The 229038-nt window shown below is 70.3% G+C and carries 210 protein-coding genes, 3 tRNA genes, 7 pseudogenes and 1 riboswitch (2 of these 221 cut by a window edge); of the genes and pseudogenes, 104 read left to right on the top strand and 116 right to left on the bottom strand.

Features of this window, described 5'->3' with window-relative positions; all coding sequences use genetic code 11:
• From IG99_RS17990 to IG99_RS17965, 6 genes are all read right to left on the bottom strand, one after another.
• Window positions 1–568, bottom strand: partial view of a 3-hydroxyacyl-CoA dehydrogenase NAD-binding domain-containing protein gene (locus IG99_RS17990; protein ID WP_037675115.1) — the 5' portion only. It extends 383 nt beyond the left edge of the window; the window shows 568 of its 951 coding nt (coding positions 1–568); its start codon is at window positions 566–568; its stop codon lies beyond the left edge, outside the window.
• Window positions 565–1311 carry an acetoacetate decarboxylase gene (locus IG99_RS17985; RefSeq protein WP_037675113.1) on the bottom strand — a complete coding sequence of 249 codons (747 nt, stop codon included), beginning with the start codon at window positions 1309–1311 and terminating at the stop codon, window positions 565–567. The genes IG99_RS17990 and IG99_RS17985 overlap by 4 nt, the downstream gene beginning before the upstream one ends.
• Before the next feature lie 7 nt (window positions 1312–1318).
• Window positions 1319–2095, bottom strand: coding sequence for a crotonase/enoyl-CoA hydratase family protein (locus IG99_RS17980; protein WP_037675111.1), 777 nt, complete (start codon window positions 2093–2095; stop codon window positions 1319–1321).
• A gap of 49 nt (window positions 2096–2144) precedes the next feature.
• Window positions 2145–3314, bottom strand: coding sequence for a CaiB/BaiF CoA transferase family protein (locus IG99_RS17975; RefSeq protein WP_037675109.1), 1170 nt, complete (start codon window positions 3312–3314; stop codon window positions 2145–2147).
• Between the two features lie 143 nt (window positions 3315–3457).
• Window positions 3458–4369 (bottom strand): LysR family transcriptional regulator, encoded by a 912-nt coding sequence (locus IG99_RS17970; protein WP_037675226.1) that lies wholly within the window; start codon window positions 4367–4369, stop codon window positions 3458–3460.
• Between the two features lie 32 nt (window positions 4370–4401).
• Window positions 4402–5283 carry a polysaccharide deacetylase family protein gene (locus IG99_RS17965; protein ID WP_394298031.1) on the bottom strand — a complete coding sequence of 294 codons (882 nt, stop codon included), beginning with the start codon at window positions 5281–5283 and terminating at the stop codon, window positions 4402–4404.
• A gap of 145 nt (window positions 5284–5428) precedes the next feature.
• Here IG99_RS17965 and IG99_RS17960 point away from each other — a divergent pair, with 145 nt between their 5' ends.
• On the top strand, window positions 5429–5755 hold the full coding sequence (locus tag IG99_RS17960; RefSeq protein WP_037675106.1) for a hypothetical protein: 327 nt from the start codon (window positions 5429–5431) through the stop codon (window positions 5753–5755).
• 20 nt (window positions 5756–5775) lie between these two features.
• Here the strand turns inward: IG99_RS17960 and IG99_RS50335 are convergent.
• Window positions 5776–5874, bottom strand: a pseudogene (locus tag IG99_RS50335) (DNA-binding response regulator); the annotation flags it as partial.
• 207 nt (window positions 5875–6081) lie between these two features.
• Between IG99_RS50335 and IG99_RS17955 the strand changes: the two are divergent.
• The 3 genes from IG99_RS17955 (at window position 6082) to IG99_RS50325 (ending at window position 8570) form a co-directional block, all read left to right on the top strand.
• A complete protein-coding gene (locus IG99_RS17955; protein ID WP_037675105.1) occupies window positions 6082–6576 on the top strand; it encodes a GNAT family N-acetyltransferase in 495 nt (164 codons plus the stop codon).
• A gap of 273 nt (window positions 6577–6849) precedes the next feature.
• Window positions 6850–7941, top strand: a complete 1092-nt coding sequence (locus IG99_RS50330) for a glycoside hydrolase family 97 N-terminal domain-containing protein (protein WP_234311875.1) — start codon at window positions 6850–6852, stop codon at window positions 7939–7941.
• A gap of 5 nt (window positions 7942–7946) precedes the next feature.
• A complete protein-coding gene (locus IG99_RS50325) occupies window positions 7947–8570 on the top strand; it encodes a glycoside hydrolase family 97 C-terminal domain-containing protein (RefSeq protein ID WP_037675102.1) in 624 nt (207 codons plus the stop codon).
• A gap of 105 nt (window positions 8571–8675) precedes the next feature.
• On the opposite strand, the pseudogene IG99_RS17940 reads toward IG99_RS50325, so the two are convergent.
• Window positions 8676–9466, bottom strand: a pseudogene (locus tag IG99_RS17940) (Fpg/Nei family DNA glycosylase).
• A 114-nt stretch (window positions 9467–9580) separates the two neighbouring features.
• On the opposite strand from IG99_RS17940, the gene IG99_RS17935 reads away from it, so the two are divergent.
• Both IG99_RS17935 and IG99_RS17930 read left to right on the top strand, forming a co-directional pair.
• A complete protein-coding gene (locus IG99_RS17935; protein WP_037675100.1) occupies window positions 9581–9793 on the top strand; it encodes a DUF4287 domain-containing protein in 213 nt (70 codons plus the stop codon).
• Window positions 9794–9890: 97 nt separating this feature from the next.
• Window positions 9891–10304: a VOC family protein gene (locus IG99_RS17930; RefSeq protein WP_037675098.1), complete on the top strand. Its 414-nt coding sequence runs from the start codon at window positions 9891–9893 to the stop codon at window positions 10302–10304.
• Window positions 10305–10324: 20 nt separating this feature from the next.
• Here the strand turns inward: IG99_RS17930 and IG99_RS17925 are convergent, their stop codons facing one another.
• Both IG99_RS17925 and IG99_RS17920 read right to left on the bottom strand, forming a co-directional pair.
• The gene (locus tag IG99_RS17925; protein WP_037675096.1) at window positions 10325–11320 is read right to left on the bottom strand and encodes an MASE1 domain-containing protein; all 996 of its coding nucleotides are present in this window, start codon (window positions 11318–11320) and stop codon (window positions 10325–10327) included.
• 27 nt (window positions 11321–11347) lie between these two features.
• Window positions 11348–12190, bottom strand: a complete 843-nt coding sequence (locus IG99_RS17920) for a PP2C family protein-serine/threonine phosphatase (RefSeq protein WP_037675094.1) — start codon at window positions 12188–12190, stop codon at window positions 11348–11350.
• Window positions 12191–12508: 318 nt separating this feature from the next.
• Here IG99_RS17920 and IG99_RS17915 point away from each other — a divergent pair, with 318 nt between their 5' ends.
• Window positions 12509–12793, top strand: a complete 285-nt coding sequence (locus tag IG99_RS17915) for a DUF4190 domain-containing protein (protein WP_037675093.1) — start codon at window positions 12509–12511, stop codon at window positions 12791–12793.
• Here IG99_RS17915 and IG99_RS17910 read toward each other — a convergent pair.
• A complete protein-coding gene (locus IG99_RS17910) occupies window positions 12790–13311 on the bottom strand; it encodes a hypothetical protein (protein ID WP_037675091.1) in 522 nt (173 codons plus the stop codon). The two genes, IG99_RS17915 and IG99_RS17910, sit on opposite strands and share 4 nt — an antisense overlap.
• A gap of 345 nt (window positions 13312–13656) precedes the next feature.
• Between IG99_RS17910 and IG99_RS17905 the strand changes: the two genes are divergently transcribed.
• The 3 genes from IG99_RS17905 (at window position 13657) to IG99_RS17895 (ending at window position 18210) form a co-directional block, all read left to right on the top strand.
• Entirely contained in the window at window positions 13657–15234 is a 1578-nt protein-coding gene (locus IG99_RS17905; RefSeq protein WP_199815542.1) for an alpha/beta hydrolase, read from the top strand.
• 158 nt (window positions 15235–15392) lie between these two features.
• Complete coding sequence (locus IG99_RS17900) at window positions 15393–17150, top strand: SpoIIE family protein phosphatase (RefSeq protein WP_078947768.1); 1758 nt, start codon at window positions 15393–15395, stop codon at window positions 17148–17150.
• 70 nt (window positions 17151–17220) lie between these two features.
• Window positions 17221–18210, top strand: a complete 990-nt coding sequence (locus IG99_RS17895) for an NAD-dependent epimerase/dehydratase family protein (RefSeq protein WP_037675090.1) — start codon at window positions 17221–17223, stop codon at window positions 18208–18210.
• Window positions 18211–18238: 28 nt separating this feature from the next.
• Here the strand turns inward: IG99_RS17895 and IG99_RS17890 are convergent, their stop codons facing one another.
• A complete protein-coding gene (locus IG99_RS17890) occupies window positions 18239–19348 on the bottom strand; it encodes a sensor histidine kinase (protein ID WP_037675088.1) in 1110 nt (369 codons plus the stop codon).
• A 2-nt stretch (window positions 19349–19350) separates the two neighbouring features.
• On the bottom strand, window positions 19351–20097 hold the full coding sequence (locus tag IG99_RS17885; protein WP_037675086.1) for a response regulator transcription factor: 747 nt from the start codon (window positions 20095–20097) through the stop codon (window positions 19351–19353).
• A 129-nt stretch (window positions 20098–20226) separates the two neighbouring features.
• On the opposite strand from IG99_RS17885, the gene IG99_RS17880 reads away from it, so the two are divergent.
• Genes IG99_RS17880 through IG99_RS51665 form a run of 3 tightly spaced genes read left to right on the top strand, consistent with a single transcriptional unit; the run spans window position 20227 to window position 22318 of the window.
• Window positions 20227–20940, top strand: a complete 714-nt coding sequence (locus IG99_RS17880) for a glycosyltransferase family 2 protein (RefSeq protein ID WP_051865523.1) — start codon at window positions 20227–20229, stop codon at window positions 20938–20940.
• Window positions 20937–21554, top strand: coding sequence for a TIGR04282 family arsenosugar biosynthesis glycosyltransferase (locus IG99_RS17875; RefSeq protein WP_037675084.1), 618 nt, complete (start codon window positions 20937–20939; stop codon window positions 21552–21554). The genes IG99_RS17880 and IG99_RS17875 overlap by 4 nt, the downstream gene beginning before the upstream one ends.
• Window positions 21551–22318 carry a class I SAM-dependent methyltransferase gene (locus IG99_RS51665; RefSeq protein WP_037675219.1) on the top strand — a complete coding sequence of 256 codons (768 nt, stop codon included), beginning with the start codon at window positions 21551–21553 and terminating at the stop codon, window positions 22316–22318. The genes IG99_RS17875 and IG99_RS51665 overlap by 4 nt, the downstream gene beginning before the upstream one ends.
• Before the next feature lie 361 nt (window positions 22319–22679).
• Here IG99_RS51665 and IG99_RS17865 read toward each other — a convergent pair whose 3' ends face one another.
• A complete protein-coding gene (locus IG99_RS17865) occupies window positions 22680–23915 on the bottom strand; it encodes a molybdopterin-dependent oxidoreductase (RefSeq protein WP_037675081.1) in 1236 nt (411 codons plus the stop codon).
• Between the two features lie 113 nt (window positions 23916–24028).
• Here IG99_RS17865 and IG99_RS17860 point away from each other — a divergent pair, with 113 nt between their 5' ends.
• Entirely contained in the window at window positions 24029–25387 is a 1359-nt protein-coding gene (locus IG99_RS17860; protein WP_037675079.1) for a glycosyltransferase family 39 protein, read from the top strand.
• A 15-nt stretch (window positions 25388–25402) separates the two neighbouring features.
• Here the strand turns inward: IG99_RS17860 and IG99_RS17855 are convergent, their stop codons facing one another.
• The gene (locus tag IG99_RS17855; protein ID WP_037675077.1) at window positions 25403–26017 is read right to left on the bottom strand and encodes a phosphoribosylanthranilate isomerase; all 615 of its coding nucleotides are present in this window, start codon (window positions 26015–26017) and stop codon (window positions 25403–25405) included.
• Between the two features lie 73 nt (window positions 26018–26090).
• On the opposite strand from IG99_RS17855, the gene IG99_RS48760 reads away from it, so the two are divergent.
• The 5 genes from IG99_RS48760 (at window position 26091) to IG99_RS17835 (ending at window position 32335) form a co-directional block, all read left to right on the top strand.
• A complete protein-coding gene (locus IG99_RS48760; protein WP_158973196.1) occupies window positions 26091–26228 on the top strand; it encodes a hypothetical protein in 138 nt (45 codons plus the stop codon).
• A gap of 189 nt (window positions 26229–26417) precedes the next feature.
• Window positions 26418–27455: a chitinase gene (locus IG99_RS17850; protein ID WP_234311873.1), complete on the top strand. Its 1038-nt coding sequence runs from the start codon at window positions 26418–26420 to the stop codon at window positions 27453–27455.
• A 495-nt stretch (window positions 27456–27950) separates the two neighbouring features.
• Window positions 27951–28472 (top strand): hypothetical protein, encoded by a 522-nt coding sequence (locus IG99_RS17845; protein WP_037675074.1) that lies wholly within the window; start codon window positions 27951–27953, stop codon window positions 28470–28472.
• A gap of 676 nt (window positions 28473–29148) precedes the next feature.
• Complete coding sequence (locus tag IG99_RS17840) at window positions 29149–30864, top strand: lysyl oxidase family protein (RefSeq protein WP_037675072.1); 1716 nt, start codon at window positions 29149–29151, stop codon at window positions 30862–30864.
• Between the two features lie 124 nt (window positions 30865–30988).
• Window positions 30989–32335 (top strand): COG1361 family protein, encoded by a 1347-nt coding sequence (locus tag IG99_RS17835; RefSeq protein ID WP_037675071.1) that lies wholly within the window; start codon window positions 30989–30991, stop codon window positions 32333–32335.
• Between the two features lie 157 nt (window positions 32336–32492).
• Here IG99_RS17835 and IG99_RS17830 read toward each other — a convergent pair whose 3' ends face one another.
• Complete coding sequence (locus IG99_RS17830; protein WP_037675070.1) at window positions 32493–33347, bottom strand: hypothetical protein; 855 nt, start codon at window positions 33345–33347, stop codon at window positions 32493–32495.
• A 194-nt stretch (window positions 33348–33541) separates the two neighbouring features.
• Between IG99_RS17830 and IG99_RS17825 the strand changes: the two genes are divergently transcribed.
• Window positions 33542–34330 (top strand): M23 family metallopeptidase, encoded by a 789-nt coding sequence (locus tag IG99_RS17825; protein WP_037675067.1) that lies wholly within the window; start codon window positions 33542–33544, stop codon window positions 34328–34330.
• Here the strand turns inward: IG99_RS17825 and IG99_RS45550 are convergent.
• Window positions 34252–34455: a DUF397 domain-containing protein gene (locus IG99_RS45550; RefSeq protein ID WP_078947767.1), complete on the bottom strand. Its 204-nt coding sequence runs from the start codon at window positions 34453–34455 to the stop codon at window positions 34252–34254. The genes IG99_RS17825 and IG99_RS45550 overlap by 79 nt on opposite strands.
• Window positions 34452–35279 carry a helix-turn-helix domain-containing protein gene (locus tag IG99_RS17820; RefSeq protein WP_037675066.1) on the bottom strand — a complete coding sequence of 276 codons (828 nt, stop codon included), beginning with the start codon at window positions 35277–35279 and terminating at the stop codon, window positions 34452–34454. The genes IG99_RS45550 and IG99_RS17820 overlap by 4 nt, the downstream gene beginning before the upstream one ends.
• An 85-nt stretch (window positions 35280–35364) precedes the next feature.
• Between IG99_RS17820 and IG99_RS17815 the strand changes: the two genes are divergently transcribed.
• The 4 genes from IG99_RS17815 to IG99_RS17800 all read left to right on the top strand — a co-directional run bounded on the left by IG99_RS17815 (window position 35365) and on the right by IG99_RS17800 (window position 37530).
• Entirely contained in the window at window positions 35365–35793 is a 429-nt protein-coding gene (locus IG99_RS17815) for an ATP-binding protein (protein ID WP_063768319.1), read from the top strand.
• Window positions 35794–35885: 92 nt separating this feature from the next.
• Complete coding sequence (locus tag IG99_RS17810) at window positions 35886–36698, top strand: DUF11 domain-containing protein (protein ID WP_037675064.1); 813 nt, start codon at window positions 35886–35888, stop codon at window positions 36696–36698.
• A 41-nt stretch (window positions 36699–36739) separates the two neighbouring features.
• On the top strand, window positions 36740–36928 hold the full coding sequence (locus tag IG99_RS17805) for a hypothetical protein (protein WP_037675063.1): 189 nt from the start codon (window positions 36740–36742) through the stop codon (window positions 36926–36928).
• Window positions 36929–37035: 107 nt separating this feature from the next.
• Complete coding sequence (locus IG99_RS17800; RefSeq protein ID WP_037675062.1) at window positions 37036–37530, top strand: hypothetical protein; 495 nt, start codon at window positions 37036–37038, stop codon at window positions 37528–37530.
• A 17-nt stretch (window positions 37531–37547) separates the two neighbouring features.
• On the opposite strand, the gene IG99_RS17795 is transcribed toward IG99_RS17800, so the two are convergent.
• The 4 genes from IG99_RS17795 to IG99_RS17780 all read right to left on the bottom strand — a co-directional run bounded on the left by IG99_RS17795 (window position 37548) and on the right by IG99_RS17780 (window position 40799).
• On the bottom strand, window positions 37548–38234 hold the full coding sequence (locus tag IG99_RS17795; RefSeq protein ID WP_037675060.1) for a DUF6445 family protein: 687 nt from the start codon (window positions 38232–38234) through the stop codon (window positions 37548–37550).
• 123 nt (window positions 38235–38357) lie between these two features.
• A complete protein-coding gene (locus tag IG99_RS17790) occupies window positions 38358–39119 on the bottom strand; it encodes an Ig-like domain-containing protein (protein ID WP_037675059.1) in 762 nt (253 codons plus the stop codon).
• A gap of 140 nt (window positions 39120–39259) precedes the next feature.
• Window positions 39260–40063, bottom strand: coding sequence for an MOSC domain-containing protein (locus IG99_RS17785; protein ID WP_037675058.1), 804 nt, complete (start codon window positions 40061–40063; stop codon window positions 39260–39262).
• 67 nt (window positions 40064–40130) lie between these two features.
• Window positions 40131–40799, bottom strand: a complete 669-nt coding sequence (locus IG99_RS17780) for an O-methyltransferase (RefSeq protein ID WP_037675057.1) — start codon at window positions 40797–40799, stop codon at window positions 40131–40133.
• 219 nt (window positions 40800–41018) lie between these two features.
• Here IG99_RS17780 and IG99_RS17775 point away from each other — a divergent pair, with 219 nt between their 5' ends.
• Window positions 41019–41720 (top strand): DUF4142 domain-containing protein, encoded by a 702-nt coding sequence (locus tag IG99_RS17775; RefSeq protein ID WP_037675217.1) that lies wholly within the window; start codon window positions 41019–41021, stop codon window positions 41718–41720.
• Window positions 41721–41728: 8 nt separating this feature from the next.
• Here the strand turns inward: IG99_RS17775 and IG99_RS17770 are convergent, their stop codons facing one another.
• A complete protein-coding gene (locus IG99_RS17770; RefSeq protein ID WP_037675056.1) occupies window positions 41729–43390 on the bottom strand; it encodes a glycoside hydrolase family 13 protein in 1662 nt (553 codons plus the stop codon).
• Between the two features lie 358 nt (window positions 43391–43748).
• On the opposite strand from IG99_RS17770, the gene IG99_RS17765 reads away from it, so the two are divergent.
• From IG99_RS17765 to IG99_RS17755, 3 genes and pseudogenes are all read left to right on the top strand, one after another.
• Window positions 43749–44696 (top strand): LPXTG cell wall anchor domain-containing protein, encoded by a 948-nt coding sequence (locus IG99_RS17765; RefSeq protein ID WP_037675054.1) that lies wholly within the window; start codon window positions 43749–43751, stop codon window positions 44694–44696.
• Window positions 44697–44846: 150 nt separating this feature from the next.
• Window positions 44847–45035, top strand: a riboswitch (cobalamin riboswitch).
• Window positions 45036–45063: 28 nt separating this feature from the next.
• Window positions 45064–46158, top strand: coding sequence for a Nickel transporter NicT (gene nicT, locus IG99_RS17760; protein WP_199815541.1), 1095 nt, complete (start codon window positions 45064–45066; stop codon window positions 46156–46158).
• Window positions 46159–46316: 158 nt separating this feature from the next.
• Window positions 46317–46598, top strand: a pseudogene (locus IG99_RS17755) (IS630 family transposase); the annotation flags it as partial.
• Between the two features lie 22 nt (window positions 46599–46620).
• On the opposite strand, the gene IG99_RS17750 reads toward IG99_RS17755, so the two are convergent.
• The 3 genes and pseudogenes from IG99_RS17750 to thrS all read right to left on the bottom strand — a co-directional run.
• A complete protein-coding gene (locus IG99_RS17750) occupies window positions 46621–47160 on the bottom strand; it encodes a GNAT family N-acetyltransferase (protein ID WP_037675213.1) in 540 nt (179 codons plus the stop codon).
• A gap of 232 nt (window positions 47161–47392) precedes the next feature.
• On the bottom strand, window positions 47393–48346 hold the full coding sequence (locus IG99_RS17745) for a nucleoside hydrolase (protein ID WP_037675052.1): 954 nt from the start codon (window positions 48344–48346) through the stop codon (window positions 47393–47395).
• Window positions 48347–48409: 63 nt separating this feature from the next.
• A pseudogene (thrS, locus tag IG99_RS17740) lies at window positions 48410–49699 on the bottom strand (threonine--tRNA ligase); the annotation flags it as partial.
• A gap of 275 nt (window positions 49700–49974) precedes the next feature.
• Here thrS and IG99_RS17735 point away from each other — a divergent pair.
• Window positions 49975–50751 carry a hypothetical protein gene (locus IG99_RS17735; RefSeq protein ID WP_037675048.1) on the top strand — a complete coding sequence of 259 codons (777 nt, stop codon included), beginning with the start codon at window positions 49975–49977 and terminating at the stop codon, window positions 50749–50751.
• Between the two features lie 47 nt (window positions 50752–50798).
• On the opposite strand, the gene IG99_RS17730 is transcribed toward IG99_RS17735, so the two are convergent.
• A complete protein-coding gene (locus IG99_RS17730; RefSeq protein ID WP_037675046.1) occupies window positions 50799–52142 on the bottom strand; it encodes a helix-turn-helix domain-containing protein in 1344 nt (447 codons plus the stop codon).
• 147 nt (window positions 52143–52289) lie between these two features.
• Here IG99_RS17730 and IG99_RS17725 point away from each other — a divergent pair, with 147 nt between their 5' ends.
• Entirely contained in the window at window positions 52290–52499 is a 210-nt protein-coding gene (locus IG99_RS17725) for a hypothetical protein (protein ID WP_037675043.1), read from the top strand.
• 75 nt (window positions 52500–52574) lie between these two features.
• On the opposite strand, the gene IG99_RS17720 is transcribed toward IG99_RS17725, so the two are convergent.
• From IG99_RS17720 to IG99_RS17705, 4 genes are all read right to left on the bottom strand, one after another.
• Window positions 52575–53939 carry an extracellular solute-binding protein gene (locus IG99_RS17720; protein WP_037675041.1) on the bottom strand — a complete coding sequence of 455 codons (1365 nt, stop codon included), beginning with the start codon at window positions 53937–53939 and terminating at the stop codon, window positions 52575–52577.
• Entirely contained in the window at window positions 53939–56524 is a 2586-nt protein-coding gene (locus tag IG99_RS17715) for a VWA domain-containing protein (RefSeq protein WP_037675038.1), read from the bottom strand. Before IG99_RS17715 ends, IG99_RS17720 begins: the two co-directional genes overlap by 1 nt.
• A 4-nt stretch (window positions 56525–56528) precedes the next feature.
• Window positions 56529–56873 (bottom strand): effector-associated constant component EACC1, encoded by a 345-nt coding sequence (locus tag IG99_RS17710; protein ID WP_037675036.1) that lies wholly within the window; start codon window positions 56871–56873, stop codon window positions 56529–56531.
• 79 nt (window positions 56874–56952) lie between these two features.
• Window positions 56953–58194 carry a hypothetical protein gene (locus IG99_RS17705; RefSeq protein ID WP_037675033.1) on the bottom strand — a complete coding sequence of 414 codons (1242 nt, stop codon included), beginning with the start codon at window positions 58192–58194 and terminating at the stop codon, window positions 56953–56955.
• Between the two features lie 218 nt (window positions 58195–58412).
• On the opposite strand from IG99_RS17705, the gene IG99_RS17700 reads away from it, so the two are divergent.
• Both IG99_RS17700 and IG99_RS17695 read left to right on the top strand, forming a co-directional pair.
• The gene (locus IG99_RS17700) at window positions 58413–58868 is read left to right on the top strand and encodes a hypothetical protein (RefSeq protein WP_037675032.1); all 456 of its coding nucleotides are present in this window, start codon (window positions 58413–58415) and stop codon (window positions 58866–58868) included.
• A gap of 284 nt (window positions 58869–59152) precedes the next feature.
• Window positions 59153–60061 (top strand): hypothetical protein, encoded by a 909-nt coding sequence (locus IG99_RS17695; RefSeq protein WP_037675030.1) that lies wholly within the window; start codon window positions 59153–59155, stop codon window positions 60059–60061.
• Here IG99_RS17695 and IG99_RS17690 read toward each other — a convergent pair.
• A complete protein-coding gene (locus IG99_RS17690) occupies window positions 59967–61301 on the bottom strand; it encodes an aminotransferase-like domain-containing protein (RefSeq protein ID WP_037675029.1) in 1335 nt (444 codons plus the stop codon). The genes IG99_RS17695 and IG99_RS17690 overlap by 95 nt on opposite strands.
• Before the next feature lie 86 nt (window positions 61302–61387).
• Between IG99_RS17690 and IG99_RS17685 the strand changes: the two genes are divergently transcribed.
• Both IG99_RS17685 and IG99_RS17680 read left to right on the top strand, forming a co-directional pair.
• A complete protein-coding gene (locus IG99_RS17685) occupies window positions 61388–62179 on the top strand; it encodes an alpha/beta fold hydrolase (RefSeq protein ID WP_037675028.1) in 792 nt (263 codons plus the stop codon).
• A gap of 43 nt (window positions 62180–62222) precedes the next feature.
• Complete coding sequence (locus IG99_RS17680; protein ID WP_037675025.1) at window positions 62223–62567, top strand: hypothetical protein; 345 nt, start codon at window positions 62223–62225, stop codon at window positions 62565–62567.
• 211 nt (window positions 62568–62778) lie between these two features.
• Here IG99_RS17680 and IG99_RS17675 read toward each other — a convergent pair whose 3' ends face one another.
• Window positions 62779–64890 carry a PhoX family protein gene (locus tag IG99_RS17675; protein WP_037675024.1) on the bottom strand — a complete coding sequence of 704 codons (2112 nt, stop codon included), beginning with the start codon at window positions 64888–64890 and terminating at the stop codon, window positions 62779–62781.
• A gap of 269 nt (window positions 64891–65159) precedes the next feature.
• On the opposite strand from IG99_RS17675, the gene IG99_RS17670 reads away from it, so the two are divergent.
• The 4 genes from IG99_RS17670 to IG99_RS17655 all read left to right on the top strand — a co-directional run bounded on the left by IG99_RS17670 (window position 65160) and on the right by IG99_RS17655 (window position 70144).
• Window positions 65160–66773 carry a VWA domain-containing protein gene (locus IG99_RS17670; RefSeq protein ID WP_037675022.1) on the top strand — a complete coding sequence of 538 codons (1614 nt, stop codon included), beginning with the start codon at window positions 65160–65162 and terminating at the stop codon, window positions 66771–66773.
• Window positions 66774–66968: 195 nt separating this feature from the next.
• Window positions 66969–68687 (top strand): methionine--tRNA ligase, encoded by a 1719-nt coding sequence (gene metG / locus IG99_RS17665; protein ID WP_037675021.1) that lies wholly within the window; start codon window positions 66969–66971, stop codon window positions 68685–68687.
• 43 nt (window positions 68688–68730) lie between these two features.
• A complete protein-coding gene (locus tag IG99_RS17660) occupies window positions 68731–69096 on the top strand; it encodes a PH domain-containing protein (RefSeq protein ID WP_037675019.1) in 366 nt (121 codons plus the stop codon).
• A 139-nt stretch (window positions 69097–69235) separates the two neighbouring features.
• On the top strand, window positions 69236–70144 hold the full coding sequence (locus IG99_RS17655) for an RpnC/YadD family protein (RefSeq protein ID WP_037675018.1): 909 nt from the start codon (window positions 69236–69238) through the stop codon (window positions 70142–70144).
• Between the two features lie 69 nt (window positions 70145–70213).
• On the opposite strand, the gene IG99_RS17650 is transcribed toward IG99_RS17655, so the two are convergent.
• Window positions 70214–71557, bottom strand: coding sequence for a pectate lyase family protein (locus tag IG99_RS17650; protein ID WP_037675016.1), 1344 nt, complete (start codon window positions 71555–71557; stop codon window positions 70214–70216).
• 256 nt (window positions 71558–71813) lie between these two features.
• Between IG99_RS17650 and IG99_RS51405 the strand changes: the two genes are divergently transcribed.
• Window positions 71814–74915, top strand: a complete 3102-nt coding sequence (locus tag IG99_RS51405) for an FG-GAP repeat domain-containing protein (protein ID WP_051865495.1) — start codon at window positions 71814–71816, stop codon at window positions 74913–74915.
• Window positions 74916–75127: 212 nt separating this feature from the next.
• The gene (locus tag IG99_RS17640) at window positions 75128–75760 is read left to right on the top strand and encodes a hypothetical protein (protein WP_199815540.1); all 633 of its coding nucleotides are present in this window, start codon (window positions 75128–75130) and stop codon (window positions 75758–75760) included.
• Here the strand turns inward: IG99_RS17640 and IG99_RS17635 are convergent.
• The 3 genes from IG99_RS17635 to aspS all read right to left on the bottom strand — a co-directional run bounded on the left by IG99_RS17635 (window position 75757) and on the right by aspS (window position 79516).
• Complete coding sequence (locus tag IG99_RS17635; RefSeq protein ID WP_234311872.1) at window positions 75757–76167, bottom strand: hypothetical protein; 411 nt, start codon at window positions 76165–76167, stop codon at window positions 75757–75759. The genes IG99_RS17640 and IG99_RS17635 overlap by 4 nt on opposite strands.
• 43 nt (window positions 76168–76210) lie before the next feature.
• Window positions 76211–77560: an MFS transporter gene (locus IG99_RS17630; RefSeq protein WP_051865493.1), complete on the bottom strand. Its 1350-nt coding sequence runs from the start codon at window positions 77558–77560 to the stop codon at window positions 76211–76213.
• A gap of 192 nt (window positions 77561–77752) precedes the next feature.
• Entirely contained in the window at window positions 77753–79516 is a 1764-nt protein-coding gene (gene aspS, locus IG99_RS17625; protein ID WP_037675015.1) for an aspartate--tRNA ligase, read from the bottom strand.
• A gap of 167 nt (window positions 79517–79683) precedes the next feature.
• Here aspS and IG99_RS17620 point away from each other — a divergent pair.
• Window positions 79684–81813 (top strand): annotated as a pseudogene (locus IG99_RS17620) (SpoIIE family protein phosphatase); the annotation flags it as partial.
• A 518-nt stretch (window positions 81814–82331) separates the two neighbouring features.
• On the opposite strand, the gene IG99_RS17615 reads toward IG99_RS17620, so the two are convergent.
• The 4 genes and pseudogenes from IG99_RS17615 to IG99_RS17605 all read right to left on the bottom strand — a co-directional run bounded on the left by IG99_RS17615 (window position 82332) and on the right by IG99_RS17605 (window position 85639).
• Window positions 82332–83396, bottom strand: a complete 1065-nt coding sequence (locus IG99_RS17615) for an AI-2E family transporter (RefSeq protein WP_051865490.1) — start codon at window positions 83394–83396, stop codon at window positions 82332–82334.
• Between the two features lie 429 nt (window positions 83397–83825).
• Window positions 83826–84797 (bottom strand): pirin family protein, encoded by a 972-nt coding sequence (locus IG99_RS17610; RefSeq protein WP_037675014.1) that lies wholly within the window; start codon window positions 84795–84797, stop codon window positions 83826–83828.
• Window positions 84798–84858: 61 nt separating this feature from the next.
• Window positions 84859–85032: pseudogene (locus IG99_RS47610) on the bottom strand (pirin family protein); the annotation flags it as partial.
• Between the two features lie 133 nt (window positions 85033–85165).
• Window positions 85166–85639 carry an SseB family protein gene (locus IG99_RS17605; protein ID WP_037675013.1) on the bottom strand — a complete coding sequence of 158 codons (474 nt, stop codon included), beginning with the start codon at window positions 85637–85639 and terminating at the stop codon, window positions 85166–85168.
• A 204-nt stretch (window positions 85640–85843) separates the two neighbouring features.
• Here IG99_RS17605 and IG99_RS17600 point away from each other — a divergent pair, with 204 nt between their 5' ends.
• The 3 genes from IG99_RS17600 to IG99_RS17590 all read left to right on the top strand — a co-directional run bounded on the left by IG99_RS17600 (window position 85844) and on the right by IG99_RS17590 (window position 89428).
• Complete coding sequence (locus IG99_RS17600; protein ID WP_037675012.1) at window positions 85844–87670, top strand: acyl-CoA dehydrogenase; 1827 nt, start codon at window positions 85844–85846, stop codon at window positions 87668–87670.
• A gap of 86 nt (window positions 87671–87756) precedes the next feature.
• Window positions 87757–89055: a M18 family aminopeptidase gene (locus IG99_RS17595; protein WP_037675011.1), complete on the top strand. Its 1299-nt coding sequence runs from the start codon at window positions 87757–87759 to the stop codon at window positions 89053–89055.
• Between the two features lie 121 nt (window positions 89056–89176).
• Entirely contained in the window at window positions 89177–89428 is a 252-nt protein-coding gene (locus tag IG99_RS17590) for a DUF6458 family protein (RefSeq protein ID WP_037675009.1), read from the top strand.
• Window positions 89429–89437: 9 nt separating this feature from the next.
• Here the strand turns inward: IG99_RS17590 and IG99_RS17585 are convergent, their stop codons facing one another.
• Window positions 89438–89824, bottom strand: a complete 387-nt coding sequence (locus IG99_RS17585; protein WP_037675006.1) for a cupin domain-containing protein — start codon at window positions 89822–89824, stop codon at window positions 89438–89440.
• Between the two features lie 52 nt (window positions 89825–89876).
• On the opposite strand from IG99_RS17585, the gene IG99_RS17580 reads away from it, so the two are divergent.
• Both IG99_RS17580 and IG99_RS17575 read left to right on the top strand, forming a co-directional pair.
• Window positions 89877–90878 carry a GlxA family transcriptional regulator gene (locus IG99_RS17580; RefSeq protein ID WP_037675004.1) on the top strand — a complete coding sequence of 334 codons (1002 nt, stop codon included), beginning with the start codon at window positions 89877–89879 and terminating at the stop codon, window positions 90876–90878.
• Window positions 90875–91369 carry an LURP-one-related/scramblase family protein gene (locus IG99_RS17575; RefSeq protein WP_037675003.1) on the top strand — a complete coding sequence of 165 codons (495 nt, stop codon included), beginning with the start codon at window positions 90875–90877 and terminating at the stop codon, window positions 91367–91369. Before IG99_RS17580 ends, IG99_RS17575 begins: the two co-directional genes overlap by 4 nt.
• Window positions 91370–91759: 390 nt before the next feature.
• Here the strand turns inward: IG99_RS17575 and IG99_RS17570 are convergent, their stop codons facing one another.
• Window positions 91760–92554 (bottom strand): carbon-nitrogen family hydrolase, encoded by a 795-nt coding sequence (locus IG99_RS17570; protein WP_037675000.1) that lies wholly within the window; start codon window positions 92552–92554, stop codon window positions 91760–91762.
• A 181-nt stretch (window positions 92555–92735) separates the two neighbouring features.
• Here IG99_RS17570 and IG99_RS17565 point away from each other — a divergent pair, with 181 nt between their 5' ends.
• Both IG99_RS17565 and IG99_RS17560 read left to right on the top strand, forming a co-directional pair.
• The gene (locus IG99_RS17565) at window positions 92736–93560 is read left to right on the top strand and encodes a maleylpyruvate isomerase family mycothiol-dependent enzyme (RefSeq protein WP_037674998.1); all 825 of its coding nucleotides are present in this window, start codon (window positions 92736–92738) and stop codon (window positions 93558–93560) included.
• A 100-nt stretch (window positions 93561–93660) separates the two neighbouring features.
• Window positions 93661–94485 carry an SAM-dependent methyltransferase gene (locus IG99_RS17560; RefSeq protein ID WP_037675200.1) on the top strand — a complete coding sequence of 275 codons (825 nt, stop codon included), beginning with the start codon at window positions 93661–93663 and terminating at the stop codon, window positions 94483–94485.
• 10 nt (window positions 94486–94495) lie between these two features.
• Here the strand turns inward: IG99_RS17560 and IG99_RS17555 are convergent, their stop codons facing one another.
• Together IG99_RS17555 and IG99_RS17550 are read right to left on the bottom strand one after the other, a co-directional pair.
• Window positions 94496–95812 (bottom strand): MFS transporter, encoded by a 1317-nt coding sequence (locus IG99_RS17555; RefSeq protein WP_037674995.1) that lies wholly within the window; start codon window positions 95810–95812, stop codon window positions 94496–94498.
• Complete coding sequence (locus IG99_RS17550; RefSeq protein WP_037675197.1) at window positions 95809–96471, bottom strand: GntR family transcriptional regulator; 663 nt, start codon at window positions 96469–96471, stop codon at window positions 95809–95811. The genes IG99_RS17555 and IG99_RS17550 overlap by 4 nt, the downstream gene beginning before the upstream one ends.
• A 198-nt stretch (window positions 96472–96669) precedes the next feature.
• Between IG99_RS17550 and IG99_RS17545 the strand changes: the two genes are divergently transcribed.
• Window positions 96670–97572 (top strand): D-alanyl-D-alanine carboxypeptidase family protein, encoded by a 903-nt coding sequence (locus IG99_RS17545; RefSeq protein WP_037674993.1) that lies wholly within the window; start codon window positions 96670–96672, stop codon window positions 97570–97572.
• Window positions 97573–97623: 51 nt separating this feature from the next.
• On the opposite strand, the gene IG99_RS17540 is transcribed toward IG99_RS17545, so the two are convergent.
• The 4 genes from IG99_RS17540 to IG99_RS17525 form a co-directional block, all read right to left on the bottom strand.
• Window positions 97624–99063, bottom strand: a complete 1440-nt coding sequence (locus tag IG99_RS17540; protein ID WP_037674991.1) for a dihydrolipoamide acetyltransferase family protein — start codon at window positions 99061–99063, stop codon at window positions 97624–97626.
• A 10-nt stretch (window positions 99064–99073) separates the two neighbouring features.
• On the bottom strand, window positions 99074–100060 hold the full coding sequence (locus tag IG99_RS17535; protein ID WP_037674990.1) for an alpha-ketoacid dehydrogenase subunit beta: 987 nt from the start codon (window positions 100058–100060) through the stop codon (window positions 99074–99076).
• Window position 100061: 1 nt separating this feature from the next.
• Window positions 100062–101294: a pyruvate dehydrogenase (acetyl-transferring) E1 component subunit alpha gene (pdhA, locus tag IG99_RS17530; protein WP_037674987.1), complete on the bottom strand. Its 1233-nt coding sequence runs from the start codon at window positions 101292–101294 to the stop codon at window positions 100062–100064.
• A 506-nt stretch (window positions 101295–101800) separates the two neighbouring features.
• Complete coding sequence (locus tag IG99_RS17525) at window positions 101801–103390, bottom strand: protein kinase domain-containing protein (RefSeq protein WP_078947763.1); 1590 nt, start codon at window positions 103388–103390, stop codon at window positions 101801–101803.
• Between the two features lie 334 nt (window positions 103391–103724).
• On the opposite strand from IG99_RS17525, the gene IG99_RS17520 reads away from it, so the two are divergent.
• Entirely contained in the window at window positions 103725–105368 is a 1644-nt protein-coding gene (locus IG99_RS17520; RefSeq protein ID WP_037674986.1) for a protein kinase domain-containing protein, read from the top strand.
• Window positions 105369–105444: 76 nt separating this feature from the next.
• On the opposite strand, the gene IG99_RS17515 is transcribed toward IG99_RS17520, so the two are convergent.
• Window positions 105445–105990, bottom strand: coding sequence for a bacterial proteasome activator family protein (locus IG99_RS17515; protein ID WP_037674985.1), 546 nt, complete (start codon window positions 105988–105990; stop codon window positions 105445–105447).
• A gap of 163 nt (window positions 105991–106153) precedes the next feature.
• On the opposite strand from IG99_RS17515, the gene IG99_RS17510 reads away from it, so the two are divergent.
• Window positions 106154–106624, top strand: a complete 471-nt coding sequence (locus IG99_RS17510) for a hypothetical protein (protein ID WP_063768317.1) — start codon at window positions 106154–106156, stop codon at window positions 106622–106624.
• Between the two features lie 8 nt (window positions 106625–106632).
• Here the strand turns inward: IG99_RS17510 and IG99_RS17505 are convergent, their stop codons facing one another.
• Window positions 106633–107613, bottom strand: coding sequence for an NAD(P)H-quinone oxidoreductase (locus IG99_RS17505; protein WP_037674983.1), 981 nt, complete (start codon window positions 107611–107613; stop codon window positions 106633–106635).
• 129 nt (window positions 107614–107742) lie between these two features.
• Here IG99_RS17505 and IG99_RS17500 point away from each other — a divergent pair, with 129 nt between their 5' ends.
• Together IG99_RS17500 and IG99_RS17495 are read left to right on the top strand one after the other, a co-directional pair.
• Window positions 107743–108738 (top strand): ATP-binding cassette domain-containing protein, encoded by a 996-nt coding sequence (locus tag IG99_RS17500; RefSeq protein WP_037674982.1) that lies wholly within the window; start codon window positions 107743–107745, stop codon window positions 108736–108738.
• Entirely contained in the window at window positions 108735–109583 is an 849-nt protein-coding gene (locus IG99_RS17495) for an ABC transporter permease (protein ID WP_037674980.1), read from the top strand. Before IG99_RS17500 ends, IG99_RS17495 begins: the two co-directional genes overlap by 4 nt.
• Before the next feature lie 2 nt (window positions 109584–109585).
• On the opposite strand, the pseudogene IG99_RS17490 reads toward IG99_RS17495, so the two are convergent.
• A pseudogene (locus tag IG99_RS17490) lies at window positions 109586–110257 on the bottom strand (potassium channel family protein); the annotation flags it as partial.
• A 111-nt stretch (window positions 110258–110368) separates the two neighbouring features.
• Between IG99_RS17490 and IG99_RS17485 the strand changes: the two are divergent.
• The gene (locus tag IG99_RS17485; protein WP_199815539.1) at window positions 110369–111481 is read left to right on the top strand and encodes a potassium channel family protein; all 1113 of its coding nucleotides are present in this window, start codon (window positions 110369–110371) and stop codon (window positions 111479–111481) included.
• Window positions 111482–111520: 39 nt separating this feature from the next.
• On the opposite strand, the gene IG99_RS17480 is transcribed toward IG99_RS17485, so the two are convergent.
• The 5 genes from IG99_RS17480 to pdhA (IG99_RS17460) all read right to left on the bottom strand — a co-directional run bounded on the left by IG99_RS17480 (window position 111521) and on the right by pdhA (IG99_RS17460) (window position 117478).
• Entirely contained in the window at window positions 111521–112948 is a 1428-nt protein-coding gene (locus IG99_RS17480; protein WP_037674975.1) for a molybdopterin molybdotransferase MoeA, read from the bottom strand.
• Window positions 112945–113874, bottom strand: a complete 930-nt coding sequence (locus tag IG99_RS17475; protein WP_037674973.1) for an NTP transferase domain-containing protein — start codon at window positions 113872–113874, stop codon at window positions 112945–112947. Before IG99_RS17475 ends, IG99_RS17480 begins: the two co-directional genes overlap by 4 nt.
• Window positions 113875–113961: 87 nt before the next feature.
• Complete coding sequence (locus IG99_RS17470) at window positions 113962–115341, bottom strand: dihydrolipoamide acetyltransferase family protein (RefSeq protein ID WP_037674971.1); 1380 nt, start codon at window positions 115339–115341, stop codon at window positions 113962–113964.
• Window positions 115341–116345 (bottom strand): alpha-ketoacid dehydrogenase subunit beta, encoded by a 1005-nt coding sequence (locus tag IG99_RS17465; RefSeq protein ID WP_037674969.1) that lies wholly within the window; start codon window positions 116343–116345, stop codon window positions 115341–115343. The genes IG99_RS17470 and IG99_RS17465 overlap by 1 nt, the downstream gene beginning before the upstream one ends.
• Window positions 116345–117478, bottom strand: coding sequence for a pyruvate dehydrogenase (acetyl-transferring) E1 component subunit alpha (gene pdhA / locus IG99_RS17460; protein WP_037674967.1), 1134 nt, complete (start codon window positions 117476–117478; stop codon window positions 116345–116347). The genes IG99_RS17465 and pdhA (IG99_RS17460) overlap by 1 nt, the downstream gene beginning before the upstream one ends.
• A gap of 175 nt (window positions 117479–117653) precedes the next feature.
• Here pdhA (IG99_RS17460) and IG99_RS17455 point away from each other — a divergent pair, with 175 nt between their 5' ends.
• On the top strand, window positions 117654–118175 hold the full coding sequence (locus tag IG99_RS17455) for an Lrp/AsnC family transcriptional regulator (protein WP_394298029.1): 522 nt from the start codon (window positions 117654–117656) through the stop codon (window positions 118173–118175).
• Window positions 118176–118191: 16 nt separating this feature from the next.
• Here IG99_RS17455 and IG99_RS17450 read toward each other — a convergent pair whose 3' ends face one another.
• Both IG99_RS17450 and IG99_RS17445 read right to left on the bottom strand, forming a co-directional pair.
• The gene (locus tag IG99_RS17450; protein WP_037674965.1) at window positions 118192–118782 is read right to left on the bottom strand and encodes a TetR/AcrR family transcriptional regulator; all 591 of its coding nucleotides are present in this window, start codon (window positions 118780–118782) and stop codon (window positions 118192–118194) included.
• Entirely contained in the window at window positions 118779–120293 is a 1515-nt protein-coding gene (locus IG99_RS17445) for a 3-hydroxyacyl-CoA dehydrogenase (RefSeq protein WP_037674964.1), read from the bottom strand. The genes IG99_RS17450 and IG99_RS17445 overlap by 4 nt, the downstream gene beginning before the upstream one ends.
• Before the next feature lie 159 nt (window positions 120294–120452).
• On the opposite strand from IG99_RS17445, the gene paaN reads away from it, so the two are divergent.
• Window positions 120453–122144 carry a phenylacetic acid degradation protein PaaN gene (gene paaN / locus IG99_RS17440; RefSeq protein WP_037674962.1) on the top strand — a complete coding sequence of 564 codons (1692 nt, stop codon included), beginning with the start codon at window positions 120453–120455 and terminating at the stop codon, window positions 122142–122144.
• Here paaN and IG99_RS17435 read toward each other — a convergent pair.
• From IG99_RS17435 to IG99_RS17425, 3 genes are read right to left on the bottom strand one after another with little or no spacing between them, the layout of a single operon-like run.
• The gene (locus IG99_RS17435; RefSeq protein ID WP_037674961.1) at window positions 122141–122896 is read right to left on the bottom strand and encodes a TrmH family RNA methyltransferase; all 756 of its coding nucleotides are present in this window, start codon (window positions 122894–122896) and stop codon (window positions 122141–122143) included. The genes paaN and IG99_RS17435 overlap by 4 nt on opposite strands.
• On the bottom strand, window positions 122893–124206 hold the full coding sequence (locus IG99_RS17430; RefSeq protein WP_037674960.1) for an HTTM domain-containing protein: 1314 nt from the start codon (window positions 124204–124206) through the stop codon (window positions 122893–122895). Before IG99_RS17430 ends, IG99_RS17435 begins: the two co-directional genes overlap by 4 nt.
• Entirely contained in the window at window positions 124203–125177 is a 975-nt protein-coding gene (locus IG99_RS17425) for a DUF5819 family protein (protein ID WP_037674959.1), read from the bottom strand. The genes IG99_RS17430 and IG99_RS17425 overlap by 4 nt, the downstream gene beginning before the upstream one ends.
• A 305-nt stretch (window positions 125178–125482) precedes the next feature.
• Between IG99_RS17425 and paaA the strand changes: the two genes are divergently transcribed.
• The 6 genes from paaA to IG99_RS17395 all read left to right on the top strand — a co-directional run bounded on the left by paaA (window position 125483) and on the right by IG99_RS17395 (window position 130438).
• On the top strand, window positions 125483–126526 hold the full coding sequence (gene paaA, locus IG99_RS17420) for a 1,2-phenylacetyl-CoA epoxidase subunit PaaA (RefSeq protein WP_037674957.1): 1044 nt from the start codon (window positions 125483–125485) through the stop codon (window positions 126524–126526).
• Window positions 126523–126810 carry a 1,2-phenylacetyl-CoA epoxidase subunit PaaB gene (gene paaB / locus IG99_RS17415; protein WP_037674956.1) on the top strand — a complete coding sequence of 96 codons (288 nt, stop codon included), beginning with the start codon at window positions 126523–126525 and terminating at the stop codon, window positions 126808–126810. Before paaA ends, paaB begins: the two co-directional genes overlap by 4 nt.
• Window positions 126807–127529 carry a 1,2-phenylacetyl-CoA epoxidase subunit PaaC gene (gene paaC, locus IG99_RS17410; protein WP_037674955.1) on the top strand — a complete coding sequence of 241 codons (723 nt, stop codon included), beginning with the start codon at window positions 126807–126809 and terminating at the stop codon, window positions 127527–127529. Before paaB ends, paaC begins: the two co-directional genes overlap by 4 nt.
• Window positions 127523–128089 carry a 1,2-phenylacetyl-CoA epoxidase subunit PaaD gene (gene paaD, locus IG99_RS17405; protein ID WP_037674953.1) on the top strand — a complete coding sequence of 189 codons (567 nt, stop codon included), beginning with the start codon at window positions 127523–127525 and terminating at the stop codon, window positions 128087–128089. The genes paaC and paaD overlap by 7 nt, the downstream gene beginning before the upstream one ends.
• Window positions 128089–129150: a 2Fe-2S iron-sulfur cluster-binding protein gene (locus IG99_RS17400; RefSeq protein WP_037674950.1), complete on the top strand. Its 1062-nt coding sequence runs from the start codon at window positions 128089–128091 to the stop codon at window positions 129148–129150. Before paaD ends, IG99_RS17400 begins: the two co-directional genes overlap by 1 nt.
• A 154-nt stretch (window positions 129151–129304) precedes the next feature.
• Window positions 129305–130438 carry an acyl-CoA dehydrogenase family protein gene (locus IG99_RS17395; RefSeq protein WP_037674948.1) on the top strand — a complete coding sequence of 378 codons (1134 nt, stop codon included), beginning with the start codon at window positions 129305–129307 and terminating at the stop codon, window positions 130436–130438.
• Window positions 130439–130509: 71 nt separating this feature from the next.
• On the opposite strand, the gene IG99_RS17390 is transcribed toward IG99_RS17395, so the two are convergent.
• The 4 genes from IG99_RS17390 to IG99_RS17375 form a co-directional block, all read right to left on the bottom strand.
• Window positions 130510–130839 carry a rhodanese-like domain-containing protein gene (locus IG99_RS17390; protein ID WP_037674947.1) on the bottom strand — a complete coding sequence of 110 codons (330 nt, stop codon included), beginning with the start codon at window positions 130837–130839 and terminating at the stop codon, window positions 130510–130512.
• Window positions 130840–130899: 60 nt separating this feature from the next.
• Window positions 130900–131697: a hypothetical protein gene (locus IG99_RS17385; RefSeq protein ID WP_037675187.1), complete on the bottom strand. Its 798-nt coding sequence runs from the start codon at window positions 131695–131697 to the stop codon at window positions 130900–130902.
• Between the two features lie 84 nt (window positions 131698–131781).
• Entirely contained in the window at window positions 131782–132255 is a 474-nt protein-coding gene (locus tag IG99_RS17380; protein WP_037674944.1) for a hypothetical protein, read from the bottom strand.
• A gap of 49 nt (window positions 132256–132304) precedes the next feature.
• Window positions 132305–133726 carry a DUF2252 domain-containing protein gene (locus IG99_RS17375; protein WP_037674942.1) on the bottom strand — a complete coding sequence of 474 codons (1422 nt, stop codon included), beginning with the start codon at window positions 133724–133726 and terminating at the stop codon, window positions 132305–132307.
• Between the two features lie 573 nt (window positions 133727–134299).
• Between IG99_RS17375 and IG99_RS17370 the strand changes: the two genes are divergently transcribed.
• Window positions 134300–136660, top strand: coding sequence for an MFS transporter (locus tag IG99_RS17370; RefSeq protein ID WP_037674941.1), 2361 nt, complete (start codon window positions 134300–134302; stop codon window positions 136658–136660).
• A 38-nt stretch (window positions 136661–136698) separates the two neighbouring features.
• Here the strand turns inward: IG99_RS17370 and IG99_RS17365 are convergent, their stop codons facing one another.
• The gene (locus tag IG99_RS17365; protein WP_051865482.1) at window positions 136699–137136 is read right to left on the bottom strand and encodes a hypothetical protein; all 438 of its coding nucleotides are present in this window, start codon (window positions 137134–137136) and stop codon (window positions 136699–136701) included.
• 143 nt (window positions 137137–137279) lie between these two features.
• Between IG99_RS17365 and IG99_RS17360 the strand changes: the two genes are divergently transcribed.
• Together IG99_RS17360 and IG99_RS17355 are read left to right on the top strand one after the other, a co-directional pair.
• Entirely contained in the window at window positions 137280–137924 is a 645-nt protein-coding gene (locus IG99_RS17360; RefSeq protein WP_107055953.1) for a TetR/AcrR family transcriptional regulator, read from the top strand.
• Window positions 137925–138077: 153 nt separating this feature from the next.
• Complete coding sequence (locus tag IG99_RS17355; RefSeq protein ID WP_037674938.1) at window positions 138078–138659, top strand: TIGR03086 family metal-binding protein; 582 nt, start codon at window positions 138078–138080, stop codon at window positions 138657–138659.
• Between the two features lie 402 nt (window positions 138660–139061).
• Here IG99_RS17355 and IG99_RS17350 read toward each other — a convergent pair whose 3' ends face one another.
• The 5 genes from IG99_RS17350 to IG99_RS17330 form a co-directional block, all read right to left on the bottom strand.
• On the bottom strand, window positions 139062–139292 hold the full coding sequence (locus IG99_RS17350) for a hypothetical protein (protein WP_037674935.1): 231 nt from the start codon (window positions 139290–139292) through the stop codon (window positions 139062–139064).
• A gap of 7 nt (window positions 139293–139299) precedes the next feature.
• Entirely contained in the window at window positions 139300–139764 is a 465-nt protein-coding gene (locus IG99_RS17345; RefSeq protein ID WP_037675184.1) for a hypothetical protein, read from the bottom strand.
• 563 nt (window positions 139765–140327) lie between these two features.
• Window positions 140328–140720, bottom strand: a complete 393-nt coding sequence (locus IG99_RS48755) for a hypothetical protein (RefSeq protein WP_158973195.1) — start codon at window positions 140718–140720, stop codon at window positions 140328–140330.
• 114 nt (window positions 140721–140834) lie between these two features.
• On the bottom strand, window positions 140835–141077 hold the full coding sequence (locus tag IG99_RS48750) for a hypothetical protein (RefSeq protein WP_158973194.1): 243 nt from the start codon (window positions 141075–141077) through the stop codon (window positions 140835–140837).
• Between the two features lie 352 nt (window positions 141078–141429).
• Window positions 141430–141513: transfer RNA gene (locus IG99_RS17330), tRNA-Leu, on the bottom strand.
• A gap of 459 nt (window positions 141514–141972) precedes the next feature.
• Here IG99_RS17330 and IG99_RS17325 point away from each other — a divergent pair.
• The 7 genes from IG99_RS17325 (at window position 141973) to IG99_RS17295 (ending at window position 151336) form a co-directional block, all read left to right on the top strand.
• Window positions 141973–142836, top strand: a complete 864-nt coding sequence (locus tag IG99_RS17325) for an FhaA domain-containing protein (protein WP_037674932.1) — start codon at window positions 141973–141975, stop codon at window positions 142834–142836.
• Window positions 142837–142846: 10 nt separating this feature from the next.
• Complete coding sequence (locus tag IG99_RS17320; protein WP_037674931.1) at window positions 142847–143362, top strand: FHA domain-containing protein FhaB/FipA; 516 nt, start codon at window positions 142847–142849, stop codon at window positions 143360–143362.
• Window positions 143363–143454: 92 nt separating this feature from the next.
• Window positions 143455–145044: a Stp1/IreP family PP2C-type Ser/Thr phosphatase gene (locus IG99_RS17315; RefSeq protein WP_037674929.1), complete on the top strand. Its 1590-nt coding sequence runs from the start codon at window positions 143455–143457 to the stop codon at window positions 145042–145044.
• Window positions 145045–145071: 27 nt separating this feature from the next.
• Window positions 145072–146508: an FtsW/RodA/SpoVE family cell cycle protein gene (locus tag IG99_RS17310; protein WP_037674928.1), complete on the top strand. Its 1437-nt coding sequence runs from the start codon at window positions 145072–145074 to the stop codon at window positions 146506–146508.
• On the top strand, window positions 146505–147980 hold the full coding sequence (locus tag IG99_RS17305; RefSeq protein ID WP_037674927.1) for a penicillin-binding transpeptidase domain-containing protein: 1476 nt from the start codon (window positions 146505–146507) through the stop codon (window positions 147978–147980). The genes IG99_RS17310 and IG99_RS17305 overlap by 4 nt, the downstream gene beginning before the upstream one ends.
• Window positions 147981–148149: 169 nt before the next feature.
• Window positions 148150–150135: a Stk1 family PASTA domain-containing Ser/Thr kinase gene (gene pknB / locus IG99_RS17300; RefSeq protein WP_037674926.1), complete on the top strand. Its 1986-nt coding sequence runs from the start codon at window positions 148150–148152 to the stop codon at window positions 150133–150135.
• Between the two features lie 382 nt (window positions 150136–150517).
• Window positions 150518–151336 (top strand): restriction endonuclease, encoded by an 819-nt coding sequence (locus IG99_RS17295; RefSeq protein ID WP_234311871.1) that lies wholly within the window; start codon window positions 150518–150520, stop codon window positions 151334–151336.
• Between the two features lie 51 nt (window positions 151337–151387).
• On the opposite strand, the gene IG99_RS17290 is transcribed toward IG99_RS17295, so the two are convergent.
• From IG99_RS17290 to IG99_RS17265, 6 genes are read right to left on the bottom strand one after another with little or no spacing between them, the layout of a single operon-like run.
• The gene (locus tag IG99_RS17290; RefSeq protein WP_037674925.1) at window positions 151388–152134 is read right to left on the bottom strand and encodes a class E sortase; all 747 of its coding nucleotides are present in this window, start codon (window positions 152132–152134) and stop codon (window positions 151388–151390) included.
• Window positions 152135–152147: 13 nt separating this feature from the next.
• Window positions 152148–153278, bottom strand: coding sequence for a class E sortase (locus IG99_RS45540; protein ID WP_078947761.1), 1131 nt, complete (start codon window positions 153276–153278; stop codon window positions 152148–152150).
• Complete coding sequence (locus IG99_RS17280; RefSeq protein WP_037674922.1) at window positions 153197–153835, bottom strand: aminodeoxychorismate/anthranilate synthase component II; 639 nt, start codon at window positions 153833–153835, stop codon at window positions 153197–153199. Before IG99_RS17280 ends, IG99_RS45540 begins: the two co-directional genes overlap by 82 nt.
• Window positions 153832–154029, bottom strand: a complete 198-nt coding sequence (locus IG99_RS45535) for a hypothetical protein (RefSeq protein ID WP_199815547.1) — start codon at window positions 154027–154029, stop codon at window positions 153832–153834. The genes IG99_RS17280 and IG99_RS45535 overlap by 4 nt, the downstream gene beginning before the upstream one ends.
• A 16-nt stretch (window positions 154030–154045) precedes the next feature.
• The gene (locus IG99_RS17270; RefSeq protein WP_037674918.1) at window positions 154046–154726 is read right to left on the bottom strand and encodes a class E sortase; all 681 of its coding nucleotides are present in this window, start codon (window positions 154724–154726) and stop codon (window positions 154046–154048) included.
• A gap of 19 nt (window positions 154727–154745) precedes the next feature.
• Complete coding sequence (locus tag IG99_RS17265) at window positions 154746–155525, bottom strand: DUF881 domain-containing protein (protein ID WP_078947759.1); 780 nt, start codon at window positions 155523–155525, stop codon at window positions 154746–154748.
• A gap of 141 nt (window positions 155526–155666) precedes the next feature.
• Between IG99_RS17265 and crgA the strand changes: the two genes are divergently transcribed.
• Window positions 155667–155921 (top strand): cell division protein CrgA, encoded by a 255-nt coding sequence (crgA, locus tag IG99_RS17260; RefSeq protein WP_037674914.1) that lies wholly within the window; start codon window positions 155667–155669, stop codon window positions 155919–155921.
• Window positions 155922–156167: 246 nt separating this feature from the next.
• Here the strand turns inward: crgA and IG99_RS17255 are convergent, their stop codons facing one another.
• Entirely contained in the window at window positions 156168–157076 is a 909-nt protein-coding gene (locus tag IG99_RS17255; protein WP_037674913.1) for a rhomboid family intramembrane serine protease, read from the bottom strand.
• A 110-nt stretch (window positions 157077–157186) separates the two neighbouring features.
• Window positions 157187–157720, bottom strand: coding sequence for a peptidylprolyl isomerase (locus IG99_RS17250; RefSeq protein ID WP_037674910.1), 534 nt, complete (start codon window positions 157718–157720; stop codon window positions 157187–157189).
• Window positions 157721–158005: 285 nt separating this feature from the next.
• Here IG99_RS17250 and IG99_RS17245 point away from each other — a divergent pair, with 285 nt between their 5' ends.
• Window positions 158006–158710 (top strand): DUF5324 family protein, encoded by a 705-nt coding sequence (locus IG99_RS17245; RefSeq protein ID WP_037674909.1) that lies wholly within the window; start codon window positions 158006–158008, stop codon window positions 158708–158710.
• 269 nt (window positions 158711–158979) lie between these two features.
• Here IG99_RS17245 and IG99_RS17240 read toward each other — a convergent pair.
• Window positions 158980–159052, bottom strand: a tRNA-Ala gene (locus tag IG99_RS17240).
• Between the two features lie 180 nt (window positions 159053–159232).
• On the opposite strand from IG99_RS17240, the gene IG99_RS17235 reads away from it, so the two are divergent.
• Window positions 159233–159781, top strand: coding sequence for a helix-turn-helix domain-containing protein (locus IG99_RS17235; protein ID WP_037674907.1), 549 nt, complete (start codon window positions 159233–159235; stop codon window positions 159779–159781).
• A 156-nt stretch (window positions 159782–159937) separates the two neighbouring features.
• Complete coding sequence (locus IG99_RS17230; RefSeq protein WP_037674906.1) at window positions 159938–161383, top strand: serine/threonine-protein kinase; 1446 nt, start codon at window positions 159938–159940, stop codon at window positions 161381–161383.
• Here the strand turns inward: IG99_RS17230 and IG99_RS17225 are convergent.
• Window positions 161347–162705, bottom strand: a complete 1359-nt coding sequence (locus tag IG99_RS17225; RefSeq protein ID WP_037674904.1) for a hypothetical protein — start codon at window positions 162703–162705, stop codon at window positions 161347–161349. The genes IG99_RS17230 and IG99_RS17225 overlap by 37 nt on opposite strands.
• A gap of 122 nt (window positions 162706–162827) precedes the next feature.
• Window positions 162828–162956 carry a DLW-39 family protein gene (locus IG99_RS50305; RefSeq protein WP_003999697.1) on the bottom strand — a complete coding sequence of 43 codons (129 nt, stop codon included), beginning with the start codon at window positions 162954–162956 and terminating at the stop codon, window positions 162828–162830.
• Window positions 162957–163269: 313 nt separating this feature from the next.
• On the opposite strand from IG99_RS50305, the gene IG99_RS17220 reads away from it, so the two are divergent.
• A complete protein-coding gene (locus IG99_RS17220; RefSeq protein ID WP_037674902.1) occupies window positions 163270–163635 on the top strand; it encodes a DUF6344 domain-containing protein in 366 nt (121 codons plus the stop codon).
• Window positions 163636–163802: 167 nt separating this feature from the next.
• Here IG99_RS17220 and IG99_RS17215 read toward each other — a convergent pair.
• The 9 genes from IG99_RS17215 to dnaA all read right to left on the bottom strand — a co-directional run bounded on the left by IG99_RS17215 (window position 163803) and on the right by dnaA (window position 176865).
• Window positions 163803–163879 (bottom strand) — tRNA-Ile (locus tag IG99_RS17215).
• Window positions 163880–163990: 111 nt separating this feature from the next.
• Window positions 163991–164785, bottom strand: coding sequence for a DUF3566 domain-containing protein (locus IG99_RS17210; protein WP_037674900.1), 795 nt, complete (start codon window positions 164783–164785; stop codon window positions 163991–163993).
• Window positions 164786–164803: 18 nt separating this feature from the next.
• On the bottom strand, window positions 164804–167398 hold the full coding sequence (gyrA, locus tag IG99_RS17205) for a DNA gyrase subunit A (RefSeq protein ID WP_037674899.1): 2595 nt from the start codon (window positions 167396–167398) through the stop codon (window positions 164804–164806).
• Between the two features lie 42 nt (window positions 167399–167440).
• The gene (gene gyrB, locus IG99_RS17200; RefSeq protein ID WP_107055952.1) at window positions 167441–169501 is read right to left on the bottom strand and encodes a DNA topoisomerase (ATP-hydrolyzing) subunit B; all 2061 of its coding nucleotides are present in this window, start codon (window positions 169499–169501) and stop codon (window positions 167441–167443) included.
• A 409-nt stretch (window positions 169502–169910) separates the two neighbouring features.
• Window positions 169911–170480, bottom strand: coding sequence for a DciA family protein (locus tag IG99_RS17195; RefSeq protein ID WP_051865480.1), 570 nt, complete (start codon window positions 170478–170480; stop codon window positions 169911–169913).
• Window positions 170477–171598: a DNA replication/repair protein RecF gene (gene recF, locus IG99_RS17190; protein WP_037674894.1), complete on the bottom strand. Its 1122-nt coding sequence runs from the start codon at window positions 171596–171598 to the stop codon at window positions 170477–170479. The genes IG99_RS17195 and recF overlap by 4 nt, the downstream gene beginning before the upstream one ends.
• A gap of 52 nt (window positions 171599–171650) precedes the next feature.
• A complete protein-coding gene (gnd, locus tag IG99_RS17185) occupies window positions 171651–172526 on the bottom strand; it encodes a phosphogluconate dehydrogenase (NAD(+)-dependent, decarboxylating) (protein ID WP_037674892.1) in 876 nt (291 codons plus the stop codon).
• Window positions 172527–172767: 241 nt separating this feature from the next.
• The gene (gene dnaN / locus IG99_RS17180) at window positions 172768–173898 is read right to left on the bottom strand and encodes a DNA polymerase III subunit beta (protein ID WP_037674891.1); all 1131 of its coding nucleotides are present in this window, start codon (window positions 173896–173898) and stop codon (window positions 172768–172770) included.
• A 903-nt stretch (window positions 173899–174801) separates the two neighbouring features.
• Window positions 174802–176865 (bottom strand): chromosomal replication initiator protein DnaA, encoded by a 2064-nt coding sequence (gene dnaA, locus IG99_RS17175; RefSeq protein WP_037674890.1) that lies wholly within the window; start codon window positions 176863–176865, stop codon window positions 174802–174804.
• A 371-nt stretch (window positions 176866–177236) separates the two neighbouring features.
• On the opposite strand from dnaA, the gene rpmH reads away from it, so the two are divergent.
• The 9 genes from rpmH (at window position 177237) to IG99_RS17140 (ending at window position 184149) form a co-directional block, all read left to right on the top strand.
• Entirely contained in the window at window positions 177237–177374 is a 138-nt protein-coding gene (gene rpmH, locus IG99_RS45515) for a 50S ribosomal protein L34 (RefSeq protein WP_003956500.1), read from the top strand.
• A 21-nt stretch (window positions 177375–177395) separates the two neighbouring features.
• Window positions 177396–177767, top strand: coding sequence for a ribonuclease P protein component (rnpA, locus tag IG99_RS45510; RefSeq protein ID WP_078947756.1), 372 nt, complete (start codon window positions 177396–177398; stop codon window positions 177765–177767).
• On the top strand, window positions 177764–178117 hold the full coding sequence (gene yidD / locus IG99_RS45505; protein WP_078947755.1) for a membrane protein insertion efficiency factor YidD: 354 nt from the start codon (window positions 177764–177766) through the stop codon (window positions 178115–178117). Before rnpA ends, yidD begins: the two co-directional genes overlap by 4 nt.
• 3 nt (window positions 178118–178120) lie before the next feature.
• The gene (gene yidC, locus IG99_RS17165) at window positions 178121–179410 is read left to right on the top strand and encodes a membrane protein insertase YidC (RefSeq protein WP_037674889.1); all 1290 of its coding nucleotides are present in this window, start codon (window positions 178121–178123) and stop codon (window positions 179408–179410) included.
• Between the two features lie 15 nt (window positions 179411–179425).
• Window positions 179426–179938 (top strand): Jag family protein, encoded by a 513-nt coding sequence (locus tag IG99_RS17160; RefSeq protein ID WP_037674888.1) that lies wholly within the window; start codon window positions 179426–179428, stop codon window positions 179936–179938.
• 118 nt (window positions 179939–180056) lie between these two features.
• Complete coding sequence (gene rsmG / locus IG99_RS17155; RefSeq protein WP_037674887.1) at window positions 180057–180773, top strand: 16S rRNA (guanine(527)-N(7))-methyltransferase RsmG; 717 nt, start codon at window positions 180057–180059, stop codon at window positions 180771–180773.
• 265 nt (window positions 180774–181038) lie between these two features.
• Window positions 181039–182112: a ParA family protein gene (locus IG99_RS17150; protein WP_078947772.1), complete on the top strand. Its 1074-nt coding sequence runs from the start codon at window positions 181039–181041 to the stop codon at window positions 182110–182112.
• Entirely contained in the window at window positions 182109–183209 is a 1101-nt protein-coding gene (locus IG99_RS17145) for a ParB/RepB/Spo0J family partition protein (RefSeq protein ID WP_037674883.1), read from the top strand. The genes IG99_RS17150 and IG99_RS17145 overlap by 4 nt, the downstream gene beginning before the upstream one ends.
• A 322-nt stretch (window positions 183210–183531) precedes the next feature.
• Window positions 183532–184149 (top strand): GNAT family N-acetyltransferase, encoded by a 618-nt coding sequence (locus tag IG99_RS17140; RefSeq protein ID WP_037674881.1) that lies wholly within the window; start codon window positions 183532–183534, stop codon window positions 184147–184149.
• A gap of 52 nt (window positions 184150–184201) precedes the next feature.
• On the opposite strand, the gene trxA is transcribed toward IG99_RS17140, so the two are convergent.
• From trxA to IG99_RS17105, 7 genes are all read right to left on the bottom strand, one after another.
• The gene (gene trxA, locus IG99_RS17135; protein ID WP_037674879.1) at window positions 184202–184534 is read right to left on the bottom strand and encodes a thioredoxin; all 333 of its coding nucleotides are present in this window, start codon (window positions 184532–184534) and stop codon (window positions 184202–184204) included.
• A gap of 40 nt (window positions 184535–184574) precedes the next feature.
• Complete coding sequence (gene trxB / locus IG99_RS17130; RefSeq protein ID WP_037674876.1) at window positions 184575–185543, bottom strand: thioredoxin-disulfide reductase; 969 nt, start codon at window positions 185541–185543, stop codon at window positions 184575–184577.
• A 168-nt stretch (window positions 185544–185711) separates the two neighbouring features.
• On the bottom strand, window positions 185712–186641 hold the full coding sequence (locus IG99_RS17125) for a membrane protein (protein ID WP_037674875.1): 930 nt from the start codon (window positions 186639–186641) through the stop codon (window positions 185712–185714).
• Entirely contained in the window at window positions 186638–187363 is a 726-nt protein-coding gene (sigM, locus tag IG99_RS17120; protein WP_037674873.1) for an RNA polymerase sigma factor SigM, read from the bottom strand. Before sigM ends, IG99_RS17125 begins: the two co-directional genes overlap by 4 nt.
• A gap of 26 nt (window positions 187364–187389) precedes the next feature.
• Window positions 187390–189105, bottom strand: coding sequence for a protein kinase family protein (locus IG99_RS17115; protein ID WP_037674871.1), 1716 nt, complete (start codon window positions 189103–189105; stop codon window positions 187390–187392).
• Between the two features lie 138 nt (window positions 189106–189243).
• Window positions 189244–191517: a murein biosynthesis integral membrane protein MurJ gene (murJ, locus tag IG99_RS17110; protein WP_037674869.1), complete on the bottom strand. Its 2274-nt coding sequence runs from the start codon at window positions 191515–191517 to the stop codon at window positions 189244–189246.
• Between the two features lie 44 nt (window positions 191518–191561).
• Complete coding sequence (locus IG99_RS17105) at window positions 191562–193949, bottom strand: DUF6049 family protein (protein WP_037674868.1); 2388 nt, start codon at window positions 193947–193949, stop codon at window positions 191562–191564.
• A 279-nt stretch (window positions 193950–194228) separates the two neighbouring features.
• Between IG99_RS17105 and IG99_RS17100 the strand changes: the two genes are divergently transcribed.
• On the top strand, window positions 194229–195695 hold the full coding sequence (locus IG99_RS17100) for a CCA tRNA nucleotidyltransferase (protein WP_037674865.1): 1467 nt from the start codon (window positions 194229–194231) through the stop codon (window positions 195693–195695).
• A gap of 100 nt (window positions 195696–195795) precedes the next feature.
• Here IG99_RS17100 and IG99_RS17095 read toward each other — a convergent pair whose 3' ends face one another.
• The 4 genes from IG99_RS17095 to IG99_RS17080 all read right to left on the bottom strand — a co-directional run bounded on the left by IG99_RS17095 (window position 195796) and on the right by IG99_RS17080 (window position 199629).
• Window positions 195796–196305, bottom strand: a complete 510-nt coding sequence (locus IG99_RS17095; RefSeq protein ID WP_037674864.1) for an LppU/SCO3897 family protein — start codon at window positions 196303–196305, stop codon at window positions 195796–195798.
• Between the two features lie 131 nt (window positions 196306–196436).
• Window positions 196437–197699, bottom strand: coding sequence for an MFS transporter (locus IG99_RS17090; protein WP_037674863.1), 1263 nt, complete (start codon window positions 197697–197699; stop codon window positions 196437–196439).
• A gap of 119 nt (window positions 197700–197818) precedes the next feature.
• Window positions 197819–198901, bottom strand: coding sequence for an inositol-3-phosphate synthase (locus IG99_RS17085; RefSeq protein ID WP_037674861.1), 1083 nt, complete (start codon window positions 198899–198901; stop codon window positions 197819–197821).
• A gap of 44 nt (window positions 198902–198945) precedes the next feature.
• Window positions 198946–199629: a PadR family transcriptional regulator gene (locus IG99_RS17080; RefSeq protein WP_037674860.1), complete on the bottom strand. Its 684-nt coding sequence runs from the start codon at window positions 199627–199629 to the stop codon at window positions 198946–198948.
• Between the two features lie 372 nt (window positions 199630–200001).
• Here IG99_RS17080 and IG99_RS17075 point away from each other — a divergent pair, with 372 nt between their 5' ends.
• Window positions 200002–202695 carry a transglycosylase domain-containing protein gene (locus IG99_RS17075; protein WP_199815538.1) on the top strand — a complete coding sequence of 898 codons (2694 nt, stop codon included), beginning with the start codon at window positions 200002–200004 and terminating at the stop codon, window positions 202693–202695.
• A 130-nt stretch (window positions 202696–202825) separates the two neighbouring features.
• Window positions 202826–204334 (top strand): glycosyltransferase family 87 protein, encoded by a 1509-nt coding sequence (locus IG99_RS17070; RefSeq protein WP_199815537.1) that lies wholly within the window; start codon window positions 202826–202828, stop codon window positions 204332–204334.
• Between the two features lie 121 nt (window positions 204335–204455).
• On the opposite strand, the gene IG99_RS17065 is transcribed toward IG99_RS17070, so the two are convergent.
• The 3 genes from IG99_RS17065 to IG99_RS17055 all read right to left on the bottom strand — a co-directional run bounded on the left by IG99_RS17065 (window position 204456) and on the right by IG99_RS17055 (window position 207172).
• Window positions 204456–205487: an alanine racemase gene (locus tag IG99_RS17065; RefSeq protein WP_037674858.1), complete on the bottom strand. Its 1032-nt coding sequence runs from the start codon at window positions 205485–205487 to the stop codon at window positions 204456–204458.
• A gap of 74 nt (window positions 205488–205561) precedes the next feature.
• Window positions 205562–206680 (bottom strand): peptidoglycan bridge formation glycyltransferase FemX, encoded by a 1119-nt coding sequence (gene femX / locus IG99_RS17060; protein WP_037674857.1) that lies wholly within the window; start codon window positions 206678–206680, stop codon window positions 205562–205564.
• 177 nt (window positions 206681–206857) lie between these two features.
• A complete protein-coding gene (locus tag IG99_RS17055; protein WP_037674856.1) occupies window positions 206858–207172 on the bottom strand; it encodes a hypothetical protein in 315 nt (104 codons plus the stop codon).
• A gap of 287 nt (window positions 207173–207459) precedes the next feature.
• Between IG99_RS17055 and rpsF the strand changes: the two genes are divergently transcribed.
• The 4 genes from rpsF to rplI all read left to right on the top strand — a co-directional run bounded on the left by rpsF (window position 207460) and on the right by rplI (window position 209190).
• Window positions 207460–207750, top strand: coding sequence for a 30S ribosomal protein S6 (rpsF, locus tag IG99_RS17050; protein ID WP_006604399.1), 291 nt, complete (start codon window positions 207460–207462; stop codon window positions 207748–207750).
• Window positions 207751–207819: 69 nt separating this feature from the next.
• A complete protein-coding gene (locus IG99_RS17045) occupies window positions 207820–208410 on the top strand; it encodes a single-stranded DNA-binding protein (protein ID WP_037674852.1) in 591 nt (196 codons plus the stop codon).
• Between the two features lie 78 nt (window positions 208411–208488).
• The gene (rpsR, locus tag IG99_RS17040; RefSeq protein ID WP_003949403.1) at window positions 208489–208725 is read left to right on the top strand and encodes a 30S ribosomal protein S18; all 237 of its coding nucleotides are present in this window, start codon (window positions 208489–208491) and stop codon (window positions 208723–208725) included.
• A gap of 18 nt (window positions 208726–208743) precedes the next feature.
• Entirely contained in the window at window positions 208744–209190 is a 447-nt protein-coding gene (gene rplI / locus IG99_RS17035) for a 50S ribosomal protein L9 (protein ID WP_037674850.1), read from the top strand.
• A gap of 119 nt (window positions 209191–209309) precedes the next feature.
• On the opposite strand, the gene IG99_RS17030 is transcribed toward rplI, so the two are convergent.
• A complete protein-coding gene (locus IG99_RS17030; protein WP_037674847.1) occupies window positions 209310–210656 on the bottom strand; it encodes an MATE family efflux transporter in 1347 nt (448 codons plus the stop codon).
• Between the two features lie 450 nt (window positions 210657–211106).
• On the opposite strand from IG99_RS17030, the gene dnaB reads away from it, so the two are divergent.
• The 3 genes from dnaB (at window position 211107) to IG99_RS17015 (ending at window position 214576) form a co-directional block, all read left to right on the top strand.
• A complete protein-coding gene (gene dnaB, locus IG99_RS17025; RefSeq protein ID WP_037674845.1) occupies window positions 211107–212582 on the top strand; it encodes a replicative DNA helicase in 1476 nt (491 codons plus the stop codon).
• Between the two features lie 185 nt (window positions 212583–212767).
• Complete coding sequence (locus IG99_RS17020) at window positions 212768–213238, top strand: DIP1984 family protein (protein ID WP_037674844.1); 471 nt, start codon at window positions 212768–212770, stop codon at window positions 213236–213238.
• Window positions 213239–213742: 504 nt separating this feature from the next.
• A complete protein-coding gene (locus tag IG99_RS17015) occupies window positions 213743–214576 on the top strand; it encodes a PIG-L family deacetylase (protein ID WP_037675177.1) in 834 nt (277 codons plus the stop codon).
• Between the two features lie 110 nt (window positions 214577–214686).
• Here the strand turns inward: IG99_RS17015 and IG99_RS17010 are convergent, their stop codons facing one another.
• Window positions 214687–215796, bottom strand: a complete 1110-nt coding sequence (locus IG99_RS17010; protein ID WP_037674841.1) for an FAD-dependent oxidoreductase — start codon at window positions 215794–215796, stop codon at window positions 214687–214689.
• A 72-nt stretch (window positions 215797–215868) separates the two neighbouring features.
• Here IG99_RS17010 and IG99_RS17005 point away from each other — a divergent pair, with 72 nt between their 5' ends.
• Both IG99_RS17005 and IG99_RS17000 read left to right on the top strand, forming a co-directional pair.
• Complete coding sequence (locus IG99_RS17005) at window positions 215869–216549, top strand: TetR/AcrR family transcriptional regulator (protein WP_037674839.1); 681 nt, start codon at window positions 215869–215871, stop codon at window positions 216547–216549.
• A gap of 134 nt (window positions 216550–216683) precedes the next feature.
• Window positions 216684–218069: a serine hydrolase domain-containing protein gene (locus tag IG99_RS17000; RefSeq protein ID WP_037674837.1), complete on the top strand. Its 1386-nt coding sequence runs from the start codon at window positions 216684–216686 to the stop codon at window positions 218067–218069.
• Window positions 218070–218118: 49 nt separating this feature from the next.
• Here IG99_RS17000 and IG99_RS16995 read toward each other — a convergent pair whose 3' ends face one another.
• Together IG99_RS16995 and IG99_RS16990 are read right to left on the bottom strand one after the other, a co-directional pair.
• Window positions 218119–218571, bottom strand: coding sequence for a GNAT family N-acetyltransferase (locus tag IG99_RS16995; RefSeq protein WP_037674835.1), 453 nt, complete (start codon window positions 218569–218571; stop codon window positions 218119–218121).
• Window positions 218572–218580: 9 nt separating this feature from the next.
• Window positions 218581–219039 (bottom strand): MarR family winged helix-turn-helix transcriptional regulator, encoded by a 459-nt coding sequence (locus IG99_RS16990; RefSeq protein ID WP_037674832.1) that lies wholly within the window; start codon window positions 219037–219039, stop codon window positions 218581–218583.
• A 140-nt stretch (window positions 219040–219179) separates the two neighbouring features.
• On the opposite strand from IG99_RS16990, the gene IG99_RS16985 reads away from it, so the two are divergent.
• Entirely contained in the window at window positions 219180–220388 is a 1209-nt protein-coding gene (locus IG99_RS16985) for an MFS transporter (protein ID WP_037674831.1), read from the top strand.
• An 81-nt stretch (window positions 220389–220469) separates the two neighbouring features.
• Here the strand turns inward: IG99_RS16985 and IG99_RS16980 are convergent, their stop codons facing one another.
• The gene (locus IG99_RS16980) at window positions 220470–221336 is read right to left on the bottom strand and encodes a GNAT family N-acetyltransferase (protein ID WP_037674829.1); all 867 of its coding nucleotides are present in this window, start codon (window positions 221334–221336) and stop codon (window positions 220470–220472) included.
• A 185-nt stretch (window positions 221337–221521) separates the two neighbouring features.
• On the opposite strand from IG99_RS16980, the gene IG99_RS16975 reads away from it, so the two are divergent.
• Both IG99_RS16975 and IG99_RS16970 read left to right on the top strand, forming a co-directional pair.
• On the top strand, window positions 221522–222154 hold the full coding sequence (locus tag IG99_RS16975) for an HAD family hydrolase (RefSeq protein WP_037674828.1): 633 nt from the start codon (window positions 221522–221524) through the stop codon (window positions 222152–222154).
• A 392-nt stretch (window positions 222155–222546) separates the two neighbouring features.
• The gene (locus IG99_RS16970; RefSeq protein WP_078947754.1) at window positions 222547–224040 is read left to right on the top strand and encodes a globin domain-containing protein; all 1494 of its coding nucleotides are present in this window, start codon (window positions 222547–222549) and stop codon (window positions 224038–224040) included.
• Window positions 224041–224071: 31 nt separating this feature from the next.
• Here IG99_RS16970 and IG99_RS16965 read toward each other — a convergent pair whose 3' ends face one another.
• The 5 genes from IG99_RS16965 to IG99_RS16945 all read right to left on the bottom strand — a co-directional run bounded on the left by IG99_RS16965 (window position 224072) and on the right by IG99_RS16945 (window position 227919).
• Window positions 224072–224554: an NUDIX domain-containing protein gene (locus IG99_RS16965; protein ID WP_037674826.1), complete on the bottom strand. Its 483-nt coding sequence runs from the start codon at window positions 224552–224554 to the stop codon at window positions 224072–224074.
• A gap of 162 nt (window positions 224555–224716) precedes the next feature.
• On the bottom strand, window positions 224717–225622 hold the full coding sequence (locus tag IG99_RS16960) for a LysR family transcriptional regulator (RefSeq protein ID WP_037674824.1): 906 nt from the start codon (window positions 225620–225622) through the stop codon (window positions 224717–224719).
• 248 nt (window positions 225623–225870) lie between these two features.
• Window positions 225871–227046, bottom strand: coding sequence for a cystathionine gamma-lyase (locus IG99_RS16955; RefSeq protein WP_037674822.1), 1176 nt, complete (start codon window positions 227044–227046; stop codon window positions 225871–225873).
• Complete coding sequence (locus IG99_RS16950; RefSeq protein WP_037674821.1) at window positions 227043–227534, bottom strand: low molecular weight protein-tyrosine-phosphatase; 492 nt, start codon at window positions 227532–227534, stop codon at window positions 227043–227045. The genes IG99_RS16955 and IG99_RS16950 overlap by 4 nt, the downstream gene beginning before the upstream one ends.
• 7 nt (window positions 227535–227541) lie before the next feature.
• Window positions 227542–227919 carry a phage holin family protein gene (locus IG99_RS16945; protein ID WP_037674820.1) on the bottom strand — a complete coding sequence of 126 codons (378 nt, stop codon included), beginning with the start codon at window positions 227917–227919 and terminating at the stop codon, window positions 227542–227544.
• A 48-nt stretch (window positions 227920–227967) separates the two neighbouring features.
• Between IG99_RS16945 and IG99_RS16940 the strand changes: the two genes are divergently transcribed.
• From IG99_RS16940 to IG99_RS16930, 3 genes are all read left to right on the top strand, one after another.
• Complete coding sequence (locus IG99_RS16940; RefSeq protein WP_037674819.1) at window positions 227968–228285, top strand: cupin domain-containing protein; 318 nt, start codon at window positions 227968–227970, stop codon at window positions 228283–228285.
• Window positions 228286–228438: 153 nt separating this feature from the next.
• Entirely contained in the window at window positions 228439–228651 is a 213-nt protein-coding gene (locus tag IG99_RS16935) for a DUF5326 family protein (RefSeq protein ID WP_007492480.1), read from the top strand.
• A gap of 318 nt (window positions 228652–228969) precedes the next feature.
• Window positions 228970–229038 carry the beginning of an IclR family transcriptional regulator gene (locus IG99_RS16930; protein WP_324606135.1) on the top strand. 669 nt of this gene lie beyond the right edge of the window, so 69 of the gene's 738 nt are visible here — the first part of the coding sequence; it begins with the start codon at window positions 228970–228972; its stop codon lies beyond the right edge, outside the window.

The following is a 229038-nucleotide window of genomic DNA, read 5'->3' as shown; positions in this document are numbered from 1 at the left end:
CGAAGCCGGGGATCTCCTTGCGCTCGACGACCGGGCTGCGGCCGACCGAGGTGTAGAAGTCCACCGCGTCCCGCACGGCTTCCTCGCCGGTGCGTTCGCCGGGGACGACCTCGACGAGCGGGACCAGGTGCGGCGGGTTGAAGGGGTGGCCGATCAGGACCCGGGCGGCGGCCCCGTCCGGCAGTTCACGGGTGAACGCGCTGGACGGGATCGCCGACGAGGAGCTGAGCAGCAACGCGTGGGCGGGTGCCTCGCGGGCGAGGGTGGCGAACAGGTCCTGCTTGAAGTCCGTCCGCTCGGGGCCGTTCTCCTGGACGACGTCCGCGTCCCGGACCGCTTCGGTGACACCGGCGGCGATGTGCACGCGGTCGGCGAGGCCGGTGACGTCCAGGCCGCGGGCGGCCAGGTGCGGCGCGTACTGGGCCAGGGCCTCGTCCACGGCCTCGGCGAGGTCGGGGCGCGGGTCGGTCACCCGGACGGTCAGGCCGTGGGCGGCGAACAGGGCCGTCCAGGACAGTCCGATGGTCCCGGCGCCGATGACGGCGGCGGTACGGAAGGCGCGGGTCATGACGTAACCCCCTTCAGGTAGTCGTGGACCGGCTCGACGCCGTTCAGCGTCAGGTCGGTGAGGATGTGGCTCGCGGACACGACCTCCAGCACCGGCAGGTCGGCCAGCGGGGCGAGCACGTGCTGGAAGAGCTGGAGCCGGGCGGGGCCGGTCCAGGCGCCCTTGACGGTGACGTCGGTGATGCGGGTGCGGACGAGTTCCTGCACGCGCGGCAGACCGTCGTAGCCGGGGACGGTCTTGAGCATGAAGGTCGGCACGGTGATCTGTGCCTCGGCCTCGGCCCGGTCCAGCTCGTGGTGCTTGTAGCCCATGGTCGCGGTGGCGACCCGCAGCGAACCGTGGTCGAGGGTGCCGACGAGCGCGCCGGAGTCCACGTGGAGCGCCGGGGAGCCGATGACCTTCGGGTAGGCGGAGACCTCGCGGCCGGACGCGGTCGCCGGGAAGTTGTCGAGGTACATCGCGTGCAGGTACTCGCCCCGCTCGCCCTCGAAGCTGACGGGGATCGCCTGGCCGGCCTCCGTGTAGGGGCCGTAGCCGCTGACGTCGCCCATCTTCATGACCTCGAACCGGACCAGCGGCTCGTCGATCCGCAGGGGCTCGGGGACGACGGCCCGCAGGGCGTCGGGGTCGGTGCGGTAGACGACGTTGAGGTACTCGCGGTCGGTGAACCGAGGGACCATCGGCGCGTACGCGGGGCTGCTGAGCGGGGTGGTGACGTGCTGTCGTACGTCCTCGGCCTTCATGTCCGCCTCACCTCCCCGTCCACCGCGCGGGACGGCGCTCGGCGAAGGCGGTCATGCCCTCGCGTACGTCGGCGGAGGCCATCAGGGTCTTCATCTCCCCGCGCTGGAAGGCGAAGGCCTCCGCGTCGGGCGCTCCGTCGGCGGCGCGGACGACGCGCTTGACGGTCGCCAGCGCGAGCGGGGCGTTGACCGCGAGCCGTTCGGCCAGCCGGAGCGCCTCGGTCACGGCCTCACCGGTGGCGGTGACCCGGTTGGCGAGGCCCAGTTCACCGGCGCGACGGCCGTCGACGGGGTCGCCGGTCAGCAGGAGTTCCATGGCGAGGTGGTGGGGGATGCGCTTGGGCAGGCGGATCACGCCGCCGCCCGCGGCGATCAGGCCGCGCTTGACCTCGGGGAGTCCGAACCGGGCGTCCTCGGCCGCGACGATCAGGTCGCAGGCCAGGGCGAGTTCGAAGCCGCCGCCCATGGCGTAGCCCTCCACGGCGGCGATCAGCGGCTTGGCCGGCTCGGCCTCGGTCAGGCCGCCGAAGCCGCGGCCCTCGACCTCGGGCGACTCGCCGCGCAGGGCCGCCTTGAGGTCCATGCCGGCGCTGAACGTGCCGCCCTCGCCGGTCAGGACGCCGGCCCGCAGCTCGGGGTCGGCCTCCAACTCGTCGAGTGCGTCGGCCAGGGCGGTGGCGACGGCCGCGTCGACGGCGTTGCGGGCCTCGGGGCGGTCGAGGGTGATCAGCAGGGTGGAGCCGACGCGTTCGGTGCGTACTACGGGGGTTGCGGGCGTGCTCATGGTGGTTGTTCTCCTGTACTGGCTGTGCCGGCTGTGCCGGCTGTGCTGGTCAGCGGGCGGCGGCTTGGAGTTCGGCGAGGACGTCCTCGGTGTCCTGGCCCGCGACCGGTGCCAGGCGGCGGATCGAGCCGGGGGTGGCGGAGAAGCGCACCGGGATGCCGACGGTGCGGACGGTGCCCTCGGTCGGGTGCTCGACGGTGTCGAGGAGGTGGCCGTCACGGACGTACGGGTCCTCGTGGGCGCGGTCCAGTTCCAGCACCGGGGCCATCGGGATGCTGTGCTTGGCGCACACCTCCGCCCACTCCTCGGTGGTCAGCACCGGGGCGCACGCGTCGACCAGGGCGGCCAGGTCCTCGTGGTCGGCGCTGTCGATGGCCTCGCCGCCCACCCGCGGGTCCTCGGCCAGGTCCGGGCGTCCGGCGGCCGTGAAGAAGTCCCGGTAGTTCTGCGGGTTGTACGGAATGACGCAGGCCAGGCCGTCCTTGGTGCGCACCGCCTTGTGTCCCTTGAGCATCGACAGGGAGAAGCCGGTGGGGCCCGTCTCGGGCACGTGGGTGTGGCCCGCCAGGTGCTCGACCAGGTTGAAGGCGATCATCGTGTCCGTCATCGGGATCTCGACGAGCTGGCCCCGGCCGGTCCGGTCGCGGTGCAGCAGGGCGGCGAGGACGCTGTAGGCGATGGTCAGGGAGGAGACCTTGTCGCCGATGATGGTGGGCAGGTAGACGGGCTCGCCCAGCGCCCGGTCGGCGATGTCGACCAGGCCGGACGCGGCCTGCACGCTCTCGTCGTAGGCGGCGTTGCCGGCCCGGTCGGAGTCGCTGCGGAAGCCCTGGGCGTGCGCGTAGACGAGCCCGGGGTTGCGGGCGGCGATGTCGTCGTAGGACAGGCCGAGGCGGTGCAGTGCGCCGGGTCGCATGTTGGTGATCAGCACGTCGGCGGCGTCGATCAGCTTCAGCGCGTGCTCGCGCTGCGTGTCGTCCTTGAGGTCGAGGGCGACGCTGCGCTTGTTGCGGTTGACGTTGAGGTTCAGCGGCGTCATACCGGGCGTGGTGCGGTAGTGGCCCACGCGGACGGTGTCGGCGGGAGACTCGATCTTGATCACGTCGGCGCCGAGGTCGCCGAGGATCTGGGCCGCGTAGGGGCCCATCACCACGGTCGACAGGTCGATCACGCGCACGCCCTCCAGGGGGCCGGCGGCGGTGTCCGCGATTTCCGTCATCGCTTTTCCTTCCGTTCCTCACTCGGTCATGTATGTGTACCTAGAAACTAAGTTATCAAGGAGACGCCCGGAACGGAATGACCGAATAACGAAAAGCGGTATGACCGCAGTGGTCATACCGCTTTGTGAAGCGTCGGTGAAGCTTATGCGTGGAGCGGCTCGGCGAAGACCTCGCGAGCAGCGGCGACAAGTTCTTCCAGGTCACCGCCGTTCGCCCGGTCCTTGCGCCACAGCAGCCCGGTTTCCAGACGGGGTTGGAAATCCGAGAAAGGAAGGACGGCCACGTTACCGAGAAGGTAATTGTGCATGGGACTGCGTGAATCGAGCATGGAAATAGAGAATGCGAGACCGCCGGACACTATTTCGGAAACTCCGTCGAATGTGGCGCTGCCCAGTTCGATACGTTTCCTGATGCCGAGCTCGTACAGCTGCTGGTCGAGCCCGCGGAAGTACGCGTTGGTCACGGCCGAAGGGGAGCCCGCGTAGGCGAGTTCGGAGAGTTCCGCCAGGGCGACCGAATCCCGCCCCGCGAACCGGTCCCCGGGCACGACCGCGCCGAGCCGCTCCGACATCACCGGCAGTTGTTCCAGGGCGGGGTCGCCGCCGACCGGGAGCCGGGCCAGGGTCAGCGCCAGCCTGCCGTCGCAGACCGCGTCGACCAGACGCTCGGTACCGCCCGGCCAGCGTTTGATCTCGAACCGGTCGCCGACCCGCTCGGCCAGGGCGTCCATCCGTTCCCGCAGGTCCGGGTGGATGCCGCTGGGCACACCGAGCAGCACGGTGGTTCGCCGGGGCCGGGTCGCCTCGTCCAGCCGCCACCGGATGGAGTCGACCCGCTCCAGGACACCGCGCGCGATCGGGAGCAGCGCGCTGCCGGCCGGCGTGAGCTTCACGTGGTGGGTGTCGCGGTCGAACAGCCGGTGTCCGAGTTCCTGCTCGAGGTCCTTGATTCTCCGGCTCAGCGGGGACGCCGCCATGTGCAGCTTGCGGGCCGCGGTGGTGAAGTTGAGTTCTTGGGCAACGGCGACGAAATAGCGCAGGTGCAGGAGCTCCACGGCGCCCACCCTATCCGTGGGCCGGACCGCCCCTACAGGTAGTCCTCCAGGCGGGCGACGGTGAAGCCCTGTTGCTGGATGTGGCGCAGGAGGTTCGCCGTCATCCCCGTCATCGTCGTGCCCTTGAGCTCGGCGGGGCCGCGGAAGTGGGCCAGGATGATGTCGCCGGGGTGGAGCTTCTTGCCGGGTGACTGGTACTGCATGTTCTTGATCTGCATGGACTCGCGCCACAGCACGATCGCCTCGATACCGCAGGACGCCGCCGCCGCGCGGGTGTTCTCGTTCCAGTTGCCGTACGGCGGGCGGAACAGCCGCGGTGCGGTGCCGTATCGATCCTTCAGCTTGGTCTGCTGGCCGCAGATCTCCCGCTTCTGGGCGGACGCGTCCAGGGTGCGGAGGTTCGGGTGGGTCAGCGTGTGGTTCTGGACGCCGTCGCCGAGGGCCTGGAGCTTCTTGAAGTAGCCGTAGTCGGAACGGATGGCGGCGTCCGTCAGGAACATCGTGAAGGGGATCTTCAGCTCCCGCATCATCCTCACGAACTCCGGGTCCTTCTCCGCCCCGTCGTCGAAGGTGAGGAAGACGATCTTCTCCTTGGTGGGTATCTCGTTTATCACCGGCACCTGACCCGCGCCGGCCCGGAGCCGCACCGGCTTGGTGGCGGGCGGCGCGGGCGGGGCGGCCAGTGGTGTGAGGCCCCACTTGCGGTAGGCGGCCCCGACGTCCGCGCGTGGCGCCGCGTCACCACGGGTGGTCGGCGTGGCCGACGCGGAGCGGGACGGCGCGGCGGGACGCGCGTCCTTCGAGGAGTCGGCCGTGCAGCCCGTCGCGAGTCCCGCCGTGAGAAGGGCACAGGCCAGCGCCGCTCCCCTGATCCGCCTGTCCACCGTGTCGCCCCCAAGTCGTCCGTGCGGCACACCCGCCCACCTGCTTGATGTCGAACAGGCGTCCGGGGTTCCGCTCGCGACGAGGAGCGAGGAAGGAGAAGGGGAAAGGGACGGTCAGGATCTCGTGCCGGTGACCGAGAGGACGGCGCCGGGCCTCGCGTCCTGGTAGAACCACTTGGCGTGGCCGGCCGCCGGTGCCACCGCCGTCCCGGACCCGGGGCAGACGTTCTTCACGGCCGGGGCCGGCGGCGGGATCACCCGCCGGACCGTGTGGTCGACGGGGCTGGATTACCGGCTCGCCCTGACGGTCGTCCTCTTCGTCGACCGGCCCGGTAAGAAGAAGAACACGACCGTGCCCGCCCAGCTGCCGAACAAGCCGTCGCCGACCGACTTCGCGGAGGACACGGCGGCACGGATCTGGCAGCTGGCCACGGCGGGGGCGAACGGGTCCCCGACGCCGGTACCCGCCCCGGAGGCGGGCGAGGCGGCTCCCCAACGGTGAGGGAATCAGCGGGGCACCGGTCAGCCGGTGAGGCCCGCGTCCCTCGCCAGCAGCGCGGCCTGGACACGGTTGGTGACGTCCAGCGCGGTCAGGATGCGGCTGACGTGAACAGGCGCAGTGAACAGGCGCCCACGCCCGAACAGGCAACCACCCGTGAGAAGGATCCGAGAGCGACAAGGCGCCCACCCGCGAACAGGCGCCCACCCGCGAGAGCCGCCCGCCCGCGAACAGGCGCCCACCCGCGAGAGCCGCCCGCCCGTGAACAAGTTCCCGCCGGCGACAAAGCGTTGGCCGGGGAGGCTCGACGGCCGTTAGCCTCGCCGCTCATGACCTGGCTTCCCGCTGACTTCGTCCATCCCGTCCGCGTGCCCGTGGGCGGCGCACATCACCTGCGGCCCATCGCCGCCTCCGACACCGACCTCGACCATCCGGCCGTCATGGGCTCCCGCGATCGGCTTTGGTCGATCTACGGGGAGGCGTGGGGCTGGCCGCCCGCCACGATGACGTACGAACAGGACCGTGAGGACCTGGCGCACCACGAACGGGAGATCGAGGAGCACAAGTCCTTCAACTACGCCCTGTTCGACGACGCCGAAACGGCCCTGCTCGGCTGTGTGTACATCGACCCGCCGCAGAAGGCCGGCGCCGACGCCGAGATCTCCTGGTGGGTCGTGGACGAGCAGGTCGGCACCGACCTCGAACGGCAGCTGGACGCGCTCGTCCCCCGGTGGATCGCCGAGGTCTGGCCCTTCCGTACGCCCCGCGTCATCGGCCGCGACCTCTCCTGGAAGGAGTGGCTCGCCCTCCCTGACGCCGACTGACCCCGCGTAACAACCGGTTTCTAGCAGAAACGCTCCGCGGCGGGCCGCAGCGGCACGGTCGGCGCGCCGCGACCGCAACGGCGGGCAACGGGCCCCGACCCGGGGGCACTTCCCACCGACCGGCATAAACGCAGGTCATCGCCGCCTGAGCTCTCCACGATCCAAAGGTTTTACGGGCTTCCCGTGCCGCGCGTATTGACCGGCACTTCCCCGGCGCGTACGTTCCCCGGACAGTAAGCGGTTACTACCCGACTTCCGTACGGAGACTGCACCATGAGAACCGCAGGAGACCAGGAAGAGCCGGCGCTGTCCCGCCGGGGTGTGCTCAAGGGCGCGGCCGTGACCGCGGGGATGGCGGCGGGGCTCGGCTTCACACGGCCGGCGTTCGCGGCGGAGGCGAGGCCCCCGCAGAGCGTGACCGCGCGCATGGGCGGCAACGCCATCACCGTGTCGGTGGTCGAGGGCGCGCTGCGGTGGTCCGTCGCGCGGGGCGGCCGGACCGTGATCGACACCTCCACCCTGGGCCTCGGGCTGAGCGACGGGACCGTCCTCGGCGGTGACGTCACGGTGGCCGGGAGCCGGCTCCGCACGGTCCACAACACCTGGTCACCGGTGTACGGGCGCAACGCGACCGTCACCGACCACTACCAGGAGCAGTGCTGGACCCTCCGGGACACCGCCTCGGGCATCCGCTTCGGCGTCCAGATCCGCGCCTACCGGACCGGCGTCGCGCTGCGCTACGTCCTGCTCGACGAGGGCACCGCCACCCTCTCCGACGAGCTGACGACGTTCGTCTTCCCCGACGACACCACCGTCTACAGCGCCCGCGACGAGGACGCCTACAACCCGGTCGCCCCGGGCGCGATCCCCGTCACCGGCACCGCCGGCACGGACAACGGCCCCCTCACCGACCTCCCGCTGACCGCCTCCCTCCCGGGTGAGCTGATCGCCTGCGTCTGCGAGTCCTCCCGGGTCGGCTTCCCGCGCCTGATGCTCAGCTCGGTCCCCGGGGAGCCCAACACGCTCTCCGCCTTCCTGATGGAGCACACCGCCCGCGGCACCGGCCCGGTCGCGACGACCACTACGGTCACCACCCCGTTCGCGACGCCGTGGCGGGCGGTGGTCATCGGCGCCACTCACGCCGAGCTGGTCGACAACGCCGAGCTGGTGCTCAACCTGGCCCCGGCGAACGCCCTCGACGACACCTCGTGGATCAAGCCCGGCAAGGTCTTCCGCTGCGAACTCACCACCGACGCCGGCATCCAGGGCGTCGACTTCGCCGTGGCCCGTGGCCTGCAGTACATCGAGTACGACGCCGGCTGGTACGGCCCCGAGTTCTCCACCCCCGACGCTACCAGCTGCTGATCGACATGCACGACGACGTCCGGCCGTTCGGCTACGAGCGCACCTACCCGAACTGGATCAGCCTCGAAGGCGTCCGCGGCAACGAGCAGTTCCCCACGGCCACCCACAACGTGACGCTGCCCTTCGCCCGCAACATCGGCGGCCCCCTCGACTACACCATCTGCTACGGCCAGTCCCGCGACAAGACGACCAACGTGCACCAGATGGCCATGGCCGCCGTCTACTACCAGCCGCTCAACTTCCTCTTCTGGTACGACAAGCCTTCCAAGTACGCCAACCCGGCCGGCTGGCCCGGGCTGCCCTGGTTCAACGCCGTCCCCACCACCTGGGACGAGAGCAGGACCCTGGCCGGATCGATCGGCGAGTACGTGGCGGTCGCCCGGCGGAGCGGCTCCACCTGGTACCTCGGCGCGATGACCAACGAGACGGCCCGGACGCTGTCCCTCCCGCTCACGTTCCTGACGGACGACACCACCTACACCGCGACGGTCTACGCCGACGGGGCTCCGGGCAGCAGCCCGTACCGCACTCCGGTCGTGGTCAGCACCCAGTCGGTGACGTCGGCGACCACCCTGGAGGTGGTCATGGCGGCGGCGGGCGGCCAGGCAGTCGTCCTGACGCCCGGCTGATCCGCGTCGCGGCACAGCAGCGGGTCGACCACCCCGGGCGTGGCCACCCCGGCGTACCCCGGTGTGCCCCCGGCGGGCCGAACCCGGCCCGGCCGGCGCCGACGTTCAGCCCCCGCCGCCCCCCTGGCACCGCGGGCACCACACCGTCCCTCGGCCCGCCAGGCGGGAGCGGCGCAGGTGGGTGCCGCAGCGCGGGCAGACCGGGACGGGGTCGTCGCGGTGGCCGGTGAGCCAGGAGTCGCGCGGGGGGACGCAGCCGGCGGTGACCGCGGACCGCAGGGTGCGGCGCATCTCCGTGTAGAGGCGGCGGCGGTCGGTCTCGGTGAGATCGTTCGCCCGGCCGGCGGGGCGCAGGCCGGCGCGCCACAGGATCTCGTCGGCCAGCAGGTTGCCGAGTCCGGCCAGGACGGACTGGTCCGTGAGAGCGGACTTCAGGCTGCCCCGGCGGTCGGAGAGCACGGCCTCGAACCCCGCGCGGTCCAAGGCCAGCGCGTCGGGCCCCTGGCGTCCCAGCAGCCGCTCGACGGCCGATTCGTCTTCGGCGAGCCAGAGCCCTGGAGCTTGCGCTGGTCGCGGTAGCGGAGCTGACGGGCGGCGCCCACCGTGAACAGGACGCGGTCGTGGACTTCGTAGTCGTCGTCGGGGCGTGCGCAGACCAGCCGGCCGGTCATCCCGAAGTGGAGCACGAGGGTGGGGCCGCCGGTGCGGGCGAGCAGCCACTTCCCGTGCCGCTCCGGCTCGGTGAAACGCCGGCCCTCCAGCGCCTGGCGCAGCCGCCGTGCGCTCACCCCGTGCAGGACGCCCGCGTCGCGCACGTCGACCTCCCGGACGACCCTGCCCCGCGCGCAGGACACGAGCACCTTCCGGAATCCCTCGACGTCGGGCAGTTCGGGCATGCGGACCTTCTCTCACCCCAGTGACACGGGTCACATTCTCATCTCGATGAGTTCTCGCGCAGCCCCCGGTCACACCTCCGACAACATCGACACCACAGACCGGAGACCGCTGCGATGACCGCCGCCGTGAAGGGCCCCGCGAGCTACTTCCCCGCCATCGAGAAGACGTACGGCCGCCCGGTTTCGGAGTGGCAGGAGCTCATCCGCGCCGCGCTGCCGGCCCGACACATGGAGCTCGTCGACCTGCTCAAGTCGGAGCACGGCCTCGGGCACGGGCACGCCAACGCCCTCGTCGCGCACACGCTGGCGGAGGCGTCCCGGAGGTGAGCCGGAGCCGAGGTGCCACCCTCGGCGCCCGCGACTAGCCTTCGCGATATTGGCCATTCATCCCCTTATCGCCCCATTCCACGCACTGGAGGTTCTCATGCCCTCGCGTCTCAACCCGTACCTCAGCTTCGACGGCGACGCCCGGCAGGCACTGGAGCTCTACAAGGAGGTCTTCGGCGGCACCCTGACGCTCAACACCTTCGGCGACTTCGGACAGCCGGACGCCCCCGAGGCTCACAAGATCATGCACGGCATGCTCGAGACCCCGAGCGGCTTCACGCTGATGGGCGCCGACACCCCGCCCGGAATGGAGTACAGCCCCGGCAGCAACTTCGCCGTGAGCCTCAGCGGCGACGACGACGCCGAGCTGCGCGGCTGGTGGGAGAAGCTGTCCGCGGGCGGTTCGGTCTCGGTGCCGCTCGACAAGCAGATGTGGGGCGATGTGTTCGGCATGTGCACGGACCGCTACGGCGTCCCGTGGATGGTCAACATCAGCGGCCAGGAAGGCTGACCCGGCACGGCCCGGCTCACCTACTTCCCACGGTCGCGTTCCCTCGGCCCGGGAGTTCTCCCGGGGTCGAGCGGCTCACCGTGGGTGAGACGGGTCAGCGCTTCGGTCAGACGGTCGCAGACCTCCTCGATCTCCCCCAGGGTCCGGTCCCGCTCGGTGACGACCGCCGACAACAGCAGAGCCGTCAGTGAGACGGTGCCGTTGAAGGCCTGGAGGATGACCATCTTGGCCAGGAGGTCGCGCCCGGCGAACGGTCCGGCGCCGCCGGCCCCCGCGGAGATCGCGATGACGGACGCGATCAACACGCACGGCGCGGCCCCGGCCAGCTGGAAGCGGAAGGCCGCCCAGATCAGGAAGGGACCGACGAGGAAGAGCAGGTTGAGGTCGCTCCGGGTGGCGACCGCGGTGACCGCCGCCGTGCCGCCCAGCAGAGCCACCGCCTCGGCCCACCGCAGCACGGACACCCCACGGGGCCATCGGACGGTGCGCGCGACCAGCAGCAAGGGCGCCACGACCAGCACCCCCATCGCGTCCCCCGTCCACCACACCGACCAGGTCGGCCAGAAGTCGTCGCCGCTCAGCGCGTCGGAGGCGACCAGGGCCCCGGTGCCGATCGTCGCGCTGATCAGCATCCCGCCCAGGGCCCCGAGGAAGACCAGGGCCAGGGCGTCCTGCAACCGGCCGAGATCCGTACGGAAGCCCACCCGCCACAGGAGGAGACAGGCGCAGACCGGCCCGATCGTGTTGCCGATCGTGATGGCGAGTACCGGGAGGATCGACGGCCCGAGCGTCAGGTTCACCAGGAACGCCCCGAGCGCGATGCCCGGCCACATCCGAAGGCCCCACAGCATCAGGGCGACCAGGGCGATGCCGGTGGGCGGCCAGACCGGCGTGACCTGCCCCCGCACCAGCTGCTGCTCAAGGCCGAGCCTGGCGCTGACGTAGTAGGCGGCGGCGACGGCGGCCAGCCGAAGGCCCTCGCTGAGGTACGGCGGCAGCCGTTCACCGTGCGCCATGGTTCACCGCCGCCCGGCGCATGCCGCTCACTCCCCGCGCTCCAGCCGCTCCCGCGGCCCGTCGTACCGCAGGACGAGGACGGCGGCGTCGTCGTTGTGACCGGTGAGGTCGGCGACCTTGATGATCTGCGCGGCGAGCTCGTCGGGGTCGGTCCGGCAGCCGCCCGCGACCACCTCGGCCACCTGCGCGAGCCCTTCCTCGATCGGGTAGCCGGGGCCTTCCACCACCCCATCGGTGACCAGCACGAACGCGCCCATGCCGGTCAGCGCCCGGCGGATCGTCGCGTAGCGCTCGCCGGCCTGGACGCCCAGGGGCAGACCGTTGTCCTCCAGCACGACGTCGCACCGGCCGTCGGCCCTGGCCCAGACGGCGGGGACGTGCCCGGCGCGGGCGTGGGCGAGCTCACCGGTCGTCGGGTCGAAGCGCAGGAACGAGCAGGTCACGAAGAGTCCGGGGTCCATGGTGACCAGCAGGTCGTTGGTGCGCCGGAGCACCTCGGCAGGGTTCGTGGTGGCGGTCGCGACGGCCCGCAGACAGGTGCGGACCTGCCCCATGAGCGCCGCCGCCTCGACGTCGTGGCCCTGCACGTCGCCGATCACGAACCCCACCGTGCCGTCCGCCATGGCGAAGCCGTCGTACCAGTCGCCCCCGATGTCCAGTCCGGCCCGCGCGGGCGCGTACCGCCCCGCCACCCGCAGGCAGGGCGGGGCCGGCAGCTCGGCGGCGAGGACCTGGCGCTGCAGCGCGGCAGCCAGCTCCACCCGGGCCTGCTGGAACTTGATCCGGTCCAGTATCTGACCGGTCAGGTCGCCGAGGGTGCGCAGCAGGTCTTCGGTGTCGGTGGGCGAAGCGGTACGTCGGCGGGGCATGGCATCACACTCCGTGTTTCTTCGGAGTTGCGCCATTTGTCACGGTCTTACCGTACCGTCCCTGCAGACCGAGCGGGAGCGGGCCGACGTGATGCGGTGGCACGCGACGGATCCGGCCCGCGGGTGCCGTGAGCACGTCCGATGCCGCCGGGGCCGCCGCCGACGGAGGCCGGGGTGCGGCCCGGCGGCAGCGGTGGCCCCGGCGGCGGTCGACGATGCCATGACATGAGAACGCCCCGGCGGGGCACCCGGCGTGTGACGGAAAGGCAAAGAACGTGTGGGCGTTCGGTCCACACCTACGTCAACTGGGAGTCTTCCATGGCGAGTTATGGCAGTTCCTCGGCCGCGTCCGGATCGCGCACCAACGGCATGGCGATCGCGAGCCTGGTCTGCGGCATCGTCGGGCTTTTCCTCCTGAACATCGTGCTGGGCCCGCTGGCCATCATCTTCGGCGCCGTCGCCCGGCGCCAGGCCGGGGCACGCAACGGCGGCGGCATGGCGAAGGCCGGCATCGTCCTCGGCATCATCGACGTGGTTCTCTGGTTCGTCCTCCTCGCCATCGCCACCAGCAACGGCGGCTTCAGCTGGTACGTGGGCGGCTAGGGCAGGCCCTGGGCCGACTCGTAGAGCGCGACCCTCGGGTGCACCGTCCCCTGCGCCCGGGGGTCGACGACGGTCAGGCGGTACACCTGGGTCAGGGTGCCGCCGGCGGGCAGGGTGCGGCGGGCGGCCTGGAGATCGGTGTACAGCGTGCCGGTCTGGGTGCCGACCTGCACCACCTCCCAGCAGCCGTCGGCGGTGCGCCGCTCCAGCCTGATGTCGGACGGCTTCAGGAAGGGGCCCGCGTCCGGGGACTCCACCAGGAGCTGCGGGGCGACCGTCCGGTCCGCCGGGGAGTCGTTGCGGTAGGTGACGGTGAACTCGTGCGCACCGGTACCCGCCGCGGGAAGCGGGCTCGCGGGCAGATCCACGAAGTCGGTGGGTATGGCGGGCGTCTGCTGTTGCCGAGCCGTGGGTGCCCGGTGCGTGGCCGCCGCGGCGGGGCCCGCGGCCGCGAGGCCGGTGAGCGCCACGACAACGGCCAGGAAGGCAACTCGCAGACGGCTCTTCTTCGACGACACGTTCGTTGGTCCTTCGGAAGTCGGTGGGGGCGTCCGGCATGCCTCGAGGGGCGGTTGGCCAGGATGTCGTCGAGGCTACGCCGCGCGGCGGGAGCCCGAGGTGACGGGCGCGCGAACTACCGCCGGGTATTGGAGAGATCGAGTAAAGGGACTCATACAACGGCTCCCCTGATGCCGTTTACCTTCGGATCGGGCTAGATTCCCCCGAACTCAGCTTCAAGACGGGGGTCTTGGCTGCACGTCGACCCGAGGGGACAACACCTAGTGATAACGCAGGACCGCGCCGGGAGACCCGGCTCCAGAGCACGCAGACGCTTCACGCCTCTGCGGATCAGCGTGGCCGCGGTGACCGCGCTCGCCATCGCCGGATCGGGGGCGCTGGCCGCCCACGCGACCCAGCCGACACCACCCGACGCACCGCCCGTGCCGACCCTGGCGTGGTCGGACTGCCAGGGCGGCTTCGAGTGCGCGAACGCCGAGGTGCCGCTGGACTACCGCGATCCGCAGGGCAAGACCATCACCCTCGCGGTGATACGCAAGAAGGCCGCCGACCAGTCGAAGAAGAAGGGCACCCTCTTCCTCCAGCCGGGCGGTCCCGGCAACTCCGGGGTGGACTTCGTCCGCGGCAACTACGCGGACCTGCCGACCGCCCTGCGCGACTCCTTCGACGTCTTCGGCTACGACGTACGCGGCGTCGGGCGCAGCTCCCAGGTCGAGTGCTGGGACGACCCGACGTACACGCAGGCCGTCACCGCGGCCAAGGGCGTCCCCGGCCCGGACGCCTACGAGCCGGCCGTGAAACAGGCCGCCGCCTTCGACCAGGCCTGCCAGGACCGCGCGGGCGACCTGGCGCCGTACGTGGGCACGCAGTACGTCGCCCGCGACATCGACCTGCTGCGCCAGGCGCTCGGTGAGGACCAACTCACCTACTACGGCCGGTCGTTCGGCTCCTACATCGGCACCGTCTACGCCTCCATGTTCCCGGACCGGGTGCGTGCCCTGGCGCTGGACGGGGCGTACGACCCGAAGCACTACTCCTACCAGCCGTACAAGTACGACCGGCCCCAGTACCTGGCCCTGGACGGCGCGATGAGCCGCTTCCTGGACTGGTGCAAGGCCGACCAGGCGACCTGCGGGTTCGGGGACGGCGATCCGCGCGGCGCGTTCGAGAAGCTCAAGGCCGACCTCGACGCCAACCCGGTGCCGACGGCGGGCGGCGGCCAGGCCAACGGCTACACCCTCGTCTACCGCCTGATGTTCAACATCAACTCGGGCAAGGTCATCTGGCCCTCCTTCGGCGAGGCCCTGCGCAAGGCGCAGCAGCGCGACAACACGTCCTTCCTGCTGCGGCCGCCGTCCCCGGCCAGCTTCGACTTCCTCAACCCGAACGTCGTGGTCGAGTGCGTCGACAAGGACTACCCGAAGAACCCGGCCCTGCTGAAGCGGCAGGTCACCAAGAACGCCAGGCTGGCACCGCTGCTGGGCCCTGCGATGGCCTACGGTCCTCCGACCTACGACCACCAGCACGCCACGGCCTGCGCGCAGTGGACCGGGGAGCACCCCAGCCGCTACGAGGGTTCCTACCGCGCGAAGGGCTCGGCGCCGATCCTCGTCATCGGCAACACCGGTGACCCGGACACCCCGTACCAGGACGCCGTGGCGCTGTCCCACGAGCTCGACCACGGCCGTCTGCTCACCTTCGAGGCCGAGGGGCACACCGCCCTCAACCGCAGTGTGTGCGCGACGGACGCGATCACGAGCTACCTGGTCGACCTGAAGGTCCCGGCCCGCGGCACGACCTGCGCGGACGAGACCCAGCCGCCGTCCTCCACGCCCAAGGTGGCCCCCTCCGGCACGACGCTGGGCGAACTCCGCAACGGCGTCAGCGACCGCGTGGACCGCATCGGCGCCCTGCGCCGCTGACCCCCTCCAGAACGCGAGGCGCCGGGCCCGCCACAGCCCGGCGCCTCGCCGTCTCCCGCCCCGTCTCCCGCACCGGGCGTCCCGGGTGCGGGATCCGGCCCACCGGGCCAGACTGGAGCGAGGAAGGCCTCGTCAAGGTGCGGCTGAGGAGGATCGGCGTGGACGTTGACCGGCCTCCCCCCGGGTGGCTCTTCTCGGGCGCCGAGAACGTATTGCTGTCCGCCCTGTCGGACGCGCCCGACGACGTGGTCGAGCAGGCCCGTGAGTACCGGGTCCTGCGGAGCATCCTGGACGGCACGCCGGCCGCCGTGTCCGTGATGGACGAGCGGTTGCGCTACCGGTACGTCAACGCCGCCATGGCCCGGATGAGCGGGGTGGAGCCCTCGGCGTTCCACGGGCGGACCATGGCCGAGGTGCTGCCGCGGATCCACCGCTCCGACGAGATCCTGCGCATGGTCCTCAACGACGGTCGTCCCAGGGCGCTTTCGCTCACCGGCACGACGGAGGACAGCTCACCCTTCACCCACCGGCAGTGGAGCGCCGTCTACCACCGCCTGGAGCACGAGGGGCGGTTGCTCGGTCTGTGCGGCGTCGCCGTCGAGGTGAGCGGGCTGCGGCAGTACATGGACGACCTGGAGAGGGCGCACCAGCGACTGGCACTGCTGGACACGGCCGCCACCCGGATCGGTACGACCCTCCACGTCGAGGGGACCTGTGCCGAGCTGGCCCACTTCGTCGTGCCGTCCCTGGCCGACATGTCGTCCGTGTGGACGCTGGAGGACGAGGCGGAGGACGCGCCGCCGCCCGCTCCCAGTCTGCTGCGCCTGCGCATCACGGCGTTCGCGGGAGGCGACGGCATCGCCCGCCGACTGGGGCTGATCGCCAAGGCGGGCGACTACTTCGACGTCCCGCGCGACTCCCACACGCGGCGCTGCATGGACACCGGCCGCCCCTGGGTCGGCAACCTCATGACGGACGACGTCCTGCTCAAGGTGGTGCAGACGCACTTCAACCTGGAGGTGTTCCGCACCGCGGAGATCCACTCCATGCTTCTCGTGCCGCTGCCGACGAAAGGTCATCCGATCGGCGTCGTCTACCTGTTCAGGGCCGGCGACTCGGCGCCCTTCACGGACGAGGACGTGATCGTGGCGCAGGACCTGGCCACCCGGGCCGCCGTCGCCATCGACAACGCCCGCCGGTACACCTTCGAGCACACCATGGCGCTGGAGTTGCAGCGTGCGCTGATGTCCGAGCCGGGCAGCCCGCATCCCGACCTCGAAGTGGCCTGCCGCTATCTGCCGGCGGGACGGCGCGCCCTCGTCGGCGGGGACTGGTGCGACTCCATCGCCCTGCCGGGGGGCCGCACCCTCCAGGTCATGGGGGACGTGATGGGCCACGGCTTCACGGCGGCGGTCGCCATGAGCCAGTACCGGTCGCTGCTGCGCACGTTGGCCGCTTCCGGCAGCCCGGTCGACCGGATCCTGGCACAGGCGGACCACCGGGTGGCGAGCATCGGGGTCGACCGGGCGGCCACCTGCCTGCTCGCCCTCATCGACCCGGAGTCCGGGACCTGCACCCTTTCCAGCGCGGGTCATCCTCCGCCGGCCCTGCTGCACCGCGAGGCCTCCGCCGAACTCGTACCCGTCGCCGCGGGCCCCCCGTTGGGGACCGACCTGGGCGGGCACGAGGCGGTGACGGTGCCCCTGCCGCCCGGGGACGTGCTCCTGCTGTACACGGACGGCCTGGTGGAACAGCGCGGGGCGGACATCGACGCCTCGCTGCGGCGCCTGACCGATCTCCGCCTGGATGTGGACGCGGCCCTGGAGGACGTCCTCGAAACCGTCCTCGCCCGCCTGTTGTACGGCCCCGCCGAGGACGACGTCACCCTGCTGGCCGCACGCACGCGGCCCGCCTGAGAGCTTACGGAGTGGTGACGTGCCCGGCGGGTCACGGGAACCGGCGCCGGGGCGGACCTAGCGTGGCCGTATGCGTGTGCTGGTCACCGGCGGTGCCGGGTTCATCGGGTCCCATGTCGTGGACGCGCTTCGGGCGCGTGGCCACGAGGCGGTCGTGTACGACGTACGGGAGGATCGCGGCGCCGACGTGCGCGACCCGTGGGCGGTCGCCCGCGCGCTCGACGGCGTCGACGCCGTGTGCCACCAGGCGGCGATGGTCGGTCTCGGCGACGGGGTCGCGGACGCGGCGGAGTACGTCTCGCGCAACGACCTCGGCACGGCGGTGCTGCTCGCGGCGATGGCCGGGGCGGGGGTACGGCGTCTCGTGCTGGCCGGGTCGATGGTCGTGTACGGGGAGGGGCGGTACACGTGCCGGGAGCACGGGCCGGCGCGGCCCGGACCGAGGGAGGCCGGTGACCTCGCGGCCGGGCGGTTCGAGCCCCGCTGCCCTGTCTGCGGCGGTGAACTGGCGCCGGGCCTGGTGGGCGAGGACGCCCCCGCCGACCCCCGCAACGTGTACGCCACGACCAAGCTCGCCCAGGAGCACCTCGCCGCCGCGTGGGCCCGCTCGACGGGCGGTACGGCGGTGTCGCTGCGCTACCACAACGTCTACGGCCCGCGGATGCCCCGCGACACCCCCTACGCCGGCGTCGCCTCCTTCTTCCGCTCGGCGCTGGCCCGGGGCGAGGCCCCGCGTGTCTTCGAGGACGGCCGCCAGCGGCGGGACTTCGTGCACGTACGGGACGTGGCCGCGGCGAACCTCGCCGCGCTCCAGGCGTGTCCGCCCACGGGCGCCCTCACCGCGTACAACACCGGCAGCGGCGAACCGCACACCGTCGGCGAACTGGCCCGCGCCCTCGCCGCCGCCTGCGGTGGCCCCGAGCCCGTCGTCACCGGCGAGTACCGCCTCGGCGACGTCCGCCACATCACCGCCGACTCCACCCGCCTCCGCACCGACCTGGACTGGAAGCCGGAGGTGTCCTTCGCGGAGGGCATGCGGGAGTTCGCGTCGGAGGGATGAACCGCAGGAGCACCTCGCCCGGCGGGCCCTACAGCACCGCCGGCAGCGTCACCTCGAAGCGGCAGCCGCCGGGGATGTTGCGTACGGTGGCGCGGCCCTGGTGGGCCTCCACGATGCCGCGCACGATGGCGAGGCCGAGGCCCGCGCCGGCCGGGGGTGTGCGGGCGTGGCTGCCGCGCCAGCCGGTGTCGAAGACACGCGGCAGGTCGTCCTCGGGGATGCCGCCGCAGCCGTCCGTCACGGACACCACCACGCCCTCGGGGGAACGCTCGGCGGCGACCGCCACCGTGCCGTCGGCGGGGGTGCGCCGGATCGCGTTGACCAGGAGGTTGCCCAGGACCCGGCTCATCTCCTTGCCGTCGACCTCCACCGGCACCGCCGCCACCCGGTCGCCGACCAGCCGGACCCCGTGCTCGCGGGCGAGCGGGTCGGCGCCCGCGAGGGCGTCGCCGATCAGGTCGTAGAGGGAGATCCGCGAGCAGCTCAGGGGCAGGGTGCCGGCGTGGATGCGGGAGAGTTCGAAGAGGTCGCCGACCATGCCGTTGAGGCGTTCGACCTCGGTGCGGATCTGCCTGAGATAGCGGCCCGGATCGGTGGCCACGCCGTCCTCCAGCGCCTCCGACATGGCCCGCAGCCCGGCCAGCGGGGTGCGCAGGTCGTGCGAGATCCACGCGACCAGCTCACGCCGGGAGGCCTCCAGGGCCCGCTCGCGGTCCCGCGACTCCGCCAGTCTGGCGCTGGTCGCCGCCAACTCACGGGTCAGCGCGTCGAGTTCGGCGGTGGTCGGGCCGTCGGGCGCGGTGAACGCGCCACCGTCCCCGAACGAGCGGGCGGCCCGGGCGAGTTCGCGGCTGCGGGCGACGACCCAGCGGCCGAGGAGCAGGGCGGTGACCAGGGAGACCACCGCGGCCATCGCGACGACCGTGGTGACGACGCTCAGATCGTGCCGGGACAGGAACATCGCCTGGGCCACGGCCAGCGTGCCCGCGAGCATCGCGGTGACCGCTACCGCGGCGACCACGGTGAGCGACGTGGTGAGCGAGCGGCGGCGCAGCAGCCACAGCGTGCCCGCGCCCAGCAGCCCGGCGGCCGCGGCGCCGAGGAAGGCGAACAGGGCGATGAGGAGGGTGTCCCGCATGGTCAGTCGACCTCCTGGCCGTCGGGGTCGAAGCGGTAGCCCACGCCCCACACCGTCTGGATCAGCCGGGGCCGGGCCGGATCGTCCTCGACCTTGCCGCGCAGCCGGCGCACGTGCACGGTGACGGTGGACAGGTCACCGAAGTCCCAGCCCCACACCTCACGCATCAGGTCCTCGCGTCCGAACGCCCGCCCCGGATGCCGCAGGAAGAACGCCAGCAGGTCGAACTCACGGAGTGTCAGGGCGAGTTCGGCGCCGTTCTTGGTGGCGCGGCGGGCCGCGGGGTCGACGGCCAGACCGGCCGCGCCCAGCGGGTGCGGTGCGGCGACGGGCCGGGTGCGGCGCAGGACCGACTCCACGCGCAGGACGAGTTCGCGGGGACTGAAGGGCTTGGTGACGTAGTCGTCGGCGCCGACCTCCAGGCCCATGATCCGGTCGTCCTCGTCGCCGCGGGCGGTGAGCATGATGACCGGCACCGGGCCCTGCCCCCGCAGCCGCCTGCACACCTCCAGGCCGTCCATGCCGGGCAGCATCAGGTCCAGCACCACCAGGTCCGGCCGGTGCGCGCCGGCCCGCGCGAGCGCCGTCGGCCCGTCGTCGGCCCGGTCCACCACGTATCCGGCCCGGTCGAGGTATCCGGCGACGACCTCGGCGACGGTGGGATCGTCGTCGACGACCAGGACCCGGGCGGCTCCCGCGAGCGGGGGCCGGGGCCCGGCGGGCGGGGACTCGTACGGCTGCTGCTGCATACGCCCAGCCTGGCACCGCGCCCTCGTCCGTGCCGCCACCGGAGGCCGCCCACACCTCGACGTCCGCGTTTCGTAAGGAGCCGAAGACCGGTATGTCCGTTTCGCGTTCGTAGGGTGATGGCCGTGACCATGGACGTGGATGTAGATGACGTGGATGTACATGTCGTGGATGTAGATGTCGTACTCCCCTGCCTGAACGAGGCCGAGGCGCTGCCCTGGGTGCTGGCACGGATCCCGGCCGGCTGGCGTGCCCTCGTCGTCGACAACGGCTCCACCGACGGCTCGGCGGAGATCGCCCGCGCCCTCGGCGCGCGCGTCGTCCACGAGCCCCGCCGGGGCTTCGGCGCCGCCTGCCACACCGGGCTGACCGCCGCCACCGCCGACGTGGTGTGCTTCTGCGACTGCGACGCCTCCCTGGACCCGGCGCTGCTGGTGCCGTTCGTCCAGGAGGTCCGCGCCGGCGCCGCCGACCTGGTGCTCGGACGCAGGCGGGCGCGTGGCCGGGGCGCCTGGCCCGCGCACGCCCGGGCCGGCAACCTCGCCCTCGCCCGGCTGCTGCGCCGCCGCACCGGTCTGCGTCTGCGGGACCTGGGCCCGCTGCGCGCCGCCCGGCGCGAGCCGCTGCTCGCCCTCGGCCTGACCGACCGGCGCAGCGGCTACCCCCTGGAGATGGTCGTGCGGGCCGCCGACGCCGGCTGGCGGATCACCGAGCACGACGTGCCGTACCTGCCCCGCACCGGCGCATCGAAGGTGACGGGAACCTGGCGCGGCACCTGGCAGGCGGTACGGGACATGAGCCGCGTCCTCAACGAAGCCCCCGCGCGTGAAGGGATCGAACGGTGACCACACTGGTCGTCATCGCCAAGGAGCCGCGGCCCGGCCGGGCCAAGACCCGGCTCACCCCGCCGTACACCCCACAGGAGGCGGCGGCGCTCGCGGCGGCCGCACTCGCCGACACCCTGCACACGGTGGCGGCGACGCCCGCGCGCCGCCGGGTGCTGGCGCTGGACGGGGAGCCGGGGCCCTGGCTGCCGCCCGGCTTCGACGTCGTACCGCAGTGCGCGGGGGGACTCGACGAGCGGCTCGCGGACGCCTTCGCGGGATGCGACGGGCCGGTCCTGCTGATCGGCATGGACACCCCGCAGGTGACGCCGGAGCTGCTCACCGTCGACTTCGCGGGGTGCGACGCGTACTTCGGCGCGGCGGAGGACGGCGGCTTCTGGGCGCTGGGGCTCGCGGAACCCGACCCCGGGCTGCTGCGGGGCGTGCCGATGTCGACGCCCGCGACGGGTGACGTACAGCGGCAGCGGCTGCTCGCCGCGGGGCTGCGGGTGCGGGACCTGCCGCGGCTGCGGGACGTGGACACCGCCGCCGACGCGCGGGCCGTCGCCGCGCTGGCACCCGGCGGCCGGTTCGCCGCGCGGCTGGCCCTGTGCGCGGCGGCGGCGAGCCGATGACCACCGCCCTCCCGCTCATGGCAGGCGCCTGGGCCGCGTCCGACCCCTACTCCAGCGCCCTGCGCCACGGCCGGGGCCCGCTGTTCCTGCGCCGCGCCGACGGCTGGCTGCTGCCGCTGGAGGTGGAACGCTGGTGCGCCCGGGCCGACCCGGTCGACCGGGCGGTCCTCGACCGGTGCGAGGGCGCCGTGCTCGACGTCGGCTGCGGTCCGGGACGGCTGGTGGCCGAACTCGCCGCCCGGGGACGGACGGTGCTCGGCATCGACGTCAGCGAGGCCGCCGTCGCCCACACCGCGCGGCTCGGCGGCCCGGCGCTGCGGCGCTCCGTCTTCGACCCGCTGCCCGGCGAAGGGCGGTGGGCCACCGCCCTGCTCATGGACGGCAACATCGGCATCGGCGGCGACCCGTGCGCCCTGCTGGACCGGATGACCGCGCTGCTCGTCCCCGGCGGCCTGCTGATCGCCGAGACCGCCGCGACGGACGTCGACGAACGTGCCGAGGTACAGGTCGTCGACGTCCTCGATCCCCGCCCGGGCGCCGGCAGCCCGTTCCCGTGGGCGCGACTCGGCACCCCGGCCCTGCTCCGGTACGCGAGCCGCTCGGGCTGGCGGCCCGTCGATCAGTGGGCCTCCGGCGGTCGCCGCTTCGCCGCCCTGCGCAGCCGTAGCGCCAGCAGCAGCGCCGAACCGCCGAAGAGCACGGCGCTGATCAGCAGCCAGCGGGCCAGGAACACGTCCGCGGACAGTCCGGTGCCCAGCCGGTAGCGCCGGTCCACCCGGCCGCCGATCAGCGGGAACCACACCAGCAGGAGCAGGCCCGAGAAGGCGGCCGGTACCCGCACGTACGGGACCCACGCCCGGCGGCCGGCCGCGCCGAACCCCCGGACCACCGCCCGGTCGGCCGCCGCGTACAGCGGCAGCAGCACCAGGTCGTGCAGCAGCGCCGCCCCCACGAACCACAGCGCCACCCCGAGCCGGTCGCCGTCGAGCAGCCGTACGCCCGCGTAGGCGGCGAGGGCGAACGAGCAGAGCAGCAGCAGGAGTTGCAGGGGACTGCCGAGCACGCGCCGCAGCCGCGGCCGCAGCCCCGCAACAGAACGTGCCGCGGGCCGTGCATCGGGGCGCATCACAGTTCTCCGAACGTCATCCGGGCCACCCACTTGGTGTTCAGCACCCCGGGCGCGGCGGGCACGATGACCCGTGCCGGGTAGCCGTGGTCGGGGCCGAGGTCCTCGCCGTTGACCTGGAGGGCGAGCAGCGAGCGCGGGTCGGCGACCTGGTTGGCGCGCAGGGCGGCGTGCCGGAAGGCGCCGTGCCGCTGGAGGGACTCGACGAACACGTCCGGCGGGTCCCCGTGATGGCCGGCCAGCGCGGCGAGGTCGCGCAGCCGCACCCCGCGCCACCACTGGTCGGACGTCGACCAGCCCTCGACGCAGGCGATCGGCAACGACGAGCTGTGCAGGGGCAGCCGGAGGAGGTCGGCGCGGCTGAGTCGCACCGTGCCCGCGGGTCCGGTGAGGACGAGCCGCCACGTCTCCTCGCCGGTCTCCGCCGCGTCGATGCCCGCGTAACGGGCCGTCTTGTTGATCTGGAAGCCGCCCGGTCCGCTGCCCGGGTCGCTTCCCCCGTGCGGGGTGAGCAGCGCGGTCTCACGCACCACCCCGTCGAAACTGCGGCCGGCACTCGTGGCGAACAGCAGCAGCGACCCACCGCCGACCAGCCACAGCGCCCCGCGCCGCGAGACGGTCGGCGGGTCGGGCCGCGGGGAGGCGAGCAGGTCGCCCTCCTGCCGCATCCGCCGCACGTTGCGCACGGCCGTCGGCAGGCGCAGGGCGACGTGGACGACGAACGCGGCGAAGAACACCCAGGCGCCGTAGAAGTGCAACGGGTAGAAGGAGCCCGGGAAGACGTAGTCCAGCTGGATGTTGAGGACGCCGGTCACGAACTCGAACAGCACGCCCCCGACGAGCAGCAGCAGCGAGATCCGCTCCAGCGCGTGGGTGAGCGAGCGGGCCGGCGGCAGGGCGAACAGTCTGGGCACCACCGACCACAACTTGGCCAGCAGCACCGGGATCAGGGTGATGCCGAGGGTGACGTGCACCCCCTGGGTGAGCCGGTACAGCCAGGAGGGGCTGGTCGGCCACGCGAAGAGGTAGAAGCCGAGGACGCCCTTGTCCGGCGTCTTGTCGTTCACCGGCGACAGGTTCGGGTTGTAGGCGGCGTACGACAGGAGTCCCGTCACGAACAGCACGGTGATCCCGACGAGCAGCACGAGGCCGAGCACGGCCGTGAACCAGGTGCCGCGCAGGGGGCTGCGCCAGAAGCCGGGAGAGGTGGGAAGCGGTGGGGCGTGGTCGCGCATGTGCCGACCGTAGGCCGGGACGGGCCCGGCGCAGGGGGCGCGACCCATGACGAAACGCTGACGTCCGCCGTGTGCACGACCCCGGCCGCCGCCTCGCGGCCTAGCGTGCCCGTGTGACCCGCCCCCTCCGCCATGACCTGTACGCCGTCACGGCCGCCGCGCTGCTCGTGACGGCGGCCGTGCTGATCGGCCGCCACCTCCAGTTCACGTACGGCACCTTGTACGTCGGCTGGCCGCCGCTGCTCGGCCGCTGGGGCCCCCACGTGGGGCCGGGCACCCCCCTGGCCCTCGTGGTGGCGGCGGCGACCGTCGCGTACGGCCCGCTCCTGGCCGCCCGCATACCGTGGCGCGGCCTGCTCTTGGCGGCCTGGGGCACCGCCACCGTCTGGATCCTCTCCCTCGCCCTGATCGACGGCTGGCGGCGCGGCATCGCGGGCCGGCTCACCACCCGCTACGAGTACCTCCAGGTCATCGACCGCTTCCACGACATCCCGGCCGCCCTGCGGGACTTCACCCACCACATCCTCATCGGCTCCCCCGACCACTGGCCCGCCCACATCGCCGGTCACCCGCCGGCGGCCACGCTCACCTTCGTGCTGCTCGACCGGATCGGGCTGCGGGGCGGCGGCTGGGCCGGGATGTGGTGCGTCGTCGTCGGCGCGACGGCGTGCGTGGCCGTGCTGGTGGCGGTGCGGGCGCTGTGCGGGGAGCGACCGGCACGACGGGCGGCGCCCTTCCTGGTGCTGGCCCCGGCCGCGGTGTGGATGGGCACGTCGGCCGACGCCTACTTCGCGGCCGTCGCCTCCTGGTCCGTGGCCCTGCTCGCCCTGGCCGTCACCCGGCGGTCCCCTTGGTGCGCCGCAGCCTCCGGTCTCCTGTTCGGCCTGACCTGCTACCTCTCCTACGGCCTGACACTCTTCGCGCTGATCGGCGCGGCCGTGGTGCTGCTGGGCCGGCGCGAGGTCCGCGCGGGCCCCAAGCCGCTCCCCCTGCTCGCGGCGCTGCTCGCCGGACTCGCCGTGGTGCCGGTGGCGTTCACGCTCGCCGGGTTCGACTGGTGGGAGGCCTACCGCCTCCTGGTCGAGCGCTACTACCAGGGCGCGGCCCGGGTGCGCCCCTACGGCTACTGGGTGTGGGCCAACCTCGCCTGCACGGTGCTCATCACGGGCCTGGCGACGGCGGCCGGGCTGCGCCGGGGCGCCGTAGAACTGACCCGGCGAGGCCCCGACGGCACCCGCCGGCCGTCGCCGGACCCCGACCGGCGGCTCTCCCTCCTGGTGGGGGCCGCGCTGCTCGCCCTGCTGGTCGCCGACCTGTCCGGCATGAGCAAGGCCGAGACGGAACGCATCTGGCTCCCCTTCGCGATGTGGCTGCTCCCGGCCTGCGCGTTCCTCACCCGCCCCCGCGTCTGGCTGGCCACCCAGGCGGTCCTGGCGCTGCTCCTCAACCACTTGGTGCTGACGGGCTGGTGAGCGGTGCTCGTGAGCTCAGGCCCGGGCCGCCGCCACGAACTCCGCGATCAGCGCCGGGTCCTTGACGCCCCGGCTGATCTCCACCCCGCTGGACACGTCGACGCCCCACGGGCGGGCCGCGTCGACGGCGTCCCGTACGTTGTCCGGGGTGAGGCCGCCGGCGAGGAGCCACTTCTCACCGGGGGCGGCGAGGGGCCTGCCGGACCAGTCCCAGGCGACGCCGGAGCCCGGCACGGGGGCGTCGAGGAGGAGCATGTCCTCGCCCAGGTCCCCGAAGCGCGCGGCGGGTTCACCGAACGCCGTGGCCCGGATGAGGGTCCAGCCGCCCTTCGTCAGGTCGTCGTAGTAGCCGCGGTCCTCCGCGCCGTGCAGTTGGACCGCCCGGATCCCGGAGTCGGTGGCCAGGGACCGTACCTCGTCCAGGGGCTGGCCGCGGAAGACCCCGACCGTCAAGACGTGCTCCGGCACGCGCCGGGCCAGCAGGGCGGCGGTCGCCGCGTCGACCTGGCGCGGACTGTGCGCGAAGACGAACCCGATGGCGTCCGCGCCCGCCTCCACGGCAGCGTCGACGTCCCGTTCGGTCCGCAGGCCACAGATCTTGACGAACAGAGAGGTGCTGGGGTTACTCACGCCGACGCTCCAGTGGGGTCAAGTTTTGGTCCAACCATCTTCATGGGTACGCGCTCGTCCCGAACGTTGCGGCATGGCCGTGAACCTTCGCGGTCCTCGAACCCCCCGCGCGTTCCACGTCTGCCTGGACGCCCCGACCGCCGACACCGCCCAGCCGGCCACCACCCCGGGCGGCGACACCCTGCACCGGATGCTCGGCTTCCGCGCCTGAGCCCCGCCTGACGGCACCACGACAGAAACAGGGCGCCCTGCCACTTGGTCAGGCAACTGTAAAGAACCTTGACAATGGATTGGTCTAGTCCAACTATGGTCGCTGTTCGCCCCCACCCCCCTCTCACCCGCGGCTTCGTTGGGAGCGTCAATGAGACGACCTCGTCCCCTTCGCACTCTGCTGTCCTGTATGACCGTCACGGCCCTGTCGGCCGGGCTCGCCGCCCTCGCGGGAGGTGACGCGCTCGCCGCACAGCAGACGACCTCGGGCTTCGCCCGGCCCATGCCCGCCCATGTGGCGGCCCCGTACTTCGAGGCGTGGACCGGGGAGAGCCCGGCCGAGCTGGCCGCCGAGTCGGGCAACAAGTACCTCACCCTGGCCTTCCTCCAGACGGAGGCGCCCGGCTCGTGCACCGCGTACTGGAACGGCGACACCACCCAGCCGGTCTCCAAGGCCACCTTCGGCAGCGACATCCGCACCCTCCAGGCGCGCGGCGGCAACGCCGTCCCGTCCTTCGGCGGCTACAGCGCCGACACCACCGGCACCGAACTCGCCGACAGCTGCACCAGCGTCGACGCCATCGCCAAGGTCTACGAGAGCCTCGTCACGACCTACGGCGTCACCCGCATCGACCTCGACATCGAGGCCGACTCCATCAACAACGCCGCCGGGGTGGACCGCCGCAACAAGGCCATCGCCCAGGTCCAGCGCTGGGCCGAACGCACCGGCCGTGACGTGCAGTTCTCCTACACCCTGCCGACCACCACCACCGGCCTCGCGCCCAGCGGTGTCGCCCTGCTGCGGAACGCCGTCGACAACGGCGCCCGGGTGGACGTCGTCAACATCATGACCTTCGACTACTGGGACGGCGCCACCCACGACATGGCCGCCGACACCGAGACGGCCGCCACCGGCCTGTACGGCCAACTGGCCGCCCTCTATCCGAAGAAGACCCCGGCGAAGCTGTGGGGCATGGTCGGCGTCACCGAGATGCCCGGCATCGACGACTACGGCCCCGAGGAGACCTTCACCACCCAGGACGCCGTCAAGGTCAGGGACTGGGCCGTCGCCCGGGGCATCGACACGCTCTCCTTCTGGGCGCTCCAGCGCGACAACGGTGGCTGCGTGGGCACGGCCGGCGCCAACTCCTGCTCCGGCGTCGCCCAGGACACCTGGTACTTCAGCCACACCTTCGCGCCGTTCACCAGCGGCGGCGGCAAGGCCTGAGGGGTCCTTTCACTATGAGCACCCGATCAGGCCGCGTGGTCTGGTGCCGTGCATCGCAAGACGCCGGAGAGCCCTCGCAGCGGAGCCACTAGGACTCTTCGGCAACGCGGCGAGCGCGCGGTGCCAGGCCGCGCGGCCCGGGTGGGCATGGTGAAAGGACCTCTGAGGGGCGGGCGCGGCCGGTCCCGTCACTCCTCGTCCTCCGTACGACGGGACCGGCCGGCGCCGTAGTCGAGACCGCGCGCCGTCTTCACGAGGGGAGCCAGCGGATCTCCCCGGAAGGAGCGCTGACGCCACCTCACCCGCGCCCGGCGCCACGAGGTGCGTAGAACACGTGCTCCAGGAGCGAACATATCGAACGTAATCGCCACGGTTCGCCACCCCTTCCGTGCCTTAGAAATATCCACGAGCATGACGGTTGCCGGGGCCGGCCACCCCGGCGCCGAGAGGAAGACGCGTCCCGCGCGAGCGGGCCGACGAAGCGCGGAGGGCACCATGCGAACAGTCACGCGGCAGGCCATGGAGTGGCTCGCCGCCGCGGCGACCGACCCACGGGCCTGCAAGCAGCAGTGGCACGGGGAGAGCGGGATCGCCGTACTGGCCTGCGGACGGTTCTGGGACGTGCTGAGCGTCCCGGAGGAGATGGGGATGCCCGCCCTCGACGCCCTGCTCTGCATCCCGCAGGAGCCCGGCCCCGTCCTCGCCGACGCCGCGGCCCGCCGCGTCGCCTTCTTCCTGCCGCCCGACCCGGAGGGCCGCTGGATCGGCTCCGGCATCCGGTACGCGGGCCAGGGAGCCTGGATCGCCGTACCCGCACCGCACCGGGCCGCCGGGCGGCTGCGCTGGCTGGTGCCGCCCAACGGCACCGGCGCGCTGTTCGTGCCCGCGGTCGTCGAGCTCGCCCTGCAGCTGGCGCTGGGCAGACGCGCCGCTCAGTACCCCGCGGACCGCAGATGCCCCACCTGTGGAGCGCCCGCCAGGAGGCCCGTCCTGCGGGCCGGCGACCAGGCCGACTGAGGGCACCTCGGCGGCGGACCGGCATACGGCGGACCGCAGCGGGCCGTCAGCCACGAGCGTTCGGACCCGGACCGGTCGTCGCGGGTCCCATCGCGGTGAGGAGGACCCACTGGTGGTCCCGCACACCGGGGACCGTCCGGCCGCCGACCCGCCACTCCCGCACGAGAGCCGCGTAGATGGGCGGCTCCCCGGGTGCGGTCCCGGTGAGTACTCCGTACAGACGCCCGGTCGTGACAGTGCAATGCATGCCTTTGCAACGCACCCGCCCACGCCGGTGGTACGCCTTCCCCCTCGCATGGCCCCATCGGATGAGGATGCGTCCCCCGATCGGGGCCATGCTCTTATCCGACGAGAGCGTCGGCTGAGCGACCGGAACGACCCGCCGGACCGCCGGGGCCGGAATCACAACCGGAATCACCTGGACGACGGATGTGGCCGCTTCCCCACCAGGAGGCGGCCGCTTTCGCGCCACCAAAGGCGCGAACCGTCCGGAATCCGCGCCCGAACTCCGCACACAACGCCCAAGTGGCCTTATCCGGCCATTTATTTCTGGCCAGGCAACCGACACCGCCCCCACACCGGTCTCACATGATGCTCACAGGTCGGCGATGGGCGCGTGGGGTGCGTCCGGGGTGTTCGTGCCGGTCTGAGGGCTGTCCGGTCCGATGCCACGACCATGGCACTCGCAGACGAGGAACCGATGACCAGTCAGGAACACCGCAGCCGCCTGAAGCGCTCCGCGCTCGCCACGGGCGCCGCGCTCACCGTCGTCGTAGCCGCGGCGGCGGCAGCGCCCAACGCGGGCGCGCAGTCCGCCACGCCCGGCACGCCCAAGCTGAAGCTGATCGCCGCTTCGAAGTCCGTGACGCTCGACCGCTACGAGGGGGAGCCCGGCGTCTACCTCGACCTCGGAACCTACCTCCAGGTCGACAACGCACCGTTCGAGTTCAAGGTGAACCGGAAGTCCTACAAGGACCCCGTCGTCGCCCAGCAGATCCTGCGCAACGGCACCAGAACGCAGGTCAAGAAGCTGCCCGCCGGGCTGGTGAAGGACTTCTCCGGGCTGCCCGGCTTCCTTGAGGTGTCCATCAAGAACTCGGCGGGCCGCGAGGTCGCCAAGAGCAAGGGCACCTACTGCCCGAACAACGCCGCCGGCCGGATCCGTCCGGACGCCTCGGCGACGTCGAAGTACCCGGAGAGCTGCCCCACCAACCCGTGGACGCTGGGCTCGGTGTGGGGCGTCGAGAAGGGCTGGGCGTCCAACACCAGCACCATGGACTACGACCACCCGGTGAACCTGCCGGCGGGCACCTACACGGCCAAGGCATCGGTGGCGAAGAAGTACCGCGACCTGTTCGGCATCCCGAACGACACGCCCACCATCAAGGTCACCGTCCGTGAGATCAGGAACGACAACGGCGGCGGCGAGGGCGTGTCCGGCTCCATGTCGTCCGCGATGTCGCACCACAACCACGGCGGCGCCTCCACGCCCGGCATGAACGGCCACGCCGGCCACCACTACGGCCCGCGCGGCGCGGACGCCCCCACCCCGGGCGCCCTCTCGCACGCGCTGGAGCAGCGCGGTCTCGCCCACCACATGGGCGACGGACGCGACCACACCGACGGTTCGCGCATCGCGCCCGCGCTGAAGGCCAACGCCAACCGGCCCACCGGCCGTGCGGGCGTCCCGGCCGACGTGCCGAAGCCGGACCTGCGTTCGCTGCCCGCCTGGGACATCTCCATCACCGACGGTGAGGACGGCGACGTCGCGGGCAAGGACTACCTCGCCTTCAGCGCCAACGTCTGGAACGCGGGCCCGGCCCCCCTCGTGGTGGACGGCTTCCGCAAGCCGGGCGCCGAGCTGATGGACTCGTACCAGTACTACTACGACGCCAAGGGCAAGCAGGTCGGCTACTCGCCCGCGGGCACCATGGAGTGGGACCCGCGCGTCGGTCACGAGCACTGGCACTTCACGGACTTCGCCAGCTACCAGCTGCTGAGCGCGGACCAGACGAGGCGGGTGCGCAGTGGCAAGGAGGCGTTCTGCCTCGCCAACACCGACGCCGTCGACTACACGGTGAAGAACGCCAACTGGCACCCGTACAACACCGACCTGTCGACCGCCTGCGGTTCGCAGAACGCGATCTCCGTGCGTGAGGTCCTCGACGTCGGCTCCGGCGACACCTACACCCAGTACCGTCCCGGACAGTCCTTCGACATCACGGACCTGCCGAACGGCACGTACTACATCAAGGTGATCGCCAACCCGGCGAAGCGCCTGCAGGAGACCAGCCTCAAGAACAACGTCTCCCTGCGCAAGGTGATCCTGGGCGGCACGCCCGGCGCCCGGACGGTGAAGGTACCGCCGGTCGACCTGGTCAACGCCCCGTAAGTCACACCCTCCCGGCCCCGGGGCACGGCCACACCGGCCGGACCCGGGGCTTTCCGCCGTACAACCATCGGCGCCGCGCCGTCGTCCAATCCCTGACCCACGCAGTCCACTTCAGGGGGATGTCATGACACCCGTCTCCGTCAGCCGCGCCCTGCGGCTCGGAGCAACCGGCGCCCTGGCCGCGGCGCTGACCGCCGTCGGCCTGCTGGCCACGCCCGCCTCGGCGGAGGACGAGCAGTCCGACCAACTGTGGATCCAGGTGCCGTCCGAACAGGCCCTCTCCGTCGTCCGGGCCGGAGGCAGCGGCGAGTACAGCGACCTCCCCGTCGGCCTGTACCACGCCAGCGACTACAGCATCACCGACGGCCGCATCACCGTCGACACCTCCGGCCTGGCCGGCGTCGCCGAGGTGGCCTGGCCGGACAACTGCGTGCCCAGCGGAGCCACGGCCGTGTGCTCGGTCCCCGAGGTCCCCCTTCAGGAGTGGGGGTGGGGGGAGCAGGTACAGCTCAAGGTGCGCGCGCTGCCCGGCGCGGCGCCGGGCGCACAGGGGAGGATCACCTACGAGGCCACCGCCCAGGGCGGCCCCGACGGTGAACTCATCGCTCCGCACGGCTCGTTCGACACCACCGTGACCATCAACTCCGGCCCCGACCTGGGCATCCGGCCCGCCGAGAAGCTGAAGGGCGCGCGACCGGGCAGCACCGTCACCGCCCCGTCGTTCGCCGTCACCAACACCGGCAACGTGGCCGCGAACGGCTTCACCGTGGAGATGCTGGCGACGGACGGCCTCGACTTCGCGACGAAGTACCCGCAGTGCACGGACCCGTCCGCCGACAACGAGCTTCCGATCACCCATGTCACCTGCGCCTTCGACACGGTCGTCGCCCCCGGCGCCACCGTCGACCTGCCCGAACCGCTGAAAATCGACGTCGCGGAGCACGCTCTGTACGAACGCCTGGACTTCGGCGTCGAACCGGCCGACGGTGCCACCGACCTCCAGACCGACGACAATTACGTCTCCTGGATGATCGAGGCCACGAACAAGGCCGACTTCGAGGTGCGCGGCGCCATCGTCCACGGCGAGGCGGGCACCACGGTCCCCGCCACCTTCAGCTTCCTCAACAGGGGCCCCGCCTGGGTCGCCCACCTCGGCTCCGGCGAACCGGTCGCGACCGTCGAGTTCCGCGTCCCCGAGGGCACCCGCGCGACGGACGTCCCCGACACCTGCGAGCCCCGCACCCTGACCGGCGCACCCTTCCACCAGCTCCTGGGCGCCCCGCGCTACGACTGCGACCTCCCGATCTGGGTCAAGCAGAACGCGGAGGTCGACCTCCCCTTCTCCCTGACCATCGACCGAGTGGTCCAGAACGCCACCGGAACACTCACCGCCCGCCCCGGCTGGACCACGTCGTTCCCCTTCGACCCGAACACGGCCAACAACACGGCGAAGATCGTGGTGAATCCGTAGGGCTCCGATTACGCCTTCAGGGGGCGCTCCGCACAAGCGGGGCGCCCTCTTCCGTGTGGACCGAGCGCGCTGTCCGCGGCGGTCCGGAAAAATCGCGTCTTCCGCGAAGCCCCCCGGCCGATGCCCCGGGGCTTCGCGGGCGGCTCTCAGGCGGGGCTCACAGCCCCCAGCGGTTCTTCAGGTGGCGCCAGAAGTCGCGCAGCATCCACTTGTCGAACTCGGTGATCTGGGTGGCGCTGCCGGCGTTCATGATGAAGCAGCACTGGCCGGTGGGCGTCCAGTCGTAGAAGTCGTCGAGGCCGAAGGTGTGGCCGACCTCGTGGAGATAGATGTGGATGTTCTCCTGGGCGAGGGCGCCGGTGAAGTACTCCTGGCCGACGCGTTGGCCCCAGTCCCCTCCCGCGCCGCCCTGGAAGCCCTTGGTCAGCCAGAGTGACTGGTCGTAGTGGCGGGTGACACCGCCGGGACAGCGGGAGTAGTTGCCGTCCTGGTGGAAGAAGCGGCCGCAGTCGGGGGCGCACTGCGGGGCGCCGCCGCCGTCCAGGTTGTTGGCGTAGACGTCGACCGAGTTGTCGGTCCACTGCAGGGTGCTGCGGTTCTTCACCGCCCAGCCGACGATGTTGACGGGCACGTTGGTGTACGGCCAGGCGTTGTGCCCCTTGCCGTTCTCCACCATCGCCGCCATCCACTTGGCGAACTGCTTCTTCAGCGCCGCGTGGATGCGGTCGCGCAGGGCCGCGCTCACCGGGGCGTCCGACTCCCAGCGGACGCAGTAGTTGACGCTGCCCTTGTTGGCCATGACCTGGTCCCAGCCGTAGTTCCGGAAGCCGTAGAGGTCCGGGTAGGTCGACTGGACGTGGTTCCAGACCTGGTTGAGCGGCTGGCTCAGGTTGGCCGGCGGGTTCCAGTCGTCGGCGGCCTCGGCCCGGGACGCCGCCAGGGTGGCGGACGCCGGGAGGAGGGCCGCGAGTACGGCCAGGACCGTGAGTAAGCGCGCGAGATGTCTGCGCATCCCAACTCCTCGTGTGGGGGGCGTGTTCGCCCCACCTGTCGCCGCCGGCGGGGGAAGAGTTGCCGCGTCGGGCTCCTCGCCCAGGATCAGGAAGCCGGACTCCAAGGCCCAGGCCGCCGTCCGGCCCGCACCCGACCGGAGCAACGTACGGCGTGTTGCCACACGGCCGCGCCGTATTGACCGACGATCCGAAGATGCGACGAGACCACCGCACCCGCATCGCACGGCACGGCGCCGTCCTGCTGGCCGTCCTGCTGGTCGCACTCACCGCGGCCCCCGCCGGCGCCGATGCCGACCCCTACCGTGACGAGGCCGCCCGCGCGGTCCGCGCCCACGAGGCGGCCCGCACCCGCGTCGACCGCCTGCGGCACGACGAGGCGGCCCACCCGGAGCAGGTGCGGGACGCCGAGCGGCGCAGGAAGGCCATCCGGAGCGAGCTGTGGGACATGCTGTGGGCGGCGGGGAGGCGGGGTGGCGACCCGGTGGCCGTCGACCCGTCCGGGCGCGCCGGAAACTGTCGCATCGGGACCCCGCAGTCACCGTCCGGCCTTGACCGTGACGCCACCTGGAGGGCACCCACCCGCGGCTACCGGCTCTCCGCCTCGTACGCCGCCCGCGGGCGCCACTGGCCCCACCGCCACACCGGCCAGGACTTCGCCGTCCCCGCCGGCACACCGGTCTACGCCGTCGGCCCCGGCACGGTACGGGCCAGCACCTGCGGCGACGGCTTCGGCAACCAGGTCGTCGTCCGTCACCGCGACGGCTACTTCACGCACTACGCCCACCTGGCACGCATCTTCGTGCGCAAGGGGCAGCGAGTGTCCGCCGGACAGCGCGTGGGCCTGGCGGGCGCGACCGGCAACGTCACCGGCCCGCACCTCCACTTCGAGGTGCGGATCACGCCCTACTTCGGTTCGGCGGTGCCCCCACTGACCTGGCTGCGCAGGAAGGAGGTCCAGGTGGAGGGGGCGATGGTGAGGTAGCCGAGGGCGGGGTTCTTGGAGTCACGGAGGTGGATGGCACGGGGCTGGGCGGCCATTTCGAGGCAGTTGCCGCCCTCATCGCCGCTGTAGCTCGACTTGAACCAGCGAAGTGCGGTGCCGCTCATTGGTCTCCTAGCAGACGGTCCAGCAAATCCCTCGTGTCCTCGGGTGTGAGGGCCTGTGACCGCAGCATCGCACACTTCTGCGTGAGGATCGCCACCTCGCCGGGGTCCGCAATCAGTTGGCTTCCCCGCTGGTTCTCCACGTAGGCGAGCCGCTGGTGTTCGGGGGTCTCCAGCAGCACGAACGGGCCGTTGAGTCCGGCGTGAGTGGTGCGATCCAGAGGCAGCACCTGAAGCATGAGACCGGGTAGTTCGGAGCACGCGCGCAAGTGCCGCAACTGCTCGACCCAGACCTCCTTACCGCCCACGGGTGCTCGCACCGCCGGTTCCCACACCACGAAGCAGGTGATCGGTGGCACCTTGCGGTGGAGGATCCCGTGACGCTCGACCCGGGCCGCCACCAACTGAACGATCTCGTCCTCGTCGTAGACCGGCACTCGGCTGCCGAACACCGCCCGAGCGTACGCCTCCGTCTGAAGCAGACCCGGCAACACCTGGTTCTCGTAGGAGGCGATCGAGATGGCCTCCCGCTCCCTGTCCAGGAACTCCTCCGCCCACAGCGGCACCAAGTCCACCTCCGGCATGTACTTCAGCGCCTCACTCAACGCCCCCTTCGTCCCCAGCAGCTCATCCAACTGCTCGGCCAGATCCGGCTTCAGCGGCCGTCTGCCTTGCTCGATCGAGGCGATCTGCTGCTCGCTGACGACGAACAGCTCACCGAGCGACCGTTGCGTGTATCCGGCGGCCTCCCGGAAGACCGCGAGCAAGGCGCCCACCATCTTCATCGCCGAGGCGTTCCTGCGTGACCGTCGAGTCGTGGTGCTCATGCGGTGCAACTCCCCACCCGCGCGCGTACGTTCACCATCGCGCACTCGTACGGACAAGATGTACGCGTGCACGCACTGTCCCATGATGGCCACGTACCGTGACCATCGTCCCGTGAACGAAGGAACTCCACCCCTCTCTCCACGTGAACGCTTCTACCGGCGGGAGCGTCGGTCCGTACCGGCCGCCCGCGGCTTCGCCCGGGACGCGCTCGCCGAGTGGGAGATCGGCCCGCGCGCCGACGACGTGCTGGTGTGCGTGAGCGAACTCGCGACGAACGCCCTCGTGCACGGCGTACCACCCGGCCGGGGATTCCTGCTGCGGCTGCTGCCGTACGACGGCGGGGTGCGGGTGGAGGTGCACGACAGCGGGGACGGTGTGCCCGCCATACCGCTCGCGGAGGGGGCGGAGCCTGCCGAGGGCGGGCGGGGGCTGCTGCTGGTGGCGGCGCTGGCGGACAAGTGGGGGGTCGGGGCCAGGGCGCCCGGGAAGGTCGTGTGGTGCGAGTTCGGGTGACTTCGCGGGACCGAAGGGCGTGGCGGCCGACGGTTGGTACGGCGGCCGACCGAGCATGAGTGCACAGCCGTCGGCACCCGGAGGGCGTTCTCATGCGCAGGTCATCCCTCATCCGCCCGCTACGGGCGCTGCTCCTCGTTGTCGCGCTCGCCGGATCGGTCACGGCGGCCGGGGGCCGGGCCCCGCAGGCCGACCTGGTCACGGCCGTGGCGGTGGCAGGGGCGACGGACGACGATCCGATCTTCCCGGGCGGCACCTTCGCCTACGCGCTCACGGTGGGCAACGACGGTCCGTCGGAGGCCACCGACGTGATCGCGACGGCCACCCTTCCCCACGGCGTCGACTTCGTCTTCTCGCGGGGCGAGGGCTGCACGGCCGCCGGCCGGAAAGTCACCTGTGGTCCGGCGCGGGTGCTGGCGCCCGGCGCCGCCGTCTCCTGGGACTTCACGGTCAGGCTGCGCCCGTCGTACGCGGGAACGGGTGCGGACCTGGCGCTCGTGGCGACGTCGGGCTCCCGTACGGCGGACCCGGAGCCCGGCAACGACGCCGCCCGGCCGGTCCATCCGGTGGTGACGGCACCTCAGACCTCGCTGTCGGTGACGCGGGACGGGCCGACCATCACGGTGTCCAACGGCGGCCCCTCGACGGCCGCCCACGCCTCGATCGAGCACCCGGTGCCCGCCTCCTGGACCTGCGTGGCGACCCCGGGCAGCTCCTGCGGCGCCGCGTCCGGCGAGGGCACCCTGCACACGACGGGCACGATCGCGCCGGGCGGCACCCTCACCTACACCCTCTCCGGCACCCTGGAGGACACCCCGGCCGCCGTTTTGACGGTGACCCCGCCGGACGGCGTCACGGACACGACCTGCTCCCCGTCCTGCACGGCATCCAGGGCTGACGAATAACCAGTACGGGGCACGCCCGTGCCGGAGGGACACTGCACGGCATGAGCAAGAGGCGCTATGTCGCCCGGGGGGTGCGGGGCGGGTACCGGATCTGGGACAACCGCAGACGCGGCTTCTGGGGCGACTTCTACGAGCTGTGCCCGGACGAGCTGCTGGTCGAGCTGAACGGCCGCGCGGACCAGGCCCGGATCGTGGAGCTGATGCGGCGGTACAAGAAGGCCAGGCGCTGAGCCGTACGGCGATCACCCGGCGGCGGGTACGCCGTCCGGGCCGCCCGGCATGCGGGCGGGCGCGGGACGGACTTCACTGGGAGGGACACCCCGAACCTGGAGGCAAGATGCCCGCTCACCGCACCCGCCGCGCGAGAGGCACGGCGCTGGCGGCGGTCACGGCGCTCGCGCTGGCGGCCGGGCTGACCGGCTGCTCGGACGACAGCAGTCCCGAGTCCGTGGTCAGCGACGCCGCCTCCGCCGCGTCCTCGCTCGCCTCGAAGGCGGGGGACGTCCTGGCGTCGGCGACCGCGGAGGCGGGCAAGAAGCTCGACCAGGTGGACAACGGCGTCGACGTCAAGGGCGACGTACGGCTGGGCAAGCCGGCCACCGACAGCCAGGGACGTACGACCGTCGAGGTCACCGCGTCCAACACCGACAGCGAGAAGCGGTCGTTCGCCGTGGAGGTCGACTTCGAGCAGTCCGGCGGCGGGCTCCTCGATGTCGTGGTGGTCACCGTCCCCGACGTGGCGGCGGGCAAGACCGGGACGGCCACCGCCCGCAGCACGCACAAGCTGTCCGGCGACGTGAAGGCGTACGTGGGCCGGGCGCTGCGCTACTGAACGCCCGGTGCGGCGGGTCAGGCCATCCAGAAGAAGACCGCCGTCATCCGCTTGTCGTCGAGCGTCGTACCGAAGTAACCGGTCGCGCTGTGCACGAGGTTGGCGTGGTAGAGCAGCAGCCGGTTGTACTTGTGCGGCACGCGGACGTCCTCCTCGAAGGCGTCCGGCGCCACGAACCGGGTGCCGAGCGCCTCGACGAGGTTGTGGTGCGGGGCCTGGACGACGTTGCCGCCGAGACGGCCGCCGGGCAGGGACTGGCGGTAGAAGCTGGTGCCGCAGTCCTTGGGGACGGCGGGGTTGAGGTAGAGGACGGCGGCGTAGCGGCACAGGTGGCGCGAGTCGGTGTGCGGGCGCGGCTCGCTCTCCCCCTCCCCCACGACCTGCACGCAGTTGTGGTTGAGGGTGCCGCCGCCGGGCGCCCGCTGCACCCACAGCTCCTTCGCCCCCGTCGCCTTCTTCACCAGCCGCTCGATCCGGGCCAGTTCACCCGGCTCCAGGCCCGGCATGGCACGCAGCCCCGGCCAGGTCTCCGAGGTGTACGGGTATCCCCGCACCCAGTCGTCCTTGGCGACACAGCGCTCCCGTACCGCGTCCACGTCGGGCAGGACGTCGTCCAGGACCCAGTAGTCACGGCCCTTGGTGGGCTTGCGGTAGGGCAGGACGGGGAGCGCGGCGGGGACGCGCGGGGGTGGCTGTGGGGGCATGCGGCGACCCTAGGTCGAGGGTTCGTCAGGACTCTCCCGCGAAATCGCCAGGACTCTGCCGCGAACGGGTCAACGTTTCCCCAACACCTCTTTACCGTACGAGTGTTGGATACGGGCCTTGTCTCACCGTCGCGGCGGTGCGACCGTGATGGCGACCTGTTCGCTCGCCGCGCTCACGCCGTTCAGGGTGGCGGTCGCCTGGAGCCGGTTGTCGCCGGCGGGCAGGCCGGGTGCCGGGGCGCAGGACCACGCGCCGTCCGCTCCCGCGGTCGTGGAGCACACCTCGGTGTCGTCCTTGTCGCGTACGGCGACCTGCGCGCCCGGGTACGCCGTCCCGGACACCTCCGGCCGCAGCCCCAGCGGCACGCCCGACGTCGGGCTGACCAGCGTCGGCTCGGGCAGCCCGACGGTCACCGCACACGTCCCGTCGTCCCGCGTGACGCCCTCCGCGTCGGTCAGCCGCAGCGTGCAGCCGGTCAGCCGGGTGCCGGGGACGGCGTCGCCGGGGACGGCCACGACGAACGGGAAGGAGAGCCCCTGCCACGGGGCCTGGGTACCGGTTCCGGTGAACGTGTACGTCCCGCTGCGGCCGTCGGCGGCGATCGCGCCCCGGTAGCCCTGGGCGGCCAGGGGCGTGTCCGTGATCGTCGTCCGGCCGGGCGCCGTCAGCGTGAGCGTGGAACCGGCGCCCGGGGCGGGCCCGGTGTGACCGGAGACGTCGAGGACACCCGCGCGCCCGGGGACGATGGTGACGGCGGCCCACAGGTCGCCCCGGTGGTGCACGGAGGTGTCGGGCACGGTGGCGGAGGCCTGGGGCGCGGAGGCGGCGAGGGCCGCTGCGGAGCACATCAGGGCGGCTGCCGTGCTCGGCCGTGAGCGTCTCATGTCGGGGGGCTCCCTGTGCGAGTGGAGGGGTTCTCGGTTGCGGTTTCGGGCACCCCCCGACCTCGATTCTCCCGGCCCGTTCCCGCAGGTGACGCCCGCTGTTGCGCCGTATGGACCTCATATCGCCCCCGGCCCGCCCGTCACACCGGCTCCGGAGTCCGCCACTCCGCGACCGACACCTCGTCGCCGACCGACAGCTTTCCGGTGCGGCCGATCGCGAAGTACGCGCCGAAGACGATCCCTCCCCCCACCTTGCGGTAGGTCGCCAGGGTGCGCAGTGGTTCCGGGCCCGCGCGGCGGCCGGTGTGCTGGTCGACCATCGTGATGGCACAGCGGACGGTGGCCCCGGCGTGGGTCAGTTCCATGCCGGCGACGGTCAGGCGGCGGGCGCGGTCCTCGGTGTGCGGGTCGTCCCAGCCGTCGACGACGAGGTTCGGGCGGAACCGGTTCATGGGCAGCGCCGGCACCGGGTCGTCCCGCTCGGCGAGGCGCCGGTTCAGCAGGCCGAGAGTGGCCCGCGAGACGATGTGCAGCCGGTTGTTGTTGGCGGCGACCGGCCCGCCGTCCTGCTGCGGCGGCACCCGCAGCAGCCTGCTGGGCGCGCCGATCACGTCCGACACCCAGGCGGCGGCCGCCTCGCCCTGGTCGACGGCCCCGTAGCGCCGGCCGGGCAGCTCCACCGGCGCGGCGGCGGGGTCCGCGTCGACCCGCAGCTCGCCGTACCCCGGCGCGCGCAGGACGAGCCACGCGTCGTCGGGGCCCAGCTCCGGCGTGATCAGGGCCAGCTGCGGGTCGCCCCACAGCCAGCGCAGCTCGCCCGCCTCGTCGGTGATCACATAACGGCGGTCGTACGCCAGCCCGGTAGGCGTGAGCTCCGCCTCGGAGACCGTGACTCCGGCGCAGCCCTTCACCGGGTAGTACGTCAGCTCGGCGATCCTCGCCATGGTCGTCCCCCCTGTCTCTCGTTCCGTCTCTCGTTCCGTCTCTCGTTCTCGCTTTTGCTCTCGCCGGTCAGCCGGTGACGACGGCGAGCACAAAGCCGTCGTACCCCTTCTCGCCGACGGTCTGAATGGCCGTGGCGGTCAACTTCGGGTTCTGGGCGATGAGTTCGGTGAAGCGGCGGACGCCCTGGACGCGGGGGTCGGTGCTGTCCGGGTCGGTGACCGCGCCGTCGCGCACGACGTTGTCGCCGACGATCACGCTGCCGGGGCGGGTGAGGCGCAGGGCCCAGTCGAGGTAGTCGGGGTTCGAGGGCTTGTCGGCGTCGACGAAGACGAGGTCGAAGGGGCCGGCCCCCTCCTCCGCGAGGCGCGGGAGGGTGTCCAGGGCCTTGCCGACACGCAGGTCGACGACGTGGTCGAGGCCGGCGCGCGCGATGTTGTCCGCGGCGACCCGGGCGTGCCGCTCGTCGGCCTCCAGGGTGACCAGGCGGCCGCCCTCGGGGAGGGCGCGGGCGAGCCAGAGGGTGCTGTAGCCGCCGAGGGTGCCGATCTCCAGAACGGTCCGTGCGCCCTGGACGCGGGCGAGCAGGTGGAGCAGCTTGCCCTGGTTGGGGGCCACCTGGTGCGGCGGCAGTCCGGCCTCCTCACTGCCCCGGCCGGCCGCCAGCAGGGCCTCGTCCTCCTCGATGAGCTGGGCGTTGAAGTAGGCGTCGACGGCGGTCCAGGTCTGCTGCGTCACGGGCGTTCCCTTCCGAAGGACGGTCAGTACGACCAGTCAGTTCCTTATGGGAACTTACTTGTTCGGGAGGGAGGTTGGGAAGCTTTGACCAATGACAGAGGCTCCGTTGACCGGCCGGCCCGTACTCCCCTGCGACCAGACCCGCCGTCCGGCGGCGGGATCCTCGACCGGGCAGGAGGCACGGTGCTCTTCTCGCGGAACGCGACGGGAACGCTCTTCGTGGGCGGCGCCCTGAGCCTGACGATCATCGCGCTCGCCTATCCGGCCATGCTCGGCATGAACAACGTGTCCAGCACGCCCGACCGGATCATCGCCCAGACCTCCTCCGGGCCGCTGACCGAGGCGGACCGGGACTTCGTGGTGAAGGTGCGGGCGGCCGGGCTGTGGGAGTACCCGGTGGGTCAGATGGCCGTGCAGAAGGGGACGACCAAGGCGGTCGTCACCGCCGGGCAGCACCTGATCTCCGGCCACGCGGCCCTGGACGCGACGGTCCGCCGGATCGCGCCCGAGCTGGGCATCACGATCCCCAACCAGCCGAGCCCGCAGCAGCAGGGCTTCGTCACCACGCTGAGCAGCGACAGCGGCAAGCAGTTCGACTCCGACTTCGCCAACATCCTGCGCGTCACGCACGGCACGATCTTCAACACGGTGTCGAAGATCCGCTCCACCACCCGCAACACCCTGGTGCGCCAGCTCGCCGACCAGGCCAACACCACCGTCCTGGACCACATCTCCGTCATGGAGAAGACGGGCCTGGTCAACTTCGACCAGGTCCTCTTCCAGGAGACGACCCCGCCCAAGCTCCCCGCCTCCGACGTCACCCCGCCGCCCCCGGCCCCCGGAGCACCCGAGGTGGTCCTCACCCCACCCGCGGACAGCACGGAGGCACCGGGGGCCTCACCGAGCCCGTCGGCGGGGTGAGCGCCGGCTCAGGCGAGCCAGGCCGTGCTGTCCGGACCCAGGCGGCCGTCCGCCTCCAGGGGAGCGCTGGTCAGGAGGACCTCGCCGGACGGGAGGGCGACCGGAGTGTCGGAGAGGTTGGCCACACAGCGCCAGCCGTCGTTGCGGGTGAAGGCGAGGACGCCGGGCGGGGTGTCCTCCAGCCAGGTCAGGTCCTCGCCGTCGATCAGCTTGCGGCGCAGCTTCAGGGCCGCGCGGTAGAGCTCCAGGTCGGAGCCCTCGGTCCCGTCCTGGGCCTGCACGGCGTACGACGCGAAGGACGCCGGCTGCGGCAGCCAGGCACCGCCCGGGCCGAAGCCGTACGACGGTCCGTCCGTCGTCCACGGCAGGGGCACCCGGCAGCCGTCGCGGCCCTTGCGGACCCGGCCCGTCTGCTGCCAGATCGGGTCCTGGAGGACCTCCAGCGGCAGGTCGGCCACCTCGGGCAGCCCGAGCTCCTCGCCCTGGTAGACGTACGACGAGCCGGGCAGCGCCAGCATCAGCAGGGTGGCCGCCCGGGCCCGCCTCCGGCCCCTCTCCAGGTCCACGGCGGGCGCGTGGCCGCCGGACAGCAGCCAGGCGTTCTCGTCCGTGCCCGGCGGCAGCACCAGCCGGGAGGCGTGCCGCACGACGTCATGGTTGGACAGCACCCAGGTCGCGGAGGCACCGGCCAGCCGTGCGTCCTCCAGTGACCCGGTGATCACCTGGCGCAGCTCCGCCGCGTCCCAGCGCGCCTTGAGGTACTCGAAGTTGAACGCCTGCCCCAGCTCGTCCGGGCGCGCGTACAGCGCCCTGCGCGCCCCGTACACCCACGCCTCGGCGACGGCCATGCGGGGCGGGGTGTAGGAGTCGAGGATGGTGCGCCAGTCGCGGTAGATCTCGTGGACGTCGTCACGGTCGTAGAACGGGTGGGTGCCGGGGGCGAAGTCCGGCAGCGTCTCCTCCCGGCTCAGCTCGGGCGCGCCCAGGTCGCGCAGCGGCTCCGCCAGGTCCTTGGTGAGGGCGTGGGCGACGTCGACCCGGAAGCCGTCGACCCCGCGGTCGCACCAGAAGCGCAGGGTGGTGCGGAAGTCGGCGCGGACCTCGTCGTGCGCCCAGTTCAGGTCGGGCTGCTGGGGCGCGAACAGATGCAGGTACCACTGCCCGTCCGGCACCCGCTGCCACGCGCTGCCCCCGAAGACGGACTGCCAGTCGGTCGGCGGCAGCTCTCCGTGCTCGCCCCGGCCGTCCCGGAAGACGTACCGCTCGCGGGCGGCGGAACCCGGCCCGGCGGCCAGCGCCTCCTGGAACCACACGTGCTGGTGCGAGGTGTGGTTCGGGACCAGGTCGACGATCACCTTCAGGCCCAGGCGGTGGGCCTCGGCGACCATCTCGTCGAAGTCGTCGAGGCTGCCCAGGCGCGGGTCGACGTCCCGGTAGTCGGCGACGTCGTAGCCGCCGTCGGCGAGCTCGGAGGGGTAGAAGGGGCTGAGCCACAGGGCGTCCACGCCGAGCGCCGCGAGGTGGGACAGTCGCTGGGTGACACCCCTGATGTCCCCCAGCCCGTCACCGTCGGCGTCGGAGAAGCTGCGCGGATACACCTGGTAGATGACGGCCTGGCGCCACCAGTTCGGATCCTTGGACGAGAGGTCGGGCGTGGTGCGGACGATCACGCGGTCTCCTCTTCGGGTTCGGTGCTGACGGGCGGTCTACGAACACGGTCCATGAACGCGGTCAATGAACCCGGTCTATGAACGATAAAGGGAAATTCTGCCCACATCACCGGAAAAGTGAACCTTGCCACCGTCGGAACGTTCGATTCCTCCTGTGACGGAAACGTAATGACGGCCGAAGTACCCTGGCTCAGCAGCAGGTTGACAGCGTTCCGCCATGAGATCCACCATGAGTGCACGCTGTGGCGCATGTGACCAATGAGCCCAGTGTTTCTTCGACCGCTCACCCCCGGTACGGCCGGTAGCGCCGCGCTGCCCTCCGCCGTACCCGGGTTTCGCACGCCAAGATGGGATATGCATGTCCATAGCGAGACGTGTCACCATGCGCCGCCTGCTGGGGACGGGCGCCGCGTCGCTCGCCCTGTGCGCCGCCTCCGTCGCCGCGGCCTCCGGCGCCTGGGCCTCCGAGCCCGGCGGGGACGGCTGGAAGTCCGGCGGGGCGTACCAGCCGGGTACGGGAGCGGGCACGGAGACCGGCACGGACCGCTGCCAGTTCTCCCTGGATGGCGTCGGCTTCTTCGACTCGGTCAAGGTCGACGACCAGAACCTCAAGCCGACCGAGGACGGCAAGGTCCACATCAAGGTCCGCGCCGCCGGGGACGCGAGCACCTGCACCGCCTCCCTGTCCTCCTTCCTCGCCCACGGCGCGGACTTCCGCACCTCGGGTGAGCAGGTCTTCGTCGACTTCGACACGGTGACCGTCAAGCCCGGCCAGACCGACTCCCTCGACATCGCGGTGCCGGACGCGGGCTGCTACGCACAGGTCGACCTCTACCGGGGCGCCACGAAGTTCGACGGCAAGCTCGACGCGAAGGACGGCTTCGAGCACGGGGAGCTGCCCAAGGGCCCCGACCGCCCGGTGATCAAGGACAAGCTGATCGCGGCCTGGAACGGCGGCAAGACGGACTGCACGACCGTCGAGACCCCGCCCGCGTCCACCCCGCCCGCCTCCACGCCTCCCTCAACCCCGGCGACGCCCCCGGCGTCGGAGCCGGCCACCCCGCCCGCCCAGAGCGAGCCCCCCGCCGACACCCCGAGCCCCTCCGAGCCGGCCTCCACCCCCACCCCGAGCACCTCCGCATCCACCACTCCTCCGGCCCCGGCCCCGCACGGCGGCGGCGGTGACCTGGCGGAGACGGGCGCCAACAGCAACACCGGCATGATCGCCGCGGGCGCGGGCGCCCTGCTGGTCGGCGGCGCGGCGATCGTCATCACGACGCGCAGGCGCAAGGCGACGCGTTCGTAGATCTCGTAGATCTCGTAGATCTCGTACGTTCTGACGCACCGGGGCGGGTGGTGGAGAGGTCGGCCACCACCCGCCTCGTCCTCGTGTGCGCTGTATGTGATCTTCCCTACCTGCGCAGGTACGCGGCTATGCAGGAGCCCCCGCGTCCCCCTACCGTGGGCGGGCCGTGGTGTTCGGGAAGTCGGTGTGAAGCCGACGCGGCCCTCGCCACTGTGATCGGGGAGTTCCCGTCCCGCGTCCCGTCAGGGACAGCCACTGGCCGCCGCGAGGTGGTTGGGAAGGCAGGGCCGGGCGCGTGCACCCGCAAGCCAGGAGACCGGCCACGGCATCTCACGAACTGATCCACGAGGTGCTGGAGCGTGACCGCATGACCGACCCTGCCGACCTGCGCGCGACCTTCCGCTGGCGGCGCGAGGACACCGTACGGACGGCGGTGCTGATGGCGGTCATCGCCGCCCTGCACGTCGTCGCCTTCGGCATCCTCTTCCTGCTCGTCGTGCCCGGCCACTACGAGGTCGGCGACAAGGCCTTCGGCATCGGCCTCGGCATCACCGCCTACACCCTCGGCATGCGTCACGCCTTCGACGCCGACCACATCGCCGCGATCGACAACACCACCCGCAAGCTGATGGCCGACGGCAAGCGGCCGGTGTCGGTGGGCTTCTGGTTCGCGCTCGGCCACTCCAGCGTGGTCGTCCTGCTCGCCCTGCTGATCGCGGGCGGCACCCAGCTGGCCGGCCGGGTCATGAACGAGGGCTCCAGCACCCACCAGGTCCTCGGCTTCCTCGGTACGACGATCTCCGGCACGTTCCTCTACCTCATCGCCGCCCTCAACCTCGTTGCCCTGGTGGGCATCCTGCGGGTCTTCCGGGCGATGCGGGCGGGGTCGTACGACGAGAGGGAGCTCGAACAGCACCTGGACTCGCGGGGCTTCATGAACCGCGTCCTCGGCCGCCTCACCAAGTCCATCTCCCGCCCCGGCCAGATGTACCCGCTCGGCTTCCTCTTCGGCCTCGGCTTCGACACCGCGACCGAGGTCACGCTGATGGTGATGGCCGGTTCGGGCGCGGCGGCGGGCCTGCCCTGGTACGCGATCCTGTGCCTGCCGCTGCTCTTCGCCGCCGGCATGAGCCTGTTCGACACCCTCGACGGCACGTTCATGAACTTCGCCTACCAGTGGGCCTTCTCCAACCCCGTCCGCAAGGTCTTCTACAACCTCACCATCACCGGGCTGTCCATCGCCGTCGCCTTCTTCATCGGCACCATCGAACTGGTCGGCGTCCTCCACGAGAAGCTCGACCTGCGCGACGACGTCACCACCTGGATAGCCGACCTCGACCTCGACAACGTCGGCTACGTCATCGTCGGCCTGTTCGTGGTGGTGTGGGCGGCGGCGGTCGCGTACTGGAAGCTCGCGAAGGTCGAGCAGAGGTGGGCGGTACGGCCCGCCGACACTCGCTAGTGCTCTGACCGGGAAGGTTGGCCGGTTGGTGGTTCCGGCGGTTGGATGTCCGGAGACGTCTGTGCGACTGCTGGGGGTGTGGGGTGGCTGAGCCTGTCCCTCTGCGCAGGCTGACTGACCAGGAGGGGCGGAAGCTGCAGCAGATCGTGCGCCGGAGCTGGGCGAAGAAGAACCGCGTCGAGCCGTGCTTCACCCCGACCTACGCCTCCTGGGCCAACCCGATCGAAGCCCATTTCGGGCCACTGCGGCAGTTCACGATCGCCAACTCCAACCACCGCAACCACAGCGTGCAGACCCGGGCCCTGCACGCCTACCTGCGCTGGCGCAACCCCAACGCCCGCCACCCTGACGTCCTCGCGGCGCAGCGTCGCGAACGCGCCCGCATCCGCAGCGAGAAGGGCATCCGCTGGGACGGACGCCCTCCACCCGCCGCAGCCTGACGAAACGACCGAGCCGAGAGCGTCAGACCCTCACACCACGCGCGATTCGGTACAGCACGTTCGGACGCAGTGGCCCTTCGGGCGCGGTGGGGTCGTCGAAGTCGTCAGCCGGGTCGCGGGTCATGCCGACCCGACGCATCACTGCTTGGGAACGGAGGTTGGTAGCAGTCGTCACTGCGAGGATCTCGGGGAGTTCAAGCGTTTTGAAGCCAAAGGCCAGGCCGGCCAGGGCGGCCTCGGTGGCGTAACCCTGGCCCCAGGCCGAGCGAGCGAGCCTCCAACCGATCTCCACCCCCCCGAACGGCATGCCATCATCCACCTGGTCCAAGCCCGCGAAGCCGATGAACTCGCCCGTGGCCTGCAACTGAACTGCCCACCATCCGTAGCCTCGCTGGTCGAACTCAGCCTGGAACTGCGCCACGGAGGCATCGCTCTGTTCACGGGTGAGCAGGTCGCCCAAGTGCTCCCGAACCTCGGGATCAGCGTTCATCGCCGCCCACGGTTCAAGGTCGGAGTCTTGCCATCGACGGAGCACGAGGCGATCGGTACGCAGTTCAGCCATGCTGCCCAGCCAAGGTGAGAGCTGCCCGCAAGGCAATCCATTTTCTTCGGGACTGCTGCCGCCGCTCAAAGGAGATTGCACGGCTGGCTCCAAGGCTGACGAAGCGACCACCGACCCGGCGAACCTTCCCGGTCAGAGCACCAGCTACGGCAGAACGGCCGTCGGCATCGCCCGAATCCGGCGTGCCGGTTAGGACTACACCCCTAAGGGGCGTAGTCCTAACCTCGCGGGCCTACTCCACCGCCGTCAGCCACAGCTTCACGTACCGCTCCACGTCCACGCCGAGCGCCACGTCCAGCAGGGGCTGTTCGCGGGTGCCGTGGTGTATCTCGGCCTCGCCGGGGCGGGGGCGGCGGTCGACGACGGTCTGGCCGCGGGTGGGTCCGGGTGCGAGGGAGACCTCGACCGGGAGGAGCTCGGTGGTGATCCCCTCCGGGTCCACGACCGCGCAGACCGCGCCCGCGTCACCGAGGCCGCCGCCGGGGTCCTGCTCGTCGGTGACCGGGCCGCGGTGGGCGAGCAGTTCGCCGGCCAGGCGGGTCCCGGGCTCCGAGCTCGCGCGCAGCCGCCGTACGTCCGGCCCCGGGACGACGACCCGCTGGAACACGTCCAGCCCGTACATCGTGATCGGCACGCCGGCGGTCAGCAGGATCGCGGCGGCCTCCGGGTCGTGCCAGACGTTGAACTCGGCGACGGGCGTGGCGTTCCCGGTGGCCACCGCGCCGCCCATGAACACGATCCGCTCGATGTTGCGCACCACCTCCGGGTGCGTGCGCAGCAACAGCGCGATGTTGGTCAGGGGGGCGGTGGGGATCAGCGTGACCGGGTGCGGGGAGGCGAGGATCTCGCGGCGCAGCAGCGTCACCGCGTCCATGTCGGCCGACGTGCGGGCCGGCGCGGGCAGGCCGAGGTCGCCCATGCCGTCCTGGCCGTGCACGGGAGCCCTGCGGACGGACTCGATCAGCGGGCGCTCGGCGCCCCGGGCGACGGGGATGTCCGGGGCGCCCGCCTGCTCCAGGACGGTGAGGGTGTTGCGGACGACCCCGTCGACGTCGGTGTTCCCCGCCACGCAGGTCACCGCCCGCAGGTCGAGGCCCGGGTGGCGGATCGCGAACAGCAGGGCAAGGGCGTCGTCGATACCGGTGTCGCAGTCGATGATCACCGGTAGGGGCCGGTCGGTGGTCACGGCGAGGGCTCCTTCCACCCGGGGCGCGCACGAAGCGTCGGTCCGTTACGGACCCTACGCGGATCAAGCGGATTCCCACAGGCCGGTACCGCGCGCCCGGACCCGCTCCCCGATCCGCCGCACCAGCTCCGCGCCGGACAGCGCCCCGATCCGCCGCCCGTCCCGCAGCCGTACGGCCACCAGGTCGCCGTCGGCCTCCCGCTCCCCGATCACCGCCTGGTACGGCACCAGCCGGGCGGCCCGGACGCGGGCGCCCAGGGTGCCGTCCTCAGGGCCGTGGAGGCGTGCCCGCAGGCCGTGTTCGACGGCCCGTCGGACCACCTCCTCCGCCCGCTCCACCTGCGCCTGAGCCACCGGCAGCACGGCCAGCTGCTCGGGGGCGAGCCAGACCGGGAAGGCGCCGCCGTGCTCCTCGATGAGGTGGGCGACCGCGCGCTCCACGCTGCCGATGACGCTGCGGTGCACCATGACGGGCCGGTGTTTGGCGCCGTCGGCGCCGATGTAGTGCAGGTCGAAGCGTTCGGGCTGGTGGAAGTCGATCTGGACGGTGGACAGGGTGGCCTCGCGGCCGGCCCGGTCCTCGATCTGCACGTCGATCTTCGGGCCGTAGAAGGCGGCCTCCCCCTCGGCCTCCTCGTAGGCGATGCCGGAGCCGTCCAGGACCTCCCTGAGCAGTGCGGTGGCCCGGCTCCACAGAGCGGGGTCGGCGACGTACTTGCCGCCCTCGCCCGGCAGCGAGAGGCGGTGGCGGGACGCGCGGATGCCGAGGTCGGCGTAGGCGCGACCGATCAGTTCCAGGGCGGCGCGGGCCTCGTCGACGGCCTGGTCGAGGGTGCAGAAGATGTGGGCGTCGTTGAGCTGGATGGACCGTACGCGGGTCAGACCGCCGAGGACACCGGACAGCTCCGAGCGGTACATGCCGCCCAGCTCGGCCAGCCTCAGTGGCAGTTCGCGGTAGCTGTGGGAGCGGGAGCGGTAGATGAGGGCGTGGTGGGGGCAGAGGCTGGGCCTGAGCACGACCTGTTCCGCTCCCAGCTCCATGGGCGGGAACATGTCGTCGCTGTAGTGGTCCCAGTGCCCCGAGGTCTCGTACAGCTCGCGCTTGCCGAGGACCGGCGAGTACACGTGCCGGTACCCGGCGGCGCGTTCGGCGTCCCGTACGTACTCCTCCAGGGTGTGCCGTACGACGGCTCCGTCGGGCAGCCAGTACGGCAGGCCCGCGCCCATCAGGGGGTCGGTGTCGAACAGTTCGAGTTCACGGCCGAGTCGGCGGTGGTCCCGCATGGCAGGCTCCTTCACTGAAGGGGCGAAGGGCCGGAGGGACGACGAAGCCCCGGGGCACTCGCCCCGGGGCTTCGGACTGGATCAGGTGTCAGCGCGCCGGGACAGGGTCCGGCGTCGTCGTGAGGGACGGGTACGGAGACTGGGAGGGAGGACAGGCACGCTGCATGCGGGTGACCGTAGCAAGGGGGCGGGGAGGGCGCGACGGGTTTTCGGCGCCGGTTTCCCCACCCGGGCTCAGGTGCCTCACCCGGACGGACCGCCGCGCTGGTCGGTTGCCGGAGGCGGTGGTGCCGTGGAAGGGCCAACCGATCTTGGCGGTTGCCCTTTCCCCAGGAGGCTCCCGGATGTCGTGTCCCCCGGCCCGTGCCGTCGTCATGTCCTCGGCGCTCGCGCTCACCGCTCTGCTGACCGTGACCGCGTGTTCCGCCGACGGGTCCGGCGCGGCGGCCGCGGCCTCCCCCCGCGCCGGGCGGCCCTCCGCCGCCTCGCCCTCGCCCGCGGGCGCGCCCGCGCTCACCGCCGCGCAGGCGCAGGCCGCGCTGGTCACGGCGGGCGATCTGGGGGAGCCCTGGACTCCCACCCAGGGCGCGGCGACCTGGCGGGACGGGCTGCTCAAGGCGTCGGCGGACGTCCCCGACTGCGGGCGGCTGCTGGACGCGCTGTACGCCGAGGAACTGTTCGGGCCGACCGAGCGGATCCTGGCGGTCTCCGGTCTCGACGACGACTGGTACCAGGCCCAGCTGCATTACCAGGTCATCACCCAGGCCCCCGCGGAGGTGGACCGCACACTGGCCTGGCTGCGGACACTGCCGCGGACGTGTGCCGAGTTCCGGGCGAAGGCCGCCGGGGGCCGCGTGCAGTCCGGCACGGTCGAGGAGGCAGGCCTGCCGGACGTGGGCGACGCCCGGCAGGCCCTGCGCGTGACCCTGGGCAGCGAGACACCGGACGGCGACTACACCGAGCTCACCGTGTACATCGCCGCGGTCCGCGTCGGCGACGACACGATCACCGTCACCAACGGCGGCGTCGGCGAGGTCTACGAGTCCGTCACCCGGGCGGCCGTCGAGATCGGCGCGGCGCGCGTGGCGGAGGTACGCAGACAGGGGCGGAAGCAGGTGTGAACGCCCCGGGAAGTGGTCTCTGCCCGTACCGCCGAAACGCCCCGGGGTCAGAGGGGCGGCTGGGCGGGGGCCGGGCCCAGGGTCGTCGTGCCCGGGGCCGTGCGGTGGCCGAGGCCGGTGCGGTAGGCGTCCAGGGCCGCCTCCACGCGGCCGGTACGGCGCAGCAGGTCACCGAGCAGGCGACACAGGTCCGCGAGGTCCCCGGCGGCCCCGGCGCGCTCCAGGAGGCTGAGGGCGCGGACGTAGTGCTCCTCGGCGGCCTCGGTGTCCCGGGCGTCCTCGGCGATGATGCCGAGCAGGCGGTGGGCGGCGGCGGAGTGCAGGGCGCCGCGCTCGGGGCTGAGGTCGCTCAGTACCCCGTGCAGCAGTTCCGCGGCCTCCTCGGACTTGCCGCGGCGATGCAGGACGTCGGCCAGTTCGACGGCGACCTGACTGCTGTAGAGGACGGCGCGCCTGGCCGAGAGCATGGTGAGAGCGACCCGCAGCTCGCTCTCGGAGCGGTCGAGTTCGCCGTTCTGCGCGTACACGTACCCGCGCATCCAGTGGCAGTTGGCCAGCTCGGTACGGATCTGGAGCTGCCGGTACAGCTCGGCTGCCTTGGCGAGCGAGGCGTCGGCCTCGGCGACCCGGCCCTCCGCGAGGAGCGTACGGGCGACGGAGCGGTGCATACGGGCGACCAGCGCGGGCTCGGCGACCTGGGGCGCGAGGGCGAGGGCGAACTCGGCGGCCTGGGCGGCGCGGGCGTGGGCGCCCATGTCCATGTAGGGACCGATGACCGAGGCGTACAGCAGCAGCAGCGCGTCGGGGTCGTGCAGCCCGCCGCGGTTCAGCTCGTCGAGGGTGGACTCCAGCAGGTAGACCGCGTACCGGAGTTCACCGGCGAGGTAGTGCGCGACGGCCCGCCCGCGCAGGGCCGGGACGCGTACCGGCAGGGGTGCGTCGGCGAGACAGGCCTCCGCCCGCTCGAAGTACACCCGGGCCGCCTCCAGCTCGCCCAGCTCGATCACGCACTCCCCGAGCCCGAGCAGCGCGGTGGCCTGCTCGTCGACGAGCCTGTGCGTCTCCGCCTCGGTGAGCAGCTCGGCGTACCGCTCGGCGGCCTCCTCGGTCTCTCCGGTGGCGAGGGTGCGCTGCGCCTCGGTGAGCCGCAGCCGAAGGTCGGTGACGAGACGGGCGGAGCGGCCGGTGGCCAACTCCTCGAACTCGACGCCGAGTCGTCCGGCGAGGTGCTTGAGCGCCGCGTCGGAGGGCCGTACCCGACCCGCCTCCAGGGTGGAGACGTAGGCGGGGGTGTACGTCGGCTCGGCCAACTGGCGCTGGGTGAGCCCGCGTTCGACGCGCAGCCGCTGAACCCGCCGCCCGATGACCTCGGGACCGTCTCGCTCGACCACGCTTCGGCTCCCCAACTCCCATGGGCCCTCTTGCCGTTGACCTACGGCAACCCCTAGGTTAATCGGCGGATTAACCGTGCTTAACACATTGCTGTAATTACCTGATCCGCTCCACCGCCCACCCCCCACCGTCGTTGCGAGGTTGCCGTGCACGAAGGCATATCCACCCGCTACGAAAGCCCCTCCGACCTCGTCGGCTCCCGGCTCCGCCCGAGCGGCGCGGCCCCCGTGGCCCGTGCCGTCGCCGCGGCCGTCATCGCCGTGACGGCCCTGCTCACCGCCGCCGGCGTCGGCCCGGCCGGCGCGGGCGAGGACCCCCCGGCCGCACCGACCGCACAGCACGTCCAGGGGAAGTGACCGGCACCTCCCCGGCCCGCTGACCGCTCGGTCGGCCGCTCGGTCGGCCGCTCGGTCGGCCGCTCGGTCGCCCGCTCAGTCGGGCAGCGCCCTGCGCAGGGCGGCGTCCAGGCGGCCGGCCAGTTCCGCGTCGGTCGGCGGCGCCTCGCCGAACAGTGCGCTCAGCTCGGTGGTGAAGGTCTGGGTGAAGGCGCCGTAGAGAGGGGTGCGCGGGCGGGAGACCGCCTGCTTCAGGGCCCTGAGCAGGACGGGGGCCGCGTAGTTCGGGCGTCCCGCCTCGTCCCGCGGCATGCGGTCGGCGCTCTCGCCCGTCGGGGAGGCGGCCGGCGTCGCGGCCGAGCCACGGGCGTTCGTGCACCGCACGTCCCCCGTGTAGACCGAGGTGCGGGTCGCGGCGAACCCGGCGTCCAGGAGGCAGCGCTCGCTGTCCGCGTTGGTGAGGAACCCGATCAGGTCGGCCGCGCCCGCAGACCGCTCCGACGTCCGGGTCACCGCCAGGTTCTGACCGCCGAGCACCGCCCGCCCGGGCAGCGGAACCACCCCGAGCTGCTCCTCGGTGAACGTCTGGTGCAGGTCGCGGTAGGCGTACGGCCAGTGGCGCAGGAACGCCGTACGGCCGTCGGCGAAGTCACCGAGGGAGGTCGCCTCATCGGAGCGGAAGGCGTCGTCGAGGGTGTACGACGTGTCGGTGCGGGCGCGCAGTTCGGCGACACCGTCGGTCAGCTCCTGGATGTCGGCCTTGTAGTGACCGTCGGCGTCGGTGAGCGCGAAGTCCGGCGTGGCCGACGCGAACGCCTCGATCGCGTTGACCGTGAGGCCCTCGTACGACGCCAGCTGACTCGTCCAGCCCTCCTCGTAACCCTTGGGCTCCTCGCGGTCCAGGGAGTTGATCAGCTCCCGCAGCTCCTGCCAGGTGGTGCCCGCGCTGAGGTCGGTGCGGCCCAGCGCGTCGAGGTAGTCGCGGCGGTAGTAGAGCAGCCCGACATCGCTGTTGAACGGCACCGCGTACACCTTGCCGTCCCAGCGGGCCGTGCGCGCCACCGATGGGATCACGTCTTCGTCGACCGCCTTGTCGGCCAGCGGCCGGATCAGGCCCGCGTCGGCGAACTCCGGCACCCACGTCACGTCCAGGTTGACCACGTCGTACCGTGCGCTGCCCGACTGGAGGGCGCCGAGCAGCTGGCTGCGCTGTTCGTCGGCGGAGCCGGGGAGTTCGACCAGCCGGGCGTAGTAGCCGGTGCCCGCCTTGTCCTGCTCGCGGTTCCAGGCGTCGATGAGCTGCTGGCGGATACCGTTCTTGCCGGTCACGTCCCGGCCGCTGGCCACCACGATCTCCCCCGGCCCGGCGGCCGCGGTCGGCGGGGCCTCCTGGCCGGCCGAGCCGCCCGTGCAGGCGGTGACCGCGAGGAGCAACAGGGCGAGCAGCATGCGCCGTGCCATCAGTCCTCCCCCGTTCCCGCGCGGGCGACCTCGTCGTGCAGGCCGGCGCCGAGGTCGTCGCTCGCGTCCAGGCAGCGACCGCCGCTCGCCTCGGCGATCCGGGCGTCGGGGCGGCCCCGGTCGCAGGCGCCGACTTCCAGGGACACCATGACCACCGGCACTTTCGTCTCCCTGGCCTTCTCCAGCACCTGGTCGAGGTTCCGGCCGGTCAGCCGGGTGTTGTCCTCGTCGTCGGTGAGGAAGACGATCAGCCGCGGTCCGTCGTCGTCGTTGCCGCGTCCCGCCATGTCGGTGAACGCGGCGAGCAGCGCCGCGGGCGGGTCGGCCTCGGCGTCGCGCACCTTCGTCCGCCGTGGGTCGAGGATCCTTTCGGCGACGACACGCTGGTGCTTGCCGAACCCGAGCAGGAGGCCATGGCGGGCACCGGACGTGCCGGACACCGTCCACATGCCGTACTGGTCCTGGTCGCCGAGCCCGCCGAGCGACTGTTTCAGGATGCCGGGGCCACCGCTCGGCCCCTCCCAGTAGTCGCTCATCGAGCCCGAGTTGTCGAGGAGGTAGAGGACCCGGCCCGGGCCGCTGGCACCCCGGTAGCGCGTGAGCGTCGTGTCCATCGCCGTCCGCTCGGCGGCCGGGACCGGCGGACCGGGGTCGCGCAGGACGCCGGTGCCTGCGTGGTCCGGGTCGAGCAGGGGGCGATCGCCGTCCGCGGACCGGAAACCGGCGTCCCGGAAGACCGCGAGGCCGCCGTCCTCGTCGGTCAGCCACCGGTGGAAACGGTTCACCGCGTCCTCGCGCGCCTCGGCGTCCAGATCGGCACCCTTCCAGCGGACCGGCACGAACGTCGGCGTCAGGCCCGGCACGTCGGAGGGGTAGGCGGCCAGGCGCGGGGTCCGGGTCGCCCGGTGGCAGGCGACCCCGCTCTTCAGCAGGAACTCCGGGGCGAGCACCGCGGTGCGCTGGTCCGCGCGGGAGTCCTCGGGCAGCGCGCACAACAGATCGGAGGCCGTGGGGGCCGGCGCACCGGGCGCGAGCCGCCGCTCGGCCGCACCCGCGCCGGCGCTGCCGGCCGCGTCGCCCTTGCCGCCGTACAGGCCCAGCGTCGCCAGCAGGGCCGCGGTCGTGAACTCCGGGTCGGGGCGGCGCACCTCGGCGTTCGCGTCCTGCCGGTGCAGATCGTCCAACAGCCGGGTGAGGGAGCGGCCCTTGCGCTCCTCCACCGACCCGGCCAGGTCCCGGGGGACGGCCAGCACGACCGGGGAGTAGGCGAAGGGCCCGCCGAACGACTCCAGTTCGGCGAAGGAGCGGCCCTCCCGGCCGCGGACGACCCGGGTGACGTCCGCGGCCGAGGCCGGGATCCACACGTCGGGCTGCGGACCGACGTCCCGCTGCGGGTTGTCGTCCTCCACGACCGGTTCCTGCCAGGCGTCGGTGTCCTTCCGCAGCGCACCGACCGCGTCGGCGGCACCCGCGTCGTAGACGGTCAGGCCGCTGCGACGGCAGCCGTCGCCGGTGGTGTTCGCCTCCGAGGTCATGTACGCGTCGGCGGCCGCCCGGACGGTGGACTTCAGGTCGGGGTCGGTGAGCACACGCAGTTCGAGGGCCGGGACGCAGTCGACGTCGTCGCCGTGGCTGATGAGGGCGTAACCGAGGCCGGAGGCGGCGAGGACGAGTACGGCGCTCACGGCGGCCCGCGTCACGGGGCGTCCACGGTAGAGCCGGCGGCGGGCGGTGGTGCGCACGCCGTCGCGGCGGAGCCGGGTAAGCGCCACGAAGCGTTTCTTGAAGCGGAGCCAGTTCCTCTTCCTCGGGCGCGGGTTCTGGAACACGGCCACGTCCCGCGCTCCCAGCAGGACGTCCGTGTTCCCCTCGCGTGCCTCCTGCGGCTCCTGCGGATCGCCGAGTCTGGTCTTGTACCCCGCCACTCTCATGCGTTCCGACACGGCGGCGAACAGCTCCTGGAAGAAGACCTCCCGGCTCTGACCGAGGACGGGGAGGAGTTCCCGGGTGAAGGGAGTCGGCACCTCGCCGTCACCGCCGTGGATGAGCCGGTTGGCCTGCACGCTCATCAGCACCCGGATCTTGTCCCGGTCGCCGAAGTCCCGCCATATCCCGGCCGCGTTACCCGCGTAGCAGCAGTCGAGTATCACCACGATCTGCTTCGCGTGGCTCCCCGCGAGTTCGGTCAGGACGCTGGAGAACATCGCCGCGCCGGGGAACACCGCCCGACCGCCGGCGACCACCCGTGCGTTGCGCATCTGGAGGAAGAGTTCGTTGCCCGCGCTGGGAACGGCGCCGTGTCCGGCGAAGTAGAGCAGCAGCAGGCCCTTGGCCTCTTGGGCGACGAGACGCAGGGCCTCGCTGAACTCGTCGAGGGAGGGGGAGTGAGAGACGGTGATCTCGCCGTCGTCGAACACTCCGCCACCGCTCAGGGCCACCTTCAGCCGGTTCACGTTGTGCTCGACGCCGGGCAGGTTGCCGGCCACGCCATCAGGTTTCTTCTTGCTTCTGATGTGGTCGTACCTGCTGACGCCGACGAGCAGCGCCCGGTTGTCGTGATCTCGGCGCGAGTCGAAGCGGCTCACCTGGCTACCTCTCGTCGAGGTCCACCGGCTCGACGCGTACCCGCGGCGGTTCCCCGCTCTCCACCTCTCGGCGGTTGTCCCGCCATGCCCGGACCGCCCTGATGATCTGATCGAGCAGCCTGTCCACCACGACGGTGGTGCCCGAGCCGGCCACCACCAGCCAGAGCTCCATCCCGACACCCATGTGCCCGTCGGGCACGTCCCCTCGGGGCCGCTCGATGACGCGCACGTTCTCCTGGAGCGTTTCGCGCTCGAGCCATTCCTTGAGCGCGCTGACGTCGATTCTGCTCGCACTTTCGTCCAGCCGGACGCGGATGCCTTGGTCGGCCACACCTTCCCCCTCAGCCATATCCACCATCATGCACCGGGCGGCCCGGCGGAAGGGAGAGGTCGGACAGCAACGCCCCTTTCGGTACGGCGCGTTCCGGTCAGCCCTGCGTCTGCAACTGGCGCAGATGCGTCCGTACGTTCTCCAGGGCGCCCTCGTGCCGGCCCGGCACGCGCCCGCGCAACTCCGCCAGTGCCGGGCCGAGTTCACGGGCGCTGGCCGCGTCACCGATGCGGCCCCACTGGTGGTGGGCACGGTCCGCGGCCGCTTCCACGGCAGGCGTGTCCGGTGCCTGCCCGGCGGCCAGCCGCGCGCCGGCCACCTTGAGCCAGGCGCGGCAACTGCGTTCCGCGTCCCCCGCGAACATCGCCAGATCGGCCCGTACCTCGCTCCAGTGCAGGGCCTCCTCCGAGGCGGGCCCGTGCTCGCGTACGGCGTCCTGCTCATGGCGCGCGGCAAGCGCGTCGGCGTCCATGTGCCGCCCGTCCTGAACGGCGGTCGCGATGTCGACGTGGGGATCGCTGTCCGTGTCGGGGGCTTGAACCGGGAGCGGGGCGGTGTCCGCCTGTGCGTTGAGGCCCGCGCCCGGCACCGGCACCGGCACAGGGGCCGCCGTTCTCGGCTGCGGGAGCGGCTGCGGGAGCGGCTGAGGGACCGACTGAGGCGGCGTGGTGGGCCGTCGTGGGGTCCCTCCCGCCGGGCCGAGGGGGCGGGCCGCGGGCATCCCGAAGAGTTCCAGGCCGCCCTCCCCCGCGGTCAGCCGCAGCCACGCCTGCTGGTGCAGTTGCTCCTCCGGCGGGCGCCAGCCGCTGCGCAGGATCGTCGCCACGGCCTTCATGTACGCCGGGGCCGCGACCCTGCGCCGGGACGGGGGCGGGGCGAGGCGGCCGTGGACGCGGACGCCGGGGCCGCAGTCCAAGGGATGGGCGCGCAGGTGGTCCCAGGTCTCCTGGTCGGCGTGGAGGTCGGCGTAGACGGTGGTGGAGCCGGGCTGTCTGAGGCGCAGCTCCTCGCGGAACCAGTGCCAGGGGAAGGCCGTGTAGCGCACGGTGGACGGGGTGGTGCGGGCCAGCGCGAGGTGGGGCAAGCGCTGGCGGCGGTCGAGGTGGAGCTGGCCGGTGACGAAGACGGTCAGCGGGCCGGGGGCGGTCGCCGCCGCGCGAAGGCGGGTGAGGACGGCCTGCGGTTCCAGCGGGTCGGCGAGTTCCACGACGTTCGCGGTGTCCGTGCCGGCCAGTATGGCGGGCGGGACCGCGGCGAGGACGGGGAGCACGGAGGCCGCGTCCACCAGACACCCCTTGCCCACCGGCGAGGCCGCGAGCAGCAGCACGGTTCCGGGCATCGTCCCCCCTGTCACCGGTTCATCGTGTCGATCAGGTACCTCAGCACCGTAACCGCTGCGGCGCAAAGGTGGGCCTCAGGCCTGCAAACGTCCCTGTACGGGGCCTTCGGAAGGGGCCCGGTGGCGCTTGTCCGGGATTTGTACGGCGACCGACTTGTCTGGCGTTCGCCCGGGGTGTGCCCTGGAAGGCAGGGGCGGCGAGAGAGAGGAGCGCTCTCATGGCTCACGCGGCACCCGTGTCAGGAGTGCGCCGGTCCGAGCTGACGGCCGGCCGGACCAGGGCACCCGACCTCTTCAGCGAGCGCACGCACCGGGCCGCGGCCTGGGCGACACCCGTCGTGCTCGGGCTGGTCTACGGCTACTGGGCCGCCGCCAACCGGCGTGGCGGCGGCGCCATCACCGGCTGGAACATCCTGTTCGGCTTCGTGACGGCGGCCGTGTTCGCGGTGCTCTACATCGTCGTACGGGACCTGGCCCCCCGGATGCGGCGCGAACTGCACGCGCTGTCCTGGGCCGTGTTCACCGGCGTCGCGTTCGGCTTCCTGTACAGCCAGACCGGCTACAGCGTCCTGCGGTCCTGCGCCGTCGCGGCGGTGATCGGGGCGGGCGTGGGCGTCTGCCAGTTCTACCGCTACTACTCGCGGGAGGACGCCGAGGGCCACCGCATCCACTGAGGTCCGCGGCTTCACTTCGTCCCGCGCCGCACGCGTGGGCCCCGGCTCAGTGACCGGGGCCCGCGTTCCCTCATCCCTCCACTCACCCGTTCGGGTAAGGGTCCAAGTCCCCCAACTCCAGGAAACACCCGTTCGGGTGATCGCTCCACCGGAGACCCGAAACCCCAGGTCCGCGCCCCGTTTCACGCCCCGCTCGCGCTCTTCTCACGCCCCCTCTCCCCGCCTGACACCCGAGTGGCCGCGCCCCGCTCGCGCCCCCGCCTTCCAGGTCCTTGTCTGGAAAGGTGTCCCGACGCCTCAGGACCGCTCTGTCGGCCACCCTGATCGCCCTGTCGTGCCTGCTCGTGCCGTTCGGCGCACTGGCGGCCTGGGTGTCGTACGGCCTCGCGGACACCGGCCGGTACGTCACCACGATGGCGCCGCTCGCCACCGACCCGGCCGTGCGGAACGCGGTCGCGGACACGGTCGGCGACGGCATCCTGCGCGAGGTCGAGGTCGGCCCCCCACAGCGGCGCACGGTCGCCCCGTTCGTGCACGACGCGGTCCACTCGTTCACGCAGACGCGGGCCTTCCGGACGGTGTGGGACGCGGGCAACCGGGCCACGCACGACGCCGTCATGGACGCGCTGCGCGACGACGACGCCCGGTCCGTCACCGTCGACCTCGCCCCCGTCACCCTCCAGGTCAAGCGTCAACTCGCCGACGACCACATGCCGCTCGCGAGCCGGATCCCGGTCGAGCACACCGTGGTCGCGCTGCTGGAGGACGAGGACCTGGCCCCGCTCCGGAAGGGGTACCACGTGCTCGTCCTCGCCGGTTTCTGGCTTCCCGTCGCGGCCGTCGTCTTCGCCGTCACCGGCATCGCGGTCGCCGCCCGCCGCAGACGCGCGGTCCTCGCCACCGCGCTGGGCACGGCCCTCGGCGGCGCGTTCCTCGCCCTCGCCGTCGCCATCGGCCGCAGCCTCACCCTGGCCGACCTGCCCGAGGACCTGCGCCGCCCGGCCGGAGGCGCGGTCTACGACGCCCTGACCGCGACCCTGCGCACGGTCTCCTGGCTGCTGGTCGCCCTCGGTCTGACAGTCGCTCTGGTCGCCTGGTTCACAGGCCCCCACGGGCCCCTCGCACGACGTCGGCGAGCGTCCGCAGCGCTTGCTCCAACTCCTCCTCCGGCGCCGACGCGAGCCCGAGCCTGACGGCGTCCGGGGTGCGGCGGGGGTCGACGGTGAAGGCGGTGCCGGGAGTGACGGCGATGCCGTGCGCGGCGGCCGCGGCGGTGAAGGTGTCCGCACGCCACGGCGCCGGCAGCTCCCACCAGGCGTAGTAGGCCCGCGGATCGGCCCGTACGGCGAAGGCGCCGAGGTGCCGGGCGAGGATCCGCTGCCGGCGCGCCGCGTCCGTCCGCTTGGCCGCCACCAGCCGCCGTACGGTCCCGTCCTCGATCCACCGCACGGCCGCCTCCAGCGCGAACCGCCCCGCGCTCCAGCCCCCCGACCGCAGCGCGCTCGCCACCGCGTCGGCCCGGTGCGGCGGTACGACGAGGAAGCCGACGGTGAGTCCGGGCGCGACCCGCTTCGACAGCCCGTCGACGACGTGGACGAGGCCGGGGGCGTGGGCGGCGAGCGGGGTGTCCTCCGTGTGCAGGAAGGACCAGATGCGGTCCTCCACGACCGGGAGGCCCAGCTCGGTCACCGCCCGCGCGAGCTGTCGCCGCCGCTCCCCGGTCGTCGTCAGCGAGGTCGGGTTGTGCAGCGTCGGCTGGACGTAGAGGGCGGACAGGGGCGCGGTGCGGTGGGCGGCGGCGAGGGCGTCCGGGCAGAGTCCCTCCGCGTCGCTCGCCAGCGGCACGAGGACGATCCCCAGCCGGGCCGCGATCTGCTTGACCAGCGGATACGTCAGCTCCTCGACCCCGACCCGGCCGCCCGGCCGGACCAGCGAGGCGAGGGCCGCGGCGATCGCCTGCCGGGCGTTGCCCGCGAAGAGCAGCTGCGCGGGCTCCGGATGCCAGCCGGGCGCGGAGAGGAGGCCCGCGGCCGCTTCCCGCGCGGCCGCCGTGCCGTCGGCGGCCGCCGGACGCAGCGCCTCCCCGAGCGCGGCGGGGCGCAGGAGGTGTGCGAGGGCGGGGGTGAGCAGCTCCGACTGGCCGGGCGCGGCGGGGTAGTTGAGCTCCATGTCGACCGGCGGGGCCGTGGCCCGCTCGATGAGCGCCCGCCCCGTCGGCACGGCGGGCGCGGCCCGTACGAAGGTGCCCCGACCGACCTCGCCGACGACCAGCCCGCGCCGCACGAGTTCGCCGTACACCCGCCCCGCCGTCGACCCCGCGATCCCGCGCCTGCGTGCGAACACCCGCTGCGGCGGCAGCCGTTGGCCGGGCCTGAGCCGGCCGACGGCGATGTCGTCGGCGATGCGGTCGGCGATGCGCCGGTAGTCGTCCACGAGGCTCCCCTCTGCGCTGTCGGCTGATTGCACCGAGGGCAAAGATCTTATTGCACCGAGGAGTTGGGCGGCTCTAGGGTCGACACATGACCCCCTTCCTCGCATACGAGGACAAGGGCGCGGATAGCTCTCTTATTCCCCTTGTTCTCGTCCACGGCCACCCCTTCGACCACACGATGTGGAACCCCCAGATCGAGGCGTTCCACGGCGAGAGACGCGTGATCGCCCCCGACCTGCGCGGCTACGGCGCGTCCCCCGTCGTCCCCGGCATCGCCCTCCTCTCCGACTTCACCCAGGACATCGCCGCACTCCTGGACGACCTGGGGGTGGAGACCTTCGTGCTCGCCGGCCTGTCGATGGGCGGCCAGATCGCCATGGACTGCTACTGGCAGTTCGGCGACCGCGTCCGCGGCCTGCTCCTCGCCGACACCTTCCCGGCGCCGGAGACCCCCGAGGGCAAGGCGGCCCGCAACGCCATGGCGGACCGGCTGCTGCGCGAGGGCATGCGCGGATACGCCGACGAGGTCCTGGAGAAGATGGTCGCCCCCTACGCCGATCCGGCCGTCAAGGCCCACGTCCACCGCATGATGACCGCCACGCCCGCCGAGGGCGCCGCCGCGGCCCTGCGCGGCCGCGCCGAGCGCCCCGACTACCGCGGCCTGCTCAGCAGGGTCACCGTCCCCGCCCTGGTCGTCGTCGGCGCGGACGACGAGTTCACCCCGGTCTCCGACGCCGAGGCCATGCACGCCGCCCTGCCCGACTCCGAACTGCGCGTCATCGACGGCTCGGCCCACATGCCGAACCTGGAGCGCCCGGAGGATTTCAACGAGGTGCTGAGGGCTTTTCTGAAGCGCGTGGACAGCGGGCCCCGGCCGTAATCTCCTCGCCGTCGGCCGCCCGGCGCCGATACCGTCGCTCACCATGCGCGAGACGACGACCCTGTGGCGCCCCACGGGCCCCGAGGAGCTGGCCCTGGTCGAGGCCTCCGGCTGGACGGCCTGGCCCCCGCGCCTGCCCGAGCAGCCGATCTTCTACCCGGTCCTGAACGAGGACTACGCCGTCCGCATCGCCCGCGACTGGAACGTCCCCGCCTCCGGCTCCGGCTACGTCACCCGCTTCGAGGTGGACACCGAGTTCGTCGAGCGCTACCCCGTGCGCCAGGCCGGCGGTGAGACGATCCTGGAGCTGTGGGTGCCGGCGGAGGAGCTCGACGAGTTCAACGCGCACATCGTGGGACGGATCGAGGTCGTACGGGAGTTCCACTGATGTGCGGCGCACCGGGAGTGCCACTGATGTGCGGCGCACCGGCGGGCGGCTCGCAGCCCGGTGCGCCGGACCGACGCCGGCCGGGGTGAGTGTGGTGGTCGGCTGCCGGCCGTCGAGCCGAGGCATCGGACGGACCGGCAGCCCTCCCGATGCCTCTCAGACGTCCCTCAGACGTCCCTCCGACGTCCCTCCGACGTCCCTCCGACGCCCCTCAGACGCCGATGTCCTCCCCGTCCGCACGCCACACGGCCACCACCGCCGGGCGGACGATCTTCCCGGGCCCGTCCGGCCAGGCGCTCGCGGGCTTCTCCACGGACGCCCCGTTGATTTCGCCCGGGTGCTGTACGGAGACGAGGACCCGCCGGTCCTGGACGACCGGCCCGCAGGTCTCCGCACCGATCGGCATGGTCAGGAACTGCTTCAGCTCACCACGCCGCGGCCCCTTGGTGGCGACGCCGAAGAGCCCGTCGTGCGAACCGAGCTGGTTGCCGTCGGTGGAGATCCACAGGTTGCCGTACGGGTCGAAGGCCACGTTGTCCGGGCACGAGATCGGGCTGACGTCGTCCTTCGGGAAGCCCGCGAAATAGGTGGCCGGGTCCTCCGGGTCACCCGCGACGAGGAACAGCGTCCAGGCGAACTTCCGGCTGTCGGCCCGGTTCCGGCGCTCGGTGAGCTCCAGGACGTGCCCGTGCTTGTTGGCGTTGCGCGGATTGGCCTCGTCGGCCGGGGCGTTCGTACCGACACCGCGGTTGGAGTTGTTGGTGAGGGCGACGTAGACCTTGCCGGTGTGCGGGTTGGGCTCGATGTCCTCGGGGCGGTCCATCCTGGTGGCGCCGACCTTGTCCCCGGCGAGCCGGGTGAAGACGAACACCTCCTCGGCGCTCATCCCGTCCACGTGCGAGACGGCACCGTCGGCGGTGGCGGTGGCCAGCGGGATCCACTCACCGCTCCCGTCGAACTCGCCGTCCGCCGGGAGCTTGCCGGTCCCGTCGATCTCGATGGCGGGCGAGTCGCCGGTGAGCCGGGCGACGTAGAGCGTGCCCTCGTCGAGCAGCGACAGGTTGTGCTCACGCGCGGCGCGGGAGGTGCCGTGCTTGACGCGCTTGCTGCCGACGAACTTGTAGAAGTAGTCGAACCGCTCGTCGTCGCCGGAGTACACCACCGGCCGCCCGTCGTCGGTGAGCCGCACGGTCGCGCCCTCGTGCTTGAACCGCCCGAGCGCGGTGTGCTTGCGGGGCGTGGAGGCCGGATCGTACGGATCGAACTCCACCACATACCCGAACCGGTGCGGCTCGTTGGGCTCCTGGGCCACGTCGAACCGCTTGTCGAACCGCTCCCACTTGCGCTCGCTGGCCCCGGTGCCGATGCCGTACCGCTTGTCCGTGGCCCGGCCCGCGTTGGCGAAGTACTGGTTGAAGTTCTCCTCGCCGTGCAGCGTGGTGCCCCACGGGGTGGTTCCTCCGGAGCAGTTGTTGAGGGTGCCCAGGACCTTGGTACCGGTCGGGTCGGCGGAGGTCCGCAGCAGCTCGGACCCGGCGGCGGGCCCGGTGAGCCGGAACTCGGTGGTGGCGGTGACGCGCCGGTTCAGCGGATGCCGGGGCACGGCGACGAGCCGCCCGGTCCGCCGGTCGCCTTCGACGACGACGGCGGAGAGTCCGTGAGCGGCCCAGGCGACCTCGACCTGCTCCCGGGTGGGATTGGCGGCGTCGTAGCCGCGGAACATGAGCACTTCGTCGGTGTACTCGTGGTTGGCGACGAGAATCTGCCGCTGCCGCTCGCCGGGAAGGGGCAGCAGGGCGAGGAAGTCGTTGTTGTACCCGAACTGCCCGGCCTGGGCGGCCGCGGTCTGCCTCTCCGGATCGAACGCGGGCGCACCCCGCAGGATGGGCTCACCCCACCGCACGACGACGTTCTGCCGGTAGCCGTCCGGGACGGTCACGGCGTCGGCGGTGTTGGGGGCGACGGGGCTGAAGCGGAGGCCACGGGCGGGGCGGCGGGAGAGCTTGGCGGCGGGCGTGGTGGCGGGCGTGGTGGCCTCGTGGGCCCGGGTGGCGGCGGCCGCGGACTGAGCCCCCGCGACCCCGCCCACACCCGCCGCTGCCGCCGCGGTGACGACGGCGGCGGCACGCATCACCCTCCGACGACTGAGGGCACCGGCGATGACGTCGCCGACGTAGGGATTGGCGGTGGGGTTGGGCACCTCATGAAAACAGGCATCGCCACACCGGAACCGGCAGGTCAGGGCGGACCGCCCGCCGGGATGCGGGGCGGAGTGGGCCGATGAGGCCGATGACGTACTGATGATCGACAGTGGAATGCGCACTTTGCTCTCCCCTTGCTTCCCCTTGAATCTCGCATGACGGACGCTAGGCGGCACAACTGCGCGGAAGCGGGACAGGCCGGTGAACAAGGGGTGAACCCGAGGCATCCGTACGGAAGTTGACGGGGCAGGCGGGGGCGGAATCCGGCCACGGGGCCGGGCACCCGGCCCCTCGCCCCCAACCCTCCCCAAGATCGCCATCGGGGGCCGCTAACCTTACGTGTCCGTCCTGGCCAGGGATTGACGGGCTACTCATGCGAAGGGTTGCGCACATGGGCATTCTCACTCTCCTGCGGAACGCGTTCGGCCGGTCACGCAAAGCGCGCACCGCCGAAGCAGAGGGTGCGGAGCAGGTTCCTTCGCAGGAGCCGGAGCCGACGCCTCCGACCACCGCCCCCGAGGCGACCACCCCCGAGGTCCCCGAACCCCGCACCTCCGAAGGTTCCGAAGGTTCCGAAGGTTCCGAACACGAACTCGTCTCCGCCGCCTTCAACAACGTCACGGTCCCCAAGCAGACCCGCGTGACGGAGGAGGAAAAGGTACCGACGCAGACGCCGACGCCGGCGGCGCAGGAACCAAAGCCCGAGCCCGCACGCGAGGCGAAGCCAGCAGCCAAGGAGCCGAAGGCTGAGGCTGAGGCTGAGCCGGTCGCGGAGGAGCCGAAGGCTGAGGCCGAGCCGGTGGCCGAGGAGCCGAAGGCCGAGGCGAAGGCCAAGGCTGAGGCCGAGCCGACCCCGGAGGAGCCGAAGGCTGAGGCGGAGGCCAAGGCTGAGGCGGAGGCCAAGGCTGAGGCCGTGGCCGAGGAGCCGAAGGCCGAGGCGGAAGCTGAGGCTGCGGCCGAGGCGCCGAAGGCTGAGGCGGAACCGGTGGCCGAGGAGCCGAAGGCCGAGGCAGAGCCGGTCGCGGAAGTCACCACACCTGCGGCCGCCGACGGCGAGGACGCCCCAGAGGAGCCACCCGCACCCGACAACGAAACCAGCACGGGTGGTGCGGGTGGGAACGACACGGCCGAAGGCGAAGCCGAGGCCGAGCCGACCCCGGAGGAGCCGAAGGCCGAGACCGAGGCCGAGCCGACCCCGGAGGAGCCGAAGGCCGAGACCGAGGCCGAGCCGACCCCGGAGGAGCCGAAGGCCGAAGCCGAGGCCAAGCCGACCCCGGAGGAGCCGAAGGCTGAGGCCGAGGCCGAGGCCGAGCCGGCAACGGAGGGCACCGAACCCGCCTCCACCGCCACCACCCTCACCCACGTGAAGTCCCGCGCCCCCGGCCTCACCACCGCCTACAAGGCCGCCGCCACCACCCTCAAGAAGCACAACCTCACCGGCACCCGAGCGAAGCTCTACCTCGTGCTCGACCGCTCCGCCAGCATGCGCCCGTACTACAAGGACGGCTCCGCCCAGGCCCTCGGCGAGCAGACCCTCGCCCTCGCCGCCCACCTCGACCCCGAAGCCACGGTCCACGTCGTCTTCTTCTCCACGGAACTCGACGGCACCGGCGAACTCACCCTCACCGAGCACGAGAACAAGATCGACGACCTCCACAACGGCCTCGGCCGCATGGGCCGTACCAGCTACCACGCGGCCGTCCAGGAAGTCATCGCCCAGCACGAGAAGTCGTCCGACCCCACCACCCCCGCCCTGGTCGTCTTCCAGACGGACGGCGCCCCGGACGCGAAGACCCCGGCGACCCAGTCCCTCACGGACGCCGCGAAGAACCACCCGGAGATCTTCTTCTCCTTCGTCGCCTTCGGTGACCCGGAGAACAAGGCCTTCGACTACCTCCGCAAGCTGAAGCTGGACAACACGTCCCACTTCCTCGCCGGTGAAACCCCGCGCGAACTCACGGACGCCGAGATCTTCGAGGGCATCCTGGCAACCTGGCGCCCGTAACACCCATAACTCCCGCAAGGCCCCGGCAGGGCCCCCGCACGGGCACGCCGCCCGCTTCTCACCCCGTAAAACGAGAAGCGGGCGGCGTACCCATGTCGGATACGATTTCAAGGTTCGAAGACGACCGTAGACACCGCGAAACGCCGCGAAACGCCGCGATCGTCACCCCACGTACCGACCCGGGAGCAGCCCGCGATGGCTCGACACCTCATCACCAGCGCCCTTCCGTACATCAACGGGATCAAGCACCTGGGCAACATGGTGGGGTCCATGCTCCCGGCGGACGTGTACTCCCGCTACCTCCGCCAGCGCGGCCACGACGTGCTCTACATCTGCGCGACGGACGAGCACGGCACCCCCGCCGAGCTGGCCGCGAAGGAGCAGGGGATCCCGGTCGACGCGTTCTGCGCGCAGGCCCACGACGCCCAGAAGGCCGTCTACGACGGCTTCGCGCTGGCCTTCGACTACTTCGGCCGTAGCTCGAGCCCCCAGAACGTGGAGATCACCCAGCACTTCGCCCGCCGCCTCAACGAGAACGGCTTCATCGAAGAACGCGCGATCCGCCAGGTCTACTCGCCCACCGACGGCCGCTTCCTCCCGGACCGCTACGTCGAGGGCACCTGCCCCCACTGCGGCTACGACAAGGCCCGCGGCGACCAGTGCGAGAACTGCACCCGCGTACTCGACCCGACCGACCTGATCAACCCGCGCTCGGCGATCTCGGGGAGCACGGATCTCGAAGTGAGGGAGACCAAGCACCTCTTCCTCCTCCAGTCCAAGCTCCAGCACGAGGTCGAGGAGTGGGTGGCGGCCCGCGAGAGCGAGTGGCCGCACCTGTCCTCCTCCATCGCGCGCAAGTGGCTGACCGAGGGCCTGCACGACCGCGCGATCACCCGTGACCTGGACTGGGGCGTCCCGGTCCCGGCGGACACGTGGCCCGACCTGGCGGCCGAGGGCAAGGTCTTCTACGTCTGGTTCGACGCCCCGATCGAATACATCGGCGCGACGAAGGAGTGGTCGGACCAGGACCCGGAGAACCGCGACTGGAAGTCGTGGTGGTACGACGCGGACACCTCCGTCCGCTACACCGAGTTCATGGCGAAGGACAACGTCCCCTTCCACACGGTGATGTTCCCGGCCACCGAGCTCGGCGTGCGCGAGCCGTGGAAGAAGGTCGACGTCGTCAAGGCGTTCAACTGGCTGACGTACTACGGCGGGAAGTTCTCCACCTCCCAGAAGCGGGGCGTGTTCACCGACCAGGCGCTGGACATCCTCCCCGCCGACTACTGGCGCTACTTCCTGATCGCCAACGCCCCGGAGTCGGACGACTCGTCCTTCACCTGGGAGCACTTCACGGCCACGGTCAACAAGGACCTCGCCGACACCCTCGGCAACTTCGTCAACCGCGTGCTGTCCTTCTCGAAGAAGCGCTTCGGTGACGAGGTCCCGGCGGGCAACGCGCCGGGCGAGGCGGAAGCGAAGCTGGGCGAGCAGATCGCCGAGCTCCTCGCCGAGTACGAGTCCCAGATGGAGGCCCTCCAGTTCCGCAAGGCCGCCGCGGCCCTGCGCGCGCTGTGGTCCGCGGGCAACTCCTACCTGGAGGAGAAGGCCCCCTGGCTGGAGATCAAGACCGACAAGGAAGGCGCGGCCCTCACCCTCCGTACGGCGATGAACCTGATCCACCTCTACGCGGTGGTCTCGGAACCCTTCATCCCGTCCTCGGCTGCGGCGATGCGCGCGGCGTTCTCCCTGCCCGACGACACGGCCACCTGGGTCACGGCGGACGAGGCGAAGACGCTCACCTCCGTCCCCGCCGGCACCCCCTTCACCGTCCCGCCGGTCCTGTTCGCCAAGCTCACGGACGAGGACCTGGAGGCGTACAAGGAGCGCTTCGGCGGCGAGCCCGCGGAATAGCCGGTACGCAACCCCGCACCCCCCTCCGCGCGTCCCCCGATACATGGCACTGTTCGGAAACGCGCACACCGTCAGCCCCGGCAAGGCCCAGCAGGACTACCAGCGCCTGCTGGGTCACGGGGAGCAGGTCCACGCCGCGTACCTGCTCATCCGCGACACGATCCTCTTCACCGACCGGCGCCTCATCCTGGTCGACAAACAAGGCCTCACCGGCAAGAAGGTGGAGTACCACTCCATCCCCTACCGCAGCATCACGCACTTCTCGGTAGAGACAGCAGGCCACTTCGACCTCGACGCCGAACTGAAGATCTGGCTCTCCGGCACCCCGGCCCCCATCGAGAAGACCTTCACCAAGGGCGTCGACATCTACGAGGTCCAGGCGATCCTGACCCAGTTCGTGGCCGGCTAGACCGCCGCCGCCTCTGGGCCACCCCTTGGGGTGAACTTCGCCAGCTACCCCCTGACCACGCCATGTTGCTCCCTAGGCTCGCAGCGGAGCATGCCTGAGGCATGTGCCAGTCACATCTCCCACGTCCCCAGGAACGCTCATGGTCAGCTCGCCCCACGAGGCGATGCACCGCATCTTCCAGGACTACCCGGAGCTCTTCTCCGGTGTGTCCGAGGTGCTCGGCGTAGAGTTCGCCCGGCCCGTTTCGGTCACCGTGTTACCCACCGACCTCACCGAGACCCGGCCCGTCGAACGTCGCGTCGACACCCTGCTGCGCCTCGACACAGAGGACGACGAGCCCCTCCTCCTCGCGGTCGAGGCCCAGGGCAAGAAGGACCCGGACAAGCCCGCGAGCTGGGCCTACTACGCCTCGTACCTGCTCACCAAGTACCGGCTACAGCCCATGCTGCTCGTCGCCTGCCAGGACCGCGCGACCGCCGAATGGGCAGCGCGGCCGGTCCACTTCGGTCCTCGGCAGTGGCCCCTGCTCACCCTGCGCCCGATGGTCGCGGGCCCGCACAACATGCCCGTGATCACTGATCCCGTCGCAGTCCGCAAGGACCTCGCCCTCGCCACGCTGTCCGCGATCACACATGCCACGGATCCGGACATCGGAGCCATACTCAAAGCAATGACCAAGGTGCTGCGGGAAACACCCACAGCCCTCGCCAACCCGATCATCGAACTCATCGCACAAGGCATGGGCAAGCACCCAGCCGCAGAACTGTGGAGGAAACTGGTGGCCGTGGACCTCTCTTTCTACAAGTCGCCCCTTTCCGAAGAAATCCGCGACGAAGGGCGAGCCGAGGGCCGAGCCGAAGGGCGGGCCGAAGGGCGGGCCGAAGGGCGGGCCGAGGACATCCTGGACGCTCTGGAGGTGCGTGGCATCGACGTCACCGAAGCGGTCCGCGAACGCATCACGAGCTGCGGCGACCCCGACACCCTGCGCCGCTGGCACCGTCGCGCCGTCATCGCCCCCTCCGCCGACGAGATCTTCGCGGACGAGTAATCCGGCGGAAGAGCGGAAACGGCGAGGGGCCCGGGAAGCCGCACGCTTCCCGGGCCCCTCGCACATGCGCTACTTCAGAACGCCGGCCCCCGTCGTCGTCCCCAACGACGTCGGAAGGTTGTTCGCGGACTTCTCCAGGCCCGACGTGAGCGTCGGGGTCCAGTTCACCGTCGTCTTGATCTTCTTCGACGACGCCGAGTTGTACGCGGCGACCAGATCCGTCACCGTCCCGTTCACGAGGTTGCCGCCGCCCGCGACGGAGCCCGTGCCGTCGCCGCTGAGCACCTTCGCGGGCTTGGCGCCGGACGGGAGCTTCCAGTAGTTGTTCTCGGCGACGACCTGGGCCTTGGCGCGGGAGTTGATGCTGTACTGCGGCGCGTAGCCGTTGAGGGTCGTCGTGTCGTACAGGTTGTTGTAGATGTGGATCTGGCCGATGCGGGCCAGGGGAGCGCGCTGGACGATGCCCTTCCACACGTTGTGGTGGATGGAGACCCGCAGCTTGCCGACGCTGTCGGTGTCGCTGCTGCCGATCAGCATCGTCTTGTCGTGGTTGGTGAACTGGTTGCGCTCGACGGTCACCAGGTCGGAGCCCTTGGTGATGTCGAGGGCGCCATCGTGGATCTGGTACTCGCGGCCGTAGTACTTCGGATTCGCGCTGTCGAAGTGCGGGCCGTCGGAGAACGTGTTGTGGTCGGCCCAGACATGGGTCGCCCCGCGCAGGGTGACGGAGTCGTAGTTGGAGTTCCAGTTGCCGTCGTCGCCGTCCGTGGGGTCCCACTGCGGGAAGCAGTCCTCGGTGGCGGCGAAGGTGAGGTTGCGGACGATGACGTTGTCCACGTTCTGGATCTGGAGCATGCCGCCGGTGATCCCGGCCTTCGTGCCGGGCACGCCCACGATGCTCGTGTTGGCCGGCACTTTGAAGACGACGTTCTTCGCCTGCTTGCTCTGGGCCGCGGCGCGGGCCTTCTCCTGGGTGCCGGAGGGCAGCTTGGAGCGGCCGTAGGTGGCGGGGTCGTAAGCCTTCAGGTAGGCGGAGAGCGAGTAGCCGGTGCCGGAGGCGTAGTCCGCGCAGCTCAGCTTCTTGCCCGCGTCGTCGGTGTTGGCGTCGATCGTGCCGCTGACCTTGATGATGCGCGGGGTGGTGTCCGTGGCGGAACCCAGCGCCTTCACCAGCTGGGCGCGGGTGGAGACGGTGAAGGTGTGCGCGGCGTCGGCCTTCGCGCCGCCGGTCGCCCCCGTGCCGGAGGACGCCCAGCCGTCCTTCGCGGCGAGCGTCTGGTGGAACAGGTCGACGGGGGCGGCGTTCGCGTTCATCACTAAGAAGCCGGCGCTGACACCCGCGGCCACGACCGCTGCGGAGACCACGAGGGTGCGGCGCTTGTGGAGGGACCGGCGGTGGGAGGCTGCTGCCACGGAGGAATCCTTGAAGTCGGGGGGACATGTACGGTGCGTGAAGCTCCGGTGAACGGTGCTCACGACCCCTCAGTTGTCACCGTGGTCACCGGGGTTGCCGCCCGTCTCGGTTTTTTTCGATGGGCACCGACTGGTGCCGCTACCGGACGCTGTCCTGGAGCGGACGGGAAAAGCGCTGGTGAAGCGGCCCAAAAGAGCTGGTAAAGTCCGCTCACTTGTGCGAGAGCAGGGGGCTCTCGCGGGGAGGGAACCTCACGTGGGCAGACACGCCCTGGGACGGTCCTGGCTGACCGCCGCCGTCTCCTCGTTCACGGCCGCCGTCGTGGCCGCTTCGGTCGTCGTCACCGGGGGCGGTGGTACGGCACAGGCCGCGCCCGCCACGGCCGCGACCACCGAGATCACGCTCACCGATCCCATCCAGACGTATCCGCGCGCCGACCGGCCGCTGGCCGACGGACCGAACGGCTTCCTGCACCGGCAGAGCGGGATCCCCGGGCTGCTGTGGACGGACACCACGACCGGACGCACGGTCCCGGTCGGCACCGAGGACGGCGACTACACGCCGCCGTCCACGCTCTGCTCGACCGCCGGCTCGTCCTGCTGGCCCGGCTGGTTCGGCGCGGACAGCGACCGCGTGGCCCTGCCGTCGGGCTCGGACCCCAACACGGTCTCCCTGTGGGACCGGGCGACGCGCACGACCTCGTCCTTCACCTCCCCGTACCCGTACCGGGCTTACCTCGGGGCGAGCGTGCTCACCACCCGCACCGTGGTCGACAAGGTGGACGGCCAGTGGCAGCCCCGCGAGATCAGCCCCGACTGGCTGACCGTCTCGGCCGGCTCGGTCATGGCCGCCGACGCGGGCGGCGCGATGGTGAAGGTCGGCACGGACCTCTGGTACCTGGACCTCGGGACCGCCGTCGCCACCAAGGCCTTCCTCAACGCCGGCTCCCGCCCCGTGGTGGTCCAGAACGACCAGTGGACCGGCTGGTACGAAGCCGCCTCCGGTGACCTGCGCCTCAAGTCGCGCACCGACCCGGCCGGCGCCGAGCGGGTCGTCGACCTGCCCGCCCCCGGCGCCACGCTGGACGGCACCCCTGTCATGGTCGGCGAGTGGATCCTGCTGCCCCTGCACACGGGCACCGGCACCAGCAGGATGACGGCGATGTCCCTCGCGGACGGCTCGTCGCGCACCCTGCTGGAGTCGGCGGAGGAGTACACGGTCCACCTGAGCGGCGACGCGGCCCTGGTCACCGGCGGTACGGGCGCCACGGACTGGTGGGTGCGGAAGGTGGTCCTCGCGGACTCCGTCCCGACGCTGGAGAAGCTGTACCAGGTCCCGGCGAAGGAGAACGTGAAGACGGGTATCGCGCTCAGCCGGGGCAGCCTCCGAGTGGCGGAGGACAACCCCTCCAGCGACTCCGACACCACGTCCGTACGGACCCTGACCACCGACGGCGACGCCACCCTGACCGCGTCCCCGGCCACGGAGAGCGGCAAGATCTGGGCGAAGTGCCCCTACGCGGGCGTCACCTGCTCGGCGCTGTGGGGCAACACGGGCACGGACCCCCAGGACGTCTACCTGACGACGTTCGACGACGCCGACGAGGGCGGCACGGGCCTGCCGAACGCGGACAGGCTGGTCTCGATCGGCCACAACCCGCTGGAGTTCGGCACCGAGGGCGGCAGCATCGTCGACGTGTCGGACGACTACGCCGTCTACAACTCCGGCGGCGCCTCGCCCACGCAGTACGTCGGCAGGTTCGGCTACGGCCAGCAGATGAAGCGCTCGATCCGCGCGACCGCCCTGAACGGCTCCACTCTCTGGAGCGCCACGGTCGTCGACGGCCAGGTCACCTCCTACAGTCTCACCCAGAACAAGCCCCTCTCCACGGCAACCATCCCCGCGGCCGCCTGCAGGCCCACCGAGCTCCAGGCGGCGGGCCGCTGGCTGTACTGGGCCTGCGGAACGACCTCCGCGGGCGTGTACGACACCAAGGCCGGCACGTCGGTCGCCGTCACCCCCGGCGACGTCCTCCTCGGTGACGGCTTCACGGTCCGCCACGACCACGCGAAGAAGGAGCTCCTCCTGACGGAGACGGCGACGGGCACGACCCGGGTGATCGCCACCGACGTCACGGCCGGCGCTTCGGCGCTCGACCGCCGTCACCGCTGGACGGTGGACGAGTACACGGGCCTGGTCGCCTGGTTCGACGGCTACGAGCGCACCCACGTCGCCACCACCGGCGTGACCCCCTCCAGCCTCGCCGTCTTCGAGTCGGAGGTGGCCGGCTACGCCTACCCGGACACGGCCGACTCGTGGACCGGCGCGTGGTTGCTGTCCCGCCCCGTCACCTCCTGGTCCCTCACCTTCACCTCGGTGCAGAGCGGCGAGACCGGCAGAGCCACCCGCACCCTCACCGGCGGCGCGAGCACCGCCCAGGTGTGGACGGGCTGGAACGGCAAGACGGCGACCGGCGCCCGCTTCCCCAACGGCATGTTCACCTGGGCCCTCAGGGCGACCGCCCTGGGCACCACCACGGCCACCGCCGTGGCGAGCGGCTCCGGCTTCTACGACGACGGAGCGCCCGTACGCCACGACTACGGCAGCGTCGACGGCCCCGACGGCATCGGCGACCTGCTCACGCTGAACTCCTCGGGCGCGCTGACGTTCCACTACGGCAGCAGGTTCACGGAGAAGGCCACCGGCACGGGCTGGGCCACCTCGATCACTGCGGTTACCTTCGGGGACCTGAGCGGCGACCGCTGCAACGACGTGCTCGTACGGCAGAGCAACGGGTCGCTCCGCCTCTACAGGCCCGGTTGCGGGAGGGCGGTCACGCCGTCGACGGCGTACACGACCGTGGGCACGAGCGGCTGGGGTCAGTACGACATCCTGACCTCGACCGGGGATGTGAGCGGCGACGGCCGGCCGGACCTGGTGGCGCGCAACTCGGCGACCGGGGACATCTACCTCTACAAGGGCACGAGCACGGGTGGTCTGTCGGCACGGGCGAAGATCTTCGCGGACTGGCGGACGTACAAGAAGATCGTCGGGGTCGGCGACATCACGGGCGACGGCGTCGGCGACCTGATCGCCCAGGACAAGTCCAACAACCTGTACCGCTACGACGGCACACGGACGGGCACGTTCAAGGCGCGCGTGAAGGTGTTCGCCAACTGGGGCGGCGCGTACAACGCCGTCGCGGGCCTCGGCGACATGACCGGTGACGGCAAGGCCGACCTGGTCGCCCGCGATACCAGCGGCAACCTGTACCGCCACAACGGCGACGGCAAGGGCTCGTTCGGCGCGGGTACGAAGATCGCGACGGGTTGGGGCGGCTACAAGACGCTGTCGTAGAGCGGTCGTACAGCGGTCGCACAGCGGTTGAAGGCGAAGGGCGCCCGGAGGTACGTACCTCCGGGCGCCCTTCCGCGTCAGCCCGCCGAGGCCGACGCGGAGGCGGAGGCGCCCGGCTGGACGGCGTCGTCCGTGCCGTCGTGTGTGGTGTCGGGGTCGACGCCCATGGTGAGGGAGCCGATGACGCCCCTCGCGATGTTCTTCTACCCCGAGTGCGGTCCGTCGCCAAGTACGACATGCCCGTGCTGCTGGTCGCCATCTGCAAAGACCGACCCACGGCGACCTGGGCGGCCGGTCCCTTCGAGTGCACGGTGGGTCCCTGGACGACGCAGGTGACGCGCCCGTTCGTCCTGGGCCCCACCACCGTCCCCGAAATCACCGACACGTCGATGGTCACCCGAAACCCCGCAGCGGCGGCGCTCTCAGCCATCGTTCATAGCGAGAACCGGCGAGCGCCCGCCATACTCGAAATGGCGGCCCGCGGCTTCCTGGCCTTCGACCCGCCCACCACGAAGCGCTGGGTCGAAGTCGTGGAAGTCGGCCTGGAGAACACTTCGATCAGGAAGGTGTGGAAAGCGCTGTTGAAGAGCCTCGTCACCCACTACCCGGGCCACAGGACGATGTTCGAGGAGACCTATCTGGAGGGCAAGGCGGAGGGCAAGGCCTTGGGCGAAGCCAAGGGCGTCCTCCGCGTGCTGGAGGTGCGCGGACTCGCCATCTCCGACGACGTACGCGAGTCCATCATCACCTGCACGGATCTCGACCGCATCGACGACTGGCTCGTACGCGCCGGCACGGTCTCACGCGCGGAGGACCTGCTCACCGAGGCGCCGGAAGGCGACTAGCGGGAGGCTACCGACCCGCCCGTGGCCTCCAACACCGCCCGGGCGTTCTCCACGTGCCATAGCCCCTCCGCCGCCGTCCGGCCCACCTCCGCGTACTCCGCGGAGGTGCGCGCGGAGACCAGTTGGGCCCGGGCCGTGCGGTGGCGTTCCGTCGCGTACGTCAGGGACTGGGCCGCCTTCTCGTCGGCCCGCGCCCACTCCCGTACGTCCAGCCCAGACAGGCTTCCGCCCAACCGCACCAGCCACCCGTTCGCCTCGGCCTCCGCGTCCAGGTCGGACAGGGCAGCCCCTGACCGCTGCGACCGTCGCCGCGCCACCACCGCCACCACCGCCACCACCGCGACCACCGCGCCGACGATCAGCAGCGCGGCCGGCCCCAGCATCAACACCGCGGACCCCGAACCCATGACTTTCCCTACTCTCCGATGCCGGACGAACCACCCGCCTCCCCTATGACACGACAGGCCGCTGTGCGTCCCCCTCGGGGTTCCTGTGAGCCTCCGGTGAGGGGTCCAAGAGCTGCTGCGCGGCGGAGTCCGCCCGCGCCCCGCGGATGAACATCGCCGCCACCACCGCCAGGAGCGACGCCGCCGACAGCGTGTACAGCCCTCCGTTCGTGCTTCCCGTCGTGTCCTTGAGGTAGCCGAAGAGCGTGGGGGACACGAAGCCGCCGAGGTTGCCGATGGAGTTGACGAGGGCGAGCCCCGGCGCCGCGATCCGCAGGTCCAGGCCGGACTGGGCCATCGGCCAGAACAGCGTCGCCGCGCACTTGGAGCCGACCCCCGCGAGGGTGATCGCCGCGAGGCCGAACCAGGGGGAGCCGAGGGTGGCGAGGAAGGTGCCCAGGGCGGACACGACGAGCATGAGGGCCAGGTACGGACGGCGGTCCGGGGCGCGGTCGGTGAAGTGGCTCATGGAGTACATGGCGATCATGGAGCAGACCGCGGGGATCGCCGAGAGCAGCCCGACCTCGAAGGACGACAGCCCGCCGATCTCCTCGATGAGGCTCGGCAGCCAGAACGTGATGGCGTACCCGGTGAGCGTCATCGCGAAGAACGCGCCGATCAGCAGCGCCACCTGACGGTGGAACAGCAGCCGCAGCCGTGACACCTTCGGCGCCCCGCTGCGGGCCTCCTCGTCCTGGGCCACCGCCGCACCCAGCGCGTCCTTCTCCTCCCGCGTGAGCCAGGGCGCGTCCTCGATCCGGGAGACGAGGAAGAAGCCGGCGGCGATGCCGACCAGGATGGAGAACGTGCCCTCCAGGGCGAACATCCAGCGCCAGCCGGCGAATCCGCCCGCTCCGTGCAGTTCGAGCAGCGCGCCGGTGACCGGGCCGGTGACGATGCCGGCGGCCGCGGAACCGCCCAGGAAGATCGCGGTCGCCCGGCCGCGGCTGGAGTCGGGCAGCCACTGGGTGATGTAGAGCATCGCGCCGGGGAAGAAGCCCGCCTCCGCGACGCCCAGCAGGAAGCGCAGCGCGTAGAACGTCGTGACGTTGTGGATGAAGCACATCGCCACGATCACCAGACCCCAGGTGATCATGATCCGGGTCAGCCAGACCCTTGCCCCGAAGCGCTCGAGCAGCATGTTGCTGGGTACCTCGAACAGGGCGTACCCGATGAAGAACAGCCCGGCCCCGAGGCCGTAGGCGGTGGCACCGATGCCGACGTCCGCCTGGAGCTCCGACTCGATGAAGCCCACGTTCGTCCGGTCCAGGTTGTTGACCAGGAGCATCAGCACCAGCAGGGGCATCATCCGGCGCAGGAACTTCCCGACGGCCCGGGATTCTGGTTCTGACATCGTTGTCTCCCCATCTCACTGCGGTTCACATATGCGAACCCGCTTCACGTTCTTGGGAACCATATGGAGGCAACCTCCCTGGGTCAACGGGCTGTTCAGATGGGCACATACGTGAACGAGTGATGGAGAAAAAATCGGCCCCGACCATGCAGGTCGGGGCCGATCGGTGTCCCGGCGTTCCGGGACGAGGCTTTACTTCGGCTGCGGCTTGCGCACCGAGAGGTGCAGCTCGCGCAGCCGCGCCTCGTCCAGCTCCGTCGGCGCGCCCATCATCAGGTCCTGGGCGTTGCCGTTGAGCGGGAAGGCGATGGTCTCGCGGAGGTTGGGCTCGTCGGCCAGCAGCATGACGATGCGGTCCACACCCGGCGCGATACCACCGTGCGGCGGGGCGCCGAAGCGGAGCGCGCGGAGCATGCCGGCGAACTCGCGCTCGACGGTCTCCTCGTCGTACCCCGCGATCCCGAACGCCTTCAGCATGATGTCCGGCTCGTGGTTCCGGATCGCGCCGGAGGACAGCTCGACGCCGTTGCAGACGATGTCGTACTGCCAGGCCAGGATGTCCAGCGGGTCCTGGGTCTCCAGGGCCTCCATGCCGCCCTGGGGCATGGAGAAGGGGTTGTGGGAGAAGTCGATCCGGCCGGTCTCCTCGTCCTTCTCGAACATCGGGAAGTCGACGATCCAGCAGAAGCGGAAGACGTTCTCCTCGAAGTGCCCGGCACGCTTGGCGGCCTCGACCCGCACCGCGCCCATGATCTTCGAGACCTCGTCGAACTCGCCCGCCCCGAAGAACACGGCGTGGCCGGCCTCCAGACCGAGACGCTCGGTGAGGACCTTGACGTTCTCCTCGGTGAGGAACTTGGCGATCGGGCCGGACAGCGAACCGTCCTCGGCGACACGGACCCAGGCCAGACCCTTGGCGCCCTGCGAGACGGCGTAGTCGCCGAGCTGGTCGAAGAACTTGCGCGGCTGGTCCTGGACCGCCGGGACGGGCAGCGCACGGACGTGCTTGCCGGCGAACGCCTTGAACTCCGAGCCCTCGAAGACGTCGGTGATGTCGACGAGCTCCAGCTGGGCGCGCAGGTCCGGCTTGTCGGAGCCGTACTTCAGCATCGCCTCGCGGAACGGGATCCGCGGGAACGGGGAGGTGACGTGACGGCCCTTCCCGAACTCCTCGAACAGCTCGGTCATGAGCTGCTCGACGGGCCGGAAGACGTCCTCCTGCTCGACGAAGCTCATCTCGATGTCGAGCTGGTAGAACTCGCCCGGCGAACGGTCCGCGCGCGCGTCCTCGTCGCGGAAGCAGGGCGCGATCTGGAAGTAGCGGTCGAAGCCGGAGATCATCAGCAGCTGCTTGAACTGCTGCGGGGCCTGCGGCAGGGCGTAGAACTTGCCCGGGTTCAGACGGGAGGGGACGACGAAGTCGCGGGCGCCCTCGGGGGAGGTCGCGGTCAGGATCGGCGTCGCCATCTCGTTGAAGCCGAGGGCGACCATCTTGTGGCGGATGGCCGAGATGACCGCCGTACGCAGCATGATGTTGCGGTGCATGCGCTCGCGGCGCAGGTCCAGGAAGCGGTACTCAAGGCGCCGCTCCTCGTTGACCCCGTCCTCGGTGTTGATGGTGAAGGGCAGCGGCTGGGCGGCGCCGAGCAGCTCGACCTCGCCGACCTCGACCTCGATCTCACCGGTGGGCAGGTCGGGGTTGATGTTCTCGGTGCCCCGGGAGACGACCTTGCCGTCGACGCGGACCGTCGACTCCTTGGTGAGCTTGTCGAGGGCCTCGTACGCCGGGGTGCCGGGACGGGCGACGAGCTGCGTGATGCCGTAGTGGTCGCGCAGATCGATGAAGAGGATGCCGCCCAGGTCGCGCCGATTGTGCAGCCAGCCACTCAGCCGGACGTCGGTACCGACGTCAGAGGAGCGGAGCTCGCCGCAGGTGTGGGACCTGTACCGATGCATCGTCGTTCATCCAGTCTTCGCGGTTGGGGGGCACGTTTCACGTGAAACACCCCCAGCGTACCGGGCACCTCATGATCGGCTCCCCACCATTGTTCCGTCGGCGATCAGTCAGCTGTTTCGTCGACGATCGGTGGCACTTCTCGATCGCCTGTTCTTAAATTGGGGCAATGCGCACTGGCGAGCCCCTGCCCGCCGTGGGGGAGGTACTCGCCGCCCTCGCGACCGGCCTGTGGCACTGGAACACCGCCACCGAGCTGGTCACCGTCGACGCGGAGGCAGCGCGGCTGCTCGGGCTGCCCGCCGAGCGGACCACCCTCACCCAGGCCCAGGCCCGGGCCCGCCTCCATCCCGTCGACTGGAACGAGATCACCGGCGTGGTGCAGCTCGCCGTCGCCGAGAGCACACTCGCCGAGGTGCGGGTGCGGGTCATGGACGAGCGGGGCCGGATCATCCGCGTCCTCCGCAGCCGCTCCAAGCCGTCCTTCGACCCCGAAAAGAAGGCGTACGAGCTGATCGGCACCCTCCAGGAGGTCACCGAGCCCTCGCCGGGCACCCCGGCGGGCCGCAGCGCGGTCACCGGCGACTGGCGGCGCTCCCGGGAAGCGTTCCTGCTGGACGCGGGGCGCGCACTGGCGGAGGCGCGGTCGACGGAGGAGGTGCTGCGGGTCGCGGCGGGGCTGTCGATGCCGGGATTCTCACCCGATGGGCTGGCGGTGTTCGGAAGGACGGGCGACCGTCTGACGATCATCGGCCACCACGGGCAGGAGCCGGGCGACGAGGCCCCCTTCACCCACATGTCGCTGGAGACCGACTATCCGGCGGCGGAGGTGGCGCGCACCGGCCGGGCGGTGTACCTGTCCTCCCCGGAGCAGTACAAGGAGCGCTATCCGCTCACCTGGCCACTGGCCCAGCAGTTCGGCCGCCAGTCGTGGGCGTTCCTGCCGCTGACCGTTGCAGGCCGGACGATGGGCGCCTGGATGGCGGCCTTCTCCTACCCGGTGGCGTTCACCCCCGACGAGCGTTCGGTGCTCACCACTGTGGCCCGCATGCTCGCCCAGGCCCTGTCCCGGGCCGGCGCGGCCGAGACACAGCGGGAGCTGACCGACGGACTCCAGCGCTCGATGCTGCCCCAGCTCGGCCCGGAGATACCGGGCATGACCCTCGCCGCCCGCTACATCCCCACCGGCGGCGGCCTCCAGGTCGGCGGCGACTGGTACGACATGATCCCGCTGCCTGGGGGCACCTCCCGGGCGGAGCCCGGGGGAGGCCGGTTCGCCCTGGTCATCGGGGACGTGCAGGGGCACGACGTACGGGCCGCCGGCCTGATGGGGCAGCTGCGGATAGCGCTGCGGGCGTACGCCGCCGAGGGCCACCGCCCGGACGCGGTCCTCTCCCGCGCCTCCCGCTTCTTCTACGGCATCACGCACTCCGACGACGATCTGGCGGGCCTGCGCTTCGCGACCTGCCTGTACATCGAGGTCGACCCGGTGACCGGGGTTCTTGAGATCGCCCGCGCGGGCCACCTGGACCCGGCCATCCGGATGGCGGACGGCACGGTGATCGTCCGCCCCACGGCCGGCGGCCTGCCCCTCGGCGTCGACCCGGACTCCGACTACCCCATCACGCGCCTCGCCCTGGAGCCCGGCGAGTCCATGATGATCTGCACGGACGGCCTGCTGGAGACCGGCGGCCACGACCTCGACACCGGCTGGCAGCGCGTCCGCAAAACCCTGGAGGCACACGACGGCGACCTGGAAGCCCTCGCCGACGCGCTGGTCCAGGCCGTGCACGGGCCGTCCTCCCACCACACCACCGGGCCGCTGTCCGACCGCCGCGAGGACGACATCGCCTTACTGCTGATGTGCCGGCAGGGTGAGGGCTGCGGCTGCGGTGACACCGTCACCGCAGCGCCGAGCGTGCGCCGTACCGTGCTGACGGTCGGGCAGGACGAGCCCGAACGGATCGCCGAGGGCCGCCAGCAATTGCGCGAGCTGCTGCACGACTGGTCCTGCCCGGACCAGGTGGACTCGGCGGTGCTCCTCGTCTCCGAGACGCTGACCAACGTCCTCGTGCACACGGACGCGGATGCCCTGCTGGTCGCCGAGGTGACCGGCGGGGCGGACGGGCGCCGGGTGCGGGTCGAGGTCTCCGACACCAGCGACGACCTCCCGCACAAACGCAGACCCGGCGAACTGGCCTCCTCGGGCCGCGGCCTCCTCCTCATCGAGCTCCTCGCGGACGCCTGGGGGGTGGCCCCGCGCGGCGAGGGCAAGAGCATCTGGTTCGAGCTGTACGACGAGGCCCGCCGGCATGTCGCTGCGCGGGGCTTTGCGGCGCGGGTCGCTGCACGAGGCCCGCCGGCATGTCGCTGCGCGGGGCTTTGCGGCGCGAGTCGCTGCACGGGGCCCGGCGGCGCGAGTCGCTGCACGGGGCCCGGCGGCGGCCTCGCGTGCGAGGCTGGGCCGGGGGCGCTGCCAACCCCGGCGGCCGCACGTCGGGCGGCCCCCGGCCCCGACGGGCCACGCGTGGGAGACGGGCGCGCCACGGCCCCGGCGGGACGCGCATGGGAGACGGACAAACCGGCGCCAGCGGGCCGTGCCTGTGAGGCGGACACGCCGCAGGCCCCGCGGGCCCACGCCGGAGGGGCGGAGAAGCCGCCTGCCCCAGCGGCCACCCCCTCACAGGCGGGGCCAAACCGAACCGGCGGGCCGCCCTAGATGAGGCGGAGACGCCGCCGGCCCGGCGGGCTCCACGCGCGAGCAGCTCGCTGCTACTGGCTCCCCGGGCGGGCATCACCTGCTGCGCCGCGGCTCCGCTACGGCTCCCCCGCGGGCGGCGCCGGAGTCCCGTGGCGCGCTCGCAGTTCGAGTACGACCCCGAAGGCGGCCGCGGTCAGCGGTACCGCCAGCAGCATGCCGAGGATGCCGGCCACGGACGCCCCCGCCGTGATCGTGACCATCACCACCGCGGGATGCATCTGCACGGTCCGGCTCTGGATCGCAGGCTGGAGCACGTGCCCCTCCAGCACCTGCACGGCGAGCACCACACCGAGCGCCCACAGCGCGATGACGAACCCCCGGTCGGCGAGCGCGACCAGCACGGCCAGGGCCCCGGAGAGGAACGCGCCGAGATAGGGGATGTAGGCGCCGACGAAGACGAGCGCGCCGAGTCCCGCGGCACCCGGTACGCGCAGGACGAGCAGTCCCACGGTGATGCACACCGCGTCGATCAGCGCGATGAGGGTGGTCCCGCGCATGAACCCCTCGACGGCCCGGAACGCCCGCCGCGCCATCGCCTCCACGGTGTCACCGGCCGCGCCGGGGATGGCGGAGCGCAGGGTCGCGACGGCACGGTCGGAGTCACGCAGGAAGAAGAAGACGAGCAGCAGCGCCAGCACGGCCATGGCGATGCTCTCGCCGACCACACTGACCCCGCTGATCACCCCGGACGCCGCCGTGCCCCCGAACTTGGAGAGCAGCTCCCGCGCGTTGGAGGCGAGGTCGTCGAGCGAGGTCCCGGCGGCCCCGAAGTGGTCGGCGACGCCCCTCGCCGCGTCCTTGAGCGAGGCGACGATCTCGTCCCCCGTGTCGATGAGCGCGGCGACGACGATGTACACGGCCCCGCCGACCACGGCGACAACGGCCACGCAGGTCACCCCGGCGGCGACGGAACGGTTGACCCTCGCCTTCACCAGCCGCCGGTGGAAGGGCCTGAGCAGCGCCGTCCCGAGCAGCGCGAGCAGCACCGGCACCACCGCCGTACGCAGCTGCGCGCACAGCCGGATCCCGACGTAGACGACCCCGGAGACGAGCAGGACCGCGGCGCACCAGGCGGCGAGACGGCGGACGGGGTCGGGGAGCAGCGGACGGGACTCCTGCACGCCTCCAGCGGAGCACGGGCAGGACGGGCTGTCCTTCGCTGACGGGCCGGTCGGGTGAGGTGACGTCAATTATCCCTCTACACCACTCTTTCGAGTGACCCCTGGGTGAGTGACGGCATCCGTCGCCTCCCGAACCAGGAGCTGTACTCCCGAGCCCGCCGCTGACACCGGCACGGCCGCACCCGACATGGCACCGGTCTCGGCCGCGCACGGAGCGGTGGCCACCAGGGGCAGCACCGCCACGGCAGCAGGTCACTGCGGCAGTGCCGCCGGGCCGGCGGCCTGGTGGCGTGCCGGCACCTCCACCGCACGGGGTGCGCAGTCCGCTGCCCTCAGCCCATCATTTGGACACCCAGAAGACGGCCGGCGCGGAGCCCTCGTGCACGAGGGCTCCAGACCGATTCGTCCGCATACGGCCCTGACGAACCCTTAAATTCCGCCCTCGGACATCCCGTGAACGGCGGGAATGGTCCCGAGACGGCCCTTCTGGAAGTCCTCGAACGCCTGCTGGAGCTCCTCTCGGGTGTTCATCACGAACGGCCCGTAGTGCGCCATGGGTTCACGGATCGGCTGTCCGCCGAGGAGAACGACCTCCAGGTCCGGCGTGTGGGCATCCTGCTTCTCGTCCGCGCGGACGGTCAGCGCGGAGCCGGCGCCGAAGACCGCCGTCTGCCCCATGTGCACGGGACGCCGCTCCTGGCCGACCGAGCCGCGCCCCGCCAGGACGTAGGCGAGGCCGTTGAAGTCCTCCCGCCACGGCAGCGTGACCTCCGCACCCGGCGCCACCGTCGCGTGGATCATCGTGATCGGCGTGTGCGTGATGCCGGGACCGGCGTGCCCGTCCAGCTCACCGGCGATCACACGCAGCAGCGCGCCACCGTCGGGGGTGGTCAGCAGCTGGACGTTGCCGCCGCGGATGTCCTGGTAACGGGGGGCCATCATCTTGTCCCTGGCCGGGAGGTTCACCCAGAGCTGGAGGCCGTGGAAGAGGCCACCGGACATGACGAGGGACTCCGGCGGCGCCTCGATGTGGAGCAGGCCCGCGCCGGCCGTCATCCACTGGGTGTCACCGTTGGTGATGGTGCCGCCGCCGCCCTGGCTGTCCTGGTGGTCGAAGATCCCGTCGATGATGTAGGTGACGGTCTCGAAGCCGCGGTGGGGGTGCCACGGGGTCCCTTTCGGCTCCCCAGGCTGATACTCAACCTCACCCATCTGATCCATCATGATGAACGGATCCAGGTGGCGGTAGTTGATCCCCGCGAACGCCCGACGGACGGGGAAGCCCTCACCTTCAAAGCCACTCGGCGCGGTCGTCACAGCCAGCACAGGGCGAGCCACGGCATCCGCCGACGCGGCCACGCGCGGCAGGGTCAAGGGGTTCTCGACGGTTACAGCAGGCATGGGTCCGACTCTCCTCTGGGTGGAAGTTTCCGCAGGTCAGCGAGCATCCGTCGGGATACTAGAACGGGTCGAGGTGTCGGTAATTGATCCCGGCGAACGCGCGGCGCACCGGGAAGCCCTCGCCCTCGAAACCGCTCGGCGCGGTCGTCACGGCGAGCACGGGACGTGCCACGGCGTCGGCCCCCGCGGTCACGCGCGGCAGCGTCAACGGGTTCTCGACGGTCACTGCAGGCATGTCGTACCTCCTTGTGCGGCCAGTTTAGTTGAGCATTGAACTTTCTGCCACCCACAACAGAGAAAGCCCGGAGGGCATTCCCTCCGGGCTCTCGGTGCGTCGGACACCTCGGCCGTCTGTGAGACAACGGCGTCTAGCCGTACATCCGGCGCATCGCGAACTCGACCATCTGCTCGACAGCCTTCGCGTCGAACACCATCCGGTGCTCGCCCTCCATGTCGAGGACGAAGCCGTAGCCGGTCGGGAGCAGGTCGATCACCTCGGCGCCGGTGATCACGAAGTACTTCGACTCCTTGCCCGCGTACCGGCGCAGCTCCTTGAGCGAGGTGAACATCGGGATCACCGGCTGCTGGGTGTTGTGCAGGGCGAGGAAGCCGGGGTTGTCGCCGCGCGGGCAGTAGACCTTCGAGGTCGCGAAGACCTGCTGGAAGTCCTCCGCGGCCATCTGCCCGGTGGTGAAGGCCCGCACCGCGTCCGCGAGCGAGGGCGGGGACGGCTCGGGGTAGAGCGGCGCCTGCTGGCCGTACCCCCCGGACATGGGCTGCTGCGGCGGGGCGTACTGCTGCTGGGCGGCACCACCGTCCATGGGCTGGCCGTATCCATACATGGGCGCAAGCGTACCGATAGGCCCGGGCCGGGCGGGACGGTACCGAGCCACGGAGCGCGGAACGCGTAACGCGTCACAGATGACCGGTTCGGGGTTGCTTCTTATTACCGACGGGTAGCATCATCGGAGCTACTTGTTGGTATGTGAACTAGCGCGAGGATCCAGTGCCTCGCCGATCTCTCTACGGAGCCGGGAGCCGTCGCCATGGGGCACTACAAGTCGAATCTCCGCGACATCGAGTTCAACCTCTTCGAAGTACTCGGACGCGACAAGCTGTACGGCACGGGCCCGTTCGCGGAGATGGACGTCGACACCGCGAAGAGCATCCTGGAGGAGCTGACCCGCCTCGCCGAGAACGAGCTGGCGGAGTCCTTCGCGGACGCCGACCGCAACCCGCCGGTCTTCGACCCGGAGACCAACACCGCGCCGGTCCCGGCGTCCTTCAAGAAGAGCTACAAGGCCTTCATGGACTCCGAGTACTGGCGCCTGGGCCTGCCCGAGGAGATCGGCGGCACCACCTCGCCCCGCTCCCTGATCTGGGCCTTCGCCGAGCTGATCCTGGGCGCCAACCCGGCCGTCTGGATGTACTCCTCGGGCCCCGCGTTCGCCGGCATCCTCTTCGAGGAGGGCAACGAGGTCCAGAAGCACATCGCCAAGGTCGCCGTGGAGAAGCAGTGGGGCTCCACGATGGTCCTCACCGAGCCCGACGCGGGCTCCGACGTCGGCGCCGGCCGTACCAAGGCGGTCCAGCAGGAGGACGGCTCCTGGCACATCGAGGGCGTGAAGCGCTTCATCACCTCCGGTGAGCACGACATGGAGGAGAACATCCTCCACTACGTCCTCGCCCGTCCCGAGGGCGCCGGACCCGGCACCAAGGGCCTGTCCCTCTTCCTCGTCCCGAAGTACCTCTTCGACTTCGAGACCGGCGAGCTGGGCGAGCGCAACGGCGTGTACGCGACGAACGTCGAGCACAAGATGGGCCTCAAGGCCTCCAACACCTGCGAGATGACCTTCGGCGACCGTCACCCCGCCAAGGGCTGGCTGATCGGCGACAAGCACGACGGCATCCGCCAGATGTTCCGCATCATCGAGTTCGCCCGCATGATGGTCGGCACGAAGGCGATCTCCACGCTGTCGACCGGCTACCTCAACGCGCTGGAGTACGCCAAGGAGCGCGTCCAGGGCCCGGACCTCGCGAACTTCATGGACAAGACCGCGCCGAAGGTCACCATCACCCACCACCCCGATGTGCGCCGCTCGCTGATGACGCAGAAGGCGTACGCGGAGGGCATGCGCGCGCTGGTGCTCTACACCGCCTCGATCCAGGACGAGATCCAGATCAAGGAGGCCGCGGGCGAGGACATCTCCGCGCTGGAGGCCCTCAACGACCTGCTCCTGCCCATCGTCAAGGGCTACGGCTCCGAGAAGGGCTACGAGCAGCTCGCCCAGTCCCTGCAGACCTTCGGCGGCTCCGGCTTCCTGCAGGAGTACCCGATCGAGCAGTACATCCGCGACGCCAAGATCGACACCCTGTACGAGGGCACCACCGCGATCCAGGGCCAGGACTACTTCTTCCGGAAGATCGTCCGCAACCAGGGCGCCGCGCTGAACTCCCTCGCCGAGGACATCAAGAAGTTCCTCGCGCTCGGCACCGGCGGCGCGGAGCTGGAGGGCGCCCGCGAGCACCTCGCCAAGGCCGCCGTCGAGCTGGAGGCGATCGTCGGCCTGATGCTGACCGACCTCGCGGCCACCGAGCAGGACGTCAAGAACATCTACAAGGTCGGCCTCAACACCAGCCGCCTGCTGCTCGCCTCCGGTGACGTGGTCGTCGGCTACCTGCTGCTCAAGGGCGCGGCGATCGCGGCCGAGAAGCTGGAGACGGCGTCGGCGAAGGACAAGTCCTTCTACACCGGCAAGATCGCGGCGGCGAAGTTCTTCGCGGCCAACGTCCTGCCCGGCGTGACGCTGGCCCGCAAGGTGGCCGAGGGCGTCGACCTGGACCTCATGGAGCTCGACGAGGCCGCGTTCTAGCCTTCGCGCCATTCCTCCACATTGTCCTGACGAGGGCCCGCTTCCGTGATGGGGAGCGGGCCCTCGTCCGTCGTTAAGGTGAACCCATGAGCGCACCCTCCCGCTTCGACCGCGGCCACACCGACGACCTCATGACCTTCCTGGCGGCCAGCCCGTCGCCGTACCACGCCGTGGCGAACGCCGCGGAACGGCTGGAGAAGGCAGGATTCCGGCAGGTCGCCGAGACGGACGCCTGGGACGGGACGAAGGGCGGCAAATACGTCCTGCGCGGCGGTGCGATCGTGGCCTGGTACGTCCCCGAGGGCGCCGCCCCGCACACGCCGTTCCGGATCGTGGGTGCCCACACCGACTCCCCCAACCTGCGGGTGAAGCCGCGGCCCGACAGCGGGGCGCACGGCTGGCGCCAGGTGGCCGTGGAGATCTACGGCGGTCCGCTGATGAACTCCTGGCTGGACCGCGACCTGGGACTGGCCGGCCGGCTGACCCTGCGCGACGGCTCGACCCGCCTGGTCAACGTCGACCGCCCGCTGCTCCGGGTGCCGCAACTCGCCATCCACCTGGACCGTGCCGTCTCGACGGAGGGCCTCAAGCTCGACAAGCAGCGGCACCTCCAGCCGATCTGGGGCCTGGGCAGCGACGTGCGCGACGGCGACCTGATCGCCTTCCTGGAGGAGACCTCCGAGATCCCCGCGGGCGAGGTCACCGGCTGGGACCTGATGACGCACTCCGTGGAGCCGCCCGCCTACCTGGGCCGCGACAAGGAGCTGCTGGCCGGGCCGCGCATGGACAACCTGCTCTCCGTGCACGCGGCCGTCGCCGCGCTGACCGCCGTCGCGAGCGGCGCCGAGACGCCCGCCCACATCCCGGTCCTGGCCGCCTTCGACCACGAGGAGAACGGCTCCCAGTCCGACACCGGTGCCGACGGACCGCTGCTCGGCGGCGTGCTGGAACGTTCGGTGTTCGCGCGCGGAGGGTCGTACGAGGACCGGGCACGCGCCTTCGCGGGCACGGTCTGTCTGTCCTCGGACACGGGGCACGCGGTGCACCCCAACTACGCCGAGCGGCACGACCCGACGCACCACCCCCGGGTCAACGGCGGGCCGATCCTCAAGGTCAACGTCAACAACCGCTACGCCACGGACGGTTCGGGCCGCGCGGTCTTCGCGGACGCCTGCGAGCGGGCCGGGGTGCCCTTCCAGTCCTTCGTCTCCAACAACTCCATGCCCTGCGGCACGACGATCGGCCCGATCACCGCGGCCCGGCACGGCATCAGCACCGTCGACATCGGCGTGGCGATCCTGTCGATGCACAGTGCGCGAGAACTGTGCGGCGTCGACGACCCGTACCTCCTCGCGAACGCGCTGACGGCGTTTCTGGAGGTGTGAGGGGCGGGCGCCGCCGTATCGCCGGCGAGGAGTGACCGGCCCGCCGTCGCATGGGAGTTCGCCTCGGGGGTACCCGCAAGGACGGACCGGAACGTCCGGACCGGACAGGGAGGCGACACTCATGGGCCTCGGCGGGTGCATCATCCTCATCGCCGTGGGAGCCATCCTCACATTTGCGACCGACTGGGACATGGAGGGGGTCAACCTCGACCTGGTCGGCGTCATCTTCATGATCGTCGGCCTGATCGGCGTCACGACGTTCAGCAGCATCGCCCGCCGCAGGCGTGTGGTGATGCCGCCGTCGGCACCGGTCATCGACGAGGACGGCCACCACCACCGGCGTGACGGGTACAGCGACGGGTACGGAGTCTGAGCCTCGATCTCAGGTCAGCGCGTGGCCCGTGGTCGCGTCCACGTGGTCGGGCACGTCGTCGTGGCGGTCGCCGACCGTGAGCGTGCCGGTGGGCTCGAGGACGAGGATGGCCGTGGGGCCGGGAGCGTAGGGCTTGTGCTCCGTCCCGCGCGGGACGGTGAAGACCGAGCCCTTGGGCAGGACCACCGTGCGCTCGCCGGCCGCCTCCCGCAGGGCGATGTGCAGTTCACCCTCCAGAACGAGGAAGAACTCGTCGGTGTCGTCGTGCGCGTGCCAGACGTGCTCGCCCTCGACCTTCGCGACGCGTACGTCGTAGTCGTTGACGGTGGTGACGATGCGGGGGCTCCACCGGTCGGTGAAGGAGGCGAGGGCGGCGGACAGCGAGATCGGTTCCATGGGGACATCGTCCGGGCCGCCGAGTCCAGCGCACGAGTGCTAGAAATCGCACATGCCGCAAGGATCCTCGCACCGTCCGGACCGCCCGCACCGTGTCGTCCTGGTCGTCGACGAGAACTCGAACCCGTTCGAGATGAGCTGCGCGATCGAGGTGTTCGGGCTGCGACGGCCGGAACTCGGTCGTGAGCTGTACGACTTCACGCTGTGCGCGGACGGGCCGGCCACCCGGATGCGGGACGGGTTCTTCACGCTCACCGGGGTCGCCGGGCTGGAAGCGGCCGAGGAGGCGGACACGCTGATCGTGCCGAACCGGCCCGACACCGGGACCCCGCGCTCCCCACACGTCCTCGACGCCGTACGCCGGGCACACGCGCGTGGCGCACGGCTCATCGGCTTCTGCTCGGGCGCGTTCACGATGGCGGAGGCCGGACTGCTGGACGGACGGCGGGCGGCCTGCCACTGGATGTGGGCGGACTCGTTCCGTACGCGCTTCCCGCGCGTACGCCTGGAACCGGACGTGCTCTTCGTGGACGACGGCGACATCCTGACGGCGTCGGGCAGCGCGTCGGCGCTGGACCTGGGCCTGCACGTCGTACGCCGGGACCACGGCGCCGAGATCGCGAACGCCGTCTCCCGGCGGCTGGTGTTCGCCGCGCACCGGGACGGCGGACAGCGGCAGTTCGTGGAACGGCCGGTGCCCGACGTACCGGACGAGTCCCTGGCGCCGCTGCTGGCGTGGGCGCAGGAACGGCTGGGCGAGCCGCTGACGGTGGCGGACCTGGCCACGCGCGCGGCGGTGTCACCTGCCACGCTCCACCGGCGCTTCCGCGCGCAGCTCGGGACGACTCCGCTAGCCTGGCTGACGGGGGAGCGGGTGGCGCTGGCGTGCCGGCTCATCGAGCGGGGCGAGGAGCGGCTCGACGTCGTCGCCTCGCGCAGCGGGCTCGGTACGGCGGCGAACCTGCGGGCGCGGCTGCGGCGCGAGACGGGGCTCAGCCCATCGGCCTACCGGCGGCGTTTCGGACCGGCCGCGGGGGAAGCGGTAAGCGCATGAGATTCCTCGTACGGGACCGGGTCCTCGGCATCGGTGACGACTACTGGATCGAGGACCAGCACGGCAACAAGGTGTTCCTCGTCGACGGCAAGGCGCTGCGGCTCGGGGACACCTTCGAGCTGAAGGGCCAGGACGGGCGCGTCCTCATCGACATCCACCAGAAGATGTTCGCCCTGCGCGACACGATGGTCATCGAGCGGGGCGGCGAGCCCCTCGCGCGGATCCGCCGCAAACGCCTGTCCCTCCTGCGCAACCACTACCGCGTCTCCCTCGTCGACGGCACCGAACTCGACGTCAGCGGCAAGATCCTCGACCGCGAGTTCGCCATCGAGTACGACGACGAACTCCTCGCCGTCATCTCCCGCCGCCGGCTCCACGTCCGCGAGACCTACGGCGTCGACGTGGTCCGCGACGACGCGGACCCGGCGCTGCTGATCGCGGTGGCGGTGTGCGTGATCCAGATGGCGGAGAAGGAGGGGGAGTCGGACTGAAGGAGCCCGTTGGTCCGCGGGCAGTCGTGCCGCTCGGGCGATGGGGGTCCCCCTGCTCGAGCGAAGCCGAGAGCTTGGGGGAGGGTGGGCGCGGACGGCACGCGGTAGGCGCGAGCGGCACGCGGTGGGCGCGGACGGCACGCGGTGGGCGCGGACGGCACGCGGTGAGCGCGGACGGCACGCGGTGAGCGCGGACGGCACGCGGTGAGCGCGAGCGGCATGGGTGAGCGCGAGCGGCATGGGTGAGCGCGAGCGGCAACCTGCGAGCGCGAGCGGCAACCTGCGAGCGCGAGCGGCAACCTGCGAGCGCGAGCGGCAACCTGCGAGCGCGAGCGGCAACCTGCGAGCGCCGGACTGCGCGACCCACCCCCGCCCAGCCCGAGCACCGGCTCAGCGCCGAGGCACCTCGACGCCCAGCACCCGATCCTTCAGCGCCGGGAACTGCTCCCGGGTCACCCCGACCTTCCCCGGGTCGAACTCCACGGACAGCACCTCCTCATCACCGCCGGCCGCACCCAGCACCTCCCCCCACGGATCCACCACGATCGAGTGACCCGCCTGCGGAACCCCCGCGTGCGTCCCAGCCGTTCCACACGCGAGCACGAACGCCTGGTTCTCCACGGCCCGCGCCTGAGCCAGCAGCGTCCAGTGCGCCCGCCGTCGCTCCGGCCAGCCCGCCGGCACGACGAGGGTCTCCGCCCCCGCGTCGACGAGTCCACGGAAGAGTTCGGGGAAACGGAGGTCGTAGCAGGTGGCCACGCCGAGCGTCGTCTCCGGCAGACGTACCGTCACCAGGTCCCGCCCCGCCCCCATCAGCACGGCCTCGCCCTTGTCGAAGCCGAAGCGGTGGATCTTGCGGTAGGCGGCGACCAGATCACCGGAAGGAGAGAAGACCAGAGACGTGTTGTACAACGGCCCCTCAGGGTCTCGCTCCGGGATCGAGCCCGCGTGCAGCCACACCCCCGCGTCGCTCGCCGCCTTGGCCATCGCCTCGTGCGTCGGCCCATCCAGCGGCTCGGCCTCGGCGCCGAACCCCTCGTACGCGAACGCTCCGGTCGTCCACAGCTCGGGCAGTACGACGAGATCGGCCCCGGCCTGCTCGCGTACCAGCCCGGCCACTCGCCGCCGCCGGGATTCGACTGATTCGCCCTCGTCCACGGCGATCTGGATCAAAGAGGCGCGCACACTACCACCGCCCTGGCATTCGAGTCGTTCACACGGGCCTACGATCGTCACACGAAAGCACTGCCGGGGTGCCTCACAGCAGCGTAACTTAGCGTTCCAAGACACCCACGTCAGCAGCCACCTCCCACTGGCAACGCCGCCACAATCCGCCCGTGTACCGACCGCCGAGGGGTCCCGTTCCGTGAGTCTGCATCCCACTCTCCAGCCCTACGCCGACGCCTGGACCCACTCCATCGAAGCGATATCCGAGCTGGTGCTGCCGCTGGTGGAGGCAGACTGGAACCGCCGCACACCATGCCCGGGCTGGTCGGTGCGCGACATCGTGTCGCACGTCATCGGCCTGGACTCCGAGATGCTCGGCGACCCGCGCCCCATCCACTCGCTCCCGCGCGACCTGTTCCACGTCACCAACGAACACCAGCGCTACATGGAGATGCAGGTCGACGTCCGCCGTCACCACACGGCGCCGGAGATGACGTCCGAGCTGGAGTACATGGTCATCCGCCGCAACCGCCAGCTGCGCAACGAGTCCCGTGACCCCGGTACGAAGGTGCGCGGCCCCCTCGGCGCGGAGCTCACCCTCGAGGAGTCCATGCGCAACCACGCGTTCAACGTGTGGGTGCACGAGCAGGACCTGCGCACCGCCCTCGGCGTCCCCGGCAACCTCGACTCCCCCGGCGCACACGTCACCCGTGACGTGCTCCTCGCCGCGCTCCCGTCGATCGTCGCCGAGAAGGCCGACGCGCCCCGCAGTTCGGCCATCGTCTTCGACGTGCACGGCCCGATCGAGTTCCTGCGCACGATAAGGGTCGACATCCAGGGCCGCGGCACCCTCGAAACGGCCCCCGCCCTCGGCCCCGCCGCCTCCCTCACCCTCGACTGGGAGACGTACGTCCGCCTGGCCTGCGGCCGGGTGACCCCGGAGGCGGTCGCGGACCGCGTCAAGACGGAGGGCGACCAGGAGTTGGCGGCGGCGATACTGCGCAACTTCACGGTGACCCCGTAGGGCGCGCGGGTTCCAGCGGTCGCCGGTGCGAGCGGAACGCCGGTCGTTTATTCGGTGTCCCGTGTCCCGCGCCCCGAACTAGCGTGCGCCCATGACCGACATGGACATCCCGCCCCAGCCCGTCGCCCCGGACACGGCATCGGCCCCGGCTTCGCATGCGACACCCCCTGCCGACGGCCCGCCCCGACTGACCCGGCTCACCTTCCACGGCCCGTTGTCCGAGGCCCGCGCCACGGAGTTGGTGCGGCGGCTCGCGACGCCGACGACCGGCACGGTTCTCGACCTCGGCTGCGGCTGGGGCGAGCTGATGCTGCGCGTCCTGGAGGCCGTACCGGGCGCACGTGGTGTCGGTGTGGACCTCAACGGCGAAGACCTGGCGCGGGGGCGGCGCAACGCGGCGGCACGGGCGCTCGGGGAGCGGGTGGAGTTCGTGGAGGAGTCCGCCGCGGCGACACAGCGCGGGCCGGCGGATCTGGTGCTGTGCCTGGGCGCCAGTCACGCCCTGAGCGCGTCCGAGCCTCCCGGGCACACCGCCGAGGCGCTGCGCGAGCTGCGTCGGCTGGTGGCGGACGGTGGGCGCGTGCTGCTCGGCGAGTGCTTCTGGGAGCGGGAGCCGAGCGCCGCCGAACTGTCCCGGATGTGGCCGGAGGCCAAGGTCACCGACCAGTACGACCTCGCGGCGCTGGTCGACCTCGCGGTGGCGTCCGGATTCCGGCCCGAGTGGATCGAGACCGCGGGCCTCGACGAGTGGGAGGCGTTCGAGTCGGCGTACCAGGCGGACGTGGAGGTGTGGCTCGCGGAGCACGGCGACCATCCGCTCGCCGCCGAGACCCGCGAGCGCCTCGACCGGCACCGCGCCCAGTGGCTGGGCTACCGCGGCATCCTGGGTCTCGCGTACCTCACGCTCGTCCCGGTCGTCCGCTGAACGGCGGGCGTCACGCCGGCACGTGCACGGTCTCCACCCGGCTCGCGACCAGCCGCTCGCGCTCCCTGCGCGCCGCCCGCCTGCGCAGGCGCAGGATCTGGGTGATGCCGAGGGCCTGGAGGACGAACACGGCCGAGAAGGCGATCGCGTAGTCGTCACCGGTGGCGTCCAGCAGCACCCCGACCGCCAGGAGCGTCGTCATGGAGGCCGTGAAACCACCCATGTTGGTGATGCCGGACGCCGTCCCCTGACGCTCCGGCGGGTTGGCCGGGCGGGCGAAGTCGAAGCCGATCATGGAGGCGGGACCGCAGGCACCCAGCACCGCGCACAGCACGACGAGCAGCCACATCGGCGCGTGGTCGCCGGGGTAGGCCAGCGTCGCAGCCCACAGCAGCGCGGTCGCGCCGACGGTCCCGAGGGCGAGCGGCAGCCGTGCCGCGTGGTGCCGGGCGATGATCTGGCCGTAGACGAGGCCGATGACCATGTTCGACAGCACGACGAGAGTCAGCAGCTCACCGGCCGTGGCCCGGCTGAGCCCCTGCGCCTCGACCAGGAACGGCAGCCCCCACAGCAGCAGGAACACCATCGCCGGGAACTGGGTCGTGAAGTGCACCCACAGCCCCAGGCGTGTCCCCGGCTCCCGCCAGGACGCCGCGATCTGCCGCCGTACGTACGCGGCGCCCTGGTGCGACATCGGCGCGGGCTCGTGTCCCTCGGGGTGGTCCTTCAGGAAGAGCAGCAGCAGGACGAGGACCACCACACCCGCGACCGCGCTGCCCGCGAACGCCGCCGTCCAGCCGATGCCGTGCAGCACTCGGGCCAGGACGAGGGTGGAGACCAGGTTGCCCGCCATCCCGGCGAGGCCCGCCATCTGCGCGATCATCGGACCGCGCCGGGCCGGGAACCAGCGGGTGCCGAGCCGCAGCACGCTGATGAACGTCATCGCGTCACCGCACCCGAGCAGGGCCCGCGAGGCGAGGGCCGTGCCGTACGACGGGGAGAACGCGAAGCCCAGCTGCCCGGCCGTGAACAGCACCACGCCGATACCCAGCACCTTCTTGGTGCCGAGCCGGTCCACGAGCAGGCCGACCGGTATCTGCATCCCGGCGTAGACGAGGAGCTGGAGGATCGAGAACGTCGACAGGGCCGAGGCGCCCACATGGAAGCGCTCGACGGCGTCGAGACCGGCGACTCCCAGGGACGTACGGAAGATGACGGCGACGAAGTAGACGGAGACGCCGATGCCCCAGACGGCGACGGCGCGACGGCCGCCCGGAGGATCACCCGGAAGGGTGGAGTTGGCCGACGAGCCGGCTCCTGCCCTCATCGAACCTCTCCCCGCGCCAGGTGCGAGAACCAGCCGATGTGCCGGTGGACGATCGCCACGGCCTCCTCGGCGTCCCCGGAGCGCAGCGCCCGCAGGATCTCCTCGTGCTCGGCGAGGCCCTTGGCGATCCGGTCCGGGTGGGAGTGCATGATGGCGACGCCCATGCGCAGCTGTCGGTCGCGCAGTTGGTCGTAGAGGCGGGAGAGGATCTCGTTGCCGCCGCTGCGGACGATCTCGGCGTGGAAGCAGCGGTCGGTGACCGCGGCCTCGGCCAGTTCGCCGGTGGCGGCCTGTTCCTTCTGGCGCGCGAGCAGTTCCGCGAGGCGCTCGAGAAGCCCCGGCGGGGCCGGTACGGCCTTGCGCAGCGCGTGCTCCTCGACCAGCAGCCGGGTCTCCACCACGTCCGCGATCTCCTGCGCGGAGACGGGCAGGACCAGGGCGCCCTTCTTCGGGTAGAGCTTGATCAGCCCCTCCACCTCCAGCCGAAGCAGCGCCTCGCGCACCGGGGTGCGCGACACCCCGACGGCCTCGGCGAGCTCGCCCTCGGTGAGGAGGGTCCCGCCCTCGTAACGGCGGTCCAGGACACCCTGCTTGACGTGGGTGTAGACGCGGTCGGCGGCGGGTGGCTGCTTGACGGGAGCGGGCGGGGCGGACGACATGACCACAGGATAGATACAACACGTACGCATGAGGGGCCCCGTCCATCATGCGGACGCCCCTGTGGCCGTTATCGAACCCCGCCGCGAATCCGCACAACCTTCTGTGCTACTTACGTGTCACACGCATACGGCCCTTCTATCTATCCCCTCCAACTGGGCCGTCAAATAGGGGCATTCATAGCAATCGGGGTATTTCTGTTGATCACCCGTATCAAGGGCATCCGTATCCGCAGGGCCGCAGCCGTGACCGTAACCACCGGCGCCGTGCTCGCCACCGGAGCCCTCACCGCGGCGCCCGCTCAGGCCGTTACCGCTCCTACGATCGCCGCCAAGACCGGCTTCGTGATGAACAACGCCAACGGCTCCCAGCTGTACGGCAAGGGCGCCGACACCAAGCTCTCCACCGGCTCCACCACGAAGATCATGACCGCGAAGGTCGTGCTGGCGCAGCCGAACCTGAACCTCGACGCCAAGGTCACGATCGCCAAGGCCTACAGCGACTACGTCGTCGCCAACAACGCCTCTCAGGCCCACCTGATCGTCGGCGACAAGGTCACCGTCCGTCAGCTGCTGTACGGCCTGATGCTGCCGTCCGGCTGCGACGCCGCCTACGCCCTGGCCGACAAGTTCGGCTCCGGCTCGACGCGGGCCGCGCGCGTGAAGTCGTTCATCGGCAAGATGAACACCGAGGCGAGGAACCTGCGTCTGACGAACACGCACTTCGACTCCTTCGACGGCATCGGCAACGGCGCCAACTACTCGACGGCGAAGGACCTCACGAAGATCGCCAGCAGCGCGATGAAGAACGCCAACTTCCGCGCCATCGTGAAGACGAAGAAGTACACCGCGAAGACCATCACCAAGACGGGCAGCACCCGCACGATGGACACGTGGGAGAACACCAACACGCTGCTCAGCAGCTACAGCGGCGCCATCGGCGTGAAGACCGGCTCCGGCCCCGAGGCGAAGTACTGCCTCGTCTTCGCCGCCACCCGGGGCGGCAAGACCGTCATCGGCACGGTCCTCGCCTCGACCGGCATCCCCCAGCGCGCCTCCGACGCGACGAAGCTGATGAACTACGGCTTCGCCAGGCTGGGCTGAGCCCGCAGCGAAGAGCCGCGCATCCCTGCCGGGATGCGCGGCTCTTCGCTGTCACGCCCAGGTGATCAGGCGCTTGGGGTCCTCCAGGATCGCCGCGACATCGGCGAGGACCTTGGAGCCCAGCTCGCCGTCGACCAGGCGGTGGTCGAAGGAGAGCGCCAGGGTGGTGACCTGACGCGGCTTGACCTTGCCCTTGTGGACCCAGGGCTGGAGCTTGATCGCGCCGATCGCGAGGATCGCGGACTCGCCCGGGTTGAGGATGGGTGTGCCGGTGTCGACGCCGAAGACGCCGACGTTGGTGATGGTGAGCGTGCCGCCCTGCATGGCGGCGGGGGACGTCTTGCCCTCCCTCGCCGTGGAGACCAGCTCACCGAGGGCCTCCGCGAGTTGCGGGAGGGTCTTGGCGTGAGCGTCCTTGATGTTGGGGACGATGAGGCCCCGGGGGGTGGCCGCCGCGATGCCCAGGTTCACGTAGTGCTTGACCACGATCTCCTGGTTGGCCTCGTCCCAGGACGCGTTGATGTCCGGGTTGCGCCTGATCGCGACCAGCAGGGCCTTGGCGACCAGCAGCAGCGGGTTGACCCGCAAGCCCTGCATCTCCTTGTCCTGCTTGAGCTCCTCGACCAGCTTCATCGTGCGGGTCACGTCCACCGTCACGAACTCCGTGACGTGCGGGGCCGTGAACGCCGAGCCGACCATCGCCGCGGCCGTCGCCTTGCGGACACCCTTGACCGGGATACGGGTCTCCCGCGCCGCGTCGTACGTCGCCACCGGTGCGGGGGGCGCCGCGACGACCGGGGCCGCCACCGGCTCGGGGGCCGGCGCGGGCGGGGCCGCCGCCGCGTGGACGTCCTCACGGGTGATGACGCCGTCCGGGCCGGAAGGCGTGACCGTCGCCAGATCGACGCCCAGGTCCTTCGCCAGCTTTCGCACCGGGGGCTTGGCGAGGGGGCGCTGACCCGGCTCGGTGGCCGTGCCGCCGTGGCCGTTCAGCTCCGTCGGGAGCGGCTTCGTCGGGAGCGACTTCGTCGGGAGTGTCGTCGTCGCCTCCCGGACGGGAACCTCCGGGCCCTTGCGGGGACGGCGCTTGGTGGAGGAGGCGGCCACGCCGTAGCCGACGAGGACCGGCTGGCGCTTCGGGGCGGCTTCCGAGCTCTCCGGCTTCGGCTCCGGCTCGGACCGGGGCTCTGACGCCTCCGCGGGTGCCGTCTCCTCGGCGGCAGCGGCGCCGCCCGCCACGTCCACCGCAATGATCGACGTACCCACGTCGACCGTGGTGCCCTCGGTGAAGTGGAGCGCGCGGACCACGCCGTCGTAGGGGATGGGGAGTTCGACGGCCGCCTTGGCGGTCTCGACCTCGCAGACCACCTGGCCGTCCGTCACCGTGTCACCGGGCTGGACGTACCACTTGAGGATCTCGGCCTCGGTGAGTCCCTCGCCCACGTCGGGCATCTTGAACTCGCGTACGGACGCTTCTGTCATCGTCGTCACGACCCTCTCCTCAGTACGCCAGCGCGCGGTCGACGGCGTCGAGTACCCGGTCGAGGCCCGGCAGGTACTCCTCTTCCAGACGCGCGGGCGGGTAGGGGGCGTGGTAGCCGCCGACGCGGAGGACGGGGGCTTCCAGGTGGTAGAAGCAGCGCTCGGTGATACGGGCGGCGATCTCGGCGCCGGAGCCGAAGAACACCGGTGCCTCGTGGACGACGACCAGGCGGCGCGTCTTCTCGACGGAGGCCTGGATCGTGTCGAAGTCGAGGGGAGAGACCGAACGCAGGTCGAGGACTTCGAGGGACTTGCCCTCCTCGGCGGCCGCGTCGGCGACTTCCTGGCAGAGCTTCACCATGGGGCCGTAGGCGGCGAGGGTGAGGTCGGTGCCGTCACGGACCACGCTCGCCTTGTGCAGCGGGCCGGGAATCGCCTCCGTGCTCACCTCGGCCTTGTCCCAGTAGCGGCGCTTGGGCTCGAAGTAGATGACCGGGTCGTCGCTCTGGATGGCCTGCTGCATCATCCAGTAGGCGTCCGAGGCGTTGGACGGGGAGACCACCTTCAGGCCGGCGACGTGGGCGAAGAGGGCCTCGGGGGACTCGGAGTGGTGCTCGACCGCGCCGATGCCGCCGCCGTAGGGGATGCGCACGACGACGGGGAGTTTGACCTTGCCCAGGGAGCGGGCGTGCATCTTGGCGAGCTGGGTGACGATCTGGTCGTAGGCGGGGAAGACGAAGCCGTCGAACTGGATCTCCACCACGGGGCGGTAGCCGCGCAGGGCGAGGCCGATCGCGGTGCCGACGATGCCGGACTCGGCGAGAGGGGTGTCGATGACGCGGCTTTCGCCGAAGTCCTTCTGGAGGCCGTCGGTGACGCGGAAGACACCGCCGAGCTTGCCGACGTCCTCACCCATGATGAGGACCTTGGGGTCGGTTTCCAGGGCGCGACGCAGCGATTCGTTGATCGCTTTGGCCATGGCCAGGTTTTTGACGGTCTCGGCCATTTCAGTGACCCCCCTCTACGTCCGCGAACGAAGCCTGGTAGGCGGCGAACTGGGCACGCTCCTCGTCGACGAGCGCGTGCCCGTCCGCGTACGCGTTCTCGAAGATGGCGAAATGGTCCGGGTCCGGCATGGCACGGACCGCTTCGCGTACTCGTTTGCCCAACGCTTCGCTCTCGGCCTCCAGTTCCGCGAAGAATCCCTCGTTCGCGTGGTTTGAGGTCTCGAGGTAGCGGCGCAGCCGCAGGATCGGGTCCTTCGCCTCCCAGGCCGCCCGCTCGTCGTCGTGGCGGTAGCGGGTGGGGTCGTCGGAGGTGGTGTGGGCGCCCATGCGGTACGTGTACGCCTCGACCAGCGTCGGTCCCTCGCCGGCGCGGGCCCGCTCCAGGGCCCACTTCGTCACCGCGAGGCAGGCCAGGACGTCGTTGCCGTCCACGCGCACGCCCGGGAAGCCGAAGCCCTGGGCGCGCTGGTAGAGCGGGACGCGGGTCTGCTTCTCGGTGGGCTCGGAGATCGCCCACTGGTTGTTCTGACAGAAGAACACGACCGGGGCGTTGTAGACCGCTGAGAAGGTGAACGACTCCGCGACGTCTCCCTGGCTGCTCGCGCCGTCGCCGAAGTAGGCGATCACCGCCGAGTCCGCGCCGTCCTTGGCGATGCCCATCGCGTAGCCGGTGGCGTGCAGCGTCTGGGAGCCGATGACGATCGTGTACAGCTGGAAGTTGTTGCTGTTGGGGTCCCAGCCGCCGTTGTTCACGCCGCGGAACATGCCGAGGAGGTTGGTCGGGTCGACGCCGCGGCACCAGGCGACGCCGTGCTCGCGGTAGGTCGGGAAGACGTAGTCGTCGTCGCGCAGGGCCCGTCCCGAGCCGATCTGGGCGGCCTCCTGGCCGAGCAGCGAGGCCCACAGGCCCAGCTCGCCCTGGCGCTGAAGGGCGGTCGCCTCGGCGTCGAAGCGGCGGGTGAGCACCATGTCGCGGTAGAGGCCGCGGAGCTCTTCGGGGGTGACGCCGTCGACGTACTGGTCGTAGTCGGCGTTCTTGACGCGCTCGCCCTCGGGCGTCAGCAGTTGCACGAGCTCCGGGTCGGCGCCCTGCTGGGCGGCGGTTCCCTTCTTGGCGGTCGTGCGGGTGGTGCGCTTGGTACCGGTGGTGCCGGCTGCTTTGGCACCGGCGGTGCCGGCCTTGCTCCCGGCGCTGCGTCGCGGTGTGCGCGCGGCAGTGCTCTCCACGGTCACGTGTGCTCCTCCGTCGGTCCGGCCCCCGGGATTGCCGGGTTCCAGTGCGGCTCACCTGTTTCCGACACCCGTTGCACGGGGTGGGTGCCACTCGGCCGGGAACAGGCGTGACAGGTGCCCCGGCGAGCGCCCTGCATCAATCACGTTACCCAGTGCTCCACATTTCTGTGAAACCCCTCCTGACCTGCGTTTTTGCTTGGATTTCCAAGTATTTTTGCTTGGAAGCCCGAGTATTTCGCAGGTCAGCCGGAGGAGCCGCAGGTCACGGCTCTGGTTACAGCCTGGCAGGGGGCCGGAACACCGGCACGTTATCCCGGCCACCCCGGGAACGGGAAGAGTTCAAGAACGACTCCGTTGGAGCAGAGACGGAGAAAAGGGGGTTTTTCTTCTTTTCGCCTATTAGGGCCGGGCAGTGCTGGCCGGAAAAGATCTCCAACGTAACGCACACGCGCGTGGAGGCCCGGCAGGGCTCCACGCGCGCGGGGTCGGCCGGATCGGCCTCGGGCTCAGCCGCCCCCGCCAGTGACGCCGGTCGTGCCGCCGTTGTCGGCGCCGCCGTCGTCCGCGGGAGGTGACTCCGGCGTGCTCGGCTGGGGCTGCGACTGGGTCGCCGTGTTCGACGGCTCCGGCTCGTTGCTCGGCTCGTCCGAAGGCTCGTCGCTCGGCTCGCTGCTGGGCGACGGGGACTGGGTGTACGACGGGCGGGACGACGGCGAGTAGTACGAGCCGGAGCCCGAGCCGGTGTCGTCGTCGGACGTGTCGCCGCTGGGCTGCTCGCTCTCCTGGTCGCTCGGCGTCTCGGAGGGCTTCTCCTCCTTGGTCGTCTGCGTCTGGGTCGGCGACTTGGTGGTCTCGCCGCCACCGCCCTTGCCGCCACCGCTGTTGTTCAGCGCCAGGGCCACGCCACCCGCGATGGCGATCACCGCGAGGACGGCCAGTATCCACAGCTTGCCGCGGCCACTGCCCCGGTTGCCGTGTCCCTCGAAGCCGCCCTCGTCACCGCCGCCGTACCCGGAGGGCAGGATCGGCTGCGGGATCTGCGTGGTGCCGGAGGCGTCGCCGGGGTGCGGCATCACCGAGGTGCTCGCGAAGCCCGACGCGGCGGCCTGCCGGCCCCCGTGGGAGGTGACGGGGCCGGTGTCCCAGGTGCCGGTGTGGCCGCCCTGGTCGTACAGCATCTGGAGCCCGTACTGGACCAGCCCGCGCATCTCCTCGGCGGTCTGGAAGCGGTCGTCCGGCTCCTTGGCGAGGGAGCGCATGACAAGTCCGTCGAGCTCCGGCGGGCACGTGCCCTCAGAGGTCTGGGACGGGGGCACCGGGATGTCCTGGACGTGCTGGTAGACCACCGACAGCGGGGTCTCGCCGGTGAACGGCGGACGCAGCGCGAGGAGTTCGTACAGCAGGCAGCCCGTCGCGTACAGGTCGGAGCGGTGGTCGACGGCCTTGCCGAGCGCCTGCTCCGGGGAGAGGTACTGAGGGGTGCCCATGACCATGCCGGTCTGCGTCATCGTCGTGGACGCGCCGTGCAGGGCGCGGGCGATGCCGAAGTCCATCACCTTGACGGCACCGTTGTGGGTGATGATGACGTTGGCCGGTTTGATGTCGCGGTGCACGATGCCGTGCTGGTGCGAGTAGGCGAGCGCCTCCAGGACACCCGAGACGATGATCAGGGCCTGCTCCGGGCCGGGGGCCTCGGCGTTCAGCAGCAGGTCACGGATGGTGCGGCCCTCGACCAGCTCCATCACGATGTACGGCACGGACTGGCCGCCGACGACGTCCTCGCCGGAGTCGTACACGGCGACGATCGCGTGGTGGTTGAGGCCCGCCACCGACTGGGCCTCGCGCGTGAAGCGGGCCTTGGAGACGGGGTCCTCGGCGAGATCGGCCCGCAGGAGCTTCACGGCCACGGTGCGTCCGAGGCGCACGTCCTCGGCCGCGAACACCTCGGCCATGCCGCCCCGGCCGAGTCTGCCGGTCAACCTGTACCGGCCGTCCCCGACCAACCCGCCGTTACCCCACATCTCAGGCGCGTCTGACATACCGCCGCCAGTCGCCTCGGGGTCGGACGGGCCCTGAGCGCGCTGCTGCTGTGCCATCAGTCCTCGCCGTCGTTTCTGCCCGCGGTACGCGCGGTGTTGTTACGGTCTCCGTCGGCCACGCTACAGCCTCCGCGCAAGCCTCCGGTTCGGGAAGGCCCCGGCGACCGGTCCGAGACAGACCGGCCATCAAACCCCCAGCACGCGCTGTCGTGCAAATTCTGTGTGCCGGCCGTACGCCCGCTGTAACGCTTGCGCGACGCTTCTTTCGCGTACGGTCACGGAACGGGCACCGAGCTTGACGTGTCAGTGGCCTGGGGCAGACTTGGCCGGGAATAGCGCATGGGATCATCGCAATCGCCGGCGCCCGAAGGCCGATGGGGGACGCAGAAACATGAGCCAGGACGCCGCTCAGGGCCGGTACGCGGGACGGTCGCTCGCCGGCGGCCGCTACCAGTTGCGCGACTTGCTCGGCGAGGGCGGCATGGCCTCCGTGCACCTCGCGTACGACGCGGTGCTCGACCGCCAGGTCGCGATCAAGACGCTCCACACCGAGCTGGGCCGCGAACAGGCCTTCCGCGAGCGCTTCCGCCGCGAGGCGCAGGCAGTGGCCAAGCTCACGCACACGAACATCGTCTCCGTCTTCGACACCGGCGAGGACGACGTGGACGGCATGACCACGCCGTACATCGTCATGGAGTACGTCGAGGGCCGTCCGCTCGGCTCGGTGCTCGACGAGGACGTGCGGCAGTTCGGCGCGATGCCCGCCGACAAGGCGTTGAAGATCACCGCTGACGTGCTCGCCGCGCTGGAGATCAGCCACGAGATGGGGCTGGTCCACCGCGATATCAAGCCGGGCAACGTGATGATGACCAAGCGCGGTGTCGTCAAGGTCATGGACTTCGGCATCGCCCGCGCCATGCAGTCCGGCGTCACGTCGATGACGCAGACCGGCATGGTCGTCGGCACCCCGCAGTACCTCTCGCCCGAGCAGGCCCTCGGCCGCGGCGTGGACGCGCGCAGCGACCTGTACTCGGTCGGCATCATGCTGTTCCAACTGGTCACCGGGCGGCTGCCCTTCGACGCGGACTCCCCGCTGGCGATCGCCTACGCGCACGTGCAGGAGGAGCCGGTGGCCTCCTCCTCGATCAACCGCGCGCTGCCGCCGGCCGTGGACGCGCTGATCACCCGCGCGCTGAAGAAGAACCCGAACGAGCGCTTCCCGACCGCCGTCTCCATGCGCGACGAGTGCCTGCGCGTGGCGGCCTCCTTCCAGGCGGCCCCGCCGAGCATCGTCCCGGGCGCCCCCGCGCAGAGCGGCGCGGGCGTCGGCTCCGCGGTGTTCCCTCCGGTCGACCAGGCGACCCCGGCACCCATGGGCAACGTCCAGACGCCGTACCAGCCGGCCCCCACGCCGAACCCGTACGGCGCTCCGACGCCCCCGTCGTACGGCTACCCGCAGCAGGGCGGCTACCAGACGCCGGGCCCGGGCGGCTACGGCGCCCAGGCCCCGGCGGCGTACAACATCACCCCCCAGACCGTGGCCGGGTCGCCCTCGGGATCCGGTGGTGGTTCCGGCGGCGGCAAGAGCAACAAGCCGGTGATCATCGGCTCGGTCGTGGTGGCCGTCCTCGCGGTCGGCGGGCTGATCGCCGCGCTGGCGCTGAACGGGGGCAGTGGCAAAGAGGAAGCGGGCGGGGACAACAACGCGACCTCCTCGGCCACGGCGACCAAGGCGGCGGGTTACCGCGGGCCGGACACGTCCAAGACGATCGACTCCTCGGAGTGCAGCGAGCCCCAGGAGTCGTACAACGACCCGGACAAGATCCAGGTCCCGGACTTCAAGTTCAAGAACATCGACTCGGTCAAGGCGTGCTTCCAGGCGGGCGGCTGGAAGCTCAAGCTCAAGGACGAGGACGAGAACACGTACGGCGACGGCACCGTCATGGACCAGTTCCCGTCCGCCGGCACGGACGTCGACCCGAAGGACATGCCGGAGATCGAGCTCAGCGTGTCCACGGGGAACCCGCCGTCCTGAGCGGCGGCAGGTCTCAGCGGACGGCATGTGAAAGGGCCCGGCGTCGCCGCCGGGCCCTTGATGTGTGTGGGGTCGTCTAGAGGTAGGGCCCGCCCGAGCGGCCGCCCGCGCGCGGGTCGTCGCCGCCCTCGGGGGAGACGCCCGGCGGGAGGGCGCGGCGCATCGACTCCAGCTGGGCCCGCGCCGCCATCTGCTGGGCGAACAGCGTGGTCTGGATGCCGTGGAACAGGCCCTCCAGCCAGCCGACCAACTGCGCCTGCGCGATCCGCAGTTCGGCGTCGCTCGGGGTCGCCTCGTCGGTGAACGGCAGCGAGAGCCGCTCCAGCTCCTCCACGAGCTCCGGCGCCAGACCGTCCTCCAGCTCCTTCACCGAGCTGGCGTGGATCTCCTTGAGCCGGACCCGGCTGGCCTCGTCCAGGGGGGCCACCCGCACCTCTTCGAGAAGCTGCTTGATCATGCTGCCGATCCGCATGACCTTCGCCGGCTGCTCGACCTGCTCCGTCACAGGGATCTCGCGGGAGTCCTCGTCCGCGTCGATGCCGCCGAGTGCCATGCCGTCCTGGCCCACGACCAGGATGCGCTGGGCGTTCTCCGGCGATCTTTCGTTCCTCGGCATCTCCATGCCGCCATTCTCTCGCACGCCTACACCTCACCACCGTGGTGCCCCCTGTGGGGGTTGATCCACCGTTTCCGTTCAGCGCAGTCCGAAGTGCCCCGATTACTGAGAGATGCCAGTCTTGTGGCGTCTTTTCTTGGCGACTGGACACCGGGAGGGGGTCACGAAGGTGACTCCATGGCGGCGGTTGTGCTGCGTGGCGGGGCTGGTCCTGCTGCTGGCGCAGGGGGGCACGACGGCGTACGGAGCGGCCTCGTCGTACGGGGGCGTCTCGACGTCCGCGATCGCGTCGGCGGCGTACGACACCCCCTCCGCCTCCCCCTCCACACCGGACCGGGCCGGGAGCCGTGCCGGCGAGGGCAGGGTGCGGCCGGGACGGAGCGTCGAGGAGGACTACGAGGACGAGGAGGACGAGGAGGACGAGTCCGCCGGACCTGACGTCGGTGAGGAAGACCTCGCTCCCTCGGCCGACCCGCACGACGAGGCCGGGCTCCTGCCGTCCGAGGCGCCGGGGACCGACTCCACCGAGGAGCAGCCCGTCGGACGCGTGCTGCGGATCCTGCCCCTCGGCAGCGGCCTGGTCCTCATCGGCCTGGGCCTCGGCCTCGCCTTCCTCGCACTCCGGCTGCGCCGCGTGTGAGCGGTTCCCTACGGAGTCACCAGCAGCACCTTGCCGACGTGGCCGCTCTCCTCCACCACCCGGTGACCGGCGGCCGCGTCGTTCATAGGGACCTCGCGGTCCACGATCGGGCGGACATGGCCGTCGGCGATGAGGGGCCAGACATGCTCCCTGACGGCCGCCACGATGGCTGCCTTCTCCCCGAGGGAACGTCCTCGCAACGAGGTCGCGCTGATCGCGGCGCTCTTCCTGAGGAGCGCGCCGATGTTGAGCTCGCCCTTGACGCCCCCCTGCAGGCCGATGACCGCGAGCCGTCCGTTGACGGCGAGGGCCCGGATGTTGCGGTCGAGGTACTTGGCACCCATGTTGTCGAGGATGACGTCGGCACCCGCGCCGTTCGTGGCCTGCTCGATCTCGGCGACGAAGTCCTGTTCCCGGTAGTTGATCAGGATGTCCGCGCCGAGCCGGGCGCAGTACTCCAGCTTCTCCTTGGTGCCCGCCGTGACCGCGATCTTCGCTCCGACGGCCTTGGCGAGCTGGATCGCCATGGTGCCGATACCGCTGGAGCCGCCGTGCACGAGCACGGTCTCGCCCGGGCGGAGGTGGGCGATCATGAAGACGTTGGACCAGACCGTGCAGACCACCTCCGGCAGCGCCGCGGCCTGCGTCAGGCCGATGCCCTCGGGCACGGGCAGCAGCTGCCCGGCCGGGACGACGACCCGCTCGGCGTAACCGCCCCCGGCGAGCAGCGCGCACACCTCGTCACCGATGGCCCAGCCGGCTACACCCGGGCCGACCTCCGAGATACGGCCCGAGCACTCAAGGCCGGGATACGCGGACGCGCCGGGCGGCGGGTTGTAGTGACCCTGCCGCTGCAGGATGTCGGCCCGGTTGACGGCACTGGCCGCCACCTCGACCAGGACCTCGCCCTCCCCGGCCACCGGATCGGCCACCTCGTCCCACACCAGCGCCTCGGGCCCACCAGGTTCAGGAATCGTGATCGCATACATGCAAGGGACGCTACCCGCCGTTCGCCGAAGGGCCTCCCCCGGAAATGCCACGTGCGATCGCCGATGAGTTCGCGCGACGGTGAAGGTCTCCCCATGCGTCACCCCATGAACGCGGAAGGACACCCCACCATGAGCCGGCACACCTCCGGTCCGGCCATCGAGACGGCGGGTCTGATCAAGACGTTCGGCGAGACGCGGGCCGTCGACGGAGTCGACCTGGCCGTACCGACCGGCACGGTCTACGGCGTCCTCGGCCCGAACGGCGCCGGCAAGACCACCACCGTGAAGATGCTCGCCACGCTCCTGCGGCCCGACGGAGGCGAGGCCCATGTCTTCGGCCACGACGTCGTCAGGGACGCCGACGCCGTACGCGCCCGGGTGAGCCTCACCGGCCAGTACGCGTCCGTCGACGAGGACCTCACGGGCACCGAGAACCTCGTCCTGCTCGGGCGGCTGCTCGGGCACGGCAGGAAGGCGGCCCGGGAGCGCTCCGGGCAGCTGCTGGAGGCCTTCGGGCTCACGGAGGCGGCCGGGAAGCAGGTCAAGCACTACTCGGGCGGGATGCGGCGCCGTATCGACATCGCCGCGTCCATCCTCAACACGCCCGACCTGCTCTTCCTCGACGAGCCGACCACGGGCCTCGACCCGCGCAGCCGCAATCAGGTGTGGGACATCGTGCGGGCCGTGGTCGCCCAGGGCACCACCGTGCTGCTGACCACGCAGTACCTCGACGAGGCCGACCAGCTGGCGTCCCGGATCGCGGTGATCGACCACGGCAGGGTGATCGCCGAGGGCACCAAGGGCGAGCTGAAGGCGTCCGTCGGCGCCGGATCCGTCCATCTGCGGCTGCGGGATCCCGCGCAGCGGGCGGAGGCCGAGCGGCTGCTGCGACTCGCGCTGGACGTGGACGTACAGCCGGAGCCCGATCCGGTGGCGCTGACCGCCCGGCTCGGGGCGGCGGCGAGCGACGCGGCGGCCGAGCAGGCCGCGCGGGCCCTCGGTGAACTGGCCCGCGCGGGCATCACCGTCGACAACTTCTCGCTGGGCCAGCCCAGCCTGGACGAGGTCTTCCTCGCCCTCACCGGACACGACACCCGCGACGCCGAGGACGAGGTGGCGGCATGAGCACCGCGACGACGACCGACAGCCAGGACCTCGCCCCTGTCAGCACCGAGTCGCTGACCGCCCTGCTCGTCACGCGGGAACGGCCGCCGAGGCCCAGCGCCTGGTCGACCTCCCTGACCTTCGGCTGGCGGGCCGTGCTCAAGATCAAGCACGTACCGGAGCAGCTCTTCGACGTCACCGCCTTCCCGATCATGATGGTGCTGATGTACACGTACCTGTTCGGCGGGGCGCTGGCCGGCTCGCCGAGGGAGTACATCCAGTTCCTGCTGCCGGGCATCCTGGTGATGTCGGTCGTGATGATCACGATGTACACCGGCGTCTCGGTCAACACGGACATCGAGAAGGGCGTCTTCGACCGCTTCCGCTCGCTGCCGATCTGGCGGCCGGCCACCATGGTCGGCTACCTGCTCGGCGACGCCCTGCGCTACGCCATCGCGTCCGTGGTGATGCTCACCGTCGGCGTGATCCTCGGCTACCGTCCGGACGGCGGGGTCGCGGGTGTGGTCGCCGGGATCGCCCTGCTGATCGTCTTCTCGTTCGCGTTCTCGTGGATCTGGACGATGTTCGGGCTGCTGCTGCGGACCGAGAAGTCGGTGATGGGCGTCAGCATGATGGTGATCTTCCCGCTCACCTTCCTGTCCAACGTCTTCGTCGATCCCAGGACCATGCCGGGCTGGCTCCAGGCGTTCGTCAACAACAGCCCGGTCACCCATCTGGCGTCCGCCGTGCGCGAGTTGATGGCGGGCGACTGGCCGGCCGACGAGATCGCCTGGTCGCTGGGGTGGGCGGGGCTGTTCGTGCTCGTCTTCGGACCGGTCACGATGCGGCTGTACAACCGCAAGTAGCGCTACGGCCGCTGCTCTCCCCGCTCGGCGGGCGGCGACACGCGGACGATCGTGATGACCCGGTCCGTCAGCTGCAGCACGCCGACGGCCGGATCGTCGTAGCCCAGGACCCGGTGTCCGCGTACGACGCTGACGATCAGGTCGTCCGTCTCGCGGGGACCACGGCCCGTCTCCGCCTTGGTGACGGGCCGTTCGAGGAGGTCGAGTCCGCTGCCCTGGCTCATCAGGTCCTCCATGACCGCACCGGCGGCGGGACTGAGCACGGACAGCCCCAGCAGTCGGCCGGCCGCGCCGGCGCTGGTGATGACCTCGTCGGCGCCGGACTGCTTGAGCAGCGGCGCGTTCTCCTCCTCGCGGGCCGCCGCCACGATCGTCGCGCCGCGGTTGAGCTGGCGGGCGGTCAGCGTCACCAGGACGGCGGTGTCGTCGCGCTGCGTCGCGATGATGATCTTCGCTGCCCGCTGCACCTCGGCCTCCCGCAGGACGTCACTGCGTGTCGCGTCCCCGACGACTCCCTCGAAGCCCTCGGCTCTCGCCGCCTCGATCGCCTTGCCGCTGGGGTCGATGACGACGACCTGTTCCTTCCGCAGGCCCGCCACACAGACGGTCCGGATCGCGGACCGTCCCTTGGTGCCGAAGCCGACGACGACGGTGTGGTCGCGCAAGGGGGGCCTCCTGTGTTCTCGACACGTCCCGGGCCGGGGAACGTGTTGCGGTGGGACGGGTGCGCCCCCGTCCGCGACCATGGTGCCCACGGTCCGGATCACCACCACAGGGGGCGCGCGATGAGGGACGACGAGCAACAGCCTTCCAGGGCGAGGAGATTGCCGCTGCTGCGGTCCCTCTGGTACGGCTCCCGCAGGGAGGCCCGAGACGACCAGGAGGCGAGCCACTTCATCACGATGCCGGCGCGTACCGGCGTACCGCCGCTCCAACAGGTGCTGCGACGCCTGGCCCTGGCCCTGCTGGTGCTGGCCGTCACCTCGTTGATCGTCTACATCGACCACGACGGCTACCGGGACAGCTCGGACAACTCCGTCGACCTCCTCGACGCGATGTACTACGCCACCGTCACCCTCTCCACCACCGGCTACGGCGACGTCACCCCGGTGAGCGACGCGGCCCGGCTCACCAACATCCTCGTCATCACCCCGCTGCGCGTGCTCTTCCTGATCATCCTGGTCGGCACCACCCTCGAGGTCCTCACCGAGCGCACCCGCCAGCAGGTCCGCATCCACCGCTGGCGCGGCCGCACCCATGACCACGTGGTGGTCGTCGGATACGGAACCAAGGGACGCCACGCCGTGGAGACCCTGGTCGGACAGGGCATCCCCAAGGACCGGATCGTCGTCGTGGACGCGCAGCGCAAGGCGGCGCAAACGGCCGGCGACGACGGGCTGGTGTCGGTGACCGGGGACGCGACCCGGTCCGAGACACTCCTCAAGGCCGAGGTGCCGACCGCCGCCCGGGTGATCGTCGCACCGCAGCGCGACGACACGGCCGCACTGGTCACGCTCACGGCCCGCCAGCTGAACCGGCGCGCCACGATCGTCGCCGCCGCCCGTGAGGACGAGAACGTGCCGCTGCTGAAGCAGAGCGGCGCGGACACCGTGGTCACCAGCTCCAGCTCGGCCGGCCGTCTGCTCGGCGTCTCCATGGTCAGCCCGGCCGTGGCCAGGACCCTGGAGGACCTCATGACCCTCGGCAGCGGCCTGGACCTCATCGAACGCCCCGTGACGGAGTCCGAGGTGGGGCAGTCACCCCGTGCCTGTGCGGACCTGGTCGTCTCCGTGGTCCGCGACCAGCAAGTGCTGGACTACGCCGACCCGCGGCTCACCGAGCTCCGTCGGGGAGACCGGGTGATCACGGTCAGCCGGCCTCGGGTCACCGTCGCGTAGGCGCCACGGTCGACCGGGGGACCGACGCGCAGGCATGTTTCACGTGAAACACACGCCGATCCCTGCGCTCGCCCAGGGCAGGTCGATCAGCTCCGCCTCCTGACCGGGCCGGAGACCACCCGGCGGTACGACCGCCAGGGCGTCGGCCGCCGCGATGCCGCGCAGCATGGCCGGGCCGTTGTAGTGCAGCGGCACGGCACGGTCGCCGCGCAGGACGACGGGGATGAGCCGGGTGTCGTACGGGTGACCGTGCGCCGCCTCCTGGACCGGCAGCGTGTACGGCTCCGGGGCGGGGCGGGCGGCGAGGGTGCGCAGCAGGGGCTCGGCGAGGGTGAGCAGTCCGGAGACGGCCGCGAGGGGGTTCCCGGGCAGTCCCACGAGGTGCCGGCCCTCCTTGATGCGGGCCAGCAGCATGGGGTGGCCGGGGCGCACCTTGACGCCGTGCACCAGGAGTTCGGCGCCGATGCGGCGCAGCGTGGGGTGGACGTGGTCGACGGGACCGGCGGCGGTGCCGCCCGTGGTGACGATCAGGTCGGCGTCGCTCTTCGTGATCGCCTTGTGCAGCGCCTTCGCGTCGTCGCCGAGCCGGCGAACGGCGATGACCTCGGCGCCCAGTGCACCCAACCAGGGCGGGAGCATCGGCCCGAGGGCGTCCCGGATCAGGCCGTCGTGCGGCAGGCCCTCGGTGAGCAGCTCGTCGCCCAGGACCATGACCTCGACGCGGGGGCGGGGAACAGCGGTAACCGTGTCGTACCCGGCCGCCGCGGCGAGGCCGAGGACGGCGGGGGTCACCAACGTGCCGACGGGGAGCAGTTGGTCACCGCTGCGGCACTCCTGGCCGCGCGGGCGGATGTCCTGGCCGTGCCCGATCGTGGGCGCTCCCGTGGCGCGGGCGGAGTCCGGCGGGAGGGCCGCGTGCAGCCGGCCCTTGTCGTCGGTACGGCCGTGCTCGCTGCGCAGCACCGCGGTGGTGTCCGGGGGGATGCGGGCACCGGTGGCGATCCGGACGGCCTCGCCGTCGGCGAGGGGCTCGGGGGCCGCGTGCCCGGCCAGCACTCCCTCGTGCCTGACGTCCCAGGGGCCCGGTCCGGCGACCGCCCAGCCGTCCATGGCGGAGGTGTCGAAGGAGGGGAGGTCGGTGAGGGCGGTGAGGGGAGCGGCCAGCACCAGGCCGAGGGCGTCGGCGAGGGCCACGGAGACGGGGGTACGGCGGCGGCCCGCGGTCTGACCGGCCCGCGCGGCGATCACCTGAGCCTCGGGCCAAGGGGTGGCCTGGTGGTGGGCGCCCCGGCGGGGACCGGAGCGGGGCGCGGTGGGATCGGGCGCCGGGCCGGAGCCGGGGGTGTGCGCGGGGTCGTGTCCGGCTGCCCTGCGGGTCTGGCCGCTGGCTTCGTTCACGAGCGCGAGCACCTCCTCGACGTCGAGGTCCTCGGCGTCCTGACCGCCCCGCGTACCGGGGGCGGTCATCCGGCGTCCGGTCGGGCGTCGGGGGTGGCGTCGGGGGCCGTGTCCGGCTTGGTCTCGGTGGCCTCGTCGGCCCAGCGCGCCGCCAGTGCCGCGGCCTTGCGAGCGGCTTCTGCGACCGCCTCCGGGCCGCCCCGGGCCTGCGCGGCCGCGTAGCCCACGAGGAAAGTGGTCAGCGGGGCCGCCGGGCGGGCCACACCGTGCGCGGCGTCGCGGGCCAGGTCGAGCAGCACGCCGGTGTCGACGTCGAGGTCGATGCCCAGCTCGTCCTTGACTGCGGAAATCCATTCATCCAACACGTGCCCATGCTCCCTGATCAGTGCCCTGGCGGTGGCGATGTCGTCCCAGGTGTCGCAGTCGAAGGAGGCGACGGGGTCGGGGACGCGGGTGAGATCGAGCCCTGCGGTCAGCCGGCGCAGCGACAGCCCGGTGAGGCCACCGTCCTCGGCGGTGAGAGCGGCGAGCCTGCGGCGCAGCGCGAGCGCCCGGTACGCGGCCACGAGCGGCTGGTCGCGGCCGTCCGCGTCGGCGACCAGCACACCGTCGGCGTCACCGGACCGCAACGTGGTCAGCAGGCGCCGGACCGTGCCGTCCCGGAGGAAGGGCAGGTCGGCGGAGAGGACGACGACGTGCTCCGCGGTGGTGTGCCGCAGGCCGGCGTCGAGCGCGGCGACCGGTCCCGCGCCCGGCGGATCCTCGCGCGCCCAGCGGACGGGCCGGGCGGTGGGGCGCGGATCGGCGACCACGACGGTCGTGCGCGCGTCGGCGCAGGCGGCGAGCACCCGGTCGATCAGCGCGCGGCCGCCCACCCGGACCCCGGGCTTGTCGGCCCCGCCGAGCCGCCGGGCTCCGCCACCGGCGAGCACGACGGCGTCATGGCCGTTGCGGACGTCGGTCCGGGCGGCTCCGGGAGGCTCGTACGAGGTCACCCCACGAGTATGCGTGCCACCGTGATCACAAGGAACGTGTGTCCACCTCCGGGACGCTGACTGGGGCGGCCGCGTCCGCCTCAGGAGTCACAGGGTGCGCAGCAGCACCGCCGGTTGCTCCACGCAGTCCGCCACGTACCGCAGGAAGCCACCCGCCGTGCCGCCGTCGCACACCCGGTGGTCGAAGGTGAACGAGAGCTGCACGACCTGGCGCACCGCCAGCTCTCCCTCGTGCACCCACGGCTTGGGGACGATGCGGCCGACGCCGAGCATGGCCGCCTCGGGGTGGTTGATGATCGGCGTGGAGCCGTCGACGCCGAACACTCCGTAGTTGTTCAACGTGAAGGTCCCGCCGGTCAGTTCCGCCGGTGTGAGGGTGCCCGCGCGGGCGGCCTCCGTCAGCCGCGCGAACTCCGCGGTGAGTGACTCGGCGTCTCGCGCGTGCGCGTCCCGTACGACGGGGACGACCAGCCCCCGTTCGGTCTGCGCGGCGAAGCCGAGGTGGACCCGGTCGAGCCGGACGACCTCCCTGGCCTCCATGTCGACGGTCGAATTGAGCTCGGGGAACCGGGCGAGGGCCGCCGTGCAGATCCGGGCGAGGAGCGCGAGCAGGGAGATCTTGGATCCGCCCGCCGCGTTCATGGCCGTCCGGGCCCGCATGAGCTCCGTGGCGTCGGCGTCCACCCAGCAGGTGGCGTCGGGGATCTCGCGACGGCTGCGGGACAGCTTGTCGGCGACGGCGCCGCGGACGCCCTTGAGCGGGACGCGGGTGCCGGCCGCGGGCCCCGTGGAGGCGGCGGGAGCGGCGGGAGCGGCGGGGGCGGTCGACGGCTGGGGCGCTGTCATCTGGGTCGGCGCCGCGACCGTGGCCCGCAGCGCCTGCTCCACGTCCGCGCGCAGGATCAGCCCGTCGGGCCCGGAGCCGGTGAGCGCCCGCAGATCGAGCCCGTTCTCCCGGGCGAGTCGCCGCACGAGCGGGGAGATCACCGGCACGGGACCGTCGGCGCGGGGCCGGTCACCGGTGGACGGTGTGTCGAGGGCACCGGGGTCGGGGGCGGCCGGAGTCCCCGTGGCCGGGGCCGGAGTCACGGTGGCCGCCGGAGCCGGGGCAGCCGTCTGCCGGACGCGGCGCCTGCGGGCCGGGGCCTCCGACGTGCCGTACCCGACCAGGACGTTCCCCGAGCCCTTGCTCGACTCCCCCGCGTCCCCGCCGGGGGCCGACGGGCCCACCGCCACCGTCAGCAGAGGCGCCCCGACGGGCAGTTCGGTGCCCTCCTCGCCGAAGCGGGCGGTGACCACGCCGCCGTAGGGGCAGGGCACCTCGACCATCGCCTTGGCCGTCTCGACCTCGACGACCGGCTGGTCGACGGCGACGACGTCGCCGACCTGGACCAGCCAGCGGACGATCTCCGCCTCGGTGAGCCCCTCACCGAGGTCGGGGAGCTTGAACTCCAGCACTTGTGCCATCAGCTCTCCGCCTCCCACTGCAGACGCGCCACGGCGTCCAGGATCCGGTCGACGCCGGGAAGGTGGTGCCGCTCCAGCATCGGCGGCGGATACGGGAGGTCGAACCCGGCCACGCGCAGCACCGGTGCCTCCAGGTGGTGGAAGCAGCGCTCGGTGACCCGGGCGGCGATCTCCCCGCCCGGCCCGCCGTACCCACCCGACTCGTGCACGACGACGGCGCGTCCGGTGCGTCGTACCGACGCGCAGACCGTGTCGTCGTCGAAGGGCACCAGGGAGCGCAGGTCGACGACTTCGAGGTCCCAGCCCTCGGCCTGTGCCGCCTCGGCGGCCTCCAGGCAGACGGGCAGTGAGGGGCCGTAGGTGATCAGCGTGGCGCTGTGACCGGAGCGGCGCACGACCGCGCGGCCGATCGGTTCGACGGTCTGCGGGGCGTCCGGGTTCCAGGAGTCCTTCGACCAGTAGAGGCGCTTGGGCTCCAGGAAGACCACGGGGTCGTCGGAGGCGATGGCGGCGCGCAGGAGGCCGTAGGCGTCGGCGACGGTGGCGGGCGTGACGACATGGAGCCCCGGAGTCGCCATGTAGTACGCCTCGGAGGAGTCGCTGTGGTGTTCGACGCCGCCGATGCCGCCGCCGTAGGGGACGCGGACGGTGATCGGCAGCGGCATGGTGCCGCGCGTGCGGTTGCGCATGCGGGCGACGTGGCTGATGAGCTGCTCGAACGCGGGGTAGGCGAACGCGTCGAACTGCATCTCGACGACCGGCCTGAGGCCGTACATCGCCATGCCGACGGCCGTGCCGAGGATGCCCGCCTCGGCCAGCGGCGTGTCCGTGCAGCGGTCCTCGCCGAACTCCTTGGCGAGTCCGTCGGTGACCCGGAAGACGCCGCCGAGGGTGCCGACGTCCTCGCCCATCACATGGACGGTCGGGTCGGCCGCCATGGCGTCGCGCATCGCGCGCGTGAGGGCCTGCGCCATGGTGGCGGGCTTGACGGCGACGGTGGTCATCAGTGCGTCCCCTCCTGTTCCGCCTCGAGCTCGGCGCGCAGCTGGTCCTGCTGGGCGCGCAGCTGCGGGGTGGGCTCGGCGTACACGTGGGCGAACAGGTCCATGGGGTTGAGCACCGGGTCCTGGTTCATGCGCTCACGCAGATCCGCGGCCATCGCCTCGGCGGCGTCCCGCGCGGCCTGCTTGGCGTCCTCGTCGAGCAGGCCGCGCTCGGTCAGCTCGTGTTCCAGCAGCAGGATCGGGTCGTGCGAGCGCCAGGTGTCGACCTCGGTGTCGCCGCGGTAGCGGGTGGCGTCGTCGGCGTTGGTGTGGGCGTCGATGCGGTACGTCACCGCCTCGACGAGCGTGGGACCGCCTCCCGTGCGGGCGTGCCGTACGGCGTCGCCCAGCACCTCCAGGACGGCGGCCGCGTCGTTGCCGTCGACGAGGCGGCCCGGCATGCCGTAGCCGACGGCCTTGTGGGCCAGGGAGGGGGCGGCGGTCTGCTTGGCGAGCGGGACGGAGATGGCGAAGCCGTTGTTCTGGACGAGGAAGACGACCGGGGCCTGCCAGACGGCGGCGAAGTTCAGTGCCTCGTGGAAGTCGCCCTCGCTGGTGCCGCCGTCGCCGACCATGGCGAGCGCGACCACGTCGTCGCCCTTGAGGCGGGCGGCGTGCGCGAGACCGACGGCGTGCGGGAGCTGGGTGGCGAGGGGGGTGCACAGGGGGGCGACACGGTGCGTGTGGGGGTCGTAGCCGGTGTGCCAGTCGCCGCGCAGGAGGGTGAGGGCCTCGACGGGGTCCACGCCGCGTGCGACGGCGGCGAGGGTGTCGCGGTAGCTGGGGAAGAGCCAGTCCCGCTCCTCGAGGGCGAGGGCGGCGGCGATCTCGCAGGCCTCCTGGCCGGTGCTGGACGGGTAGACGGCGAGGCGGCCCTGCTTGGTGAGGGCGGTGGCCTGGGCGTTGTAGCGGCGGCCGCGCACGAGGTGCGCGTACAGCCGGCGCAGCAGGTCCGGGTCGGCCTTCGCGGCCGCGTGGGTGCCGAGGACGCGGTACGGCTCCGCGTCGGGCAGCAGTGGCGCGGGGTCGGTACGGGGCTGCCAGGCGGGCGGCGGCGTGGGCCGGTATGCGCCCCGCTGCTCCATGACCGTCATGACGGCACCTCCTCGTGGGAGCGGCTTCGGGAGGCACAGCCGGTGTGGCCCGCCTCACCTACCGATTGTTCGGTCGTCGGCACATTTTGGCTACAGGCACCTCCAGGCTGTGGACAAACGGTTCTGCACAGCCTGAGATGGACGCAGTACGTCCATGCCAGGAAGGCGGGGGGACATGGCATCTGAACAAATGGCCGAGGGAGCGGACGCCGACGTCCCCGTCGCGGACCTCGGCATACCGCTGCCGCCTCCGCGTCCCCTGGACGCCATCGACCAGGACATCCTGCGGATGCTCCAGGCGGACGGCCGGGCGTCGATACGGTCGGTGGCCGAGCGGGTCCACGTCTCGCGCGCCAACGCCTACGCGCGCATCAACCGGCTCGTCGAGGACGGCGTGATCCGCGGCTTCGGCGCCCGCGTCGACCATGAGCGCGCCGGTCAGGGCACCTCGGCGTACATCACGCTCAAGATCGTCCAGAACTCCTGGCGCACGGTGCGCGAGCAGATCGTCCGGCTGCCCGGCGCCTCCCACATCGCGCTGGTGGGAGGCGACTTCGACGTCCTGCTGCTGGTGCACACGCCCGACAACAGGGCGCTGCGCGAACTGGTGCTCACCCGCCTCCAGGCGATCCCCGAGGTCCTCAGCACGCGCACCCTACTGGTGTTCGAGGAGGAGGACCTGGAGCCCCACGGCTGACTCCAGGACCACTCACTCACGCCCCCGAGCGCAGCCCCCCGAAAATGAGCTGCGCGACAGCGTCGGCCACGTCGCCCTCGCGTATTCCGCCGCCGTCGGGGCGGTACCACTCGACGATCGAGTTGATCATCCCGAAGACCAGCCGGGTGGCCAGCCGCACCTCCACGTCACCGCGTACGTCCCCGTCCGCCGCGGCCGCCTTCAGCAGTTCGGCGACCCGGTGGTCGAAGTCGCGGCGCCGCTCCAGCGCCCACCGCTCGGTGTCGGTGTTGCCGCGCACGCGCAGCAGCAGGGTCACGTACGGCAGCTCGGCGATCAGCACCTCGACCATGCGTCGAACGACGTACTCCAGGCAGTCGGCGGGCCTCCCCACGCGCGCGTGCTCCTCGTCGAGGATCGCGAAGAGGCCGTCCAGGGCCCGGCTCACGGCGCGGCGCAGCAGCTCCTCCTTGCCGGCGACATGGTGGTAGATCGACGACTTGGAGATGCCTGCCGCCTTGGAGAGGTGCTCCATGGAGGTGCCGTCGTAGCCGCGCTCGTTGAAGACGCGCACCGCCACCGACAGCAGCGTCTCCGGGGTGTACGTGTCGCGCTTGGCCGTGGTCATGAGGTGCCCTCCCGCTTTTCGGTGGCGTACGCGTGGCGGTAGAGCGCGAGGGAGGGCGCGTAGCGGCCGGAGGGGTCGCGCTGGTGCAGGTCGTCGAGGAGGGCGCACGCCCAGCTGCGGCCGAGTCTGCGGCTCCATTCGAAGGGGCCCAGGGGGTAGTTCACGCCCAGCCGCATCGCGGTGTCGACGTCCTCCTCGGTGGCCACGCCCTTGGCGACGGCGTCGTGCGCCAGGTCGACGACCCGCGCGACCGTACGGGCGACGATCATGCCGGGGACGTCGCCGATGACGCTGACGTCCTTGCCGAGGGCCTGGAAGAGTCCGGTCGCCTCGGCGAGGGTCTTCGAGGAGGTGTCCTGGGAGGCGGACAGGGCGACGCGGGTGGCCCTGCGGTAGTCGAGGGCCAGGTCGAAGTAGACGACGTCCCGGAACTCCACGGACGTCTGGCCGTCGGCGAGCACCAACTGGCCGCCGGAGGGCAGCACCAGGCGGGTGCCGTGGTCCTCGTCCTCCTCGCGGACCTGGATGCCCGCCTCGCGGATCAGGGCGAGCAGCTCGGAGGCGGGGCCCAGGTCCCCCTCGGCGACGACGTACGCGGGCGGCTGTGCCCGCTCCGCGGTGTGCGGTTCGGCGCGCTCGGCGCCCTCGCGGTAGTCGTACCAACCCTGTCCGCTCTTGCGGCCCAGACGGCCCGACTCGACCAGCCTGCGCTGGGCGAGCGACGGCGTGAAGCGCACGTCCTGGAAGAAGGACTGCCACACGGAGTGGGTGACGGACTCGTTGACGTCCTGCCCGATCAGGTCCGTGAGTTCGAAGGCGCCCATCTTGAAGCCGCCCGACTCGCGCAGGACCGCGTCGATGGTGGCCGGGTCGGCGCCCTGGGCCTCGTAGACCGCGAAGGCCTCGGCGTAGAAGGGCCGCGCGATGCGGTTGACGATGAAGCCGGGGGTGTCCGCGCAGGCGACCGGTGCCTTGCCCCAGGTGCGGGCCGTCTCGTACGCGCGCGTGGCCGACGTGACGTCGGTGGCGAAGCCGGAGACGACCTCGACCAGCGGCAGCAGCGGCGCCGGGTTGAAGAAGTGCAGGCCGACGAGGCGGCCGGGGTTGCGCAGGGCGCCGCCGATCGCGGTGACCGACAGGGACGAGGTGTTGGTGGCGAGGAGACAGTCGTCGCCGACGACGTCCTCCAGCGCGCGGAACAGCTCCTGCTTGACGTCCAGTCGTTCCGCGACCGCCTCGACGACCAGCGCGCAGTCGGCGAGTCCGGCGAGGCTGTCGGCGGCCGTGAGCCTCGCGCGCGCCGCGTCCCGGTCGGCGCCGGTGAGCCGGTCCTTCTCGACGAGCCGGTCGAGGCGTGCGCCGATCGCGGCGGCCGCGTCCCTGGCCCGCCCGGGGGCGGCGTCGTACAGCCGTACGGGGTGGCCGGCGACCAGCGCGACCTGGGCGATGCCCTGGCCCATGGTGCCGGTGCCGACGACGGCCACGGGGCTGCTGGGGTCGAGTGCTGTCATGTGCGCGATCCTCCCGCACGGGGTTTTCCACAGATGCGGCAGGCCCCCTTGTCCCGACCGATCGTTCGGTTACTCTAACTCTGTCCGCCCGTTCCCGCCCAGGTTTCCGCCAGGTCATGAGCTCGACGAAGAGTTCTTGAGACGAGGAGTTGGTCCCGCATGGCCGCCGAACTCACCGCGCACGATCTGATCGCCAAGCACCGGCCCACCCTCGACCAGGCGCTGGAAGCGATCCGCACACGCGCGTACTGGTCCCCGCACCCCGAACACCCCAAGGCCTACGGCGAGAACGGCAGCCTGGACGCGGCGGCGGGCAAGGCCGCCTTCGACGCCCTGACCGGCACCCGCCTCGACCTCGGCCAGCCCGGCACGGACGACTGGGTCGGCGACGAGGTCTCGCCGTACGGGGTCGAGCTGGGCGTCACCTACCCGCACGCGGACATCGACACGCTGCTGCCCGCCATGAAGGCCGGACAGCGGGCCTGGCGGGACGCGGGCGCGGAGACGCGCGCGGTGGTCTGTCTGGAGATCCTCAAGCGGATCAGCGACCGCACGCACGAGTTCGCGCACGCGGTCATGCACACCTCCGGCCAGGCCTTCATGATGGCGTTCCAGGCGGGCGGCCCGCACGCCCAGGACCGCGGCCTGGAGGCGGTGGCGTACGCGTACGCGGAGCAGGTGCGCACCCCCGAAACGGCCGACTGGAACAAACCGCAGGGCAAGCGGGACCCGCTCGCGCTCACCAAGCGGTTCACCGCCGTCCCCAGGGGCATCGCCCTGGTCATCGGCTGCAACACCTTCCCGACGTGGAACGGCTACCCGGGCCTGTTCGCCTCCCTGGCCACCGGCAACGCGGTCCTGGTCAAGCCCCACCCGCGCGCGGTGCTCCCGCTGGCCCTCACCGTGCAGGTCGCCCGCCAGGTGCTCGCCGAGGCCGGCTTCGACCCGAACCTGGTGGCGCTGGCCGCCGAGCGGCCCGGCGAGGGCATCGCCAAGACGCTCGCGGTCCGGCCCGAGATCAGGATCATCGACTACACCGGTTCGACGACGTTCGGCGACTGGCTGGAGACCAACGCCCGCCAGGCGCAGGTCTACACCGAGAAGGCCGGCGTGAACACGGTGGTGGTGGACTCGACGGCGAACTACAAGGGGATGCTCGCCAACCTGGCCTTCTCGCTGTCGCTGTACAGCGGCCAGATGTGCACCACCCCGCAGAACCTGCTCATCCCGCGCGACGGCATCCGCACCGACGAAGGCCCGAAGAGCTACGACGAGGTGGTCGCCGACCTCGCCCGCTCGGTCGACGGGCTCCTCGGCGACGACGCCCGCGCGAACGCCCTGCTCGGCGCCATCGTCAATCCGGACGTCAAGGCCCGCCTGGAGGCCGCGGCGAGCCTCGGCGAGGTCGCCCTCGCCTCCCGCGAGGTGAGCAACGCGGACTTCCCGGGCGCGGTCGTGCGCACGCCCGTCATGGTGAAGCTGGACGGCGCCAAGCAGGACGACGAGGCCGCCTACATGAGCGAGTGCTTCGGGCCGGTCTCCTTCGCGGTCGCGGTCGACTCGGCGGCGGACGCGATCGAGTTGCTGAGGCGGACCATCCGCGACAAGGGCGCGATGACCGTCGGCGCGTACACCACGGACGAGGAGGTCGAGCAGGCCGTCCAGGAGGTCTGCCTGGAGGAGGCCGCCCAGCTCTCGCTCAACCTCACGGGCGGGGTGTACGTCAACCAGACGGCCGCGTTCTCCGACTTCCACGGCTCGGGCGGCAACCCGGCGGCCAACGCGGCCCTCACCGACGGCGCCTTCGTCGCCAACCGCTTCCGGATGGTGGAGGTGCGCCGGGAAGCCTAGGAGGCCGCAGGGGCGCCCCCGGTGGCGCTCCAGTGGTACAGCGTCATGGCCACGCTGGTCGCGAGGTTGTAGCTGGAGACCTGGGGGCGCATCGGCAGGGCCAGCAGGTGGTCGGTGCGCCCGCGCAGCTCCGCCGACAGCCCGCTGCGCTCCGAGCCGAACGCGAGGACGGCGTCGTCCGGAAGCTTCACGCCCCGGATGTCGTCGCCCTCCGGGTCGAGCGCGAACAGCGGCCCGGACGGTAGTTCCGCCACCGTCAGCCGCTCGACGGCGGTCGCGAAGTGCAGCCCCGCCCCGCCGCGCACCACGGTGGGGTGCCAGGGATCGAGGGTGCCGGTGGTGACGACTCCGGTCGCACCGAAACCGGCCGCCAGCCGGATCACGGCCCCCGTGTTGCCCAGGTTGCGCGGGTTGTCCAAGACGATGACGGGCGCGGGCCGAGGCGTGTGGCCCAGCCGGTCGAGATGGGCCAGCCGGGAGGGCCGCACGGCCAGCGCGGCCACGGCGGTGGGGTGCGGGCGCGGGACGAGGGCCGCGTACGTGGCCTCCGGGACCTCCGTCAGGAGCGCGTTCAGGCTCGCGTGTACGTCCGGCGCGAGATCGTCGGCGAGAGCGAGCGCCGCCCGCCGGTCGGTGGTGACCGCCACCGGGACGACGGCGCCGAAGCGCAGGGCGTGCTTGAGGGCGTGGAAGCCGTCGAGCAGCACACAGGAGTCGACGAGCCGGTGCCAGGCACTCACGGAGTCGGTCATGTGGTGAAGCCTACGGGCGCGTGCTCGGGGTTCTCCGGGGTGGCCGGGTCCTGTGGCGATGCCGTGCGACCGTCGCGTGGAAAGCGTGGGAAGCGTGGAAACAGCCGTCCACGCGCGTGTGCCGCCCATCCGCCCAGACGGCGCACGAACGACGTGGGAAGGAAGACCGCGTCCGCCGTGATCATCGCCAGGGAGAAGAACGGCAGCCCGAGCACCACCGCGATCACCGCGTGCTCGGTCATCATGACGGCCAGCAGGACGTTCTTGACCCGCCGGTTGAACAGGGTGAACGGAAAGGCGACCTGCACGACGACCGTCCCGTAGGTCACGAGCATCACGAGCGTGCCGCTGGCGGAGAGCAGGTCGGCGAGGGCGGGCCAGGGCGAGAAGTAGTCGAGGTGCAGCGGGTAGTAGACGGCGGTGCCGTCCTGCCAGCGTGAGCCCTGGATCTTGTACCAGCCGGCCGTGGCGTAGATCAGACAGGCCTCGGCCATGATCACCAGCAGCGCGCCGTTGTGGACGATGTTGGCGATCACGTCGAGCAGGATGCGCGGCTCGGCGGTCTTCGCGCGGCGCCCGACGATCCACCACAGGGCCTGCGCCGCCCACATGCCCCACAGGATCGTCGGCAGCAGTCCGTGCCCGCCGATCCCCGCGGCGAAGGCCATGACCAGACCGACCGGAGCCGACCGGCCCGAGTCGTCCACGTCCGACAGCCAGTTCTCACCCAGCTTCCCGGCGAGCGTCGCCGCGAGCAGCACCAGCCCGAGCACGGCCCACAGCGCCGGCCCCACCCGGTCCACCACCCGCTCCCCACGCGCGCGTGCCTGACCCGCGAGCCGCTCGCGCCGCGCGTCGAGCGACCACACCTGGGCGCAGCGCGTGAAGACGAGGTAGATCGACATCAGGTGCAGGACGTTGTCACCGCCGTCCCCGACGAAGACACTGCGGTTCTGCAGCGACAGCACGCCGACCATGAACACCACGGACATCGTGCGGGTACGCCAGCCCAGCAGCAGCAGCGCGCTCGACAGGAGGGCGAGCACGTAGACGATCTCGAACCAGAGCCGCCCGTCCGACCACATCAGAACGGTGAAGGCGCCGTTGGCCCCGGTCAGTTGCTGGGCGAGGTCCCAGCTCCACGGTCCGTCGGGCCCGTAGAGCTCCGCGCGGTGCGGCAGCTCACGCAACAGGAACAGCAACCAGGTCGCGCTGAAGCCGATACGGATGACGGCGGTCTGGTACGGACCGAACGCGGCTTCGGTGACCCGGGCGATGGCGGCGGAGACCGACATGGCGAAGCGATTCACTCCACGCCCTCCCTCGCCTCGTCCACCGGGACCGACCACCAGGGCAGCACGCGGTAGAACGGCTTCAGCGAGATCTGCTCCCGGCTCCACGCGGGCGGGCGGACGTTGGTGGTGCGGGAGCGGACCTGGACGCGCTCGAGGACGCCGTGCTCGCCGGTCGCGTCCTCGCGGGACAGACGCAGCTCCACGATGCGCCGCAGATAGTTCTCGGACAGGGAGCCGCGCAGCCCCACCGGGCGGTTGTCGCCGCCGTGCGTGGCGACGAAGAAGTCCCAGGCCCGGCGCAGCTCGTTCTGCTGGGTGTGGCTGGGCAGCAGGTTGCCGTCGATGGCCCGGCCGTCCTCGGCCGACAGGTCGTACCAGCCGGTGGTGCGGATGTCGCCGCTCGGCGAGCTGACCTGGGCGCGGACCTGGACGGCGATGTTCTGCTGGAGCGGGTTGGGCGCGAACAGCTTCCAGTTCTGCTCGAACTCCGGGTAGATCCAGTCGTCTATGGCCTGGCCGTGCCGCTTGGTGACCGTGTTCGACGGCGCGACATGCAGGAACACCATGCCGATGTGCGCACAGACGGTGACCGCGACGACCGCCAGCGCCAGGGCGACGCCTATCTGGTAGCGGGGGGAGAGGGCGGCGACACCGGCACGAGGGTCGAACGGGGGAGCGGCCGGGGGATCGGGGGAGGGGGCGGCGGCGCGGTCCGAGGGGTGGTGACGGTCGGCCTGTGGGGGAACACCGGCGGCCTCTGGCGGAACGCCGGCCTGCGAGGGAGCGGCGGCGGCCTCTGGGGGAACGCCGACCTGCGAGGGAGCGGCGGCGGCCTGTGAGGGAACGCCGGCCTGCGAGGGAACGCCCGGGGCCTGCGGGGGAACGCCGGCCTGCGAGGGAACGCCCGGGGCCGAGTCGTGCTGGGGCTGCGGCCCGTGCGCGGCGCCCGGGTGATCCTGGGCGTCCGTTCCGCCGTAAGCGTCCATTCCGCCCCGTTTCCCGTTCCGGTCCGTCCCGCGGACCTCGCAACATCACCGTCGGCGCTCGCACGGAACGGTACTCAGGCCCACCGGCCCGGCACAGTCCCCGTCGCGCTTCTCACAGTCGACCGGCCAGAGCGGCCGCCCCGGGTCATGAGGCCGTCCCGGCCCCCGAGGTTTTCCACAGGCGCGCCCGCAGGTTGTCCACAGCGGTTGACACCTTACGACGGCCGTCCCACCATGGAATCGCACGGACCGAACGATCGGTCGGGAGAAGGCTCGGGCAGACCCCAAAGGTCGAGGGGGACCACATGGCGACAGCAGCCGCGCACCAGACGGCCGGCACACCGGCGTACGGCGCCCAGGACGGCACGGCGGGCCCAGCGGGCGACACAGGCACCGACGCGTACCAGCGTGCCTTCGACGCCGCCGTGGCAGCCGACGAGCGCATCGAGCCGCGGGACTGGATGCCCGACGCCTACCGCGCCACCCTCGTCCGGCAGATCGCACAGCACGCCCACTCCGAGATCATCGGCATGCAGCCGGAGGCCAACTGGATCACGCGCGCACCCTCGCTGCGCCGCAAGGCCATCCTGATGGCGAAGGTCCAGGACGAGGCGGGACACGGGCTGTATCTGTACAGCGCGGCCGAGACCCTGGGCACCAGCCGCGAGGAACTGCTGGACAAGCTCCACTCCGGCCGCCAGAAGTACTCCTCGATCTTCAACTACCCCACGCTGACCTGGGCCGACGTCGGCGCCATCGGCTGGCTCGTGGACGGTGCCGCGATCACCAACCAGGTCCCCCTGTGCCGCTGCTCCTACGGCCCGTACGCACGCGCGATGGTCCGCGTCTGCAAGGAGGAGTCCTTCCACCAGCGCCAGGGCTACGAGCTGCTGCTGGCCCTCAGTCGCGGCACCCCTGAGCAGCACGCCATGGCGCAGGACGCGGTGAACCGCTGGTGGTGGCCGTCACTGATGATGTTCGGCCCGCCCGACGACGAGTCCGCGCACTCCGCGCAGTCGATGGCTTGGAAGATCAAGCGCCACTCCAACGACGAGCTGCGCCGGCGCTTCGTGGACATCTGCGTCCCCCAGGCCGAATCCCTGGGCCTCACGCTCCCGGACCCGGACCTGAAGTGGAACGAGGAGCGGGGGCACCACGACTTCGGGCCGATCGACTGGACGGAGTTCCGGGAGGTCCTCAAGGGCAACGGTCCGTGCAACGAACAGCGGATAAGCCAACGCAGGCAGGCCCACGACGAGGGCGCCTGGGTACGGGAGGCCGCCGCGGCCCACGCGGCCAAACACACCGGCGCCGGCCGCTCCGGTGGGACGGGAGCGACGCGATCATGACGAACACCGACTGGCCCCTGTGGGAGGTCTTCGTGCGTTCCCGCCGCGGCCTCTCCCACACGCACGCCGGCAGCCTGCACGCACCGGACGCCGAGCTCGCCCTGCGCAACGCCCGCGACCTGTACACCCGGCGCGGTGAAGGCGTCTCGATCTGGGTCGTGCCGTCCTCCGCGATCACGGCGTCCTCCCCCGACGAGAAGGACCCCTTCTTCGAGCCGGCCGCCGACAAGCCGTACCGCCACCCGACGTTCTACGAGATCCCGGACGGGGTGCAGCACCTGTGACGACCACCGCGCTTCCCACGGCCGCCGCCCTCGCCCTCGGTGACGACGCCCTCGTGCTCTCCCACCGCCTCGGGGAGTGGGCGGGCCACGCCCCCGTCCTGGAGGAGGAGGTCGCCCTCGCCAACATCGCGCTGGACCTGCTGGGCCAGGCCCGCGTGCTGCTCTCGACGGTCGGAGACGAGGACGAACTGGCCTACCTGCGTGAGGAACGGGCCTTCCGCAACCTCCAGTTGGTGGAGCAGCCGAACGGCGACTTCGCCCACACCATCGCCCGCCAGCTGTACTTCTCCACCTACCAGCACCTGCTGTACGCGCGCCTCGCGGGCGGGGACGGGCCGTTCGCCGGGCTCGCCGCGAAGGCGGTCAAGGAGGTCGCCTACCACCGCGACCACGCCGAGCAGTGGACCCTGCGGCTCGGCGACGGCACGGAGCTCAGCCACGAGCGGATGCGGCGGGCCTGTGACGCCCTGTGGCGGTTCACCGGCGAGATGTTCCGGCCGGTGGAGGGTCTGGACGTCGACAGCGAGGCGTTGGAGAGGGACTGGCTGGAGTCCATCGGGGAGGTGCTGCGGCGGGCCACCCTGTCCGTCCCCGAGGGCCCCCGTTCCGGGGCCTGGACGGCGGGCGCCGGCCGCGAGGGGCTGCACACCGAACCCTTCGGGCGCATGCTCGCCGAGATGCAGCACCTGCACCGCAGCCACCCGGGGGCGTCATGGTGACGGTCACCCCGCTGGAGGCGGAGCTCCTCGAGGTCGCCGGTTCGGTGCCCGACCCCGAACTGCCGGTGCTCACCCTGCTAGAGCTGGGCGTGGTGCGCGCGGTGCACGTGCGCGGGGCGGACGCGGTCGAGGTGGAACTGACCCCGACGTACACGGGCTGCCCGGCCCTGGAGGCGATGTCGGTGGACATCGAGCGGGTGCTGCACGAGCACGGTGTGCGGGAGGTCACCGTGCGCACGGTCCTCGCGCCCGCCTGGTCGACGGACGACATCACCGCCGAAGGACGCCGCAAACTCCGGGAGTTCGGGATCGCGCCCCCGCGCACCGGAGCGCGGGCCGGGGCAGGGCCGGGGGCGGGCTCGTCGGGCCCCGTCGCGCTGTCCCTGGGCCCGACGCGCACGTACGCCGATCCCCTGGACGCGTCGGCGGAACCCGTTCACTGCCCGCACTGCGGCTCCGCCGAGACCGAGCTGCTCAGCCGCTTCTCCTCCACCGCGTGCAAGGCGCTGCGGCGCTGTCTGACCTGCCGTGAACCCTTCGACCACTTCAAGGAGTTGTGATGGCGCGCTTCCACCCGCTCCCGGTGGCCGGGGTGGACCGGCTCACCGACGACTCCGTCGCCCTCACCCTGACCGTGCCGCCCGAGCTGCGCGAGGAGTACCGGTACGCGGCGGGCCAGCATCTCGCCCTGCGGCGTGTGGTCGACGGGCTGGACGTCCGGCGGACGTACTCGATCTGCTCACCGGCGCCCGCGCCCGACGCGGAGGGGCCGAGCACACTGCGGGTGGGGGTGCGGCTGGTCGAGGGCGGAGCCTTCTCGACCTACGCCCTCAAGGAGATCAACGCCGGGGACGAGCTGGAGGTGATGACACCCGCGGGGCGGTTCACGCTCGACCCCGCGCCCGGGGTCTACGCGGCGATCGTCGGCGGCAGCGGGATCACCCCGGTGCTGTCGATCATGTCGACGCTGCTGGCGCGCGAGCCCGGCGCCCGGTTCTGTCTGATCCGCAGCGACCGTACGTCCGCCTCGACGATGTTCCTGGAGGAGGTCGCCGACCTGAAGGACCGCTACCCGGAGCGGTTGCAGCTGGTCACGGTGCTCTCCCGGGAGGAGCAGCAGGCGGGGCTGCCGTCGGGGCGGCTCGACCGGGAGCGGTTGAACGGGCTGCTGCCGGCGCTGTTGCCGGTGGAGCGGGTGGCGGGCTGGTTCCTGTGCGGGCCGTTCGGACTGGTGCAGGGTGCCGAACGCGCGCTGCGGGACCTGGGCGTGCTCCGGAACCGGATCCACGAGGAGATCTTCCACGTGGACAGCGTCGCTCCCCCACCCGGCGCCACGACACCCGCCCACAGCACGGTGACCGCCCGCCTGGACGGACGCGGGGGGACATGGCCGGTGCAGGACGGGGAGTCACTCCTGGACACCGTGCTGCGCAACCGGCCCGACGCGCCCTACGCCTGCAAGGGCGGGGTGTGCGGCACCTGCCGGGCCTTCCTGGTCTCGGGCGAGGTGCGCATGGACCGCAACTTCGCGCTGGAGCGGGAGGAGACGAAGGCGGGATATGTGCTGGCGTGCCAGTCGCATCCGGTGACGGAGAAGGTGGAGCTGGACTTCGACCGCTGAGCCGAGCCGAGCCGCCCGGCGGAGCACATGCCGCCCCGCCAGCCGCTCCGCATGCCGCCCCACCTGCCGCTCCGCGCAAGGCATTCCCTTCTCCTAGAACCTGTTCTATCTTGACGGGCCGTCAGGTCAGTGGATCCGCCGGGAGGACAGGACCGTGGACTTCAGCTTCAGCGAGGAGCAGCAGGCGGCGGCCGAGGCGGCGCGCGGGGTGTTCGCCGGGGTCGCGCCCGACGGGGTGCCCAGTCCCTCGCGCACCCGGGGAGCCGTGGCCGACGACTTCGACCGGGCGCTGTGGGCCAGGCTCACCGACGCGGATCTGCTGAGTCTGCTGCTCGATGAGGAGTTCGGCGGGGCGGGCCTCGACGCCATCGCGCTGTGCCTGGTGCTGCGCGAGGCGGCGAAGGTGCTGGCGCGGGTGCCGCTGCTGGAGAACAGTGCGGCGGCCGCCGCCGTACAGGCCTACGGTGGTGAAGAGTTGAGGGCGGAACTGCTGGCCCGGGCGGGGCGGGGCGAGGTCGTGCTGACCGTCGCCGCGCACGGCCGTACCGGTCATGATCCCGCCGAGCTGGCGGTGACCGCGCGTCAGGAGGGCGGGGCGTGGGTGCTGGACGGGGTGCAGACGGCGGTTCCCTGGGCACACAACGCCGACTTCGTCCTCGTGCCCGCCCACACCGGTGACGACCGGAGCGTTCTCGCCCTGGTCCCCCGTGTGCACGAGGGGGTCGTGCTCGGCGAGCAGGTCTCCACCACCGGTGAGCGCCTCGGCGAACTGCGGCTGGAGTCGGCGCGGATCGCCGGCCGGAGCGTCATCGAGGCCGACGGCGCGTGGGAGTGGCTGCGGGAGCTGCTGACCACCGGGACGTGTGCGCTGGCGCTGGGGCTGGGTGAGAACGTGCTGCGGATGACCGGTGAGTACACCGGTGAGCGGGAGCAGTTCGGGTTCCCCGTCGCGACCTTCCAGGCCGTCGCCGTGCAGGCCGCCGACCGGTACATCGACCTGCGGGCGATGGAGGCCACCCTGTGGCAGGCCACGTGGCGGATCGCCTCCGGGGCGCCCGGAGCACTGCCCGCCTCCGGTGATGTCGCCGTGGCGAAGATCTGGGCGGCGGACGGCGTACGGCGGATCGTGCAGACGGCACAGCACCTGCACGGGGGGTTCGGTGCGGACGTGGAGTACCCGCTGCACCGGTACCACGCCTGGGCCAAGCACCTGGAGCTGACCCTCGGCCCGGCCTCGGCCCACGAGGAAGCCCTGGGCGACCTGCTGGCGGCGCACCCCCTCGGCTGAGGCACGCCGGCTGAGCATCCCCGGCTCGGACGCCCGCCGACCCAAGAGGACCCCCGGCCGTTGCCGGTGGGTCAGACGACGTGCCCCGGCCGGCCGTCCTCCGTGACGACGGGGCGGCCGGCGGCCTGCCAGACCTGCATGCCACCGTCGACGTTCACGGCCTCGATGCCCTGCTGGACGAGGTACATGGTGACCTGAGCCGAACGGCCGCCGGAACGGCAGATCACGTGGACGCGGCCGTCCTGCGGGGCAGCCTCGGTCAGCTCGCCGTAGCGGGCCACGAACTCGCTGATGGGAATGTGCAGCGCACCTTGTGCGTGGCCCGCCTGCCACTCGTCGTCCTCACGGACGTCCAGCAGGAAGTCGCCGTCCTTGAGATCGCCGACCTCGACCGTGGGCACACCAGCTCCGAAACTCATGCGTCCGACGCTACCCGACGGGGCGAGCAGCGCGGGGCGCGCCTACCGGAGCAGCGCCGCCAGCTCGTCCTCGCGCTGGGCGACCTCGGCCAGGAGCTTGTCGGCGATCTCGTCCAGGAGACGGTCCGGGTCCTCCGGCGCCAGGCGGAGCATCGCGCCGATCGCGCCCTCCTCCAGCTCCTTCGCGACGAGCGCGAGCATCTCCTTGCGCTGGGCCAGCCACTCGAGGCGGGCGTAGAGCTCCTCGCTGGGAGTCGGGCCGGGGTCCTTCGGTGCGGGTCCGGCCGCCCACTCCTCGGCGAGTTCACGCAGCAGGGCCTCGTCGCCGCGGGCGTAGGCCGCGTTGACGCGGGTGATGAACTCCTCGCGCCGCCTGCGTTCCACGTCCTCCTGGGCCAGGTCGGGATGGGCCTTGCGGGCCAGTTCGCGGTAGAGCTTGCGGGCCTCCTCGCTGGGCCGCACCCGCTGCGGGGGCTGTACCGGCTGGTCCGTGAGCATCGCGAGGGCCTCCGGGAAGATGCCGTCGCCGTCCATCCAGCCGTGGAACAGCTCGTCGACACCGGGCATCGGCAGCACCCGGGCCCGTGCCTCGGCCGCCTTGCGAAGGTCCTCGGGATCGCCGGTGCGCGCGGCTTTGGCCTCGGCGATCTGGGCGTCCAGCTCGTCGAGCCGGGCGTACATGGGACCGAGCTTCTGATGGTGGAGGCGCGAGAAGTTCTCCACCTCGACGCGGAAGGTCTCCACCGCGATCTCGTACTCGATCAACGCCTGTTCGGCGGCCCGCACGGCCCGCTCCAGCCGCTCCTCGGGACGGGACTGCTCAGCTTCCGGGGTCGTCACCCGAACAGCGTAGGCCACGGCCGGAGCGACCGCCCAAGTCCGCCGGTGTCGCCACGCCCCCGGCCCCGGCCCCTGGGATGTCTTTCACGGCTCTCTCGCATCCGGGCAGTCCACCGCCACCCATTCCGCCGTCAGGTCGCGGCAGGCGACCAGGAGGCTGCCGGGGCGGCAGGCGATCTCGTGGGTGAGGCCGTCGGGGTGGGGCAGGAGCTCGTCGAGGATGACGTCACCGAGGTCGGCGAGGTCGCAGACGTCGAGGACGTCCGCCTGGAAACGGGAGACGCCGGTGTAGTGGATGACCAGGTCCTCGTCGTGTTTCCAGCAGTTGTGGCCGAAGTGGATCTCTATCGTGTCGTCCCCGGTGCGGCGGGCCTCCCGGGGCTTGAGGTCCTTCACGCAGCGCTTGCCGCCGAAGTCGTAGTGATCCGGGTCGGTGGCGAACGCGCGCGCCCCCGGAGGCAGGCCGTCCGCCAGCTCAGGCAGCCGCTCCAGGTAGGGGCCCGGATCCATACCGCCCCGCATCCCGCCCACGAGGGCGTCAAGATCGACGTACTTCACCAGGTTCCCCCCACTCCCCAGCCCCGCGCGTCGGCCGGTCGCCTCCCCCTCATACGCCCATCTCCGCCGGGATCCGCCCTTCGCGCACCGCCTTGACCAGTTCCGCGTGATCGACCTCCGTGCGGTCGGCGTAGGCGACGGCGAAGGTGGCCATCGCATCGTCGAGTTCCTCGCTCTTGCCGCAGTAGCCGGCGATGAGGCGCGGGTCGGCGCTGTGGGAGTGGGCGCGGGCCAGGAGGGCGCCGGTCATCCGGCCGTAGTCGTCGACCTGGTCGGCGGCGAGGGCGGCGGGGTCGACGCTGCCCTTGCGGTTGCGGAACTGACGGACCTGGAAGGGGCGGCCGTCGACCGTCGTCCAGCCCAGCAGGATGTCGCTGACCACCTGCATCCGCTTCTGGCCGAGAACCACGCGCCGCCCCTCGTGGTCGACGGACGGTGCCTCGAAACCAGCGCTGAGAAGGTGCGGGACCAGGGCGGACGGCCGCGCCTCCTTCACCTGGAGCACCAGCGGTTCGCCCCGGTGGTCCAGGAGCAGCACCACGTACGACCGTGTGCCCACGCTGCCCGTGCCGACTATGCGGAAGGCGACGTCGTGCACCGCGTGGCGGGCCAGCAGGGGGAGGCGGTCCTCGGAGAGCGTGGCCACGTACGGCTCGAGGGACGCGGCCACCGCGGCAGCTTCCGCGTCCGGGACGCGGCGCAGCACGGGCGGGGCGTCGACGAAGCGGCGCCCGCCCTCCTCTGTCGGCTCGGTGGACTTGGCCGCGAAGCGCCCGCTGGTGTTGGCCCGCGCCTTCTCGGAGACCCGCTCCAGCGTGCCGAGCAGATCGTGGGCGTCGGTGTGGGAGACGAGTTCCTCGTCGGCGATGGCATTCCACGCGTCGAGGACCGGGAGCTTGGCCAGCAGCCGCATCGTGCGGCGGTAGGCGCCGACCGCGCCGTGCGCCGCCTTGCGGCAGGTGTCCTCGTCGGCGCCGGCCTCCCGCCCCGCCAGCACGAGGGAGGCGGCGAGCCGCTTGAGGTCCCATTCCCAGGGGCCGTCCACGGTCTCGTCGAAGTCGTTCAGGTCGATGACGAGGTCGCCCCGCGCGTCGCCGTACAGGCCGAAATTCGCCGCGTGGGCGTCGCCGCAGATCTGGGCGCGGATCCGGGTCATCGGGGTGCGCGCGAGGTCGTAGGCCATGAGGCCGGCGGAGCCGCGCAGGAAGGCGAACGGGGTGGCGGCCATCCGGCCCACCCTGATCGGCGTGAGCTCGGAGAGGCGACCCTGACTGGACTCCTCGACGGCCGTGACCGCGTCCGGGCGGGAGACGTCCAGGTCGAGGGAGGTGTGCGAGCCGCGCGGAACGTGCCGGCGCAGTGCCTTTCCCTCCTCCTTGGGCGAGCCCTCGACGGGCCACTCGGCGAACCCGGGCACCCGCGGAAGTCGCCGCCCCGGCCCTGAGACCTCCGTACCACCGACCTCGGTCACCGCGACCGCCTCCCCCGAACCCGCGCGCACCTCGACCGACCGCGAGTGCGCCTCGACACGAACATCAACTCGTGCCGACCGTACAGCCCATGGCCGAAATGCGTCAGACCCTGTGGACAACTCCGGAACCACACCGCTGGGCCTGTGGAAAACCCCGAAAAGACAAGACCGCCGAAAAGACAAGACCCCCCGTAAAGACAAGACCCCCCGCAAAGACAGAGGAGCCCCGGCGTCCCAGCCGGGGCTCCTCCCCATCACACAACCCTCACCCGTCCACCGACTGCCCCGTCCTCGCCTTGGCACGCCTCCCCAGTCCCATCAACCTCTTCCACGTCTCTTCAGCCCCATGGACCCGGTGATGGGGTGCGCTACAGCGCGCTACAGCTTTGCCGACTTTTTGAGCCAAGTCTCGGCAAACTCCTTTGCCTACGGCAACTAACGACAAGAAGACTTCAGTTGCCCCATGCATGCAAAACAGCGAGGAAGCCGATGACGACGAGGTCCCCTTCCGCCGCGACGACCGCAGCAAGCCCAGCGACCGCGGCGGCGGATGCCACCCCCGCCGACGCGCCCATGACGCACCGGCAGATCATGGAGGCGCTGACCGGCCTGCTGCTCGGCATGTTCGTCGCGATCCTGTCGTCGACGATCGTCTCCAACGCCCTGCCCCACATCATCAGCGACCTCGGCGGCGGCCAGAGCGCCTACACCTGGGTCGTCACCGCCTCCCTCCTCACGATGACGGCGACCGTCCCGCTGTGGGGCAAGCTGGCGGACCTCTTCTCCAAGAAACTGCTGGTCCAGCTGGCTCTGCTGATCTTCGTGTGCGCCTCGGCGGTGGCCGGTCTGTCGCAGAACCCCGGGATGCTCATCGCCTGCCGCGCCGTCCAGGGCATCGGCATGGGCGGTCTGACCTCGTTGTCGCAGATCATCCTCGCGGCGATGGTCCCCCCGCGCGAGCGCGGACGCTACAACGGCTATCTCGGCGCGACCTTCGCCACCGCGATGGTCGGCGGACCGCTGATCGGCGGGGTCATCACCGACACCAGCTGGCTCGGCTGGCGCTGGATCTTCTACATCGGCGTACCGTTCGCCGTCCTCGCCCTGATCGTCCTCCAGCGCACCCTGCGCCTGCCCGCCGTCCGCCGCGAGGTGAAGGTCGACTGGGCCGGCGCCTTCTTCATCACCTCCGGGGTCTGCCTGCTGCTCCTGTGGGTGACGTTCGCCGGCGACAAGTACGACTGGCTGTCCTGGCAGACGTACACCATGGTCGGCGGCACCCTCGCGCTGCTCGCGCTCTTCCTCCTCACCGAGACGCGGGCGAGCCAGCCGATCATCCCGCTGCGCCTGTTCCGCAACCGCACGATCGCCCTGGCGGCCCTGGCCTCGCTCTTCGTCGGCGTCGCGATGTACGTCGGGATCATTTATTTCAGCCAGTACTTCCAACTGGCCCGCGGCAAGTCACCGACGATGTCCGGCGTCATGACGATCCCGATGATCGTCGGCCTGGCCGGCGCCTCCACGGTCTCCGGCCGGATCATCACCCGCACCGGCCACTGGAAGGTCTGGCTGCTGTCCGGCGGCACCCTGATCACCGCAGGCCTGGGTCTGCTGGGCACCATCCGCCACGACACCGTGTACTGGCACGTCGCGATCTTCATGGCCCTGCTGGGGCTCGGCGTCGGCATGATGATGCAGAACCTGGTCCTGGCCACGCAGAACCAGGTGGAGGCCAGCGACCTGGGCGCCGCCAGCTCCACGGTGAACTTCTTCCGCTCCCTCGGCGGCACCCTCGGCACGTCCGCGCTGGGCGCGGTCCTCGCCCACCGCATCCGCCACTACCTCACCGAGGGTCTCGCCGGCCTCGACCCCCGGTCCGCCGCCGCACTCCGCTCCTCCGGCTCCTCCGACACCATCCCGGACGTCCACACCCTGCCCGGCCCCCTGCGCACCCTCGTCGAGGGCTCCTACGGCCACGGCATCGCCGACATCTTCTTCTACGCCGCGCCCTTCGCCCTCGTCTCCCTGTTCTTCTGCCTGTTCATCAAGGAGGTCCCGCTCCGGACGAAGGGGGCACCGGCCGCGGCGCCCACGCCGACGCCCGCACCCACATCCGAGGAGCGGCAGCCCCCCAACGCCGCAACCGGCCTGGCCACGGGCCCGGACACCGTCCCCCGCACTCTCATCCAGGGCCACATCCGCGCCGCCTCCGACACCCCCGTCCCCGGCGCCGCCCTCACCCTCATCTCTCTCACCGGCCGTCAGCTGTCCCGCACGACCGCGGACTCCGACGGCTCCTTCACCCTCGACGCACCCGGCCCCGGCGGCTACGTCCTGATCGCCTCCGCCGACGGTCACCAGCCACGCGCGTCCACGCTGCTGGTGAGCGACAACCAGCCGGTCCCGTACGACGTCCTGCTGACCGGCAGCAGCGGCCTGACCGGAACCGTGCGGGCCGCGGGGACCGGACTGCCCGTCAAGGACGCCCTGGTCCTCGTCACCGACGTACGCGGAGATCTGCTGGCGAGCCACACCACCGGCGAACAGGGCGACTTCACCTTCACCGACCTGGCCCCGGGTCCCGTCACGGTCGCCGTCAACGCCGTCGGACACCGGCCGCGCGCCCTGCCCGTCGAGGTGGGCGCGACGGGCCTCACCCGGGTCGAGATCGACCTGGACAACGGGGTCCGGCTCCAGGGCGTCGTACGCACCGGGCACGGCCCGCTCACCGACGCGCGCGTCACCCTCGTCGACGCGGCGGGCAACGTGGTCGGCACGGCGACGACCGGCACCGACGGGGCGTACGCCTTCACCGACCTCGACGGCGGCGGGTACACGGTCATCGCCTCGGGCTATCCACCGGTCGCCACCGCACTGACCCTGACCGGCCCCGGCATCGACGACCACGACATCGAACTCGGCCACCCGTCCTAGAGGCCACCCGTCCTAGAGGCCACCCGTCCCAAGACGTTCTAGAAGGCCGCCTCGCCACACCACCCCGCGATGACGCTCCGGGCGGCCCGCCGGGTGGCGGCCCCGTCGAACCGGTCGGTCCGCCAGGTCGTCGAACGCAGGCCGCCCCGGTGACGGTAGGCGCGCATGATCCGTACATGGTCGTGGCGGCCGACGAAGCGGCGCAGGCCCTCCTCGTCGCGCCACACCGAGACCGATCCGCAGCGCGGGTGCAGAAGCCCCGGGACGGTCCAGAGCCAGAGCCCGACCGCGCCCTCGACATCGCCCCAGTCCCGGCGCAGGGCGGCCCCGGTGGCGTTGACCCCTATCGCTGTCCAGGGACGGTACGGGGCGAAGCCCGTGACGCTCACGACGGCCGCACCCCCCACATCGTCGCCGGGGGCGACGCACTCGGCCGGGCCGGGCTTCCACGGAGCGAACCAGATCGGAACCGGCATCGTGCCTCCATAAAACAGTACGATCGTTCGTGCAAATATAACCCTACTAACCGCACGACCGTCCGCTCATTCGCTACACTGTTGACGCCTCAACGGTGCCGGTGCCGAGACAGTCCGGCCCAGGAGAGTGGGTACACATGGGCGTGGCAGGGACGCAGGCCGACGGCCGGATCGCGCGCGGCAACCAGACCAGGCAGCTCATCCTCAGGCGCGCGGTGGAGATCGCGTCCGTGGAGGGGCTCGCGGCGCTCTCCATGGGTCAACTCGCCACCGAGCTGAAGTTGAGCAAGAGCGGCGTCTTCGCGCTGTTCGGCTCCAAGGAGGACCTCCAGCTCGCGACGATCCGCACGGCCGTCACCCTCTACACGGAGCACGTGGTCCAGCCCGCCCGTGACCTGCCGGCGGGCGTCGGCCGCCTGTGGACCCTGTGCACGGCGTGGCTGACGTACTCACGGGAGCGGGTCTTCCCCGGCGGCTGCTTCTTCTACTCGGTCTCAGCCGAGTTCGACGCCCGCGAGGGAAAGGTCCACGACGCGCTCGCCGCGGCCCGCTCCGACTGGCTCTCCTACCTGGAGCGGACCGCGCGGGAGGCCCAGCTGGCGGGCGAGCTCGCGGACGACGCCGACCTCCCCCAACTCGTCTTCGAACTCGTGGCGTTCCTGGAGCTGGCGAACGCCGAGTCCGTCCTGCACGACGACTTCACCTGCTACGACAAGGCGGCCAAGGCCGTCCTGAACCGCCTGCGGGCCCACACGACCGACCCGTCACTGCTGCCCGCCCACACGTGAGGCCCCCGCATGACGGCGGCCTGCCGCACTCCCTGAAACCCGTCCATAAAACTGCACGCACGCCCGTTCTAATATATGATCCAATCAGCAGGACAGAGAGAGCAGGACACCAGCAGAGACAGCAGCAGGACAACCATCCGCAAAGGGGCCCGCATGGACATCCGACAGCTCGACCGGACGGCTGTACGGGAGTCCGTACGCCTCGTGGAACAGGCCGGCGCCCAGGACTGGGACCTGCCGACACCCTGCGGCGACTGGACGCTCCGGCAACTCGTGGCCCACATGGCGGCCCAGCACCACGGGTTCGCGGCAGCCGCGTCGGGAGGTGGCGGCGACCTCACCGCTTGGCAGCCGAGCGAGTCGGGCGACGACCCCGCGACGACGTACCGGACCGCGGCCCAGGCCGTCCTCGACGCCTTCGCCCGACCGGGCGTGCCCGACAGGGACTTCACCCTCCCCGAGATCAGCACGACCACCCGCTTCCCGGCGTCGGTCGCGATCGGGTTCCACTTCCTGGACTACGTGGTCCACGGCTGGGACGTGGCCCGGACCCTCGGCGTACCCCTGCACCTCGACAAGGAGGTCACCGAGGCCGCCCTCGCGATCGCCCTGCGCGTACCGGACGACGAAAGCAGGCTCACTCCCACCGCCTTCTTCCGCCCCGCCCTGCCCACGCCCCCCGACGCGAGCCCCCTGGACCGCACCCTCACCGCACTCGGCAGGTCACCGGCCTGAAAGCACCACCGCCCGGAAGTGTTCGACCTCACCCACTGGTAACTGCCTGGAAGCGTGGCCTCACGGTCTGAAACACCGCCCTGCTCCAACGGCCCCGCGCCCGACGCCTCTTCGCCCCACAGTGAGAGAGCTCACATCGACAGGAAAATCACACCGACAACAGGCCCGGAACAAAGCGAAAAACGGTCGTATCGTGATCACGATGACGACCGTTTCGTCTTGGTTGGGGCACCGACGAAACGTGCTGATCAGGCTTCATAAGTCTGGCACGTAGATCGTTTCCCGCGCTGTCACAGCCGATTTCCCACGGCGCAGGCCAGGGCTCAAGATCCCGAGCGGCCAGCACCCGCAAGACGTCCACGCTCGGTGGCCTCACAGAGGCCCGCGTCCTTCTGCTCGAGCTCACTCGCTCTCTTTGCTCCTCTTTCCCATCCAGGACTGGCAGATCCATCGGGTGAGTGCTCCTACCAGGACGGCGACGACGATCGCCCCCCAGTCGATGACGTGCGGAAGCCCAGGAAAGAAGGCGAAGAAGGCGAGTGTCAGTCCAAGACCCGCCGCGAACGCGGCGACCCCAGCCGACCGCCGTCGCACCTCCCCGGATTGTTCCCGCCCTTGCTGCTGATCGATCATGAACGGCTCACTTCGTGATGTGGTGACACTGACTCACACGCCGCACCCCATTGACGTAGAGATGCGCACACGCCTTTCCATAACGAGGCAACGTCTGGGGAGAGTTGTTCCTCATCGGATCGATCTTGCACTCGGGGTGTGTCCGCCCGCGGGATGTCCGATAGGTCTTGTTGTTGGTGTTGGCGTACGTGAAGTCGATCCGCCAGTTACAGAACCCGCTGCCGAGCGCGGCGACGAAGCCGCAGTCGACGCCGGCGTTCTGGTAGGTGATCTTCTTCCCGCCACCTCGGACGATGTGTGTGAATAAGCAGCCGGTCGGAACCTTCATCGTCATGCCGCCTACGCTGTACTCGAAGGTCCGGACAGGAGTCGACCCGACAGCACCGGCCTGCGCCACCGAGGCACTCGTCAGCACGAGAGCGCAAGCGGCAGCAAGAGCCGTGCAAATCCTGGACCGATACAACACGACCATGAACAATCCCCTTCCGGCGGAGAACCTCTCCCGACCGGAAGAACTCCGTCGCCGCGATCATGTTTCTGGCCGATGGGAGAGTTCACCGACTTGAGTGATCAAGAGGTAGTGCGCTGACCAGGTGATTCGGTTTTTTCGATCCAACCCATCGAGCTGCATGTCAGTCACAGGCAGAGCCCCTTACACGCGGCTCAGGCGTGGCTCAATGGCAGCTTGCGAGGCCCTTCCCCTCCTAGAAGGCCACTGGGACGGCTCGGCCTGCGTCGACGCCACCGTCATCGGCACCTACGCCAAGGGCGTCGGCCCCGACAGCCCCGTCACCTCCACCGACCCCGACGCCGCCTGGTACGTCCGCACCACCAAGCACAAATACCCTCTCGCCCTCGACGACCTCGCCCCCACCCAGCAGGACAAGAACGGCGCCAAACTCCAGAAGAAGGCAGACCGGATCAAGAAGCGTCTTTACGGCTACGACGCCTCCCTGGTCATCGCCCGGGACCCCGACCACAACGGCGTTCCACTGCCCGACGGCTCCGCCGACCCTGACGTCGTCCCCGCACTGGTCATCGCCTTCTCCGTCGACAAGCCCAGCCACCGTCGGCCACGTCGCCGTCGAAGCTCTCCAGCAGATCGACGACAGCCTGCCGCGTGGCTATCTCGCCGGTGACCGCGCCAACAACGATCAGAAACCGGAGAACTTCCAGCTCCCCATCCGCGCCATGGGTTACGAGCCGGTCTACGACTATGCGAAGGACCAGCTCGGCGTCCAGGCCGGCTTCGCCGGCGCCCAACTCGTCGAGGGCAACTGGTACTGCCCTTCCATGCCCCAAACGCTCAAGGACGCCACCAAAGACCTGATCGCCGAGAAGATCGACAAGCAGACCTGGATCGACCGTATCCGCGCCCGCGCCGCGTACCTCTTCATGCCCAAGCAGCGCCCTGACGTCGAAGGCCACCGTCGCGTCATGTGCCCCGCCGAGGCCAACCGCACCCAGTGCTCACTCAAGGAGCACACCCTCGGCCGCGGCATCCACCTGCCCCTGATCGACCCTGCCCCCAGCCCCGCGGGCTCACCCCGGTGCTGCAGCCAGAAGACCGTCACAGTCCCGCCCGAATCCGGCGCCAACCTCTGGCAGCCCCTCCAGTACGGCTCCGAAGCCTGGCAGCGCGTCTACTTCCGGCTCCGCAACAGCGTCGAAGGCATCAATGGCTACGCCAAGGACCGCCTGTACGAACGCCTGGAAGACGCCGGCACCCGCCGCATCCGCGGCATCGCCGCCCAGACCCTCTTGCTGGCCTTCCAGCTCGCCCACGCCAACCGCCGCAAGCTCAGGACCTGGGCCGACTCGATCGCCCTCCACGGCGACCGGCCCCACCGCCGACCAACCCGTCGCCGCAAGACCAAGCCTGGGCACCTGGACCCCCAAGGGCTACGTCACCAAACCCTGAGAGCTTCCTCACAAGCCAGCAGTAGTCCGCAGTCGAACGATCAAGCCCCCGGCATAGCAACCGAAGATCCACACACCCAAAAACCGGACCGCCGACGGCTCCAGCCGTCGGCGGTCCACGTGTTTTTGGCCACACACAGAGGAACGGGCGGCATCGTGATCACGATGCCGCCCGTTCCGTCGGTGCAACTAGAGCACCTTCGTCGGTGCTCCTCGGTGCGCGAGGGGGGAGTTGAACCCCCACGCCCTTGCGGGCACTGGAACCTGAATCCAGCGCGTCTGCCTATTCCGCCACCCGCGCATTGGGTGTGTCCTCCGGCTCCTTCCCCTTGTGGGGCGGCGCCTTCCGACATCCAGAAGATTAGCACGCTGGGCAGGGTGGGTTCACATCGCTTCTCTCCGTCCCCGTCCCCCAGGATGGAGACGAGACACCGACCCCGCGCTACGTATCAACGAGGGCCTGTTCACGTATCAACCTCGTACCGGTCCCGGCCATCTGCCCAGGAGCCGGACGAGGTCCACAGCCAGGTGCGGGACACTGGTCTGCGGCCCCCTCTACGATCCTGGGCAGAAGTACGTACACGGGAGCGTCGGGGGAAGGGGTCGAGGAGGCTTCGACACCCGTCGACCGGGTCGACAGGGGGAACCAGCCGATTCACCGGCGCGTGGATACGATCAGTAAGCAGTACCAGGTAAGAAGCAGTACGCAGGGCAGCAGAAGAAGCAGTACACAGGACGACAACGACGGAGGAGGTGCCTCATGGGAGTCCTGAAGAAGTTCGAGCAACGTCTCGAAGGTCTGGTCAACGGCACCTTCGCCAAGGTCTTCAAGTCCGAGGTCCAGCCGGTGGAGATCGCCGGAGCGCTCCAGCGCGAGTGCGACAACAACGCCACCATCTGGAACCGCGACCGCACCGTCGTACCCAACGACTTCATCGTGGAGCTGAGCACGCCGGACTTCGAGCGGCTCAGCCCCTACTCCGGCCAGCTCGGCGACGAGCTCGCCGGCATGGTGCGCGACTACGCCAAGCAGCAGCGCTACACCTTCATGGGCCCGATCAAGGTCAACCTGGAGAAGGCGGACGACCTCGACACCGGCCTGTACCGGGTCCGTAGCCGCACGCTCGCCTCGTCCAGCAGCCAGAGCCCCGAGAGCGCCCCGCCGGCCGGCGGCGGCCGCGGCGGCTACGGCTACCCGCAGCCGGGCCAGTCCGCCCGGCCGGGCCCCGCGGCCGCTCCCCCCATGCCGTCCGCGCCGCCACCCGGCGCCCGGCCCGGCGGATACGGCTACCCCCAGCCCGTGGGCGGCCAGCGGCCCCCGGCCGCACCCGCGGCCGGCGGACGCACCCGCCACTGGATCGAGATCAACGGCACCCGCCATCAGATCTCCCGCGCGACGCTGGTGCTGGGCCGCAGCACCGACGCCGACGTGCGGATCGACGACCCCGGCGTCTCGCGCCGGCACTGTGAGATCCGGACCGGAACGCCCTCGACGATCCAGGATCTCGGGTCCACCAACGGCATCGTGGTGGACGGGCAGCACACCACCCGCGCTACGCTCCGCGACGGCTCGCGGATCGTCGTGGGCAGCACCACCATCATTTACCGGCAAGCCGAAGGGTGAAGCGGGGGCAATGTCAGAGCTGACCCTCACGGTCATGCGGCTGGGTTTCCTGGCCGTCCTGTGGCTGTTCGTCATCGTGGCCGTGCAGGTCATCCGCAGCGACCTGTTCGGTACGCGCGTCACCCAGCGCGGCGCGCGCCGGGAGGCCGCCCGACCGCAGCAGCAGGCCGCCCGCCAGGCCCCACCGCCACAGCGCCAGCAGTCCGGCGGCAGCGGCCGCCGCGGCCGTAACGCCCCCACCAAGCTGGTGGTGACCGAGGGCACCCTCACGGGCACCACGGTCGCGCTCCAGGGCCAGACCATCACGCTGGGCCGGGCGCACGACAGCACGATCGTCCTGGACGACGACTACGCCTCCAGCCGCCACGCACGGATCTACCCGGACCGCGACGGCCAGTGGATCGTCGAGGACCTCGGCTCCACCAACGGCACGTACCTCGACCGGAACCGGCTGACGACGCCCACGCCGATCGCGCCGGGCGCGCCGATCCGCATCGGCAAGACCGTCATCGAGCTGCGGAAGTAGTGCTACATCATGGATAGGCGCGAGCGGAGCGAGCACGCAGTGGCTGCCGGCACCCCGGGCCCCGGCGCGCTCCCGACCGGAGGGTGGGCAGTGTGGCGCGACACGACCGGCTGTACCCGGAGCCGACGGGCGAGGTGGGCATGAGTCTGTCACTGCGCTTCGCCGCCGGATCGCACAAGGGCATGATCCGGGAGGGCAACGAGGACTCCGGTTACGCCGGTCCGCGCCTGCTCGCCATCGCCGACGGCATGGGCGGCGCCGCCGCCGGTGAGGTCGCCTCCTCCGAGGCCATCTCCACCATCGTCGCCCTCGACGACGACATCCCCGGCTCCGACGTGCTCACCTCGCTCGGCATCGCCGTCCAGCGCGCCAACGACCAGCTGCGCTCCATGGTCGAGGACGACCCCCAGCTCGAAGGCATGGGGACGACCCTGACCGCGCTGCTGTGGACGGGCCAGCGCCTCGGGCTCGTGCACGTCGGCGACTCACGCGCCTACCTGCTGCGCGACGGCCTGCTGACCCAGATCACGCAGGACCACACCTGGGTGCAGCGCCTCGTCGACGAGGGCCGCATCACCGAGGAGGAGGCCACCACCCACCCGCAGCGCTCCCTGCTGATGCGCGCGCTGGGCAGTGGCGACCACGTCGAGCCGGACCTCTCCATCCGCGAGGTGCGCGCCGGCGACCGCTACCTGATCTGCTCCGACGGACTGTCCGGGGTCGTCTCCCACCAGACGCTCGAGGAGACCCTCGCCAGCTACCAGGGCCCGCAGGAGACCGTGCAGGAGCTGATCCAGCTCGCGCTGCGCGGCGGTGGCCCCGACAACATCACCGTGATCGTCGCGGACGTCCTCGACCTCGACACCGGCGACACCCTCGCCGGACAGCTGTCCGACACCCCCGTGGTGGTCGGCGCCGTCGCCGAGAACCAGCTCCAGCTCAACGACAACGGCATCATGCAGACCCCCGCCGGACGCGCCTCCGGCCTCGGCCGGCACCGCGGCCACGGCGGCGGCGAGTTCGGCCCGCCCGGCTCCGGCGACACCACCGGCTACGCCCCCACCGACGGATACGGCGGCTCCCTCGACTACGGCGACGACGACTTCGTCAAACCCCGCAAGGGCCGCAGGTGGCTCAAGAGATCCTTCTACGGCATCCTCGCGCTCGCCGTCATCGGCGGCGGACTCTACGGCGGCTGGCGCTGGACACAGACGCAGTACTACGTCGGCACCAAGAACGAGCACGTCGCGCTGTACCGCGGCATCAGCCAGGACCTGGCGTGGGTTTCGCTGTCGAAGGTCGAGAAGGACCACCCCGAGATCGAACTCAAGTACCTGCCGCAGTACCAGCAGAAGCTCGTCGAGGCCACGATCGCCGAGAACGACCTGAAGAACGCCCAGAAGAAGATCACGGAGCTGGCCGTGCAGGCGTCGGCGTGCAAGAAGCAGGCCGAACGCACCACCACCGCCGGGAACCAGAGCACCTCCAAGGCCGGCGAGGGCCAGGCCGGAGGCACCACGGGAACCACACCCGCCTCCCTCACGTCCAAGGCGTCACCGAGTCCGTCGCCGACATCCCCCTCCAAGTCCCCGTCCACGACCCCGACCGCGCCGACTCCCAGCCCCGGCCCCACTCTCTCGGAGGAAGAGCAGAAGGTCGTCTCGCTGTGCGGTAAGCAGTAGGCAAGCCGTGAGAGGCCCCGTCACACGATGAGCACTACCAACCAGTCGACGCACCACACGTCCACGATCGGCTCGATCGGCACACCGAGCCGGCGCAACACCGAGCTCGCGCTCCTGGTGTTCGCCGTCGCCATCCCGGTGTTCGCCTACGCCAACGTGGGCCTCGCCATCAACGAGGAGGTGCCGTCCGGCCTGCTGAGCTACGGGCTCGGCCTCGGCCTCCTGGCCGGCGTCGCCCATCTCGTCGTACGCAAGTTCGCGCCGTACGCGGACCCGCTGCTGCTGCCACTGGCCACGCTGCTGAACGGGCTCGGTCTCGTCATCATCTGGCGGCTCGACCAGTCCAAGCTGCTGCAGTCCATCCAGCAGGCCGGCACGGCCGCGCCACGGCAGCTGCTGTACACGGCGCTCGGCATCGCCCTGTTCATCGTGGTGCTGATCTTCCTCAAGGACCACCGCGTCCTGCAGCGCTACACCTACATCTCCATGGTCGGCGCGCTCTTCCTGCTGCTGCTCCCGCTGGTACCCGGCCTCGGCCAGAACATCTACGGCGCGAAGATCTGGATCTCCGTCGCCGGCTTCTCCATCCAGCCCGGTGAGTTCGCCAAGATCGTCCTCGCGATCTTCTTCGCCGGCTACCTGATGGTGAAGCGCGACGCGCTCGCCCTGGCCAGCCGCCGTTTCATCGGCCTCTACCTGCCCCGCGGCCGCGACCTCGGCCCGATCCTGGTCGTCTGGTTCATCTCGATCCTGATCCTGGTCTTCGAGACCGACCTCGGCACGTCGCTGCTGTTCTTCGGAATGTTCGTCATCATGCTGTACGTCGCCACCGAGCGGACCAGCTGGATCGTCTTCGGTCTGCTGATGTCCTCGGTCGGCGCCGTCGGCGTGGCCAGCTTCGAACCGCACGTCCAACAGCGCGTCCAGGCCTGGCTCGACCCGATGCATGAGTACCTGCTCTCCCGGCAGGGCGTCGGCGGCCACTCCGAGCAGGCCATGCAGGCCCTGTGGGCGTTCGGCTCCGGCGGCACCCTCGGCACCGGCCTCGGCCAGGGCCACTCCGACCTCATCCGGTTCGCCGCCAACTCCGACTTCATCCTCGCCACCTTCGGCGAGGAGATGGGCCTCGCCGGCATCATGGCGATCCTGCTCATCTACGGGCTGATCGTGGAGCGCGGCGTACGCACCGCCCTCGCCGCCCGCGACCCGTTCGGCAAGCTGCTCGCCATCGGCCTGTCCGGCGCCTTCGCCCTCCAGGTGTTCGTCGTCGCCGGCGGTGTGATGGGCCTCATCCCGCTGACCGGTATGACGATGCCGTTCCTCGCCTACGGCGGTTCCTCCGTGATCGCCAACTGGGCGCTCGTCGGCATCCTCATCAGGATCAGCGACACCGCGCGCCGACCGGCTCCCGCCCCCGCCGCCAACCCCGACGCCGAGATGACCCAGGTGGTCCGCCCGTCATGAACAAGCCACTGCGCCGGATCGCGATCTTCTGCGGCCTCCTGGTCATCACGCTCCTCCTGCGTGACAACTGGCTCCAGTACGTCAAGGCCGACACCCTCGCCACCGACACCGACAACCGCCGCGTGGCCATCGAGCGGTACGCCACCCCGCGCGGCGACATCATCGTCGACGGCAAGGCCATCACCGGGCACACCACGACGTCGGGCAGCGACTTCAAGTACAAGCGCACCTACAAGGACGGCGCCATGTGGGCGCCGGTCACCGGCTACGTCTCCCAGGCCTACGGCGCCACCCAGCTCGAGTACATCGACGACGGCATCCTCACCGGCAACGACGACCGGCTCTTCTTCCGCAACACCCTCGACATGATCACCGGGAAGAAGAAGGAGGGCGGCAACGTCGTCACCACCCTCAACGCCGCAGCGCAGAAGGCCGCCTACGACGGCCTGAAGACGCGCGGCAAGGGTGCCGTGGCCGCCATCGAGCCCTCCACCGGCAAGATCCTCGCGCTGGCCTCCTACCCTTCCTACGACCCGTCCACCATCGCCGGCGGCGGCGCCTCGGACGAGAAGGCGTGGAAGGCCCTCGACAAGAAGAACAACCCCGACGACCCGTCGCTCAACCGGGCGCTGCGCGAGGTCTACCCACCCGGCTCCACCTTCAAGGTCGTCACCGCGGCCGCAGCGCTGGAGAACGGCCTCTACACGAGCGCCGACGAAAAGACCAAGTCGCCGCTGCCGTGGATCATGCCGGGCACCAGGACCCCGCTGAAGAACGAGGGCAACATCCCCTGCGAGAACGCCACCCTGCGCGTCGCCCTGCGGTACTCCTGCAACAGCGTCTTCGGCAAGATCGGCGCCGACCTCGGCAACGACAAGATGCTGGAGGAGGCCAAGAAGTTCGGCTTCGACTCCGAGCACTTCGTCCCGGTCCGCGCCAGCGCCTCGGTCTTCTCCGACGACATGAACGACTCGCAGACCGCGCTGTCCTCGATCGGCCAGTTCAACACCGCGGCGACCCCGCTGCAGATGGCCATGGTCCCCGCGGCCGTCGCCAACGACGGCAAGCTGATGAAGCCGTACATGGTCGACGAACTCCAGGCCCCGAACGTCGACACCCTCGAGAAGACGGACCCGGAGGAGATGAGCCGGCCGCTGTCGGAGGACAACGCGCAGATCCTCCAGTCGATGATGGAGACCGTCGTCAAGGAGGGCACCGGCACCAAGGCGCAGATCGGCGGCGGTGTCACCGTGGGCGGCAAGACCGGTACCGCCCAGCACGGCGTCGACAACAGCGAGAAGCCGTACGCCTGGTTCATCTCCTACGCCAAGCTCAGCGACGGCAGCTCGCCGGTCGCCGTGGCCGTGGTCGTGGAGGACGACAGCGCCGTCCGTGACGACATCTCGGGTGGCGGTCTGGCAGCACCCATCGCGAAGAGCGTGATGGAGGCGGTCATCAACAGCAAGAAGTGACCCCCATCACGTCCCCCTCACATCGGTGCACGTTGCGATACCGGTCCTGTATCGGGTGACGGGCTAGGCCAGGTCACACAGAGCGAGCCGGGTACGGTAGGCCCGGACGGCAGCCTCCGACCGCACACGTGTGCCGGTCGGGACCGACGGAGAGGGCTGGTAGGAAGCTATGGAAGAGCCGCGTCGCCTCGGCGGCCGGTACGAGCTGGGCCCGGTGCTCGGCCGTGGTGGCATGGCGGAGGTTTACCACGCGCATGACACCCGGCTCGGACGCCAGGTGGCGGTGAAGACCCTGCGCGCGGACCTCGCGCGCGACCCGTCCTTCCAGGCCCGGTTCCGCCGGGAGGCCCAGTCGGCCGCCTCGCTCAACCATCCCGCGATCGTCGCGGTGTACGACACGGGCGAGGACTACATCGACAACGTGTCGATCCCGTACATCGTCATGGAGTACGTCGACGGCTCCACCCTCCGTGAGCTTCTCCACAGTGGCCGCAAGCTGCTGCCGGAGCGGTCCATGGAGATGACCATCGGCATCCTCCAGGGCCTGGAGTACGCCCACCGCAACGGCATCGTCCACCGCGACATCAAGCCGGCCAACGTCATGCTGACGCGCAACGGCCAGGTCAAGGTGATGGACTTCGGCATCGCCCGCGCCATGGGCGACTCCGGCATGACGATGACGCAGACGGCGGCCGTCATCGGCACCGCCCAGTACCTCTCCCCGGAGCAGGCCAAGGGCGAGCAGGTCGACGCCAGGTCCGACCTGTATTCGACGGGCTGTCTGCTCTACGAGCTGCTGACCGTCCGCCCGCCGTTCGTCGGCGACTCCCCGGTCGCGGTCGCCTACCAGCACGTACGGGAAGAGCCGCAGTCCCCCAGCGTCTTCGACCCCGAGATCACGCCCGAGATGGACGCGATCGTCCTGAAGGCCCTGGTCAAGGACCCGAACTACCGCTACCAGTCCGCCGACGAGATGCGCGCCGACATCGAGGCCTGCCTCGACGGCCAGCCCGTCGCGGCCACGGCGGCCATGGGCTCGGTGGGCTACGGCGGCTACCCCGACGACCAGCCGACGACGGCCCTGCGCGCCGACGCCGGCGGCGGCGCCACGACCATGCTGCCGCCCATGCCCCCGGACCAGGGCGGCTATGACTACGACGACCGCTCACGGCGCCGCCAGAAGAAGTCCAACACCTCGACGATCCTCCTGGTCGTCGCGGCCGCCCTGGTCCTCGTCGGCGCGATCCTGATCGGCAAGTGGGCCTTCGGCGGCGACGGCGTGGCCAACGACACGGTGCCGGTCCCGAACTTCGTGGGCGAGACGCAGAAGAGCGCACAGAAGCTGGCGACCAACGCCGAACTCACACTCGTACCGACCCAGAAGCCCTGCGAGAACACTCCCAAGGGCAGCGTCTGCGACCAGGACCCGAAGCCCGGCACCGACGTCAAGAAGAACACCTCTGTCAACATCACCGTCTCCACGGGCGCGCCGAAGGTTGCGGTGCCGACGGTGCTCGGCAAGACCGTCGACCAGGCGAAGTCGATCCTGGGGGACGACAAGTACCAGTTCGAGGTGAAGACGAAGACAGAGGTGTCGACGGAGACCCCGGGCACCGTCACCGAACAGGACCCGGATCTCGGCACGGAGGTGGAGAAGGGGACCACGATCACCCTCACCATCGCCAAGGCGGAGGAGAAGGCCACGGTTCCCGACGTCATCGGCCAGGACTGTGAGAAGGCCAAGGCGCAGATGACCCAGAACAACCTGGTCGGCACCTGCACCGACGTGGAGGTCCAGGACCCGAACCAGGTCGGCAAGGTCATCGCGACGACGCCTCAGGCGAACTCGCAGGCCGACAAGGGCTCCTCGGTGAACATCCAGGTCGGCAAGGCCGCCCAGAAGCAGCAGGTGCAGGTCCCGAACATCAACGGCCAGACCCTGGGAGCCGCCAAGCAGCTGCTTCAGCAGGCGGGCCTCCAGGTCGGCAAGATCCAGGGCTCCAACGACGACAACGCCTTCATCTTCGGCTCGAACCCGGGCCAGGGACAGACGGTCGACCAGGGCACCGCGGTGGACCTGTTCACCGCGGGCGGCAACAACAACGGCGGGAACAACAACGGCGGCAACGACGGAGGCGGCGGCCTCTTCGGCTGACCTCGCCCTCCGCGCCTCCATGACGAGAGCCCCGGCACCCTTCGCAGGGTGCCGGGGCTCTCGTCACGAACGCCTGTGCAGCTTTCGACAACGTGTCCTCGCATGCCGGTCCTCGTTGACAGAACGTGATCAACGAATCAGTACTGATGGAGTCCCAAAGCCTGCGAAAAAGCGTGCTCGAACGGACGGACGTCCTCGACAGGGTGAAGGCACTGTCGCTTCTGCCGGACGGGATGCACGTGACGGCGGCGATGGCGGCGACGTACTTCGAAGTCACCGTCGAAGTCGTCCGACAGCTGACCAAGCGTCATCGCGAAGAGCTGGAAAACAACGGCATGGCCGTACTGCGCGGCGCTGACCTGCGGAAATCGAGAGTGACAACATGTCACCCTCGCTCGGAAGTTATCCACAGGCCCGTCGCGGTCTCACCATCTACTCCCGCCGAGCCGTCCTCAACGTCGCCATGCTCCTCAGGGACAGCCAGGTCGCCCGTCAGGTGCGCGTGTACCTCCTGGACATGGAGCACGTGGCCCGCACACAGCCTGTGGACAACTCCGTACGCAGGGACACCGTCGCCCTCGACGACCACATCGACCGACGCATCGCCCACATCCTCGGTCAGAACGTCGTCCCCCTCTTCAACGCCCTCATCGCCGCCTCAGGCGAACACCGCCGCGAGCTCATCTCACTCCGCCAGGACATCGAGAACGTCGAACGCAAGCTGTGCTGGCACCACCGGCGCATCAACAGCCTGGAAGGCGACGCACCGACCGACCAGGTACGGGCCTCCGTCAGCGCCATGACCTGGCAGGCCTTCGAGCGTCACGTCGCCGAGCTGCTGCGCCGCGACGGCTGCACGGAAGTCGTTGTACGGCAGGCCCGCACCGACCGGGGAATCGACATCACCGCACGCACGGCCGACGGACGTACCGTCGCCGTCCAGTGCAAGAACCGCGCCGGGCGCTGGTCCGTCCCCAGCGCCGACATACAGAAGTTCGCCGGCGCCGCACGAGCCGTCAACCGCGTGGACCTCGCCCTGTTCGTCGCCACGTCCAACTTCAGCCTCGAAGCGCAGGCCGTCGCCGACCTGAGCGGCGTCGTCACCGTCAACCGCGACGAACTGGAGGCATGGAGCGCCGGAGCGCGGCTGAAGGCCCTGGGACAGCGCGGCACGCAAAAGGCCCGAAGTCGCAAGATCTAGTTGCGGCTTCGGGCCTCCGCCATGCTAGAGCACTGAGGTCCCTCAAGAACCTCAGTCAGTCAGCTCCTTCGGCGGAGTCCGCTCGCTGTTGACCTTCTGGACCCGCTCCAGCTCGCCCCAGACGATGTAGCGGTACCGGCTCGTGTACACCGGGGTGCAGGTCGTCAACGTGATGTAGTGGCCCGGCTTCTCCTTGCCGGACTCCTCGGGGACCGCGGTGAGGACCTTGACGTTGTACTTCGAGGTCTGGGGGAGGATCGCGAAGACCTTGTAGACGTACCAGTCGTCCTTCGTCTCGAAGACGATCGGGTCGCCCTTCTTCAGCTTGTCGATGTTGTGGAACTTCGCGCCGTGGCCGTCGCGGTGCGCGGCGAGGGCGAAGTTGCCGTCCTTGCCGCTGGTCGGCAGGGTCGCCTTGACGGGCTCCGTGTAGTAGCCGGCGACACCGTCGTTGAGGACGTCGGTCGAGGTGCCCTTCTCCACCAGGACCTCGCTGTTCCCCATCGCGGGCACATGCAGGAAGCCAATGCCGTTCTTGGTGTCCAGCGCGCCGGGACCGGAGTCGTGGGCCCAGGTGTCGCGGACCCTGTCGCCCTGCTTGTCCGCCGCGCGGTCGGCGACGACGTTCGTCCACCACAGGGAGTAGACGACGAACAGGCCGAGGACCAGACCCGCCGTGATGAGGAGTTCACCGAAGACACTGACCGTCATCGCGATCCGGCTGCCACGGCGCCGCGGTGGGGGCGGGGACGCGGACGCGTCGGTGTGCTCTGCGGTGCCGTCGGTGGTCGCTGCCACTGTTCATCTGCCCTTACTCGACGAGCGCATCCGGCTTGCCCTTGCTGCGCGGCCGTTCCTCGACCATCTTGCCCCAGACGATCAACCGGTACTTGCTCGTGAACTCCGGCGTGCACGTCGTCAGAGTGATGTAGCGGCCCGGCCCGGTGAAGCCCGAGCGCGGCGGCACGGGGTCGAGGACACTCGTGTTGCTCGGCGGCGTCACCGGAAGCATCGACGCCATCTTGTACACGAAGTAGTCGTCCTGCGTCTCGACGACGATCGCGTCGCCCGGCTTGAGCTTGTTGATGTACCGGAACGGCTCGCCGTGCGTGTTGCGGTGCCCCGCCAGCCCGAAGTTGCCGGTCTTCGCGTCGGGCATCGCCGTCTTCAGCGGGTCCTCGCCGTAGTGCCCGACCATCCCTTTGTCGAGCACCTTCTTGTTGTTGACGCCCTCCGCGATCGGGACGACCACGTCCAGCTTGGGGATGTGCAGGATGGCGAAGCCCTGCCCCGGCAAGAACGCCCCCGGGTTGCGCTTGCCGTTCGCCCAGTCGTCCTGGAGCTTGTTCGCCTCGCTGCCGGCCTGCGCGTGCGCCCGCACGTTCGTCCACCACAGCTGGTAGGTGACGAACAGCAGCATCAGCACACCGGTCGTGATGAACACCTCACCGATGGCCCGGCTGGCGACCACGGCGGCTCCGGGCTTGCGTGCCTTGGCCTGTCGGCGTGCCTCCACCCGGGACAGGGGCTTCGCGCGCGCGGAGCGGGCAGTACCGGCTTGGTCAGGGTTCTCGCCTTGAGCCGGAGCCTCCGACGCCTCCGAGGAGCCGCCATGCCGCCCACGGCGACGCTTGGCGGCCTTTCTGCGGGCTGCCCGGCCCCCCGGAGTGGTTCCGGTGGCGGAAGAGGCGGACGACGTCTCAGAGACGCTTGTGGACTCGCCACCGACCGTCTGCGTCGGCGGCGGGGGGATCCGCAGCGCCACCGTCTCATCGTCGGGAGGCGGGACGTACGGCGAAGCGCCGTACGGATCGTACGGCGCCCCTCCGTAGGAGTCCTCGCGCTCGGGGCGGAGTGCGGTCACGCCGTGGCCCTGCCCACCACCGGGGCGAGCCCCGCCGACCTCGCCACGGCACCCTGGTCGCCGCACTCCACCAGCCAGTTGGCCAGCATCCGGTGGCCGTGCTCCGTCAGCACCGACTCGGGGTGGAACTGCACGCCCTCGACGGGAAGGTCCCGGTGCCTGAGGCCCATGATGATCCCGTCGTGCGTACGAGCCGTGACCTCAAGCTCCGCCGGGACCGTCGCCGGCTCGGCCGCCAGGGAGTGGTAGCGGGTCGCCGTGAAGGGCGAGGGCAGCCCGGCGAACACACCTCTGCCCTCGTGGTCGACCAGGGAGGTCTTGCCGTGCAGCAGCTCCGGCGCCCGGTCCACCACACCGCCGTACGCCACCTGCATCGACTGCATGCCCAGGCAGACACCGAAGACGGGGACACCGGTGGCGGCACAGTGGCGCACCATCTCGACGCACACCCCCGCCTCCTCGGGCGTGCCGGGACCCGGCGACAGCAGGACACCGTCGAAGCCGTCCTGCGCGTGCGCCGTGGAGACCTCGTCGTTGCGCAGGACCTCGCACTCGGCGCCCAGCTGATACAGGTACTGGACCAGATTGAAGACGAAGCTGTCGTAGTTGTCGACGACGAGAATGCGCGCGCTCACTGGTTGTCCACCGTCACATCGTTGAAGGGCAGCAGCGGTTCGGCCCACGGGAAGACGTACTGAAACAGCACATAGACCACGGCCAGCACGAGCAGCAACGAGATCAGCGCCTTCACCCACGCGCTTCCCGGCAGATGCCGCCAGATCCAGCCGTACATGCCGTCCCTTTCGTCGCACCACGGCACCAGACTCACGCCGTACCGCACCAGACTAACGGCGCAGCGCCTCAGGTTTGCCTGCCTCCACGGGGCGTGTGGAGTCCAGGTGCGCCCAGACGATCAGCCGGTGACTGTGCCCCCATTCCGGATCGCACGTGGTCAGCGTCAGATAGCGGCCAGGACGCGTGTACCCCGACTTACGTGGCACAGGGTCGATCACTTCAATGTCCGAGGGCACTGTTTTGTAGGGCCCTTTGTCGATCCGATACGTGAACCAGGTGACCCCGTCGGTCAGCACCACCGCGTCGCCCCGGCGCAGCCTGGGGAAATCCTTGAAGGGATCGCCGTAGGTGCGCCGGTGACCCGCCACGGAGAAGTTGCCCCGCCCGCCCGGCAGAGCGGTGCTCTTGTAGTGGCCGAGGCCCTTCTTCAGGGTGCCGGTGGAGGTGCCCTCCAGCACCGGCTTGTTCCACGTGAAACCAAGACGCGGGATGTACATGATCGCGAAGGGCTTGCCGCTCTTGACCGCGACCGGTGAGGGGGCCGGGGCACTCGGGGCGGGCGTGGGCCGCACTTCCTGCTGGGCCCACTGGTCCTGGAGGTCGTCGATCTGGTCGGCCATGGCCCGGTCGGCGCGCACACCTGTCCAGAACAGCACGTAGACGACGAGGAGCACGATCAGCGCGCCGACGGTGATGCACAGTTCGCTGAACGTCCTGACGATCACGCGCACCGGCGGCTCCTGATGTGGGCTACTCCACGGGCTTCGCGTAGTGCAGGTCCACTGTGCCGGAGTACCCCGGCAGAGTCACCGTCCCGTCCTCGGTGACTTTCCAGCCGAGGCCGTAGACATTCACGTACACCATGTAGTTCTGGATCGCGGTCGAGTCCGCCAGCGCCTTCTGCATCGCCCCCGGATCCCCGACCGCCGTGATCTTGTACGGCGGTGAGTAGACCCGGCCCTGCAGGATCAGCGTGTTGCCGACGCAGCGCACCGCGCTGGTGGAGATCAGCCGCTGGTCCATGACCTTGATGCCCTTGGCGCCGCTCTTCCACAGGGCGTTCACGACCGCCTGGAGGTCCTGCTGGTGGATGACCAGGTAGTCGGGCTGCGGCTCGGGGTAGCCGGGGAGCTTGGCGGTGGCGTTCGGCGGGGCGTCGTTCAACGTGACGCTTATCGCTTTGCCCGTCAGTTTCTGGGTGCCCGCGTTCTTCTCCAGCTGCGCCAGCTTCTCGTCCTCGGCCTTCGTACTGCCGTCGTCGGCCTCGGCCAGGGAGTCGACGTCCTCACGCAGGGCCGCGTTCGTCTCGTCGAGCTCGCCGTTCTTGTGGCTGCGCTCCTGAATGAGGTCGGAGAGCTTCAGCAAGGACGTGTCCGTGCGGATGTTGGTGCCCTTGGCCGTGTTGAAGCTGGTGAAGAAGATGAGTCCCGCGAGAGCGAAGACGCCCGCCGTGAGCAACCGCACCGGCCGCAGACGTCGACCGCGCGCGGGACTGGATCCCGTCCCGGGGGAGTCGGCAGAATTGCTCAACGTACCCTTATCTCCTTCGGCGCCGCGGAAGCACTACGCTAACGGACGCCCGGGGGAGCACTCAGTGTCCCCTTGTACGCTGCCCCGAGCCCGACCCAGTACCCTGCGCGGCCACGCAGCGCATCGACAGGAGAGACCCTCGTGCCGAAGTCACGTATCCGCAAGAAGGCCGATTACACGCCGCCGCCCGCCAAGCAGGCAGCGGCGATCAAGTTGAACAACCGCGCGTGGGTCGCGCCCGTCATGCTGGCCATGTTCCTGATCGGGCTCGCCTGGATCGTCGTCTTCTATGTGACCGACGGTTCGCTTCCCATCGACAAGTTGGACAACTGGAACATTGTGGTCGGCTTCGGCTTCATCGCGGCGGGATTCGGCGTCTCCACACAGTGGAAGTAGCGGCTCTGCCCACGGCTATCCGCTGAGTTATCCACAGCCCAGGCAGAATTTCCACACCCACCTGGGGAAAAGACGACGATCTGTGGATAACCCATCGGGCGTTGACGCCGGTACGACCAACGCACCAATTGCCGCAAGGTTGTTCGCCCCCTGTCTGACCTGCAGAAACGTAGGCCGGTGACAGGGGGCACAGCTGTTCCCGCACCGTATGCACAAGATCCGGCACACGCTGTGGACAACAGGCGCTCAGGTGAGCTGGGCGGTTCTCAGGAGGGTCATCACCACGACGGCCACCAGCACCAGGGCGCAGGTGCCGTACTGGACGAGGGCCCGCCGCTCGCGCGGGGCGTGGACCATGCCGTAGCCGATGACGACACCGGCCACGAGTCCGCCGATGTGGGCCTGCCAGGCGATGTTGCCCCACCCGAAGGTGAAGATCAGGTTGATCACCAGCAGGGCGATGATCGGCCGCATGTCGTAGCGCAGTCGGCGCATCAGGACCGCGGTGGCGCCGAAGAGGCCGAAGATGGCACCGGAGGCGCCCAGTGAGCCGCTGCTCGGGCTGGCCAGCACATAGGTGAGGGCACTGCCGGCGAGACCCGAGACCAGGTAGAGCGCGAGGTAGCGAACCCGGCCGAGGGCCGCTTCCAGGGGGCCGCCGAGCCACCACAGGCTCAGCATGTTGAAGGCGATGTGCCAGATGGCCTCGTGCGCGAACATCGAGGTGAAGAGCAGGTACCACTGGCCCTCGGCGACGCCCTCCGTGGGCGTGAAGGGCGCCGGCGGCCACTGCCCGACCAGGACCAGTTCGTCCAGGAACGACGGTCGGATCTGGCCGACGAGGAAGACCGCGAGGTTGATCCCTATGAGGATCTTGGTCAGCAGCCGGGGGTCGGCCGCGATGGTGCCGCCCGCCAGGGTGCGCGGCCGGGAGGCCTCGGGCGCGTGTCCGGTGCCGGAGCCGCCACGGACGCAGTCGGGGCACTGGAAGCCCACGGAGGCGCTGACCATGCATTCGGGGCAGATCGGGCGCTCGCAGCGGGTGCAGCGGATGCCGGTCTCGCGCCCTGGGTGGCGGTAGCAGACGGGCACGCTCCGGGCAGGCTGGGACTCCTGGTCGTCCGGCCCCTTCGGACTGCCTGGCGCCTGGTCCATGAGATCCCCTAAGTCGTCGTACGCACGGCTTTTGCCCCGCTCATCCTTACGGACGAGCGGGGCATATGGTTCCCGCTGTGGCGCCCGGGCTCGTTCGGGCGGGCCGGGGCTCAGCCCTGGCGGGTCTCCACGACGACCGACTCGATGACCACGTCGTTGAGCGGGCGGTCGGTGCGCGGGTTGGTCTGCGTCGTCGCGATGGAGTCGATGACCTTCTGGCTGGCCGCGTCGGTGACCTCGCCGAAGATGGTGTGCTTGCGGTTCAGCCAGGCCGTCGGGGAGACGGTGAGGAAGAACTGCGAGCCGTTGGTGCCCGGGCCGGCGTTGGCCATGGCCAGCAGGTACGGCTTGTCGAAGCGCAGGTCCGGGTGGAACTCGTCCTCGAACTGGTACCCGGGGCCGCCGGTGCCGTTGCCCAGCGGGTCACCACCCTGGATCATGAATCCGCTGATCACCCGGTGGAAGACCGTGCCGTCGTACAGCTTGGCCGAGGACTTCTCACCGGTCGCCGGGTTGGTCCACTCACGCTCCCCCTGGGCGAGGTCGACGAAGTTCTTGACCGTCTTGGGGGTGTGGTCCGGAAAGAGCCGGACCTCGATGTCGCCGTGGTTGGTCTTCAGGGTGGCGTAGAGCTGCTCGGCCACGATCTGCCTTCCGTTGTCTTCCTGTGACCCCCTGATCCTCGCACGGTCCAGGCCCCACGTCGCCCGGCGAGCCCCCCGGAGAGGGGATATGCGGGAGCGAGTGGCGCCGGGCTGCGGGCGCGGGCGGAGGATCCGTGGCATTGTCGACGGGAAGCTCGCGTTGACCCTTATTGGACGCCCATGACCCGGATGCCCGTCCTCACATGCCCCACCGCTCGTTGACAGGCATGATCCGTAAAAGGGTGGAAAGTCGAAATACCGTACGCCACCGAGGAGGAGGAACCCGTGACCCGCATCGAAAGCGTGCGCGCCGCGACCGGCTCGGCGAAGGACAGCGTGCTGCACGCCGCGGAAGTGGTGGCGCCCTACGCCGACACGGCCAAGGACAGGGCCGCTCACTACACCCACGAGGCACGCGTACGGCTCGCGCCCAAGGTGTCGCAGGCCGCCGGCCAGGCTCGCGTCCAGTACGGCGCTCATGTCGCGCCGCGTCTGGAGCAGGCCCGCTCGCATGTGCCGCCGAAGGTCGACCAGGCCGCCCACGACGCTGCCGCTCGCACCCGTAAGGCTGCCCGGCAGGCCGCCGAGTACTCGAGGCCGAGGATCGAGCAGGCAGTGGTCCTGGCCGTGCCCGTCGCGGACGAGGCCGCGACGCGCGGTGCCGCGGCGCTGGCCGCACTGCGCGGCCACGTGACGGCCAAGGAGATCGAGAAGTTGGCCCGCAAGCACCAGCGGCGGGCGCGGGCGGGCCGGGCGGCGAAGATGCTGGCCGTCCTGGGCGTGCTCACCGGTGGTGCCTTCGCCGCCTGGAAGTGGTGGGACAAGCAGGCCAACCCCGACTGGCTGGTCGAGCCGCCGGCCGCCACTGAGGTGCCCGAGGCCGGCGGGCTGACCTCCGTGGACGGCAGCGGCAACCCGTCCGTGCTCGACCCCGAGGTCCAGGCGAAGCAGGCCGAGGACGAAGCGGCGGACCGCGACGACCGCGACTGACGCAGGAGCGCCACACAGCGCCGTGGGGCGGGAGAACCTCGTGTCTCCCGCCCCACGGCGCTGTTTCGTTTGCATCAGGCCAGGTGGGAGGCGTGGGGAGCGCGACCACGCCCTTGCCACCTGCGTGACAGATCTCCCCGTAGCACCGTTTGCGCCAGTTTGCGCAAAGGGGGGCGCCATCCTGTCGACTCCTCCGGGTGACACACGTCACCCGGCACGGACGAAAGACCGGCCGGGCGCCGTGAGGCGCATCCGACCGGTCCGAGGAGTGGAGCCTAGGGGAGTCGAACCCCTGACATCTGCCATGCAAAGACAGCGCTCTACCAACTGAGCTAAGGCCCCGAAAGGAACGCCTCGCCGGAGGTTCCCCATACCGGTGGGCGTCGCAGACCAGAATACCGGGTCGCCCCCCGTATCTCGCAAAAAGATTGGGGGTCCCGGCAGACGGCCACTCTCCGTAAGATGCTCGACGTGGTTCGCTACAGCGAACCGCGGTATTTGGGGAAGCGATGGGGAGACGCAATGGATGCCGCACAGCAGGAAGCCACCGCAAGAGCGCGGGAACTGCAGCGGAACTGGTACGGGGAGCCGCTGGGGGCGCTCTTCCGTAAGCTCATCGACGATCTTGGTCTCAACCAGGCTCGTCTCGCGGGGGTACTGGGACTGTCCGCACCGATGTTGTCCCAGCTGATGAGCGGTCAGCGGGCCAAGATCGGCAATCCTGCCGTGGTGCAGCGGGTGCAGCTGCTTCAGGAGTTGGCCGGACAGGTCGCGGACGGCAGCGTGAGCGCCGCCGAGGCGACCGATCGCATGGACGAGATCAAGAGGTCGCAGGGGGGATCGGTGCTCAGCAACACCACGCAGACGACGAACAGTTCGGGGGCGCCCACGGTCAAGCGGGTGGTCCGCGAGATCCAGTCGCTGCTGCGCTCGGTGGCCGCCGCGGGCGACATCATCGACGCCGCGGACACCCTCGCCCCGAGCCATCCGGAGCTGGCGGAGTTCCTCAAGGTGTACGGCGCCGGCCGCACGTCCGACGCCGTGGCGCACTACCAGTCCCACCAGTCCTGAGCCCGCCGCCCGGTCACCGAAGGGGGTTCGGCGACTGGGCGCGGACGGGGGAGTGGGAGCAGGGGGGCGAGGCGTCCAAGGGGCTGGAGGGGTCGTGGCCCTCTCCGTGGGGGAGGGAACTGGGGGAAGCCCGAGGGGGAGGAGCAGCGCGCAGCCATGGGTGAGGTGTTCGCCGGCCGGTACGAACTGGCCGATCCGATCGGGCGCGGCGGGGTCGGCGCCGTCTGGCGCGCCTGGGACCACCGGCGCCGCCGTTATGTCGCCGCCAAGGTCCTCCAGCAGCGCGACGCCCACTCGTTGCTGCGCTTCGTCCGCGAGCAGGCGCTGCGCATCGACCACCCCCATGTGCTCGCGCCCGCCAGCTGGGCCGCGGACGACGACAAGGTCCTGTTCACCATGGATCTGGTCGGCGGCGGCTCGCTGGTCCACCTGGTGGGTGACTACGGCCCGTTGCCGGCGGGGTTCGTCTGCACGCTGCTCGACCAGTTGCTCTCCGGGCTCGCCGCGGTGCACGAGGAAGGCGTCGTGCACCGGGACATCAAGCCCGCCAACGTGCTCCTCGAAGCCACCGGCAACGGTCGGCCGCGGCTGCGGCTGTCCGACTTCGGCATCGCGATGCGGCTGGGCGAGCCGCGGCTGACGGAGACCAACCTCGTGGTGGGGACGCCCGGTTATCTCGCCCCCGAGCAGATGTTGGGTGCCGAACCTGACTTCCCCGCCGACCTGTTCGCCGTCGGCCTCGTCGCGCTGTACCTGCTGGAGGGCGCCAAGCCGGATGCCAAGGCGCTCGTCCAGTACTTCGCCGAGCAGGGGACTCCCGCCGCCCCCAAAGGCATTCCGGAGGCGCTGTGGCAGGTCGTGGCCTCGCTGCTGCAACCCGACCCCCAGGCACGCTTCCGCACGGCCACGGGGGCCCGCAAGGCGCTCGCCGCCGCTGTGCAGCTGTTGCCCGAGCCCGGTCCCGACGACGAGCAGATCGAGATCTTCGACCAACTCGGCCCGCTGCCCCCCGGCTTCGGCCCCGACGGCCCGCTCGGGCGGGCGCCGGGCGTGGACGGCAGAGGGGGGACGCCGTCCGGGCAACCGCCCGGGCAACCGGCCGGGGACACCACGGGCTCCCGGCGCACCTCCGGCGTCGTACTCGACGATCCGCGGCGGAGCACGGAGTCACCGCTCGACGGGGAAGGCGGCGCGCCCTCGCCGGTCGGGCCACCGCAGCCGTCCGCGCCGTCGTCCTCTCTCTCCATGTCGGACACCGGCAGCTTCCACCTGCCGCTTCCGCGGCCCACCGCCTCCTCCCCCGGGCCCGCAGCCTCGTCCCCGCCCGCGGCCCACGTGGTGTCCGCACCGCCCGCCCACCACGGCCTCCCCGACGTCCTGCCCCAGGACACCACCTACGCGCTGCCCGCACGCCCCCACGAGACCGCCACCGCGTCGTACACGGCCCAGAGCCCGCGGACCCCGCAAGCCGCCCTGCGCGCCCCGGACACGGCCCGGCACCGCGCCAGGCGCCCCGGGCCGCCCGCCCGGGTCGCGGTCCCGCTGCTGCTGCTCGCGCTGGTCTGCTACGGCGTCGGGTTCTGGGCGCTGACGCGCGTCTGAGCGGAGGTTCTCCGCCGGGCCGTCGCCGTCCAGACCGCGAGGAGGACCAGCAGCGCGGTGCCGGTGCCGATGCCTCCCGCGGCGAGCGCCCTCATCGCGGTGTCGTTCCCGGCGGTGCCGCCCTCGGCTGCCGCCAGGCGCTCCTGTGCCGTGACCTCGAAGGCGTCCCGGGGCACGGGCTGCCCGGCGTAGTCGGGGCCGGACGCCCGCGCTCCGCCCAGCCGCACTCGCAGGGTCAGGCCGAACGGCCCGTCGCCGAAGCGGTCGGCGACCTGCGCGGCCAGGTGTACGACGAGGTAGTAGGAGCCGGCGAACCGCATCCCGCCGACCTGGTCGCCGACGGCGTGGCGGTTGGCGTAGGTGACCGGCGGCACGGGTGCCAGCGAGGCCGACTTCTGCCGTCCGTCGTAGCCGACGCCGACGTCCTCGACGTGGGCGCGCACCGGGTTGTACAGGGACATCTCCAGGGCGGCGACCGCGTAGCCGTTCCCCTCGCGCGTGCTGCCCAGTTCGGCGGTGGCGTGGAGCTGTCGGCCCCAGTCGACCGGCACCGCGTAGAACAGGGTCTGTCCGGGTTGGATGTCGCCCTGCCAGACGCCCTGGCCCACGGGTGTCGCGGAGGCGAAGCCGGCTCCGCCCGGGCGTTTCACGGGCTCTCCGCTGAGGGGCGCGGGCGGGGCGGAGTCCCAGGCCTCGGGCGCGTCGGTCCGCCCTGCCTGCCGCAGCGGCGGCTCGGAGACGGGGAGGAGCTCCAGATCCCAGTCCTCCGAAGAGGCTCCCGGACTGTCGAGCCGTTCCACGACCACGTAGTACGTGCCCGCCCCCTGGCACAGGCTCTTGTCCGGCGCCACCTCACGCGCGCCCCAGGCCGCGATGGGGTGCGGGCTGCGGGCGGCTCCGAGGCTCTGGCTCTCGATGGAGCAGGTGTGGCTGTCGGCGTCCTGCACGGTGACCTTGAGCCCGTCGGTGGCGGCGACCGTGGTGCCGGGGCGGGGAACGGCGGTGGCGGAGACGTACGCGTTCGAGGTGGCGTCGAGTTCGAGGCGGTAGTAGATCTTCCCGCTGCCCGGGAGGGTGCTCCGGTACGTGCTGCCGGGCTCCAGGTGCTCGGCGTCGGTGGTGCTCGTGGCGGCCCTGACGGTCCGGGCGTCGTCGGCGAAGGCGTAGGAACCCGCGGTCGGCAGCCCGGCGGCCTGGGCACCGGGCGCGGGGAGTGCGGCGGTCGCGCAGAGTACCGCGCCGGCGATGATCGCGCGACAGAGCGCGAGTCGCTGCCCGCGCTCCCCTTCCGTGCGCCCCCACGCCGTCCTACGCCGCCCCATCGCACGCCCCCTCTGTCCCTCCGGAGGCCCATCCTGCCCGGCCGGGCCGTGCGGCACCCCCGGGACGCGCAAAACCCCGACCGCGAGGCGGTCGGGGTCTGTTCAGATTCCGGTGTCGGGACTCACGAACCCGTGGGCACGGAGTCAGTCGCCTCCGTCCACAGGTCCTGCTCGGCGCGATCCGCCTGGATCTGGCGGTACACGAGGAGCCCGCCGATGGCGGCCAGTGCGACCAGGAGCAGCTTCTTCACCGCGCGACCTCGTCTTTCCTTGACGTAGGGGACCTCTGGCGCCCGACTATACACACCGATCGATATCGATCGGTGACCTACGTCGGCCGTCAACTACCGCCCGGTACTGCTCAGTAGAAGCGGACGATCGTTTTCCGGCCGGGGACCAGGCTCTCCCTTTTCTCTTCTTTTCTTACTTTTTCTCCCCTCTGCGCCCATCCGGGTGGTGTTCATCCGAAGATCGACGCGCCACGGGCGTAGGTCCACCACTTCACGCCCCCCATACACATCATGAGGAAAGTACGCAAATCGCCCAACCCGAAAGTGAGGGGCCATGGCCCAGAACCAGGTCATGAAGCTGTGGACCGCCATCGTCACCGCCTTCATCGCGCTGTGCACGACGCTCGGACTCGTCACGACCGCCGCCGCGGCCGTACAGGAGACCGGGACCGCACGCAACAGCAGCGACGACAGCACCGCGCAGCTGCCACCACCGGCGATGACGCCCTGGTCCTGGGCCCATACCCGGGCCCTGCCCCCCACGATGAAACAGCGGATCCGTGCCGAGGCCCACGGCAAGTCCCCCAGCTGCCGTCACCGCCTGCTCGCCGACACGGAAGCGGAGGCGGCCCCCGCGGTCCCACAGCCCGCCTGCGAGCCCGACACCCAGGCCAAGCCCGCCATCCCCCTCCAACGCTGACAGTCCCGTCCCACCAGGACGACCGACCGGCGAGATTGCGTACCGTACGAAGAGGCCCGGCCGCTCCCCCAGGAGCAGCCGGGCCTCCGCCGTTCCCGGACACCGCGAACGCGGCAGACATGCAAACGCCGAAGACCCCCGTCCATCCGGACCGGGGGTCTTCGTGCTGGTGGGGCTAACAGGATTTGAACCTGTGGCCTCATCCTTATCAGGGATGCGCTCTAACCAACTGAGCTATAGCCCCGCCGCGCTCTGCGGTGTGTGTCCCGCGCGCTGACTCCTGAAGATTAGCGCACGACGTGGGCAGTCCCAAAATCCGTTGTCGGGGGACCGTCAGAGCACGGGGAAACGACCTTTACTCGTCCTCGGCGAGCGTCAGCTCGACACCGCCGACGAAGCCGGCGGAGAGGTTGTAGATGAACGCGCCGAGGGTCGCGAGGGCCGTCGCGAGGACGACGTCGATGACCGCGATGATCGACGTGAACATCAGCACATGGGGGAGGGAGAGGAACGACTGCAGGTCAAAGCCGTTCGACTCGTTGGAGCCGGTGGCCTCCTGGATCGTGCCGCCCACGCTGGAGAAGACGCCCATCGCGTTCATGACCATCCACAGCACCGCCGCCGCCACGATCGTGCAGATGCCCAGCGCGATGGAGAGCAGGAAGCTGACCTTCATCACGGACCAGGGGTCGGCCTTGGCCACCCGCAGACGCGCCTTGCGGACGCGGGGCGTGGTGCCGGCCCCCGTGCGGGGCCGGCGCGTGGACGGCGCCTGTGCCTGATACGCCTGCGGCGGGTGGTACGGCCCCGCGGCCTGCTGCTGCGGCCGCTCCCCCGGAAGCGGTGAGGTGGGCGCGGCGGCCGGCTGCGGGGCCGCGGGCCGGCCCGACGGGTGCGCCTGCGCAGCGGCCGCCTGGCCGACACCGGAGTCCTTCTGCTGGGACCTCGGGCCTCGGGAGTCCTTCATGGCCCCGCCCTGGGACCCCTGGGCGTCAGGCGACTGCGAGTCGGCCGTGGGTGCCTTGATCGCCTTCAGCTGGGTCGTGTGCGTATCCGTCGCACGCGCGGCGGAGCCACGGCCGCCGCCGTCCGTTTCCGTACCGTTGGAGGTACCGGAACCGGTCGACCCGGCGCCCGTGGCTCCGCTCACGATGACTCACTCCTCGTGCTACTCGGCCGAGGGCGCCTCACCCTCGTCCGTGCCGGTCGGCGCGACACCGTCGGCGGTCTCGTCGACGACCACATCGCCGTCGACCTCCTCCGCCTCGCGTCCCGCCTCGGCGTTACGGGCGATGCCGACCACGGCATCGCGCTTGCCCAGGTTGATCAGTTGGACGCCCATGGTGTCACGGCCCGTCTCCCTGATCTCGTTGACTCGCGTACGAATCACACCGCCCGACAGCGTGATGGCGAGGATCTCATCGGTCTCCTCGACCACCAGCGCGCCGACGAGCGAGCCCCGGTCCTCCACGATCTTGGCGGCCTTGATACCGAGGCCACCGCGACCCTGAACGCGGTACTCGTCGACGGCAGTCCGCTTCGCGTACCCACCGTCTGTGGCAGTGAACACGAACGTACCGGGTCGAACAACATTCATCGAGAGCAGTTCGTCTCCCTCACGGAAACTCATGCCCTTGACACCGGAGGTGGCACGGCCCATGGGCCGCAGCGACTCATCCGTGGCGGTGAACCGGATCGACTGCGCCTTCTTGCTGATCAGAAGCAAGTCGTCGTCCGCCGAGACCAGTTCGGCTCCGATCAGTTCGTCGTCGGAACCGTCCTCCCGCTCACGGAGGTTGATCGCGATGACACCTCCGGAACGGGGGGAATCGTAATCCTTCAGAGGCGTCTTCTTGACCAAACCGGCCTTGGTCGCCAGGACCAGGTAGTCGACAGCCTCGTAGTCGCGGATCGCGAGGATCTCCGCGATCGCCTCGTCCGGCTGGAAGGCCAGCAGGTTGGCGACGTGCTGTCCACGCGCGTCACGGCCGGCGTCGGGGAGCTCGTACGCCTTCGCGCGGTACACGCGGCCCTTGTTGGTGAAGAACAGCAGCCAGTGGTGCGTGGTGGAGACGAAGAAGTGGTCGACGATGTCGTCTTCCTTCAGCTTCGTGCCGCGCACGCCCTTGCCGCCGCGCTTCTGGGCGCGGTAGTCGACCGTCTTGGTGCGCTTGACGTAGCCGCCGCGCGAGACGGTGACGACGATGTCCTCCTCGGCGATCAGGTCCTCGATGGACATGTCACCGTCGTAGGGCACCAGCATGGTCTTGCGGTCGTCGCCGAACTTCTCGACGATCGCGGCCAGTTCCGCGCTGACGATGCCGCGCTGACGGACCGGCGAGGCGAGGATCGCGTTGTACTCGGTGATCTTCGCCTGGAGTTCGTCGTGCTCCTGGACGATCTTCTGGCGCTCCAGGGCGGCCAGTCGCCGCAGCTGCATCTCGAGGATCGCGTTGGCCTGGATCTCGTCGATCTCCAGGAGCTCCATCAGGCCCCCGCGCGCGATGTCGACGGTGTCGCTGCGCCGGATCAGCGCGATGACCTCGTCGATGGCGTCCAGGGCCTTGAGGAGGCCGCGCAGGATGTGCGCCCGCTCCTCGGCCTTGCGCAGCCGGAAGCGCGTACGGCGGACGACGACCTCGATCTGGTGCGTCACCCAGTGGCGGATGAACGCGTCGAGCGAGAGCGTGCGCGGGACGCCGTCGACGAGCGCCAGCATGTTGGCGCCGAAGTTCGTCTGCAGGTCCGTGTGCTTGTACAGGTTGTTCAGGACGACCTTGGCGACCGCGTCGCGCTTGAGCACGATGACCAGGCGCTGACCCGTGCGGGACGACGACTCGTCGCGGACGTCCGCGATGCCGCCGATCTTGCCGTCCTTGACCAGGTCTGCGATCTTCTGCGCGAGGTTGTCCGGATTGGTCTGGTAAGGGAGTTGGGTCACCACCAGGCACTGGCGGTTCTGGATCTCCTCGACCTCGACGACCGCGCGCATGGTGATCGAGCCGCGGCCGGTGCGGTAGGCCTCCTCGATGCCCTTGCGGCCGACGACGAGCGCGCCGGTCGGGAAGTCGGGGCCCTTGATGCGCTCCATGAGCGCGTCCAGCAGCTCCTCGTGCGAGACATCGGGGTTCTCCAGGTACCACTGGGCGCCGGCCGCCACTTCCCGCAGGTTGTGCGGCGGGATGTTGGTCGCCATGCCGACCGCGATACCGGCCGAGCCGTTGATCAGCAGGTTCGGGAAGCGGGCCGGCAGGACGGTCGGCTCCTGGGAGCGGCCGTCGTAGTTGTCCGTGAAGTCGACGGTCTCCTCGTCGATGTCGCGGACCATCTCCATCGACAGCGGCGCCATCTTGCACTCGGTGTAGCGCATGGCCGCGGCCGGGTCGTTGCCCGGGGAGCCGAAGTTGCCGTTGGAGTCGACCAGCGGCATCCGCATAGACCACGGCTGTGCGAGGCGGACCAGGGCGTCGTAGATCGAACTGTCGCCGTGGGGGTGGTAGTTGCCCATGACGTCGCCGACCACGCGCGCGCACTTGTAGAAGCCGCGCTCGGGGCGGTAGCCGCCGTCGTACATGGCGTACAGGACACGGCGGTGGACGGGCTTGAGACCGTCCCGGACGTCGGGCAGCGCGCGGGACACGATGACGGACATCGCGTAGTCCAGGTACGAGCGCTGCATCTCCGTCTCGAGCCCGACGGGCTCGACACGCATCGCGACTTCGCCGCCCTCTTCCGGGGTGACGGGAGTGTTCTCGTCGGCCATTGCTGGTGAAGATCCTTCCTGGTGCGGTCAGCTGAGACCGACTCAGATGTCGAGGAAGCGGACGTCCTTGGCGTTGCGCTGGATGAACTGGCGGCGGGCCTCGACGTCCTCACCCATGAGGACCGAGAACAGGTCGTCGGCCTGGGCGGCGTCGTCGAGGGTGACCTGACCGAGGACCCGGTGCTCCTGGTCCATCGTGGTCACGCGCAGTTCCTCGGCGTTCATCTCACCGAGACCCTTGAAGCGCTGGATCGAGTCCTCACGGATGCGCTTGCCACGCTGGCGGCCCATCTCGATCAACGCGTCGCGTTCGCGGTCCGAGTACGCGTACTCGATGTCGTCCCGGCCCCACTTGATCTTGTACAGCGGCGGACGGGAGAGGTACACGTGCCCGGCCTCGACCAGCGGCCGCATGAAGCGGAACAGGAAGGTGAGCAGCAGGGTGCTGATGTGCTGACCGTCGACGTCGGCGTCCGCCATCAGGATGATCTTGTGATAGCGGAGCTTCTCGATGTCGAAGTCCTCGTGCACACCCGTGCCGAAGGCGGAGATCAGGGCCTGGATCTCCTGGTTCTGCAGGATCTTGTCGATCCTGGCCTTCTCGACGTTCAGGATCTTGCCGCGGATCGGGAGGATCGCCTGGTACTCCGGGTTGCGGCCGGACTTGGCCGAGCCGCCGGCGGAGTCACCCTCGACGATGAAGATCTCGCACTTGATGGGGTCGTTGGACTGGCAGTCGGAGAGCTTGCCCGGCAGGGAGGCCGACTCGAGCAGGCCCTTGCGACGTGTGAGGTCACGCGCCTTGCGGGCCGCCACGCGCGCGGTGGCCGCCTGGATGCCCTTGCGGACGATGTCCGCCGCCTCGACCGGGTTGCGGTCCAGCCAGTCGTTGAGGTGCTCGTAGACCGCCTTCTGGACGAAGGTCTTGGCCTCCGTGTTGCCCAGCTTGGTCTTGGTCTGGCCCTCGAACTGGGGCTCGCTCAGCTTGACCGAGATGATCGCGGTCAGACCCTCTCGGATGTCGTCACCCGTGAGGTTGTCGTCCTTGTCCCGCAGGAGCTTCTTGTCGCGCGCGTACTTGTTGATCAGGTTCGTCAGCGCCGCGCGGAAGCCCTCTTCGTGCGTACCGCCCTCGTGCGTGTGGATGATGTTGGCGAACGAGTAGACACCCTCGGTGTAGCCGCCGTTCCACTGCATCGCGACCTCGAGGGACAGGCTCCGGTCCTTGTCCTCGGCCTCCAGGTCGATGACGGAGGGGTGGACCGCCTCTCCCTTGCGGGAGTTGAGGTACTTCACGAAGTCGACGATGCCGCCCTCGTAGTGGTACGTGACGGTCTTGACCTCGTCCTTCGCGTCCGCACCGGCCTCGTCGGCACCGGTCACGGCCTTCGCCGACTCGCGCTCGTCGGTGAGTTTGATCGTCAAACCCTTGTTGAGGAACGCCATCTCCTGGAAACGCCGCGAGAGCGTCTCGAAGGAGTAGTCGGTGGTCTCGAAGATGTCGCCGTCGGCCCAGAAGGTGACCGACGTGCCGGTCTTCTCGATGGCCTCGTGCTTGGCGAGCGGGGCGGTCGGGACGCCCATCTTGTAGTCCTGCGTCCAGCGGTGGCCGTCGGTCCTGACCTCGACCGAGACCTTGCTGGACAGGGCGTTCACGACCGAGACGCCGACGCCGTGCAGACCACCGGAGACCGCGTAGCCGCCGCCGCCGAACTTGCCGCCCGCGTGCAGCACGGTCAGCACGACCTCGACGGCCGGCTTGCCCTCGGACGGGACGATGCCCACCGGGATGCCACGGCCGTTGTCGACGACGCGAACGCCGCCGTCGGCGAGGATCGTCACGTCGATCGTGTCCGCGTGCCCGGCCAGGGCCTCGTCGACGGAGTTGTCGACGACCTCGTAGACGAGGTGGTGCAGGCCGCGCTCACCGGTGGAACCGATGTACATACCGGGTCGCTTGCGGACCGCGTCCAGACCCTCGAGGACGGTGATGGCGCTGGCGTCGTAGGAGGCGGTGACCTCGCTGTGCGACGGGGTCACCGCGCCGTTGGCGCCGGCGTCGGTGGACGGGATGTTCTCGTTGGGGTTGCCGGAATCGGCCACGAAGCGCCCTTTCTGGCACAGCACGAGCCGGGCTCGTCGGCGGGTTGCCGGAGCGGCTGCGGCATGTTGCGTTGGTAAGCCTTGATCAGCGTTGCTCAGCTTGTCCCGGACGGTCCCCACGGTGGGGGCGGGATTGTCTTCCAGTCTACCGGTAGCGCCGACAGTGATGGGGGTTTGCCGGTACCTGAGTCCTGATGTGCCGCCCTCAACCGGTCTCGGACGGGTCCCGATATGTGGAAGGGGGCTCCAAGAGGCTCACAGCGGCACTCAGCGCTTCCGGGTGTCAACCCGTTGCTACCCCCGGGTCAGGTCGCTGTTCGCATCCGTGTGCGAGGTGACGGCGAGGGCGTCACGGGGGCACGACGAGGCCGCCGACGTCTCGAGAACGACGTCGGCAATGTGACAGAGTTCACCCGTAGGTGTCGCCGGGACCCGTGCTTCCGGGAGCGCGCAGGGGGCCGTAGCGGCGGGCGGGGCCGCCGGGGCCGTACACCTTGATCTGCTTCACCGCGCCGTGGCCCAGGTCCTCGTTCAGACGTGCGACCAGCGTCGGGGCGAGCAGGCGCAGGTTCGTCGCCCACGCCGTGGAGTCGCAGCGCACCACCAGGACCCGCTCGTCCTCGTCGTACTTCTCCGGTACACAGTGATTCGCCACGTCCTCGCCGACGATCTGCGGCCAGCGGCCCATCACACCGCCCACCGCGGCCGGCGCCTCCCAGCCGCGCTCGGTGATCAGCCGGTTGATCGCGGCGCCGAACGCCATGGGGTCGCGTCCGTCGGCCCGCGCGCCGGAGCGCAGGCCGCCCCCGCGCCGCGCCTGCTTCCGCTGCTGCGCCGCGTCCCCACGCGCGCGTGCCTGCTCCCGCGCCGCGCGCAGCGCCACGCGCGCGAGGTCGACGCCGGAGGGCTCGGGGCTCGTGGGGGTCATGGGGGGCGTGGTGGCACCGGCGGCCTTCGGAGCCGGTTCCTCGGTGCTCATACGCGCTCCACCGCCCCGTCCGCCACCGCGTACCGAGCCCCGGCCAGCACATGCGGTACGTCGTCGTCGACCGCTGCCGTCACCAGCACCTGCTCACCGGGCGCGACCAGCTCGGCCAGCCGCTCCCGGCGACGGGCGTCCAGCTCCGCGAACACGTCGTCGAGGATCAGCACCGGCTCGTTCCCCTCGGCCCGCAGCAGGTCGTACGAGGCCAGCCGCAGCGCCAGCGCGTAGGACCAGGACTCGCCGTGCGAGGCATAGCCCTTGGCGGGCAGCTGACCGAGCTTGAGGACCAGATCGTCCCGATGAGGGCCCACGAGGGTGATGCCCCGCTCGACCTCCTGCTTGCGGGCGTCGGCGAGCGCCGCGATGAGCTGGGCGTAGAGGTCCTCGCGCGTGTGCGCCTCGCCGGGCGCGGACGGCTTGTACTCCAGGGTGACAGGACCGCCGCCGGGCGCCAGCTGCTCGTACGCCTTGTCGGCCAGGGGCTGGATCGCGGCGATCAGGTCGAGACGCTGGGCGAGCAGTTCGGCGCCCACACGCGCCAGGTGCTGGTCCCAGACGTCGAGCGTGGACAGATCCATGGACCGGCCGCCGTGCCGACGGGCCAGCGCCGCCGACTTCAACAGGGTGTTGCGCTGCTTGAGCACCCGCTCGTAGTCGGAGCGCACGCCCGCCATACGGGGGGAGCGGGCGGTGATCAGCTCGTCGAGGAAGCGGCGCCGCTCCCCGGGGTCGCCCTTGACCAGGGCGAGGTCCTCGGGAGCGAAGAGGACGGTCCTGACGATCCCCAGCACATCACGCGGCCTGACCTGCGAGGACCTGTTGATACGGGCGCGGTTGGCCTTGCCGGGGTTCAGCTCCAGCTCGACGAGCTGCTGCCGCTCACCCTGGCGGACCTGCGCCCGGATCACCGCGCGGTCGGCGCCCATGCGGACCAGGGGCGCGTCGGAGGCGACGCGGTGGCTGCCGAGGGTGGCGAGGTAGCCGACCGCCTCGACGAGGTTCGTCTTGCCCTGCCCGTTGGGGCCGACGAAGGCGGTGACGCCCGGGTCGAGAGGGACCTCGACCCGGGCGTACGAGCGGAAGTCGGCCAGCGACAGATGCGTGACGTGCATGGTCGGTCGCCGACCTCCCTCGGCTTGTGGACTGCTCGTGCAGCCCGTCGGACTACTTCTTCTCGACCGCGTGGCCGCCGAACTGGTTGCGCAGCGCGGCGATCATCTTCATCTGCGGAGAGTCCTCCTGGCGGGACGCGAACCGCGCGAAGAGGGAGGCCGTGATCGCCGGAAGCGGCACGGCGTTGTCGATGGCGGCTTCCACGGTCCAGCGTCCCTCGCCGGAGTCCTGTGCGAAACCCTTGAGTCCGTCCAGGTGCTCGTCCTCGTCCAGGGCGTTGACCGCGAGGTCGAGCAGCCAGGAACGGATGACGGTGCCTTCCTGCCAGGAGCGGAAGACCTCGCGCACGTCCGTGACGGAGTCGACCTTCTCCAGGAGCTCCCAGCCCTCGGCGTAGGCCTGCATCATGGCGTACTCGATGCCGTTGTGGACCATTTTCGCGAAGTGGCCCGCGCCGACCTTGCCGGCGTGCACCGCGCCGAGGTCACCCTTCGGCTTGAGGGCGTCGAAGACCGGCCGCACCTTGGCGACGTTCTCCGCGTCGCCGCCGAACATCAGCGCGTAGCCGTTCTCCAGGCCCCAGACGCCGCCGGAGACACCGCAGTCGACGAAGCCTATGCCCTTGGCTGCCAGCTCCTCGGCGTGCTTCTCGTCGTCCGTCCAGCGGGAGTTGCCGCCGTCCACGACGACGTCCCCGGGATCGAGGAGCTCGGCGAGCTCGTCGATGGTCGACTGGGTCGCGGCGCCGGCCGGGACCATGACCCATACGACGCGCGGGCCCTTGAGACTGTCCACAAGCTCCTTGAGGCTGTGGACATCGGCGAGGTCCGGGTTGCGGTCGTATCCGACGACGGTGTGGCCCGCGCGGCGGATCCGCTCGCGCATGTTGCCGCCCATCTTGCCGAGGCCGACGAGACCGAGCTCCATCAGTTGTGTTCCTTAGGTTCTGCGACGTGGCGGACGGCACATGGGTGCCGAGGCACTTTCGTACCCGCGTCCGAGCCTAAACCCGGACGCTCGCTCACATCTGTGGGCATACGCGCTCAGACGTACGCCCCGACCTGGGGTTTCACTGACGGACGCGCTCAGCCGCTCAGTCGCACCGGCATACTGTGATCTTCTGGGGGACAACCCCCACACCCCCAGCCGTCGTCCACAGCAGGTTTGCTCAGCCGCTCAGTCGCACCGGCATGATCAGGTACTTGTAGGCCTCGTCCGCCTCCGCGTCCACCGCCGGCTTGCCGCTGAGCAGCGCGGGCTTGGTGGAGGTCGTGAAGGAGAGCTGGGCCACCGGGGAGTCGATGGCGCTCAGACCGTCCAGCAGGAAGGTCGGGTTGAAGGCGATGGAGATGTCGTCGCCGTCGAGCTGGGCGTCGACCCTTTCCACAGCCTGTGCGTCGTCGCTGGAACCGGCCTCCAGGATCAGCACGCCCTGCTCGAAGCTGAGCCGCACCGGGGTGTTCCGCTCGGCGACCAGGGCCACACGCTTGACGGCCTCCACGAACGGGGCGGTCTCGATCACCGCGATGGAGTTGAACTCCGTCGGGAACAGCGTGCGGTACTTCGGGAGGTCGCCCTCCAGCAGCCGCGTGGTCGTACGGCGCCCGGCGCCCTCGAAGCCGATGAGGCCCTCGCCCGAGCCCGAGCCGGACAGCGCCAGGATGACGCTGTCGCCGCTCGTGAGCGCCTTGGCGGTGTCCTGGAGGGTCTTGGCGGGCACCAGGGCGACCGCGGAGACCTCCGGGTTCTCCGGCTTCCACAGGAACTCCCGGACCGCGAAGCGGTAGCGGTCGGTGGAGGCCAGCGTGACGGTGTCGCCCTCGATCTCGATGCGCACACCGGTGAGGACGGGCAGCGTGTCGTCACGGCCGGCCGCGATGGCGACCTGCTGCACGGCGGAGGCGAAGACCTCGCCGGGGACCGTGCCCGTGGCGTTCGGCATCTGCGGCAGCGCCGGGTACTCCTCCACAGGCAGGGTGTGGAGTGTGAACCGCGAGGAGCCGCAGACCACGGTCGCCCGTACACCGTCTGTGGAAATCTCCACCGGGCGGTTGGGGAGGGCGCGGGAGATGTCGGCGAGCAGACGGCCGGAGACGAGGACGGTGCCCTCCTCCTCGACCTCCGCGTCCACGGACACCCTTGCGGAGACCTCGTAGTCGAAGCTGGACAGGCTCAGCTGGCCGTCCTCGGCCTTCAGCAGGAGGCCGGCGAGGACAGGCGCCGGCGGACGGGCCGGGAGGCTGCGTGCCGCCCAGGCCACTGCCTCCGCGAGTACGTCGCGTTCCACCCGGATCTTCACTGTTGCCGCCTCCTGCTGTTGCCGGCGCTTCTCGCTCTGCCTGGCCCTCGTCGTCTGTCTCGGTGTCGCCGGTCCCCGTGACGGGAAGGACACCGGGGAACAGTCTGACGCACCGCACTGACAGTAGGTGCCTCTCGGGGTCAAGTCGTGACGAGCGGCAGCCGGGCGCCGAAGAGCGAGTTGTGCACAGGCCCCACTTCGAAACGGATTCCCAGCTCTCTCTAGTTGGTTGTAGTAGTAGGGGCTGTGGATACCGTGGATAACTACGTTTTCCCAGCTCAGAGCGGAAATTTTGTCCACCGGCCCTGTGGGCGGAGGCGGTGGACAACCCGGGGTCTCTGTGGAGAACAGAAAGTTCTGCACACCCCATGCACAGGTTGAGGCGAGTTCTCCCCAGGGCCGTCCCCAGCTTTGCCCACCTTTCCCACAGGCCAACCCGGCAGCTTCGTGTGACGCCTTTCACTCGGGCCGGTGATCAGGTGCGTCGTGTTGCCGAACAGTGGACAGCCATGTGGAGAAGCGGCCCGTCGCTGGGGACAACAGGCCCCAGCCTGTGGGTTGTCGGTGGACAACTTTGTGCACAGCTTGTGGATCACGACGTTGTCCACAGTCTGTGGAGATCCTTCGTCCACGAATCCACAACCACCTGACCTGGCCCGACGGTCTTTCAACAGGACTCGCTGTGGACACCGTATGGACAACTTCCCAGTCCCCAGGGTGTGGACGGGAAAAAGTCACCGAATCTGTGGAGAGTGGCCGTAACCCGGCAGCTATTCGAACAGCGGCTGACCGCGCCATGACGAGGGACAGTCATCGAAGAGGTCCTCGGCGAGGGACCGGGAGATGACGAAGGGCGCCCCGGGAAGTCCTCGGGGCGCCCTCAGTGGCTCTCGGTGGCCGCTGTCAGCCGGCCTTGATGCGGTTGGTGAGCTCGGTGACCTGGTTGTAGATGGAGCGTCGCTCGGCCATCAGATTGCGGATCTTGCGGTCGGCGTGCATGACCGTCGTGTGGTCGCGGCCGCCGAACAGCGCGCCGATCTTCGGCAGCGACAGGTCCGTCAGCTCACGGCACAGGTACATGGCGATCTGCCGGGCGGTCACCAGCGCGCGCCCGCGCGAGGTGCCGCACAGGTCCTCGACGGTCAGCCCGAAGTAGTCCGCCGTCGCGCTCATGATGGCCGTGGAGGTGATCTCGGGGGCGGAGTCCTCACCGCCGGGGATCAGGTCCTTCAGGACGATCTCGGTCAGCCCCAGGTCCACCGGCTGGCGGTTGAGCGACGCGAACGCCGTCACCCGGATCAACGCGCCCTCCAGCTCGCGGATGTTGCGCGAGATCCGGGAGGCGATGAACTCCAGCACCTCCGGCGGGGCATTGAGCTGTTCCTGCACCGCCTTCTTGCGCAGGATCGCGATGCGCGTCTCCAGCTCGGGCGGCTGCACGTCGGTGATCAGGCCCCACTCGAAACGGTTCCGCAGCCGGTCCTCCAGCGTGACCAGCTGCTTCGGCGGCCGGTCGCTGCTGAGGACGATCTGTTTGTTGGCGTTGTGGAGCGTGTTGAAGGTGTGGAAGAACTCCTCCTGCGTCGACTCCTTGTCCGCCAGGAACTGGATGTCGTCGACGAGCAGGATGTCCATCTCGCGGTAGCGCTTGCGGAAGCTGTCGCCCTTGCCGTCGCGGATGGAGTTGATGAACTCGTTGGTGAATTCCTCCGAGCTCACGTACCGCACGCGTGTTCCCGGATAGAGGCTTCGCGCGTAGTGCCCGATCGCGTGCAGCAGGTGCGTCTTGCCGAGCCCGGACTCCCCGTAGATGAACAGGGGGTTGTACGCCTTCGCCGGCGCCTCGGCGACGGCGACCGCGGCCGCGTGCGCGAAGCGGTTGGAGGCGCCGATGACGAACGTGTCGAAGAGGTACTTCGGGTTCAGGCGCGCGGTCGGCTCACCGGGGCCGGTGGCCGGCGCGGGCTGCGCGGCCAGCGGGCCGGGCGCGCCGGTGGTGGGCAGGCTGGAGCCGACCGGGCCGCCGCGGTGCACGTGCCCGGAGCCGACCGGCGGCTCGGGCAGGTCACGGCGGGCGCCGTCGCGCTGGTCGTAGTCCCCGCGGGCGGAGTCGTAGTCGGAACGCGGTGAGTCGTAGTCGGCGCGGGACGGCTCGTACTCCCCGCGGGAGTGGTCGTACTCCGGGCGCTTCGGTTCGTACTCGGAGCGCTGCTGCTCGTACGGCGGGCGCTCCATCGGCTGCGGGCGGTAGTCCTGCGCGGGGGCGCCGTATGCGTCATGTCCCTGACCGCCGTAGGAGTCCTGCGGGCGGCCGCCGTACGTCTCCTGGGGCGGCGACGCGTACGGGTCGCGCTCCGGGAAGCCGAGCCGCTGCTGCTGCCAGCCGTAGTCCTCCTGCGAGGCGCGCGGCCAGGCGCCCGGCTCGGGGCGCTGGTACTCCGAGGGGTAGGCGGGGCGGGCCGTCGGAAGCTGATCAGCGCGCGTAGCGGGCTGCGGATCGCTGTCGGGCGATGGTTCGAGGCGGCCCGGCCCGTGGTCCTCGGCGCGGTGGCGGCCGTAGCCCCCGTACGGGCCGGAGGGGAGTTCGGGCTCCTCGTACCTGGACTGGTCCTCGTAGCGCGGCTGGTCGTCGTACCGCGGTTGGTCGTCGTAGCGAGACTGTGTGCGGGCGGGCGGGGCAGGGGGGTCGCCGGCGGAGTCGTCCACGGTGATCGCGATGCGGATCGGGCGGCCGCACTCGCGGCTCAGGCTTTCGCTGACGATCGGGGCGAGGCGGCCTTCGAGCACGCCCTTCGCAAATTCGTTCGGTACGGCGAGGAGAGCGGTGTCGGCGACCAGGGCGAGCGGCTGACAGCGCCGGATCCAGTGCTCGTCCTTCGTCTCGACACCCTGGCCTCGACCCTCACCGAGAAGTTGTTCCAGTACGCGTGGCCACACTGCGGCAAGATCGGCAGGTACGTCAGCCACAGGGCACGCTCTCTCGCAGGTCCCACGAACGTGTGGTTGTGGGACGGGTCGGGATGTAAATCGGGTGGGCCAGGGATAAGGGAACGAATCGCAGTCCAGTCACGGTAGTCAGGGCGGCGGGTAGGGTTCAAGTTGTTGTCCCCAGCCTGTGGACAGTGTCTCTCCGTGACCCCTGGTTTGACCGGATGGCGTAGCCGCGCGTACCGTAACCAGGTCGAGTTGTCGATGGCTGCTGCCGCCTGCCTCCGATGGGCACAGATCGCGTCAGGTGATCGGAAAGCGGTGCACTCGGGCGTAACGAGAGCTACTCGTGGGCGCACGGTGACAGCCAGGACGGCACCCCGCAACTACCTTTCTTCTGGAGCCCCCGAGTGAGCAAGCGCACCTTCCAGCCGAACAACCGTCGTCGCGCGAAGACCCACGGCTTCCGGCTGCGTATGCGCACCCGTGCCGGCCGCGCGATTCTCGCGTCCCGCCGTAGCAAGGGTCGCGCCCGTCTGTCCGCCTGATCCCGGTCAGGTCATGCCGTCGTGCTGCCCACCGAGAACCGGCTGAGGCGGCGCGAGGACTTCGCGACCGCGGTACGACGAGGGCGTCGGGCCGGACGCCCGCTCCTCGTCGTCCACCTTCGTAGCGGTTCCACGGACCCGCACGCGCCTGGGGAGAGCGCTCCCCCGACGCGTGCGGGTTTCGTCGTGAGCAAGGCCGTGGGCGGAGCGGTCGTACGCAATACCGTGAAGCGCCGGCTGCGCCATCTGATGCGTGACCGAGTCGCCCTGTTTCCCCCCGGTAGCCTGGTAGTCGTACGAGCGCTGCCCGGTGCGGGTGACGCCGACCATGCACAGCTGGCCCAAGACCTGGATGCCGCCCTTCAGCGGCTGCTGGGAGGGGGCGCGCGATGAAGTACCCGCTGCTGGTTCTGATCAAGATCTATCAGTGGACGATCAGTCCGCTGCTCGGACCGGTGTGCAAGTACTACCCGTCGTGCTCCCACTATGGCTACACGGCCATCGACCGGCACGGCGCGATCAAGGGAACGGCACTGACCGCCTGGCGCATCCTCCGCTGCAATCCGTGGTCGCTGGGCGGGGTGGACCATGTTCCACCGCGCAAGCGTCCGCGGTGGCACGAAATGCTGCGAGGCGCTTGGCGCGCACGCAGGGGCGGGCCCTCCGCCGCCGAAACGGCCACCGAAGACAATGTTGCTTCGAGCCCGGCCGCAGAGACACCGTCCCATGCCCAAGGAGCATGATTAGTGGACACGATTGCCAGCCTCTTCAGCTTCATCACGACACCTGTCTCCTGGGTCATCGTCCAGTTCCACACGGTGTACGGCGCCATCTTCGGCCCCGACACCGGGTGGGCCTGGGGCCTGTCGATCGTGTCCCTGGTGATCCTGATCCGTATCTGCCTGATCCCGCTCTTCGTGAAGCAGATCAAGTCGACGCGGGCCATGCAGACGCTCCAGCCCGAGATGAAGAAGATCCAGGAGCGCTACAAGAACGACAAACAGCGTCAGTCCGAAGAGATGATGAAGCTGTACAAGGAGACGGGCACCAACCCGCTCTCCTCGTGCCTTCCCATCCTGGCGCAGTCCCCGTTCTTCTTCGCCCTGTACCACGTGCTCAACGGCATCGCGACCGGCGACACCATCGGCGTGATCAACCAGAACCTGCTGGAGAGTGCGCAGAAGGCGCACATCTTCGGGGCCCCGTTGGCCGCGAAGTTCACCGACGGCGCCTCGAAGGTGGAGTCGCTCGGTGCCTCGCTCACCGACGTCCGGGTCGTCACGGCGATCATGATTGTCCTGATGTCGGCGTCGCAGTTCTTCACGCAGCGCCAGCTGATGACGAAGAACGTCGACACCACGGTGAAGACGCCGTTCATGCAGCAGCAGAAGATGCTGATGTACGTCTTCCCGGTCATGTTCGCCGTCTTCGGCATCAACTTCCCGGTCGGTGTCCTCGTCTACTGGCTGACCACCAACGTGTGGACCATGGGCCAGCAGATGTACGTGATCCGCAACAACCCGACCCCGGGTTCCAAGGCTCAGGCCGCGTACCTCGAGCGCCTCTCCAAGCACGTCGCGAACCACGGCAAGACCCGCAACCGTCGTGAGAAGGCCATCGTCAAGGCCATCGTGGCCAAGGGCCGTGACCGCAACGAGCACGAGCGCAAGTTCATCAACGGTCTGAACAAGGCGGGTTTCGCGGCGCAGCCCGACGGCACCGTGCTGAAGGGCGAGAGCCAGGCCGCCGCCCAGACCGACGACGGCACGGCGACCACCACCACCGCGACCGCCCCCAAGCGCCAGCAGCCCAAGCGGCAGTCCAAGTCCCAGCGTCAGTCCGGCAGCCCGAAGGCGGCCGGTGAGGCCGAGGCGCAGGAGTCGACGCCGCCGTCGCTGATCAAGTCCGACGAGCCGGAGGACGCCAAGCCCGCCGCCAAGAAGGCCGCTGCCAAGCCGGCCCCGGGCGGTCGCAGCAAGGCCCAGTCCGGGCAGCGCAAGGGCCCGCAGCGCCCCAAGTCCCCGTCCAAGAAGTAAGAAGGAGCCCATCCCGTGACGGAAGGCACCACCTCCGCCGCTGCCGAGGGTGCAGACACCCTGACCCGCCTGGAGCAGGAGGGCGAGATCGCGGCGGACTACCTCGAGGGTCTGCTGGACATCGCCGATCTCGACGGCGACATCGACATGGACGTCGAGGCCGACCGCGCTTCCGTGTCGATCATCAGCGACACGGCCGGCCGCGACCTGCAGAAGCTGGTCGGCCGGGACGGCGAGGTGCTGGAGGCGCTCCAGGAACTGACGCGCCTGGCCGTGCACCGGGAGACCGGCGACCGCAGTCGGCTGATGCTGGACGTCGCCGGCTACCGGGCCAAGAAGCGCGCCGAGCTCTCCGAGCTGGGTGCCAAGGCCGCGGCCGAGGCCAAGAGCACCGGTGAGCCCGTGAAGCTGAAGCCGATGACGCCCTTCGAGCGCAAGGTTGTCCACGACGCGGTGAAGAGCGCGGGCCTGCGCAGCGAGTCCGAGGGCGAGGAGCCGCAGCGGTTCGTCGTCGTGCTCCCCAACTGATTCGGTATCTACGTTCCTCCGGCCCCGTCTGTTGCCCAGACGGGGCCGATCTTTGTCAGCCTGGTAGTTCTGGTGGTCGGTGTGAGAAGCGCCGATGCGGTACGGAAGGACGGTCCCCGTGACGGAGGCAGCGGAGCTCCCCCCTGCGCCTGAACACGCGCGCGGTGTGTTCGGCGATCGCTTCGCCGATGCGGTTCGGTACGCCGAGCTCCTGGCCGAGGCAGGAGTTCAGCGGGGGCTCATCGGCCCGCGCGAGGTGCCTCGCTTGTGGGAGAGGCACCTGCTGAACTGCGCTGTGCTCTCCGAGGTCGTGCCCGAGGGGGTGACCGTGTGCGACGTCGGTTCCGGCGCGGGGCTGCCCGGTATCCCGCTCGCCCTTGTGCGGGAAGACCTGAAGATCACGTTGCTGGAACCGTTGCTGCGGCGCACGACCTTCCTCACCGAGGTCGTCGAACTGCTGGGGCTGGACCATGTGACGGTCGTCCGTGGGCGGGCCGAGGAGGTCATGGGCACGCTGTCCCCGGTCCATGTGGTGACGGCCCGTGCGGTAGCCCCACTGGACCGGCTGGCCGCCTGGGGCATCCCGTTGCTCCGGCCGTACGGCGAGATGCTCGCGCTCAAGGGCGACACCGCGGAGGAGGAACTCAAGAGCGCGGCTACCGCGTTGAGCAAGCTCGGTGCGGTGGAGACGTCGATCCTTCATGTCGGCGAGGGCGTAGTGGACCCGTTGTCCACCGTGGTGCGGGTAGAGGTCGGGGAGAGCCCGGGCGGTGTGCGCTTCGCTGCGAAGAGGGCCAAGGCGGCCCGAACCGGCCGCACGCGTCGCCGCCGCTGATCCGTCCTGATGACGAGCCGTACTCCACACAAGCTGCCAAACCCACGCGTGCCGGAGTGTCGTAACAGATCGGCCGCGTCGGCTGTGCATCGTGTTTCACGTGAAACGTCGCTCACTGCTGCACGGCATCATCAGTCGGGGCCGCGCTGCGGCCGAACCCCGCGACCGTAAGCCTCTCGGTTCACTCGGAGAGGGTGCGGAGTTGTCCACAGAGGTGGATTTCTCCACAGAACCCCAGGCCTCACTGGTTCACGACCCCGAAGACATGGGAGGCTCTGTTCATTGCGAGCCTGAAGTCGAGGAGAGTGAATCCTTGCGGTCCGACGCCAACATCGCGGGACCGATGACCGATCCGGTCCCCGGTCCCCGTACCGAGTCGATGGGGGAGGATGTTTCACGTGAAACACCGCCCCCGATGGACGACACTCCAATCGGTCGTGCTGCCCAACTGGCGGTCGAGGCTCTGGGCCGCGCCGGCGAGGGTCTGCCACGGCCCGAGCAGACGCGTGTCATCGTGGTCGCCAACCAGAAGGGTGGGGTGGGCAAGACCACGACGACTGTGAACCTTGCCGCCTCCTTGGCCCTGCACGGTGGCCGTGTCCTGGTGGTCGACCTCGACCCTCAGGGCAATGCCTCCACGGCTCTGGGGATCGACCATCACGCCGATGTTCCGTCGATCTACGACGTGTTGGTCGAGAGCAAGCCGCTCGCCGAGGTCGTTCAGCCGGTCCCTGATGTCGAGGGTCTGTTCTGCGCCCCGGCCACGATCGATCTCGCCGGTGCGGAGATCGAGCTCGTGTCTTTGGTGGCGCGGGAGAGCCGGCTCCAGCGAGCCATTCAGGCCTACGAGCAGCCGCTGGACTACATCCTCATCGACTGCCCGCCCTCGCTCGGCCTCCTTACGGTCAATGCGCTGGTGGCCGGAGCAGAGGTCCTCATCCCGATCCAGTGCGAGTACTACGCACTGGAGGGGCTGGGCCAGCTGCTGCGCAACGTCGACCTGGTGCGGGGGCACCTCAACCCCGACCTCCATGTGTCGACCATCCTGCTCACCATGTACGACGGCCGGACGCGCCTCGCGTCCCAGGTCGCGGACGAGGTGCGCAGCCACTTCGGCGACGAGGTTTTGCGGACGAGCATCCCTCGCTCAGTCCGTATCTCCGAGGCGCCGAGCTATGGGCAGACGGTACTGACATACGATCCAGGATCGAGTGGTGCCCTCTCCTATCTTGAGGCGGCACGAGAAATCGCGTTGAAGGGTGTCGGCGTCAGCTATGAGGCTGCGCACGCCCACATCGGCGCACAGAGCGACCCGAGCATGGTGGAGGGGATCCAGTGAGCGAGCGACGGAGGGGGTTGGGCCGTGGTCTTGGCGCACTGATCCCTGCTGCCCCGACCGAGAAAACGCCGACGCCGACCGCGGTGGGGGGCGCTGCTGCCACGTCTCCGGCTGCTGTCCCGGTGCTGGCCACCGACCGAGGCGTGGCTGCCGCAAAGGTGGCTACGCTCCCGCCTGTTTCACGTGAAACAGAGGAACCGTCGGTGCACGGAACCGAGGAGACGCCCGCGCCTCCGGTGGGCGCCCACTTCGCCGAGATCCCCCTCGACTCCATCACGCCCAACCCGCGCCAGCCACGAGAGGTCTTCGACGAGGACGCGCTCCAGGAACTCATCACCTCCATCAAGGAAGTGGGTCTCCTCCAGCCCGTCGTCGTACGGCAGCTGAGCACCGGGCGCTATGAGCTCATCATGGGTGAGCGGCGCTGGCGGGCCTGCCGTGAGGCGGGCCTTGAGGCGATCCCGGCGATCGTGCGAGCCACGGAGGACGAGAAGCTTCTCCTGGACGCGCTTCTGGAGAACTTGCACCGGGCTCAGCTGAACCCGCTGGAAGAGGCCGCCGCCTACGACCAGTTGCTGCAGGACTTCAACTGCACGCACGACCAGCTCGCCGACCGCATCGGTCGCTCCCGTCCGCAGGTCTCCAACACGCTGCGTCTGCTGAAGCTGTCGCCGGCCGTCCAGCGCCGGGTCGCTGCCGGAGTCCTCTCCGCGGGGCACGCGCGGGCTCTGCTCGCCGTCGAGGACTCGGAGGAGCAGGACCGGCTGGCACACCGGATCGTGGCCGAGGGACTCTCGGTGCGGGCGGTCGAGGAGATCGTGACCCTGATGGGTTCGCGGCCGCAGAAGGCTCAGCGCTCCAAGGGGCCGCGGGCCGGTGCCCGGGTCTCTCCGGCGCTGTCCGATCTCGCGGGCCGTCTCTCGGATCGCTTCGAGACCCGGGTGAAGGTCGATCTGGGCCAGAAGAAGGGCAAGATCACCGTCGAGTTCGCCTCCATGGAGGACCTCGAGCGCATCCTCAGCAGCCTCGCTCCCGGTGAGGGGCCCGTCCTCCAGAAGAGCCTTCTGGAGGGGGACTCCGAGGACACGGAGGACTGAGACAGGTGGCAGGCCGGGCGGGCGCTCGGCCGACCTGAGAGCGGGCTGTGTCCGGTTTAGCCCGGGGCGGCCCGCTCTTTGTATTGAGGCAGTATCGAGGCAATCGCATCGTCGATACGATGCGTTGGGGTATGGCGCATCCACCAGGCAGCATCTCCGAGTGAGAGGCGGGGGCCTTGCGAACGATGAGCCGGACCGGACTGGTGAGCGCCGGACTGGGGCTGGGCGCAGTCGGCGGATTCGTCGGCAGTCTGCTCAGGGAACGGACCGCTCTGACAGCCGCTCGCAGTGCTGCGGGCGAAGGAAGCGAGGAACAGCCTTCATGGGGCGTCGGCTCGTACCGCTTACGCTGGACAACCTTCAGGACCTCCCCAAGCGCTGCCGCTCGTGCGTCTTCTGGGAGCTGGACCCGGTCAGCGGTGAAGCAGCGGTAAAAGCAGGCACGTCGGCTCTGGAGAAGGAAGCCTGGATCTCCGCCGTCCTGCTGGACTGGGGCTCGTGCGGGCGGGTCGTGTACGTCGACGAGGTCCCGGTCGGCTTTGTGCTCTACGCGCCGCCTGCCTACGTCCCCCGCTCGTCGGCGTTCCCCACCAGCCCTGTGTCGCCGGACGCGGTCCAGCTGATGACGGCGTTCATCATGCCGGGGTACCAAGGACAGGGACTGGGCCGAGTGATGGTCCAGACGGTCGCCAAGGATCTGCTGCGGCGGGGTTTCAAGGCCATCGAGGCATTCGGCGACGCGCGGTGGAAGGAGCCGGCGTGTCTCCTTCCGGCCGACCATCTCCTGGCGGTGGGATTCAAGACGGTCCGGCCGCATCCCCTGCATCCCCGTCTGAGGCTGGAGCTGAGGACGACGCTCTCATGGAAGGAAGACGTGGAGATGGCGCTGGACCGACTCCTGGGGGCCGTCCAGAAGGAGCCGGCGCTGCGGCCGCTCTAAAGCGAATGGGCCAACCCTTGCGGGTTGGCCCATTCGTGTTTCACGTGAAACGTCACTCGGCGATGAAGTCCTCGAGATCGCGGACGATCGCGGCCTTCGGCTTGGCACCGACGATGGTCTTGGCGACCTCGCCGTTCTGGTAGACGTTCAGCGTCGGGATCGACATGACGCCGTACTTGGCGGCCGTACCCGGGTTCTCGTCAATGTTGAGCTTGACGATCTCGATCTTGTCGCCGTATTCGGCGGCGATCGCCTCGAGGGACGGAGCGATCTGACGGCACGGACCGCACCAGGCGGCCCAGAAGTCCACCAGGACGGGCTTGTCGCTCTTGAGGACGTCCTGCTCGAAGGTGTCGTCGGTCACGTTCTTGAGGGTGCCGGCCACTGCGGGCTCCTTACTGGTTGGTGCGTGGGGCGGACGGGGGTCAGACAGAGGTCTTCTCGGGCTCGGCCTTCTCCTCGTCCGCGAGGGCGGCGAGGAAACGCTCGGCGTCGAGAGCAGCGGCGCAGCCGGTGCCGGCCGCGGTGATCGCCTGGCGGTACGTGTGGTCGACCACGTCACCGGCGCCGAAGACACCGGTCATGTTCGTACGGGTCGACGGCGCGTCGACCTTGAGGTAGCCCTCTTCGTCGAGGTCCAGCTGGCCCTTGAACAACTCGGTGCGCGGGTCGTGGCCGATCGCGATGAACAGGCCCGTCACCGGCAGGTCCGAGAGCTCACCGGTCTTGACGTTGCGCAGCTTCAGACCAGAGAGCTTCTGGTCGCCCTGGACCTCGGCGACCTCGCTGTCCCACACGAACGAGATCTTCGGGTCGGCGAACGCGCGCTCCTGCATCGCCTTGGAGGCGCGCAGGGTGTCCCGGCGGTGGACGATGGTGACGGACTTGGCGAAGCGCGAGAGGAAGGTGGCCTCCTCCATCGCGGTGTCGCCGCCGCCGATGACGGCGATGTCCTGGTCCTTGAAGAAGAAGCCGTCACAGGTCGCACACCAGGAGACGCCTCGGCCGGAGAGGGCGTCCTCGTTCGGCAGACCGAGCTTGCGGTGCTGGGACCCCGTGGTGACGATGACGGCCTTCGCCTTGTGGACAGTACCGGCGGTGTCCGTGACCGTCTTGATCTCGCCGGACAGGTCGACCGAGACGACGTCGTCCGGGATGAGCTCGGCACCGAAGCGCTCGGCCTGGGCGCGCATGTTGTCCATGAGCTCGGGACCCATGATGCCGGTCTGGAAGCCGGGGAAGTTCTCCACCTCGGTCGTGTTCATCAGTGCACCGCCCGCGGTGACGGCACCCTCGAACACCAGTGGCTTCAGCGACGCTCGTGCGGTGTAGAGCGCCGCGGTGTAGCCGGCGGGCCCGGAGCCGATGATGATCACGTTACGGACGTCGCTCACGGCTTGTTTCCTCGTCTCTGGTCTGCTTCGTTCGACCGGGGGGAGCCTTGCTGAACTCTCACCCCACCCAACGGATCCTAAGGGGCGTGCATTCCCGGTGTGTCCGGGCACACGGAGAGGCGGACATCGCACGGGATACCACGAAGAACAGAGGCGACGCCCCGACTGTCACGGACGAGCGTAGGAGTCCTTGAGAAGGATCTCCGGCTTGGCGGAGTTCGGGTGATCCACACACGCCGATTGCACGATGTAAGCGGTGACCTTCGTCGCGTTGGAGGCGTCGGGCAGGACGACGAGCAGAACGTCCTGTCCCTGGTACACGCCCGGCTTGGTGACCAGCGCGGGGTCGGTGCGGCCGATTCCCTTCTGGATGCACGCCGGGACCGTGGGCTGCCTGAGGATCTTCGGGCTCTGCACGTCGGGGCTGCCCCCTGTGCCCAGATCCGGTGTGCGTGAGCCTCGCCCGGTGTCGCTCGTGGCGAGGAGACCCTCGACCTGCTTCTCCAGCTTTCCCTGGAAGAAGGTGTCGGCGGCGGTGGAGCGCGGGGCCTCTGCCGTCGGGGAAGTGGAGCCGCCCATCAGCGATGTCAGCAGAACGGACCCGACTCCCAGGGCGGCGGCCGTGAAGGCGGCGCCAAGGACCGCGGCCTTACGACGCCTGCCCCGCAGACGGGTCTTGCGGCCGGGACCGGTAGTGGAGCCGCGGGAGTGACCGGCCGGACGATCGGCGGCGGGCGATGTTTCACGTGAAACACGCGCGCTGTCGTCCGCTTCGTGGTCTGTTCCGGAGCTGTCGGAGGGAGTGCTGATCGATGCCGACGCGTTCGGCCGGTCGGGCTCCGTGGCGTTCAGCAGAGCTTCCGCGGCGAGGGCCGCGTCGATACGGCCCGCGACATCGGCCGGCATGCGCGGTGGACCCGGCACGGTGCCGAGCAAACCCCGGATCTCCTCCAGGGAGGCGTGGACGTCCCCGCACAGCTCGCACCCGTCCAGATGCCGGCGTACGTCCGCGCTCCGGGACGGAGGCAGGAGCCCCTCGGTGAGGTCGGAGATCTCCGCGACGTCCGGGTGCCCGGCCGTATCTGTCGTGGATGTCACGCTCGCCCACCTCCGCCCTTCGCAGCAGCTGAATCGCTTGGCCCTGGATCACCGGGGCCCGTGTCGTGCGGGCCCGCTGCGGGTGGGACGGATGTCCCCTGCGCCCGGTTCCGTCCTCGGCCGGGTTCCGCGCCCTCACCGGTGTTTTCCGGCCGTAGATGGGTGAGCAGAGGCAGAAGTTTGGCTCTGCCTCGGGCGCAGCGGCTCTTCACGGTGCCAGTGGGGACGTCGAGCACGCGGGCGGCCTCGGCGACCGGGTAGCCCTGCATGTCCACCAGCACGAGGGCCGCTCGCTGGTCCGGCGGGAGGGTGCCGAGCGCTTCGAGCAGCTGGCGGTGCAGGTCGTTGCGCTCCGCGGGGGCCGAGGCTGACTCGTGCGGCTCCAGCAGCTGCTCCAGGCGCTCGGTGTCGTCGACGGGTGAGGTCTTCCGAGACGCGGCCTTGCGCGCCCTGTCGAGGCAGGCATTCACCGTGATGCGGTGCAGCCAGGTCGTGACGGCCGACTGGCCCCGGAAGGTGTGCGCGGCCCGATAGGCGGAGACGAGGGCGTCCTGGACCGCGTCAGCGGCCTCCTCGCGGTCCCCCAGGGTGCGCAGAGCCACAGCCCACAGCCGGTCACGGTGACGTCGTACGAGCTCACCGAAGGCGTCGGGGTCGCCTTCAACGTGACGGGCGAGCAGATCCTGATCGCTCGCTGCGTCGTGTCCGGCGCCTTCCGCCATCGGCCCCCTCCCCCTTCGGTGAGATGTCAGCCCTTGAACTTCACGTCGGTGATGGCCTGCTTCCAGCCCGCGCTGCTGTACCCGTCGGACGGTGCGTTCGGCACAGCCGTCACCCACAGCAGCACGTACTGCGTCTTCACCGTCTTCGACGCCTTGACGGTGAGAGAGTCGCCGCTCGTCGTGGCCTGTCCGATCTCCTTCATCCCCGCGACGGCCTTCGAGGGGGACAAGGAGTCCGTGGCGTACAGGTGCACCGTCGTGTGGTCACCCGAGTACCGGAGCCCTATTGACGCCGCCGAGACCTGCTGGGCCGAGCCGAGGTCGTAGACGATGCCCACGCCCGGCTTGTAGGGGGCCAGCGTCGGACCGGCGTTGTAGCGATTGGTGCGCCAGTAGGTGGAGCTGTTGCCGTCGTAGGTGTTGGCGACGTCCTCGGGCGCCTGCGCGTCTCCGCTCGCCACGTACTCCCGGGCGCCCTTGATGGACAGCGTCTTGACCGGCTTGGTCTTGTCGCCGTTCTTGTCGTTCCCGTCCGTGGTCTGTGTCTGCTTGGTGTCGTCGGACTGGTTGCGCTGCTCCATGAGCGCGTCCGCCAACTGCCAACTGCCCAGGCCCAGGGCCGCGATGAGGAGCGCAGAGACGGCCCACTTCAGGGCCCTTCCGGTACGGCTCTGCAGCGGGGGCGGTGGGGTCGCCACCGGCTGGGTGGCACCGGGATGCGGCGCGGGGCGGCCGTAGGAGCCCTGCTGGTACGTGGTGCGCTGGTACTCGGGCGGCGCGGTGAACGCGGGCTCCGGCGGGCGGATGCGGGGCATCTCGCCGATCGCCTTCACCAGCTCCTCCGGCGTGGTGCACGGCGACTCATGACGGGAAGCTGTCGCGCCGTCGTTGGCGAGCGCCCGCATGGACAGCTCGGACAAGCCGCGATGGACCCCGGCACGCACCTGGTCGGGTGCGATCAGGCCGATGTCCTTGGGAAGCCCGGAGAGGCCGTAGGCGTCGCTCTCATACGGCCAGCGCTGGGTGAGCGCCGCGTACAGCAGGGCGCCGATCGCCTCGGTGTCGGTGCGCTGGGGGGTGTCGGAGCTGATGCCGCGCAGGGCGGCGTTCACGGCGAGGCCGCGGATGCGCCACTGGCCGGTGGAGGCGCGCAGGACGGCGCTGGGGTTCAGACGGAGATGCGCCAGGCCCTCGCGGTGCGCTGCGGCCATGGCGGACGCGATCTGACTGACCATCTGGTACGCGTCGTGCGGCTCCAGCGGGCCTGCGGCGAGGAGTGTCGTCAGCTCGGTGGCGTCGGGCAGCCACTCGTGGACGACGTAGACGAGGTCGTTCTCCTCGACGGCGTCCAGCACCTGGACGAAGCGGGGATCTCCGAGCAGCGCGGAGGAGCGGGCCGCGGCCAGCACGGAACGGGCCCGCGTGTGGTCAGCGGGCAGGATGTGGACACCGACGGCACGACGGAGTTTCTCGTCGACCGCACGCCAACTGCTGAATCCGTCCAGACGGGTGACGCACTCCTCGAGCCGGTAGCGTCTGGCCAGCTTGTGGCCGCTGTGCAGCTCGGGTGGTGAGGCCTTCCCGGGACCCTGGGTCCCGCCGCTCCCCTGTGCCTCGTCGCTGTCCGTGTCCCGCTCCCGGTTCTGGGCCACCCCGTCGGCCGTGGACTGGTCCGCCTGTGCGGTCAGCGGCTCGTCGCCGCTGTCTGCCACGTCGACGGCAGCCGTGCTCCGTTCTGCCACCGTCGTTCCTGCCTCCCCATCCAATGCGCGCCGTTCGACATCCGTGCGCGCCGTCCGACGCCGAAACCAATTGTGCCCACAGTCCGCCGCTATGCACGACACGCGGCGGCGGACGATGGTTGTGCGCGTACCCCTCTCTCAGCGGCCCAGCCGCCCGCGCACCATGCCGACGAGGGAGTTGAGTTCCTCGATGCGCATGCGGCGGGCCGCCAGGTAGAAGACGGCGAGCAGGACGGTACCTCCGGCGATCAGTGCCGCGAAGGAGCCGACGACACCCTGGCCCAGCGTGTGCCCGATGCCGTAGCAGGCCGCTCCGCTGAGCAGCGCGGCGGGCACCGAGGCGATGCCGAGCCGGGCGTACGTCCGCAGGACGCGGGATCCGTCCAGATCGCCGCCGAGCCGCTTGCGCAGCCGGCTCCAGGCGACGCCGACACCGATCGCGTAGGCCAGACCGTACGAGGCTGCCATGCCGACCACGGCCCATCGGGCCGGGATCACGAAGAAGCAGATCGCCGAGGCGCCCGCGTTGACCGCGGCCACGATGACGGTGTTGTAGAAGGGGGTCCGGGTGTCCTCGTAGGCGTAGAAGGCACGGAGCACGACGTACTGCACGGAATACGGGATCAGGCCGAGGCCGAAGGCCATCAGCATGAAGCCCATGTTCGTGGCCTCGCTCGTACCGGAGGAGCCGAACATCAGGGTGCACATCGGGATGCCGAGTGCCAGGAACCCGAAGGCGATGGGCACGATGGCGACGGCCGTGGTGCGCAGACCCTGGGAGATGTCGTCGCGGACCGCGCCGCCGTCGCCCTCGGCCGCCGAGCGGGAGAGACGGGGCAGCAGGGCGGCCATCAGCGAGACGGTGATGATGGCCTGCGGCAGACCCCAGATCAGCTGGGCGTTGGCGTAGGCGGCGAAGCCGGTGCCGTCGACGGGCGAGTTCTTGCCGGCCGCCGTGGACAGCTGCGAGACCACGATCGCGCCCGCCTGGTTGGCGAGGACGAACAGGAAGGTCCACTTGGCGAGGGTGACGGCCTTGCCCAGGCCGTGTCCTCTCCAGTCGAAGCGCAGCCGCAGCCGGAAGCCGGTTTCGCGCAGGTAGGGGATCATCGCCAGGGCCTGCACCACGAGGCCGAGCAGGACGCCGACGCCGAGGAGCTGCTGGCCCTCCGGCGGGATGGTGGTGACCTTCATGCCTGAGTCCGCGGCGGTGCCGTAGACCCACATGAACATGCCCAGGGTGACGATGATGACGATGTTGTTGAGGACAGGCGTCCACATCATCGCGCCGAACTTGCCGCGAGCGTTGAGGATCTGCCCCATCACCACGTGGACGCCCATGAAGAAGATCGAGGGCAGGAAGTAGCGCACGAAGGTGACGCCGACCTCGTTGGCCGCCGGGTCGCTGGCGACCGAGTCGGACAGCAGCCGGATCAGGACGGGCGCAGCGGCGATCGCGGCGACGGTGAGCACCCCGAGCGCCACCACGACCAGCGTCAGCAGGCGGTTCGCGTACGCCTCGCCGCCGTCCTCGTCCTCCTTCATGGCCCGCACCAGCTGGGGCACGAAGACGGAGTTGAGTCCGCCGCCGACGGTGAGGATGTAGATCATCGTCGGCAGTTGGTAGGCGACCTGGAAGGTGTCACCGAGCAGGCCGACGCCCAGTGCCGACACGATCAGTGCCGAGCGGACGAAGCCGGTCAGGCGGGAGACCATCGTGCCCGCCGCCATCACGGCGCTGGACTTCAGCAGCCCCGCCGCCTTGCCGCCCTTCTTCGCCGCCGGTGCGGGCGCGGGGGCAGGAGGGGCCTCGGGCGCCGGTGCCGGCGCCTGGTACTGCGGAGGCGCCTGGTACTGCGGAGGCGCCTGGCCCACGGCCGGTCCCGTGGCCGGGCCGGGCACCGCCGGTGACTCCACCGACGGGTGGAAGCCACCCTGCTGCAGGCCGCCCTGCTGCTGGTCCCGGAAGAGGTGCGCGAAGGCGTCCGGCTCGTGGCGCTCCTCGCCGGCCTGGGTGACCAGGTCGTCGACGCCCACGAACTGGGTCGTGCGGGGGTCGTCGCCGTATGGCAGGTACTGGGTGGGTCCGTCCGGTTCCGGCGCCGGGGTCTGCGCCCACACGCGCGGGTCGGGGGCGTACGGCGACTGGGGCGGCTGGCCGTACAGCGGCTGCTGAGGCTCGTACGTGCCCGGAGGCGGCGGGGGGTGGGCGGCACGGTCGTAGAGCGCCTCGGCTACCGGGTCCTGCGCGGAGAGGTCCTGTGCCCGGTAGGGGTCCTGGCTGTAGGCGTCCTGGAGGTACATGTCCGCGGGGTGCTGCGGCGGCACCTGACCGTGCTCGGGCTGCGGGCCCTCGGGGTACCCCGAGTTGCCCGCAGCCTGGCCGCGGTCACCGTCGTACGGCGCGTTCATGGTTACCCCACCTCATCGTCCCGGGCCCACCGGCCACGACATCCTCAACGGTCCACTCTCTCACCCGTGCCGGACGGGTCGGCGTTTCCCGCTGCGGTGTCCGGGGTCGGGTCACTCGGCTGCACCGGGTCGCCTGCCCCCGACCGAGCGCCGGACTCTTCACTGAGACGGCCCATGGTGCCCGAGGGGTTCTCCGGGCCGTCGGCCGTCTCATCGGCCTCGGTGTCCGGGCCGTCCTCCTCGGCCTCCCGGGCGGCAGCGCGCTTGCGCTGCGTGTACATCCGGAAGCCTGCGAGGACCAGCAGGAGGACACCGCCACCGATGACCAGCATCACGGTCGCCGTGATCTCGGTGACCTTCACGTCGAAGGTGACGGCGTCACCGTAGGGCTGTCCGTCCTCCGTGTACAGCTGGGCGATCACCGCCGCCTGGCCGTTGGCGTTGGCGGACGTAGTGAACTTCACCGTCTGGGCGTGGCCGCCGGAGACCGCGATCGGCTGCTCCTCGTAGTCCTCGCCGTCGATCTTGAGTCGCGTGGGGTTCGTCGACGTGAGCCGCAGCACGAGGTGGTCGACGCCCTGGACCAGGTTGTTCTGTACGGACACCGGGATCATGGCGCTGCGGCCGGAGAGCTTGGTCTCGGACTTGTCGACCAGCTTGACCTGTTCGGTCAGGTCGTCGAGATACGCCTCCACGCCCTGACGGAAGGTGCTCGCCTCGGTGCTCCGCCCACGCCAGGACGTGGACATCTCGCGATTGAGGGCCCGCCCGAAGGGGGTCACCACACGCGATTCGTCGGTGAGGATCACCTGGAACCGGTCCAGCTTGCTCTGCGTGTTCGCGATCACGCCGAAGGCCGACCGCGGGAGCTGCCGCTTGCGCAGTGAGGAGGGGTAGGACGCCGGGACCTTCGTGCTGGCGCCCGGGTCCGGCTTGGCCGTGGCGGCCGCCGTGAGGTCCTGGGACTCGGACCAGGTGCTGTCCTGGAGCGCCGTCAGCGCTTCCGCCATGGCCCTCGCCTGGCTCGCGGTGGGCATGCGCTGCGGGGCGACGACGATGCTGCGCTGCTTGCCCGTCTGAAGGTTCAGCGTCAGGCTCTGCGCGAGGAACTGCTGCACGGCGAGAGTCGACGTGGACGCCTTCGTCAGATCGCCCTCGAAGGCCGTCGACAACCGTGCGTCCGCGACCACCGCCGTCGTTCCGCCGCCGATGGGGCGGGCCGCGGAGGGGGTGTAGGTCAGGCTGCCGGTCTCCTGAAGGCTGTCACTGCGCGCGATCACCTTGTCGGCGCCCGCCGAGGTGGCGACCTTGACGATCGACGGGTCCACGGCGCCGTTCACGGGCCAGGCGAAGTCGGTGCTCGGTGTCACGTGGAGGATCGTCTCCACCGTCAAGGCGGCGACATCGGTGGCCGCCTTGAGCTGGTTCAGTGAGCCGGTGACGCTCGTCCCATTGTGAGCGAGGGAGGCCAGGTCCGGGTCGGCGAAGGGCAGGGCGACGACCTCCTTGTCCGCCACCGCCTCCTGCACCTCGTCGAGCCATCGCTTGGCGACCGCCTGGTGGGTACCCGCCGTGGTGGTGTCGCCCTCGCCGCGGACCCTGTAGCCGTTCGTCATGGCGTCGACGGACGCCAGCAGGTCCGGGTCGATCACCCAGGTGACGTCGAGGTCCTTGCCCAGCGACACGAGCTGGTCCAGGCGGCCGCCCGGGGCGATCTCCTTGGCGAGGTCGTCGTCGGAGAAGACCGGCGTCTGCTGCTCGTTGGAACCGGTCTCCGCCGTCATGTGGGAGGTGGAGATCAGCGGCCACAGCGCCGTGGTCTTCGTCCTGGTCTGCGCCTCGTCCGGCTGCCACGGCAGGAACGTCCGCTGGATGCCCAGCACCCGATCCCAGGGCTGCGCGGACGTCTGGCCGGAGAGCGAGACCCCGAGGGGGTAGACCCCGTCGTCGCCGAGGTTCAGCTTGTCGACCGGTACGGAGATGGTGAACGGCTCGGCGACGCCCGGGGTGAGCTTGGCGAACTTCTCGACGTACTTGCCGCCGACCTCGGACCCGTCGGTGCCCGGCATGTATTCGGTGCGTTTGGCCGTGGAGTCGATCGACGAGCGGGTGGGCAGGGCGGATCCCAGGAGCAGACCCACGTGGGCGTCGCTGACCGTCTGCTTGCCGTTGTTCGTCACCGTGCCGGAGACGGTCACGGTGTCCCCGTCGGTGGGGACGCTGGGGTTGAGCGAGTCGACGGAGACGGCGACCGAGCCCGAACCCGAGGAGTCCCGTACGGCGTCCTGGCCGGAGGCCTGCGCGGACGGGGCGATGGGCAGCTGGAGCAGACCGGCCAGCAGAGGCGCTCCGGCGAGCAGTGCGCCGGTGCGCCGGAGCCACCGACGGGCAGGTGAGGGACTCATCCCCTGGAAGTCTGCCGCCTCGGCCACGCGCTCGCCCGTCCCTCGTCGTCGTCAGTGGTCGTCGGAATGTGCGTCCACGCATGGTAACGATGCGCGCTGAGGGGAAGTGCCGCGGTCCGCTCCACAAGATCAGGGATGACGGATGGAGCGTCCTGTATGTACCCGTTTAAAGGGAGCGCCCCGACGCCCTCCGGCACGCGTCGATCCTGTGTGGATATGGGGGAGGTCTCTGCACCCCCCTCCCCTGGGCCTCAGCCGCTTAATGGGGGCGCTGGTGGCACGCCCGGCCACGTACCCTCTTCTGTTGTGCCGAACGCCAACGAAGACAACCTCAGTGCCCTGAGCCAGGTGCAGCACCGCGCGGTGAGTGAACTGCTGCGGGTTGCGCCTGTCGCCGACGACCTCGCCCGCCGCTTCCAGGAGGCCGGGTTCTCGCTCGCCCTGGTGGGGGGCTCGGTCCGGGACGCGCTGCTCGGCCGGCTCGGCAACGACCTGGACTTCACGACCGACGCCCGTCCCGAGGACGTACTCAAGATCGTGCGGCCGTGGGCGGACGCCGTGTGGGAGGTCGGGATCGCCTTCGGCACGGTCGGCGCGCACAAGAGTGCTCGCGTCGGAGAAACTGATCGGAACTTTCAGATCGAGGTGACCACGTACCGCTCGGAGGCCTACGACCGCACCTCACGCAAGCCCGAGGTGTCCTACGGCGACTCGATCGAGCAGGACCTCGTCCGCCGTGACTTCACCGTGAACGCGATGGCTCTGGCGCTCCCGGAGAAGGAGTTCATCGACCCGCATGGCGGCCTCGCCGACCTCGCGGAGCGTGTGCTGCGCACCCCGGGCACACCCGAGGAGTCCTTCTCCGACGACCCACTGCGCATGATGCGGGCCGCACGCTTCGCCGCTCAGCTCGACTTCGAGGTCGCCCCCGAGGTCGTCACGGCGATGACGGAGATGGCCGGCCGTATCGAGATCGTCTCGGCCGAGCGAGTCCGGGACGAGCTGAACAAGCTGGTCCTCTCCGCGAACCCTCGCAAGGGACTGGCTCTGCTGGTCGACACCGGGCTGGCCGACCATGTGCTGCCCGAGCTGCCCGCCCTGCGTCTGGAGAGCGACGAGCATCACCGGCACAAGGACGTCTATGAGCACAGCCTGATCGTTCTGGAGCAGGCGATCGCGCTGGAGGGCAACGGCCCCGACCTGACCCTCCGCCTCTCCGCCCTGCTCCACGACATCGGCAAGCCGCGCACCCGTCGCTTCGAGAAGGACGGCCGGGTCTCGTTCCACCACCACGAGGTGGTCGGAGCCAAGATGACCAAGAAGCGTATGACGGCGCTGAAGTACACAAACGAACTGGTGAAGGACGTCTCGAGACTGGTCGAACTCCACCTGCGCTTCCACGGGTACGGCGCCGGCGAGTGGACGGATTCCGCGGTCCGTCGCTATGTCCGTGACGCCGGCCCGCTCCTGGACCGGCTCCACAAGCTGACCCGCTCGGACTGCACGACGCGCAACAAGCGCAAGGCGGCCGCACTCTCCCGGACGTACGACAGCCTGGAGGAGCGCATCGCCCAGCTTCAGGAGCAGGAGGAGCTGGACGCGATCCGCCCCGACCTCGACGGCAACCAGATCATGGAGATCCTGGGCGTCGGGCCCGGGCCGATGGTGGGGCAGGCGTACAAACACATGCTGGAGCTGCGCCTGGAGAACGGGCCCATGGAGCGTGAGGCGGCGGAGGCGGCGCTCAAGGAGTGGTGGGCCGAGCAGAGCTGAGCGTGCGGAACGGGGTCATGTTTCACGTGAAACATGACCCCGTCGAGGATGCGCGAAGGGGCGGTGTTTCACGTGAAACACCGCCCCTGCCGGCGTCTGCCTACTTGTCCTTCAGGCAGAGCAGGAAGTCTTTTTTGTCGCCGCTCTCGGTGTACGAGTACTGGAAGTCCTTGGCCTTCTCCGAGCACTTGCTGTTGGCAGTGGTCTCGGAGTAGGTGCCCTCGATCTTGGCAAGGACGACGTACTGGGCCTTGGCGGACTTGCAGTCGACGACTTCGAGGTCCGGGTCGTCGTCGTTGGTGCTGCCGCGGTGCATGCAGTCGCCGACCGCCGCGGTGTCGGCGTCGTCGCGGCTGGCTATGTAACCACCGATGACGAAACCGAGGGCGACAACGACGATGACGACGTTCTTGATCAGCTTGAAGCTGACCTTGCGGCGGGGCTGCGCCGGCGGGACCGGGGCGTACGGAGCGGCACCCTGCGGGTATCCGGCCTGGACGGGCTGCGTCGGGTAGCCGCCCTGGGGCGGGTACGGAGCCTGGCCCTGGGGCTGGCCGTAGGGCTGCTGACCCTGGGCGAACGGATTGCCCTGGGGCGGCGGAGTAGACACTTGGGGGTCCCCCTAGAACGTGGGCGCGCGGGAACGAGAGTCCGTGTGGCGCGAAGTAAGACGAACGTAAATTACAGGCCAGCACTGACAAGCCAGTAGTCGAGGGGAACTTCGTGGCATTGATGTGACACTTATCGTCGTTCAAACCGGGCCATAGTTATAGCAACTGCCCCGTAGATAACGGCGACCGTGACCACCAGCGGCGCCGATCGGCCGTCCGGAGGCAGCATCAGCGCCGCCACACCCGCGGCTCCGACGAAGGCGACGTTGAACAGCACGTCGTAAACGGAAAAAATTCGGCCGCGGAAGCCGTCCTCCACGGAGGACTGGACGATGGTGTCCGTGGCGATCTTCGCCCCCTGGGTGACGAGCCCCAGGACGAACGCCGCGACCATGAGCGGAGCTTCGACAAAGGGCAGGCCCAGCGGGGGCACCAGGACCGCGGCCAGTGCCGAGCAGGCGACGATCCAGCGGCCGGGCCCCAACCGCTGTGCGGTGGAGGGCGTGACGACGGCCGCCGCGAAGAAGCCCGCACCGGAGATGCCCACCGCCAGACCGAGCAACCCCAGCCCCTCGTTCGAGTCGGTCGTCCACGCGTATCGACAGAGCATCAGGACCATGACGGTCAGGGCGCCGTAGCAGAACCGCATCATCGTCATCGAGGCGAGCGCCCAAGCGGCTTCCCGTCTCTTCGGTTCAGTGAGGTGTCGTACGCCGGCCACGAGACCCTGGGCCGTGCCACTGAGTGCCGCGGTCAGCCGGGGCGGCATCAGATCCCGGTCGGGCCCGAGCAGTTCCGGTGCCATACGCAGCGAGGCCAGAGCCGCGCACAGGTAGAGGCCGGAACCCAGCAGCACCACCGCGGCGTCGGAGTCCGCGGCCACCAGCCGCACCACGAAGGCGAGGCCCCCGCCCGCCGTCGCGGCGAGCGTCCCTGCGGTCGGGGACAGGGAGTTGGCGATGACCAGGCGTTCGGCGTCGACCACCCGCGGCAGCGCGGCGGACAGACCCGCCAGGACGAAACGGTTGACGGCCGTCACGCACAGAGCGGAGAGGTAGAAGAGCCAGTCAGGGACATGACTGATCATCAACACAGCGGTCGCGCAGGCCAGCACGGCGCGCAGCAGGTTGCCGTACACGAGGACCTGGCGGCGGCGCCAGCGGTCCAGCAGGACACCGGCGAACGGGCCCACCAGGGAGTAGGGAAGCAGCAGGACCGCCATTGCGGAGGCGATCGCGGTGGCCGAGGTCTGCTTCTCCGGGGAGAAGACGACGTACGTGGCGAGTCCGACCTGATAGACGCCGTCGGCCCCCTGGGAGAGCAGCCGTACCGAGAGCAGGCGTCGGAAGTCCCGGAAGCGCAGCAGGACGCGCAGATCACGGACGACGGACATGGGGCACAGCCTCACATACGGGGAGGGTCTCCGGGTCGTGCGACCCGGAGACCCTCGACAGCCCTGGCAGGAGCGTTTTTCAGCCGGCTGTGTCGGCCGGCGCACCGCGTTCTGTCGAGCTAGCGCTCGACCTCACCCTTGATGAACTTCTCGACGTTCTCGCGAGCCTCGTCGTCGAAGTACTGAACCGGCGGGGACTTCATGAAGTACGACGACGCCGACAGGATCGGGCCGCCGATGCCGCGGTCCTTGGCGATCTTCGCGGCGCGCAGGGCGTCGATGATGACGCCGGCGGAGTTCGGGGAGTCCCAGACCTCGAGCTTGTACTCCAGGTTCAGCGGGACGTCGCCGAAGGCACGGCCCTCGAGGCGGACGTACGCCCACTTGCGGTCGTCGAGCCAGGCGACGTAGTCGGACGGGCCGATGTGGACGTTCTTCTCGCCGAGGTCCCGGTCGGGGATCTGGGAGGTGACGGCCTGGGTCTTGGAGATCTTCTTGGACTCCAGGCGGTCACGCTCGAGCATGTTCTTGAAGTCCATGTTGCCGCCGACGTTCAGCTGCATCGTGCGGTCGAGGACGACACCGCGGTCCTCGAACAGCTTCGCCATCACGCGGTGGGTGATGGTGGCGCCGACCTGCGACTTGATGTCGTCGCCGACGATCGGGACGCCCGCCTCGGTGAACTTGTCCGCCCACTCCTTGGTGCCGGCGATGAAGACCGGAAGGGCGTTGACGAAGGCGACCTTGGCGTCGATGGCGCACTGGGCGTAGAACTTCGCCGCGTCCTCGGAACCGACGGGCAGGTAGCAGACGAGGACGTCGACCTGCTTGTCCTTCAGGACCTGGACCACGTCGACCGGGGCCTCGGCGGACTCCTCGATGGTCTCGCGGTAGTACTTGCCGAGGCCGTCGAGGGTGTGGCCGCGCTGGACGGTCACGCCCGTGCGGGGCACGTCGCAGATCTTGATGGTGTTGTTCTCGGAGGCGCCGATGGCGTCCGCGAGGTCGAGGCCGACCTTCTTCGCGTCGACATCGAAGGCGGCGACGAACTCGACGTCACGGACGTGGTACTCGCCGAACTGGACGTGCATCAGACCCGGCACCTTGGACGCCGGGTCGGCGTCCTTGTAGTACTCGACTCCCTGCACCAGCGACGCGGCGCAGTTGCCCACGCCGACGACGGCTACGCGAACCGAACCCATTCCGGTTGCTCCCTGTGTGTACGAGTGAGGCCCTGAGTGGGCTCTCACGTGGCGGTGTCGTCGGGCGTATCCGGCCCGGGGATGCCCCCGGTCCGGGGCAGGCCGCCCGGCGCTCCAGATGTGGTGTCCTGCTGAGTGGGTTCCCCGGTCGCGGGACCCTTCAGGTCCCGCCCCGCCCGCTCGCTCTCGATGAGCTCGTTCAGCCAGCGCACTTCGCGCTCCACGGACTCCATCCCGTGGCGCTGGAGCTCAAGCGTGTAGTCGTCGAGACGCTCCCGGGTGCGCGCCAGTGAAGCGCCCATCTTCTCCAGGCGCTCCTCCAGGCGGCTGCGGCGGCCTTCGAGGACTCGCATGCGGACGTCGCGCGAGGTCTGCCCGAAAAAGGCGAAACGAGCGGCGAAGTGCTCGTCCTCGTACGCATCGGGCCCGGTCTGCGAGAGCAGCTCCTCGAAGTGCTCCTTACCTTCCGCCGTCAACCTATAGACGATCTTGGCGCGACGCCCTGAGAGTGGTGTGGCGAGGGCGTCCTCGGGGGTGTTCCCCGGCTCTTCGATCAACCAGCCGTTGGCGACCAGCGTCTTGAGGCAGGGGTACAGCGTTCCGTAGCTGAAGGCGCGGAACACACCCAGTGACGTATTGAGTCGTTTGCGCAGCTCATAGCCGTGCATCGGGGACTCGCGGAGCAGGCCGAGTACGGCGAACTCGAGGATCCCGGAACGCCGGCTCATGGTCGCCTCCTCTCTGCCGCGGACTGGCCGGGACGGTTTATGTCGCGCTGATGTATCGACTCGATACATCAAGACGATAGAACGGCCTTTCCGGGGGCGACAAGGGCAGGGGTGGTGAGCGGGGTCACATCACCGATTCGTTGCAGGCGAGTTGCCTGATTTGGGGTGAACTTCTGGCTCGGCGGGTTTTGGCGGTGCGTAGTCTGTGCGCCATGCACACCACCGGGAACCACGTGACGCATGGGGGCGTCGTCGTCCTAGGTGCAGTACGGATGAATGAGGAACCGACCGCATCCGTACTTCGGGGGGACCGGAAACCAGCCGCCGTTTCCAGGCGCGCAAGGGTGCGCCTGCCCGAGGAGTAATCGTTCGATGAGCGAGCACCGTCGCAAACCGCCGCAGCCGCAGGAAGGCGGACGTGCCGCGGCCCGACGCGGCCCGTCCGGCTCGTCCTCCGGTCGCCGTGCGGCACCGCGAGGCGCCACCGGGTCTCCATCCGACTCGTACGGGTCGGGATCCCACGGGCCGGGAGGCGAAGAGCCGTCCTACGGCGGCCGTGCCGAGGCCCGGCGCGCGGCACAGAGAAGCGCGGGCGGCCGCCGCAGAGCGGCGGAGCCCGGCCGAGGAGGCCGCGGAGGTCCGACCGGACCCGGCCGCGGCAGAGGGCGTGCGGCTGCCCCGGCCAAGAAGCGCATCATTGACTACCCGCGAGCCGGCAAGGACGGCTGGCGACGCTGGGTGCCCTCCTGGAAACTCGTCTCCGGCCTGTGCATCGGCTTCATCGGCAGTCTGGTGGCCGTCGCGGGCATCGGATACGCCATGGTGGGCGTCCCGGACATCGCGAGAACGGCTGAGGCGCAGAACAACGTCTTCTACTGGTCCGACGGCTCCGAGATGGTGTCCACGGGTGGTGAGACGAACCGCCAGATCGTGAACCTCTCGCAGATTCCCAAGGCGATGCAGTACGCCGTCATCTCGCAGGAGAACAAGACCTTCGAGACCGACAGCGGCATCGACCCGAAGGGCATCGCCCGCGCCGTGTTCAACATGGCCAGGGGCGGTCAGACGCAGGGTGGCTCCACCATCACCCAGCAGTACGTGAAGAACGCCATGCTGGACGATCAGTCCCAGACGGTCTCCCGGAAGTTCAGGGAGATCCTCGTCTCGATCAAGGTGGGCGCCACCGTCCCCAAGGACAAGATCATGGCGGGCTACCTGAACTCCGCCTACTACGGTCGCGGGGCGTACGGGATCCAGGCGGCCGCCCGTGCCTACTTCAACAAGGACGCGATCGACCTCAACGAGGGTGAGTGCGCCTTCCTGTCGGCGATGCTCAAGGGCGCGACGTACTACGACCCGGCGGGTGCGACCTCCATCGACCCGGCCAACGCCACCCCTGAGAAGAACCGCCGGCGAGCCTTCAGCCAGATGAAGGACACCCTCGACAAGATGGTCGAGTACGGCCATCTGGACGCCGCGACGCGGGCCAAGTACACCGAGCTCCCCAAGTGGCAGAGCCCCCGGTCGAACCGTGAGTTGAGCGGTCAGGTCGGTTACCTCGTCGACCTGGCCAAGGCCTACCTGATCAACAACAAGATCATCAGTGCCGACAAGCTGCAACAGGGCGGGTACTCGATCAGGACGACCTTCGACAAGAAGAAGATCAAGGAGCTCGAAACCTCGGTCTCGAAGGTCCAGAAGGCCAACATCAAGCCCAAGGAGCGCCCGAAGACGGACACCCACGTCCAGTTCGGCGGCGCTTCGGTGGATCCGGCGACAGGCGCCATCAAGGCGATCTACGGCGGTGAGGACGCGACCAAGCACTTCACCAACAACGCCGACACCACCGGCGCCCAGGTCGGTTCGACGTTCAAGCCCTTCGTGCTCGCGTCCGCGATGACCTGGGGCGTGCGCGACCCGGACGGACCTGCGACGCAGGCGCAGGACGAGCGGACCATCGTCTCCCCGAAGAGCCTGTTCAGCGGCAAGAACAAGCTCAAGATCAAGGAGTACAACGGGGACGTCTGGCAGAACGAGAAGGGTGAGGAGTGGCTCCAGACCAACGACGGCCAGGTGTCCTACGGCGAGTCCCCCAAGTATCAGATCGACCTGCGTGAGGCGATGCGCGAGTCGGTGAACTCCGCGTTCGTGCAGCTCGGCATGGATGTCGGTCTGGACAAGGTGAAGGAGGCCGCCCTCAGCGCCGGCCTCAAGGAGAACAGCCTGGCCGGCACCAGCTACCCGTCCTTCTCCATCGGTACCTCCCAGCCCAGCGCGATCCGCATGGCGGGCGCCTACGCCACCTTCGCGGCCAGCGGCAAGCAGCGTGAGCCGTACTCCGTCGAGAAGGTCACGAGCAAGGACGGCACGGTCTTCACGCACAAGGTCGAGACGAAGGACGGCTTCACCCCGAAGGTCGCCGACAACGTCACGGATGTGCTGAGGACTGTGGTCGAGAAGGGCACCGGTACCAGCGCCCAGCTCACCGGCCGCGAGGTCGCGGGCAAGACCGGTACGACCGACGGCAACAAGTCGGCCTGGTTCGTGGGGTACACCCCGCAGCTGTCCACGTCGATCACGATGTTCCGGTACGACGACGACGAGTCCAAGAAGAACCGCCAGTTCCTGGAGATGTTCGGAACGGGTGGGCAGAAGAAGATCCACGGTGCGTCGTTCCCGGCCCAGATCTGGCGCGACTACATGGAACAGGCACTGCAGGGTGAGCCTGCGGAGGACTTCCCGACTCCCCAGCCCATCGGTGAGGTGGTCAACGAGGCTCCGTCGCCGAGTGTCGTTCCGACGCCCAGCGAAACGCCGGAGTCGAGTCCGACGCCGAGTCCGACGCCCAGCGAGACGCTGACCTCTCCCTCGCCGTCGCCGAGCGAGAGCTGCAACCGCTTCTTCGGGTGTGACGAGACCGGTGGCACGGACACCGGCGGCACGGACACCGGTGGCACGGACGGCGGAGTGAGCACCTCTCCGTCACCCACGGACTCCACCGGAGGCGGCAACACCAGGGGCAATGGCAACGGAGGCGGTGGCCTCTTCGGGGGCCAGACCGGCTAGCGGGCCAATGGCCGACGCCGGCGTTTCACGTGAAACATCCGGACGTTTCACGTGAAACAAGGGCCGTCACACCTCACGAGGTGTGGCGGCCCTCGGCGTATTCCTAGGTATGTACGGCAGGATGTGGCCCATGCCCAGCGCAGAATCGACGCACGCGAGCGTGCACGAGCCGGACCAGGTGCGGCCGACCAAGGACGATGCGATCGCCGCGGCCGGCAGTGAGGTGATCGGCGGCCCCATCGGACGGCGTGCCCTGCTGGGGGCGTCCTGGTGGACCCCGGTACGGGTCGTCGCTCTCGTGGCGATCGGGATGTTCGCCCTCGGACTCATCCAGAAGGCGCCCTGCTACAACGGCGCCTGGTTCTTCGGCGCCAGTTCGCAGTACACCCACGCCTGCTACTCGGACATCCCGCACCTCTACCAGGGGCGTGGCTTCGCCGACGGGCTGGTGCCGTACTTCGACAAGCTCCCCGGTGACATGCAGTACCTCGAGTACCCGGTGCTGACCGGCGTGTTCATGGAGGTCGCCGCCTGGCTGACGCCTGGCAGCGGCAGCATCCAGCACCAGGAGCAGTGGTACTGGATGGTCAACGCCGGGATGCTGATGGTGTGCGCGGCCGTCATCGCGGTCTGCGTGGCCCGCACTCACGCCCGGCGTCCCTGGGACGGTCTGCTGGTCGCCCTGGCGCCCGCCTTCGCGCTGACCGCCACGATCAACTGGGATCTTCTGGCGGTCGCCCTGACGGCAGCCGCGATGCTGATGTGGGCCCGGGGCCGCTCGCTCGCCTTCGGGGTGCTCCTGGGGCTTGCCACGGCAGCCAAGCTCTATCCGGTCTTCCTGCTCGGGCCGCTGTTCGTGCTGTGCTGGCGGGCCGGCAAGTGGCGGGACTTCGGCCGGGCCCTCGGCGGCGCGGCCGTCGCCTGGCTCGTGGTGAACCTGCCGGTGATGTATTTCGCCTTCGACGGCTGGTCGAAGTTCTACACGTTCAGCCAGGAGAGGGGCGTCGACTTCGGGTCCTTCTGGCTGATCCTGGCCCAGAACTCCAGCCACCCGCTGAGCACGCAGACCGTCAACGCACTGGCCACTTCGCTGGTCTTGCTGTGCTGTGTGGGGATCGCGGTCCTCACCGTCACCGCACCTCGCCGGCCGCGCTTCGCGCAGCTTGCCTTCCTGATCGTCGCGGCGTTCATCCTCACCAACAAGGTCTACTCGCCGCAGTACGTCCTGTGGCTGGTCCCCCTGGCCGTGCTGGCCCGTCCGAAGTGGCGGGACTTCCTGATCTGGCAGGCGTGCGAGGTGGCGTACTTCCTGGGGATCTGGATGTACCTCGCGTACACGACGAGCGGGGACGCCCACAAGGGGCTGCCCACCGACGGATACCACTGGGCCATCGGCGCCCATCTCGCGGGGACCCTCTACTTGTGCGTCGTCATCGTGCGCGACATCCTCATGCCGGATCGCGACGTGGTGCGCCGGGCCGGTGAGGACGACCCCTCGGGCGGTGTGCTGGACGGCGCGGAGGACGTGTTCGTCCTCGGCCCGGCCGCCCGTCAGGCCGCGTACGAGACCCACACCGAGGGCCCTCAGGTGGCGTGGGGAAGCCGGGCCACGGCAGCCTCGACAGACAGTTCGCTCTGAGCGAACAGGCGCTGGGGGCCGGGGTCGGGGGCCGCACGGGGCCGCGCAGGACACGGCAAAGGCCGTGCACGCAGATCCGTGTACGGCCTTGTGTCGGTTCCGGGCGTCGCGCGTTGGCAGCTCAGCGGTCCACGATGCGGTCGAACTGGGTGGTGGTGTGCCGGAGATGGGCCACCAACTCCTCGCCCACCTTCGGCTCCGGGGCGTCCGTGGGCACGAACAGGATGGATACCTGCATGTGCGGCGGCTCGGCGAACCAGCGTTGCTTGGCGCCCCATACGAACGGCGAAAGGTTCCGGTTGACCGTGGCGAGGCCGGCGCGGGCGACGCCCTTGGCGCGCGGCATGACGCCGTGCAGCGCCTTGGGGGCCTCCAGGCCCACCCCGTGCGACGTACCGCCCGCCACGACCACCAGGAAACCGTCCGAGGCCGCCTTCTGCTGGCGGTAGCCGAAGCGGTCGCCCTTGGCGACACGTGTGACGTCCAGGACGGCACCGCGGTACTCGGTGGCGTCGTGGTCCCCCAGCCACAGCCGCGTGCCGATTCGGGCGCGGAACCGGGTCTGCGGGAACTGCTGCTGGAGCCGGGCGAGTTCGTCCGCCTTGAGGTGGCTGACGAACATCGTGTGCAGGGGCAGCCGGGCAGCGCGCAGCCGGTCCATCCAGCCGATGACCTCCTCGACGGCGTCCGAGCCGTCGGTCCGGTCCAGCGGCAGGTGGATCGCGAAGCCCTCGAGACGGACGTTCTCTATGGCGGCGTGCAGCTGCGGCAGGTCCTGCTCGCTGATGCCGTGCCGCTTCATCGAGGACATCACCTCGACCACCACACGAGCGCCCACGAGGCCGTAGACGCCGTCGATCGACGACACCGAGCGGATGACCCGGTCGGGCAGCGGCACGGGCTCCTCGCCCCGCCGGTACGGCGTCAGCACCAGCAGGTCACCGCCGAACCAGTCCTTGATCCGCGCGGCCTCGTACGTCGTGCCCACGGCGAGGACGTCCGACCCCAGGCGCGTGGCCTCCTCGGCGAGGCGCTCGTGTCCGAAGCCGTAGCCGTTGCCCTTGCAGACCGGGACGAGACCGGGGAACTGCTCCTGCACGTGCTTGTGGTGCGCCCGCCAGCGCGCGGTGTCGACGTAGAGCGTGAGCGCCATGGCCGGACCTGGAACCTTTCTCGTGGTGGGGTGGTGTCTGGGGTTGGAGGCTGTGGAAGCGAACGACGAGGGTCTCAGCGGCGCGACATGTAGATGTCGAGCGCCTTGTGCAGCAGCTTGTTCAGCGGGAAGTCCCACTCGCCGAGGTACTCGGCGGCCTGGCCGCCCGTACCGACCTTGAACTGGATCAGGCCGAACAGGTGGTCGCTCTCGTCGAGCGAGTCGGAGATGCCGCGCAGGTCGTAGACGGTCGCGCCGAGCGCGTAGGCGTCGCGGAGCATCCGCCACTGCATGGCGTTCGAGGGGCGGAACTCCCGGCCGATGTTGTCGGAGGCGCCGTACGAGTACCAGACGTGGCCGCCGACGATCAGCATCGTCGCCGCCGACAGGTTCACACCGTTGTGGCGGGCGAAGTACAGCCGCATGCGGTTGGGGTCCTCGGTGTTGAGGGCCGTCCACATGCGCTGGAAGTACGACAGCGGGCGGGGCCGGAAGTGGTCGCGCACGGCCGTGATCTCGTACAGCCGCTGCCATTCCTCGAGGTCGTGGTAGCCACCCTGGACGACCTCGACGCCGGCCTTCTCGGCCTTCTTGATGTTGCGGCGCCACAGCTGGTTGAAGTTCTTGTGGACCTCTTCCAGGGAGCGGTTCGCCAGCGGCACCTGGTAGACGTAGCGCGGCTGGACGTCACCGAAGCCCGCCCCGCCGTCCTCGCCCTGCTGCCAGCCCATACGGCGCAGCTTGTCGGCCACCTCGAAGGCGCGCGGCTCGATGAAGTCGGCCTCGATGTCGCGCAGCCGCTTCACGTCGGGGTTCTGGATGCCCGCCTTGATGGACGTGGCCTCCCAGCGCCGGATGATCACCGGCGGGCCCATCTTCACCGAGAACGCGCCCTGCTGCTTGAGGTGGGCGAGCATCGGTTCCAGCCACTCGGTCAGATTTGGCGCATACCAGTTGATGACCGGGCCCTCGGGAAGGTACGCCAGGTAGCGCTTGATCTTGGGCAGCTGGCGGTAGAGGACCAGACCGGCACCGACGAGCTGACCGGTCTTGTCGAACCAGCCGAGGTTCTCCGAACGCCATTCCGCCTTGACATCAGCCCAGGCCGGGACCTGCATGTGGCTCGCCGACGGCAGGCTCTGGATGTAGGCCAGATGCTGCTCGCGACTGATGGTCCTCAGGGTCAGGCTCATTCGGGGCGCTCCTCGGGCTGGTGTGTCCCCATGGGTTCAGGGGCTCCGGCTCTCGCGCGAAGCCTACTGCGCCCTGCGAGCGCCCCGACTGGGCGTACGGCACCTTCGCCCCGGCCTGTTGGCCGCCAGGGTGTTCCCACGGTGTTCGAATGGCGCCTGAGGGACGACTGCCGGCGATCAGCCGAACAGGCCGCCGAAGAGACCGCCGTGCGCCATGCCGAGGAAGAAGCCGACTCCGGACGCACCGAGACCCAGAACCAGACCGAAGCGCTCGCGCGTGGTCTCCGAGACCCACTGCCCGGAAGCGCCCGTCACGATCCCCACCAGACCGGTCCAGGAGCTGAGCAGATGGAGCTGGTCGAAGAACCCGGTGACGAGCGCGGTGATCCCGAGCACCAGGGTCACCGCGAGCAGCGCGTCCTGGAGGTGATGAGGCCTGTCGTCCGTGGCGAAGAGGGAACCGGCGGTGTTGGGTCGCAATGCCTGTGCCATAGGGCACCTCCTGCGGAAGGCGGCGCATCGTAGCGCCATACACACCCGATGTGTACAGACTGACGGTCCCACCGGGCGGATTTCAACCGCAAGGCGCTGTGCGGGTACTCTGTACCGTCTGCACCGGTGTCTGCCCAGACAGGACCAGGGGATCTCCCCAGGTCGAGCCCGGGGACGCCGCTCGCGGCCCCCGATTGTCAGTGGTGGCCGATACCGTTGCGTACGCATCACAACCCTCCTGCCACGGAACGACCGTGGCCGCCGAGTCCAAAGGAGGTGGGTTCCACATGCGTCACTACGAGGTGATGGTCATCCTCGACCCCGATCTCGAGGAGCGCGCTGTCTCCCCGCTGATCGAGAACTTCCTCTCCGTCGTCCGTGAGGGCAACGGAAAGGTGGAGAAGGTCGACACCTGGGGCCGTCGTCGTCTCTCGTACGAGATCAAGAAGAAGCCTGAGGGCATCTACTCGGTCATCGACCTGCAGGCCGAGCCTGCGGTCGTGAAGGAGCTCGACCGCCAGATGAACCTGAACGAGTCGGTCCTCCGGACCAAGGTCCTCCGCCCCGAGACCCACTGAGCTCTCCCGCTCAGCTGATCCCGGGATTCGAGTAGTAAGCAGCCAGCAAACCCGCCGAGAGGTTCCCCCATGGCAGGCGAGACCGTCATCACGGTCATCGGCAATCTTGTCGATGACCCCGAGCTGCGCTTCACCCCCTCCGGTGCGGCGGTCGCGAAGTTCCGTGTCGCGTCCACTCCCCGCACCTTCGACCGCCAGACGAACGAGTGGAAGGACGGCGAGAGCCTCTTCCTGACCTGCTCGGTCTGGCGTCAGGCGGCGGAGAACGTCGCCGAGTCGCTCCAGCGAGGCATGCGCGTCGTCGTGCAGGGCCGGCTGAAGCAGCGGTCCTACGAGGACCGCGAGGGCGTCAAGCGCACGGTCTACGAGCTGGACGTCGAGGAAGTCGGCCCCAGCCTGCGCAACGCCACGGCCAAGGTCACCAAGACCACCGGCCGCGGTGGCCAGGGTGGCGGCGGTGGCTTCGGCGGCGGTAGCGGTGGCGGCCAGGGTGGCGGCGGCTGGGGCGGCGGCCCCGGCGGCGGCCAGCAGGGCGGCGGCGCTCCCGCCGACGACCCGTGGGCGACCGGCGCTCCCGCCGGTGGCAACCAGGGCGGTGGCAGCGGCTGGGGCGGAAGCTCCGGCGGTGGCGGCGGCTACTCGGACGAGCCCCCCTTCTAGGCCTCGGGCCAGGTCTTCGGGCCGGGCCGGTCGAAGGCGGGGCACACCCCAACTTCTTGATCACACAGGAGAAACACCATGGCGAAGCCGCCTGTGCGCAAGCCGAAGAAGAAGGTCTGCGCTTTCTGCAAGGACAAGGTCACGTACGTGGACTACAAGGACACGAACATGCTGCGGAAGTTCATTTCCGACCGCGGCAAGATCCGTGCCCGCCGCGTGACCGGCAACTGCACGCAGCACCAGCGTGACGTCGCCACGGCCGTCAAGAACAGCCGTGAGATGGCGCTGCTGCCCTACACGTCCACCGCGCGCTAAGGGAAGGGTGACCGAAACATGAAGATCATCCTCACCCACGAGGTCTCTGGCCTCGGTGCCGCCGGCGACGTCGTCGACGTCAAGGACGGCTACGCTCGCAACTACCTGATCCCGCGGAAGTTCGCGATCCGCTGGACCAAGGGTGGCGAGAAGGACGTCGAGCAGATCCGTCGTGCTCGCAAGATCCACGAGATCCAGACCATCGAGCAGGCCAACGCTGTGAAGGCCCAGCTCGAGGGCGTGAAGGTCCGTCTGGCCGTTCGCTCCGGCGACGCCGGTCGTCTCTTCGGCTCCGTCACCCCGGCCGACATCGCCTCGGCGATCAAGGCTGCCGGTGGCCCCGAGGTCGACAAGCGCCGCATCGAGCTCGGCGCGCCCATCAAGACCCTGGGCGGCCACGTGACGTCCGTGCGTCTGCACCCCGAGGTTGCCGCCAAGGTCAACATCGAGGTCGTCGCGGCCTGATCGCCGCGCTCGGCTTGAACAGCTGAGAAGGGGCCGCACCCGCTGGGGTGCGGCCCCTTACGCGTTGCCATGGTGGGCGGCGCATGTTTCACGTGAAACGAGCGTTTCACGTGAAACGCTCAGCGCGTCGCACCCGTCACCAGCCATCGACCCGACCGGGTACGTACCCACAGGGTGAGCATCCGCACGGTCATCATCAATGTCATGGCCCCCCAGACAGCGGTCAGACCGCCGCCCAGGACGGGAACGAGCAGGGCGACCGGCGTGAAGACCGCCAGTGTGAGCAGCATCGCCCAGGCCAGATACGGTCCGTCGCCCGCGCCCATCAGAACGCCGTCCAGAACGAAGACGACACCGCAGATCGGCTGGGAGACGGCCACGATCACCAGAGCCGGCAGGGCGGTGTCCTTGACCACGGAATCGTTGGTGAACAGCGCCAGGAAGACCGGCCGGGTGATCACCACCAGGAGACCGAGGGCGGTCCCCACGGCGATGCCCCACTCCACCATGCGGCGGCAGGCGTCGCGGGCTCCCTGGACGTCCTCGGCGCCGAGACAGCGGCCGATGATGGCCTGTCCAGCGATGGCGATGGCGTCCAGCGCGAAGGCGAGCAGGCTCCACAGGGACAGGATGATCTGGTGGGCCGCGATGTCGGCGTCCCCGAGGCGGGCGGCGACAGCCGTGGCGATCATCAGGATGGCCCGCAAGGACAGCGTACGGACCAGCAGCGGCGCACCAGCCTGTGCGGAGGCCCTGATCCCAGCGGCATGGGGGCGCAGCGACGCGCCGTGCCGTCGGGCACCGCGGACCACCACCGCGAGGTACACGGCGGCCATGCCGACCTGAGCGATGACAGTGCCCCAGGCGGAGCCGGCGATGCCGAGGTCCGCGCCGTAGACCAGGCCGACGTTGAGGGCGGCGTTGGCGATGAAACCGGCGATGGCGACATACAACGGGGTCTTTGTGTCCTGAAGGCCCCGCAGCACGCCGGTCGCGGCGAGCACCACCAGCATGGCGGGGATGCCGAGGGCCGAGATGCGCAGGTAGGTGGTCGCGTACGGAGTGGCCGTGTCCGAGGCGCCGAAGAGTTCGACAAGAGTGGGTGCGGTGGGCAGGACGACGGCGATGACGGCGGCTCCGAGCAACAACGCCAGCCAGATGCCGTCCATGCCCTGACGGATTGCTCCCTGGAGTTCGCCGGCGCCCACCCGTCGGGCGACGCCCGCGGTGGTGGCGTAGGCCAGGAACACGAAGATGCTGACGGCGGTCGTGAGGAGGGCGGAAGCGACAGCGAGTCCAGCAAGCTGTGCCGTACCCAGGTGGCCCACGATCGCGCTGTCGGCCATGACGAAGAGGGGCTCGGCGACGAGCGCGCCGAAGGCCGGGACGGCCAGTGCGACGATCTCCCGATCGTGCTGTCGCCGGGCGGCCCTGAGGGTCGCGGAAGCCTGTGTCATGAGCACCAATCTAATCGTCCACAGGTAAGAGATACAAGCCCACAGTGACCCTTACTTGACCGCTGGCCACGCGTCCTCTCGCGCACTGTTCGAGGCGATCTTGGTCCGACTGGGGAAGTTTTTCTTCTGCACAGCCAGTGGACTGTAAATATGCAGGTCAGAGACGTGATCCTGGCAAAGTTGAAAGCTTGTTCACAGGGCTGTCCACCGGGTCGTGCACAGGTTTTGCGGAGTTCTCCACAGCATCGGGGCCGTCGTCCACATGGCCTGTGGATAACCAGATTGGCTGACGCTGCTCGCGGGCCTACCGTTGTCCGGCGCCCCCTCCGTGCCGCCGGTCGTGAAACCGTCACAAACCCGGCGCGGGCCAACCGGAGAGGGGCTCTCAGTTGTCAGTGCTGTGCCGTAGAACAGAGGGGCACGGCGAGGTCCGCTCGGCGGACGGGAGGAGGTGGCTCGGTGAGCATTTCCGAGCCCTTGGACGACCCGTGGGCCGACAGCGGTCCCGGTGATCGTCTGCCCGCCTCCCGCCGCGGTGACGTGGGCCGGGGCCGTGGTGAGCAGCACGAGCGCGGCCGGGACGACGGGGAGTGGGAGAGCGGTGGCACGCCGTTCGAGCGGGTACCGCCGCAGGATCTCGACGCCGAGCAGTCCGTCCTGGGCGGCATGCTCTTGTCCAAGGACGCCATCGCCGACGTCGTCGAGGTCCTCAAGGGCCACGACTTCTACAAACCCGCCCACGAGACGATCTTCCAGGCGATCCTCGACGTCTACGCGAAGGGCGAGCCGGCCGACCCCATCACGATCGCCGCCGAGCTGACCAAGCGCGGCGAGATCAACAAGGTCGGCGGAGCGTCGTATCTCCACACCCTCGTCCAGACCGTGCCGACGGCCGCGAACGCCGAGTACTACGCGGAGATCGTGCACGAGCGGGCGGTCCTGCGCCGGCTGGTCGAGGCGGGCACGCGCATCACTCAGATGGGATACGCGGGCGACGACGACGTCGACGAGATCGTCAACCGGGCCCAGGCCGAGATCTACGCGGTCACCGAGCAGCGCACCAGCGAGGACTACCTGCCGCTCGGCGACATCATGGAAGGCGCCCTGGACGAGATCGAGGCGATCGGCTCGCGCAGCGGCGAGATGACCGGTGTGCCCACCGGGTTCACCGACCTCGACTCCCTCACCAACGGTCTGCACCCGGGTCAGATGATCGTCATCGCGGCCCGTCCCGCCATGGGAAAGTCCACCCTGGCGCTCGACTTCGCCCGGGCCGCGTCGATCAAGCACAATCTGCCGAGCGTCATCTTCTCCCTCGAAATGGGGCGCAACGAGATCGCGATGCGCCTGCTGTCCGCCGAGGCCCGTGTCGCCCTGCACCACATGCGGTCCGGCACGATGACGGACGAGGACTGGACGCGTCTGGCCCGCCGGATGCCCGAGGTGTCGTCCGCGCCCCTCTACATCGACGACTCGCCGAACCTGTCGATGATGGAGATCCGCGCGAAGTGCCGTCGGCTGAAGCAGCGCAACGACATCAAGCTCGTGATCATCGACTATCTCCAGCTGATGCAGGCCGGCGGTTCCAAGCGCTCCGAGAGCCGTCAGCAGGAGGTCTCGGACATGTCCCGGAACCTCAAGCTCCTGGCCAAGGAGTTGGAGGTCCCTGTGATCGCGCTCTCCCAGCTCAACCGTGGTCCCGAGCAGCGCACGGACAAGAAGCCGATGGTGTCCGACCTGCGTGAGTCCGGCTCCATCGAACAGGACGCCGACATGGTGATCCTGCTGCACCGTGAGGACGCGTACGAGAAGGAGTCGCCGCGCGCCGGTGAGGCGGACATCATCGTCGGCAAGCACCGTAACGGCCCGACGGCCACCATCACCGTGGCCTTCCAGGGGCACTACTCGCGCTTCGTGGACATGGCACAGACCTGATCGTCGACTTGCAGGGTCTCAAGTTCGTGTCGGAATCTCACGGGATTCCCTTTCGTGGCGCTCTGAGCGGCTGTCCGCTCTCACTCCAGTGGCTGGTCAGGGCCGCGGCGGATCAAAATCCAGCCGCGTATGAGCCGGTTCGCACTCGTATACTCGTGCGGGCTCATGGAGGGGGAGGGGAGACCGTGAAGCTTGCTGAGGCACTGGCAGAACGTGCGGAGGCGACGCGCCGTGTAGAACAGCTGCGAGCGCGTGTCGTCAGCAGTGCGCGGTACCAGGAAGGGGAGACGCCCGCCGAGGATGCGGCTCAGCTGTTGGCTGAGGCCGGTGAGGTGCTGGACGCTCTGGAAACGTTGATCCGGCGGATCAACCGGACCAATGCCACCGTGGAGATGGGTCCGGACGGCACGCTCACCTATGCCCTCGCACGCCGGGATGTGCTGCGGTTGCGTCACTCTGTGGTCACCGCTGCGGCGGACGCGGCGGCGGGTAAGGGCGAGCGGGGATACGGCCGGCAGCTCCGGTCCGAGCTGATGATGCTTTCCGCGCTTCCGGTCGCGGAACTGCGCGGTCAGGCGGATGCCCTCGCCCGGGAGATCCGCGAGGTCGATGTGCGGATCCAGCGTACGAACTGGGAGGTCGATTTGCTGGACTGAGTAGTCCAGCAAGCTGGGACGATGTGGAGCAGGTAGCAGCTTCGGAGGCGTGCGCACACCGAGGGCCGGCGGTTTTCCAGCCCACTCCTGGCGCGTGAAGGGCAACGCGGGGTTCGACTCCCCCATCAACAGTGCAGCTCAGCACCGCGTACAGGTAACAGTGCACATCACACAGCACATCACCATGTGCAGATCCGAGGCGGCGAGGGCGGGTTCGGGGCTTTCCACACCGCAGCACCATGGACGGCGATCTCCGGCGGATACCGTTGGCGACTTTGGCGGGGCGCCTCCATCCACCGCGAACGCCGACTCCTGAAAGGCCAAGCGGTCGCGCCGGGAACAGCCGGTCCGGTCGGCGCGGTTGCACCGACCGAGGGACCGGCGCCGTACGGGCGGGGGACACGGAGACCAGAGGGTCGTCCGCCCCACCAGGATCCGGGCCCCAGGAGCGGTATGCCCGCCGCCCAGTCGGACCAAGACGTATTTCTGCAGGAGGACTGTTTCATGACTGACCGGCCCTTGACGCTCATGGCAGTACACGCCCACCCCGACGACGAGGCGACCGGAACCGGAGGGATCCTCGCGCGGTACGCGGCGGAAGGCATCCGCACGGTTCTCGTGACGTGTACCGACGGCGGTTGCGGTGACGGACCGGGGGGTGTCAAGCCGGGCGATCCCGGGCACGATCCGGCGGCGGTCGCCCTGATTCGCCGTCAAGAACTCGAGGCGAGCCGTGACGTCCTGAAGATCAGCGATCTGGAGATGCTGGACTACGCCGACTCCGGGATGATGGGCTGGCCGAGCAACGACGCCCCCGGATCCTTCTGGCAGACCCCCGTGGAGGAAGGCGCGGCCCGACTCGCGGAACTCATGCGGCACTACCGACCTGATGTGGTCGTCACCTACGACGAGAACGGCTTTTACGGCCACCCCGATCACATCCAGGCCCACCGCATCACGATGGCGGCGCTGGAGATGACCGAGCTGACACCGAAGGTGTACTGGACCACGATGCCCCGCTCCGGGATGCAGCGGTTCGGGGAGATCATGCGCGAGTTTCATCCGGACATGCCGGAGCCGGACCCTGCCGAGGCCGCCGCGATGGCCGAGATCGGCCTTCCCGACGATGAGATCACCACGTGGGTGGACACCACCGCGTTCAGTGGTCAGAAGTTCGACGCGCTGGCCGCGCACGCCAGCCAGGGCGAGAACATCTTCTTCCTCAAGATGGGCAGGGAGAGGTTCGGCGAGTTGATGGGCATGGAGACCTTCGTACGTGTCCAGGACGCCACCGGCGCGGCCGTACCCGAGAACGATCTCTTCGCCGGACTGCGCTGATCCACCCATCCGGAGCGGAGCCAGGGAAAGCACATCGGCCGGGCGAGGGCGGTCTCCGACACCAGCCGCGAGATCTTACGACGCCGATTCCTGGTCGTATGTGGTCCCCTTCAGCCCGGTTGGAAGAAGGCGAGCATTTTCTGGGCGGCGTCCGGCGACGTCAGCAACTCCTGTATGTCCGCGGACATCCGGGCGGCAGCGCTGGTGCGTTCGAACATCTCGCGTTCGTATGCTTCGACGGCGGCGGGAAAGTCGTCCGGATGCGCGGCCAGCGCGAGACCGAGCAGGGCGCCGTCGAGCAGCGCCATGTTGGCGCCCTCTCCCACCGGCGGCATCAGGTGCGCGGCATCGCCGAGCAGCGTGACGCCTGGCGTCGACGGCCAGGTCAGGCCGGCCGGGAGAGTGGTGATCGATCGCGGCACGATCGTGTCGTCGCAGGCCGCGATCAGCGCGGTGAACCGAGAGTCCCAGCCGGGGAGCAGGTCGATCAGCCGCGCCCGGGCGGCGGCCGGGTCGTCGAACGGGATCCCGCTGGTGGCGAACCAGTCCTCGGCGGTGTTGTAGAAGCTGATCCCGATGCGGACGCGGCCGTCGCCGTTGCGCTGCGCCGCCAGGGACAGTCCGTTGCCGAGCACCCAGTAGTTGCCGCGCCCGACCATCGCCGCGAGGTCGGGGTGCGTCCGGTCGATATCTGGAATGCCGACCTCGACGACGTTCTGGCCGATATGCACCGGTCGGGCGTCGGTGAGCAGCGGCCGGACCCGGGACTGCGCGCCGTCCGCGCCGACCAGCAGGTCATACGGCGCACTGCTGCCGTCGGCGAAGTGCAGCAGGCCGTTGTCGGCGGACATGAACGCGTGCCCCCAGCGCACCACGTGCTCGGGGAGGGAATCCAGCAGCAGGTTGCGCAGATCCGCGCGGTCGACCTCGGGTCGATCGAGCGGGGCGTCGTCGGGCGTGTCCTCCTGGAGCAGCAGGGTGCCGTCCGGCTCGAGAAGACGCATGTCCTGGCCTTCCCCACGGGCAATCTCGTAGAACTGGTCGATCAGACCGGCCTCGCGCAGCGCCCGCTGGCCGGAGTGGATGTCGAGCATGCCGCCCTGACCGCGTGCACCGCGTGACGATTCACGTTCGTACACGACGGCGTCGATGCCGTGCACGTGCAGCACCCGGGCAAGGGCCAATCCACCCAATCCAGCTCCGACAATGGCGATGGTCATGGGTTGCCTCTCCTTCGATACGCCGTACTTGTCGATACAGTGTATCGACCGATGCAATGTATGGTTAGCGGCATGTTGGTGTGGGAGAGGCCAGAGCCACCGAATCGGCCCGTGCCGGCCCCGTTGAGCCGGGAACGGATCGTGCGAGCGGCGATCCAGCTGGCCGACGCGGACGGCCTGGATGCGGTGTCGCTGCGCAAGGTCGCCACCGCGCTGGACGTCCGTCCGATGCGGCTGTACGGCTACATCGCCAGCAAGGAGGAGTTGCTCGACCTGATGGTCGATGCCGCCCACGCTGAGATCCGGCCGGTCGGAGACGGCTGGCGGGAAGTGCTCCGGTCCCTTGCCGAAGCCACTCGGCACGCCGCTCACGAGCATGAATGGCTCGCCGATCTCCTGGGCGGCCGGCCCCAGCTCGGGCCGCACGCGCTGGCCAGTGGGGAGACCGTGGTGGCCGCACTGGGCGACGTCGGCGTGGACGCCATCATGCCGGTGGTCGCCGCGGTCAACGCGTACGTGATCGGCGCGGTGCGTCGGGAGATCGCCGAGCGGCGTGCCGAGCGGGCCACCGGGATGGACGAGAAGCGTTGGCAGGCCTCACTCGGGCCCTATCTGGAGCGAACCTTCGCCACTGGCCGGTTCCCCGCGCTGGCCACGGTGGTGCGCGATGCCGCCCACCTGGACGCCGACCACACCTTCCGGATCGGCCTCGACTTCCTGCTCGACGGCATCGAAGCCCGCATCTCGAGGTGACGCGCGGCCGAACGACCGGCCGCAGCACCAGGTCAACGCTGACGACCCGACCCGACGCGGTCGGGGCGGGGCCGGGCCCGGCGTCCTGGCGATATGCGCTCGACTCGGGGCGCTGGGCCGGGTGGACTGGGCCCATGACGACACCTCAGGAAGAGTTGCTCCCCGGCACCCGGCGGGCGCTGCTGCACCGGATCGCCGTGGCGCAGGCCGAAGGGCGGGCACCGTCACTGGTCGCGGCGGTGGTGCGGGAGGGGCGGGCCGTGTGGCACGGTTCCCGGACCTGCGTGGACGGGCACGGGCCGGACGAGAACGTGCAGTACCGCATCGGCTCGATCACCAAGACCTTCACCGCGGTCCTCGTCCTGCGGCTGCGCGACGAGGGCGCACTCGACCTCGGTGACCCGCTCGAGAAACATCTGCCGGGCACCGGCGCCGGGGACGCCACGATCGCCGAGCTTCTCGCGCACTCGGCCGGCCTGGCGGCCGAGTCGCCCGAGCCGTGGTGGGAGCGCACTCCTGGGGCGCTCCGGCCCGAACTGGCCGATGTGCTCGGCGAGCAGCCCTTCCGGCATCCCGTGGGCCGACAGTTCCACTATTCGAACCCCGGCTACACGCTGCTCGGCGCACTGGTCGAACGGTTGCGGGGCGCGCCTTGGGAGGACGTCCTTCGGCGAGAAGTGCTCGAACCTCTGGGTCTGGACCGAACCAGTGCGCGACCACGGGCGCCACATGCGGGAGGCTGGGCCGTGCACCCGTGGGCCGACGCGCTGTTGCCCGAGCCCGTAGAGGACTTGGGAAGGATGGCACCGGCAGGTCAACTCTGGTCGACCACCGCGGACTTGGCGCGTTTCGCGGTCTTCCTGGTCAGGGGGGACGACCGTGTGCTGAGCGCCGAGTCGCTGGCCGAGATGCGCACGCCGGCGGCACCACCCTCAGCGGCGGACGTGTCGGCCGGTTACGCGTACTGCATGGGCCTGGAGATCCGCCACCAGGACGGGCGGGCCCTGGTCGGTCACACAGGATCCCTGCCGGGTTTCCTGGCGAACCTCACCATCAGCGTGGCGGACGACGTGGCGGCGGTGGTCCTGGCCAACTGCACGTCCGGTCCGCTGCTGTCCGCTGTGGGTGCCGACCTCGTCCGTATCGTGGCGGAGGCTGAGCCGCGGATCCCTGTGCCCTGGCGGCCACTGCCGGAAATCGATCCGGCCGTGCTGGAGTTGGTGGGGCAGTGGTACTGGGGAACGTCCGGCTTTGGACTGCGGCTGACGGCCGATGGGCTGGTCTCCTTGGAACCGCTGTCGGGCAACGGCCGGCGCTCACGGTTCCGGCCGAACGGTGACGACACCTGGACGGGGCTGGAGGGCTACTACGCCGGAGAGCTTCTACGGCCCGTACGGCGCCCTGACGGAACGCTGAGCCATCTGGACCTCGGCTCGTTCGTCTTCACACGTCAGCCGTACGAGGAGGGGGATGCTGTGCCGGGCGGGGTCGACCCCGAAGGGTGGCGAGGAATCGGTTAGCGCGGCTCGGCGGGCGCCCTGTTTCACGTGAAACAGGGCGCCTCCTGGTTCAGAGCGAGAGCTTGAAGCCGATGTGCGAGGCCGTGAACCCGAGCCGCTCGTAGAAGCGGTGGGCGTCGGTGCGTGTGTTGTCGGAGGTCAGCTGGACCAACTGGCAATTCTGCCGCCGGGATTCGTCGATCGCCCACTCGATGAGCTGGGTGCCCAGACCGCTGCCGCGCTCGTCGGCGTGAATGCGCACGGCTTCGATGATCGAGCGGGTGGAGCCGCGCCGGGACAGACCGGGGATGACCGTGAGCTGGAGGGTGCCGACCACCTGACCCTCGCGGACCGCCACGACGAGGTGCTGGTTCGGGTCGGCGCGGAGTCGCTCCAGCGCGGGCAGGTACGGGGTGAGGTCGTCGGGCGACTCGCGCTCTGCGCCCAGCGGGTCATCGGCGAGCATCGCGACGATCGCCGGGATGTCGTCGGACGTGGCGGGGCGTATTCCAAGATCTCCCATGGCCGCAGCCTATGCGGGCACGTTCAGCGACTCCACGACCCTGACGAGCGGCGCCAGTTCCGGGTCCCGGGCCGCCGTGTCGAGCGCTTCACGCAGGGCCGCGTCATTGGTGGGCCTGGCCTCTTCGAGCAGCTTGAGGCCGGCGTCGGTGACATTCGTGTAGATGCCACGCCGGTCGGTGGGGCAGAGGTAGCGCTCCAGCAGACCGCGGTCCTCGAGGCGCGTCACCAGGCGTGTGGTGGCGCTCTGGCTGAGGACGACCGCGTCGGCGACCTGCTTCATCTGCAGATGGCCCCCGTCGCCGTCGTGCTGCCGGCTGAGCACATCGAGCAGGGAGTACTCGCGCACGCTCAGATCGTGCCCGACCTGAAGGGCTCGCTCGATGTGAGCCTCGATCCTCCCGTGCAGGAGGGAGAGGGCGCACCAGCCCTGGGCGAGGGCGGTGAGCGCGGGGTCCGTCGCTGTCATGGGCGTTTCCTCCGTCCCGGAACTGCTGACACCAGGATAGAGCAGCTTCGCAATAGTCAGCCGTTGCCTTTAACCCGCGCTTGCAACTATTGTCGGCGAACGTAAAGCGCATCTGCAATCGTTCGGAAGGTACACCCCTCATGCCTCTCGCGCTTCTGGCCCTCGCGATAGGGGCCTTCGGGATCGGAACGACCGAGTTCGTGATCATGGGCTTGCTGCCCGAGGTCGCGGACGACTTCAGGGTCTCCATCCCCACGGCCGGCTTCCTCGTGACCGGCTACGCGCTCGGCGTCATGCTCGGTGCCCCACTGATGACCGTGCTGGGCACCAAGGTCTCCCGCAAGCGGATGCTGATGCTGCTGATGGGCCTGTTCATCGTCGGCAACCTGCTGTCGGCTCTCGCTCCCGCCTTCGCCGTCATGCTGATCGGCCGCGTGGTCGCCTCCCTCGCCCACGGCGCCTTCTTCGGCATCGGCTCCGTCGTCGCGGCCGACCTGGTGGCACCGGACAAGAAGGCCGGCGCCATCGCGATGATGTTCACGGGCCTCACCGTCGCCAACGTCGTCGGTGTGCCGCTGGGAACCCTCGTCGGACAACACGCGGGCTGGCGTGTGACGTTCGGCATCGTCGCGGCCCTCGGCGTCATCGGCCTGGCCGGCATCGCCCGCCTGGTCCCGGACATCGCCAAGCCGGAGGGCGTGCACCTGCGTCACGAACTCGCCGCATTCAAGAACGTCCAGGTCCTCCTCGCCATGGCGATGACCGTCCTGGGCTTCGGCGGTGTCTTCGCGGCCATCACCTACGTCACGCCGATGATGACGCACGTCGCCGGCTTCGCCGACGGTTCCGTCACCTGGCTGCTGGTCCTCTTCGGACTCGGCATGGTCGGCGGCAACCTCGTCGGCGGCAGGTTCGCCGACCGCGCCCTGATGCCCATGCTGTACGTCTCGCTGGGCTCCCCGGCGGTCGTGCTGGCGCTGTTCACCCTCACCGCGCACGACAAGGTCCTCGCGGCCGTCACGATCGCCCTGATCGGTGCCCTGGGCTTCGCCTCCGTCCCGCCGCTGCAGAAGCGCGTCCTCGACCAGGCGCACGGCGCCCCGACCCTGGCCGCCGCCGTGAACATCGGCGCCTTCAACCTGGGCAACGCCCTCTCCGCCTGGCTGGGCGGCCTGGTCATCGCCGCAGGCATCGGCTACACCGCCCCCAACTGGGTCGGCGCGGCCCTCGCGGCGGGCGCACTGGTCCTCGCCTTCCTTTCGGCCGCACTGGAGCGCCGCGACGGCACGCCCAGCGCCGTGGTCGTGGGCTCAGCACCCGCCGAGCAGCGGACTGCCGCCCACCTCTGAGCCCACCCGGGCGCGGGAGTCAGGGGGCACAGTGGAGGATGCCGGTTCTCACGGGGGGAACCGGCGTTCTGCGGTCCGCGCTCAGCCCGCGGCCACCGTCAGAGGAGCGAACCGTCGAGTCCAGTCGCCGGGGAGCTCCGTGATCCCGTGGGTCATGACCGCGTTGAAGGCGACCGACGCAAGGCCCCGCCCCTTGGCCCAGGCCAGCAGCTCTTCGTGCCGTACGTCGATGTCGGTGCGCAGAGGCCGGTCGGTGCGGGCGGCGAGGGAGGTGACGAGGGCCTTCGCGGTCTCCGCGTCCCGGGCGATCAGCGGGCCCACCACCTGCGTGTCCATGTTGGGCCACGAGCCCGCGAACCCGATGAGGCGTCCGCCCTCCTCGGCAACGCGCAGCTGGTCGGCGAAGGCGGGCAACCGCGTGATGATGTGCGTGCGGTCGACGCCGAACACCTCCTCGTCGAACCGGAGGATCGCCGGAAGATCCTCGGCCGTGGCGGCACGCGTGGCGACCTGGGGCTGTGGCCCACCGAGTGCGAAGTGCCCGAGCAGCATCTCCGCCCGGCCGGTCACCTTGAAGCCGAGTTCCTCGTAGAGGGGACGGCCGTACGGCGTTGCGTGCAGCGTCAGAGGCGTGGGGTCCAGGGCCGAGACCACGTGGCGCATCAGCCGGCGACCGATGCCCTGGCGGGCGTGCCGTTCCGCCACCAGCACCATGCCGATGGCCCCCAGTTCAGGACGGTCCTGCCGGCCGTACTCGGTCACCACGCAGGCAGTGACCAGGCCACCGTCGGGGTCGTCGATGCCGTAACCCTTCCCGGCGGAGAGGAGGAAGCCCCACTTGTGCTCCTCGCGAGGCCACCCCCGATTCTCTGACAAGTCGGCGCAGGCGGTGAGGTCGCGGAGCGTCAGACGACGGATGGGGAGAGTGTGGAGGGGAGGAGTCGGCACGCAGGTCAGGCTGTCCGATGGCCGCCTCGGCGTCCACCTGTTTCCCGGCAGACGTACGCGCTTTTGGCCATGTCGTGGCAAGCCGCACAGGATGAAGGAACGGGCTGCGGTGTTTCACGTGAAACACCAGCGAACGCAGGGCCTCGACGAGATGTTGACAGTAAGTGCCTCTAGTCTGACCGCTTATGACGAGACTTCATCTCTTCGATATGGATGGCACCCTGCTGCACGCCACGTCCGCGCCCGTGGAGATCTCACGGCAACTGGGCCTGGAAGCCGAGACGGTGGCATTGGACCAGGCGATTTCGGCTGGGCTGATAGATCCACCGGAGTATGCGGCGCAGGTCCATGCCCTGTGGGCGGAGCTCACCGAGGCGCATGTCGTGGCGGCATTCGAAGCGGCGCCCTGGCTGGCCCGTATCCGCGACGTGTGGGCGGAGATCCGGCGCTCGGGGGACTACTGCGCCGTGGTCTCGCTTTCCCCTTCCTTCTTCGTGGAGCGCCTCACCGGCTGGGGCGCTCACGCGGCACACGGCTCCCGCTTTCCCGCCGTGCCGTTCACCGAGCCGGTGGACCCGACGGGTGTGCTCACCGCCGCGGCCAAGGTACGCATCGCCGATCAGTTGTGCCGGGAGTTCGGGGTGACGCGGGCCGACTGCGTCGCGTACGGCGACTCGCTCTCGGATCTGGACCTGTTTGGTGCGGTGCCGGTTTCCGTCGCGGTGAATGCGGACAGCCGTCTGTCGGGGCTGGCGACGCACACCTACTTCGGGAAGGATCTGTGGGATGCCTATGAATTGGTGTGCGATGCCCGGTAATTGAGAGAATTGTCGGTTCGCCCCTCGACCACATCGTGGTGAGGGCAGGGGGGACTTGTGTACGGAGCGGTGGCCGGTATGGTCGAGTCCGGTTCGTGTCCGGAGTGCGGTGCGCCCACTCTGAGCAAGGCCGAGCAAGGCAATGCAGCCTAACGGGACGGAGTGATCGAAGACCCGCGTTTTCGGTTTTACGGCCGGAGCGTCCCCGACGTGGTGGGATGCTGCGGTGAGCACTGCGGCCCTTGTCACACTCTCGCCTTACTTGTCCGTACGGAGCGGGAATACAGGTTGAATGTGGCCGCATTGGCCGCGACGCCGAATGGGGTAAGCAAGCCGCCTGCGGGGGAAAGCAGGCACTTCCGATCACCGGAAGTGCGCAGACCGACCGAAAGATGTTCGAGGCGAGGCACACCATGGACGCTCCGACCACCAGGTCGGCCGACAACGGCACGTCCGGCGGCGGGGGCGGCTGGTTCACGCCGCGCAAGCAGCCGGAACCCGGCTCCGGACCTGAAAGCGGCGAGGGCCCGAGCGACGCTCACGGAACAGCCGCCACCGGCGACACTGCAGAATCACTCGTCAGCAGTGACGATCTGGCGCCCCTCGCCCCGAGCACCGGCGTAGCAGCGCCCGTCGCCGACACGGGAGCGACGGAACCGGAGCGGACATCAGCGCCGTCGCGGACCGCGACCCTCGCGCCGACCGCCCAGGAGGCATCGCCCGCCGATCACCGGGTGCCCGTCCAACGGCCCGCCCCCGCTCATCGGCAGGCCTCCCCGGACGCCGTCCTCATCCGCCGCACCATGGCCGAGGTCACCCCCGTGGCCGACAAGGTCACCTCGTACTTCTACGCGCTGCTCTTCGTGCGCCACCCCGACCTGCGCCCGCTCTTCCCGGCCGCGATGGACACCCAGCGGGACCGACTGCTCAAGGCGCTGCTCACCGCCGCCGAACACATCGACAACACCCCCGTCCTCGTCGAGTACCTGCAGAGTCTCGGCCGGGGCCACCGCAAGTACGGCACCCGCCCAGAGCACTACCCGGCCGTCGGTGAATGCCTCATCGGCGCCCTGAGCAAGTACGCGGGGTCCGTGTGGAACGCGGAGGCCGAGGCGGCTTGGGTCCGGACGTACACGACGATCTCGCAGGTGATGATCGACGCGGCGGCCGCCGACGAACTGCGCGCGCCGGCCTGGTGGCACGCGGAGGTCGTCGCGCACGACCTCAGAACGCCCGACGTAGCCGTCGTCACGGTCCGCCCCGACCAGCCCTACCCCTTCCTCGCCGGCCAGTACACAAGCCTGGAGACCCCCTGGTGGCCACGGGTCTGGCGGCACTACTCCTTCGCCTCCGCGCCCCGCTCCGACGGACTGCTCACGTTCCATGTGAAGGCGATCCCCGCCGGTTGGGTCTCCAACGCCCTCGTCCATCGGGCCCGGCCCGGTGACGTCATCCGCCTCGGCCCCCCGGCCGGTGTGATGACCGTGGACCACACCACCGACAACGGCCTTCTCTGTCTGGGGGGCGGCACCGGGATAGCCCCCATCAAGGCCCTCGTCGAGGACGTCGCCGAGCACGGCGAGCGGCGACGTGTCGAGGTCTTCTACGGCGCCCGCACCGACCACGACCTGTACGACATCGACACGATGCTCAGGCTCAAGCAGTCCCACCCCTGGCTGGAGGTCCGCCCGGTGGTCGACCGGCACGGCTTGCTCCAGCTCCCCGACGCCATACGGGACCACGGCCCCTGGAGCGAGTACGACGCCTATGTCGCGGGACCACCCGGCATGATCCGCAGCGGTGTGGACGCGCTGCGGGACAGCGGGATACCGCCGGAGCGGATCCGGCACGACTCGGTGGAGGAACTCATCGTCACCGGTGACTGAGCGGGGTATGCGATCGCCACCGCTCGGCATGTCAGCCCAGGTCGGGGGCGTGCATGGCACGTACGCCCTCGATGTTGCCGTCCAGGTAGTGCCGCAGCGACAGAGGCACGAGGTGGACGGAGGCGATCCCCACCCGGGTGAACGGCACCCTGACGATCTCGTACTCGCCGATCGGCTCGTCCACCTCCGGGCCGTGCCGTAGAGCCGGGTCCATGGACTCCAGACGGCAGACGAAGAAGTGCTGCACCTTCACACCGGTCGCCCCGCCGTCCTCGCCGATGTGCTCGACGGTGTCGACGAAGCAGGGCACGACATCGGTGATCTTCGCGCCGAGCTCCTCGTACACCTCACGGTGCAGGGCGTGTACGACGGTTGTGTCCCCCGGCTCGACCCCACCGCCGGGCGTGAGCCAGTAGGGATCCACACCAGGCTTGGTGCGCTTGATCAGGATCAGGTCGTCGCCGTCCAGGAGGACGGCACGCGCGGTGCGCTTGACCACGGGTCGGACGGTCATGGGAGAAATGTGGCCCGGCTGGTTCCACGTGAAACATCGCGAAACGTCACCACAAGAGCTCACCGCGTGACCACCGGGTCGAGGGGCGCACCCACGGGCGCGGGCGCGGTACTCACGCCGGTCGAGGACGGTGTCGACGGTGTCCCCCGGCGGGGCAGGAGTTCAGCACCAGTCGCCCGCAGCCCGCAGCAGCCACTCGTACGCCCGCGCGATGTGCGGCATCGCCAGCGTTCCGGTGCGCACCACGAGAAAGTACGTCCGCAGTGGCGGCACCGCCGGATCGTGCAGGGCGACCACATCACCGCGCTCGAGAGCGTCCGCGCACAGATAGCGGGGCAGCACCGCGAGGCCGGCGCCCGCGATCGCGCAGGCGAGCACCGCCCGCAGGTCGGGTGCGACGACGGTGCCCGAGGCAGCCGGACGGGCGTCGAAGACGGACGCCCAGTAGCGGGAGACGAACGGCAGGGACTCGTGGACCTCGACGACCGGAAGGTGCTCCAGCGTGGGCACGCTCTTGCGGTGCGGCTTTCCGGACCGGATCCGTTCGGCCCACTGCGGGGCGGCCACGAGCACATGTTCCTCGTCGCACAGAGGGGTCGCCGTGAGCAGGGGGCCGCGCGGTCGGACGGCGCTGATGGCCAGGTCGTGGTGGCCCGCGGCCAGCCCCTCCAGAGCCTCCTCGGCGGTCCCGAAGGACGCGCGCAGGGCGAAGCCCTGTCCGTCCTCGCCGGTGAGTCTCGTGAGCACGGGCAGGGCCCGCTCGGCGGTGAACTCGGGGGGCCCGGCCAGATGGAGGGTGCGTAAGGAGGACTCGTCGTCGAGGCCCGTCTCGGCGATCTCCACCAGGGCGTCCAGATGGGGCGCGGCCTTGTGGGCGAGCTCGTCGCCGATGGTCGTCGGTGTCACTCCGCGGGCCCGCCTGAGGAACAGGGGGCGGCCCAGCTGCCGCTCCAGGGTGCGGATCTGCGAAGTGACGGCCGGCTGGGAAAGGCCCAGCAGAGCGGCGGCGCGGGTGAAGGAGCCGGCCCGGTGCACCGTGACGAAGGTGCGCAGCAAGGCGAGGTCCATACGCGCCTCCCCTCGTACAGCCCTTCTCCGGCCCCCGGCTACAGCACTTCTCCGGCCCCGGCCGGGCACAACTATAAATAAGTCGATAGGTCTCTGTCGCTACTGTGATTGGACTCTGACACAGAGTCAACTAGCCTGGTTCGCGCGGTTCTTCGCGCGCAGAACCGAGGACGGTCCGAGCCAAGAGGGGGGAGGCTCGGACCGTCCGTCGTACGTAGCGGGACGCCCTCGGGGCGTCCGTAATCCGGTCATCCCGCCGACTCCTCCAGCGCACGCAGCACATCCGCCACGAGATCCTCGGGATCCTCGGCCCCGACCGAGAACCGGATGAAGCCCTCCGGCACCGCGTCCCCGCCCCAACGGCGGCGCCGTTCGGCCGTGGAGCGCACCCCGCCGAAGCTCGTCGCGTCGTCCACGAGTCGCAGCGCCTCGAGAAAACGCTCGGCACGCGCGCGTGTGGGGAGGGTGAAGGAGACGACGCACCCGTAGCGCCGCATCTGCTGCGAGGCGACCTTGTGCGCGGGGTCGTCGTGCAGGCCCGGGTAACGCAGCCCGGTCACCTCGGGCTGCTCGCGCAGTACCTCGGCGAGGGCGAGGGCGGTGGAGTTCTGCCGGTCGACCCGCAGCTGGAGCGTGGCGATCGACCGGTGAGCCAGCCACGCCTCCATGGGCCCCGGAATCGCCCCGACGATCTTGCGCCAGCGGCGTACGGCGGCCATGGTCTCGGGGGCGCGGCCGGTGACGTAGCCCAGGAGGACATCGCCGTGCCCGGTGAGCTGCTTGGTGCCGCTGGCCACCGAGAAGTCGGCGCCCAGTTCCAGCGGGCGTTGTCCGAGCGGTGTGGCCAGGGTGTTGTCGACGGCCACGAGGGCGCCACGCGCGTGTGCCGCCCCGACCAGCCGCCGGATGTCGCACACGTCGAGTCCGGGGTTGGAGGGCGACTCGATCCACAGCAGCCTGGCGCCGTCGAGGACACCGAGCTGGGCGTCGTCGCCAGTCGGCGCGGTGCGCACCTCGATGCCGTACGCCTCCAGCTGGGAGCGGACCAGGGGCAGCGCCTGGTAGCCGTCGCCGGGCAGGACGACCGCGTCCCCGGCGCACAGCTGGGAGAAGAGCACCGAGGAGACGGCGGCCATGCCGGAGGCGAACACGAGCGTCTCGACGTCGTCCCGCCCCGGCGCCTCCAGCTCGCCGATGGCCCGCTCCAGATGGGTCCAGGTCGGATTCTCGTCACGGCCGTACGCGTACGGCCCGGTGGGCTCGCCCGGCAGGTGGTAGTGGGCGGCGAACACCGGCCCGGGCAGGGTCGGCTCGTGCTTGACCGCCTCGGGCAGCCCGGCGCGCACGGCGCGTGTGCCCTCCCCGGCGCCCGGCGAGCCGCTGTCGACGGAGCCGCTCCGATCGTCCGCAGCTGAATCGTTCATGCCGCCCGTCCTTCCACCTGCTCGTACACCGCGGCGAGCAGCCCGGCGCTCGCCGCTTCCACCATCTCAAGGCACCCCTCGAAGCCGTCCATGCCTCCGTAGTAGGGGTCGGGAACATCGAGGTCGTTGCCCGCGGCGGGGTCGTACGAGCGCAGCAGCCGCACCTTGAGCGCGTCCTCCTCGGTCGGGGCGAGACGGCGCAGCGCCTTGAGATGACCGCCGTCGAGGGCGATCACCAGGTCGAGGCGGGAGAACCAGGCCGCCTGGAACTGCCGGGCGGTGTGCTCACTGCCGTAACCGTTGTCCTCCAGGACCGCGACGGTGCGCGGGTCGGCTCCGTCCCCCTCGTGCCAACCGCCCGTTCCGGCGCTGTCGACCTCGATGAGCCCTTCGAGGCCGGCCTCCGCCACGCGCGCGCGGAAGACCGACTCGGCCATCGGGGAGCGGCAGATGTTGCCGGTGCAGACGAAGCAGACGCGGTAGGTCATCGTGTGGTCAGTCCTCGTCGGGCAGGACGACGTGCAGCGCCCAGGAGACGATGGAGATGATCAGACCGCCCAGGACCGCGGTCCAGAAACCCTCGACGTGGAAGCTCAGGTCCAGCTTGTCGGCCAGCCATGACGTGAGCAGCAGCATCAGCGCGTTGACCACCAGGGTGATCAGCCCGAGCGTGAGGATGAACAGCGGGAAGGTCAGTACCTTCACGATCGGCTTGACGACGAAGTTCACCACGCCGAAGAGCAGGGCGACGACTATCAGGGTGCCGATCTTCTTGCCCGTGCTGTCACCGGTCAGAGTGATCTTGTCGAGCAACCACACGGAGACCGCCAGGGCACCCGCGTTGGCGATCGTCTTGACTACGAAATTCTTCATGTGTCTGATCGTGGCAGAAGAGATCGGCTACGAGTGTGGGCGAGTGTGATGAAAGCATTCCGGTTGGATGAACTGGAGGCGGAGAGAGCCGCCAACGAGGGCGCCTACCTTCAGTTCCTGCGGGAACGCAACATGTCCGTGGGGCTGTACGCGCTGGACGCCGGCGCGCACGATCCGCAGGCCCCGCACAACCAGGACGAGGTGTACTTCGTGGTGAGCGGCCGGGCCGCGATCACCGTGGGCCTGGAGACCACGCAGGTGGCACGCGGCAGCGTGGTGTACGTACCGGCCGGCGTCGCCCACAAGTTCCACCACATCAGCGAGGACCTGCGGGTCATGGTGGTGTTCTCTCCGCCTGAGGCCTGACCCGGCGCCTCGGGGTTCCCTAGGGGATCGGTCAGGGGAGGACAAGGGGTGCCGGGCCCCCGTCGGCGCCCCTCGCGGACCTAGCATCGTTGGCAGGACATCGGAACATCCGGCACGAACGTGCCGGGCACCACAGAGATGAGGACGAGGGCGATGCGAGAGATCTTCGCGGGACTGCCGTGGTGGGTGAAGTGGATCGCGGTGCCGGTCATCGCCCTGGTCGTGTTCGGCGGGCTGATAGCCAGCGTCGTCGGCTTTGTGATCGGCCTGCTGTTCAAGGTGCTGGTCTTCGTCGCGCTGGTCGGCGGACTGATCTACGTCGTACGCAAGTTCACGTCGAGCTCGTCGTCGCGCGGCGACTGGTGAGGCGTACGGGCACCGGGGGCCGGTAACGGGAATCACCGGTTCCCTCGGGCGAGGGAAGTTTCCCGGCAGCCCGTCCGTATGCGGTGGCGGACGGTTAGAGTCCGGAACTCGACGCGGGGATCACCCCGCGAGCGGCGTACCCCCACCCGTGCTCTTCGTACGGGCTGCCCCCTCGCGCTTCGGGAGTGACCCTTGGCCACGGTAGACACCGCACCCTCGCAACTGCACGTACCGGATGGGCAACCGCGCTCCTCCGCACCCCCGGTGCAGCGCCGCGCCTCGACAGCGCCCGCCGAGCCGACGCACTCCCAGGCCACTCTGATCGGATCCGTCCAGCGGGCGATGCGGCTCCTCGAGTCCGTGGCGGAGCACCAGCACGGAGCCCCC

The organism is Streptomyces griseus subsp. griseus (assembly GCF_000720255.1).
Classification (GTDB): Bacteria; Actinomycetota; Actinomycetes; order Streptomycetales; family Streptomycetaceae; genus Streptomyces; species Streptomyces griseus_I.
This window is presented reverse-complemented; position numbering and strand designations above follow the sequence as displayed.

Bases quoted from the DNA above. Each gene is read 5' to 3' on its own strand.
- IG99_RS17985 (WP_037675113.1), bottom strand. From the start codon at position 1,311: ATGAAGGCCGAGGACGTACGACAGCACGTCACCACCCCGCTCAGCAGC.
- IG99_RS17980 (WP_037675111.1), bottom strand. From the start codon at position 2,095: ATGAGCACGCCCGCAACCCCCGTAGTACGCACCGAACGCGTCGGCTCC.
- IG99_RS17975 (WP_037675109.1), bottom strand. From the start codon at position 3,314: ATGACGGAAATCGCGGACACCGCCGCCGGCCCCCTGGAGGGCGTGCGC.
- IG99_RS17955 (WP_037675105.1), top strand. From the start codon at position 6,082: ATGACCTGGCTTCCCGCTGACTTCGTCCATCCCGTCCGCGTGCCCGTG.
- IG99_RS50330 (WP_234311875.1), top strand. From the start codon at position 6,850: ATGAGAACCGCAGGAGACCAGGAAGAGCCGGCGCTGTCCCGCCGGGGT.
- IG99_RS50325 (WP_037675102.1), top strand. From the start codon at position 7,947: ATGCACGACGACGTCCGGCCGTTCGGCTACGAGCGCACCTACCCGAAC.
- IG99_RS17935 (WP_037675100.1), top strand. From the start codon at position 9,581: ATGACCGCCGCCGTGAAGGGCCCCGCGAGCTACTTCCCCGCCATCGAG.
- IG99_RS17930 (WP_037675098.1), top strand. From the start codon at position 9,891: ATGCCCTCGCGTCTCAACCCGTACCTCAGCTTCGACGGCGACGCCCGG.
- IG99_RS17925 (WP_037675096.1), bottom strand. From the start codon at position 11,320: ATGGCGCACGGTGAACGGCTGCCGCCGTACCTCAGCGAGGGCCTTCGG.
- IG99_RS17920 (WP_037675094.1), bottom strand. From the start codon at position 12,190: ATGCCCCGCCGACGTACCGCTTCGCCCACCGACACCGAAGACCTGCTG.
- IG99_RS17915 (WP_037675093.1), top strand. From the start codon at position 12,509: ATGGCGAGTTATGGCAGTTCCTCGGCCGCGTCCGGATCGCGCACCAAC.
- IG99_RS17895 (WP_037675090.1), top strand. From the start codon at position 17,221: ATGCGTGTGCTGGTCACCGGCGGTGCCGGGTTCATCGGGTCCCATGTC.
- IG99_RS17890 (WP_037675088.1), bottom strand. From the start codon at position 19,348: ATGCGGGACACCCTCCTCATCGCCCTGTTCGCCTTCCTCGGCGCCGCG.
- IG99_RS17885 (WP_037675086.1), bottom strand. From the start codon at position 20,097: ATGCAGCAGCAGCCGTACGAGTCCCCGCCCGCCGGGCCCCGGCCCCCG.
- IG99_RS17880 (WP_051865523.1), top strand. From the start codon at position 20,227: ATGGACGTGGATGTAGATGACGTGGATGTACATGTCGTGGATGTAGAT.
- IG99_RS51665 (WP_037675219.1), top strand. From the start codon at position 21,551: ATGACCACCGCCCTCCCGCTCATGGCAGGCGCCTGGGCCGCGTCCGAC.
- IG99_RS17865 (WP_037675081.1), bottom strand. From the start codon at position 23,915: ATGCGCGACCACGCCCCACCGCTTCCCACCTCTCCCGGCTTCTGGCGC.
- IG99_RS48760 (WP_158973196.1), top strand. From the start codon at position 26,091: ATGGCCGTGAACCTTCGCGGTCCTCGAACCCCCCGCGCGTTCCACGTC.
- IG99_RS17850 (WP_234311873.1), top strand. From the start codon at position 26,418: ATGACCGTCACGGCCCTGTCGGCCGGGCTCGCCGCCCTCGCGGGAGGT.
- IG99_RS17845 (WP_037675074.1), top strand. From the start codon at position 27,951: ATGCGAACAGTCACGCGGCAGGCCATGGAGTGGCTCGCCGCCGCGGCG.
- IG99_RS17840 (WP_037675072.1), top strand. From the start codon at position 29,149: ATGGCACTCGCAGACGAGGAACCGATGACCAGTCAGGAACACCGCAGC.
- IG99_RS17835 (WP_037675071.1), top strand. From the start codon at position 30,989: ATGACACCCGTCTCCGTCAGCCGCGCCCTGCGGCTCGGAGCAACCGGC.
- IG99_RS17830 (WP_037675070.1), bottom strand. From the start codon at position 33,347: ATGCGCAGACATCTCGCGCGCTTACTCACGGTCCTGGCCGTACTCGCG.
- IG99_RS17825 (WP_037675067.1), top strand. From the start codon at position 33,542: ATGCGACGAGACCACCGCACCCGCATCGCACGGCACGGCGCCGTCCTG.
- IG99_RS45550 (WP_078947767.1), bottom strand. From the start codon at position 34,455: ATGAGCGGCACCGCACTTCGCTGGTTCAAGTCGAGCTACAGCGGCGAT.
- IG99_RS17820 (WP_037675066.1), bottom strand. From the start codon at position 35,279: ATGAGCACCACGACTCGACGGTCACGCAGGAACGCCTCGGCGATGAAG.
- IG99_RS17815 (WP_063768319.1), top strand. From the start codon at position 35,365: ATGGCCACGTACCGTGACCATCGTCCCGTGAACGAAGGAACTCCACCC.
- IG99_RS17810 (WP_037675064.1), top strand. From the start codon at position 35,886: ATGCGCAGGTCATCCCTCATCCGCCCGCTACGGGCGCTGCTCCTCGTT.
- IG99_RS17805 (WP_037675063.1), top strand. From the start codon at position 36,740: ATGAGCAAGAGGCGCTATGTCGCCCGGGGGGTGCGGGGCGGGTACCGG.
- IG99_RS17800 (WP_037675062.1), top strand. From the start codon at position 37,036: ATGCCCGCTCACCGCACCCGCCGCGCGAGAGGCACGGCGCTGGCGGCG.
- IG99_RS17795 (WP_037675060.1), bottom strand. From the start codon at position 38,234: ATGCCCCCACAGCCACCCCCGCGCGTCCCCGCCGCGCTCCCCGTCCTG.
- IG99_RS17790 (WP_037675059.1), bottom strand. From the start codon at position 39,119: ATGAGACGCTCACGGCCGAGCACGGCAGCCGCCCTGATGTGCTCCGCA.
- IG99_RS17785 (WP_037675058.1), bottom strand. From the start codon at position 40,063: ATGGCGAGGATCGCCGAGCTGACGTACTACCCGGTGAAGGGCTGCGCC.
- IG99_RS17765 (WP_037675054.1), top strand. From the start codon at position 43,749: ATGTCCATAGCGAGACGTGTCACCATGCGCCGCCTGCTGGGGACGGGC.
- nicT (WP_199815541.1), top strand. From the start codon at position 45,064: ATGACCGACCCTGCCGACCTGCGCGCGACCTTCCGCTGGCGGCGCGAG.
- IG99_RS17750 (WP_037675213.1), bottom strand. From the start codon at position 47,160: ATGGCTGAACTGCGTACCGATCGCCTCGTGCTCCGTCGATGGCAAGAC.
- IG99_RS17735 (WP_037675048.1), top strand. From the start codon at position 49,975: ATGTCGTGTCCCCCGGCCCGTGCCGTCGTCATGTCCTCGGCGCTCGCG.
- IG99_RS17720 (WP_037675041.1), bottom strand. From the start codon at position 53,939: ATGGCACGGCGCATGCTGCTCGCCCTGTTGCTCCTCGCGGTCACCGCC.
- IG99_RS17710 (WP_037675036.1), bottom strand. From the start codon at position 56,873: ATGGCTGAGGGGGAAGGTGTGGCCGACCAAGGCATCCGCGTCCGGCTG.
- IG99_RS17705 (WP_037675033.1), bottom strand. From the start codon at position 58,194: ATGCCCGGAACCGTGCTGCTGCTCGCGGCCTCGCCGGTGGGCAAGGGG.
- IG99_RS17700 (WP_037675032.1), top strand. From the start codon at position 58,413: ATGGCTCACGCGGCACCCGTGTCAGGAGTGCGCCGGTCCGAGCTGACG.
- IG99_RS17685 (WP_037675028.1), top strand. From the start codon at position 61,388: ATGACCCCCTTCCTCGCATACGAGGACAAGGGCGCGGATAGCTCTCTT.
- IG99_RS17680 (WP_037675025.1), top strand. From the start codon at position 62,223: ATGCGCGAGACGACGACCCTGTGGCGCCCCACGGGCCCCGAGGAGCTG.
- IG99_RS17670 (WP_037675022.1), top strand. From the start codon at position 65,160: ATGGGCATTCTCACTCTCCTGCGGAACGCGTTCGGCCGGTCACGCAAA.
- metG (WP_037675021.1), top strand. From the start codon at position 66,969: ATGGCTCGACACCTCATCACCAGCGCCCTTCCGTACATCAACGGGATC.
- IG99_RS17660 (WP_037675019.1), top strand. From the start codon at position 68,731: ATGGCACTGTTCGGAAACGCGCACACCGTCAGCCCCGGCAAGGCCCAG.
- IG99_RS17655 (WP_037675018.1), top strand. From the start codon at position 69,236: ATGGTCAGCTCGCCCCACGAGGCGATGCACCGCATCTTCCAGGACTAC.
- IG99_RS17635 (WP_234311872.1), bottom strand. From the start codon at position 76,167: ATGGGTTCGGGGTCCGCGGTGTTGATGCTGGGGCCGGCCGCGCTGCTG.
- IG99_RS17630 (WP_051865493.1), bottom strand. From the start codon at position 77,560: ATGTCAGAACCAGAATCCCGGGCCGTCGGGAAGTTCCTGCGCCGGATG.
- aspS (WP_037675015.1), bottom strand. From the start codon at position 79,516: ATGCATCGGTACAGGTCCCACACCTGCGGCGAGCTCCGCTCCTCTGAC.
- IG99_RS17610 (WP_037675014.1), bottom strand. From the start codon at position 84,797: ATGCCTGCTGTAACCGTCGAGAACCCCTTGACCCTGCCGCGCGTGGCC.
- IG99_RS17605 (WP_037675013.1), bottom strand. From the start codon at position 85,639: ATGTATGGATACGGCCAGCCCATGGACGGTGGTGCCGCCCAGCAGCAG.
- IG99_RS17600 (WP_037675012.1), top strand. From the start codon at position 85,844: ATGGGGCACTACAAGTCGAATCTCCGCGACATCGAGTTCAACCTCTTC.
- IG99_RS17595 (WP_037675011.1), top strand. From the start codon at position 87,757: ATGAGCGCACCCTCCCGCTTCGACCGCGGCCACACCGACGACCTCATG.
- IG99_RS17590 (WP_037675009.1), top strand. From the start codon at position 89,177: ATGGGCCTCGGCGGGTGCATCATCCTCATCGCCGTGGGAGCCATCCTC.
- IG99_RS17585 (WP_037675006.1), bottom strand. From the start codon at position 89,824: ATGGAACCGATCTCGCTGTCCGCCGCCCTCGCCTCCTTCACCGACCGG.
- IG99_RS17580 (WP_037675004.1), top strand. From the start codon at position 89,877: ATGCCGCAAGGATCCTCGCACCGTCCGGACCGCCCGCACCGTGTCGTC.
- IG99_RS17575 (WP_037675003.1), top strand. From the start codon at position 90,875: ATGAGATTCCTCGTACGGGACCGGGTCCTCGGCATCGGTGACGACTAC.
- IG99_RS17560 (WP_037675200.1), top strand. From the start codon at position 93,661: ATGGACATCCCGCCCCAGCCCGTCGCCCCGGACACGGCATCGGCCCCG.
- IG99_RS17555 (WP_037674995.1), bottom strand. From the start codon at position 95,812: ATGAGGGCAGGAGCCGGCTCGTCGGCCAACTCCACCCTTCCGGGTGAT.
- IG99_RS17550 (WP_037675197.1), bottom strand. From the start codon at position 96,471: ATGTCGTCCGCCCCGCCCGCTCCCGTCAAGCAGCCACCCGCCGCCGAC.
- IG99_RS17535 (WP_037674990.1), bottom strand. From the start codon at position 100,060: ATGGCCGAGACCGTCAAAAACCTGGCCATGGCCAAAGCGATCAACGAA.
- IG99_RS17525 (WP_078947763.1), bottom strand. From the start codon at position 103,390: ATGGCACAGCAGCAGCGCGCTCAGGGCCCGTCCGACCCCGAGGCGACT.
- IG99_RS17520 (WP_037674986.1), top strand. From the start codon at position 103,725: ATGAGCCAGGACGCCGCTCAGGGCCGGTACGCGGGACGGTCGCTCGCC.
- IG99_RS17515 (WP_037674985.1), bottom strand. From the start codon at position 105,990: ATGGAGATGCCGAGGAACGAAAGATCGCCGGAGAACGCCCAGCGCATC.
- IG99_RS17505 (WP_037674983.1), bottom strand. From the start codon at position 107,613: ATGTATGCGATCACGATTCCTGAACCTGGTGGGCCCGAGGCGCTGGTG.
- IG99_RS17500 (WP_037674982.1), top strand. From the start codon at position 107,743: ATGAGCCGGCACACCTCCGGTCCGGCCATCGAGACGGCGGGTCTGATC.
- IG99_RS17495 (WP_037674980.1), top strand. From the start codon at position 108,735: ATGAGCACCGCGACGACGACCGACAGCCAGGACCTCGCCCCTGTCAGC.
- IG99_RS17485 (WP_199815539.1), top strand. From the start codon at position 110,369: ATGAGGGACGACGAGCAACAGCCTTCCAGGGCGAGGAGATTGCCGCTG.
- IG99_RS17480 (WP_037674975.1), bottom strand. From the start codon at position 112,948: ATGACCGCCCCCGGTACGCGGGGCGGTCAGGACGCCGAGGACCTCGAC.
- IG99_RS17470 (WP_037674971.1), bottom strand. From the start codon at position 115,341: ATGGCACAAGTGCTGGAGTTCAAGCTCCCCGACCTCGGTGAGGGGCTC.
- IG99_RS17465 (WP_037674969.1), bottom strand. From the start codon at position 116,345: ATGACCACCGTCGCCGTCAAGCCCGCCACCATGGCGCAGGCCCTCACG.
- pdhA (WP_037674967.1), bottom strand. From the start codon at position 117,478: ATGACGGTCATGGAGCAGCGGGGCGCATACCGGCCCACGCCGCCGCCC.
- IG99_RS17455 (WP_394298029.1), top strand. From the start codon at position 117,654: ATGGCATCTGAACAAATGGCCGAGGGAGCGGACGCCGACGTCCCCGTC.
- IG99_RS17450 (WP_037674965.1), bottom strand. From the start codon at position 118,782: ATGACCACGGCCAAGCGCGACACGTACACCCCGGAGACGCTGCTGTCG.
- IG99_RS17445 (WP_037674964.1), bottom strand. From the start codon at position 120,293: ATGACAGCACTCGACCCCAGCAGCCCCGTGGCCGTCGTCGGCACCGGC.
- paaN (WP_037674962.1), top strand. From the start codon at position 120,453: ATGGCCGCCGAACTCACCGCGCACGATCTGATCGCCAAGCACCGGCCC.
- IG99_RS17435 (WP_037674961.1), bottom strand. From the start codon at position 122,896: ATGACCGACTCCGTGAGTGCCTGGCACCGGCTCGTCGACTCCTGTGTG.
- IG99_RS17425 (WP_037674959.1), bottom strand. From the start codon at position 125,177: ATGGACGCTTACGGCGGAACGGACGCCCAGGATCACCCGGGCGCCGCG.
- paaA (WP_037674957.1), top strand. From the start codon at position 125,483: ATGGCGACAGCAGCCGCGCACCAGACGGCCGGCACACCGGCGTACGGC.
- paaB (WP_037674956.1), top strand. From the start codon at position 126,523: ATGACGAACACCGACTGGCCCCTGTGGGAGGTCTTCGTGCGTTCCCGC.
- paaD (WP_037674953.1), top strand. From the start codon at position 127,523: ATGGTGACGGTCACCCCGCTGGAGGCGGAGCTCCTCGAGGTCGCCGGT.
- IG99_RS17400 (WP_037674950.1), top strand. From the start codon at position 128,089: ATGGCGCGCTTCCACCCGCTCCCGGTGGCCGGGGTGGACCGGCTCACC.
- IG99_RS17370 (WP_037674941.1), top strand. From the start codon at position 134,300: ATGACGCACCGGCAGATCATGGAGGCGCTGACCGGCCTGCTGCTCGGC.
- IG99_RS17365 (WP_051865482.1), bottom strand. From the start codon at position 137,136: ATGCCGGTTCCGATCTGGTTCGCTCCGTGGAAGCCCGGCCCGGCCGAG.
- IG99_RS17355 (WP_037674938.1), top strand. From the start codon at position 138,078: ATGGACATCCGACAGCTCGACCGGACGGCTGTACGGGAGTCCGTACGC.
- IG99_RS17350 (WP_037674935.1), bottom strand. From the start codon at position 139,292: ATGATCGATCAGCAGCAAGGGCGGGAACAATCCGGGGAGGTGCGACGG.
- IG99_RS17345 (WP_037675184.1), bottom strand. From the start codon at position 139,764: ATGGTCGTGTTGTATCGGTCCAGGATTTGCACGGCTCTTGCTGCCGCT.
- IG99_RS17325 (WP_037674932.1), top strand. From the start codon at position 141,973: ATGGGAGTCCTGAAGAAGTTCGAGCAACGTCTCGAAGGTCTGGTCAAC.
- IG99_RS17320 (WP_037674931.1), top strand. From the start codon at position 142,847: ATGTCAGAGCTGACCCTCACGGTCATGCGGCTGGGTTTCCTGGCCGTC.
- IG99_RS17310 (WP_037674928.1), top strand. From the start codon at position 145,072: ATGAGCACTACCAACCAGTCGACGCACCACACGTCCACGATCGGCTCG.
- IG99_RS17305 (WP_037674927.1), top strand. From the start codon at position 146,505: ATGAACAAGCCACTGCGCCGGATCGCGATCTTCTGCGGCCTCCTGGTC.
- pknB (WP_037674926.1), top strand. From the start codon at position 148,150: ATGGAAGAGCCGCGTCGCCTCGGCGGCCGGTACGAGCTGGGCCCGGTG.
- IG99_RS17295 (WP_234311871.1), top strand. From the start codon at position 150,518: ATGTCACCCTCGCTCGGAAGTTATCCACAGGCCCGTCGCGGTCTCACC.
- IG99_RS17255 (WP_037674913.1), bottom strand. From the start codon at position 157,076: ATGGACCAGGCGCCAGGCAGTCCGAAGGGGCCGGACGACCAGGAGTCC.
- IG99_RS17235 (WP_037674907.1), top strand. From the start codon at position 159,233: ATGGATGCCGCACAGCAGGAAGCCACCGCAAGAGCGCGGGAACTGCAG.
- IG99_RS17230 (WP_037674906.1), top strand. From the start codon at position 159,938: ATGGGTGAGGTGTTCGCCGGCCGGTACGAACTGGCCGATCCGATCGGG.
- IG99_RS17225 (WP_037674904.1), bottom strand. From the start codon at position 162,705: ATGGGGCGGCGTAGGACGGCGTGGGGGCGCACGGAAGGGGAGCGCGGG.
- IG99_RS17220 (WP_037674902.1), top strand. From the start codon at position 163,270: ATGGCCCAGAACCAGGTCATGAAGCTGTGGACCGCCATCGTCACCGCC.
- gyrA (WP_037674899.1), bottom strand. From the start codon at position 167,398: ATGGCCGACGAGAACACTCCCGTCACCCCGGAAGAGGGCGGCGAAGTC.
- IG99_RS17195 (WP_051865480.1), bottom strand. From the start codon at position 170,480: ATGAGCACCGAGGAACCGGCTCCGAAGGCCGCCGGTGCCACCACGCCC.
- recF (WP_037674894.1), bottom strand. From the start codon at position 171,598: ATGCACGTCACGCATCTGTCGCTGGCCGACTTCCGCTCGTACGCCCGG.
- gnd (WP_037674892.1), bottom strand. From the start codon at position 172,526: ATGGAGCTCGGTCTCGTCGGCCTCGGCAAGATGGGCGGCAACATGCGC.
- yidD (WP_078947755.1), top strand. From the start codon at position 177,764: ATGAAGTACCCGCTGCTGGTTCTGATCAAGATCTATCAGTGGACGATC.
- IG99_RS17150 (WP_078947772.1), top strand. From the start codon at position 181,039: ATGGGAGGCTCTGTTCATTGCGAGCCTGAAGTCGAGGAGAGTGAATCC.
- IG99_RS17140 (WP_037674881.1), top strand. From the start codon at position 183,532: ATGGGGCGTCGGCTCGTACCGCTTACGCTGGACAACCTTCAGGACCTC.
- sigM (WP_037674873.1), bottom strand. From the start codon at position 187,363: ATGGCGGAAGGCGCCGGACACGACGCAGCGAGCGATCAGGATCTGCTC.
- murJ (WP_037674869.1), bottom strand. From the start codon at position 191,517: ATGAACGCGCCGTACGACGGTGACCGCGGCCAGGCTGCGGGCAACTCG.
- IG99_RS17090 (WP_037674863.1), bottom strand. From the start codon at position 197,699: ATGTCCGTCGTCCGTGATCTGCGCGTCCTGCTGCGCTTCCGGGACTTC.
- IG99_RS17085 (WP_037674861.1), bottom strand. From the start codon at position 198,901: ATGGGTTCGGTTCGCGTAGCCGTCGTCGGCGTGGGCAACTGCGCCGCG.
- IG99_RS17080 (WP_037674860.1), bottom strand. From the start codon at position 199,629: ATGAGCCGGCGTTCCGGGATCCTCGAGTTCGCCGTACTCGGCCTGCTC.
- IG99_RS17075 (WP_199815538.1), top strand. From the start codon at position 200,002: ATGAGCGAGCACCGTCGCAAACCGCCGCAGCCGCAGGAAGGCGGACGT.
- IG99_RS17070 (WP_199815537.1), top strand. From the start codon at position 202,826: ATGCCCAGCGCAGAATCGACGCACGCGAGCGTGCACGAGCCGGACCAG.
- IG99_RS17065 (WP_037674858.1), bottom strand. From the start codon at position 205,487: ATGGCGCTCACGCTCTACGTCGACACCGCGCGCTGGCGGGCGCACCAC.
- femX (WP_037674857.1), bottom strand. From the start codon at position 206,680: ATGAGCCTGACCCTGAGGACCATCAGTCGCGAGCAGCATCTGGCCTAC.
- IG99_RS17055 (WP_037674856.1), bottom strand. From the start codon at position 207,172: ATGGCACAGGCATTGCGACCCAACACCGCCGGTTCCCTCTTCGCCACG.
- rpsF (WP_006604399.1), top strand. From the start codon at position 207,460: ATGCGTCACTACGAGGTGATGGTCATCCTCGACCCCGATCTCGAGGAG.
- IG99_RS17045 (WP_037674852.1), top strand. From the start codon at position 207,820: ATGGCAGGCGAGACCGTCATCACGGTCATCGGCAATCTTGTCGATGAC.
- rpsR (WP_003949403.1), top strand. From the start codon at position 208,489: ATGGCGAAGCCGCCTGTGCGCAAGCCGAAGAAGAAGGTCTGCGCTTTC.
- rplI (WP_037674850.1), top strand. From the start codon at position 208,744: ATGAAGATCATCCTCACCCACGAGGTCTCTGGCCTCGGTGCCGCCGGC.
- IG99_RS17015 (WP_037675177.1), top strand. From the start codon at position 213,743: ATGACTGACCGGCCCTTGACGCTCATGGCAGTACACGCCCACCCCGAC.
- IG99_RS17010 (WP_037674841.1), bottom strand. From the start codon at position 215,796: ATGACCATCGCCATTGTCGGAGCTGGATTGGGTGGATTGGCCCTTGCC.
- IG99_RS17005 (WP_037674839.1), top strand. From the start codon at position 215,869: ATGTTGGTGTGGGAGAGGCCAGAGCCACCGAATCGGCCCGTGCCGGCC.
- IG99_RS17000 (WP_037674837.1), top strand. From the start codon at position 216,684: ATGACGACACCTCAGGAAGAGTTGCTCCCCGGCACCCGGCGGGCGCTG.
- IG99_RS16995 (WP_037674835.1), bottom strand. From the start codon at position 218,571: ATGGGAGATCTTGGAATACGCCCCGCCACGTCCGACGACATCCCGGCG.
- IG99_RS16990 (WP_037674832.1), bottom strand. From the start codon at position 219,039: ATGACAGCGACGGACCCCGCGCTCACCGCCCTCGCCCAGGGCTGGTGC.
- IG99_RS16985 (WP_037674831.1), top strand. From the start codon at position 219,180: ATGCCTCTCGCGCTTCTGGCCCTCGCGATAGGGGCCTTCGGGATCGGA.
- IG99_RS16975 (WP_037674828.1), top strand. From the start codon at position 221,522: ATGACGAGACTTCATCTCTTCGATATGGATGGCACCCTGCTGCACGCC.
- IG99_RS16970 (WP_078947754.1), top strand. From the start codon at position 222,547: ATGTTCGAGGCGAGGCACACCATGGACGCTCCGACCACCAGGTCGGCC.
- IG99_RS16965 (WP_037674826.1), bottom strand. From the start codon at position 224,554: ATGACCGTCCGACCCGTGGTCAAGCGCACCGCGCGTGCCGTCCTCCTG.
- IG99_RS16960 (WP_037674824.1), bottom strand. From the start codon at position 225,622: ATGGACCTCGCCTTGCTGCGCACCTTCGTCACGGTGCACCGGGCCGGC.
- IG99_RS16955 (WP_037674822.1), bottom strand. From the start codon at position 227,046: ATGAACGATTCAGCTGCGGACGATCGGAGCGGCTCCGTCGACAGCGGC.
- IG99_RS16950 (WP_037674821.1), bottom strand. From the start codon at position 227,534: ATGACCTACCGCGTCTGCTTCGTCTGCACCGGCAACATCTGCCGCTCC.
- IG99_RS16945 (WP_037674820.1), bottom strand. From the start codon at position 227,919: ATGAAGAATTTCGTAGTCAAGACGATCGCCAACGCGGGTGCCCTGGCG.
- IG99_RS16940 (WP_037674819.1), top strand. From the start codon at position 227,968: ATGAAAGCATTCCGGTTGGATGAACTGGAGGCGGAGAGAGCCGCCAAC.
- IG99_RS16935 (WP_007492480.1), top strand. From the start codon at position 228,439: ATGCGAGAGATCTTCGCGGGACTGCCGTGGTGGGTGAAGTGGATCGCG.